The organism is Mitsuaria sp. 7, assembly GCF_001653795.1.
Lineage (GTDB): Bacteria > Pseudomonadota > Gammaproteobacteria > Burkholderiales > Burkholderiaceae_C > Roseateles.
Genome location: NZ_CP011514.1, coordinates 168956 through 392994 on the forward strand (window position 1 = coordinate 168956; position 224039 = coordinate 392994).

214 protein-coding genes, 3 tRNA genes and 1 pseudogene (1 of these 218 cut by a window edge) are annotated in these 224039 nt (G+C 67.9%); 143 read left to right on the plus strand and 75 right to left on the minus strand.

The window, feature by feature from the left end:
- The 11 genes from paaK to ABE85_RS00820 all read left to right on the plus strand — a co-directional run.
- On the plus strand, nt 1–167 hold the 3' portion of the coding sequence (gene paaK, locus ABE85_RS00775; protein WP_067269203.1) for a phenylacetate--CoA ligase PaaK. 1144 nt of this gene lie to the left of the window's left edge; the window shows 167 of its 1311 coding nt (coding positions 1145–1311); its start codon lies off the left edge, out of view; its stop codon occupies nt 165–167.
- Between the two features lie 11 nt (nt 168–178).
- Complete coding sequence (gene paaA, locus ABE85_RS00780; RefSeq protein WP_067269204.1) at nt 179–1180, plus strand: 1,2-phenylacetyl-CoA epoxidase subunit PaaA; 1002 nt, start codon at nt 179–181, stop codon at nt 1178–1180.
- 61 nt (nt 1181–1241) lie between these two features.
- Nucleotides 1242–1547: a 1,2-phenylacetyl-CoA epoxidase subunit PaaB gene (gene paaB, locus ABE85_RS00785; protein WP_067269206.1), complete on the plus strand. Its 306-nt coding sequence runs from the start codon at nt 1242–1244 to the stop codon at nt 1545–1547.
- Nucleotides 1548–1557: 10 nt separating this feature from the next.
- Nucleotides 1558–2331, plus strand: a complete 774-nt coding sequence (paaC, locus tag ABE85_RS00790; protein ID WP_067269209.1) for a 1,2-phenylacetyl-CoA epoxidase subunit PaaC — start codon at nt 1558–1560, stop codon at nt 2329–2331.
- Between the two features lie 45 nt (nt 2332–2376).
- On the plus strand, nt 2377–2967 hold the full coding sequence (paaD, locus tag ABE85_RS00795) for a 1,2-phenylacetyl-CoA epoxidase subunit PaaD (protein ID WP_082938187.1): 591 nt from the start codon (nt 2377–2379) through the stop codon (nt 2965–2967).
- Between the two features lie 9 nt (nt 2968–2976).
- Nucleotides 2977–4056: a 1,2-phenylacetyl-CoA epoxidase subunit PaaE gene (gene paaE / locus ABE85_RS00800; RefSeq protein WP_067269211.1), complete on the plus strand. Its 1080-nt coding sequence runs from the start codon at nt 2977–2979 to the stop codon at nt 4054–4056.
- Nucleotides 4057–4077: 21 nt separating this feature from the next.
- Complete coding sequence (locus tag ABE85_RS00805) at nt 4078–4740, plus strand: TetR/AcrR family transcriptional regulator (protein WP_082938188.1); 663 nt, start codon at nt 4078–4080, stop codon at nt 4738–4740.
- A 108-nt stretch (nt 4741–4848) separates the two neighbouring features.
- Nucleotides 4849–6012: an ABC transporter substrate-binding protein gene (locus tag ABE85_RS00810; RefSeq protein WP_067269215.1), complete on the plus strand. Its 1164-nt coding sequence runs from the start codon at nt 4849–4851 to the stop codon at nt 6010–6012.
- A gap of 69 nt (nt 6013–6081) precedes the next feature.
- The gene (gene paaZ / locus ABE85_RS00815) at nt 6082–8130 is read left to right on the plus strand and encodes a phenylacetic acid degradation bifunctional protein PaaZ (protein WP_067269217.1); all 2049 of its coding nucleotides are present in this window, start codon (nt 6082–6084) and stop codon (nt 8128–8130) included.
- Nucleotides 8131–8464: 334 nt separating this feature from the next.
- Nucleotides 8465–8632: a hypothetical protein gene (locus ABE85_RS27240; RefSeq protein ID WP_157521816.1), complete on the plus strand. Its 168-nt coding sequence runs from the start codon at nt 8465–8467 to the stop codon at nt 8630–8632.
- Nucleotides 8633–8765: 133 nt separating this feature from the next.
- On the plus strand, nt 8766–9140 hold the full coding sequence (locus ABE85_RS00820) for a response regulator transcription factor (protein ID WP_067269219.1): 375 nt from the start codon (nt 8766–8768) through the stop codon (nt 9138–9140).
- A 91-nt stretch (nt 9141–9231) separates the two neighbouring features.
- Here the strand turns inward: ABE85_RS00820 and ABE85_RS00825 are convergent, their stop codons facing one another.
- The 5 genes from ABE85_RS00825 to ABE85_RS00845 all read right to left on the minus strand — a co-directional run bounded on the left by ABE85_RS00825 (nt 9232) and on the right by ABE85_RS00845 (nt 13376).
- The gene (locus ABE85_RS00825) at nt 9232–9456 is read right to left on the minus strand and encodes a hypothetical protein (RefSeq protein ID WP_067269221.1); all 225 of its coding nucleotides are present in this window, start codon (nt 9454–9456) and stop codon (nt 9232–9234) included.
- A 3-nt stretch (nt 9457–9459) separates the two neighbouring features.
- On the minus strand, nt 9460–10680 hold the full coding sequence (locus ABE85_RS00830; RefSeq protein WP_067269223.1) for an aminotransferase class V-fold PLP-dependent enzyme: 1221 nt from the start codon (nt 10678–10680) through the stop codon (nt 9460–9462).
- A gap of 24 nt (nt 10681–10704) precedes the next feature.
- The gene (locus tag ABE85_RS00835) at nt 10705–12003 is read right to left on the minus strand and encodes an MFS transporter (protein ID WP_067269224.1); all 1299 of its coding nucleotides are present in this window, start codon (nt 12001–12003) and stop codon (nt 10705–10707) included.
- Nucleotides 12000–12740 (minus strand): TenA family transcriptional regulator, encoded by a 741-nt coding sequence (locus tag ABE85_RS00840; RefSeq protein ID WP_067269226.1) that lies wholly within the window; start codon nt 12738–12740, stop codon nt 12000–12002. Before ABE85_RS00840 ends, ABE85_RS00835 begins: the two co-directional genes overlap by 4 nt.
- A 66-nt stretch (nt 12741–12806) precedes the next feature.
- Nucleotides 12807–13376 carry a GNAT family N-acetyltransferase gene (locus ABE85_RS00845; RefSeq protein WP_067269228.1) on the minus strand — a complete coding sequence of 190 codons (570 nt, stop codon included), beginning with the start codon at nt 13374–13376 and terminating at the stop codon, nt 12807–12809.
- Between the two features lie 149 nt (nt 13377–13525).
- On the opposite strand from ABE85_RS00845, the gene ABE85_RS00850 reads away from it, so the two are divergent.
- Together ABE85_RS00850 and nadB are read left to right on the plus strand one after the other, a co-directional pair.
- Nucleotides 13526–14506, plus strand: coding sequence for a GlxA family transcriptional regulator (locus ABE85_RS00850; RefSeq protein ID WP_067269230.1), 981 nt, complete (start codon nt 13526–13528; stop codon nt 14504–14506).
- A 46-nt stretch (nt 14507–14552) separates the two neighbouring features.
- On the plus strand, nt 14553–16166 hold the full coding sequence (gene nadB, locus ABE85_RS00855; protein ID WP_067281550.1) for an L-aspartate oxidase: 1614 nt from the start codon (nt 14553–14555) through the stop codon (nt 16164–16166).
- Nucleotides 16167–16321: 155 nt separating this feature from the next.
- Here the strand turns inward: nadB and ABE85_RS00860 are convergent, their stop codons facing one another.
- From ABE85_RS00860 to ABE85_RS00870, 3 genes are all read right to left on the minus strand, one after another.
- Nucleotides 16322–16609: a late competence development ComFB family protein gene (locus ABE85_RS00860; protein WP_067269232.1), complete on the minus strand. Its 288-nt coding sequence runs from the start codon at nt 16607–16609 to the stop codon at nt 16322–16324.
- Nucleotides 16610–16854: 245 nt separating this feature from the next.
- Complete coding sequence (gene nadA / locus ABE85_RS00865) at nt 16855–17967, minus strand: quinolinate synthase NadA (protein ID WP_067269234.1); 1113 nt, start codon at nt 17965–17967, stop codon at nt 16855–16857.
- 12 nt (nt 17968–17979) lie between these two features.
- Nucleotides 17980–18861, minus strand: coding sequence for a helix-turn-helix domain-containing protein (locus ABE85_RS00870; protein WP_231993194.1), 882 nt, complete (start codon nt 18859–18861; stop codon nt 17980–17982).
- 69 nt (nt 18862–18930) lie between these two features.
- Between ABE85_RS00870 and ABE85_RS00875 the strand changes: the two genes are divergently transcribed.
- The 7 genes from ABE85_RS00875 (at nt 18931) to rraA (ending at nt 24080) form a co-directional block, all read left to right on the plus strand.
- The gene (locus ABE85_RS00875; RefSeq protein WP_082938190.1) at nt 18931–20205 is read left to right on the plus strand and encodes an MFS transporter; all 1275 of its coding nucleotides are present in this window, start codon (nt 18931–18933) and stop codon (nt 20203–20205) included.
- A gap of 184 nt (nt 20206–20389) precedes the next feature.
- A complete protein-coding gene (locus tag ABE85_RS28830; protein WP_082938191.1) occupies nt 20390–20668 on the plus strand; it encodes a type II toxin-antitoxin system antitoxin SocA domain-containing protein in 279 nt (92 codons plus the stop codon).
- Complete coding sequence (locus tag ABE85_RS27840) at nt 20551–20862, plus strand: hypothetical protein (RefSeq protein WP_067269239.1); 312 nt, start codon at nt 20551–20553, stop codon at nt 20860–20862. The genes ABE85_RS28830 and ABE85_RS27840 overlap by 118 nt, the downstream gene beginning before the upstream one ends.
- A complete protein-coding gene (locus ABE85_RS00885) occupies nt 20781–21344 on the plus strand; it encodes a hypothetical protein (RefSeq protein ID WP_157521818.1) in 564 nt (187 codons plus the stop codon). Before ABE85_RS27840 ends, ABE85_RS00885 begins: the two co-directional genes overlap by 82 nt.
- Before the next feature lie 118 nt (nt 21345–21462).
- Complete coding sequence (locus tag ABE85_RS00890) at nt 21463–23181, plus strand: thiamine pyrophosphate-binding protein (protein WP_067269247.1); 1719 nt, start codon at nt 21463–21465, stop codon at nt 23179–23181.
- Between the two features lie 127 nt (nt 23182–23308).
- Complete coding sequence (locus tag ABE85_RS00895) at nt 23309–23539, plus strand: RNA-binding S4 domain-containing protein (protein WP_067269249.1); 231 nt, start codon at nt 23309–23311, stop codon at nt 23537–23539.
- Between the two features lie 4 nt (nt 23540–23543).
- Nucleotides 23544–24080, plus strand: a complete 537-nt coding sequence (rraA, locus tag ABE85_RS00900) for a ribonuclease E activity regulator RraA (protein ID WP_067269251.1) — start codon at nt 23544–23546, stop codon at nt 24078–24080.
- Here the strand turns inward: rraA and ABE85_RS00905 are convergent.
- The 5 genes from ABE85_RS00905 to mfd form a co-directional block, all read right to left on the minus strand.
- Entirely contained in the window at nt 24023–25924 is a 1902-nt protein-coding gene (locus ABE85_RS00905) for a bifunctional diguanylate cyclase/phosphodiesterase (RefSeq protein ID WP_082938192.1), read from the minus strand. The genes rraA and ABE85_RS00905 overlap by 58 nt on opposite strands.
- Nucleotides 25925–25979: 55 nt before the next feature.
- On the minus strand, nt 25980–26702 hold the full coding sequence (gene serB, locus ABE85_RS00910) for a phosphoserine phosphatase SerB (RefSeq protein WP_067269253.1): 723 nt from the start codon (nt 26700–26702) through the stop codon (nt 25980–25982).
- Between the two features lie 117 nt (nt 26703–26819).
- Complete coding sequence (locus ABE85_RS00915) at nt 26820–27401, minus strand: PIN domain-containing protein (RefSeq protein ID WP_067269255.1); 582 nt, start codon at nt 27399–27401, stop codon at nt 26820–26822.
- Entirely contained in the window at nt 27388–27807 is a 420-nt protein-coding gene (locus ABE85_RS27845) for a hypothetical protein (protein ID WP_197507164.1), read from the minus strand. The genes ABE85_RS00915 and ABE85_RS27845 overlap by 14 nt, the downstream gene beginning before the upstream one ends.
- A 183-nt stretch (nt 27808–27990) precedes the next feature.
- On the minus strand, nt 27991–31458 hold the full coding sequence (gene mfd / locus ABE85_RS00925) for a transcription-repair coupling factor (protein WP_067269259.1): 3468 nt from the start codon (nt 31456–31458) through the stop codon (nt 27991–27993).
- A 265-nt stretch (nt 31459–31723) separates the two neighbouring features.
- Here mfd and ABE85_RS27245 point away from each other — a divergent pair, with 265 nt between their 5' ends.
- Nucleotides 31724–33271: a ShlB/FhaC/HecB family hemolysin secretion/activation protein gene (locus tag ABE85_RS27245; protein ID WP_157521822.1), complete on the plus strand. Its 1548-nt coding sequence runs from the start codon at nt 31724–31726 to the stop codon at nt 33269–33271.
- Nucleotides 33272–33303: 32 nt separating this feature from the next.
- Entirely contained in the window at nt 33304–35109 is a 1806-nt protein-coding gene (locus ABE85_RS00935; protein ID WP_067269263.1) for a filamentous hemagglutinin N-terminal domain-containing protein, read from the plus strand.
- A 3-nt stretch (nt 35110–35112) separates the two neighbouring features.
- On the opposite strand, the gene ABE85_RS00940 is transcribed toward ABE85_RS00935, so the two are convergent.
- Nucleotides 35113–36171, minus strand: coding sequence for an RNA methyltransferase (locus ABE85_RS00940; RefSeq protein WP_231993195.1), 1059 nt, complete (start codon nt 36169–36171; stop codon nt 35113–35115).
- 90 nt (nt 36172–36261) lie between these two features.
- Between ABE85_RS00940 and ispD the strand changes: the two genes are divergently transcribed.
- From ispD to ispF, 3 genes are read left to right on the plus strand one after another with little or no spacing between them, the layout of a single operon-like run.
- Nucleotides 36262–37011, plus strand: a complete 750-nt coding sequence (gene ispD / locus ABE85_RS00945; RefSeq protein ID WP_067269265.1) for a 2-C-methyl-D-erythritol 4-phosphate cytidylyltransferase — start codon at nt 36262–36264, stop codon at nt 37009–37011.
- Nucleotides 37008–37763 (plus strand): type I methionyl aminopeptidase, encoded by a 756-nt coding sequence (map, locus tag ABE85_RS00950; RefSeq protein ID WP_067269267.1) that lies wholly within the window; start codon nt 37008–37010, stop codon nt 37761–37763. The genes ispD and map overlap by 4 nt, the downstream gene beginning before the upstream one ends.
- Nucleotides 37764–37786: 23 nt before the next feature.
- Nucleotides 37787–38278 carry a 2-C-methyl-D-erythritol 2,4-cyclodiphosphate synthase gene (gene ispF / locus ABE85_RS00955; RefSeq protein ID WP_197507165.1) on the plus strand — a complete coding sequence of 164 codons (492 nt, stop codon included), beginning with the start codon at nt 37787–37789 and terminating at the stop codon, nt 38276–38278.
- Nucleotides 38279–38440: 162 nt separating this feature from the next.
- On the opposite strand, the gene ABE85_RS00960 is transcribed toward ispF, so the two are convergent.
- Both ABE85_RS00960 and ompR read right to left on the minus strand, forming a co-directional pair.
- Nucleotides 38441–39766 (minus strand): ATP-binding protein, encoded by a 1326-nt coding sequence (locus tag ABE85_RS00960; protein WP_067269270.1) that lies wholly within the window; start codon nt 39764–39766, stop codon nt 38441–38443.
- Nucleotides 39767–39770: 4 nt separating this feature from the next.
- Entirely contained in the window at nt 39771–40499 is a 729-nt protein-coding gene (gene ompR, locus ABE85_RS00965) for a two-component system response regulator OmpR (protein WP_067269272.1), read from the minus strand.
- A 237-nt stretch (nt 40500–40736) separates the two neighbouring features.
- Here ompR and ABE85_RS00970 point away from each other — a divergent pair, with 237 nt between their 5' ends.
- Nucleotides 40737–41474 carry an SIMPL domain-containing protein gene (locus ABE85_RS00970; RefSeq protein ID WP_067269273.1) on the plus strand — a complete coding sequence of 246 codons (738 nt, stop codon included), beginning with the start codon at nt 40737–40739 and terminating at the stop codon, nt 41472–41474.
- A gap of 3 nt (nt 41475–41477) precedes the next feature.
- On the opposite strand, the gene ABE85_RS00975 is transcribed toward ABE85_RS00970, so the two are convergent.
- A complete protein-coding gene (locus ABE85_RS00975) occupies nt 41478–42248 on the minus strand; it encodes a 3-hydroxybutyrate dehydrogenase (protein WP_067269274.1) in 771 nt (256 codons plus the stop codon).
- Nucleotides 42249–42296: 48 nt separating this feature from the next.
- Between ABE85_RS00975 and ABE85_RS00980 the strand changes: the two genes are divergently transcribed.
- The 5 genes from ABE85_RS00980 to ABE85_RS01000 all read left to right on the plus strand — a co-directional run bounded on the left by ABE85_RS00980 (nt 42297) and on the right by ABE85_RS01000 (nt 47283).
- The gene (locus tag ABE85_RS00980) at nt 42297–43163 is read left to right on the plus strand and encodes an alpha/beta fold hydrolase (protein WP_067269276.1); all 867 of its coding nucleotides are present in this window, start codon (nt 42297–42299) and stop codon (nt 43161–43163) included.
- Nucleotides 43164–43208: 45 nt separating this feature from the next.
- Nucleotides 43209–45482 carry a bifunctional (p)ppGpp synthetase/guanosine-3',5'-bis(diphosphate) 3'-pyrophosphohydrolase gene (locus tag ABE85_RS00985; RefSeq protein WP_067269278.1) on the plus strand — a complete coding sequence of 758 codons (2274 nt, stop codon included), beginning with the start codon at nt 43209–43211 and terminating at the stop codon, nt 45480–45482.
- A 116-nt stretch (nt 45483–45598) separates the two neighbouring features.
- A tRNA-Val gene (locus ABE85_RS00990) sits at nt 45599–45675 on the plus strand.
- Between the two features lie 105 nt (nt 45676–45780).
- A tRNA-Val gene (locus ABE85_RS00995) sits at nt 45781–45857 on the plus strand.
- 268 nt (nt 45858–46125) lie between these two features.
- Nucleotides 46126–47283: a diguanylate cyclase gene (locus tag ABE85_RS01000; protein WP_067269280.1), complete on the plus strand. Its 1158-nt coding sequence runs from the start codon at nt 46126–46128 to the stop codon at nt 47281–47283.
- A gap of 84 nt (nt 47284–47367) precedes the next feature.
- On the opposite strand, the gene ABE85_RS01005 is transcribed toward ABE85_RS01000, so the two are convergent.
- Nucleotides 47368–47895, minus strand: a complete 528-nt coding sequence (locus ABE85_RS01005) for a spore coat U domain-containing protein (RefSeq protein WP_067269282.1) — start codon at nt 47893–47895, stop codon at nt 47368–47370.
- A gap of 246 nt (nt 47896–48141) precedes the next feature.
- On the opposite strand from ABE85_RS01005, the gene ABE85_RS01010 reads away from it, so the two are divergent.
- From ABE85_RS01010 to phaR, 9 genes are all read left to right on the plus strand, one after another.
- Nucleotides 48142–49266: a hypothetical protein gene (locus ABE85_RS01010; protein WP_067269284.1), complete on the plus strand. Its 1125-nt coding sequence runs from the start codon at nt 48142–48144 to the stop codon at nt 49264–49266.
- 23 nt (nt 49267–49289) lie between these two features.
- On the plus strand, nt 49290–50534 hold the full coding sequence (locus ABE85_RS01015) for a toxic anion resistance protein (RefSeq protein ID WP_067269286.1): 1245 nt from the start codon (nt 49290–49292) through the stop codon (nt 50532–50534).
- Between the two features lie 62 nt (nt 50535–50596).
- Entirely contained in the window at nt 50597–52147 is a 1551-nt protein-coding gene (locus ABE85_RS01020) for a VWA domain-containing protein (protein WP_231993196.1), read from the plus strand.
- A 19-nt stretch (nt 52148–52166) separates the two neighbouring features.
- Entirely contained in the window at nt 52167–52799 is a 633-nt protein-coding gene (locus tag ABE85_RS01025) for a hypothetical protein (RefSeq protein WP_067269290.1), read from the plus strand.
- A 41-nt stretch (nt 52800–52840) separates the two neighbouring features.
- Nucleotides 52841–53098 carry a ribbon-helix-helix domain-containing protein gene (locus tag ABE85_RS27850; protein WP_067269292.1) on the plus strand — a complete coding sequence of 86 codons (258 nt, stop codon included), beginning with the start codon at nt 52841–52843 and terminating at the stop codon, nt 53096–53098.
- Nucleotides 53095–53475, plus strand: coding sequence for a hypothetical protein (locus ABE85_RS01035; RefSeq protein ID WP_067269294.1), 381 nt, complete (start codon nt 53095–53097; stop codon nt 53473–53475). The genes ABE85_RS27850 and ABE85_RS01035 overlap by 4 nt, the downstream gene beginning before the upstream one ends.
- Before the next feature lie 69 nt (nt 53476–53544).
- Complete coding sequence (locus tag ABE85_RS01040) at nt 53545–54576, plus strand: LacI family DNA-binding transcriptional regulator (RefSeq protein WP_067269296.1); 1032 nt, start codon at nt 53545–53547, stop codon at nt 54574–54576.
- A 182-nt stretch (nt 54577–54758) separates the two neighbouring features.
- Nucleotides 54759–55763, plus strand: coding sequence for a tripartite tricarboxylate transporter substrate binding protein (locus ABE85_RS01045; RefSeq protein WP_231993197.1), 1005 nt, complete (start codon nt 54759–54761; stop codon nt 55761–55763).
- A gap of 105 nt (nt 55764–55868) precedes the next feature.
- A complete protein-coding gene (gene phaR, locus ABE85_RS01050; RefSeq protein WP_082938198.1) occupies nt 55869–56462 on the plus strand; it encodes a polyhydroxyalkanoate synthesis repressor PhaR in 594 nt (197 codons plus the stop codon).
- A 54-nt stretch (nt 56463–56516) separates the two neighbouring features.
- Here the strand turns inward: phaR and ABE85_RS01055 are convergent, their stop codons facing one another.
- From ABE85_RS01055 to ABE85_RS01065, 3 genes are all read right to left on the minus strand, one after another.
- Nucleotides 56517–56786: a hypothetical protein gene (locus ABE85_RS01055; protein WP_067269299.1), complete on the minus strand. Its 270-nt coding sequence runs from the start codon at nt 56784–56786 to the stop codon at nt 56517–56519.
- Nucleotides 56787–56942: 156 nt separating this feature from the next.
- Nucleotides 56943–57410, minus strand: coding sequence for a GFA family protein (locus ABE85_RS01060; RefSeq protein ID WP_067269302.1), 468 nt, complete (start codon nt 57408–57410; stop codon nt 56943–56945).
- A 59-nt stretch (nt 57411–57469) separates the two neighbouring features.
- Entirely contained in the window at nt 57470–59221 is a 1752-nt protein-coding gene (locus tag ABE85_RS01065; protein ID WP_067269304.1) for an ATP-binding protein, read from the minus strand.
- 213 nt (nt 59222–59434) lie between these two features.
- Between ABE85_RS01065 and rimO the strand changes: the two genes are divergently transcribed.
- Both rimO and ABE85_RS01075 read left to right on the plus strand, forming a co-directional pair.
- Complete coding sequence (gene rimO, locus ABE85_RS01070) at nt 59435–60862, plus strand: 30S ribosomal protein S12 methylthiotransferase RimO (RefSeq protein WP_067269306.1); 1428 nt, start codon at nt 59435–59437, stop codon at nt 60860–60862.
- Between the two features lie 139 nt (nt 60863–61001).
- Complete coding sequence (locus tag ABE85_RS01075; RefSeq protein WP_067269309.1) at nt 61002–62210, plus strand: PLP-dependent transferase; 1209 nt, start codon at nt 61002–61004, stop codon at nt 62208–62210.
- Nucleotides 62211–62258: 48 nt separating this feature from the next.
- On the opposite strand, the gene smpB is transcribed toward ABE85_RS01075, so the two are convergent.
- The gene (gene smpB / locus ABE85_RS01080; RefSeq protein WP_067269311.1) at nt 62259–62723 is read right to left on the minus strand and encodes an SsrA-binding protein SmpB; all 465 of its coding nucleotides are present in this window, start codon (nt 62721–62723) and stop codon (nt 62259–62261) included.
- An 86-nt stretch (nt 62724–62809) separates the two neighbouring features.
- On the opposite strand from smpB, the gene ABE85_RS01085 reads away from it, so the two are divergent.
- Entirely contained in the window at nt 62810–63274 is a 465-nt protein-coding gene (locus ABE85_RS01085) for a type II toxin-antitoxin system RatA family toxin (RefSeq protein WP_067269313.1), read from the plus strand.
- Complete coding sequence (locus ABE85_RS01090) at nt 63261–63584, plus strand: RnfH family protein (RefSeq protein WP_067269316.1); 324 nt, start codon at nt 63261–63263, stop codon at nt 63582–63584. Before ABE85_RS01085 ends, ABE85_RS01090 begins: the two co-directional genes overlap by 14 nt.
- 130 nt (nt 63585–63714) lie before the next feature.
- Here ABE85_RS01090 and ABE85_RS01095 read toward each other — a convergent pair whose 3' ends face one another.
- Nucleotides 63715–64224, minus strand: a complete 510-nt coding sequence (locus tag ABE85_RS01095) for a DUF4124 domain-containing protein (RefSeq protein ID WP_082938199.1) — start codon at nt 64222–64224, stop codon at nt 63715–63717.
- 60 nt (nt 64225–64284) lie between these two features.
- On the opposite strand from ABE85_RS01095, the gene guaB reads away from it, so the two are divergent.
- From guaB to guaA, 3 genes are read left to right on the plus strand one after another with little or no spacing between them, the layout of a single operon-like run.
- Entirely contained in the window at nt 64285–65757 is a 1473-nt protein-coding gene (gene guaB, locus ABE85_RS01100; RefSeq protein WP_067269321.1) for an IMP dehydrogenase, read from the plus strand.
- Nucleotides 65754–67025, plus strand: a complete 1272-nt coding sequence (locus tag ABE85_RS01105) for an MFS transporter (protein WP_409072569.1) — start codon at nt 65754–65756, stop codon at nt 67023–67025. The genes guaB and ABE85_RS01105 overlap by 4 nt, the downstream gene beginning before the upstream one ends.
- Before the next feature lie 49 nt (nt 67026–67074).
- Nucleotides 67075–68679 (plus strand): glutamine-hydrolyzing GMP synthase, encoded by a 1605-nt coding sequence (gene guaA, locus ABE85_RS01110; RefSeq protein WP_067269323.1) that lies wholly within the window; start codon nt 67075–67077, stop codon nt 68677–68679.
- A gap of 190 nt (nt 68680–68869) precedes the next feature.
- On the opposite strand, the gene ABE85_RS27255 is transcribed toward guaA, so the two are convergent.
- The 3 genes from ABE85_RS27255 to ABE85_RS01120 form a co-directional block, all read right to left on the minus strand.
- Nucleotides 68870–69112, minus strand: a complete 243-nt coding sequence (locus tag ABE85_RS27255; protein ID WP_157521826.1) for a hypothetical protein — start codon at nt 69110–69112, stop codon at nt 68870–68872.
- A 27-nt stretch (nt 69113–69139) separates the two neighbouring features.
- Complete coding sequence (locus tag ABE85_RS01115; RefSeq protein WP_067269326.1) at nt 69140–69352, minus strand: AbrB/MazE/SpoVT family DNA-binding domain-containing protein; 213 nt, start codon at nt 69350–69352, stop codon at nt 69140–69142.
- Between the two features lie 179 nt (nt 69353–69531).
- The gene (locus ABE85_RS01120) at nt 69532–70797 is read right to left on the minus strand and encodes a DUF1566 domain-containing protein (RefSeq protein WP_067269327.1); all 1266 of its coding nucleotides are present in this window, start codon (nt 70795–70797) and stop codon (nt 69532–69534) included.
- A gap of 196 nt (nt 70798–70993) precedes the next feature.
- Between ABE85_RS01120 and ABE85_RS01125 the strand changes: the two genes are divergently transcribed.
- The 3 genes from ABE85_RS01125 (at nt 70994) to ABE85_RS01135 (ending at nt 72628) form a co-directional block, all read left to right on the plus strand.
- The gene (locus tag ABE85_RS01125) at nt 70994–71734 is read left to right on the plus strand and encodes an NIPSNAP family protein (RefSeq protein WP_067269328.1); all 741 of its coding nucleotides are present in this window, start codon (nt 70994–70996) and stop codon (nt 71732–71734) included.
- Nucleotides 71735–71809: 75 nt separating this feature from the next.
- On the plus strand, nt 71810–72022 hold the full coding sequence (locus ABE85_RS01130; RefSeq protein WP_067269331.1) for a hypothetical protein: 213 nt from the start codon (nt 71810–71812) through the stop codon (nt 72020–72022).
- 54 nt (nt 72023–72076) lie between these two features.
- Nucleotides 72077–72628: a 2'-5' RNA ligase family protein gene (locus ABE85_RS01135; RefSeq protein ID WP_067269332.1), complete on the plus strand. Its 552-nt coding sequence runs from the start codon at nt 72077–72079 to the stop codon at nt 72626–72628.
- Between the two features lie 60 nt (nt 72629–72688).
- Here ABE85_RS01135 and ABE85_RS01140 read toward each other — a convergent pair whose 3' ends face one another.
- The gene (locus tag ABE85_RS01140) at nt 72689–73897 is read right to left on the minus strand and encodes a DUF72 domain-containing protein (RefSeq protein WP_157521830.1); all 1209 of its coding nucleotides are present in this window, start codon (nt 73895–73897) and stop codon (nt 72689–72691) included.
- Between the two features lie 48 nt (nt 73898–73945).
- On the opposite strand from ABE85_RS01140, the gene tadA reads away from it, so the two are divergent.
- The 13 genes and pseudogenes from tadA to ABE85_RS01205 all read left to right on the plus strand — a co-directional run bounded on the left by tadA (nt 73946) and on the right by ABE85_RS01205 (nt 91013).
- Nucleotides 73946–74674 (plus strand): tRNA adenosine(34) deaminase TadA, encoded by a 729-nt coding sequence (tadA, locus tag ABE85_RS26685; protein ID WP_082938201.1) that lies wholly within the window; start codon nt 73946–73948, stop codon nt 74672–74674.
- Nucleotides 74671–75675, plus strand: a complete 1005-nt coding sequence (locus tag ABE85_RS01150) for an LD-carboxypeptidase (protein WP_067269334.1) — start codon at nt 74671–74673, stop codon at nt 75673–75675. The genes tadA and ABE85_RS01150 overlap by 4 nt, the downstream gene beginning before the upstream one ends.
- 201 nt (nt 75676–75876) lie before the next feature.
- Entirely contained in the window at nt 75877–78126 is a 2250-nt protein-coding gene (locus ABE85_RS01155) for an ABC transporter substrate-binding protein (protein ID WP_067281570.1), read from the plus strand.
- The gene (locus ABE85_RS01160; protein ID WP_067269336.1) at nt 78126–79109 is read left to right on the plus strand and encodes an ABC transporter permease; all 984 of its coding nucleotides are present in this window, start codon (nt 78126–78128) and stop codon (nt 79107–79109) included. The genes ABE85_RS01155 and ABE85_RS01160 overlap by 1 nt, the downstream gene beginning before the upstream one ends.
- A 48-nt stretch (nt 79110–79157) precedes the next feature.
- A complete protein-coding gene (locus ABE85_RS01165) occupies nt 79158–80630 on the plus strand; it encodes an ABC transporter permease (RefSeq protein ID WP_067269338.1) in 1473 nt (490 codons plus the stop codon).
- 13 nt (nt 80631–80643) lie between these two features.
- Nucleotides 80644–82591, plus strand: a pseudogene (locus tag ABE85_RS28835) (ABC transporter ATP-binding protein).
- A 538-nt stretch (nt 82592–83129) separates the two neighbouring features.
- The gene (locus ABE85_RS01175) at nt 83130–85814 is read left to right on the plus strand and encodes a TonB-dependent receptor (RefSeq protein ID WP_067269343.1); all 2685 of its coding nucleotides are present in this window, start codon (nt 83130–83132) and stop codon (nt 85812–85814) included.
- Nucleotides 85815–85895: 81 nt separating this feature from the next.
- Entirely contained in the window at nt 85896–86597 is a 702-nt protein-coding gene (locus tag ABE85_RS01180; RefSeq protein ID WP_067269345.1) for a 2OG-Fe(II) oxygenase family protein, read from the plus strand.
- Nucleotides 86598–87185: 588 nt separating this feature from the next.
- The gene (locus ABE85_RS01185) at nt 87186–87824 is read left to right on the plus strand and encodes a hypothetical protein (RefSeq protein WP_067269347.1); all 639 of its coding nucleotides are present in this window, start codon (nt 87186–87188) and stop codon (nt 87822–87824) included.
- 101 nt (nt 87825–87925) lie between these two features.
- Complete coding sequence (locus ABE85_RS01190; RefSeq protein ID WP_067269348.1) at nt 87926–88777, plus strand: MotA/TolQ/ExbB proton channel family protein; 852 nt, start codon at nt 87926–87928, stop codon at nt 88775–88777.
- Nucleotides 88778–88805: 28 nt separating this feature from the next.
- The gene (locus tag ABE85_RS01195) at nt 88806–89234 is read left to right on the plus strand and encodes a biopolymer transporter ExbD (protein WP_067269350.1); all 429 of its coding nucleotides are present in this window, start codon (nt 88806–88808) and stop codon (nt 89232–89234) included.
- Between the two features lie 12 nt (nt 89235–89246).
- Nucleotides 89247–89678: a biopolymer transporter ExbD gene (locus tag ABE85_RS01200; protein ID WP_197507166.1), complete on the plus strand. Its 432-nt coding sequence runs from the start codon at nt 89247–89249 to the stop codon at nt 89676–89678.
- A gap of 84 nt (nt 89679–89762) precedes the next feature.
- Nucleotides 89763–91013 carry a hypothetical protein gene (locus ABE85_RS01205; protein WP_082938205.1) on the plus strand — a complete coding sequence of 417 codons (1251 nt, stop codon included), beginning with the start codon at nt 89763–89765 and terminating at the stop codon, nt 91011–91013.
- A 123-nt stretch (nt 91014–91136) separates the two neighbouring features.
- Here the strand turns inward: ABE85_RS01205 and ABE85_RS01210 are convergent, their stop codons facing one another.
- The 7 genes from ABE85_RS01210 to ABE85_RS01240 form a co-directional block, all read right to left on the minus strand.
- A complete protein-coding gene (locus tag ABE85_RS01210; RefSeq protein WP_067269355.1) occupies nt 91137–91895 on the minus strand; it encodes a 3-hydroxyacyl-CoA dehydrogenase in 759 nt (252 codons plus the stop codon).
- Between the two features lie 103 nt (nt 91896–91998).
- On the minus strand, nt 91999–92652 hold the full coding sequence (gene adk / locus ABE85_RS01215; protein WP_067269357.1) for an adenylate kinase: 654 nt from the start codon (nt 92650–92652) through the stop codon (nt 91999–92001).
- Between the two features lie 147 nt (nt 92653–92799).
- Nucleotides 92800–93558, minus strand: a complete 759-nt coding sequence (gene kdsB / locus ABE85_RS01220; RefSeq protein ID WP_067269359.1) for a 3-deoxy-manno-octulosonate cytidylyltransferase — start codon at nt 93556–93558, stop codon at nt 92800–92802.
- A complete protein-coding gene (locus ABE85_RS01225) occupies nt 93555–93758 on the minus strand; it encodes a Trm112 family protein (protein ID WP_067269362.1) in 204 nt (67 codons plus the stop codon). Before ABE85_RS01225 ends, kdsB begins: the two co-directional genes overlap by 4 nt.
- Complete coding sequence (gene lpxK / locus ABE85_RS01230) at nt 93739–94794, minus strand: tetraacyldisaccharide 4'-kinase (protein WP_067269364.1); 1056 nt, start codon at nt 94792–94794, stop codon at nt 93739–93741. The genes ABE85_RS01225 and lpxK overlap by 20 nt, the downstream gene beginning before the upstream one ends.
- A 25-nt stretch (nt 94795–94819) precedes the next feature.
- A complete protein-coding gene (locus ABE85_RS01235; RefSeq protein ID WP_067269366.1) occupies nt 94820–95233 on the minus strand; it encodes a biopolymer transporter ExbD in 414 nt (137 codons plus the stop codon).
- Nucleotides 95230–95928 carry a MotA/TolQ/ExbB proton channel family protein gene (locus ABE85_RS01240; protein WP_082938206.1) on the minus strand — a complete coding sequence of 233 codons (699 nt, stop codon included), beginning with the start codon at nt 95926–95928 and terminating at the stop codon, nt 95230–95232. The genes ABE85_RS01235 and ABE85_RS01240 overlap by 4 nt, the downstream gene beginning before the upstream one ends.
- Before the next feature lie 328 nt (nt 95929–96256).
- Between ABE85_RS01240 and xseA the strand changes: the two genes are divergently transcribed.
- On the plus strand, nt 96257–97621 hold the full coding sequence (gene xseA, locus ABE85_RS01245; protein ID WP_067269367.1) for an exodeoxyribonuclease VII large subunit: 1365 nt from the start codon (nt 96257–96259) through the stop codon (nt 97619–97621).
- Nucleotides 97622–97736: 115 nt separating this feature from the next.
- Complete coding sequence (locus tag ABE85_RS01250) at nt 97737–98321, plus strand: superoxide dismutase (protein WP_067269369.1); 585 nt, start codon at nt 97737–97739, stop codon at nt 98319–98321.
- A gap of 108 nt (nt 98322–98429) precedes the next feature.
- Here ABE85_RS01250 and ABE85_RS01255 read toward each other — a convergent pair whose 3' ends face one another.
- Nucleotides 98430–98942, minus strand: coding sequence for a DUF192 domain-containing protein (locus ABE85_RS01255; RefSeq protein ID WP_067269371.1), 513 nt, complete (start codon nt 98940–98942; stop codon nt 98430–98432).
- A 35-nt stretch (nt 98943–98977) separates the two neighbouring features.
- Here ABE85_RS01255 and ABE85_RS01260 point away from each other — a divergent pair, with 35 nt between their 5' ends.
- From ABE85_RS01260 to ABE85_RS01295, 8 genes are all read left to right on the plus strand, one after another.
- Nucleotides 98978–101347: a cation-translocating P-type ATPase gene (locus ABE85_RS01260; RefSeq protein ID WP_067269374.1), complete on the plus strand. Its 2370-nt coding sequence runs from the start codon at nt 98978–98980 to the stop codon at nt 101345–101347.
- A gap of 13 nt (nt 101348–101360) precedes the next feature.
- Nucleotides 101361–101507, plus strand: a complete 147-nt coding sequence (gene ccoS, locus ABE85_RS01265; RefSeq protein ID WP_067269376.1) for a cbb3-type cytochrome oxidase assembly protein CcoS — start codon at nt 101361–101363, stop codon at nt 101505–101507.
- 76 nt (nt 101508–101583) lie between these two features.
- A complete protein-coding gene (gene ccoN, locus ABE85_RS01270; RefSeq protein ID WP_082938207.1) occupies nt 101584–103092 on the plus strand; it encodes a cytochrome-c oxidase, cbb3-type subunit I in 1509 nt (502 codons plus the stop codon).
- 21 nt (nt 103093–103113) lie between these two features.
- A complete protein-coding gene (gene ccoO, locus ABE85_RS01275) occupies nt 103114–103740 on the plus strand; it encodes a cytochrome-c oxidase, cbb3-type subunit II (protein WP_067269379.1) in 627 nt (208 codons plus the stop codon).
- A gap of 12 nt (nt 103741–103752) precedes the next feature.
- Complete coding sequence (locus tag ABE85_RS01280) at nt 103753–103929, plus strand: cbb3-type cytochrome c oxidase subunit 3 (RefSeq protein ID WP_310732594.1); 177 nt, start codon at nt 103753–103755, stop codon at nt 103927–103929.
- Complete coding sequence (gene ccoP / locus ABE85_RS01285; RefSeq protein WP_067269380.1) at nt 103922–104824, plus strand: cytochrome-c oxidase, cbb3-type subunit III; 903 nt, start codon at nt 103922–103924, stop codon at nt 104822–104824. The genes ABE85_RS01280 and ccoP overlap by 8 nt, the downstream gene beginning before the upstream one ends.
- Nucleotides 104825–104865: 41 nt before the next feature.
- The gene (gene ccoG / locus ABE85_RS01290; protein ID WP_067269382.1) at nt 104866–106302 is read left to right on the plus strand and encodes a cytochrome c oxidase accessory protein CcoG; all 1437 of its coding nucleotides are present in this window, start codon (nt 104866–104868) and stop codon (nt 106300–106302) included.
- A 50-nt stretch (nt 106303–106352) separates the two neighbouring features.
- Nucleotides 106353–106676, plus strand: a complete 324-nt coding sequence (locus tag ABE85_RS01295; RefSeq protein ID WP_231993200.1) for a hypothetical protein — start codon at nt 106353–106355, stop codon at nt 106674–106676.
- A 31-nt stretch (nt 106677–106707) separates the two neighbouring features.
- On the opposite strand, the gene ABE85_RS01300 is transcribed toward ABE85_RS01295, so the two are convergent.
- Entirely contained in the window at nt 106708–107319 is a 612-nt protein-coding gene (locus ABE85_RS01300; protein ID WP_310732595.1) for a cyclic nucleotide-binding domain-containing protein, read from the minus strand.
- Nucleotides 107320–107669: 350 nt separating this feature from the next.
- Between ABE85_RS01300 and hemN the strand changes: the two genes are divergently transcribed.
- The 4 genes from hemN (at nt 107670) to ABE85_RS01320 (ending at nt 112409) form a co-directional block, all read left to right on the plus strand.
- Nucleotides 107670–109097, plus strand: a complete 1428-nt coding sequence (gene hemN, locus ABE85_RS01305) for an oxygen-independent coproporphyrinogen III oxidase (protein WP_067269384.1) — start codon at nt 107670–107672, stop codon at nt 109095–109097.
- Between the two features lie 19 nt (nt 109098–109116).
- On the plus strand, nt 109117–109887 hold the full coding sequence (locus tag ABE85_RS01310; protein WP_067269388.1) for a sulfite exporter TauE/SafE family protein: 771 nt from the start codon (nt 109117–109119) through the stop codon (nt 109885–109887).
- A 109-nt stretch (nt 109888–109996) separates the two neighbouring features.
- The gene (icd, locus tag ABE85_RS01315; protein WP_067269389.1) at nt 109997–111250 is read left to right on the plus strand and encodes an NADP-dependent isocitrate dehydrogenase; all 1254 of its coding nucleotides are present in this window, start codon (nt 109997–109999) and stop codon (nt 111248–111250) included.
- Nucleotides 111251–111422: 172 nt separating this feature from the next.
- Complete coding sequence (locus tag ABE85_RS01320; protein WP_067269391.1) at nt 111423–112409, plus strand: hypothetical protein; 987 nt, start codon at nt 111423–111425, stop codon at nt 112407–112409.
- A 30-nt stretch (nt 112410–112439) separates the two neighbouring features.
- Here ABE85_RS01320 and ABE85_RS01325 read toward each other — a convergent pair whose 3' ends face one another.
- The gene (locus ABE85_RS01325; protein WP_067269392.1) at nt 112440–113066 is read right to left on the minus strand and encodes a cytochrome c oxidase assembly factor Coa1 family protein; all 627 of its coding nucleotides are present in this window, start codon (nt 113064–113066) and stop codon (nt 112440–112442) included.
- 149 nt (nt 113067–113215) lie between these two features.
- Here ABE85_RS01325 and ABE85_RS01330 point away from each other — a divergent pair, with 149 nt between their 5' ends.
- The 3 genes from ABE85_RS01330 (at nt 113216) to ABE85_RS01340 (ending at nt 115007) form a co-directional block, all read left to right on the plus strand.
- Nucleotides 113216–113635 (plus strand): hypothetical protein, encoded by a 420-nt coding sequence (locus ABE85_RS01330; RefSeq protein ID WP_157521832.1) that lies wholly within the window; start codon nt 113216–113218, stop codon nt 113633–113635.
- A gap of 71 nt (nt 113636–113706) precedes the next feature.
- Nucleotides 113707–114105 (plus strand): DUF4398 domain-containing protein, encoded by a 399-nt coding sequence (locus ABE85_RS01335; protein WP_082938209.1) that lies wholly within the window; start codon nt 113707–113709, stop codon nt 114103–114105.
- Nucleotides 114106–114137: 32 nt separating this feature from the next.
- A complete protein-coding gene (locus tag ABE85_RS01340) occupies nt 114138–115007 on the plus strand; it encodes an OmpA family protein (RefSeq protein WP_067269400.1) in 870 nt (289 codons plus the stop codon).
- A gap of 218 nt (nt 115008–115225) precedes the next feature.
- On the opposite strand, the gene ABE85_RS28690 is transcribed toward ABE85_RS01340, so the two are convergent.
- Entirely contained in the window at nt 115226–115543 is a 318-nt protein-coding gene (locus tag ABE85_RS28690; RefSeq protein ID WP_310732596.1) for a cold-shock protein, read from the minus strand.
- A 165-nt stretch (nt 115544–115708) separates the two neighbouring features.
- On the opposite strand from ABE85_RS28690, the gene clpS reads away from it, so the two are divergent.
- The 4 genes from clpS (at nt 115709) to ABE85_RS01365 (ending at nt 122952) form a co-directional block, all read left to right on the plus strand.
- Entirely contained in the window at nt 115709–116077 is a 369-nt protein-coding gene (clpS, locus tag ABE85_RS01350) for an ATP-dependent Clp protease adapter ClpS (protein ID WP_067269401.1), read from the plus strand.
- A complete protein-coding gene (clpA, locus tag ABE85_RS01355) occupies nt 116074–118398 on the plus strand; it encodes an ATP-dependent Clp protease ATP-binding subunit ClpA (protein WP_067269403.1) in 2325 nt (774 codons plus the stop codon). Before clpS ends, clpA begins: the two co-directional genes overlap by 4 nt.
- A 124-nt stretch (nt 118399–118522) precedes the next feature.
- Nucleotides 118523–121468 (plus strand): DUF3160 domain-containing protein, encoded by a 2946-nt coding sequence (locus tag ABE85_RS01360; RefSeq protein WP_067269406.1) that lies wholly within the window; start codon nt 118523–118525, stop codon nt 121466–121468.
- Entirely contained in the window at nt 121465–122952 is a 1488-nt protein-coding gene (locus ABE85_RS01365; RefSeq protein WP_067269408.1) for a CapA family protein, read from the plus strand. Before ABE85_RS01360 ends, ABE85_RS01365 begins: the two co-directional genes overlap by 4 nt.
- Before the next feature lie 28 nt (nt 122953–122980).
- Here the strand turns inward: ABE85_RS01365 and ABE85_RS01370 are convergent, their stop codons facing one another.
- From ABE85_RS01370 to ABE85_RS01390, 5 genes are all read right to left on the minus strand, one after another.
- Entirely contained in the window at nt 122981–123772 is a 792-nt protein-coding gene (locus ABE85_RS01370) for a zinc-dependent peptidase (RefSeq protein ID WP_067269410.1), read from the minus strand.
- Nucleotides 123769–124608 (minus strand): UDP-2,3-diacylglucosamine diphosphatase, encoded by an 840-nt coding sequence (locus ABE85_RS01375; protein WP_231993201.1) that lies wholly within the window; start codon nt 124606–124608, stop codon nt 123769–123771. The genes ABE85_RS01370 and ABE85_RS01375 overlap by 4 nt, the downstream gene beginning before the upstream one ends.
- A complete protein-coding gene (locus ABE85_RS01380; RefSeq protein ID WP_067269412.1) occupies nt 124605–125108 on the minus strand; it encodes a peptidylprolyl isomerase in 504 nt (167 codons plus the stop codon). The genes ABE85_RS01375 and ABE85_RS01380 overlap by 4 nt, the downstream gene beginning before the upstream one ends.
- 12 nt (nt 125109–125120) lie before the next feature.
- Nucleotides 125121–125696, minus strand: coding sequence for a peptidylprolyl isomerase (locus tag ABE85_RS01385; RefSeq protein WP_067269420.1), 576 nt, complete (start codon nt 125694–125696; stop codon nt 125121–125123).
- 82 nt (nt 125697–125778) lie between these two features.
- Nucleotides 125779–126312, minus strand: coding sequence for a tetratricopeptide repeat protein (locus ABE85_RS01390; protein ID WP_082938211.1), 534 nt, complete (start codon nt 126310–126312; stop codon nt 125779–125781).
- A gap of 170 nt (nt 126313–126482) precedes the next feature.
- Here ABE85_RS01390 and cysS point away from each other — a divergent pair, with 170 nt between their 5' ends.
- From cysS to ABE85_RS01430, 8 genes are all read left to right on the plus strand, one after another.
- A complete protein-coding gene (gene cysS, locus ABE85_RS01395) occupies nt 126483–127880 on the plus strand; it encodes a cysteine--tRNA ligase (RefSeq protein WP_067269424.1) in 1398 nt (465 codons plus the stop codon).
- Nucleotides 127880–128533 (plus strand): DNA-3-methyladenine glycosylase, encoded by a 654-nt coding sequence (locus tag ABE85_RS01400; RefSeq protein ID WP_067269426.1) that lies wholly within the window; start codon nt 127880–127882, stop codon nt 128531–128533. The genes cysS and ABE85_RS01400 overlap by 1 nt, the downstream gene beginning before the upstream one ends.
- Before the next feature lie 2 nt (nt 128534–128535).
- Nucleotides 128536–129507, plus strand: a complete 972-nt coding sequence (locus ABE85_RS01405; protein WP_067269427.1) for an acetyl-CoA carboxylase carboxyltransferase subunit alpha — start codon at nt 128536–128538, stop codon at nt 129505–129507.
- Between the two features lie 85 nt (nt 129508–129592).
- A complete protein-coding gene (gene tilS / locus ABE85_RS01410; RefSeq protein WP_231993202.1) occupies nt 129593–130981 on the plus strand; it encodes a tRNA lysidine(34) synthetase TilS in 1389 nt (462 codons plus the stop codon).
- A gap of 38 nt (nt 130982–131019) precedes the next feature.
- Complete coding sequence (locus tag ABE85_RS01415; protein WP_067269429.1) at nt 131020–132291, plus strand: aspartate kinase; 1272 nt, start codon at nt 131020–131022, stop codon at nt 132289–132291.
- Nucleotides 132292–132371: 80 nt separating this feature from the next.
- Nucleotides 132372–132464 (plus strand) — tRNA-Ser (locus ABE85_RS01420).
- 527 nt (nt 132465–132991) lie between these two features.
- Nucleotides 132992–133282, plus strand: a complete 291-nt coding sequence (locus ABE85_RS01425; protein WP_067269431.1) for a recombinase family protein — start codon at nt 132992–132994, stop codon at nt 133280–133282.
- Between the two features lie 1609 nt (nt 133283–134891).
- Nucleotides 134892–135533 carry an FMN-binding negative transcriptional regulator gene (locus ABE85_RS01430; protein WP_067269432.1) on the plus strand — a complete coding sequence of 214 codons (642 nt, stop codon included), beginning with the start codon at nt 134892–134894 and terminating at the stop codon, nt 135531–135533.
- 144 nt (nt 135534–135677) lie between these two features.
- Here the strand turns inward: ABE85_RS01430 and ABE85_RS01435 are convergent, their stop codons facing one another.
- The gene (locus tag ABE85_RS01435) at nt 135678–137363 is read right to left on the minus strand and encodes an electron transfer flavoprotein-ubiquinone oxidoreductase (RefSeq protein WP_067281591.1); all 1686 of its coding nucleotides are present in this window, start codon (nt 137361–137363) and stop codon (nt 135678–135680) included.
- A gap of 245 nt (nt 137364–137608) precedes the next feature.
- Between ABE85_RS01435 and ABE85_RS01440 the strand changes: the two genes are divergently transcribed.
- The 5 genes from ABE85_RS01440 (at nt 137609) to ABE85_RS01460 (ending at nt 141453) form a co-directional block, all read left to right on the plus strand.
- The gene (locus ABE85_RS01440) at nt 137609–138010 is read left to right on the plus strand and encodes an OsmC family protein (RefSeq protein WP_067269433.1); all 402 of its coding nucleotides are present in this window, start codon (nt 137609–137611) and stop codon (nt 138008–138010) included.
- A gap of 186 nt (nt 138011–138196) precedes the next feature.
- A complete protein-coding gene (locus ABE85_RS01445; RefSeq protein WP_067269435.1) occupies nt 138197–138979 on the plus strand; it encodes an SDR family oxidoreductase in 783 nt (260 codons plus the stop codon).
- Nucleotides 138980–138995: 16 nt separating this feature from the next.
- A complete protein-coding gene (locus ABE85_RS01450; protein ID WP_197507167.1) occupies nt 138996–139646 on the plus strand; it encodes a YceH family protein in 651 nt (216 codons plus the stop codon).
- Between the two features lie 84 nt (nt 139647–139730).
- Nucleotides 139731–140810 carry a tetratricopeptide repeat protein gene (locus tag ABE85_RS01455; protein WP_067269437.1) on the plus strand — a complete coding sequence of 360 codons (1080 nt, stop codon included), beginning with the start codon at nt 139731–139733 and terminating at the stop codon, nt 140808–140810.
- Nucleotides 140811–140964: 154 nt separating this feature from the next.
- On the plus strand, nt 140965–141453 hold the full coding sequence (locus ABE85_RS01460) for a hypothetical protein (protein WP_197507168.1): 489 nt from the start codon (nt 140965–140967) through the stop codon (nt 141451–141453).
- A gap of 79 nt (nt 141454–141532) precedes the next feature.
- Here ABE85_RS01460 and ABE85_RS01465 read toward each other — a convergent pair whose 3' ends face one another.
- The 8 genes from ABE85_RS01465 to ABE85_RS01500 form a co-directional block, all read right to left on the minus strand.
- Entirely contained in the window at nt 141533–142333 is an 801-nt protein-coding gene (locus ABE85_RS01465) for an enoyl-CoA hydratase/isomerase family protein (protein ID WP_067269441.1), read from the minus strand.
- Complete coding sequence (locus tag ABE85_RS01470; protein ID WP_067269444.1) at nt 142330–143568, minus strand: CaiB/BaiF CoA-transferase family protein; 1239 nt, start codon at nt 143566–143568, stop codon at nt 142330–142332. The genes ABE85_RS01465 and ABE85_RS01470 overlap by 4 nt, the downstream gene beginning before the upstream one ends.
- 11 nt (nt 143569–143579) lie before the next feature.
- Nucleotides 143580–144569, minus strand: a complete 990-nt coding sequence (locus ABE85_RS01475; protein WP_067269446.1) for a tripartite tricarboxylate transporter substrate binding protein — start codon at nt 144567–144569, stop codon at nt 143580–143582.
- A gap of 69 nt (nt 144570–144638) precedes the next feature.
- Nucleotides 144639–145574 carry a LysR family transcriptional regulator gene (locus ABE85_RS01480; protein WP_067269451.1) on the minus strand — a complete coding sequence of 312 codons (936 nt, stop codon included), beginning with the start codon at nt 145572–145574 and terminating at the stop codon, nt 144639–144641.
- A gap of 85 nt (nt 145575–145659) precedes the next feature.
- Nucleotides 145660–147972 (minus strand): xanthine dehydrogenase family protein molybdopterin-binding subunit, encoded by a 2313-nt coding sequence (locus tag ABE85_RS01485; protein WP_067269453.1) that lies wholly within the window; start codon nt 147970–147972, stop codon nt 145660–145662.
- Nucleotides 147969–148955, minus strand: a complete 987-nt coding sequence (locus tag ABE85_RS01490) for a xanthine dehydrogenase family protein subunit M (RefSeq protein ID WP_067269455.1) — start codon at nt 148953–148955, stop codon at nt 147969–147971. Before ABE85_RS01490 ends, ABE85_RS01485 begins: the two co-directional genes overlap by 4 nt.
- Nucleotides 148952–149548 carry a 2Fe-2S iron-sulfur cluster-binding protein gene (locus ABE85_RS01495; RefSeq protein WP_067269457.1) on the minus strand — a complete coding sequence of 199 codons (597 nt, stop codon included), beginning with the start codon at nt 149546–149548 and terminating at the stop codon, nt 148952–148954. Before ABE85_RS01495 ends, ABE85_RS01490 begins: the two co-directional genes overlap by 4 nt.
- Before the next feature lie 93 nt (nt 149549–149641).
- A complete protein-coding gene (locus ABE85_RS01500) occupies nt 149642–151057 on the minus strand; it encodes a M20/M25/M40 family metallo-hydrolase (protein ID WP_067269459.1) in 1416 nt (471 codons plus the stop codon).
- Nucleotides 151058–151320: 263 nt separating this feature from the next.
- Here ABE85_RS01500 and ABE85_RS26710 point away from each other — a divergent pair, with 263 nt between their 5' ends.
- The 5 genes from ABE85_RS26710 to ABE85_RS01525 all read left to right on the plus strand — a co-directional run bounded on the left by ABE85_RS26710 (nt 151321) and on the right by ABE85_RS01525 (nt 156646).
- A complete protein-coding gene (locus ABE85_RS26710; protein WP_082938214.1) occupies nt 151321–152979 on the plus strand; it encodes a cellulase family glycosylhydrolase in 1659 nt (552 codons plus the stop codon).
- Between the two features lie 216 nt (nt 152980–153195).
- Nucleotides 153196–153459 (plus strand): hypothetical protein, encoded by a 264-nt coding sequence (locus tag ABE85_RS27265; RefSeq protein ID WP_157521834.1) that lies wholly within the window; start codon nt 153196–153198, stop codon nt 153457–153459.
- A gap of 53 nt (nt 153460–153512) precedes the next feature.
- Entirely contained in the window at nt 153513–155000 is a 1488-nt protein-coding gene (locus ABE85_RS01515; protein ID WP_067269464.1) for a hypothetical protein, read from the plus strand.
- 55 nt (nt 155001–155055) lie between these two features.
- The gene (locus tag ABE85_RS01520) at nt 155056–156225 is read left to right on the plus strand and encodes an epoxide hydrolase family protein (protein WP_067269465.1); all 1170 of its coding nucleotides are present in this window, start codon (nt 155056–155058) and stop codon (nt 156223–156225) included.
- Nucleotides 156226–156229: 4 nt separating this feature from the next.
- Complete coding sequence (locus ABE85_RS01525) at nt 156230–156646, plus strand: thioesterase family protein (RefSeq protein WP_067269468.1); 417 nt, start codon at nt 156230–156232, stop codon at nt 156644–156646.
- A gap of 31 nt (nt 156647–156677) precedes the next feature.
- Here the strand turns inward: ABE85_RS01525 and ABE85_RS01530 are convergent, their stop codons facing one another.
- From ABE85_RS01530 to ABE85_RS01575, 10 genes are all read right to left on the minus strand, one after another.
- The gene (locus ABE85_RS01530) at nt 156678–157814 is read right to left on the minus strand and encodes a hypothetical protein (protein ID WP_067269470.1); all 1137 of its coding nucleotides are present in this window, start codon (nt 157812–157814) and stop codon (nt 156678–156680) included.
- A 1-nt stretch (nt 157815) separates the two neighbouring features.
- A complete protein-coding gene (locus ABE85_RS27865) occupies nt 157816–159021 on the minus strand; it encodes a hypothetical protein (RefSeq protein ID WP_067269471.1) in 1206 nt (401 codons plus the stop codon).
- A 38-nt stretch (nt 159022–159059) separates the two neighbouring features.
- A complete protein-coding gene (locus ABE85_RS01540; RefSeq protein WP_067269473.1) occupies nt 159060–159770 on the minus strand; it encodes a hypothetical protein in 711 nt (236 codons plus the stop codon).
- A gap of 70 nt (nt 159771–159840) precedes the next feature.
- The gene (locus ABE85_RS01545) at nt 159841–160344 is read right to left on the minus strand and encodes a hypothetical protein (protein ID WP_157521836.1); all 504 of its coding nucleotides are present in this window, start codon (nt 160342–160344) and stop codon (nt 159841–159843) included.
- 225 nt (nt 160345–160569) lie between these two features.
- Nucleotides 160570–161238, minus strand: a complete 669-nt coding sequence (locus tag ABE85_RS01550) for a hypothetical protein (RefSeq protein ID WP_067269476.1) — start codon at nt 161236–161238, stop codon at nt 160570–160572.
- A gap of 4 nt (nt 161239–161242) precedes the next feature.
- The gene (locus tag ABE85_RS01555) at nt 161243–161731 is read right to left on the minus strand and encodes a hypothetical protein (RefSeq protein ID WP_157521838.1); all 489 of its coding nucleotides are present in this window, start codon (nt 161729–161731) and stop codon (nt 161243–161245) included.
- Between the two features lie 50 nt (nt 161732–161781).
- Complete coding sequence (locus ABE85_RS01560; RefSeq protein WP_067269479.1) at nt 161782–162084, minus strand: hypothetical protein; 303 nt, start codon at nt 162082–162084, stop codon at nt 161782–161784.
- Between the two features lie 44 nt (nt 162085–162128).
- Nucleotides 162129–162953 (minus strand): exodeoxyribonuclease III, encoded by an 825-nt coding sequence (gene xth, locus ABE85_RS01565; RefSeq protein WP_067269480.1) that lies wholly within the window; start codon nt 162951–162953, stop codon nt 162129–162131.
- A gap of 22 nt (nt 162954–162975) precedes the next feature.
- On the minus strand, nt 162976–163590 hold the full coding sequence (locus tag ABE85_RS01570) for a Dps family protein (protein ID WP_082938216.1): 615 nt from the start codon (nt 163588–163590) through the stop codon (nt 162976–162978).
- Between the two features lie 83 nt (nt 163591–163673).
- On the minus strand, nt 163674–164333 hold the full coding sequence (locus ABE85_RS01575) for a TetR/AcrR family transcriptional regulator (RefSeq protein WP_197507170.1): 660 nt from the start codon (nt 164331–164333) through the stop codon (nt 163674–163676).
- 347 nt (nt 164334–164680) lie between these two features.
- On the opposite strand from ABE85_RS01575, the gene ABE85_RS01580 reads away from it, so the two are divergent.
- The 4 genes from ABE85_RS01580 to ABE85_RS01595 all read left to right on the plus strand — a co-directional run bounded on the left by ABE85_RS01580 (nt 164681) and on the right by ABE85_RS01595 (nt 171014).
- On the plus strand, nt 164681–168031 hold the full coding sequence (locus tag ABE85_RS01580) for a di-heme oxidoredictase family protein (RefSeq protein WP_231993203.1): 3351 nt from the start codon (nt 164681–164683) through the stop codon (nt 168029–168031).
- Between the two features lie 238 nt (nt 168032–168269).
- Nucleotides 168270–169415, plus strand: a complete 1146-nt coding sequence (locus ABE85_RS27870; protein ID WP_067269483.1) for a YbhB/YbcL family Raf kinase inhibitor-like protein — start codon at nt 168270–168272, stop codon at nt 169413–169415.
- Nucleotides 169416–169449: 34 nt separating this feature from the next.
- A complete protein-coding gene (locus ABE85_RS01590; RefSeq protein ID WP_067269485.1) occupies nt 169450–170310 on the plus strand; it encodes an AraC family transcriptional regulator in 861 nt (286 codons plus the stop codon).
- A 128-nt stretch (nt 170311–170438) separates the two neighbouring features.
- Nucleotides 170439–171014 (plus strand): hypothetical protein, encoded by a 576-nt coding sequence (locus ABE85_RS01595; RefSeq protein ID WP_067269487.1) that lies wholly within the window; start codon nt 170439–170441, stop codon nt 171012–171014.
- 12 nt (nt 171015–171026) lie between these two features.
- On the opposite strand, the gene ABE85_RS01600 is transcribed toward ABE85_RS01595, so the two are convergent.
- Complete coding sequence (locus ABE85_RS01600) at nt 171027–171413, minus strand: MerR family transcriptional regulator (protein WP_067269489.1); 387 nt, start codon at nt 171411–171413, stop codon at nt 171027–171029.
- A 74-nt stretch (nt 171414–171487) separates the two neighbouring features.
- Here ABE85_RS01600 and ABE85_RS01605 point away from each other — a divergent pair, with 74 nt between their 5' ends.
- Complete coding sequence (locus ABE85_RS01605; protein WP_067269491.1) at nt 171488–172126, plus strand: NAD(P)H-dependent oxidoreductase; 639 nt, start codon at nt 171488–171490, stop codon at nt 172124–172126.
- Nucleotides 172127–172206: 80 nt separating this feature from the next.
- On the opposite strand, the gene ABE85_RS01610 is transcribed toward ABE85_RS01605, so the two are convergent.
- Entirely contained in the window at nt 172207–172653 is a 447-nt protein-coding gene (locus ABE85_RS01610; protein ID WP_067269493.1) for a helix-turn-helix domain-containing protein, read from the minus strand.
- 117 nt (nt 172654–172770) lie between these two features.
- Between ABE85_RS01610 and ABE85_RS01615 the strand changes: the two genes are divergently transcribed.
- Nucleotides 172771–173976: an MFS transporter gene (locus tag ABE85_RS01615; RefSeq protein ID WP_231993204.1), complete on the plus strand. Its 1206-nt coding sequence runs from the start codon at nt 172771–172773 to the stop codon at nt 173974–173976.
- Between the two features lie 112 nt (nt 173977–174088).
- On the opposite strand, the gene ABE85_RS01620 is transcribed toward ABE85_RS01615, so the two are convergent.
- Nucleotides 174089–174817 carry an SDR family oxidoreductase gene (locus ABE85_RS01620; protein ID WP_067269497.1) on the minus strand — a complete coding sequence of 243 codons (729 nt, stop codon included), beginning with the start codon at nt 174815–174817 and terminating at the stop codon, nt 174089–174091.
- Nucleotides 174818–174955: 138 nt separating this feature from the next.
- On the opposite strand from ABE85_RS01620, the gene ABE85_RS01625 reads away from it, so the two are divergent.
- Nucleotides 174956–175882 carry a LysR family transcriptional regulator gene (locus tag ABE85_RS01625; RefSeq protein ID WP_067269499.1) on the plus strand — a complete coding sequence of 309 codons (927 nt, stop codon included), beginning with the start codon at nt 174956–174958 and terminating at the stop codon, nt 175880–175882.
- 26 nt (nt 175883–175908) lie between these two features.
- Here ABE85_RS01625 and ABE85_RS01630 read toward each other — a convergent pair whose 3' ends face one another.
- Entirely contained in the window at nt 175909–176307 is a 399-nt protein-coding gene (locus ABE85_RS01630; RefSeq protein ID WP_067269501.1) for a GtrA family protein, read from the minus strand.
- A gap of 193 nt (nt 176308–176500) precedes the next feature.
- On the opposite strand from ABE85_RS01630, the gene ABE85_RS01635 reads away from it, so the two are divergent.
- The 12 genes from ABE85_RS01635 to ABE85_RS01690 all read left to right on the plus strand — a co-directional run bounded on the left by ABE85_RS01635 (nt 176501) and on the right by ABE85_RS01690 (nt 187323).
- Entirely contained in the window at nt 176501–177100 is a 600-nt protein-coding gene (locus ABE85_RS01635) for a phosphatase PAP2 family protein (protein WP_067269503.1), read from the plus strand.
- A 17-nt stretch (nt 177101–177117) separates the two neighbouring features.
- Nucleotides 177118–177780 carry a response regulator gene (locus ABE85_RS01640; protein ID WP_067269505.1) on the plus strand — a complete coding sequence of 221 codons (663 nt, stop codon included), beginning with the start codon at nt 177118–177120 and terminating at the stop codon, nt 177778–177780.
- Nucleotides 177777–179186 (plus strand): ATP-binding protein, encoded by a 1410-nt coding sequence (locus ABE85_RS01645; RefSeq protein ID WP_067269507.1) that lies wholly within the window; start codon nt 177777–177779, stop codon nt 179184–179186. The genes ABE85_RS01640 and ABE85_RS01645 overlap by 4 nt, the downstream gene beginning before the upstream one ends.
- A gap of 36 nt (nt 179187–179222) precedes the next feature.
- A complete protein-coding gene (locus ABE85_RS01650) occupies nt 179223–180320 on the plus strand; it encodes a glycosyltransferase family 2 protein (protein WP_082938219.1) in 1098 nt (365 codons plus the stop codon).
- Nucleotides 180321–180376: 56 nt separating this feature from the next.
- The gene (locus ABE85_RS01655; RefSeq protein WP_231993205.1) at nt 180377–181939 is read left to right on the plus strand and encodes a glycosyltransferase family 39 protein; all 1563 of its coding nucleotides are present in this window, start codon (nt 180377–180379) and stop codon (nt 181937–181939) included.
- A gap of 9 nt (nt 181940–181948) precedes the next feature.
- Nucleotides 181949–182785, plus strand: coding sequence for a ChbG/HpnK family deacetylase (locus ABE85_RS01660; RefSeq protein WP_067269509.1), 837 nt, complete (start codon nt 181949–181951; stop codon nt 182783–182785).
- A gap of 104 nt (nt 182786–182889) precedes the next feature.
- Nucleotides 182890–183276, plus strand: a complete 387-nt coding sequence (locus tag ABE85_RS01665) for a PepSY domain-containing protein (RefSeq protein ID WP_067269511.1) — start codon at nt 182890–182892, stop codon at nt 183274–183276.
- Between the two features lie 84 nt (nt 183277–183360).
- Nucleotides 183361–184128 (plus strand): hypothetical protein, encoded by a 768-nt coding sequence (locus ABE85_RS01670; RefSeq protein WP_067269513.1) that lies wholly within the window; start codon nt 183361–183363, stop codon nt 184126–184128.
- A 49-nt stretch (nt 184129–184177) separates the two neighbouring features.
- A complete protein-coding gene (locus tag ABE85_RS01675) occupies nt 184178–184627 on the plus strand; it encodes a hypothetical protein (RefSeq protein WP_067269515.1) in 450 nt (149 codons plus the stop codon).
- A gap of 276 nt (nt 184628–184903) precedes the next feature.
- Complete coding sequence (locus ABE85_RS01680; RefSeq protein WP_067269516.1) at nt 184904–185656, plus strand: COG4280 domain-containing protein; 753 nt, start codon at nt 184904–184906, stop codon at nt 185654–185656.
- Nucleotides 185653–185865: a hypothetical protein gene (locus tag ABE85_RS01685; protein WP_067269518.1), complete on the plus strand. Its 213-nt coding sequence runs from the start codon at nt 185653–185655 to the stop codon at nt 185863–185865. Before ABE85_RS01680 ends, ABE85_RS01685 begins: the two co-directional genes overlap by 4 nt.
- Before the next feature lie 84 nt (nt 185866–185949).
- The gene (locus tag ABE85_RS01690; protein WP_067269520.1) at nt 185950–187323 is read left to right on the plus strand and encodes a HAMP domain-containing sensor histidine kinase; all 1374 of its coding nucleotides are present in this window, start codon (nt 185950–185952) and stop codon (nt 187321–187323) included.
- A 382-nt stretch (nt 187324–187705) separates the two neighbouring features.
- Here ABE85_RS01690 and ABE85_RS01695 read toward each other — a convergent pair whose 3' ends face one another.
- Both ABE85_RS01695 and ABE85_RS01700 read right to left on the minus strand, forming a co-directional pair.
- Nucleotides 187706–189343: a triacylglycerol lipase gene (locus ABE85_RS01695; RefSeq protein WP_157521840.1), complete on the minus strand. Its 1638-nt coding sequence runs from the start codon at nt 189341–189343 to the stop codon at nt 187706–187708.
- Between the two features lie 339 nt (nt 189344–189682).
- Complete coding sequence (locus ABE85_RS01700; RefSeq protein ID WP_067269523.1) at nt 189683–191830, minus strand: P-loop NTPase fold protein; 2148 nt, start codon at nt 191828–191830, stop codon at nt 189683–189685.
- A 710-nt stretch (nt 191831–192540) separates the two neighbouring features.
- Between ABE85_RS01700 and ABE85_RS01705 the strand changes: the two genes are divergently transcribed.
- From ABE85_RS01705 to ABE85_RS01730, 6 genes are all read left to right on the plus strand, one after another.
- Entirely contained in the window at nt 192541–192909 is a 369-nt protein-coding gene (locus tag ABE85_RS01705) for a hypothetical protein (protein WP_067269525.1), read from the plus strand.
- A gap of 204 nt (nt 192910–193113) precedes the next feature.
- Nucleotides 193114–193617, plus strand: coding sequence for a sigma-70 family RNA polymerase sigma factor (locus ABE85_RS01710; RefSeq protein ID WP_067269527.1), 504 nt, complete (start codon nt 193114–193116; stop codon nt 193615–193617).
- Nucleotides 193614–194579, plus strand: coding sequence for a FecR domain-containing protein (locus tag ABE85_RS01715; RefSeq protein WP_067269528.1), 966 nt, complete (start codon nt 193614–193616; stop codon nt 194577–194579). The genes ABE85_RS01710 and ABE85_RS01715 overlap by 4 nt, the downstream gene beginning before the upstream one ends.
- A gap of 139 nt (nt 194580–194718) precedes the next feature.
- Entirely contained in the window at nt 194719–197268 is a 2550-nt protein-coding gene (locus ABE85_RS01720) for a TonB-dependent receptor (protein WP_067269529.1), read from the plus strand.
- Nucleotide 197269: 1 nt separating this feature from the next.
- Nucleotides 197270–197983, plus strand: a complete 714-nt coding sequence (locus ABE85_RS01725; protein WP_067269530.1) for a hypothetical protein — start codon at nt 197270–197272, stop codon at nt 197981–197983.
- A gap of 13 nt (nt 197984–197996) precedes the next feature.
- Entirely contained in the window at nt 197997–199223 is a 1227-nt protein-coding gene (locus ABE85_RS01730) for a PepSY domain-containing protein (RefSeq protein ID WP_067269531.1), read from the plus strand.
- Here the strand turns inward: ABE85_RS01730 and ABE85_RS01735 are convergent.
- The gene (locus tag ABE85_RS01735) at nt 199182–200066 is read right to left on the minus strand and encodes a LysR family transcriptional regulator (RefSeq protein WP_067269537.1); all 885 of its coding nucleotides are present in this window, start codon (nt 200064–200066) and stop codon (nt 199182–199184) included. The two genes, ABE85_RS01730 and ABE85_RS01735, sit on opposite strands and share 42 nt — an antisense overlap.
- Before the next feature lie 65 nt (nt 200067–200131).
- Between ABE85_RS01735 and ABE85_RS01740 the strand changes: the two genes are divergently transcribed.
- From ABE85_RS01740 to ABE85_RS01750, 3 genes are all read left to right on the plus strand, one after another.
- Entirely contained in the window at nt 200132–200983 is an 852-nt protein-coding gene (locus tag ABE85_RS01740; protein ID WP_067269539.1) for a ketopantoate reductase family protein, read from the plus strand.
- 228 nt (nt 200984–201211) lie between these two features.
- Nucleotides 201212–201685, plus strand: a complete 474-nt coding sequence (locus tag ABE85_RS01745; protein ID WP_067269540.1) for a (2Fe-2S)-binding protein — start codon at nt 201212–201214, stop codon at nt 201683–201685.
- The gene (locus ABE85_RS01750; RefSeq protein WP_067269542.1) at nt 201682–203886 is read left to right on the plus strand and encodes a molybdopterin cofactor-binding domain-containing protein; all 2205 of its coding nucleotides are present in this window, start codon (nt 201682–201684) and stop codon (nt 203884–203886) included. The genes ABE85_RS01745 and ABE85_RS01750 overlap by 4 nt, the downstream gene beginning before the upstream one ends.
- A 52-nt stretch (nt 203887–203938) precedes the next feature.
- Here the strand turns inward: ABE85_RS01750 and ABE85_RS01755 are convergent, their stop codons facing one another.
- Nucleotides 203939–206308 (minus strand): ATP-binding protein, encoded by a 2370-nt coding sequence (locus tag ABE85_RS01755; RefSeq protein WP_067269544.1) that lies wholly within the window; start codon nt 206306–206308, stop codon nt 203939–203941.
- A gap of 145 nt (nt 206309–206453) precedes the next feature.
- Between ABE85_RS01755 and ABE85_RS01760 the strand changes: the two genes are divergently transcribed.
- The 6 genes from ABE85_RS01760 to ABE85_RS01785 all read left to right on the plus strand — a co-directional run bounded on the left by ABE85_RS01760 (nt 206454) and on the right by ABE85_RS01785 (nt 211035).
- On the plus strand, nt 206454–207038 hold the full coding sequence (locus ABE85_RS01760; protein ID WP_067269546.1) for a TetR/AcrR family transcriptional regulator: 585 nt from the start codon (nt 206454–206456) through the stop codon (nt 207036–207038).
- Nucleotides 207039–207204: 166 nt separating this feature from the next.
- Nucleotides 207205–207954 carry an SDR family NAD(P)-dependent oxidoreductase gene (locus ABE85_RS01765; protein ID WP_067269548.1) on the plus strand — a complete coding sequence of 250 codons (750 nt, stop codon included), beginning with the start codon at nt 207205–207207 and terminating at the stop codon, nt 207952–207954.
- Nucleotides 207955–208099: 145 nt separating this feature from the next.
- Nucleotides 208100–208648, plus strand: coding sequence for a nuclear transport factor 2 family protein (locus tag ABE85_RS01770; protein WP_067269550.1), 549 nt, complete (start codon nt 208100–208102; stop codon nt 208646–208648).
- Nucleotides 208649–208727: 79 nt separating this feature from the next.
- Nucleotides 208728–209825, plus strand: coding sequence for a low specificity L-threonine aldolase (locus ABE85_RS01775; protein WP_067269551.1), 1098 nt, complete (start codon nt 208728–208730; stop codon nt 209823–209825).
- 57 nt (nt 209826–209882) lie between these two features.
- Nucleotides 209883–210122, plus strand: a complete 240-nt coding sequence (locus ABE85_RS01780) for a hypothetical protein (protein ID WP_067269552.1) — start codon at nt 209883–209885, stop codon at nt 210120–210122.
- Nucleotides 210123–210306: 184 nt separating this feature from the next.
- Nucleotides 210307–211035 carry a pentapeptide repeat-containing protein gene (locus ABE85_RS01785; protein ID WP_067269554.1) on the plus strand — a complete coding sequence of 243 codons (729 nt, stop codon included), beginning with the start codon at nt 210307–210309 and terminating at the stop codon, nt 211033–211035.
- A gap of 66 nt (nt 211036–211101) precedes the next feature.
- Here ABE85_RS01785 and ABE85_RS01790 read toward each other — a convergent pair whose 3' ends face one another.
- Complete coding sequence (locus ABE85_RS01790; RefSeq protein ID WP_067269559.1) at nt 211102–212115, minus strand: hypothetical protein; 1014 nt, start codon at nt 212113–212115, stop codon at nt 211102–211104.
- A 236-nt stretch (nt 212116–212351) separates the two neighbouring features.
- Between ABE85_RS01790 and ABE85_RS01795 the strand changes: the two genes are divergently transcribed.
- Complete coding sequence (locus tag ABE85_RS01795) at nt 212352–213659, plus strand: cyanophycinase (protein ID WP_067269560.1); 1308 nt, start codon at nt 212352–212354, stop codon at nt 213657–213659.
- A gap of 164 nt (nt 213660–213823) precedes the next feature.
- On the opposite strand, the gene ABE85_RS01800 is transcribed toward ABE85_RS01795, so the two are convergent.
- From ABE85_RS01800 to ABE85_RS01815, 4 genes are all read right to left on the minus strand, one after another.
- Nucleotides 213824–215698: a radical SAM protein gene (locus ABE85_RS01800; protein ID WP_197507321.1), complete on the minus strand. Its 1875-nt coding sequence runs from the start codon at nt 215696–215698 to the stop codon at nt 213824–213826.
- Between the two features lie 190 nt (nt 215699–215888).
- Nucleotides 215889–216251, minus strand: coding sequence for an HU family DNA-binding protein (locus ABE85_RS01805; protein ID WP_067269564.1), 363 nt, complete (start codon nt 216249–216251; stop codon nt 215889–215891).
- A 268-nt stretch (nt 216252–216519) separates the two neighbouring features.
- On the minus strand, nt 216520–217074 hold the full coding sequence (locus tag ABE85_RS01810) for a LuxR C-terminal-related transcriptional regulator (protein WP_067269566.1): 555 nt from the start codon (nt 217072–217074) through the stop codon (nt 216520–216522).
- 17 nt (nt 217075–217091) lie between these two features.
- On the minus strand, nt 217092–217544 hold the full coding sequence (locus tag ABE85_RS01815) for a PaaI family thioesterase (RefSeq protein ID WP_231993206.1): 453 nt from the start codon (nt 217542–217544) through the stop codon (nt 217092–217094).
- Nucleotides 217545–217679: 135 nt separating this feature from the next.
- Between ABE85_RS01815 and ABE85_RS01820 the strand changes: the two genes are divergently transcribed.
- From ABE85_RS01820 to ABE85_RS01845, 6 genes are all read left to right on the plus strand, one after another.
- A complete protein-coding gene (locus ABE85_RS01820) occupies nt 217680–218381 on the plus strand; it encodes a CoA transferase subunit A (protein ID WP_067269568.1) in 702 nt (233 codons plus the stop codon).
- 10 nt (nt 218382–218391) lie between these two features.
- Nucleotides 218392–219030, plus strand: coding sequence for a CoA transferase subunit B (locus ABE85_RS01825; RefSeq protein ID WP_067269570.1), 639 nt, complete (start codon nt 218392–218394; stop codon nt 219028–219030).
- Nucleotides 219031–219150: 120 nt separating this feature from the next.
- Nucleotides 219151–219732, plus strand: a complete 582-nt coding sequence (locus tag ABE85_RS28195) for a helix-turn-helix domain-containing protein (protein ID WP_231993107.1) — start codon at nt 219151–219153, stop codon at nt 219730–219732.
- On the plus strand, nt 219636–220553 hold the full coding sequence (locus ABE85_RS27275) for an IS3 family transposase (protein ID WP_231993327.1): 918 nt from the start codon (nt 219636–219638) through the stop codon (nt 220551–220553). The genes ABE85_RS28195 and ABE85_RS27275 overlap by 97 nt, the downstream gene beginning before the upstream one ends.
- A gap of 291 nt (nt 220554–220844) precedes the next feature.
- On the plus strand, nt 220845–222569 hold the full coding sequence (locus tag ABE85_RS01840; RefSeq protein WP_082938224.1) for a DUF1800 family protein: 1725 nt from the start codon (nt 220845–220847) through the stop codon (nt 222567–222569).
- 22 nt (nt 222570–222591) lie between these two features.
- The gene (locus ABE85_RS01845) at nt 222592–223986 is read left to right on the plus strand and encodes a DUF1501 domain-containing protein (protein ID WP_067281622.1); all 1395 of its coding nucleotides are present in this window, start codon (nt 222592–222594) and stop codon (nt 223984–223986) included.
- The last annotated feature ends 53 nt before the right edge of the window (nt 223987–224039 follow it).

Genomic DNA, 224039 nt, shown 5'->3' on the forward strand with positions numbered 1-224039 from the left:
CCGCGGGCGGCGGCGACGCGCAGGCGATGTCGAAGTCGCTGCAGCACCGCATCAAGACGCTGATCGGCGTGTCGACCCGGGTGACGGTCGGCGCGCCCGATTCGATCGAGAGAACGCTGGTGGGCAAGGCCCGCCGCGTGGTGGACCAACGTCCGAAGAATTCGTAAGGAGCGCATCCATGTACACGCAAGCCATGAGCGTCGGTCCGCAGGACCAGGCGACCAAGCTGCAGACCGCCGAAGAGCAGCAGCGCAACGAGGCCTTCGAGGCCCGCATCGATGCGGGCGATTTCATCGAGGCCAAGGACTGGATGCCGGAGCACTACCGCAAGACGCTGGTGCGGCAGATCAGCCAGCACGCGCACTCGGAGATCGTCGGCATGCTGCCGGAAGGCAACTGGATCACGCGCGCCCCGACGCTCAAGCGCAAGGCGATCCTGCTGGCCAAGGTGCAGGACGAGGGCGGCCACGGGCTCTACCTGTACTCCGCCGCCGAGACGCTGGGCACCAGCCGCGACCAGATGCTGGACGCGCTGCACACCGGCAAGGCCAAGTACAGCTCGATCTTCAACTACCCCACGCTGACCTGGGCCGACATCGGCGTGGTCGGCTGGCTGGTGGACGGCGCGGCGATCATGAACCAGGTGCCGCTGTGCCGCTGCTCCTACGGCCCGTACGCCCGCGCGATGATCCGCATCTGCCGCGAGGAGTCCTTCCATCAGCGCCAGGGCTACGAGAGCCTGCTGGTGATGATGCGCGAGGGCACCGACGCGCAGAAGGCGATGGTCCAGGACGCGGTGAACCGCTGGTGGTGGCCGTCGCTGATGATGTTCGGACCGGCGGACAAGGATTCGCCGAACTCCGAGCAGTCGATGCGCTGGGGCATCAAGCGCCTGACCAACGATGAGCTGCGTCAGAAGTTCGTCGACGCGACCGTGCCGCAGGCCGAGCTGCTCGGCATCACGCTGCCCGATCCCGACCTGAAGTGGAACGCCGAGCGCGACCACCACGACTTCGGCGCGATCGACTGGGCCGAGTTCTGGCGCGTCGTCGGCGGCAACGGTCCCTGCAACACCGAGCGCCTGGGCACCCGCGTCAAGGCCTGGGACGACGGCGCCTGGGTCCGCGACGCTGCGCTCGCCCACGCGAAGAAGCGCGCCACCGAAGCCAAGGCGGCTTGATCCCGACGATCACCGATCGCGATCGCCGCCTCCGCCACGAACAGTTCAGAGCACTCGAATCATGAGCATCAACCAAACGACCGGCGCCAACGAATGGCCCCTGTGGGAAGTCTTCGTCCGCAACAAGGCGGGCCTGGACCACAAGCACTGCGGCAGCCTGCACGCGCCCGACTCGAAGATGGCGCTGCAGATGGCGCGCGACGTCTACACCCGCCGCCAGGAAGGCGTGAGCATCTGGGTCGTGCCGTCGTCGGCGATCGTCGCGTCGGACCCGGGAGAGAAGGCCATGTACTTCGACCCGATGGAGGACAAGGTGTACCGCCACCCGACCTTCTACGACCTGCCCGAGTCGCTCGACCACATGTGAGGACCGGACGATGAACGCTTCCGTCCAACCCGGCCAGCGAGCCGACGTCCAGTACCTGTTGCGCATCGGCGACGCCTGCCTGGTGCTGTCGCACCGCATCTCCGAATGGATCGGCCACGCGCCCATCCTGGAAGAGGAACTCGCGCTGGGCAACATCGCGCTGGACCTGCTGGGCCAGTCGCGCGCGCTGCTGACGCGCGCCGGCCAGCTCAACGAGCAGCCGCTCGACGAGGACCAGCTCGCCTACCTGCGCGAGGAACGCCACTACCTGAACCCCGTGATGATGGAGCTGCCGCGCGGCGACTTCGCTTTCACGCAGGCCCGCAACCTGATCGCCGCCTGCTGGCTGATGCCGATGTGGACGCGGCTGCAGGCGTCCAGCGACGCCGAGGTCGCCGCCATCGCCGCCAAGGCGGTGAAGGAAGTCCGCTATCACCAGCAGCATGCGGCCGAGTGGGTGGTGCGCCTGGGCGACGGCACGGAGGAATCGGCGCAGCGGATGAAGGCCGCGCTCGCGCAGCTGTGGCCTTACGTCAACGAGCTGTTCGCGTCGGACGAGATCGACGCCGCCGCCGAAACCAGCGGCCTGGGCCCGGCCTGGTCGTCACTCAAGCCCGACTGGGATGCGGCGATGGACGAGGTCCTGGCCGAGGCGCAACTCGCGCGTCCGAAGGACACGCCGCATGTCTACACCGGCGTGCGCGGCGTCCACAGCGAACACATGGGCCACATGCTGGCGACGATGCAATCGCTGCAGCGCAGCTACCCCGGCGGGGTGTGGTGAGCGCGAGAGCGCCGCGCGCCCGCTGCAAACATGCATGAACACGCCATGAACGCCGCCCCGATGCCTTCGCATCTCGACTGGCTGTCGTCATTGACGCCGGTCGGACCGCGTCCGTCGTCGTCCGACGTCGGCGCGACCGACCTCGGCTGCGGACGCCTGTCCGCCGCCTGGGAGGTGCTGTCGCAGGTGCTCGATCCCGAGGTGCCGGCGGTGTCGCTGGTGGAGCTCGGCATCGTGCGCGACCTGGTCGAGACCGCCGATGGCGTCGAGGTCGTGCTGACGCCGACCTACTCCGGCTGCCCTGCCACCGAGGCCATCGAGCAGAGCGTGCGCGACGCGCTGTCGCGCTTCGGCACCGTGACCGTGACGATGCGCCGCGCGCCGGCGTGGACGACCGACTGGATCACCGACGAAGGCCGCGAGAAGCTCCGCCAGTACGGCATCGCGCCGCCGGGCCCCGTCGACATGGGGCAGGGCGTGCCCATCCGCATCGTCCGCCGCCGCGAGGCCATCGCCTGCCCGCGCTGCGGCAGCACGCACACCGAGCAGCTGTCGGCCTTCGGCTCGACCGCGTGCAAGTCGCTGTACCGCTGCATCGCCTGCCGCGAGCCTTTTGAACATTTCAAGCCGATCTGAGCCATCGCCATGAGCCTGCATTTCCACCCGCTGCGCCTGCGCGCCAAGCATCAGGACACCGACGACGCCGTCGTGCTGTGCTTCGACGTGCCCGAGGCGCTGCGCGAGACCTTCCGCTTCACGCAAGGCCAGTACCTGACGCTGCGCGGCGACGTCGACGGCCAGGACCTGCGCCGGTCCTATTCCATCTGCGCCGGCGTCGACGATGGTGAACTGCGCGTCGGCGTGCGCCAGGTCGACGGCGGCGCCTTCTCCACCTGGGTGCACCGGCACCTGAAGGCCGGCGACGAGGTGCAGGTCTTCCCGCCGCAGGGCCGCTTCCATGTCCCGCTGGAGCCCGCGACGGGCCGTCATTTCGTGGGCATCGCGGCCGGATCGGGCATCACGCCCATCCTGTCGATCATGAAGAGCGTGCTCGCCCGCGAGCCGATGAGCCGCTTCACGCTGATCTACGGCAACCGCCGGCCGGCGTCGACGATGTTCAAGGAAGAGCTCGAGGACCTGAAGAACCGCTACATGACGCGGCTGACGCTGCATCACGTGTTCTCGCGCGAGCATGTCGATTCGCCGTTGATGGCGGGGCGGCTGGACCAGGCCAAGCTCAGCGACTTCCTGAGCGGCCCCGTGCCGGCGGCCGGCATCGACCAGGTTTTCGTCTGCGGCCCGTTCGAGATGAACGAGCAGGCCGAGGCCGCGCTGCGCGCCGCCGGCGTCCCCGAGGAACGCATCCACATCGAGCGCTTCGGCACGCCGGAGATGCAGACCGGCCGTCCGGCGCCGCACGAGGTCCACGAGGAGGACGCGGAGGCCGCCAAGGTCGTCGTGATCCGCGACGGCGTCTCGCGCGAGATCGAGTTCCGCAAGAGCGATCCCAGCCTGCTCGACGCCGCGGCGCGGGCCGGCATGGACGTCCCGTTCTCCTGCAAATCCGGCGTGTGTTCCACCTGCCGTTGCAAGTTGATCGAGGGCGAGGTCCGGATGGATAAGAATTTCGCCCTTGAGAAGCACGAAGTGGCGGCCGGATTCATCCTCAGCTGTCAGGCGCATGCCCTGACCCCGCGCGTCGTGATCTCGTTCGACGAACGCTGATTCACAAGGAAAAGACATTTCATGGCCCGAGGTCGAGCTCCAGGATTTGATGCCACCCGCGAGGAGATCCTCGCGCAGGCTGCCCGACTTTTCGCCAACCAGGGCTACCCCGCGACCTCGATGAACCAGGTCGCCGAAGCCTGCTCGGTCAGCAAGCCCACGCTGTACCACTACGTCCGCGACAAGCATGAGCTGCTGGCGCAGATCTGCCAGAACCACCTGCAGCACCTGGTCGATCTGGTCGACGAGGTGAGCGCGCAGCAGCTGCCGCCGCCGGAGCACCTGCGCGGGCTGATCCACCGCTTCGTGCAGGCCTACGGCGAGGCGCAGAACGAGCACCGCGTGCTGACCGAGGACCTGAAGTTCCTCGACGAGGAGCACCGCGAGCGCATGGTGACGGTCGAGCGCCAGGTCGTGGGCCGCTTCGCCGACGCGGTGGCCGCGGTCCGGCCGGAGCTGCGCGGCGCCCATCTGCACAAGCCGCTGACCATGCTGCTCTTCGGCATGATCAACTGGACCTTCACCTGGCTTCGGCCCGACGGCGCGCTGACCTACGAGGCGGTCGCGCCCATGGTGGCGGACCTGTTCTTCGGCGGGCTGGGCGCGGTCCGGACCGAGCTCACCGATCCCTCGACGCGCCACCAGCGCAGCGAACTCGACCCGGCGGCGCCGCAAGTCTCATGAAGGCTTGGCGGAGGACCATCGCTCCCGACATGCAATCCCTGCAGTCATCGCAGTAGCAGTACCTCATTGACCTTGCGTTCCTGAAAAACACATTCCGAAGGAGACAACATGAAACGCATCGAGAAGACCCTGCTGGCCATGGCCATGACGGGTGCCGCGCTGATGGGCGCGGGCGGCAGCGCCTGGGCGGACATCAACGTCGGCGTGACCGTCTCGGCCACGGGCCCGGCCGCGTCGCTGGGCATCCCGGAGAAGAACACCTTCTCCCTGATGCCCAAGACCATCGCCGGACAGAAGGTCAACTACATCATCCTGGACGACGCGTCGGACACCACGACGGCGGTCGCCAACACCCGCAAGCTGATCACCGAGCACAAGGTCGACGTGATCGTCGGTTCCACGGTCACGCCGAACTCGCTGGCGATGATCGACGCGGTGTCGGAGGCGCAGGTGCCGATGATCTCGATGGCGGCCTCGGCCCGCATCGTCGAGCCGATGGACGCGAAGAAGAAGTGGGTCTTCAAGACGCCGCAGAACGACATCATGATGGCGCTGGCCATCGCCGGCCACATGCAGGCGCAGGGCGTAAAGACGGTGGCCTACGTCGGCTTCGCCGATGCCTACGGCGAAGGCTGGTACGGCGAGTTCAACAAGGTCGCCGCCAGCAAGGGCTTGAGCATCGTCGCCAACGAGCGCTACAACCGCACCGACACCTCGGTGACCGGCCAGGTGCTCAAGATCATGGCGGCCAAGCCCGACGCGGTGCTGGTCGGCGGCAGCGGCACGCCGGCGGCGCTGCCGCAGAAGACGCTCAAGGAGCGCGGCTACCAGGGCAAGTACTACCAGACCCACGGCGTGGCCAACAACGACTTCCTGCGCGTCGGCGGCAAGGACGTCGAGGGCACCTTCCTGCCGTCGGGCCCGGTGCTGGTCGTCGACCAGCTGCCCGCGGACCATCCGGCCAAGAAGAGCGCCAAGGCCTACGTGACGACCTATGAGGGCGCGTACGGCAAGGGCAGCGTCTCGACCTTCGGCGGCCACGCGTGGGACGCGGGCCTGCTGCTGCAGGCGGCGATTCCCGAGGCCATCAAGAAGGCACAGCCGGGCACGCCGCAGTTCCGCGCGGCGCTGCGCGATGCGCTCGAAGGCGTGAAGGAGCTGCCGGCCGCGCATGGTGTCTTCACCATGTCGCCGAACGACCATCTGGGTCTCGACCAGCGCGCCCGCGTGATGGTGAAGATTGAAAACGGCACCTGGAAATATCAACCGTAAGCCTTTGACCTGAGGGCGGGACGCACAACGTCCCGCCCTCGTTCGTTTCTGACGTTCGAAAGAGTTGCCATGAGCGCTACCCCCGTCCTCCAAAGCCTGATCGCCGGTCGCTGGATCGGCTCCACCGCCGCGCGCGGCCTGCACAGCGCCGTCAACGGACGGTTGGTGACGCAGACCCATGCCGAAGAGATCGACTTCGGCGAGAGCCTGCTTTTCGCGCGCACGAAGACCTTGCCCGCGCTGCTCGCGCTCGACTTCCAGCAGCGCGCGGCAATCCTGAAGGCGCTCGCGACCTACCTGCAGGAACACAAAGAATCGCTCTACGCGATCTCCGCGCACACCGGCGCGACGCGTCCGGATTCGTGGATCGACATCGAAGGCGGCTTCGGCACGCTCTTCGCCTATGCATCGATGGGCCGCCGCGAGCTGCCGTCGAGCAACATCGTCCATGAAGGCCCGGCGCAGGCGCTGGGCAAGCTCGGCCAGTTCATGGGCACCCACGTGCTGGTGCCCAAGCGCGGCGTCGCCGTGCACATCAACGCCTTCAACTTCCCGATGTGGGGGATGCTGGAGAAGTTCGCGCCCAGCTTCCTCGCCGGCATGCCCTGCATCGTCAAGCCGGCCACCGCGACCAGCTACGTCGCCGAAGCCTGCGTGCGCCTGATCGAGCGGTCCGGCCTGCTGCCGGCCGGCGCGTTGCAGCTGGTCATCGGCAGTTCCGGCGATCTGCTGGACCGGCTGGAGGAGACGGACGTCGTCACCTTCACCGGCTCGGCGGACACGGCGGCGCAGCTGCGCGTCAATCCGAACCTGATCCGCCGCTCGGTGCCGTTCAACGCCGAGGCGGACAGTCTCAATTGCTCGATCCTGGCGCCGGACGTGGTGCCTGGCGATCCGGAATTCGATCTCTTCGTCAAGGAAGTGATGCGGGAGATGAGCGCCAAGGCCGGCCAGAAGTGCACGGCCATCCGTCGCGCGATCGTGCCGGCGGCGCAGATCGACGCGGTCGCCGCGGCACTGCGCGAGCGGCTCGCGAAGATCAAGATCGGCGATCCCTCCGTCGAGGGCGTGCGCATGGGCGCGCTGGCGTCCAAGGCGCAGCAGGCCGACGTGGCCGAGCGCCTGGCACAGCTCGCGAAGGGCAACGAGATCGTCTTCGGCGAGCGCGACGGCTTCGCGCCGGTGGGCGAGGGCGTCGGCGACGGCGCCTTCTTTGCGCCGACGCTGCTGCTGTGCCGCGACGCGATGAACAACGAGGCGGTCCACAACGTCGAGGCCTTCGGGCCGGTGTCGACGCTGATGAGCTACGGCGATTTCGACGAAGCGCTGGCGCTCGCCGCCAAGGGTCGCGGCAGCCTGGTGGGGTCGGTGGTCACGAAGACGCCGGCGCTGGCTGCGCAGGCCGTCTATCACGCGGCCGCCTTCCACGGCCGGCTGCTGGTGCTGGACCGCGACGCGGCGGGTGAATCGACCGGCCACGGCTCCCCGCTGCCGATGCTCAAGCATGGCGGCCCCGGCCGCGCGGGCGGCGGTGAAGAGCTCGGCGGCATCCGCGCGGTGAAGCACTACCTGCAGCGCTGCGCGGTGCAGGCCTCGCCGACGATGCTCACGGCCATCACCGGCGAGTACGTGCGCGGCGGCAAGGTCACCGAGGACGCGATCCATCCTTTCCGCAAGCATTTCGAAGAGATCCAGATCGGCGATTCGCTGCTCACGCATCGCCGCACGGTGTCCGAGGCGGACATCGTCAACTTCGGCGGCATCAGCGGCGACTACTTCTACATGCACTTCGACGAAGTCGCGGCCAAGGACACGCAATTCGGCCAGCGCATCGCGCACGGCTACTTCGTGCTGTCGGCGGCGGCGGGCCTGTTCGTGTCGCCGGCGCCGGGGCCAGTCCTTGCCAACTACGGGCTGGACACCTTGCGCTTCGTGAACCCCGTGGCCATCGGCGACACGATCCAGGCGCGGCTGACCTGCAAGCGCCGCATCGACCGCGGCAATCGTCCGGACCAGCCGCCGCAGGGCGTCGTCGCGTGGGACGTGCAGGTCACCAACCAGCGCGGCGAGCTCGTGGCGAGCTACGACATCCTGACGCTGGTGGCGAAGAAGGGCTGAGACCGAGGTCTGCAAACACCGTCGCCTTCTGCCGCTGGCGGGCTTCAGCACTGCCACCGCCGCTGGCCCTCACCCCCGCCCTCTCCCGCAAGCGGGAGAGGGAGTCCGACCGGCTCTGCTCGCAGCGCCTGCTCCTCTTTCTCCCTCTCCCGCTTGCGGGAGAGGGTAGGGGTGAGGGGCGCGCGCAGCGCGCGGGGTCCAGGCAGTCATGCGGCGTTCCTCTATCGGCAAAGCCGAATCGCCGGCAAGGAAGTTCGACCTTGAGAAGAGTGCGCGGGCCGCCCACACTGCGGCCTTCCCTTCCGCTCACCCTTCATCCAACTTCCGAACGACCGTGGACATCCTCACTACTCCTGTCATCGCCGGCCTGCTGTTCACCGCGACCCTGGCCATCGTTGCGCTGATGGCCTGGAAGGGCGGCAGCGAACGGCGCGACGTCACCTTCCTCGCGTCGGCTGCCGGCCTCGGCGGCGTGTGCACGGCGATCGCCGCGGTGGTCTGAACCCCGCGCGGAGCGCGCACGCCAGAGGCCCTGGATTTACGCTCCGTTGCGAAGTCGACACCCCTGACGCCTGCGCGTGATTCGGCGTCGCGCCAGAATGCGACGGACGATTCAGTGAGAGGAAGGGAAGGGCATGCGCGTCTTGCTCGTCGAGGATTCGGAGTTTGTCCGCGAGCAGTTCCTGCGATTGTTCGAGGGGCTGGCGTTCGTGCAGGTGGTGGGCTATGCCGACAGCGAGGAAGACGCCGTGCAGGCGATCTCCGTGCTCAAGCCCGACGTGGTGCTGCTCGACCTGAACCTGCAGGTCGGTTCCGGCATGCATGTGCTGCGGCGCGCGCGCGAGAGCGGGTATGCCGGCAAGCTGCTGGTGCTCAGCAGCCGCGACCCCGACTTCTACCGCACGCTGTGCGAGAAGCATGGCGCGGACGGCTTCTACGACAAGGCGCATGAGCAGCTGCAGCTGCTCGACCATCTGCGCGTGCTGGCGGGCGAGAAGCCGCTGTTCTAGCAAGCGGCTGAGGCGATCGCCTCGGCGAGCGCGTTGAACGCGTCGAACGCGTCGAGTGCGGTCAATACGGTGAACGCGTTGAACGCGACGCTCAGGAGCCGCAGCCCGCCATGGCCATCACGCCGTCGACGTGCAGCAGCGCGACGGACAGCGGGTCCGACGCCAGCGACGCCGCCATTACCAGCACGCCCAGTCCCACGCGCAGGGCCCGCGCCGGGCGCGGCTGCGGGCGGCACGCCGAGATCAGGAAAGGCGCGCCGACGCCGAGCATGAAGAGCGCGGTCAGCAGGGCGTGCAGGGCGGTGTCCGTGCTCACCCTTCACCCCATCGCCGCGATGTCTTGCAGCAGATCGCCGACCGGCTCGTGATCGGGTAGCCCGGCCATCGCGAGGTCCAGGTCCTCCATCAGGTCGGAGACGTTCTCCAGGCCGACCGACAGCCGCAGCAGGTCCTCGCCGATGCCGGACTGCCGGCGCTCCGCCGCCGACAGCCTGCCGTGCGTGGTCGAGGCGGGGTGGGTGATCATGCTGCGCGTGTCGCCGATGCTGGTCGCGATGGAGATCAGCCGCAGTCCATCCACCACCGACCACGCGCCCAGGCGTCCGCCCGGGACGCGCAGGCCCACGACGCCGCCATAGCCCGACTGCTGCGACACCGCCAGCGCATGCTGCGGATGTGTCGCCAGTCCGGTGTAGATGACGGCCGCGACCTTGGGGGACGCCTTCAGCCAGCGCGCCAGCTGCATCGCGTTGGCGGAGATCGCCGTCATCCGCAGGTGCAGCGTCTCCAGGCTCTTGAGCAGCAGCCAGGCGTCCATCGCGCCCAACGCGGCGCCCGTCACGCGCAGCACGCCGCGCAGGTCGGCCATCAGCCGCTCCGCGCCGACCGCGACGCCCGCCACCACGCGACCATGGCCGTCCATGTACTTGCCGGCGGAATGGATGACGACGTCCGCGCCCAGTCGCAAGGGGTTCTGCTGATACGGCGTGAGCAGCGAGTTGTCCACCGCCAGCAGCGCGCCGCGCGCATGGGCCAGCAGCGCGACGGCCTCGATGTCGCCCACGTTCTGAAGCGGATTGGACGGGGTCTCCATGAACGCGAACGCGGTGCGATCGTCGATCGCGGTGTCCCATTGCGCCAGGTCGGTCAGGTCGACGACGCGCACGTCGATGCCCAGCTTGCCGAAGTAGTGGCGGAAGGCTGTGAGCGTCGTGCCGAAGACGTCGCGAGAACAGACGATGTTGCTGCCGCTGACCACCCAGGCCTGCGCCATGGCGACGATCGCCGCCATGCCGGACGCGAACGCGACCGCCGCCTCCGCGCGCTCCATCGCGGCGATGCGGCGCTCGAGCGCCTGCACCGTCGGATTGGAGAAGCGCGAGTACACGTTGCCCGATGCGGTGCCGCTGAACTTGCGCGCCGCGTCCGCCGCCGAGGCGAAGACATAGGCGGAGGTCATCGCGATCGGCTCGCAGTGCGCGTCGCTCAGATCGTGGAACTGGGCGGTGCGGACGGCGGTGGTGAAAGGTTGGTGATCCACGGGAAGCTTTCTCACGAGGGGAGGTCAGGCGGAGGGACGGGGCTGCAAGCCGGGGTGCGGCTCCGGCTCGATGCGCGGGTCGCGCAGGAACAGCCAGCTCGTCAGCCCGCCGAGCGCCGTCAGCGTCGCCAGTCCGACGATGTAGGGCTGGTAGCTGCCCCACAGGTCGTGGCTGAGCGCGCCGAGCTGCACGGACGCGAAGGCGCCGAGCTGATGCGCCAGGAACAGGTAGCCGAAGGCCCGGCCCTTGATCGCCGCGCCGTACCGGGCCATGCAGAACATCGAGGTCAGCACCACCGTGCCCAGATAGGTCGCGCCGAACACGACGGCGAAGCCCAGCGTGCGCAGGTCTTCCGACGCGCCGAGCAGCAGCAGCACCGCGCAGGACCTCAGGAGGTAGAACACGCCGAGCAGGGCACGCTTGGGCAGCCGGATCGCCAGCCAGCCGGTCAGCAGTCCGCTGATCAGCTCCAGCACGCCGAGCAGGCTCAGGCTCACGCCCATGAGACCGCGCGGTGTCGAGTGGTCCTGCCAGAACGCGACGAGGTGCACGTCGATGAAGGCCATGCTGGCGCCGCAGCCCATGAAGCCGATCGCCAGCGCGTAGAAGCCGCTGTCGCGACGCAGCACGGACCAGGCGCGGGGCGGGGCGGCCTTCGTCCCGGTCGCCGTCCCTGTCGCTGTCTCCGCGTCGGGCGCGGCACTGGCGGCATCCAGGCCGGCCGCTTTCGACTTCGCCGCGGCGAACCACGCCAGACCGGCCAGGGGCAACGCGAGGAAGACGCCGACCATCAGGAAGGTGGTTTCCCACGACGCCTTCGGCGCCAGCCACAGCCAGAACGGCGACAGCACGATGAAGCTGATCGACGTGCCGTTGGTGACCACCGCGAAGGCCAGCCCGGACTTCTTCTGCTCGAAGAGCCGGTCGACCAGCACGCCCATGGGCACGTAGGTCATGGCCGCCAGGCCGAAGGCCGCGAGCAGGCCGTAGCCGAGGACGAAGACCGGCAGCGACCCGTCGAACAGGCTGGTGCCCGCGAGCGCGGCACCCGCGGCCAGACAGCCGATCACGACGGTGCGCAGCGGGCCGAGGCGGTCGCTCAGCGACCCCACCAGCGGCGACACCAGGCCGGTGACCAGCATGAACACCGAGCCCGACCAGGCGAAGTCGGAACGCCCGCGGCCGAAGTGGGTCGCCAGGTCGGCGAAGTAGACCTGGTAGACGCTCTTGACGCTGGTGGAGACGAACATCACCAGGAAGCCCACGGCCACCAGGCCGTAGACCAGGTGCCTCGACGACGGGGAGGACGCGGCCGGCTTCATGCGACCACTCCCGGGGCGTTGCGGCGCACCAGCGGACGGCAGAACTCGCGGTACATGCCGTCGTACATGGCGTAGAACAGCCGGCAGGTGTGGTCGACCGCGTGCTGGGCCTCCTGCTGCAGCCGGTCGGTGTCGCACAGTTCGGCCACGAGGTTCAATCCCTGCTCGACATGGCCGACGTCCTCGGCCTGGTGGACGGAGAAGAACAGCAGGTCCTCCTCCTTCAAGCCGTAGACCTTGCCCAGCAGCTCGTGGCGGGCCTCGCCGGCCTTGACCTCCAGGTTCTGGCCCTCGCTGGCGATCATCACGGCGGCGGCGCCGATGTGATAGCTGCCGCGGCCGCGCACCGCATGCAGCCGGTAGTCGATCAGGTCCTGCGTGGCGGGCAGCGGCAGCGCGGCGTCGCGTTCCTCGTCGCTGATGCCCAGCGCGCGGATGAAGCGCTGCATCAGCACGACGTGGTTGTCGGTCTTCGAGAGCCGGCCGGTCTCCTCCTCGTACACGTTGATCAGCAGGCCGCGCTTGAACGCCGGCAACGGGCAGTGGAAGAACAGGTGCTCGACGTAGCCCAGGAAGTGCTTCGTCAGCTGATAGCCCTGCAGCGCGACCTGGAGCAGCAGCACGATGTCCTTCGCCTGCGGGTCCATCAGGCGGTCGAAGATGGGATGCGACATCGTCAGATGGCTGTTCAGCAGCGATCGCAGTTGTTCCTTGAAGGCGGCCTTGGTTTGCGGCATGGGGAGCTCCTCTCCAGAGTCAATGGGCGGTGTGGGTCTATGAGCGGCGGGACTGTGAGCAGGGCGTCAATGCGCCGGCGAGGCGTCGACGCGCCGGCGCAGCGAGCGCACCGCCTGCGCCATGAAGTGGCCGCGATGGACTTCGCCGCCAACGCGCGCGTAGTCCTCCAGCACGCCATAGGTCTCGAAGCCGAAGAACTGCCAGAGGCGATGGGCGCGGGTGTTCTCGCGCACGTCCAGCACCAGCTGCTCGACATCCAGCCGTTCGGCCAGCCGCGCGATCTCGCGGAAGGCGAGCGGCACCAGATGCAGGCCGCGGAAGTCGGGATGGACGACGCCCTTGGCCAGTTCGGCGCGGTGGCGGCAGTTCGCCATGCCGTTGAGATGCAGCAGCGCCATGAAGGCCGGCCGGCCGTCGACGCGGCCCAGCAGCAGGTGGGTCCGGCCCGAGGCGATGCCCACCCGCAGGCCAGCAATAAACTGGACTTCCTGATGCGGGGTCAGGACTTGCTCGTAGCCCAGCGTGCCGCCGTCGGAGACCGTGCTGTTGATCAATCCGATCAGTTCCGCGGCGACGCGGTCGTCGATCTGATCGGGCCAGTCGTGACTGGCAACACTTGCATTCGTTGAGTGCATGCTCCTCCTCCCTGGGCACCTGTTGTTCGAATCAGATTAACCAGGGGTCTGCTTGCTGCACAGCAACAAACGCGCTCAGAAGGACAAGAAATCAGACATCATTGGGGAGGAGAAATCCTGAGGAACCGACCGGCGATGAAGAACCCGTGATGAAGAACGTCTACTTCCTGATGGTCCCGTCGACGCACCTGCTGGATCTGGCCGGACCGCTGCAGGTCATCCACTCGGTCGGCGAGGTGGGCGCCGCGACCGTCGACGTGCGCTGCATCGGGCCGGAGGTCTCGGTCGGCGCCTTCCAGCCGCTGACGCTGACCGACATCCGCCCGCTGCCGCGCGCGTTGCCGCCGGACGCGGTGCTGTTCGTGATCGGCAGCAAGCTGACGCCGGCGCTCATGCGCTCGACGGCCTGGCGGAAATCGGTCGACTGGCTGGCGCGGCTGGGACGCGAACGGCCCGACGGGCTGCGGATCTGCGGCGTCTGCTCCGGCACCTTCCTGCTGGCCGAGGCCGGTCTGCTCGAGGGTCGGCTGTGCACCACCCATCACCGCTTCATCGCGCGGCTGCGCACGGCCAGCCCGACGGCGACGGTGCTGGAGAACCGCGTGTTCGTCGAGGACGGCGATCTGCTCACGTCCGCCGGGGTCACCTCGGGCATCGACCTCGCGCTGCATCTGGTGTCGCAGGCGTTCGGCGAAGACGTCGCCATCCAGGTCGCGCGCGAGAACGTGGTGAACTTCCGCCGCTTCGGCGCCGACCCGGAGCTGTCCGCGGCGACGCGCCATCGCGCGCACGGCAACCAGCGCATCCATGCCATCCAGGACGTGATCGCCTCGCGCCTGCATGCCGGCGTGACGATCGACGAGCTGGCCGCGCAGGCCGGCCTGAGCGAGCGCCACCTGGCCCGACTGTTCCTCGCCGAGACCGGCGTGACCATCAAGCAGTACCAGATCGCCCTGCGCATGGACCTGGCGCGCCGGCTGATGACCAGTTCCCGGCTGTCGCTGGAGAACATCGCCGCGTCCTGCGGCTATGGCAGCGTGCAGGCTTTCCGCGCCAACTGGAACAAGCACGAGCGCCTGCCGCCCTCGCTGCTGCGGCGCGGCGGCGGCGCCCTGCAGCCCGATGCTTAGAATCCCCACTCCCAAGCGATGACGCCCCGATGACCGGGCGATGACGATGACAGCAGCTGTTCGGACCGACGCCGCGCTGGCGCCGGTGGTGATCGTGGGTGCCGGCCTGGCCGGATTGACCGTGGCGCTTCACCTCGCCGACCGTGTGCCGGTGATCGTGCTGGCCAAGCGGGAGCTCAACGAGGCCGCCACCGCCTGGGCGCAGGGCGGGATCGTCGGGGTGCTGGGCTCGGACGACAGCATCGAGAGCCATGTGCGCGACACGCAGGAGGCCGGCGCCGGCCTCGTCGACGAAGCCACCGCGCGCTACATCGCCGAACGCAGCGCCGACGCCGTCGGCTGGCTGGTGGCGCAGGGCGTGCCGTTCACGCTTGACGAACAGGGGCCGCTCGGCCTGCACCTGACGCGCGAGGGCGGCCACGCGGTGCGCCGCATCGCCCACGCCGCGGACGCCACCGGCAAGGCCATCCACGATGCGCTGCTGGCCAAGGCGCAGGCGCATCCCAACATCGAGCTGCGTCAGCGCTGGATGGCGCTGGACCTGATCACCTCGCGCCATGTGCAGCGCGAGGAGCCGTCACGCTGCTACGGCATCTACGCGCTGGACATGGACGCCCAGCGCGTCGATGCGATCGCGGCGCGCGCGGTCGTGATGGCCACGGGCGGCGCCGGCAAGGTCTACCGCTACACGACCAATCCGGACACCTCCACCGGCGACGGCATCGCCATGGCCTGGCGCGCGAGCTGCCGCATCGCCAACATGGAGTTCATCCAGTTCCATCCGACCTGCCTGTACCACCCGCAGGAGCGCAGCTTCCTGATCACGGAGGCGCTGCGCGGGGAGGGCGGTCACCTGAAGCTGCCGGACGGCACGCGCTTCATGGCCGCGCACGACGAGCGGCTCGAACTCGCGCCGCGCGACGTGGTCGCCCGCGCGATCGACTTCGAGATGAAGAAGCACGGCCTGGACCACGTGTGGCTCGACGCCACGCACCTGGGCGAAGCTTTCCTGAAGGAACACTTCCCGACCGTCCACGCGCGTTGCCTCGCGCTGGGCATCGACATCGCTCGCCAGCCGATCCCGGTCGTGCCGGCGGTGCACTTCACCTGCGGCGGCGTGGTGTCGGACCTGCAGGGCCGCGCCGATCTGCCCGGCCTCTACGCGGTCGGCGAGACCGCCCACACCGGCCTGCACGGCGCCAACCGGCTGGCGAGCAACTCGCTGCTGGAATGCGTCGTGCTCGGCCAGGGCTGTGCGTCCGACATCCTGTCGCAGGAGGTGCTCCCGCCCGCGCCGCTGCCGGCCTGGGACGAAAGCCAGGTCGAGGACGCGGACGAGCAGGTCGTCATCGCCCACAACTGGGATGAGCTGCGCTCGCTGATGTGGAACTACGTCGGCATCGTGCGCACGACCAAACGGCTGGAACGCGCGCTTCACCGCATCGACCTGCTGCGCGCGGAGATCGACGACTACTACGCGAACTTCCGCGTCAGCCGCGATCTGCTGGAGCTGCGCAACCTGGTCGATTGCGCGGAACTCATCGTGCGATCAGCGCTGCTGCGGCACGAGAGCCGCGGGCTGCACTACAGCCGCGACTACCCGCGCACGCTGCCGGCGAGCCTGCCGACGGTGCTGGTGCGCAACGGGAATACGCGTTGATCAGGGCTCGTTGAGGGCGAAGACGACTGCCGTCGCCAGGCGCGGGCTCTCCACGGGGCATGGGGCCTCGCGTCCGCGAACCCCAAGCCCCATTCCGGCCCCAATGAGCCTGATGGACCGCGGGCCTGAGCCGGAGCGCAGGCCTGCGTTGTCGCTCAGCGCTGCTTCGTGCGAAGGACGCTGCGTGCTTGCACGAAGTTGTAGGCGTAGCTGACCGCTTCCTTGATCGCGGCGTCGACGTCCAAGCGTTCCTGCTCGGTGAGGTAGAACGAGTAGTCGACGGCATGACGGATGTAGCGCGGCGGCAGCCGGTTCAGCGCGACGCAGGCCACATCGGCCAGCAGTTCGGCTTCACGATGGATCTCGGGGAACTGCGGGGCAGTCTCCATCACCGCGGCAAACACTTCGCGTTCGTGATGGTTGTAGAGCGAGGTGAAGTCCATGAGCGGGTCCTGCAAAGGGCAGCTGGAATGGCCACAGCATAGGCCGACGCTCACGCAAATGGAAAGCCCCGCGGACACTCGTTCACGCGGGGCGTACTGCCAAGGCCGCTGGCCCTCACCCCCACCCTCTCCCGCAAGCGGGAGAGGGAGAAAGAGGCGCAGGCGCCGCGAGGGGCTCCGGTCGGACTCCCTCTCCCGCTTGCGGGAGAGGGCAGGGGAGAGGGTCAGCGGCGGTGGAAGGACGGTCAGGCCGCGCCGATGCCCGGCACCATCGCGCCCGCTTCGGCCGCCTTTTTCGCCTTCAGCTTCGCGGTGAAGTCCAGCATGCGGTCGATGCACGACTTCGCTTCGACGCGGATCGCCTCGTCGACGAAGATCTCGCCGGTGCCGCGCTCCAGGCAGTCGACCAGCCCCTGCAGGCCGTTCATCGCCATCCACGGGCAGTGCGCGCAGCTCTTGCAGGTCGCGCTGTTGCCCGCCGTCGGCGCTTCGATCAGCACCTTGCCCGGCGCCATCTGGCGCATCGCATGCAGGATGCCGTTGTCGGTGGCGACGACGTATTCGCGGGCGGTGCCTTCGACCACGGCCTTGATCAGCGCCGAGGTGGAGCCCACCACGTCCGCCTGCGCCACCACCGAGGCCGGCGACTCCGGGTGGACCAGGATCATCGCGTCCGGATGCTGCTCGCGCAGCAGTTCCAGTTCGAGGCCCTTGAACTCGTCGTGGACGATGCAGGCGCCGTTCCACATCAGCATGTCGGCGCCGGTCTGCTCCTGGATGTAGCGACCCAGGTGACGGTCGGGCGCCCACAGGATCTTCTCGCCGCGGGCCTTGAGCTCGCTGACGATCTCCAGCGCGCAGGAGCTGGTGACCATCCAGTCCGCGCGCGCCTTCACTGCGGCGCTGGTGTTGGCGTAGACGACGACGGTGCGATCCGGATGCGCATCGCAGAACGCCGCGAAGTCGTCGGCCGGGCAACCCAGGTCCAGCGAGCAGGTCGCGTCCAGGTCGGGCATCAGCACGCGCTTCTCGGGGCTGAGGATCTTGGCGCTTTCGCCCATGAACTTGACGCCCGCGACGACCAGCGTCTGCGCCGCGTGATCACGGCCGAAGCGCGCCATTTCCAGCGAGTCGGAGACGATGCCGCCGCTTTCCTGCGCGAGGTCCTGCAGGTCGCCGTCGACGTAGTAATGGGCGACGAGCACCGCCCCCTTGGCCTTGAGCAGTTCGGCGGCACGCGCCTTGAGTTGCGAGCGCTGGCTGGGCGTCAACGGTGCCGGTACCTTGGCCCACGCATGGGCCGTGCAGGTGGCGCCGTCCGCATCCTGGCGGGCGAAGTCGTAGAGAACCTGTTCCATAGGACCGGAATTCTAGGTCTGGCCGAAAAACCGGCTCGGCGGCATGCCGACCGTCCTTGTGACCATCGCGGTGAAGGCGCTGGCGCTGGCGTAGCCGAGCTCCGCGGCGATGACCTGCATCGGCTTGCGATGGGCGGCCAACCGCAAGGCCTCGGCCAGCAGCGCCTGCTGGCGCCATTGCGCGTAGCTGCTGCCCAGCTCCTGGCGGAAGAGGCGCGAGACGGTGCGCGCGCTCGCGCCGACCTCCGCCGCCCAGTCGTCCAGGCTGGCATGGCGCATCGGCTCGGCCAGCACGGCCTCGCAGAGGCGGCGCAGGCGCTTGTCGGTGGGCAGCGCGACGCCGAGCCGCAGGCGCGGCGCGCGGCGGATCTCGTCGAGGATGAGCTTGCCGATCCAGCCCTCGCGGTCGGCCACGGCCCCGGCCGCCGTTCCAGCGGGCTCGATCTCGTCGCGGGCGAGATCCACCGCGAGTGCGCGCAGCAGCGGCGAGACCTCGAGGACGCGGTTCTCCGTCCAGACCTCGCCGTCGTCCGGGGGATCCAGCAGGTACAGCGTGCGCAGCTCGCAGCGCTCGACGGCGGTCACGGCGTGGACGACACCCGCGGGGATCCAGACGCCGCGCGAGGGCGGCACCAGGAATGTGGCGCGGTCGGTGCTGACACGCACGACGCCGGTCACCGAGAACACGAACTGACCCCAGGTGTGGAGGTGGGCCTGGATGTCCATGAACCCGTCCAGGCTGCGCGACTTGGCGCGCACCGGGCGCTCGGCGCTGGGCGCGTAGCGGCGCGGATCGAGCGGCGGCAGGCTGGTGCGCCGGGTGAGGGTGGGCGTCGGATGGGCCATCCGTTGCTGCGTCAGTTGCTGCGTCTGGTGCTGGGTCGGAGGGGCCATGGCGGAAACTCGACAGAACTTGTCCGGCTATCGTAATCCCGACGTGAAGGCCCTGTCACCATTCCGTCCATGAACACCGCCACCACCACCGCCAGCGCGGCCGCGACCGGATTTCCGGGGCTGAGCCCCGAACAGAGCGCCGCACAGAGCAGGACACGAGACATCCAGACCATCAGCCTGATCGGCCTGGCGCACGGCACCTCGCATTTCTTCCACATGCTGCTGCCGCCGCTGTTCCCGGTCTTCATGCGGGAGTTCGGGCTGAGCTATTCGGAGCTCGGCCTGCTGGTGACGATCTTCTTCGTGATCTCGGGCGTGGGGCAGGCGCTGTCGGGCTTCCTGGTCGACAAGACGGGCGCGCGGCCTGTGCTGTTCGCAGCGCTGAGCTGCTTCGTGCTGGCGTCGCTGGCGGCGGGCACGGCGCAGGGCTTCGCGGGGCTGGCGCTGGCCGCGGCGCTGGCCGGGCTGGGCAACTCGCCCTTCCACCCGGTGGACTTCACGATCCTGAACAAGCGGGTGTCGCAGCAGCGGCTGGGCCATGCGTTCTCGGTGCACGGTATCACCGGCAACCTGGGCTGGGCCGTGGCGCCGCTGCTGCTGATCTCGATGCACGAGGCGACCGGTCAATGGCGCCTGGGTTACGTCGCGACGGCGGCCTGGGCGCTGTTCGTGATCGCGCTGCTGGTCTTCAAGCGCGATGCGATCGACGACACGCAGGGCTCGTGGGGCCACGAGAAGGCCGGCGCGGCCAAGGCGCCGGTCGACGAGCATCCGATGGCCTTCCTGAAGCTGCCGTCGGTGTGGCTGTGCTTCTCGTTCTTCTTCTTCACGACCTCGGCGCTGAGCGCGATCCAGAGCTTCGCGTCGCCGGCGCTGTCGGCGATGTACGGCGTGAGCCTGGCGAGCACCGCCTTCGTGGTGACGGGCTACATGCTGGCCGGCGCGGCGGGGATGATCGTGGGCGGCTTCCTGGTGGCGAAGTCGCAGAACCTGGAGCGCAACATCGCCGGCGCGATGTTCGTCGCCGCGGCGCTGCTGGCGCTGACGGCGACCGGCTGGCTGCCGGCGACGGCGGCGTTGATCGCGGCGGCCACGGCGGGCTTCGGCACCGGCCTGGCGGGTCCGTCGCGCGACATGCTGATCAAGCGCGCCGCGCCGCCCGGAGCGACGGGCCGTGTGTACGGCACGGTGTACTCGGGCCTGGACACCGGCTTCGCGGTGGCGGCACCGATCTTCGGCGCGCTGATGGATCGCCACTGGAACAACGCGGTGTTCTTCGGCGCGTCGTTCGCGCTGCTGCTGGGCATCGGTGCGGCGAGTCTCGTGCGGCAGGGAAAGCGCTGACACCCCTCAGGGGGAAGTCAATGCGAGGTGTCGGGTGACTGGGATGAGTGGTCATCCGAGGTCGGTTTAGCGATCGAGGTCGGTCCCAAAACTTGCATCGCGTCGCGGGCGCAACAGTGCGGCGACCTTCGTTTGCATCGGCATGCGGTGGATCTAGAGTCGTTCGCTCTGGAGTCCGCAAACCATGCCCTACTCACCCGCTCTCGTCGCCAATGCCGTGCTCTATCGAGCGAAACAGCGCGGCTTTCATGTGAGTCACTTGAAGCTGCAGAAGCTCGTCTTCTTTACGCACGCCTGGCGATTGGCATTGCACAACCGGGCCGCTGTCGAGGAGAGGCCGGAAGCGTGGGAGCATGGGCCGATCTTCAGCACGCTCTATCACCGGCTAAGGGCTCCGGGCACGAGCAGCTGCGCGACTACATCGCGACCGTCCAGCCGCAGACCAATGCTTACGCGGAATTGATGCCGTCGCCAGGAGATGCCGGGTTCTGGCGGATCCTTGATCAGGTGGTCGACCGCTACGGTCCCCTGAACGCCCTGCAGCTGTGCACGATGAGTCACGAACCGGGCGGTCCTTGGGACAAGGCAAGGAAGCTGAAGCAGGCCACGATCCCGGACGACACGATTCGCAGTTGCTTCAGGGAGATGCTGAAGTGAAGGACGCGCCTCAATCCTATTTGCCTCCGCCGCCGAACGATGAACTCCCGCCCTGCGACATCCCTCCCGTCGCACCGCCTGCGACGGTCGAGTTGACACGATTCGACCCGGTGATCCTCGATTACAAGATCAAGCGCGCGAGCACCTTCGGCGGCCTGAGCGTCGCCGGTGCCCTGTACCTCGTCGGGGTGTTGGTGATCCTGAAGTTGATGACCATCTGGCCCTTCGACTGCTCACCGGTGGCGGAGATCTCAGACTCCTTCGCGCGCATCGTGGAGTGCACGAGCCCGATGATTCAAGGCAACGGCTGGCACGGCATTGCGGGCGTGATGTTGGCCCTGTTCTCCGTGCCGACCGTCTTGCTGATCGCCATCCTGAGGATGGCTTCGCCGAAGCGGGAACCGTTGCCGGACACCGTCTTCACCACGGTCGCCGACAAGTTCGCCACCGCGCTGGAACGCGTGTTCGAACCCCGGAAGTAGCCCGGGCAACACTTGACCCCGAACCCCTGGATCGCGCAACCCGCATCCGCGCCGCAACAGGGGACATCCCGCCCGCTTGCAATGGCGGGGCTGCTCGCTACAGTCGTCCGTCATGGATATGCACCGCACCGTCAGCCGCCCCGCCGGGCACGTCCTCGTCGAGGCCCTGATCGAGCAAGGCATCACCGAGGTCTTCGGCGTGCCGGGGGAGAGCTACCTCGCGGTCCTCGACGGCTTCCATGAACACCGCGAACGCATCCGCTTCATCGGCTGCCGGCAGGAAGGCGGCGCCGCCTTCATGGCCGATGCCCAGGGCAAGCTGACCGGGCGGCCCGGTGTCTGCTTCGTCACTCGCGGCCCCGGCGCCACCAACGCCAGCATCGGCCTGCACACCGCTTTCCAGGACTCGACGCCGATGATCCTGTTCATCGGGCAGGTGGCCTCCGACCAGCGCGATCGCGAAGCCTTCCAGGAAGTCGACTACCGCCAGATGTTCGGCCCCGGCACGCTGGGCATGGCGAAATGGGTCGGCGAAGTGCACGACCCGCATCGCCTGCCCGAATACGTCGCGCGCGCCTTCCACACCGCCATGCAGGGACGGCCCGGTCCGGTCGTCCTGGTGCTACCCGAAGACATGCTGACGCAGCTCACCGACGCGCCGGTGCTGCCGCGCGCGAAGCCGGCCGTCGCGTGGCCCGCACCGGCGGACCTCGTTGAACTGCAGGCGCGGCTTGAAGGCGCGCAGCGGCCGTTCGTGATCGCCGGCGGCGGCGGCTGGACCGCCGAGGCCTGCGCCGCGCTGCAGGACTTCGCCCACGCGTGGCAACTGCCGGTCGGCTGCGCGTTCCGCTTCCAGGACCTCTACGACAACCGCGATCCGCTGTATGCGGGCGACGTCGGCATCGGCATCAACCCGGCGCTGGCCAAGCGCATCGGCGAGGCGGATCTGATCATCGCGATCGGGCCGCGTCTCGGCGAGATGACCACTGGCGGCTACACGCTGCTGAAGGCGCCGCGGCCCGCGCAGCAGTTGGTGCACATCCATGCGGGGCCCGAGGAGCTGGGCCGCGTCTATGCGGCCGACCAGATGATCCAGGCCAGCATGAGCGGCGCCGCGCTGGCGCTGCAGCAACTACGTCCTCCCGTCGATCTTGAGGAGTTGCCCTGGCTGCAGTGGTCGCGCGACGCGCATGCCGACTACCAGCGCAACCAGCAGGCGCTGCCGGTCGGTCCGATGGATCTGGCCGAGGTCATGCACCTGCTGGACCGGCTGCTGCCGGCGGAGACCATCTTCACCAACGGCGCCGGCAACTACAGCGGCTGGCTGCACCGGTTCCATCGCTACACGGCACTGCATCAGGGCGGTCGCACGCAGCTCGCGCCGACCAGCGGCGCGATGGGCTACGGCTTCCCGGCTGCGGTCGCGGCGGCGCTGCTGCAGCGCGAGCGCTGGGTCGTCAACATCGCCGGCGATGGCGACTTCCTGATGACCGGCCAGGAGATGTCCACCGCGATGGCGCACGGCGCCCGACGGCTGATCTGCCTCGTCGTCGACAACGGCAGCTACGGCACGATCCGCATGCATCAGGAACGCGAGTACCCCGGCCGCGTCAGCGGCAGCGATCTGCACAACCCGGACTTCGCCGCCCTGGCGCGCGCCTACGGCTGGTCGGCCTTCACCGCGGCCCGCACCGAGGACGTCGAGCCCGCGCTGCGGCAGGCGCTCTCGTCGCAGGTTCCGACGCTGATCCACCTGAAGCTGCCGGTGGAGATCTCCACCTCGCGGGCGACGCTCAGCAGCATTCGCGAGGCCGCGCTGAAGCGCAAATCCCAATGACCCCCGCGACCCCGCTTTGGGCGCCCCGCGTCGTTGCAAATCCTCGCCATAGCGCTGCTATGGCTCCGGTTTGCGTCTAGCGCTGCATCCCAAAGCGTGGTCGCGGCGGCTGACGGACAATGGGGCTATGTCTGAAGCAATTCCCTTCGCCCTGCGCGGCGAGTACATCGAACTCGACAAGCTGCTCAAGGCCACCTCGCTGGCCAGCAGCGGCGGCGAGGCCCGGCACTTCATCTCCGAGGGCCAGGTCCGCGTCGACGGCCAGGTCGATCTGCGCAAGACCGCCAAGATCCGCGCCGGCCAGGTGGTCGAGTTCAACGGCGAACGCATCGAGATCCTGAACAACCCGGAGGAGTGACCCGATGACCAGTCCCAGCGCTGCGACGCGCGCCGCGATCCGCTTCTCGACCTGCGATCTCTGCGATTCGCTGAAGGCCGACACCAGCGGCGACACGCGCTGGCTGCCGGGGAGCCGGTATCGCAGCTATGGCGGCCATCCGCGCTTCGCCGGGCCGGTGGCGACGGTGCGGTGCCTGGACGACAACTCGCAGGTCAAGGCCGCGGTGGAGAGCTTCGGCGCCGGACGCGTGCTGGTCGTCGACGGCGGCGGCTCGCTGCGCCGCTCGCTGCTGGGCGGCAACCTCGCCGTCAGCGCGGCGAAGAACGGCTGGGCCGGCGTGCTGGTCCACGGGGCCGTGCGCGATCTCGAAGAACTGCGCGCGGCGGCTGTCGGCCTCTTCGCGCTCGGCCATGTGCCGATGCCGACGGAACGGCGCGAGCAGGGCCTCGCGGACGTGCCGGTCCAGATCGACGGCGTCTGGATCCGCCCGGGCGATTGGCTCTACGCCGACGAGGACGGCGTGGTCGTCACGCCCAAGCCCGTGCACGCGGTCGCCTGAGCAGCGATCCAGCCGGCGAGGGCCTCCGCCGCCATCGGTCGCCCGAACAGCCAGCCCTGGGCCGAATCGCAGCCCATCTTCACGAGGATGTCGCGCTGCCCTTCGGTCTCGACGCCTTCGGCGACCACCGTCAGTCCCAGCGAGCGCCCGATGCCGATCACCGCGCTCGACAAGGCCCGGTCGTCGGCGTCCTGCTCCAGGTCGCGCACGAAGCTCTTGTCCAGCTTGAGCTCGGTCACGGGCAGCCGCTTCAGATAGCTCAGGCTTGAATAACCGGTGCCGAAGTCGTCGACGGACACGCCGACGCCCATCTCGTGCAACTGCTGGAGCTGCTCGCGGGGGCGGCTGGTGTCGTCGAGCATCAGGCGTTCGGTGACCTCCAGCGTCAGGTCGCTCGCCGCCAGCCCATGCCTGGCGAGCAGCGCCCGGGCATGGGCGGCGACGTCGTCCTGATGGAAGCGCTGCGGCGAGACGTTGACCGACACGCCCGGCACGGCGATGCCTTCGGCCCGCCAGCGCGCCAGTTGCGCGCAGGATTGCGCCAGCACCCAGGCGTCCAGCGCGTTGATCAGGCCGCTTTCCTCGGCCACCGGGATGAAGCGGTCCGGCGGCACCCAGCCGCGTTCGGCGTCGTGCCAGCGAAGCAGTGCCTCGACACCCACCAGCGCGCGGTCGGTCAGGCGGACCTTGGGCTGGAAGTGCAGCTGCAGCAGTTGATTCGACAGCGCATGACGCAGCGCGGCCTCGATGTCGAGCCGCTCGTCCAGCGCCTGGTTCATCGCGTGCAGGAAGAAGCGCGCGCAGTCGCGGCCGGCGCGTTTGGCCTCGTACATCGCGATGTCGGCGTTCTTCAGCAACTGGTCGAGGTCGAGACCGTCCCGCGGATAGGCGCAGACGCCGATGCTGGCCGTCATCTGCACCCGCGCGTGGCTGCCGGCCAGCGGGATGGGTGCCTCCAGCACCGCGCGCAGCTTGCCGGCCACGTGCATCGCGTCTTCGGCGGAGCAGCCCGGCAGCAGCGCGACGAACTCGTCGCCGCCCAGGCGGGCCAGCGTGTCGCTGTCGCGCAGCGTGCCCAGCAGCCGCGCGGAGATGTGCTTGAGCACCTGGTCGCCGACCGCATGGCCGAGCGAATCATTGACGGTCTTGAAGCGGTCGATGTCGAGCAGCAGCAGCGCGGCCGGTGTCTCCGTGCGCGAGGCCTGCATCAGCGTCTGCCGCGCGCGGTCGGCCAGCAGGGTGCGGTTGGGCAGGCCGGTGACGCCGTCGAAGTAGGCCAGGCGCTCGATCTCGCGCTGGTGGCGGTCGTGCATGAACGCGATCTGGCACAGCTGCGTGCAGGCCTGCACCATGCGGCGGTGGAAGGGCGCGGCGGCGCGCGGTTCGCGGTAGTAGAGCGCGAAGGTCGCGACGACCTGCTCGCTGGCCAGCAGGATGGGCGTCGACCAGCAGGCCTGCAGGCCGTGGGGCAGCGCCAGGTCGCGGAAGTCGGCCCACAGCGGATCGGTGGCGATGTCGGTCACCTCGACCGGCTGGCGGCGCCAGGCGGCGGTGCCGCAGGAGCCGGCCGCCGGACCGATCTGGAAGCCCTCCAGCGCGCCGCTGAATGAGGCCGGCAGGCTGGGCGCGGCCAGCGGGTGCACGCGGCCGTCCTCGTCCACGGTCAGCACGGAGCAGATCACCTCCGGCGCCAGTGTCTCGACGGCCCGGCACAGCAGGTCCATCACCGCCGCCAGCGGGCGGCCGAGCGCAACGGCTTCCAGCACGTCGCGCTGCAGGTGATCGATGTCGGCCTGTTCGTCCGTTCGTGTCGCGTGCTGCTCTTTGGCGTGCTGTGCTGGCATCGCTGCTCCCTGTGTACCGGGAGCATCGCAGGCCCGACGCCTGCCGGCAATCACTTCAGCGCAACACGTCGAGCAATCGATCGAGCCCGCCGTCATTGACGGCGACCATCGCCTGTTCCCGGACCTTGGGTTTGGCGTGATACGCGACGGACAGCCCGGCGGCGCCCATCATCGGCAGGTCGTTCGCGCCGTCGCCGACGGCGATGCACTGCGCGGGCGTGGCACCGATCTGTCCGGCGCAGGCCAGCATCATGCGGCGCTTCTCCTCGCCGTCGCAGATGTCGCCCCAGTCCTGCATCACGAGGCCGCCGGTCAGGCGGCCGTCGACGATCTCCAGCTCGTTGCTGCGGACGAAGTCCATGCCGAGCTCGGCGGCGACGAAACGGGTGAAGTAGGTGAAGCCGCCGGAGACCAGCACCAGCTTCAGGCCGGCGGCCTTCAGCGCGGCGCAGAGTTCGCGCGCGCCGGGATTGAAGCGGAGCCGTTCGCGCAGCACCTGCGCCAGCGCGTCCTCGCCGACGCCCTTCAGCAGCGCGAGTCTGCGGCGAAGGCTGTCCTTGAAGTCGGTGATCTCGCCGCGCATGGCGGCCTCGGTGATCGCGGCGACCTCGGCCTTGCGGCCCGCGGCGGCGGCGATCTCGTCGATGCACTCGATAGCGATCAGCGTCGAGTCCATGTCGAAGGCGGCGAGCTTGAAGTCGCTCAGCGCCAGCGGCGGCGTGAAGCCTTGCAGGACGAGCGGGGAGAGCGGGGCCGGGGAGATCGACGAGGAGGTCATGCGGGCGGGGGCGGGCGGGGGCGGTCAGCGGCTTGAATGCGGAAGATCCCCGCCGATGATCATCCTGATCGGTCGACGGGGACGGGCGGGAGCTTAGCGCACTCGCCGAGGCACGCCTCAGCGCACATGAGATGAGGCGTAACCGGCGGCCGTTGAACGAGACATCCACACCGCTGATGCCTGAGCCGGGGCTGAGCGCGTCGCGCCCCAGCGCGATGCGTATGTTGCGGCCGGCTCCGCGACTCCGGGCGTCGGGCGCTTGCCAGCGTCTTCCGGCGCCAGCCAGTTCTCGAGCTTGAGCCCTTCCACGCGCTCGAAGCCCCGATCGTTGCTGATCAAGGTCGCGCCCAGCGCCATGGCGTGCGCGGCGATGGCGACGTCGAACTGCTGGAGCGGTTCGCCACAACGCTCGAGTCGCGCCAGGATGCAGGCATAGAGATCAGAGAACCACAGATCCGGCCTCAGATACTCGACCTGGATGCCACGCATCAGTTCACGCAATTGCCGCTCCTTGCGCGGAGAAGGGGTCTTCTCAAGACCGGCGAAGATCTCCGCCTGGACGATCACGCTGATGGCGATCCGCCCCTGCAGCGCATCGAAGCGCTCCTGGCAGCAAAGGCGGCGCGCCTTCTCCGGCGGCTCCATCAGGCAGCTCACGATGTTGGTGTCGAGCATGTACAGCGGTTCAGCAAGCGGCATGAGTCGCCTCCCAGGCTTGGTAGCGCGCGCGGCGAATGAGATCCTCTTCAGGGCCGTCCCCCCAATCGTCGAGGCCACCCACTCGACCCCGCACGGGCTTGCCGTAGTTTTCCGGCAGATAGGGGCAAGTCTCGCAACCCTCGCGGGCATGCACCATGATGCGCTGGTACCGTTTGCTCTCGCAGATCGCGCGGACGAAGGAGTCCGGATCATTGACGCGGTCGTCCGGCGGCAAATGCTGGCACGCCAGGCAGGTGCTCGCGTACTCGCGCCCCCGGTACTTGCCCGCGATCTCGGCATCGCGTGCGGCTTCCCAGGCGTCGTCTTCCGCCTGTTCCCGCGCGAGGCGGGCAGCCATCGATTCGATGGGTTGATCCGTCGTTGAAGAGGTCAGGGGTTGATGCATCGGCATCCCCAGAAGTTGAGAAGTCGTCAGTCTAGGGAGCGGTTCCTCCGCGGTCATTGACTCGAACTGGTGGACGTGCCGGTCGTCTTCCAGCAATTCAAGTGAGGTCCAGTCACTTCTCCGGATTGCCATTGAAAACGGCGGCCGGAGCCGCCGTTTCATCGCTGCGAAGCAGACCTTAGATCAGGCCTGCGCCACCGGCGCGCCGAGCAGCCGCAGCACCTCGCGCACGGCCTGCGCGCGGTCCTTCGGATCGGTGAGCGCCTTGTCGATGCGCAGCTTCTCGTTGCCCACCAGCTTGATGTTGCGGTTCTTCTGCACGAGCTCGATGACGCGCATCGGATCGATGGGCGGGTTGGGCCGGAAGTTGATGTTGATGACGCTGGGCGCCGCGTCGATCTTCATCACGCCGTAGGGCTTGGCCAGCACGCGCAGGCGGTGCGTGTCGAACAGCGTCTGGCCCTGCGCGGGCAGCTTGCCGAAGCGGTCGGTGATCTCCTCGAGCATCGCGTCGATCTGCTCGGCGCGGTCCGCCGTCGCGAGCCGCTTGTACAGCGACAGCCGCTGGTGCACGTCGCCGCAGTAGGCGTCGGGCAGCAGCGCGGGGGCGTGCAGGTTGATCTCGGTCGTGGCCGACAAGGGGCTGAGCAGGTCCGGCTCGCGGCCGGCCTTGAGCGAGCGCACGGCCTCGGACAGCATCTCGTTGTAGAGCTGGAAACCGATCTCCATCATGTTGCCGCTCTGGTGCTCGCCCAGCACCTCGCCGGCGCCGCGGATCTCCAGGTCGTGCATCGCGAGGTAGAAGCCCGAGCCCAGTTCCTCCATCGCCTGGATCGCGTCCAGCCGCTGCGCCGCCTGCTTGGTCAGGCCCTCGACGTCCGGCACCATCAGGTAGGCATAGGCCTGGTGATGCGAGCGGCCGACGCGGCCGCGCAGCTGGTGCAGCTGCGCCAGGCCGAACTTGTCGGCGCGGCTGATGACGATGGTGTTGGCGCTGGGCACGTCGATGCCGGTCTCGATGATGGTCGAGCACAGCAGCACGTTGTGCTTGCCGCCGACGAACTCGCGCATCACGCGCTCCAGCTCGCGCTCGGGCATCTGGCCGTGGGCGACGACGATGCGCGCCTCTGGCAGCAGTTCCTCGAGCTTCATGCGGCGGTTCTCGATGGTCTCGACCTCGTTGTGCAGGAAGTAGACCTGCCCCCCGCGCTTGAGCTCGCGCAGGATGGCCTCGCGGATGGTGCCGCTGGTCTCGCTGCGCACGAAGGTCTTGATCGCCAGGCGCCGCTGCGGCGCGGTGGCGATGACGCTCAGGTCGCGCAGGCCCTCCAGCGCCATGCCCAGCGTGCGCGGGATCGGCGTGGCGGTCAGCGTCAGCACGTCGACCTCGGCGCGCATCGCTTTCATCGCCTCCTTGTGGCGCACGCCGAAGCGGTGCTCCTCGTCGATGACGAGCAGCCCCAGGCGCATGAACTTCACGTCCGGCGACAGCAGCTTGTGCGTGCCGATGACGATGTCGATCGAGCCGTCGGCCAGGCCCTCCATCGCCGCCTTGATCTCCTTGGCGGAGCGGAAGCGGCTCATCTCGGCGACCTTCACCGGCCAGCGGCCGAAGCGGTCGACGATGTTCTGGTAATGCTGCTCGGCCAGCAGCGTCGTCGGCGCCAGCAGCGCGACCTGCTTGCCGCCCATCACCGCCACGAAGGCGGCGCGCAGCGCGACCTCGGTCTTGCCGAAACCGACGTCGCCGCACACCAGCCGGTCCATCGGCCGGGGGCTGATCATGTCCTGGATGACGGCGTGGATCGCGGCGCGCTGGTCGGGCGTCTCCTCGAAGCCGAAGCTCGCGGCGAAGGCCTCGTAGTCGTGCGGCGAGTAGCGGAAGGCATGCCCCTCGCGCGCGGCGCGGCGGGCGTAGAGGTTGAGCAGCTCGGCGGCGGTGTCGCGCACCTGCTCGGCGGCCTTGCGCCTGGCCTTGTCCCACTGGCCCGATCCCAGCCGGTGCAGCGGCGCTTCCTCGGCGCTGACGCCGGTGTAGCGGCTGATCAGGTGCAGCTGCGCGACCGGCACGTAGAGCGTGGCCTTGTCGGCGTACTCGAGGTGGAGGAACTCGCTGGGGCCGTCGCCCAGGTCGATGTTGATCAGGCCGAGGTAGCGGCCGATGCCGTGGTTGGTGTGCACCACCGGATCGCCGACCTTCAGCTCGGACAGGTCCTTGATCAGCGCGTTGACGTCGCTGACCTGCTCCTGCTTGCGCCGGCGGCGCGTGGTGGGCGTGGTCGCGAAGAGCTCGGTCTCGGTGAGGAGCTGGATCTGGCGGCCTTCGTCCGGTTCATGCCAGAAGAAGCCCGCGGCCAGCGGCGCGGCGGTGATGGCGAAGCGCTCGTCCTTGTTGGCCTCGAACTCGGCCAGGTCCTTCACCGACGGCGGATCGATCTTGTTGTCGCGCAGCAGTTCGAGCAGGCTCTCGCGGCGGCCTTCGCTCTCGGCCAGCAGCAGCACGCGGAAGCTCGTGGACTTCAGGTGCGCGGCCAGACGCGCCAGCGGTTCCTGCGCGCCGCGCTCGACGCTCACGTCGGGCAGCGGGCGCGCGTAGTCGACGGGCTCCTGGCCGCGCACGGCCAGCACCGCGTGGCGGTGCGTCGCGGTGAAGAACTCCTCGGGCCGCAGGAAGATCTCCTCGGGCGCCAGGATCGGCCGGTCCGGGTCGTGCTGCAGGAAGCGGTGGCGCTCGCGGGTGTCGGTCCAGTAGCGCTGCAGCGCCTCGTCGACCTCGCCGTGCAGCACGAGTCCGGCCTCGGCGGGCACGTAGTCGAACACGCTGGCGACCTCGTCGAAGAACAGCGGCAGGTAGTACTCGATGCCGCCCGTGGCCAGGCCCGTGTCGATGTCCTTGTAGATGCGCGACTTGGTCGGATCGCCGTCCATCTTCTCGCGCCAGCGGGCGCGGAAGGCCTTGCGCGACGCCTCGTCCATGGGGAACTCGCGCCCGGGCAGCAGGCGCACTTCCGGCACCGGGTAGAGCGAGCGCTGCGAGTCCGGATCGAACACGCGGATGGAATCCACCTCGTCGCCGAAGAGGTCCACGCGGTAGGGCACCAGCGAGCCCATCGGGTAGAGGTCGATCAGCCCGCCGCGCACCGCGTACTCGCCGGGCGAGACGACCTGGCTGACGTGCTGGTAGCCGCCCAGCGTGAGCTGGCGCTTGAGGCCGGCCTCGTCCAGGCGCTGCTTCTGGCGGAAGTTGAAGGTGGTCGCGGCGAGGAAGGACGGCGGCGCCAGCCGGGTCAGCGCGGTGGTCGCGGGCAGCAGCACGACGTCGAGGTCGCGCTCCGCCACCGGCTTCCCGTTCGCCTGCAGCAACCGCCACAGCGTGGCCAGCCGTTCGGAGATCAGGTCCTGGTGCGGGCTGAAGCTGTCATACGGCAAGGTCTCCCAGTCGGGGAAGACGGCGACGCGCAGTTCGGGCGCGAAGAACTTGAGTTCGTCCTCCAGGCGCTGCGTGTCGCCGGGCTCGGCGGTGACGATGAGCGTCAGCCGGCCGGCGGCCTGCTGCTGCCGCGCGAAGCGGGCGAGCAGCAGCGCGTCGGCGGAGCCGGTGGGACGGGGCAGGGTGAAGCGTTTGCCGGGGGAGATCGTGGACAGCTGCATGGCGCACAAATGAGAACAGCCCCGGGAAGGGGCTCGGGGGAATTGTAGGGAGCCCGCCGCGACACGGCGTGACAGGAGCGACAAGCGCACCTTCAGGCAAGCCTTGGTGCCCGCCTCGTGGTGCTTGCAGGAGCAGTCGGCGTACCCGGCGGGTGGTTCCTGATGCATTCCAGGATCGTTGGGGCGAGAGGGAGGGAGTGCACTGGCGCCGCTGGCGGATCGCGGTCATTGGCGGGACGGGGACCGGTCTCAAGAATGCCGGTGCATGAAATCACTTCTCAGCTTGATGTTGGCCTTGGCGGGGGATGCCATGGCCGAAGGCGGCACGGCGGCGCGCCTGCGCATCGACGGCCTCACGGTGCTAGACGCCGAGGCGCTGGCCCGCGAACTCGTGCCGACGGCGTCGGCGCGCGGGTCCGAAGCCGATCTCCGTGCCCTGGCGCACGCGGTGCAGGCTCGCGTGCGCGCAGCCGGTCGGCCGTTCGCGCGGGCCTACCTCGCGCCCTCGACGCCGGATCCCCTCACGGGGCGGACGACGCCGCGTATCCGCGTGGTCGAGGGCACCTACGGCCGCGTCGACCTCCGCGGCGGTGCCGCCGGCGAGGCGGCGGCGTGGTTCGACGAGCTGCGTCCCGGGCGTCCCATCGGCGACGAACTCGAGCAGCAGGTGCAGGCCTTGTCGCGCCTGCCGGGCGTGTCGATCAGCGCCGGTCTGTCACCGGGCCGCGAGGTGGGCGAGGGCGACGTCGCGCTGGTCGTCGAACAGACGCGCCGATGGAGCCTGGACCTGCGCGTCGACAACCATGGCAACCGGTACGCCGGGCGCGAGCGCGCCAGCGTGGCGGGGCATGTGAACGGACTGATCGTCTTCGGGGATCGGCTGACCGCCAGCGCCGGTGCGAACAGCGGCAAAGGCTGGGATGGCGTTGCGGCCTACCAGGTCCCGCTGGGCAGGCGCGGCGCGCGGGTGTCGGTGACGGCCAGCCGGCATCACTACGAGCTGGGCGGCGAGTTCGCCCGGCTCGGCGCGCAGGGGCAGGTCGATGCGATGGGGACGACGGCCGTCGTCCCGCTGACGACGGCAGGACCGCGTCGCCTGAGCTGGCAGATCGGCGTGGAGGATCGTCGCATGGTCAACGAACACAGGGCGGTGGCGCTCGCGGATCCGCGTCGCGCGCTGGCGGTCACGACGGGCCTGCAGGCGGTCATCGTGCCGTCCGCGGGCAGCGTGGCCTGGGGCGGCGTGTCGGCGGAGGTCGGCGACGTGCGCCTGCGTGACGCTTCCGCGGCGGCGCTCGATGCGGCGGGTGCGCGATCGGCGGGGGAATATCTGGTGCTGTCGGTCGATGCGGCGCTGCTCCGGCAGTGGCGCGCCTGGGGATTGCTGCTGCGCGGCAGCGGGCAGATCGCGGACAGCAACCTGGACGCCTCGAAGAAGTTTTCGCTGGGCGGCGCGCGCAGCGTGCGGGCGTGGCCGATGGGGGAAACCTCCGGCGATCACGGCGTGCTGGCGCAGATGGAGCTGCGGTACCGATGGCAGGCCACGGAACCCTTCGCATTCGTCGATGCCGGGCGGGTGAAGTTCAACCACACGCCGTGGGATGCGGCCGATCGCTGGGGCAGCCGCGCGGGCGCCATGCCGCACGGACGCGTGCTGGCCGGCGCGGGTCTGGGGCTGCGCTGGCGACACGGACCGTGGAGCGCGGACGGCACGGTGGGATGGCGCCTCGGCACGGCGTTGCAACGGCGGTCGCTGACGGACCCGGAGGCCAGTGCGCCGCAGGTCTGGGTGAACGTGAACTACGCGCTGTGAGGCGCACCGAGGGCGACGGCGTGGAGACAACGATGATCGATGCAAGGATGACGACGCGCAGGCGCAGCCTGACCGCGGCGATGGCGGCCGCGGGCCTGCTGATGCTGGCGGGCGAAGCACGCTCGCAGTTGCCGCAGGGACACACGGTCCGGCAGGGCGAGGTGGACGTCCAGGTGACCGGGCAGGCGATGACGATCACGCAGACGTCGGCGGCGGCGAAGCTCGATTGGCAGAGCTTCGACATCGGCAGGGACCATGCGGTGAGGATCGAGCAGCCGACCGTCGACGCGTTCCTCGTGAACCGCGTGACGGGGTCGACGCAGAGCTGGATCGACGGGGCGCTCACCGCGAAGGGCCGGGTGTTCCTCATCAATCCGAACGGCGTCATGTTCGGGTCGACGGCAGCGGTCGATGTGGGCGGTCTGGTGGCGGCGGGCATGCGCCTGTCGGATGAACAGATGCGGGATGCCCTGGCGCCCGGGCTGTCGACGCTGGCCGGAGACTCCCAAGTGGCGAACGTCGGCAGCATCGTGGTCAGGGAAGGCGGCGTCGCCACATTCGCCGCGGACCGTGTGCAGCTGGATGGACGCGTGGACGTGTCCAGGAGCGGCGCGTTGATCGTCGAGAGCGGAACCTCCGTCGAGATCTCCCGCGGCGTGCGAGCCGGCCGGTCGATCCAGATCCGGTCGGCGGCTTCGCTCGCCGTCTCCGACGGCGCGGGCCACAACCGGCTGTCGTCGCGGAAGATCCAGTCGTGGCTCGACGCGGGCGCGCAGGTTCAGCTGACATCCGACCGGTCGATGACGGTCGATGGGACGGTTGAGGCCGACGGCGCCGCGACAGCCGGCCTCTCGCTGGAGGCGACGGGCGGCGACATCGAGATCAACAGCGACATCCTGGTCGGCGCGGGCGACGTCGCGATGAAGGTCGGACCGGGTCGCATCGTGATGGCGGAAGGGACGGAGATCAGGACCGGCGATGGCAAGGTGAGCTTCGTCGCTTTGCCGTTGAACGAGCCGACCGACGTCGTCGTTCGTCTGTCGAGGGTCCATGCACCGGAGCTAATGATCGACATTCCCGGCTTTGCGTACTTTGAACCCTTCGAGAAGGACTTCGACGGGAGTCGCCATGCGGATCCCCGAGTCCACTACTCCGGAGCGTTCTACGCGCTGAACGAAGGCAGTAATCTGCGGGCGCACTCGAATACCTATGAGTTCGCCGATCCGCTGCCGGGCAAGAACAAGGTCATCAACGGCGTCTTGCGACTGACTGGTTTCAATGGGGATGCGACCACGGCAATCCCCCTGCGGGCCCACGGAGAAGCCTCGATCCGCGGGGCGCTGCCGATCGCCGTCCCCGAGGGATCGGTGGGGGTTGGCATCGATCCTCCTGCGACCGATGTCGACGTGGAGATCGAGCCCACACCGCCCATCGTTCCGCCGATTTCCTCGACGTCCAGCGGTTCCACATCGCCGGACGTTCCGGAAGCGCAGACCGGCGCTGAGGCGCAAGTGATGGCATCGCCGCCGCCTCCTACGGCATTGCCGGCCCGCCCGGAAACGCCTGCGAGCCTGGAGATTCCGATCAAAGCGGACAGGCGGGTCGATCCGGCGATGCCGGTCGAGGCAAAGTCACCGCCTGTCGCGGAGACGCGCAGCGACACCGCACGCATGCCCCTGGCCGTCCGTCGCGCCATCGGCTGCGAAGAGCGGCGAGGCGTTCCGATGGCGGCGACCTGTGAGCGCGCGGCGATCCCGACGCCCGTCCCTGCGGCGCCAGGGGTGTTCGGAGGCATCCGGCTCCCCGCGGAGGCGAGCATCCCGGCGCCCCGCCGCTGACGTTCAGCCCGCCGGTGCGATGGGAATCGACCGGCGCGCCTCGCGCATCGACGTCGGCGTGGCGTCCAGGCTGCGCGCCCGCAACTGCCCGCAGCCGCCGTCCACGTCCTGCCCGGCGGAGTCCCGCAGCTTCGTCAGCACGCCGCGCTGATGCAGGCGGCGGGCGATGTCGCGCGCCTTGTCCCAGTCCGGCCGCACGTAGGGCAGCTCGGGAACGCTGTTGTACGGGATCATGTTCAGCACGCCGTACTTGCCCTTGAGCAGCTCGACGATGCCGTCGAGCTCGTCCTCGCCGTCGTTGACGCCCTCGATCAGCGTCCACTGGTACTGGATCGGATAACCGGTCTCGCGGGCATAGCGCTCGCCGGCGTCGACCAGTTCGCGCGGCGTGAGCCGCGGTGCGCGTGGCAGCAGCTCGCGGCGCAGTTCGGGCTTGGTCGTGTGCAGCGACAGGGCCAGCGCCGGCTTCACCGGGCCGGCGGCGAGGCGCTCGAACGCGCGCAGGTCGCCGACCGTCGAGAACACCAGGTGCTTGTGGCCGAGGTTGCCTTCGAGCCCGAGCAGCTCGATCGCTTCCATCACAGCCTCCAGGTTGTGCGACGGCTCGCCCATGCCCATGAACACGACCTTCTTCACCGGCCGCTCGCGCCGCGCCAAGGCCACCTGCGCGACGATCTCGGCGCTCGTGACCTGACGCAGCAGCCCGTCCTTGCCGGTCATGCAGAAGCGGCAGCCCACGGCGCAGCCGACCTGGCTGGACACGCACAGGCCGTCGCGCGGCAGCAGCACGCTCTCGACCGTCTGACCGTCCACCAGTCGCACCAGCAGACGCGCGGACCCGTCCTCGCCCGGATGGCGCTCGACCAGGGTCGCCAGGCCGTGCAACTCGTCCATCAGCGCCGGCAGCGCCTCGCGCACGGCCTGCGGCAGGTAGTGCTCCAGCTTGCGCCGGCCCTCGGTCAGCGGCCGGGCCTGGACCCAGTGGCGCAGCACGCGGCCCACGTGCGCCTCGTTGGCGCCGAGCGCGGTCAGGCGGCGGTGGATGTCGGCGATGGCGAACACGGAATGAAGCACCGGGAGGAGGGGAAGATCCGATTTTCGCCCATCGGTCCGGTGCGACGACGTCGTTCGCGCTCCCTACAATCCCGTCCCATGAGTTCCTTTCCCATTGGCCTTGCGCCGCGCTGCTTCGCGCTGGTGCCGGCCGCGGGCGTCGGCAGCCGTTCCGGCGCCGACCGCCCCAAGCAGTACGTTCCGCTCGCCGGCCGCGCCATGATCGCGCACACGCTGGCGGCGCTCGCTGCGGTCGCGCGCATCGACGCCACGATGGTCGTGCTCTCGGCCGAGGACGACCAGTTCGACGTCGCGGTGCCAGGCTTTGAAGGCGAACGCGGCTGGATCGCGCGCACCGGCGGCGCGACGCGCGCCGACACCGTCGCCGCCGGCCTGCAGGCGCTGCGCGAGCGCGGCGCCCAGCCGCACGACTGGGTGCTGGTCCATGACGCCGCCCGCTGCCTGATCCGCCCGGAATGGGTGGACGCGCTGATCGACGCCTGCGACGACGACGAAGTCGGCGGCCTGCTCGCGCTGCCGGTGGCCGACACGCTCAAGGACGCGGTGGCCGCAAGTCCTGGCACCGACCCCGGCGCGTCGCCGTCGCTGCGCGTCGCCGCCACCGTCGACCGCCGCGGCAAATGGGCCGCGCAGACGCCGCAGATGTTCCGCCTCGGCCTGCTGATGCCCGCGCTGGCCGGCCCGCTGGACGGCATCACCGACGAGGCCAGCGCCATCGAGGCGCTGGGCCATGCCCCGCGTCTGGTCGAGGCTTCCATGGAAAATTTCAAGGTCACCTATCCCGCCGACTTCGCGTTGGCCGAACGCCTGCTGAGGAGCCGCGCATGACTGTCGAATCCGATGACGATATCCAGGGCCTGAAGGCCGCCGGCGAAGCCGTCGCCACCGTGCTGCGCCGCATGCTGGACGCGATCCGGCCCGGCATGACCACGCTGGAGCTCGACCAGATGGGCGAGCGCTGGCTGACGGAGTTCGGCGCCAAGTCCGCGCCGCGCGTGATGTACAACTTCCCCGGCGCCACCTGCATCTCGATCAACGAGCAGGCCGCGCACGGCATCCCCGGCGACCGCGTGATCCAGAAGGGCGACGTGGTCAACGTCGACGTGTCGGCCGAGCTGAACGGCTACTTCGGCGACACCGGCGGCACGCGCATCGTCCCGCCGACGACGCCCACGAAAACGCAACTCGTCTTCGCCGCGCAGTACGCGCTGGAACAGGCGATGAAGGAAGTGAGACCGGGCGCGAAGATCAACCGCATCGGCCACGCGATCGAGCGCGTGGCCAAGGCGCACAAGTTCAAGATCATCGAGAACCTCTGCAGCCACGGCGTCGGCCGCTCGCTGCACGAGGAGCCCAAGAGCATCCCCGGCTACTACGACGCCAGCGACACGCGCGTGCTCACGGAAGGCATGGTCATCACCATCGAGCCCTTCCTGTCGACCAAGAGCCGCTGGGTGGACGAGGAGGCCGACGGCTGGACGCTCTCCGGCGTCAAGGGCAACCTGTCCGCGCAGTTCGAGCACACGATGATCGTCACCCGCAACGGGCCGCTCGTCGTCACGAACGCGCTGCCGCATTGATTCGAGTTCAAGGCAATCACGCAATGGTTCTGAATTTCCGCATCGGCGAAGGCTGGGACACCCACCAGCTCGTCACCGGCCGCCCGCTGATCCTGGGCGGCGTCACGATCCCGCACACGCACGGCTTGCTGGGCCACTCGGACGCGGACGCGCTCGCGCATGCGATCACGGATTCGCTGCTCGGCGCGGCTGCGCTGGGCGACATCGGCAAGCTGTTCCCGGACACCGCCGCCGAGTTCAAGGGCGCCGATTCGATGGTGCTGCTCGCGGAGGCCTATCGCCGCGTGAAGGAGCTGGGCTGGGTGATCGGCAATCTGGACAGCACGATCATTGCGCAGCAGCCCAAGATGGCGCCGCACATCTCGCTGATGCGCGCGCGACTCGCCGAAGTGCTCGGCATCGACGTCGGTCAGATCAATGTGAAGGCCAAGACGGCCGAGAAGATGGGGCCAGTCGGCGAGCTGAAGGCCATCGAGGCGCGCGCAGTCTGCCTGCTGGTCCGCGCCGCCGACTGAGTCGCTCGGTCGGACCCCCTCTCCCGCTTGCGGGAGAGGGCAGGGGTGAGGGCCCGCGGCGGTGGAAGTGCTGAAGTCTTTCTGACTGCCGAGTCCGCTGGCCCTCACCCCCACCCTCTCCCGCAAGCGGGAGAGGGAGCAAGAGAGGCGGGTTGACTGCGGTCAGACGCTGGCGCGCTTGAGTCTCAGCTGCGCGACGAAGCCGCTGTCGTCCGCATTCGCGAGCCGCAGCTGCGCGCCCAGGCGCTGCACCGACTTCTCGACGATCGCCAGGCCCAGGCCCGCGCCCGTCGCCGCCGTGCGCGCCGTGTCACCGCGGTAGAACGGCGTCGTCAGCTTCGCGAGCTTGTCCGGCGGCACGCCCGGTCCGTGGTCGCGCACCGTCAGCAGCACCCAGGCGCTGTCGGCCTCGGCGGTGACTTCCACGCGCGTCGGCTCGTCGCCATGATGACCATAGCGGCGCGCGTTCTCGAACAGGTTCAGCAGGATGCGGCCCAGCTCGGTCGGGTCGGTCCAGATGCGCAGCGCCGCGGACAGCCGCACGCTGATCTGGATCTGCTGCGGATCGCGGAAGCCCTGCGCCTCGCGCTCCACCAGCTCGCGCAGGTTGAGCGCCTGCAGCTGGAGCTCGCTCGGCCGCGCGTAGTCCATGAACTTGTTGATGATGGCGTCGAGCTGGTCGATGTCCTGCGCGATGTAGGTCCGCGCCTGCTCGTCGTTGACGCTCATCTCCGCTTCCAGCCGCAGCCGCGCCAGCGGCGTGCGCAGGTCGTGCGAGATGCCCGCCAGCATCACGCTGCGGTCCTCTTCCATCTTGGCCAGCTCGCGCGCCATCCGGTTGAAGCCCATGTTGACCTCGCGGATCTCGCTGGTCAGCGTGCTCTCGTCCAGGCGCGAGTCGTACTCGCCCTCGCGGATGCGGCTCGCGGCGATCGACAGCTCGCGCAGCGGCTGGTTGATCAGCCGCGCGATGGCCGCCGCGCCCAGCAGCGACGCGCCCAGCGCGATCGCGATCCACCACCAGTTGCCGGAGATGTTGGCCTGCAGCGGCGCCGCATTGGTCTGAAGCCAGAACTGGTCCGGACCGACGTCGAATCTCACCCACAGCCCCGGCACGCCGTTCAGGCCGCTGGCCAGCACCGTCTGCGGGCCCAGCCGCGAGACCAGCTCCTTGCGCAGCCGCTGCGCGAAGGGCGAGTTCTCGTAAGGCAGCCAGCGGTCGGTCGCTTCCGCGACCTCCACGGACACGGCCTCGCTGCGCGCCAGCGACTTGACCACCGCGACGCGGTTGATCGCGTCGGTGCTGGTCAGCGCCACGCGCGACAGGTTCACCAGGCCGGCCAGCTGCTGCGCCGCTTCGAGCGCCTTGGGTTCGGCCTCCAGGGCCTTGAAGGTCTGTTGCCAGGCCAGCACACCCGCCGCCAGCAGCAGGGCCAGCAGCGCGAACGTGCGCCAGAACAGGTTCAGCGCCAGACGCGGGGGTGCCACGGGATCAGGCCGCCTCGTCCGGAACGAACACGTAGCCCACACCCCACACGGTCTGGATGAAGCGCGGCTGCGCCGGATCCTCTTCCAGCAGCTTGCGCAGGCGCGAGACCTGCACGTCCAGGCTGCGGTCGAAGGGCTCGAACTCGCGGCCGCGGGCCAGCATCGCCAGCTTGTCGCGCGACAGCGGCTGGCGCGGGTGGCGCACCAGGGCCTTCAGCATCGAGAACTCGCCGGTGGTCAGCGGCACCGGGTCGCCGTTCTTGGCCAGGCGACGCAGCGCCAGGTCGAACTCGAACGGGCCGAACTGGACCGTCATCGGTTCCTTGGACGGCGCGCCCGGGGCTTCCGGCGGCGGACGGCGGCGCAGCACCGCGTTGATGCGGGCCAGCAGTTCGCGCGGGTTGAAGGGCTTGGCCAGGTAGTCGTCGGCGCCGACCTCGAGGCCGACGATCCGGTCCACTTCCTCGACCTTGGCGGTCAGCATGATGATGGGCGTGCTGTCGCCCGCGGCGCGCAGCCGTCGGCAGATGGACAGGCCGTCCTCGCCGGGCAGCATGAGGTCGAGGACGATGAGGTCCACGGTCTCGCGCGTCAGCTGCTTGTTGAGCGCCTTGCTGTCTTCGGCCAGGAGGACTTCAAAACCCTCCTGGGCAAGGTAGCGGCGCAGGAGGTCGCGGATGCGGGCATCGTCATCCACGACCAGGACACGGTTGGGGCGGGTTGTGGTTTGCATGGCGGCCACTCCGGAATTTGTAACAGCGGGACTGTAAGGGCAGTTTTTCGACCTGTTTGCGGGATGCATCAGTCCTTACCGGATGGTTACATCTTTTGTAACAGGACTGTCCATATCCCTACTGGAGGTCGATGAATGACCCAGAAAGGCGGACAGACGGTGCCGGGCCCCGGTCAACCGTGACGCTTTCCTCACACGTTATGCTGGTTCCCACCTGGACTCTCCGTAGGAACCCGAATGATCCGAAGCTCCAAGATCCTGGCCCGTACCCTGATCGCCGCCGGCGCCGTGGCGGTCCTGCCCGCGATGGCGCAGGCCCAGGCCGCCCGCACCGACGTGCTGTCGCTGAGCGCCTCCGCCACGACCGAAGTGGCCCGCGACCTGCTGCAGCTGCGCTTCTCCACCACCCGCGAGGGGAAGGAGGCCGCCGCCGTCCAGAACGAACTCAAGCAGGCCCTGGACGCCGCGCTGACCGAAGCGCGCAAGGTCGCCAAGCCGGGGCAGGTCGACCTGCAGGCGGGCAACCTGTCGGTCTATCCGCGCTACGGCCAGCCGAAGGCGGGCTCCAACGCCGGGCCGCAGATCACCGGCTGGCAGGGCAGCGTCGAGCTGCTGGTGCAGGGCCGCGACATCGAGGCGATCTCCAAGCTGAGCGGGCGCGTCAGCTCGCTGGCCATCGCCAACGTCAGCTACGGGCTGTCGCGCGAGGCGCGCGAGAAGGCCGAGGAGGATGTGGTCGGTCAGGCGATCGCCAGCTACAAGGCCAAGGCGGCTGTGTATGCGAAGCAGTTCGGCTATGCCGGCTACCGGATCGGCGAGGTCAGCGTGAACGCCGACCAGCCGGTGGCGATGATGGCGGCGCCGATGGCCCGCATGAAGGTCATGAGCGCCGCCGCCGACGAGGCCCTGCCGACCGAATCCGGCAAGGCCGTCGTCACGGTGAACGTCAACGGCAACGTCGTGATGACGAAGTGATCCTCACTGCGCGGTCCAGCCGCCGTCCATGGCCCAGGCCTGGCCGCGCACGTTGATGGCGGCGTCCGAACACAGGAACACGGTCAGCGCGCCCAGTTCCTCGGGCGTCGTGAACTGCAGCGAGGGCTGCTTCTCGGCCAGCAGCTGGCGCTTGGCCTCGGCGGGGTCCAGCTTTTCCTTCGCCGAACGGTCGTCGATCTGCTTCTGCACCAGCGGGGTCAGCACCCAGCCGGGGCAGATCGCGTTGACGGTGACGGGGAGGAGGGCGGTCTCCAGCGCCGCCGCTTTCGTCAGGCCGACCAGCCCGTGCTTGGCCGCCACGTAGGCCGACTTGCCGGCCGACGCCACCAGCCCGTGCGTGGACGCGATGTTCACGACACGACCCCAGTTCTTCTTCTTCATGCCGGGCAGGGCCAGGCGCATCGTGTGGAAGGCGGAACTGAGGTTGATCGCGATGATCGCGTCCCACTTCTCCGGCGGGAACTCGTCGACGTTGGCCACGTGCTGGATACCCGCGTTGTTCACCAGGACGTCGCAGCCGCCGAACTCCTGATCGATGTAGGCCATCATGGCCTCGATCTCGGCGGGTTTGCTCATGTCGGCGCCGTGGTACCCGACCTTCACGCCGAGCGCCTCGACCTCCGCCTTCGGGCCGGCGTGGTCGCCGAAGCCGTTCAGCACGATGTTCGCGCCTTCCTTGGCGAGGGTCAGGGCGATCCCCAATCCGATGCCGCTCGTGGAGCCGGTGACCAGCGCCGTCTTGCCTTTCAACATGCCGCGTCCTCTTCAGGGTTGTTAGGATGGGAGCAAAGGATACGAGCGATGTCTGAACCCTTGTTGAAAAAAGTCCAGGCGCTGAGCCCTTGCGGCCTCCACCGGGTCGCGTATTGGGAGTGGGGTCAGGCCGACAACCCGCGGGTGCTGGTCTGCGTGCACGGGCTGTCGCGGCAGGGGCGCGACTTCGATGTGATCGCGCGGCGCCTGAGCGACCGTTTCCGGGTCATCTGCCCCGACGTCGTCGGTCGCGGGGAGTCGGAATGGCTGGGCGATCCTCGGAACTATCAGCTCCCGCAATACGTGTCGGACATGGTCACGCTGCTGGCGCGCCTCGGGCCCGCGCAGGTGGACTGGCTGGGGACCTCGATGGGCGGCCTGATCGGCCTGGCGCTGGCGGCGATGCCGGCCAGCCCGATCAAGCGGTTGATCCTCAACGACGTGGGGCCGACGATCGAATTCGTCGCGCTGCAGCGCATCGCGAGCTACCTGGGCCGCGCGCCGCAGTTCGAGAACTGCCAGCAGGGCGCGGACTACCTGCGCGGCATCTCGCAAGCCTTCGGACCGCACACGGACGAGCAGTGGCTGGCGCTGTCGCGGGCCATGTTCAAACCCGACGGCGACCGCTGCCGGCTGCATTACGACCCGCGCATCGGCCAGGGCCTGGCCGGGCTGACGCCGGAGCTGGCCAAGGCCGGCGAGGCGCAGCTCTGGGCGGCCTACGACGCGGTGCGCTGCCCGACGCTGCTGCTGCGCGGCGGCGATTCGGACCTGCTCACGCGCACGACGGCGGAGCTGATGACGCAGCGCGGCCCGCGCGCCGAGCTGCATGAGTTCCCAGGGGTCGGCCACGCGCCGACGCTGGTGCATGAAGAACAGATCCGCGTGGTGGAGCAATTCCTGGCCCGCGGATGACGTCCCGGCGGCGCACGCGCCCCCGACGACACGGATGAACGACGAATGAAGACGGAATTGGGGCTGCGGCTGGACCAGGCGGCGCCCATCGTGGCCCTGCTGGACGGGGACCTGCCTCACCGGTTGCCCGCGGCGCAGCCGCGCGTCGAAGAGACGGCGGATCCGGTGCGACGCGCCCGCGCGTTCGCGGAACCGCTGCTGGCCGATCACCTGCTGGGCACCGGGGAGCCGGCGCTGGCCCACGCGGACGGCGTGGCGGCGATCCTGGCCGGCGTCGGCGCGGCGCCGTCCATGCAGGCGGCCTCGTACCTCGTGTATGCCGGCGACTACCTGAACAAGCCCGAAGAGATCGTCGCCAAGGCCTTCGGCGAAAGCGACGCGAGCCTGGTCGCGCACACGCGCCGGCTGGTGCAGATCCAGCGCGCGGCCCGCGAGGCGCGCGTCGAGGAACAGCGCCGGCAGGAGCAGACCGAGCTCGTGCGCAAGATGCTGCTGGCGTTCTCGCGCGACCTGCGCGTGGTGCTGCTGCGGCTGGCCTCCCGGCTGCAGTCGCTGCGCTGGTTCGCGGCGAGCAAGACGCCGTGCCCGCGCGAGCTCGCGGCGGAGTCGCTGCAGGTCTTCGCGCCGCTGGCCAACCGGCTCGGCATCTGGCAGATCAAGTGGGAGCTGGAGGATCTGGCCTTCCGCTTCCTGGAGCCGGAGAACTATCACCAGCTCGCCAAGGGCCTGCACGAGAAGCGCGTCGAGCGCGAGCAGTCGGTGGAATCGGTGCGGGCCGCGCTGGAGCGCGAGCTGCACTCGCATGGCATCGCCGCGCAGGTGCAGGGCCGGCCCAAGCACCTGTACAGCATCTGGAAGAAGATGCGCGGCAAGGGCCTGACCCTCGAACGCGTCTTCGACCTGCGCGCGTTGCGCGTCGTCGTGCCGGAGGTGGCGGACTGCTACGCGGTGCTGGCGCAACTGCACGAGCGCTATGTGCCCGTGGACGGCGAGTTCGACGACTACATCGCGCGTCCCAAGCCCAACGGCTACCAGTCGCTGCACACGGTGGTGATCGCCGCGGACGGCCGGCCGATGGAGGTGCAGATCCGCACGCGCGCCATGCACGAGCATGCGGAGCATGGCGTCGCCGCGCACTGGGCCTACAAGGAAGCGGGCACCAAGGGCTACGCCGGCGTGAGCGCGGCGGGCGAGTTCGAGGAACAGGTCGCGCAGGCCCGCAAAGCGGTGCTGCGGCAACTGCTGGCGTGGGAGCGCGACTACGTCGCCGAGACCGATGCCAGCTTCGACGACCGCATCTATGTGTTCACGCCGCAGGCCAACGTGGTCGAGCTCTGCGCGGGGGCGACGGCGGTGGACTTCGCCTATGCGGTGCACACGGACCTCGGCCACCGCTGCCGCGGCGCGAAGGTCGACGGCCAGATGGTGCCGCTGAACACGCCGCTGCAGAGCGGCCAGACGGTGGAGATCGTCGCGCTCAAGGAGGGCGGTCCGTCGATGGACTGGCTCAACGCCGAGCTCGGTTATCTGCAGAGTCCGCGCAGCAAGGCCAAGGTGCGCGCGTGGTTCAACGCGCAGGTGCAGACGCACACGGTCTCCAAGGGCCGCGAGCTGGTCGAGAAGCTGCTGCAGCGCGAAGGCAAGACGGCGATCAAGCTCGACGACCTGGCGGGTCGGCTCGGCTTCAAGAGCGCGGAAGCGCTGTTCGAGGTCGTCGGCAAGGACGAGTACTCGCTGCGCAACATCGAGACGCTGCTGCGTCCGCCGGTGCCGGAAGCGGACGAGGAGGAACTGCTCGTCCAGCGCCACACCAAGGGCGCGGTCGGGGAAGGGCGCACGCCCAAGGGCGGCGTGCTGGTGGTGGGCGTGGATTCGTTGCTGACGAGCCTGGCGCGCTGCTGCCGCCCGGCGCCGCCGGACGTGATCACCGGCTACGTGACGCGCGGCAAGGGCGTGGCCATCCATCGCTGCGACTGCGCGAACCTGCGCCAGATGGCGCAGGCGGCGCCGGAGCGCGTCATCGCGGTCGCCTGGGGCGAGCCCGCGCCGGACCGCGCGGGCAAGGGCGCGATGTACCCGGTGGACCTGGTCGTCGAGGCCACGGACCGGCCGGGCCTGCTGCGCGACGTGCTGGAGCTGTTCGCGAAAGACAAGCTCAACGTGGTCTCGGTGAACCAGCAGAGCGGCAAGGGCAAGCCGGCGCGCAGCGACCTGTCGCGCATGAGTTTCACCGTCGAGGTGAGCGACGCGCAGCGGCTGCAGCAGACGCTGGTGGCGTTGTCGCAGGTCTCGGGCATCCGGAGCGCGCGACGTCGTTAGGCCGATCGCGGGAACGTCGTCGACGATCCTGCTGAAGACATCGTGCGACTGCTGTTCTTTTTGCCCCGGCTTCCTGGACGGACCTGAAAATCCGGCTTATACTGCGAGGCTTCTCCAGGCGCGTAGCTCAGTTGGTTAGAGCACCACCTTGACATGGTGGGGGTCGTTGGTTCGAATCCAATCGCGCCTACCAGAATTGGTAGGCAAGTCCTCAGGGACACCTCGACGGATCGCCCGCTTCAACGGCGGGCGATTTGTTTTCCGACCAGTGGATTAACCACCGCTGGCGGCGTATTTCAGGCGCGTAGCTCAGTTGGTTAGAGCACCACCTTGACATGGTGGGGGTCGTTGGTTCGAATCCAATCGCGCCTACCAGCATTGGTAGGAAGTCCTCCGGGACTCGATACTTCAGCAAACGCCCGCTCCAAGCGGGCGTTCTGCTTGATACGCCCGCCGCAAGCGGGCGTTTCGCTTTCCGGCTTCGATTTTTCCTGCGATGTCCGGGCCTTCGTTCTGCGCTTGCCTGCTGCCGGCACGCGGCTTGTGCGATGACCGCCATGGTCGGCAAAGGCCCCGCTTTTCCGGCCTGCGACGTTTTTCCTCCGACGGTAGGATGCCGCGATTCCGGCACCCGCACACGCTCTTGGCGACCGTCTCCAACCCTTTGCTCCGGCGCATCGCGCGCGTCCTGCAGCTGTCCCAGGCGGTGGCGCTGGTCCTGGTGATCGGCGCCGCCGGCGTGCTGGTCGACAGCGCCCGCCGCTACGGCGACGCGAACGATCTGGTCGCCCATACGCATGAAGTCCTCGATCAGCTGAACCAGCTGCGATCCGGCCTGCTGCGCGGCGGCGTCGCGCTGCGCAACTTCGTGCTGGTGCCGCAGTCCGACGCGCTTCAGCGTCTGCGCGCTGCGGCGGGCGACGCCCGGGAGACGGACGACAGGCTGGAAATGCTGGTCCGGGACAACCCGGCCCAGTTGAGCGTGGCCGCGGAGGTGCGGTCCGAGACCCTCGAGATCACCGGCTGGTACCTGGCCTCCGCCGTGATCGGAGAACGCGACGGCGTCGACTCGTTGCGGCACGGGCTGGACGCGCGCATCACCAGTGATTCGTCCAAGCGGCTGCGGCAGTTGCTCGACACCATGGAGCGCGCCGAGCGCTCGCTGCTGGCGGACCGCCAGGCCCAGCAGGAGCGCGGGCTCCAGTCGGTCAAGCGATCGGCGCTGGCGCTGGCGGGGCTGTTCATCGCCTTCACCTTGTGGACCATCGGCTACGCGAGCCGCCTGGTTCGGGCCAGCGACCGCGACATGACCCAGTTGGCCACGACGGCCGACACGGATCTCCTCACCGGCCTGGCCAACCGGCGCTCGCTGGAGCGGCGGGCGCAGGAGCTCGCCGGCCAGCCGATGAGCGTCGTCGTCTTCGACCTCGACGACTTCAAGCCCGTCAACGATCGCCACGGCCATGCGGCCGGCGATGCCGTGCTGCGCGCCGTCGGCCAGCGCCTGCGGGCGCAGTGCCGGGATGGCGATCTGCCGGCGCGGGTCGGGGGCGATGAATTCGTCCTGCTGTTCTCCGGCGCGCCGGATGAATTCCGGATGGCGCAGATCCGGCAGCGGCTGCTGCAGGCCCTGACCGAACCCATCGCGATCGAGGGCGGCATGGTCAGCGTGGGCGCGTCCATCGGCTACGCCGTCGGCGACGGGCAGACGAGCTACGCGCGCCTGCTCGAGATCGCGGACGACATGTCCTACGAAGAGAAGAAACGAAGAAAGCTCCGGTCGTCGCCCTTGCGGGCGTGAACGGAGCTTTCTGGACGGGACTGCCTGTCGCCGGAGCCTGGGGTTCTTTGCGGGGGCGGCGCGGAACCCGGCCCCGGACCGGGATCAGTAGGTGATCGTCACGGTCACCGTGTCGGTGTACGAACCGGGGACCACGCCGGCCAGCGTCGGCACGCGGCCGTAGACGCTGATCGACTGCGAGCTGCCGGTGCCCGTGCCGCTCTTGGTGCTGGAGCTGGCGGTGCCGTCGCCGAAGACGGTCGTGCGGCCCGAGTCCATGTACAGCTGATAACCCAGGGTGTTGGCGCCGCTCTTCATCGTGCGGGCGCTGAAGTTGGAGGCGCCGCCTGCGTTCGCGCCGGCGTTCAGCGACACGGCGTAGGGCGTCGTGTTGGAGCAGGTGACGGTCAGCGTGGACGAGGCGTCCAGCGGCACGCCGACCGCCAGGGGGTCGATCGCGCTGCCGAAGTTCAGCGCCGAGCCCGACACCGTGCAGGAGCTGGTGATGGTCGCGGTCACCTGGAAGGTGTTCTGCGCGGTGTTGGCGTTGGCCGCCATCGAGGCGGAAACCGCCAGGCCCAGGCCGATGGCGATGTGCTTGAACTTGCTGGCTTGCTTCGAGATCGTGTTCATGTTGGCCCCCTGTTTGCGATGAATGAATCTTCGTTCTCACGCCTCGTTACCAACAGGAGGAGACAGCGGTACCACGGGTCGGGCGGGTCCCGTATGCCGCTGTAGGGAATCTGCCCACAGCTGTGGGGAAGGGGGCCGCGCACTGCCTTCGGGGCTCGTGACAGTCGTGTGACACATTTCCGTCATCACCCGGCGATATCGTCCCTCGCAGCGTGAGCTTCCACGCGCCTTCAGGGGCTCGTCACCTTGGACATTCGCAAACTGGTCGCCCCCGTGCTGGCGATCGCGCTGCTCGCCGCCGTGGGCGGCGGCGTCTGGTACTCCAACGCGCGGCTGGACCAGGACAAGGTCGCCGCCGTCACCGCCCAGCAGGTGCGGGACCGTCAGGTCACGTTGCGCGGCCTGATCGGCTCCGAGAAGGAAGCCTTCTTCAACGATCCGCGCGTCCAGCAGGCGCTCGCCGCGCGTGGGCTCACGGTCACGGTGGAGAAGGCCGGGTCCCGCGCCATCGCCAACCGCGTCGACGCCGCGAAGTACGACTTCGGTTTTCCGTCCGGCGCGCCCGCGGGGCAGCAACTGAAGGTGGCCGCGAAGGCCGCCAACGTCTACACGCCGTTCTACACGCCCATCGTCTTCGCCAGCTGGAAGCCGATCGCCGAGATCCTCGTCGCCAACGGCATCGCGCAGCGCGAGGGCGATTTCTATTACATCGTCGATCTCCAGCGCCTGATGACGCTGATCGAGCAGAACGCCCGCTGGCGCGACCTCAAGAAGAGCGAGGCCTTCGCCACCGGCAAGGCGGTGCTGGTGAACTCCACCGACGTGCGCACCTCCAACTCCGCGGCGATGTACCTGGCGCTGGCCAGCTACCTGGCCAACCAGCAGCAGATCGTCCAGAGCCAGGAGGAGGTCGACAAGGTCCTGCCGCTGGTCGCGCCGCTGTTCCTGCGCCAGGGCTTCCAGGAGCAGAGCTCCGCCGGCCCCTTCGAGGACTACCTGGCGCTGGGCATGGGCAAGGCCCCGCTGCTGGCGGCCTACGAGTCGCAGATGGTCGAGTTCTGGCTGCGCAATCCCGACCGGCTCAAGGGCGACATGGTCGTGCTCTACCCGCGCCCGACGGTGTATTCCAAGCACGTGCTGGTGCCCTACAACGAGAAGGGCGCCCGCCTGGGCGAGGCGCTCGACACCGATCCCAAGCTGCGCGAGCTCGCGCATGAATACGGCTTCCGCACCGGCGGCGACGTGAAGGGCCCGGAGACCTGGGCCCAGCGCGGCGTCAAGGTGCCGCCGGTGCTCGTCGATGTCGTCGACCCGCCCAGCCACGAATGGCTCGAACGCCTGATCCAGGGCATCGAGGCCCGGTTCAAGTGACGCTTCATCCCGAGGAGGACCGCATGACCGCTTCCCAGACCCCGACCCCCGGCCAGAACACCGCGCTCGACGAGCTCCAGCCCCCGCAGTCCTTCACGCTGGAGCCTCCGGCGCCGGTGCAGGTCGTGCCCGTCGAGACCGCCGCCGGCAAGGTCAAGCTCAAGCCGGAGGAGGTCGCCGAGCTCGACGGCCAGGTCCGCCAGTTCATCGATGACATCACGACGCACGACAGCCAGCATCCGACCTTCAAGCAGGCTGTGGAGCGCATCCACGCGATGGGCAGCAAGGACATCGAGGCCGCGTCCGCCGCGTCCAACCGGATGCTGGACCGGCCCGTCGGGTCGCTGAAGAGCGGCCTCCTCGACCAGGGCGCGCAGATCGGCCAGTCGCTGGTGGACCTGCGCCGCACCGTCGAGGACCTCGACCCGTCGCGTCAGGGCGACCTGTTCTCGGCGCGCAAGCTGCTCGGCTTCATCCCGCTGGGCAACAAGCTGGCCGACTACTTCGACCGCTACCAGTCCTCGCAGTCGCACCTGAACGGGATCATCGAGGCGCTCAAGGGCGGCAAGGACGAGTTGCTGCGCGACAACGCCGCCATCGAGCAGGAGAAGGTCAACCTCTGGACGCTGATGGAGCGGCTGGAGAAGTACATCCACATCGGCCGCACGCTCGACGGGCAGCTCGAGACGAAGGCGCGTGAGCTCGAGCTCTCGGACGGCGAGAAGGCCCGCGTCGTCCGCGAGGAGATGCTGTTCTACACCCGCCAGAAGGTGACGGACCTGCTGACGCAGCAGGCCGTGAACATCCAGGGTTACCTGGCGCTGGACCTGATCCGCAAGAACAACCTGGAGCTGGTGAAGGGCGTCGACCGCGCCACGACGACGACCGTGTCGGCGCTGCGCACGGCGGTCATCGTCGCGCAGGCGCTCAACAACCAGAAGCTGGTGCTGGACCAGATCTCCGCGCTGAACACCACGACCGGCAACCTCATCGCCGGCACCAGCGAGATGCTGCGCGACCAGAGCGCCGCGATCCATCAGCAGGCCGCGTCCAGCACGATCGAGATCGCGAAGCTGCAGCTGGCCTTCACCAACATCTACCAGACGATGGACACCATCGCCGACTTCAAGACGAAGGCGCTGGCGTCCATGCAGACGACCGTGGACGTGCTGTCCGACGAGGTCGCGAAGAGCAGGACCTACCTGGACCGCGTGCGGCGTCAGGAGTCCGCCTCCGCGCTGCAGGCGTCGGGAGAGGTGTCGTTGTGAGCGGCGCGCGCCGTTCGGCGAGGGGATGGTTCGCGGGTGCCGCGTGGTGGTCGACGGCACTGTTGTCGACGGCGCTTGTGTTGGGCGGCTGCGGCAAGCGTGAGGCGGACACGCCGGCGTCCGATGCGGCGCGCGCGACAAGCACCGAGGCCGGGTTCACCGTGCTCGCGGGCTCCGAGGTCAAGGACCTGGAGCCGGCCATCGTTGCGGCCGGGCAGGCGGCCGGCGTGACCGTGAAGATGAGCTACGCGGGCACGCTCGACATCGTCGAGCGGATCAACGCCGGCGAGCGCTTCGACGCGATCCTGCCGCCCAACGGCGCCTATCCGTCGCTGGCGCTCCAGACGCCGCCGCTCGCGCGCGAGAAGCTCTTTTACTCGCGCATCGCGCTCGGCGTGAAGGCGGCCAAGGTGGCCGAGCTCGGCTGGGGCCAGCGCGCGCCGACCTGGGCCGACATCGCCAAGGCCGCCAGCACCGGCAAGCTTCGCTACGCGATGACCAACGCGGCCAGCTCGAACTCGGGCATGAGCGCGCTCTTCGCGGTCGCCGCCGCGTCGTCGGGCAAGACCGAGGACATGGCCGCGTCCGATGTCGACGCCAAGGTCATCACCGCCTTCCTGTCCGGCCAGCGATTGACTGCGGGCAGTTCCGGCTGGCTGGCCGACGCCTTCACGAAGGATCCCGCCGCCATCGACGCGATGGTGAACTACGAGGCCGTGATCCTGCGCGCCAACGAGAAGCTGGCGCAGGACCAGCGCCTGACGCTGGTCTATCCCCGCGACGGGATGATCTCGGCCGACTATCCGCTGATGCTGCTGCGCGATACGGGCCGCGAGCCGTACAACAAGCTGGTCGCCGCGCTGAAGGCAGCGGACTTCCAGCGCGACGCGCTGGGCCCGGCCTTCCTGCGACCCGCGAATCCACAGGTGGCCACCGCGGCGGCGCTGCCGACGGCGGCGATCGCGGAGCTCTCCTTCCCGAACCGGCTCGAGGTCATCGACGCGGTGCTGTCGGCCTACCAGTCGACCTGGCGCAAGCCGTCGACGTCGATCTTCGTGCTGGACATCAGCGGGTCGATGAAGGGCGAACGCATCGAGCTCATGCGCGAGGCGCTGAAGGTGCTCAGCGGCGCTTCGCAGGCGACGGCCAGCGCGCGGCTGACCGCGTTCCAGGGGCGGGAGCGCGTGTTCCTCATCCCGTTCGACGACCGGGTGAACGAGCCGGTGCTGGTGCCCTTCGACGCCGACGGCATCGAGGCTGCACGCGCACGACTCACGAGCGTCGCCGACGAGCTGCGCCCACGCGGCGGCACGGCGGTGTATTCGGCGTTGTCCGCCGCACTGGAGTTGGCCGCGCGGGAATCGCGCGAGCATCCCGACCGCTTCGTCAGCGTCGCGCTGCTCACCGACGGCGAGAGCAACAGTGGGATGTCGTTCTCCGCGTTCCGCTCGCGCTACGGGCAGGGCGCGCCGGCGCGCGTGTTCCCCATCCTCTTCGGCGAGGGCAACGTCGACGAGATGAAGCAGATCGCGCAGATGACCGGCGGCCGCGAGTTCGACGGGCGCCATTCGCGCCTGGCGCAGGTCTTCCGCGAGATCCGCGGTTATCAGTGAACGTGCCGGGAACGCCGCCATGGCCGCATCGAGACCGCTGAAGCTGCGCGCGCTGCTGTTCCTCTACGGCAGCGGCAACATACTGGGCTGCGCGCTGGCGCTGATCGGGCCGGCGCTGCTGTTCGCCGGCGTCATCGACCGGGGCTGGCTGGCGATCACGGCGGGCCTGTACGTCGCGGGCCTGCTGCTCGGCCGTCGCCAGCCCGAGCTCGAACGCGCCATCGAGGACAGCCTGAGCTTCGAGCAGACCATGCAGCGCCTGGATGAGGTCATCTCGCAGGCATCGCCGCATCTGCCCGAGGAGGTGAAGCCTCGCCTGGCCTCGATCCGCAATGCCGTCGGGGAGGTGCTGCCGCGGCTGCGCGGCAACGGCCTGCACAACGACGACCTGTTCACCGTCCGCCAGACGGTGCTGCGCTACCTGCCGGAGACGCTCGCGAACTACGTCGCGCTGCCGCCGGCCTTCCGCGTCAGCCATCCGCTGAAGGACGGCAGGACCGCGCGGCAACTGCTCGCGGAGCAGCTGTCGCTGCTGGAGACCCAGATGCGCGAGATCGTCGCCAACGCCGCCCGCCACGACGCGCAGGCGCTGATCGCCAACGGGCACTTCCTCGAAGAGAAGTTCCGCCAGCCCGACTTCCTCGCGCGTTGAGCCGGGCCCCGGATCCTTCAGCGCTTCACCCGGAGGCCCGCATGACCCGCACCATCGTCGACATCCCCGCAGCGCAGCTCGTCGAGATCGACCGCCTGTGCAAGCTGATGGGCATCTCGCGGGCGGAAGCGGTGCGGCGGGCGTTGGCGACGTTCGCCGACGGCCACGTCGACGTGACGCCGGAAGCGTTCGGGCTGTGGTCGTCGCATGGCGCCCGCGTCGATCCGGCAGAGGGGCCGACGGTGGGCCCGGCGGTCCGATCCGATGACAGCGCGCCCCGGCGGAGTCGCCGACCATGAACGCCGTCATCGACGAGGACGTGCTGCTCGACTACCTGAACGGCGTGCCAGCGGCGGCGCAGGCGCTGGAGGCCTGCGCGCACCGCTCGATCAGCGTGCTCACCTGGCTGGCGGTGATGGCGCGCTGCCCGCCGGAACTGCTGGAGCCGACGCGCGGCTTCCTGCGAACCTTCGAGCGCCTGTCGATCAGCGAAGCCGTCGCCGACGAGGCGCTGCGGCTGCAGCTCGCCTCGCCGTCGCTGGCCCACGCACGCGCGATCGCCTGGGCCACGGCCAACGTCAACCAGCTGATGTTCGTGACCTCTCGCCGCGACGGGATCGAGGGGATCGAGGGCGCGGGGCGCAACCTCGTGCTGGCCTACGAAGGTCGTCGCTGAACGCGCGATCCGCCCCTGCGCGTCCCTGTGATCGACCGCCATAATCGACGGCCACCTTTCAGCCCTCCTATGTCCGACACCGAGACCTTCCCCCGTCCCCGCCGCCGCAAGGGCAGCGGCGCCGTCACGCTGCGCGACGTGGCGCTGATCGCGGGCGTGGCGCCGATCACCGCGTCGCGCGCGATCAACAACCCCGCGCAGGTCTCGCCCGAGGTCCGCGAGCGCGTGGCCGAGGCGGTCCGCAAGACCGGCTACGTGCCCAACCTGCTGGCCGGCGCGCTGTCGTCGATGAAGAGCCGCATGGTGGGCGTGGCCGTGCCGACGATCGCGGGTCCCGTGTTCCTCGACACCGTGCAGAGCCTCACCGAGGCGCTGTTCGAGGCCGGGTACCAGGTCTTGCTCGGCCAGACCGGCTACGACAACGCGCGCGAGGAAGCCTGGCTCGACGCGATGATCGGCCGTCGTCCCGACGGCCTGGTGCTCACCGGCACCAGCCATTCCGAGCAGGCGCGCACGCGGATGCGCGCCTCCGGCGTCCCGGTCGTCGAGACCTGGGACCAGACGGACGATCCGATCGACATGCTGGTCGGTTTCTCGCACGTCGAGGTCGGCCGCAAGGTCGCGACCTATCTGCATGAACGGGGCTACCGCCGGCTGGCCGGCGTGGCCGGCAGCGACGAGCGCGCGATGCGGCGTTTCCGCGCCTTCCAGGACCAAGCCGGGGTGCTCGGCATCGCCGACGTGCCGGTGGCCACCGTCGCCACGCCGACCACGCTGGGCAGCGGCCGTCGCGGCCTGGCCGAGCTGCTCGCGCATCCGGACGGCGTCGATGCGGTGTTCTGCAGCTCCGACTCGCTGGCGCTGGGCGTCCTGATCGAGGCGCAGGCGCGCGGACTGCGCATCCCGCAGGACCTGGCGATCGTCGGCTTCGGCGATCTGGCGCTGGCCCGGGACCTGGAGCCGGCGCTGACCACCATCCGCATCGACGGCTTCGCCATCGGTCGGCAGGCGGCGCGTTTCATCCTCGACCGCGCCAGCGGCACGGTCGATCGCCGCATCGTCGACATCGGCTTCGAGCTGGTCCAGCGCGCCAGCGCCTGAGCCCTCACTGACCGCGCCCGGGCTTTGGTCATGGCACGCGCGAACCCGGTGGAATCCCTCATCAACACTGGCTTGACGCGTCGGATGGTACCGATACCATCGCTCTCATCAAGAGAAGAGGGTGCCGGTACCGCGTCGAGGTCGACGAGGGTCGCGTGCCGTCATGGATGGAGACAAGCGACATGAATTCGGTGATGCGGGGACGCGTGCGCGTCCTGGCCGCTGCGGCGGCGACGATGGTGCTGGGCACGGTGGCGATGACGGCGGCGCAGGCTGCCGATGCGAACAACTGGCCGACCCAGCCGGTGAAGCTGATCGTCCCCTTCGCGCCGGGCGGCACGTCCGACGTGCTGGCGCGCGAGATCGCGGCGCGGCTGCAGGTCTCGCTCAAGCAGACCATCGTGGTCGACAACAAGGCCGGCGCCGGCGGCGTGCTGGGCGCCGACAGCGTGGCCAAGGCCGCGCCGGACGGCTACACCATGCTGCTGGGCACCATCGCCACGCACGCGATCAATCCCTCGCTGCTGCCCAAGATGCCCTACAAGGCCGACCGCGACTTCGCGCCGGTCATCCTGCTGGGCAAGATCTCCAACGTGCTGCTGATCGGTCCGGGCTCGCAGGCCAAGACGGTCAAGGACATCATCGCGGCCGCGAAGGCCAAGCCCGGCGACATCACCTTCGCCTCGGCGGGGCAGGGCACGTCGCAGCATCTGTCGGGCGAGGTGTTCCGCCTGATGACGGGCGCGGACCTGACGCACGTGCCCTACAAGGGCAGCGCGCCGGCCATCCAGGACGTGATGGGCGGCCAGGTGCCGATGAGCTTCGAGACGGTGACCGTCGCGCTGCCGCAGATCAAGGGCGGCAAGGTGAAGGCGCTGGCGGTGACCTCGGCCAGGCGCAGCGCGCAGCTGCCCGACGTGCCGACACTGGCCGAGTCCGGCGTGCCCGGCTTCGACGTGTCGAGCTGGCAGGCGCTGTACTTCCCGGCGAACACGCCCGCGCCCATCGTGGCCAAGCTCAATGCCGAGGTGCAGAAGATCGTCGCCCTGCCCGAGGTGAAGGCGAAGATGGAATCGCTGGGCCTGGAGTACACGCCCAACTCGCCGGCGCAGTTCGCCGAGTTCCAGAAGGCCGAGCAGGCCAAATGGGCGAAGGTGATCAAGGACGGCAACGTCAAGCCGGACTGAGTGCGCCCAGGGCGGATCCGCCTCCCGCACAGCAAGGGAAATCACCCGGCGGGCCGCTTGCCGGGCGCCTCCTAGAATGGGTCGAAGACCCTCAGAGGAGACAGCATGGCGACGGCCCGACGCGGCAAGACCGCAACCGGCAGCGAGGACCCCGCGCACCCGAAGGGGACGCGGGTGCTCAAGAAGTACCCCAACCGGCGGCTGTACGACACGCAGACCAGCAGCTACATCACCTTGGCGGACGTCAAGAAGATGGTGCTCGGCGGCGAGGACTTCGAGGTCCGCGACGCGAAGTCCGGCGATGAGCTGACGCGTTCCATCCTGCTGCAGATCATCCTCGAGGAGGAGATGGGCGGCATGCCGATGTTCTCGACGCCGCTGCTGGCGCAGATCATCCGCTTCTATGGCCACGCGATGCAGGGCCTGATGGGCGATTACCTCGAGAAGAACCTGCAGGCGGTCACCGAGCTGCAGAGCCGCTTCGCCGACCCGAGCAAGGGCGCGGCGGGCTTCGATCCGCAGCTGTGGTCGCAGTTCATGAGCGGTCAGGCGCCGATGATGCAGGGCCTGATGGGCAACTACCTCGAGCAGTCCAAGAACCTGTTCCTGCAGATGCAGGAGCAGTTCCAGAGCGCGGGCAACATCTTCCCCGGCGTGCCTGGGGTGCCGGGCTTCCCGCCGCCGCCGACCAAGAAGTGAGCGGCGCGTTCGGAGCCTTGAGTTTCTTCAGCGCGTTTGGCGCGTTTGGAGCTTTCAGCGCTTGATCCCGTCGTCGGCGTCTTCGCCGACGACGCGGCATTCGGTCTGATGCAGGGCCGCGTTCACGACCACCGGCGTGCCTTGTCGCGCCAGGCAGTCCTCGCGATCGGCGTAGGGGTCCTGACCCGTCCACACCGCCAGCAGCACGATCCCCGCGATCAGCGCGAGCGCGGCCAGGACGGGGCGATGGGCCGCCCAGGCGAAGGGCGGTTTGCGCGCGTGCGGCGCGATGTCCAGGAGCGGGGCGGGGCGGGTGTTCGACATGGGCGCGATGCTAGTCAGCCGGTCTCGCATCGTCCGTCGGCAGCCGGCGCATCGCCGTGATCGAATGCGCGGCGACGCCGGTTCCGCCGCGACAGTCCCCCCAGTCAAGGGTCTGACGAGTGACAGGCCACCTGTGAGGCCTGAGGCCTCGCGTCGTCAGAGTCCGTGGCGACGGTGCCAGTCGGCCAGCGACTCGTCGGGGAAGTGGTCGAAGCGCGTGTCGCCCGGCTTGCCTTCCACCCGGACCCAGGTCGCCTTGGAATCCAGCAGGCCGTGCACGTTCGCCGGCGGTTCCGGCAGCGGCGTGTCGATCGCGCTGGCGTGCGGGTGGATCAGGTCGGGATAGCTGTCGTCATACATCCAGAGCGCGGTGCCGCAATGGCCGCAGAAGTGGCGTTGACCGCTGCTTTCCTTGCCGTCGAGGACGGCGCGATAGACCTTGAGGTCGCGCTTGCCTTTGATCAGCTTGAAGCTGCCGTGGTCGGCGCCGATGTTGATCGCGTAGCCGCCGGTGCCGGCCGTCTTGCGGCAGATCGTGCAGTAGCAGCGCATGAACGGATAGGGCTCGGTCGAGTCGACCGAGAAGCGGATGCGGCCGCAGTGGCAGGAGCCTTCGAGGTGCATGGTGGATGCTCTCCTTGGTCCCCGTCTCCGGCAACGCGCATGCCACGGGGCAGGCGGGATCAACCCGGCGGCGACAGCGCCCGCGACGTGAGCATGGACCGCAGCACCGCGTGCAGCGGCCCGGGTTGCACCGGCTTGCGCAGCACGAGGTAGCCATCGGCCTCGGCGCGGCGCAGATCGGGCAGGTCGAATTCGCCGGTGACCACCAGGCCGCGCGCCAGCGGCAGCCGGTCCAGCAGGTCCAGCAGCAGCCCGTAGCCGCCATCGTCGTGGCGCAGCCGCAGGTCGCTCATCACGATGTCGGGCTCGAAGTCGGCGTCCAGCGCCGCATGCGCCAGGGCGGCGTCGCCGGCGATGCGGCAGTCGAGGCCCCATTCGCCCAGCAGATGGGACAGGCCGCGCGTCACGCCGAGGTCGTCGTCGACGACGAGCACGCGGCCTCGCAGCGGCTCGAAGGCAGGCGTCGACGCGGGCGCGCGCTTCGCCGGCGTCGTCGGGATGGCCGCGCCGCGCAGGGTGATGCGGAAGCAGGAGCCCCGCCCCGGCGTGGAGTGCCAGTCGATAGCGGCCTGCATCCGCCGCACGCAGTCGCGCACGACCGACAGCCCCAGGCCCTGGCCTTCGCCGGTGACGCGCGCGGCGTCGTCGCCGCGATGGAATTCGGAGAACAGGGCCTCGCGCTTGGGCGCGGCCATGCCGACGCCGGTGTCCCAGACCTCGACGGCCCAGTCGTCGCCGCGGCGTCGCACCGCGAGCAGCACGCCGCCCGCGGGCGTGTAGCGCAGCGCGTTGTGCAGCAGGTTGGCGAGCGCGCGGCGCAGCAGCATGGGCTCGGCGACGACCCAGGCGGGCGCCTCCGGGCCGCGGATGCGCCAGTCGAGGCCGCGCGCATGCGCCTCGGGCTGGAAACGCTCATGCAGTTCCGACAGCAGCGGCGACAGCGCCAGCGGCTGGAGCGCGAGCTCGGCGCTGCGGCTGTCCAGCGCGGACACGTCCAGCAGCGAGTTCAGCAGATCGTTGACGTGGCCGGCGGCCTGGGAGATGTCGACCAGCAGGGGCCGCAGCGCCGCATCCTGGTTGCGCTGGAGCGCGGCCTGCGCGGTCAGCGTCAGCGCGTAGAGCGGCTGGCGCAGGTCGTGCGAGGCGGTGGCGAGGAAGAGGCTCTTCTCGCGCGACGCGGCCTTGGCGACATCGCGGGCCTCCTTGTGCGCGAGCGCGAGGGCCTCGCTCTGCCGCTTGAGCCGGGATTGCTGGACGAGGAAGTGGTTGGACGTGCGCGCGTGGCGCCACACCAGCCACGGGAAGAGCAGGCACAGCGGCAGGACGATGGTCCATTGCGTGGGGAAGGCCAGGGGCACGGCCACCGTCGCCATCACCCAGGCGGGCGCGAGGAAGCGGCCGAAGAACGGGAGGTCCGCGGCGGCGAAGGCGGCCGTCGAGACCGTGGTGCCGGCGAGCACGAGGTACAGGAAGACCGCGTGCTCGAAAGCGCCGCTGAGGGTGGCGACCCAGGGCAGCAGACCCCACAGCACGCCGAAGGCGAGCGCGATGCGCTCCAGCGGCCGCGCCCAGCGTGCCACGAAGTCGGCGGGATTCATGACCGCGGCCTCGCGCCGGAAGCGGCGCCGCGCGACGGCGACACCGATCGAACTCAGCGCGTAGGCGATGGCCCAGGTCCAGGCCCACAGGGCGGCGGTCCCGGACGGCGTGCTCGCGACCACGACCGGCGGAATCACCAGCGCGGCGATTTCCACCGAGGCACGGTCGCCGACGAGGGGCAGGAGCTCGGAACGCGGGGAGGGGTCGGACATCGAGGCGGACGTGGGAGGAGGACCGGACGCGCGAGTATCGACGTAGCGGCCGTCCGGTCCGGCACGAGGCGGTCCTGGCCCGTTACCGGAGGTGCGTCGCGGCAGTCGTCCACGGTACCGGCGGTGACGCAATGAACCGGACCCTGTCTGAAAAATACCGCCTCGCTTACAATGCCGGCCCAGCCCTCAGCCAGGCCCTCCGGCGGAACCCAAATGGAATCAACGACTTACGACCCCACCGCCGCCGCGAAAATCAGCGGGCCGGCGGGCAGCCCCGCGCCGAAGATCGGCTTCGTCTCGCTCGGCTGCCCGAAGGCGCTGACCGACTCCGAGCTCATCCTCACGCAGCTGCGCGCCGAGGGCTACGAGACCTCCAAGACCTTCGCCGGCGCGGACCTGGTGATCGTCAACACCTGCGGCTTCATCGACGACGCCGTCAAGGAATCGCTGGACACCATCGGTGAGGCGCTGGCCGAGAACGGCAAGGTCATCGTCACCGGCTGCCTCGGCGCGAAGGCCGGTGCGAGCTCCGACAACATGGTCCGCGAGATCCACCCCAGCGTGCTCGCCGTGACCGGCCCTCACGCGACGCAGGAAGTGATGGACGCCGTCCACACGCACGTGCCCAAGCCGCATGACCCGTTCATCGACCTGGTGCCCGAGGCCCGCGGCATCGCCGGCATCAAGCTGACGCCCAAGCACTACGCCTACCTGAAGATCTCCGAAGGCTGCAACCACCGCTGCAGCTTCTGCATCATCCCGAGCATGCGCGGCGACCTGGTCTCGCGCCCGATCGGCGACGTGCTGTCCGAAGCCAAGGCGCTGTTCGAGTCCGGCGTGAAGGAACTGCTGGTCATCAGCCAGGACACCAGCGCCTACGGCGTCGACATCAAGTACCGCACCGGCTTCTGGGACGGCAAGCCGGTCAAGACGCGCATGTTCGACCTCGTCGCGCAGCTCGGCGAGATCGCCAAGCCCTACGGCGCGTGGGTCCGCCTGCACTACGTCTACCCGTACCCGCACGTCGACGAGATCGTGCCGATGATGGCCGAGGGCCTCATCCTCCCCTACCTGGACGTGCCCTTCCAGCACGCCCATCCCGACGTGCAGAAGCGCATGAAGCGCCCCGCCAACGGCGAGAAGAACCTCGAGCGCATCCTGCGCTGGCGCGAGATCTGCCCCGAGCTCGTGATCCGCTCGACCTTCATCGCCGGCTTCCCCGGCGAGACCGAGGCGGAGTTCCAGTACCTGCTCGACTTCATGCGCGAGGCCCAGATCGATCGCGCCGGCTGCTTCGCCTACTCGCCGATCGAGGGCGCGCCGGCGAATGCGCTGGACGGCGCGCTGCCGGACGAGGTCCGCGAGGAACGCCGCGCGCGCTTCATGGCCGTGGCCGAGGAAGTGTCGATCGCCAAGCTGCAGCGCCGCATCGGCGCGACGATGCAGGTGCTGGTGGATTCCGCACCGGCGCTGGGCCGCAAGGGCGGCGTGGGCCGCTCGTACGCGGACGCGCCGGAGATCGACGGCACCGTGCGCCTGCTGCCGCCCGAGAAGGCCAGCAAGCAGCTGCGCGTCGGTGAGTTCACGCGCGCCCGCATCGTCGGCGCCGAGGGTCACGACCTGATCGCGCTGCCGATCTGATCGCGCGTCTTGACGCCCCGATGAACGCCGGCCTCGCGCCGGCGTTTCTGTTTCTCGTGGCGCGGCGCTGCGACAGAATGTGCCTTCTCGCGCGTCGCGCGTTACGGCGCGTTCTCACGCGTTCACCCCAGGAGACTTCGTGACCCCACGCGGCCCGTCGACCGAACAGATCCACCACCCGTATCGCGCGCCCGACGGGTGGGACGCCGTCCCTGTCCCGGTGGCCAAGGCCTCGACGGTGCTGTTCAAGGACACCGCCGAACTGCACCGTCCGCGCGCGAAGGACGGCGTCAGCTACCGCTACGGCCTGCCGGGAACGCCGACGACCTACACGCTGGCCGCGCGCATCGCGACGCTCGAACACGCCGAGCATTGCGTGCTCACGCCAAGCGGGGTCTCCGCCATCACGCTGACCAGCCTGGCCTTCCTCAAGCCCGGCGACGAGGTGCTGCTGCCCGACAACGTCTACGGCCAGAACCGCCACCTCGCCCACGGCCTGCTGACCCGGCTTGGTATCACGCATCGCTTCTACGATCCCCTGGACGTGCCGGCGTTCGAGGCCATGCTGTCGGACCGCACAAAGCTGGTGTGGCTCGAGGCCGCCGGATCGATCACGCTGGAGTTCCCCGATCTGGTCGGGCTGCTGCGGGCCTGCCGCGCACGCGGCGTGCTCACGGCGCTCGACAACACCTGGGGCGCGGGCCTGGCCTTCAATGCCTTCGAGGTGGCGCCGGGCGTCGCGCCCGGACTCGGTGCCGACCTCAGCATGCAGGCGCTGACCAAGTTCCCGTCCGGCGGCGCGGACCTGTTGATGGGCGCGGTCTGCACGCGCGACATTGCGCTCAATCGCCAGCTGGTGGCGACGCACGAGTACCTCGGCTACGGCGTCGGCCAGAACGATGTGGAGGCGGTGCTGCGCGGCCTGCCGAGCATCGCGCTGCGCTACCGCGCACAGGGCGCGGCGGCACGCGAACTCGCGCACTGGATGGCCGCGCGGCCGGAAGTGGCGCGGGTGCTGTATCCGGCGCTGCCGGATTCGCCCGGCCACGCGTTCTGGCGGGACGTCAGCCCGGAGTCGGGCGGCTGCCTGTTCTCGGCGGTGTTCCGTCCCGGATTCGATGCGCGCCGCGTCGACGCCTTCGTGGACGCGCTGGCCTGTTTCGGGATCGGATATTCCTGGGCCGGCCCGATGAGCCTGGCCGTGCCCTACGACCTCAGCGGCAGCCGCTCGCTGGGATTGCCGTGGACGGCGGAGGAGGGCGGCACGCTGGTGCGTTTCGCGATCGGGCTCGAAGAGGTCGAGGACCTGCGCGCGGACCTCGCGCAGGCGCTCGAGGTCTTGCGCTGAGGGACTGAGGGCTGAAGGGCAGGGCGCACGCGCGCTCCGCCGCCACCATCAGTCCTTGGACGGCCCCGAGACCTTGTGCCGCATCAGGCGGCCCTTCTCGCGCTCCCAGTCGCGCTTCTTCTCGGTCTCGCGCTTGTCGTGCTGGGCCTTGCCCTTGGCCAGCGCGATCTGCACCTTCACGCGGCCGTTCTTGTAGTGCAGGTCCAGCGGGATCAGCGTGAAGCCTTTCTGCTCCACCTTGCCGATCAGGCGTCGGATGTCGGCGCCGCTCATCAGGAGCTTGCGGGTGCGGTCGGCCAGCGGGCTGACGTGCGTGGACGCCGTGCGCAGCGGATCGATGCGGCAGCCGATCAGGAACAGCTCGCCGTCGCGGATGACGACATAACCGTCCGGCAGCTGGACCTGGCCGGAGCGGATGGCCTTGACCTCCCAGCCTTCGAGGACGATGCCGGCCTCGTACTGCTCCTCGAGGTGGTACTCGAATCGGGCGCGACGGTTTTCTGCAATGGACATGGGGACTCTTGTTGTGCGTGGCGGCCAGATGACGCCCAGATGGGGTCGATCGGGCCGCCTACAATCCCGCCATTCTAAGAACGACCATGAAGCACGTCCGGAAGACTGTCCTCCTTTGGTACTCGCCGCGCGAGATGTACGACCTGGTCACCCAGGTCGAGCGCTATCCGGAGTTCCTGCCCTGGTGCTCGTCCGCGGAGGTGCTGGAACGCCACGACGACGGCGTGACCGCCAGGCTGTCCCTGCAGTACGCCGGGCTGCGTCACGCGTTCACCACCCGCAACACGAACGAGACGAACCGGCGCGTGCGCATGACGCTCGTCGACGGGCCGTTCTCCATGCTGGACGGCGACTGGCAGTTCCTGCCCTTGAACCGCCCCGGCGCGCCGGCCGACGGCGAGCCGCAGGCCTGCAAGATCGAGTTCGAGCTGCGCTACGCGTTTTCAAGCTTCGCGCTGGAGGCCGTGGTCAGCCCCGTGTTCGACCGCATCGCCAACACCTTCGTCGACAGCTTCGTGAAGCGCGCCGAGCAGGTCCATGGCGCCCGCTGAGCTGTCGATCGAGCTCTTCTGGAGCCCGGTACCCGGTGAACTCCGCGAACAACGACTGACCCTGCCCGCCGGCAGCACGCTGCGCGACGCCCTGGCGGCCAGCGCCTGGTTCGAGCCGGGTCAGATCGCGGCGCTGACGGCCGGGATCTGGGGGCGCACCGCGCCGCTGGAGACGCCCCTGCGTGAGCAGGATCGCGTCGAGGTCTACCGTCCGTTGACGGTCGATCCGAAGGAGGCGCGACGCCAGCGCTTCCAGGCCTCGGGCAGCCGCATCGTCACGCGACATCGGCCGCTGGGCCGCAAGGCCTGACACCGGGCGCCCGGCAAAAAGGCCGCATCAGCGGCCTTTTGTCTTACCGGCGGTCACCGGACTTACGACCGGCTTGCGTGCCGGGGTCCGCGGGCGGTCACCGGTGTTGTTTCCGGGACGCGTTCCAGCGTCATTTGCAGGTGGCGGCCACGACGGCCTGACCCTGGCGCATCTGATCCTGGCGCATCTGCTCGGTCATGACCTGCGACTCCCCGGTCTGCGAACCGCTGCGCATGCGCACGTTCGATTCGAGCAGCCGCAGCTTGTTCTGCGCCTGCCGGCAGTCCTCGGCCATCGCATCCGCGCGGGCCTTGTCTTCCTGGGCCTTGAGTTCGCGTTCGACCTTCTCGCGCGAGGACGCTTCGCTCGCCGCGCGGGCCGGTGCCGTCGGGGCGGAAGCCGCTGCGGAGGCGCTTCCCGGGGCCGGCTGGCCCGTCGACGGCGCCGCGCGCGCCGCGTTGTACGGACGCTGCAGGATGTCCTTCTCGGCCACGCTCGGCGGCGGCGGACGATCGCTGTATTGCGTGCGTCCGTCGGCGTCGCGCCACTTCCATTGGGCGTGCGCGACCGAGGTCAGCGCCATCAGCGCCAGCGCGCAGATCATGCCCAGCGGGCGTCGCGAGAGTGGGGGATTCATCATGGTCGTGGAGTGTACTGCCGGGCTTCTCTATAATGCGCCTTTGCGTCTGGAGCTTCCCTCATGCGCCTACTCGGAAAGGCCCTCACCTTCGACGATGTGTTGTTGGTGCCGGCGTTCTCCCAGGTGTTGCCGCGCGACACCAGTCTGGCCACGCAGTTCACGCGTGGCATCCGCCTGAACCTGCCGCTTGTGTCGGCCGCGATGGACACTGTGACCGAGGCCCGCCTGGCGATCGCCATCGCCCAGGAAGGCGGCATCGGCATCGTCCACAAGAACCTGACCCCGCAGCAGCAGGCCGCGGAAGTGGCCCGGGTCAAGCGTTACGAGTCCGGCGTGCTCCGCGACCCGATCACGATCACGCCCGAGACCACGGTCCGCCAGGTCAAGCAGCTGAGCGAGCACCACGGCGTCTCCGGTTTCCCGGTGCTGGCGGGACAGAAGGTCGTCGGCATCGTCACCAACCGGGACCTGCGTTTCGAGACGCGCATGGACATCCCGGTCAGCGAGATCATGACCCCGGCCGAGCGCCTGATCACGGTGTCCGAAGGCGCCTCGCTGAACGACGGCAAGGCGCTGATGCACAAGCACAAGCTGGAGCGCGTGCTGGTCCTGAACGACGCGTTCGAACTGCGCGGCCTGATGACCGTCAAGGACATCACCAAGCAGACCAACTTCCCGAACGCCGCACGTGACGCGCACGGCAAGCTGCGCGTCGGCGCGGCGGTCGGCGTGGGCGACGGCACCGAGGAACGGGTCGAGCTGCTGGTCAAGGCCGGCGTCGACGCGATCGTCGTCGACACCGCGCACGGCCACAGCAGCGGCGTCATCGAGCGCGTGCGCTGGGTGAAGAAGAACTACCCGCAGGTCGAGGTCATCGGCGGCAACATCGCGACCGGCGCCGCGGCGCTGGCGCTGGTGGAAGCCGGCGCTGACGCGGTCAAGGTCGGCATCGGCCCCGGCTCGATCTGCACGACCCGCATCGTCGCGGGTGTCGGCGTGCCGCAGATCGCGGCGATCGACTTCGTCGCCACCGCGCTCAAGGGTACCGGCGTCCCGGCGATCGCCGACGGCGGCATCCGCTACTCGGGCGACATCGCCAAGGCCATCGCCGCCGGCGCGAGCACGGTGATGATGGGCGGCATGTTCGCCGGCACCGAGGAAGCCCCGGGCGAAGTGATCCTCTACCAGGGCCGCAGCTACAAGAGCTACCGCGGCATGGGCTCGATCGGCGCGATGAAGGCCGGTTCGGCGGACCGCTACTTCCAGGAGAACGACGAGACGACCAACCCCAATGCGGACAAGCTGGTGCCGGAAGGCATCGAAGGGCGTGTGCCGTACAAGGGGTCGATGGTCTCCATCGTGCACCAGATGGCCGGCGGCGTGCGCGCCTCGATGGGCTACTGCGGCTGCGGCAGCATCTCGGACATGCACGAGAAGGCCGAATTCGTCGAGATCACGTCCGCAGGCATCCGTGAGAGCCACGTCCACGACGTGCAGATCACCAAGGAAGCGCCCAACTACCGCCTGGAGTGACGCCCTTGTCCGATCCCGTCGCAGCAACGACGACACATGGCGGCCGCAAGGCCGCCATGTCGTTCATCCTGATCGCAGTGCTGATCGACATGGTGTCGATCGGCCTGATCATCCCGGTGTTGCCGCCGCTGGTCGGAACCTTCACGCAGAGCGAGACCCAGCACACGCTGGCGCAGTTGGCCGTGGCGTTCGCCTTCGGTCTCGCGAATTTCTTCGGCTCGCCCATCCTGGGCGGGCTGTCCGACCGCTTCGGCCGCCGCAAGGTGATGCTGATCGGTTTCAGCGGCCTGGCGCTCAGCTTCTTCGTGACGGCGCTGGCCGACGCGCTGTGGATGCTGGTCGTGGTGCGGCTGTTCTCCGGCGCGATGCAGGCCAACGCGGCCGTCGCCAACGCCTATGTCGCCGACATCACGCCGCCGGCGGACCGTGCCAAGCGCTTCGGCATGCTGGGCGCGGCCTTCGGGATGGGCTTCATCCTCGGCCCGGTGATGGGCGGGCTGCTCGGCAGCATCGACCTGCACCTGCCGTTCTACGTCGCCGGCACGCTGGCGCTGCTGAACTGGCTGTACGGCTTCTTCGTGCTGCCCGAATCGCTGGCGCCGGAACACCGCAGACCCTTCGAATGGCGCAAGGCCAACCCGGTCGCGGCGCTGGGGCGCTTGCGCAAGCTCAACGGCGTCGGACCGCTGATCTACGTGATCGCGTGCTCGGGTCTGGCGCAGCTCGTGATCCAGACCAGCTGGGTCCTCTACAACCAGCACAAGTTCGGCTGGGGCCCGCGCGAGAACGGCCTGTCGCTGTTCGTCGTGGGCCTGGTCGCGGTGGTGGTGCAGGGCGTCCTGCTGCAGCCGCTGATGCGCTGGCTGGGCGCGCGGCGGCTGGTGCTGATCGGCCTGACGACCTCCATCCTCACCAACGTGATCTGGGGGATGTCGACCGAGGCCTGGATGATGATCGCCGCGATCTTCCTGAACATCGCCGGCGTGGCCGCGGCCCCGGCGATGCAGAGCGTGATCTCCAACGCCGCCGACGCCCGCACGCAGGGCGAGACCATGGGCGCGGTGGCCGCGATCAACAGCCTGATGGCGGTGATCTCGCCGATCGCCGGCCTGGGGCTGATGGCGCTGGTCGCCGAGCTCCCCAAGACCGACTGGCGCATCGGCGCGCCGTTCTATCTCTGCGCGCTGCTGCAGCTGGCCTCGCTGGGCTTCGCGTGGCGCCACTTCAACATGGGCCCGCCGGCGCAAGCCGCCGCGGCCAAGGCTTGAGCCTGAGCTTGAGCCCCCCGGAATCCCCAAGCATCCCCAGAAGCTGACCATGCACGACAAAGTCCTCATCCTCGACTTCGGTTCCCAGGTGACGCAGCTGATCGCACGCCGCGTGCGCGAGGCCCAGGTCTACTGCGAGATCCATCCCAACGACGTCAGCGACGACTTCATCCGCGCGTTCGCGCCGAAGGCGATCATCCTGTCGGGCAGCCACGCGTCGACCTACGAGGACCACGAGCTGCGCGCGCCGCAGGCGGTGTGGGACCTGGGCGTGCCGGTGCTGGGCATCTGCTACGGCATGCAGACGATGGCGGTGCAGCTCGGCGGCAAGGTCGAGTGGAGCGACCACCGCGAGTTCGGGTATGCCGAGGCCCGCGCCCACGGCCACACCAAGCTGCTGGACGGCCTCCAGGACTTCGCGACGCCGGCAGGTCACGGCATGCTGAAGGTGTGGATGAGCCACGGCGACAAGGTCACGGCGCTGCCGCCGGGCTTCAAGCTGATGGCGTCCACGCCGACCTGTCCCATCGCCGGCATGGTCAATGAGGACAAGGGCTACTACGCGCTCCAGTTCCATCCCGAGGTCACGCACACGGTCCAGGGGGCCGCGATCTACAAGCGTTTCGTGCGCGAGATCGCCGGCTGCAAGGGCGACTGGATCATGGGCGACTACATTGAGGAAGCGGTCCAGAAGATCCGCGAGCAGGTCGGTGACGAGGAAGTCATCCTGGGCCTGTCCGGCGGTGTGGACTCCTCGGTGGCCGCGGCGCTGATCCACCGCGCGATCGGCGACCAGCTGACCTGCGTCTTCGTCGACCACGGGCTCCTGCGCCTGAACGAGGGCGACATGGTGATGGACATGTTCGAAGGCAAGCTGCACGCGAAGGTGATCCGCGTCGATGCCGCCGATCTGTTCCTCGGCCAGCTGGCCGGCGTGACGGATCCGGAGCGCAAGCGCAAGATCATCGGCGGCCTGTTCGTCGACGTGTTCAAGGCCGAGGCCGAGAAGTTGAAGTCGGGCGACGGCGGCCACAAAGGCGCGACCTTCCTGGCGCAGGGCACGATCTATCCGGACGTGGTCGAAAGCGGTGGCACGAAAACGAAGAAGGCCGTGACGATCAAGAGCCACCACAACGTGGGCGGGTTGCCGGAGCAGCTCGGCCTGAAGTTGCTGGAGCCGCTGCGCGAGCTGTTCAAGGACGAGGTCCGCGAACTGGGCGTGGCGCTGGGCCTGCCGCCGGAGATGGTCTACCGTCACCCGTTCCCGGGTCCGGGCCTGGGCGTTCGCATCCTGGGCGAGGTGAAGAAGGAATACGCGGACCTGCTGCGCCGCGCCGACGCGATCTTCATCGAGGAGCTGCGCAACACGCGCGACGAGGCGACGGGCAAGACCTGGTACGAGCTGACCAGCCAGGCCTTCACGGTGTTCCTGCCGGTGAAGAGCGTGGGTGTGATGGGTGACGGCCGGACCTACGACTACGTGGTGGCGCTGCGCGCGGTGCAAACCAGCGACTTCATGACGGCCGACTGGGCGGAGCTGCCGTACAGCCTGCTCAAGCGCTGCTCGGGCCGCATCATCAACGAGGTGCGCGGCATCAACCGCGTGACCTACGACGTCTCCAGCAAGCCGCCGGCGACCATCGAATGGGAATGAGCGCTTCGCGCAAGTGAACAAGGGCCCGATGGGCCCTTGTTTGCTTTGGACTGGAAATCCAGCTCAGTGAACGATGTCTTCCGACTGTGTGGGTATCACTGCCGGCCCTCGGTAGATGACGCCAGGCGAGACTTCGAGCAGCGGGCTGCATGAAAGCATCCGAAGAAGCGTGTTCATGCAGGCAATCCCTTCAACTCAAATTGAGCAGACGTTGGCCAGCGATCCCATTGGCCTTGAGATGTGGTGCCAGGACTTGAGCGACTGGCCCTCGAATCTTTCGGATAAAACCTGACTGACGGCAGGTCCTTAAAATCTGCATCGCAGCGATGCGATGGTCAGGCTCGGGGAAATCCTGGACGAGGCTCTGACCCAATGCGGTGTCCGACATCCATTCGATCCATGCAGAGGTGTCGACGACTTGGCGCTGTGGCATGGCAGGTCTCCTTCCGGCAGCTTGCGCTCAGTACCGATCGCGTCCGTTGAGATAGCGGTCGGTGTTGACGCCTCGCGTCATGCCGCGAAGGTCGTCCAGACGGTGACGACGGCGCACGTAGAGGCCCCTGTCGGTCTCCACAAAGACCAGCTCGTCACCGGGCTTCCAGTCCTGGCGACTGAGAAAGTCGGCGGGGAGGGTGACTTGTCCCTCCATCGAGAGGGTCGGGTTTGGGATCATGAAATCTCCTTGGTCTGAGATGTGAACGGTAGCGATGACGAGCACGCCAAAGAAGCCGTCGATTCTTCGCTTCCGGTTCTTCCTGATCCACCACCTCGAATGATGAGCAACGCTCCCGTGATACCGAAGATCGGTAGGGGTTCAACCATCACGTGGGATTGATGTTCGGATCGGTCCTGTCACCTCACAAGAATCACGTACGCCGCGTCGCTCCTGGGGGCCGTCGATGTTTCGCGCCAGGCCAGGCTGGCATCGCCCGCGTAGGGCGTCGACGTCCAGAAGCCGGTGAGACCCTGATCTGCGGCCGCTGGATAGACGCTGCCGATGAACTGGCTGGGTCGCGCGGTGCCCGCGGTACTGTTGTAGCCCACGATCAGGTTCAGCTCCGCCGCGGTGGGCAGGCGCCAGTCGCCCTGGCCGGCGAGGTTGTCGACCAGCGTCAGGGCGGCGGTCCATGTGTAGGTCGCGGCCGTACCCGTGCACGAGGTGCCGGCGAAGGTCTGACCCTTCGGGCAGCGCTGCCACGTCAGCCCGGTCGGCGTGTGGCTGACCGTGCCGTTGCCGTGGTCGACATAGTCGGCGGCGGCGGCATCCAGGGCCGGCGCATGCCCGCGCACCAGCAGCACCGGATAGGTCGGTGTCCGCGGCGCGGCGTTCACTCCGGAGTTGGTGGTGCAGCCCTCCGCGATCCCCGTGGCGAACCGGACACACCAGAGGCTCATCTGCAGGTTGCCCGACGAGTAGCCGGTGACGGACGGCACCGCATCGGTGGCGAGCACGGCCGGGAAGACGGCAGTGTCGATGGCCGGGGCCGTGCGGGACAGCTCAACGATCGTCCTCAGTTCCCTGGCCGTGGGCGGACGCCAGTCGCTGTTCCCTGCGTAGGTCACCGTGCCCGCGAGTCCCGTCACGTCATAGGTCGTGTAGGCGCCGGCGGGGCCCGCGCAAGCGCCGCTGTTCCAGGTCTGACCCAGATAGCACCGCATCCACGTGAGTCCGGTCGTCGGATCGGTCACGGTGCCGTTGCCGTTGTCGAGATAGACCTTGGCGACCACGGCCTTGACCACTACCGAAACCGTGACCGCCGGGCTGTTCGCCTTGCCGTCGTTGACCACCAGCGATGCCGTGTAGGTGCCCGCGACATCCGCCGTGAACGTGGGCGTGGCCGATGCGGGACTGGCCAGCACGGCGGCGCTGCCAACCGGCTTCGAGGTCAGGGTCCAGGCGTAGCTCAGCGGGTCGGCGTCGGCGTCGCTGCTGGCCGTGCCGTTGAGCGTCACGGTGGCGCCGGCGAGAAGGTTCTGGGCGGCCGCAGCCTTGGCGACCGGCGCCGTGTTGTTGGCCGGTTGTGGCGGGGTGCCGCCGTCTCCGCCCCCGCCTCCGCCACAGCCGGCAAGGGCCAGCGCGATGAGACCGACAGGGAGCAGTGTGTGCAGGCGAGACATGTCTTCCTCCCGAATCGATGCGTGATGCGTGATGCGTGATGCGTGATGCGTGATGCGTTCCTCCGGTCGGGGACCGGCGGGCTTCCCGCCCGACATTGTCGTTGAGGCCCTGTGTCATGCGCACCGGTGCTGACACGCGATGTCAGCGGCGCTCCGCAGAATCCTTCCATTGCCACGACACCCTGCCGGAGACCCCATGGCCGACGACCACCCCGTCTACGAACTGCGCCAGTACAAGATCGTCAAGGGCGAGCGCGAGCGTTTCATGCGGCTGTTCGACGCGGCCTTCGTCGAATCGCAGGAGGCCGTCGGCATGCGGATGTACGGGCAGTTCGCGGATCTCGACGATCCGGACCGCTTCGTCTGGATCCGCGGTTTCGACGACATGGCGGCGCGCGAGCGCATGCTCGGCGAGTTCTACTTCGGACCGGTTTGGCAGGCCCATCGCGACGAGGCCAATCCGCTGCTCATCGACAACGACAACGTGCTGCTGCTGAGGAGCCCGCGCGAGGCGCCGCATCCGGCGCGCATCGATGCGGCGCGGGAGGCGGGGGACTTCCGGCGAGGCGCGTCGTCCGGCCTGGTGGTGCTGCATCTGTGCGCCTTGTGGAAGGACCCGGCCGATCCTGAAGACGGCTTCGTGCGTTTCTTCGAGCAGGAGGTCGCGCCGGTCATCGAGGCCGCCGGCCTGCCGGTGATCGGCAGCTTCGTGCCGGAGCGCTCGCCCAACAACTTCCCGCGCCTGCCGGTGCGCGAGGGCGAGAAGCTCTTCGTCTGGATGACCCGCGCCGCGGACGCCGACGACTGGGCCATCCGCTGGAGCGCCTGCCGGCATTCGCCGGCGTGGCGCGCGCTCGAGCCGCGCTGGCGCGACGCGCAGGAACGCGCGCCGCAGATCCTGCGGCTGCGACCGGGCATCGCCACGGTATCGCGCTGATGCAACGGGTGATGGCGCAGCGCACGAGTATGGCTATGCTTCGCGCCATCCCCGCTTTCATTCCGGAGTCCTTGCATGCGCAGCGCCCTGTCCATCCTCGCCCTCGTCATCGTGCTGGCCATCGTGATGCTGACCGCGAAGAAGCAGATGCAGGCCATCAAGCCGCCGGCCTCGGCGGATCCGGCGGCGTCCGCGGCGTCGTCGGGGCTGCCTCAGCCCGAGGCCGTGGGTCGTCAGGTGCAGGACCTGATGAAGCAGGGCGAGCGGCGCGCGTCGGAAGCGGAATGAACGCGGCGGAATGAACGCGTCGTGAACGTGCCGTGATCACCACGTAAGAGCGCCATGACCGTCCACGCGCTCTTCTTCTGCCTGCGGCCCGATCCGGACACCGCGAGCCGGTTGAACGCGGTCTCCGGTGAACTCGTGCGCCGCTTCGGCCTGCGCGCGAAGGCCGATCGCACGGAGCGCCTCCATGTGACGCTGCACCACCTCGGCTGGTACGACGACCAGACCGACCAGGCCGACGTGATGGCGGAGGTGCGGCAGCTCGCCGAAGCTGCCGCCTCGTCGTTGCGGCAGCCGCCGGTGCGCGCCGACTTCGACCTGCTCCTGAGCTTCACCCGCAAGCGGCGGAACCTGCCGCTGGTGCTGAGCGGCGGCGCGTGCCTCGACCCCGTGCGCGCGATGCGCGCGGCGCTCGGCGAACGCCTGCGTGCCGGCGGGCTTCGGACCGATCCGCACTTCACGCCGCACCTGACGCTCTTCTACGACGACGCCGTCGTCGAGCCGCAGCCCTTCATCGTCCCAGGCTGGACGGCGACGGAAGTCCTGCTGATGGACAGCCTGCAGGGCATGTCCACGCACGTCGAGCTCGCGCGCTGGTCGCTCGCCTGATCGGACCGCGGCGATGACGGCAACGAAGGCAAGGAAGGCAAGGGCGGCAACTGGCCGGGGTCAGGTCTCGCCTGGCGTGACGATCTCCCGCGCCAGCGCGCGCAGCGTCAGTGGCGCGGAACCCTCGGCGTGGTTGGAGATCGTGACGTAGGCGGGATGTCCGGCCTCCGCGGTCGCGCGGATCACCTTCGCGAGCACGGCCCGCGTCTGCGGATCGGGATCCATGATCTCGGCGTACTCCCCGTACTTCTTCTCCGCGTCCTCGTAGCCGAACGGGCCGTGGATCCGGTGCAGGTTCCAGCGGCAGACCAGCGGCCCCGGCCACATCGCGCGCAGCAGGGGCAACTGCTCCTGGATGGTCGGCAGCTTCGGATGCAGGCCCAGGCAGTAGCGCGCGCCGCAGTCCTTGAGCACGGCGACGAACGCCGGCGTGAGCCACTCCGGATCGCGGACCTCGACCGCCACGACCGCCTCCGGTGCCACGTCGCGCAGCGAGGGCAGGGCGGCCAGCATCGCGTGCAGGCGGTCGAGCTGCTCCGGCATGCGGCCCAGCATCGCCAGCGGCAGCGGGCTCAGCTGGAAGACCAGCGCGCCGATGCGCTCGCGCAGGCCCGCCATCGCCGGTTCGAGGAACTCCTGGACCGCCAGCCGCGGATCGAGGAAGGCGGTGTTGGCCTGGCGACCGCGGCCGTCCTCGGTGCGCACCTGCGCGTCGGTGATCACGCTCGGCGCCTTGACCGTGAAACGGAAGTCCTCCGGCACCTGCTGCGCGTAGCGCTCGTACTGGCTGGCCGTCAGCGACTGGTAGAAGCCGCGGTCGATGCTCACCGCGCGGTGCAGCGGCTGCTGCGCGTAGGCGGTCAGGCCGTTGCGGGAGAGGTTGGACTCGCCGTGCCGGCCCTCCCAGACGATGCCCTGCCAGCCCGGATAGCTCCACGACGAGGTGCCCAGCCGGATCCTCGGCGACAGCGCGGCCGCGAGCGCGAGCTGGGCCTCGTCGGGCGGTTGCGGCTGGATGCCGGCGCGACGGCGTTTCGAGGCGGCGGCGGACGGCTCTGCGCGTTTCCCGTCGCCGCCATCTCCATCGGCGTCGGCATCGCCGCCGTCGTGGCCGTCGTGGCCTTCGCTGCTGCCGGCTTCGTCTCCGTTGTCGCCGTCATCACCCTCGGTGAGGGCGCGCGACGCCTTTCGCGGCGCCGGCGCGGCAGGCGCCGGCGGCAGCAGCTCGCCGAAGAGATCGTCCTGGTGGCCGGGGAACTCCTGTTGCATGGGCCGGCAGCATAGCGGGCGCGGCTACACTGCCGCGCGAGTGCCGCCATGACCACAGAGTCCCCTCCGATCCTTCCCGCCGACCCCGCCGATTCCGCCGACCCCGCGGATGAATACGCGATGCGGCTCGCCCTCGACCAGGCCCAGAACGCCTGGCTCGTCGGCGAGGTGCCGGTGGGCGCCGTCATCATGCGCGCCGGCCAGGTGATCGCCACCGGCTACAACCGCCCCATCACGACCCACGACCCGACCGCCCACGCCGAGATCGTCGCGCTGCGCCACGCCGCGCAACTGCTCGGCAACTACAGGCTGCCGGAGTGCGAGCTCTACGTGACGCTCGAGCCCTGCGCGATGTGCGCGATGGCGATGATGCATGCGCGGCTCAAGCGCGTCGTCTTCGCCGCGCCCGATCCGAAGACGGGGGTCGCCGGCTCGGTGCTGGACCTGTTCGGCCAGAAGCAGTTGAACCACCACACCGCGCTGCACGGCGGCGTGCTGGCGGACGCGTCGTCGCGGCTGCTGCGCGAGTTCTTCGCCGAACGCCGCGAGGCGGCGCGCCAGCTGCGCGAAGCGCGCCGGCGCGTCGCGGTCGACGCAGGGCTGGCGGGTGCGACCGGCGAGGGCCTCGACGTCGAGGCCGTCGACACGCTCAGCGCATTGCCCGAGGTCCAGGAGTTCCCCGAGATCCCCGTCGGCGACGCGCACTACCTTTCCATGAATTCCGATCCTTCGCAGGGCAACATGCAGGATCACATGCAGGACGACAAGCAGCGATGAGCTCCCTGACCCTCTACACCCCGTCCGGCGTCCTCGCGCAATCGCAGCCGCTCAAGCGCGCGGCCAAACGGCTGGCGGCGCTCGGCTTCGAGGTCGCGATCGACGACGCCGCGCTGGCGAAGCATCAGCGCTTCGCCGGCGACGACGAGACGCGGCTGGCCGCGCTGCACCGCGTCGCGCAGGCCGCGCCGTCGGTGGCGCTGGCCACGCGCGGCGGCTACGGCCTGACGCGCTTGTTGGACCGCATCGACTGGCCGACGATCGCCCGCAGCGTCGAGCGCGGCACGCGCTGGGTCGGCCTGAGCGACGTGACCGCGCTGCAGCTCGCGCTGCTCGCCCACACGAAGCAGACGAGCTGGGCCGGTCCGCTGGCCTGCGACGACTTCGGCCGCGCCGACACCGACGGCGGCGTCGACGAGATCACCCGCGACTGCTTCCTCGAGGCGATGGACGGCTCGCTCGAAGCCATCGGCTTCCGCACCGAGGCCGGACTGGACGGCGTCGAAGCCCGCGGCACGCTGTGGGGCGGCAACCTGGCGGTGCTGTGCTCGCTGCTGGGCACGCCGCACTTCCCGCGCGTCAAGGGCGGCATCCTGTTCCTCGAGGACGTCAACGAGCACCCCTATCGCGTCGAGCGCATGCTGCTGCAGCTCTGGCAGGCCGGCGTGCTGGATGCGCAGAAGGCCGTGCTGCTGGGCAGCTTCAGCGGCTGGAAGAAGTCGCCGCTGGACCGCGGCTATTCGATGAAGGCCTGCGTCGAGGCGCTGCGCGAGCGCGTGAAGGTGCCCATCCTCACCGGCCTGCCCTTCGGGCATGTGCCGACCAAGGTCTGCCTGCCGGTGGGCGCCAAGGCCGAGATGATGGTCGAGGGCCGCGATGTCATCGTCGCCTGGGGCCACGTCGGCCATGGGCACGACCACCATGATCACCACGGGCACGATCATGCACATGACCACGGCCATGGGCACGATCACGACGGACACGATCACCACGACCACTGACTGACGTCACAGGCGCCCCGCGGACCGGGCCGCTATGATCCGCCCCGGCATCGGCCGGCCTCCACGAGAGGCGCGGCTTTGGCAACAATCTGGCAATGCCGCATCCCCAGGATGCGGCGTTTGCTTTTTGGAAGGATGACGATGTCGTCGGGGCTGTGGAACGCGTCGCTGCACGCGGCTGAACGCTGTCGCGGGACGTGGATGGCCCCGGTGGCCCGCACTGCGGGCCTGCTCGCCGCCGTGCTGCTGGCCGCCTGCAACAACAGCCCGTATCCGGCGGGCGCGGCCAAGGACAACACGCTCTACCTGTCCTTCGACGAGCGCTCGCCGCGCTACCTGGACCCGACCGCCTCGTACACCGCGCCGGAGTCCGTCTACACCTACCAGATCACCGAGCCGCTCTACGGGTACCACTACCTGAAGCGGCCCTACGAGCTGATCCCGCGCGCCGCGGCCGCCGTCGTCAAGCCGTACTACCTCGACGCGCAAGGCAAGCGCCTGCCTGACGACGCGCCCTCCGACCAGATCGCGCAAAGCGTCTATGACGTGCCCATCCGCGCCGGGGTCCGTTACGCGCCCAGTCCCGCATTCGCGAAGGACGACCAGGGCCGCTACCGCTATCACCACCTGACGGCCAAGGACCTGGGCGACAAGCGCTCGCCGTGGCAGTTCGAGCATCAGGGCACGCGCGAGCTCGTCGCCGACGACTTCGTCTTCGCGCTCAAGCGCCATGCGACCACGCGCATCGAGGCGCCGATCTACGGCCTGTTCTCCGAGCACGTGCTCGGCCTGAAAGCCTACGGCGCGCTGATCCGCGAGGAAAACGCCAAGCTGCTGAAGGGCCTGCCCGAGAACTCGCCGGACAAGCCCTTCCTGGACTTCCGCAAGTGGCCGCTGGCCGGCGCCGAGGCGGTGAACGACCACCTGCTGCGCGTGCGCATCATGGGCAAGTACCCGCAGTGGTCATACTGGATGTCGACGACCTTCCTGTCGCCGATCCCGTGGGAAGCGGACCTCTTCTACTCGCAGCCCGGCATGGCCGAGCACGGCATGTCCTGGAACCAGTGGCCGGTGGGCACCGGGCCGTATGTGATGACGGAGTACCAGCAGGATCGCCGTCACGTGATGTCGCGCAATCCGAACTACCGCCAGGACCTCTACCCCTGCGAGGGCATGCCCGACGACGGCCCGGCCGGCCGTCTGGCCGACTGCGGCAAGCCGATGCCCTTCATCGACAAGATCGTCGCGACGCTGATCAAGGAGCGGGTGCCGCGCAAGGAGATGTTCAAGCAGGGCTACCTCGACCTGCCCGACCTCGAGCGCGCCGACTGGGGCGTGGAGTTCTTCGCCGACGCGAGCGACTCCGCCGAGACCGACGCCTTCTTCAAGCGGCGCGGCTTCTCATTCCCGCGCTCGACCGATCCCAACAACTGGTACCTCGGCTTCAACATGCTGGATCCGGTGATCGGCAAGGGGAAGACGCCGGAGGACGAGACCCGCCACCGCAAGCTGCGCCAGGCGTTGTCGATCGCGATCGATTGGGAAGAAGGCTACGGCCGCATCTTCAAGAACCGCGGCGGCGTGACCGCCTTCGGACCGGTGCCGCCGGGCGTGTTCGGCTCTCGCGAGGCGCAGCCGGGCTTCTTCAATCCGGTGACGCACAGGCGTGTCGACGGCAGGATCGAGCGCCGCTCGATCGACGAAGCGAAGCAACTGCTCGCCGAAGCCGGCTACCCCGACGGCCGCGACGCGAAGACCGGCCAGCCGCTGGTGCTGAACTACGACTTCATGCGCACCGTCACGCCCGAGGTGAAGGCCGAGAACGACTGGCTGGTGAAGCAGTTCGCCAAGCTCGGCGTGCAGCTGGACGTGCGCGCCACCGACTACAACCAGTTCCAGGAGAAGCTGCACCAAGGCAAGCACCAGGTGTTCTGGTGGGGCTGGCTGGCGGACTATCCCGACGCGGAGAACTTCCTGTTCCTGCTCTACGGCCCGAACAGCAAGTCGCTGCATGAGGGCGAGAACGCGGCCAACTACGAGAGCACCGAATACGACGTGCTCTTCAAGCAGGTGCAGGGGCTGGACGACGGTCCCGAGAAGCAGCGGGTCATCGACCGCATGGTGCAGATCACGCAGCAGGATGCGCCCTGGGCCTTCGGTTACTGGGCCTGGACCGGGCAGGCGTACCAGCGCTGGGTCCACAACATCAAGCCCAGCATCGTGATCCGCGACGGGGTGCGGCACTACCGCATCGATCCGAAGGAACGCGCGCAGCTGCAGACCGACTGGAACCGGCCCGTCTGGTGGCCGCTGCTGGTGCTGGTCGTCGGCGGCGTCGCGATCGTGTGGATGACGCGCCGCAGCTTCCGCAAGCGCGAGACCGCCACCGCGCGCGGCACCTCCGCGCCGGCCATCGTTTCCGCCACGAGCGCTCCCCGGGGAGCGGACTGATGTTCAAGTACCTCACCCGCCGGCTGGCCTACGGGCTGGCCATCCTGGTCGGCGTCAACCTGCTGACCTTCTTCCTGTTCTTCACCGTCAACACGCCGGACGACATGGCCCGGCTGAACATCGGCGGCAAACGCGTCTCGCAGGAACAGATCGACAAGTGGAAGGCCGAGCGCGGCTACGACAAGCCGCTGTACTGGGACGCGTCGCGCAGCGGCACGGCGCAGGTCACGCACACGGTGTTCTGGGAGCGCTCGGTCTCGCTGATGCTGCTGGAATTCGGCCGCTCCGACGCGCGCCAGGCCGTGGACATCGGCCACGAGATCAAGACCCGCATGGGCGTCAGCCTGCAGCTCGCCGTGCCGATCTTCGTGCTGCAGCTGATCGTGAGCATCGCCTTCGCGCTGCTGCTCACCTTCTTCCGCAACTCGCGCATCGACTTCTGGGGCGTGGTGACCTGCGTGCTGATGCTGTCCATCTCCAGCCTGTTCTACATCATCGTCGGCCAGTTCTTCTTCTCGCGCATCCTGCGGCTGGTGCCGATCAACGGCTACGAGCCGGGCCTGGACGCGATCAAGTTCCTGGCGCTGCCGATCGCGCTGTCGCTGCTGTCGCGCCTGGGCGGCGAGGCGCGCCTGTACCGCGCGATGCTGCTCGAGGAGGTCGGCAAGGACTACGTGCGCACCGCCCGCGCCAAGGGCCTGTCCGAGCCGGTGGTGCTGATGCGCCACGTGCTGCGCAACGCGCTCATCCCCATCATCACCAGCGCCGGCGCCTACCTGCCGTACGTGTTCCTGGGCAGCCTGGTGTTCGAGAGTTTCTTCGGCATCCCCGGCCTGGGCGCCTTCGTCATCGAGGCGATCACGGGCCAGGACTTCGCCATCGTGCGCACCATGGTGTTCCTGGGCGCGCTGCTCTACATCGCCAGCAACGCGCTGATCGACCTGGTCTACACCTGGGTCGATCCGCGCGTGAGGCTGACCTGACGCGCCGCCGGGCGCGTTCAGGATTCGAGACAGGACACGAGACTCGACATGGGATTCAAGGTCGTTTTCCTCTGGACCGACGTGGCGCTGTGGGCGATGTTCGCGGCGCTGGTCCTCTACATCGTGCGGCTGGTCCGCCGCCCGCACCTGCGCGTCAACTGGCAGCGCGTGCTGCGTGATCCGGCCGCGCTGAGCGCCGGCGTGGTGCTGGTGCTGTTCCTCGGCGTCACCGCGCTGGACAGCCTGCATTTCCGCCGCGCGCTGGCCGACAGCCCTGCGGGCCAGCAGTTCTACGAGACCCGCACCGAGTCCGTGCTGGACCTGCTGCTCGCGCGCCAGATCGAGATGCGCGAGACCAGCTATTCCGCGCCGCTCGCGTACCAGGGCTTCACGCTGGACAGCGTCGCGCACGGCAGCGAGATGGTGCGTGAGTTCCCGCGCCTGGCCTTCGGCGGCGCGCACCTGCAGGACCCGGAACGCGACTGGCACGGGGACCTGTCGCGGCGCGCGCTGACGGGGCTGGCCCTGGGCGCCGTCGCGTCCGTGCTGATGGCGCTGCTGATGGCGGCGGTCCTCGCGCCGCATCACGGCGGCTTCCGGCAGGGACTGAAGGACCTGCTGGGCGACCGCACGCACTATCCGTGGCGCGCGGCGCTCGCGACCCTGTCGGTGATCGCGCTGCTGGCCGGCCCGGTGATCGCGCTGATGGGCCACTACCACGTGTTCGGCACCGACCAGACCGGCAACGACGTGCTCTACCAGGCGCTCAAGAGCATCCGCACCGCCTTCGTCATCGGCGCGCTGTCCACGCTGGCGACGCTGCCCTTCGCGCTGGTGCTGGGCATCCTCGCCGGCTACCTGAAGGGCTGGGTCGACGAGGTCATCCAGTACTTCTACACGGTGCTGACCTCGGTGCCCAACGTGCTGCTGATCGCCGCCTGCGTGCTGATGGTCCAGGTCTTCCTGGACAAGCACCCCGAGGCCTTCGAGACCGGCGCCGAGCGCGCCGACCTGAAGATCTTCCTGCTGTGCGTGATCCTGGGCGTGACCGGCTGGGCGACGCTGTGCCGGCTGGTGCGCGGCGAGACGCTCAAGCTGCGCGAGGCCGATTTCGTCCAGGCCGCCACGGCCTTCGGCGTGCGCGACACGACGATCATGGTCCGCCACATCGTGCCCAACGTGATGCACCTGGTGCTGATCTCGCTGGTGCTCAACTTCTCCGACCTCATCCTCTACGAGGCGGTGCTGACCTACGTCGGCGTCGGCGTCGATCCGGGCATGAACAGCTTCGGCGGGATGATCAACCTGGCGCGCTCGGAGATGAGCCGCGACCCGGTCGTGTGGTGGAGTTTCGTGGCGGCCTTCGGCTTCATGGTGAGCCTGGTGCTGGCGGCGAACCTGTTCGCCGACGGCGTGCGCGACGCCTTCGATCCGCGCGCGCGCAAGCTGCGGCCGATGGTGCTGTCGTTGAAGAAGAACAAGGCCGCCGGGTCTGCAGCTCCGGCCAGCAAGGCTTCGTGAGGGACGCCGCGACATGTTGAAGATCGACGATCTCCACGTCCACCTGGACGCCGACGCCGGCCTGGTGCGCGCCATCGACGGCATGCGGCTGACGCTGGCGCAGGGCCAGACCTTCGCGCTGGTGGGCGAATCCGGCTGCGGCAAGAGCATGACGGCGCTCGCGCTGATGCGGCTGCTGCCGGACAACGGGCGCATCGCAGGCGGCCGGCTGGACCTCGACGGCCAGGACCTGTTCGACCTCAGCGAAGCCCGCATGCGCGACGTGCGCGGCGGGCGCATCGGGATGATCTTCCAGGAGCCGGGCACCAGCCTGAATCCGGTGATGAAGGTCGGCGCCCAGATCGTCGAGGCGATCGAGGCGCACACACCGCTGCGCGGCGAGGCGGCGCGCAGGAAGGCCATCGACTGGCTGCGCCGCGTCGGCATCCCCGAGCCCGAGCGCCGCATCGACGATTACCCGTTCCGGCTTTCCGGCGGCCAGAAGCAGCGGATCATGATCGCGATGACGCTGGCGGCGGAACCCGACTTCCTCATCGCCGACGAGCCGACCACCGCGCTCGACGTCACCATCCAGGCGCAGATCCTGGACCTGCTCAAGGACCTGCAGCGCGAGCGCGGCCTGGGGCTGCTGCTGATCACGCACGACCTCGGCGTCGTGTCCGGCATGGCGCACCAGGTGGCGCTGATGTACGCGGGGCAGATCGTGGAGGTGGCGCCGGCGGCCGAGTTCTTCGCCGCACCGAAGCATCCGTACGCGCGGCTGCTGCTGCGCGCGTTGCCCGACGCGGCGCGCCGTGGCGAGCCGCTGGCGGCCATCCCCGGCACCCGTGCCGCCGTTGTGGCAGACCTTCGAGGGCTGCCGCTTCGCGCCGCGCTGCGATCGGGCGATGGTGCATTGCGGCGCCACGCCGCCGGCGTTGGCCGCGTTGGCCGGCGGTGCAGCTGCGCATGAGGTACGGTGTCTGCTCTACACAGACCCCAGGGAGCCGGTGGCAGGGACGGAGAGCGCCGGAGGCGCCGGTGCCCCTCTGCGCTCAATCGCCTCCTCACGCTCGGCATTCGCTTCGAGGGGCACCGGCGCCTCCGGCGCCGAGCAGTCGCCGGCGATGCTGCTCGAGGTCCAGGACCTGCGCGTGCGGTATCCGATGTCGCGCGGATTCTTCGGCGGCGCGAAGCGATGGTTCGATGCGGTGGGCGGCGTCTCGTTCTCGATCGAGGAAGGCCGCACGCTGGCACTGGTCGGCGAGTCGGGCTGCGGCAAGACCACCTCCGGCAAGGCCATCGTCCAGTTGCTGCGCCGCGTCGCCGTCATCGAGGGTCAGGCCTTGCTGCATGCGCCCGCCGGCGCAGCAGCCGGGGCGGTCGGGCAGGGCGGGGCGCCCACGGACCTGTTCCACCTCGACGGGGTCGCACTGCGGGAGGCTCGGCGTCAGGTGCAGATCATCTTCCAGGACCCGTTCGCGTCGCTGAACCCGCGGCTGCGGGTGCAGGAAGTGCTCGAAGAAGGTCTGCTCGCGCTGCGGCCCGACCTCGATGCGCCGGCACGTCTGGGCCTGCTGCACGATCTGCTCGACCAGGTGGGCCTGCGCCGCGACGCGCTGGCCCGGTTCCCGCACGAGTTCTCCGGCGGGCAGCGGCAGCGCATCGCCATCGCCCGCGCGCTGGCCGTCGAGCCGCGCCTGATCGTCTGCGATGAGCCGACCTCGGCCCTGGACGTCTCGGTCCAGGCGCAGATCCTGAACCTGCTGCGCGAACTCCAGCGACGCCGCGGCCTGTCCTTCCTGTTCATCACCCACAACATCGGCGTCGTCGAATACATCGCCGACGAGGTGGCGGTGATGCAGTCGGGTCGCATCGTCGAGTCGGGCGCCTGCGACGCCGTGCTCGGCGCACCGCGGGAGGACTACACCCGGACGCTGCTCGCTGCCGTTCCGCGCGTCGAAGGACGAACGATCGCCTGATCCGATCGGCCGGCATTCCGGCCATTCCAGACTGTCCAAGGGCCGCTTCAGCGGCCCTTTTTCATCGTCTTCTCGTCGACCGTGGCAGGCGTTGAGCGACCGCACTGTTCCGGTGCCGAACGGGTTGTCGTGACGCCAGGTTTCCGTGTACAGCGTGCGATGACTTCGACATGCCGCCCGTCATTTGCACGGCTGTCGTGCGTCGGGGCGAATGTCGGATTATCGTTTTGAGGACGTGCGCACAAATGGTGCAATTTGCAGCGATTTGCAACGGTCAATACCTCGTTTCGGGCGCTGATCGCGCGTAGCGCCGCCGCAACGCGTGTCGCAATGCGCACTTTGGTGTTTACCCGCGTTTTCCCCCCAGAAACAGGCTAGTCACGTCTTGCATAGGGAGATTACGGGGGATTCCTTGCCGGTCGCGACAAGAAACTGGCCCGGCCCTGACCCGGGAACACCGCTCGGAGGGCGCTGGCCGAACCCCGGCCGCCCGTGTTCCCGGGAACAAGCCACAAGTGTTTCTGGATAAGGAGTCCTCATGTTCAAACGAAAGAGCATCAACGCCGCTGCGCTCCTCGCGCTGGGCGCCATGGCGCTGCCGGCGGTTGCACAACAACAGCTCGACCGCGTGGAAATCACCGGTACCTCGATCAAGCGGATTGATGCCGAAACTGCGTTGCCGGTGAGCGTCATCACCCGCGACACCATCGACAAGAGCGGCGCGTCCAACGTGCAGGAACTGGTCGATCGCCTCAGCTACAACAACGGCGGCGGTATCGCCCTGGGCCAGTCGATCGGCGACTCCTCGGCGACCGGCCAGACCGGCGCCTCGCTGCGCGGCCTGGGTCGCGCCCGCACCCTGGTGCTGCTGAACGGCCGCCGTCTGCCGACCTACCCGTTCTCGGGCCAGGGCGTGGACTTGAACTCGGTCCCGCTGGCCGCCGTCGAACGCGTAGAAGTGCTGCGTGACGGCGCTTCGGCCACCTACGGTTCGGACGCCATCGGCGGCGTGATCAACTTCATCACCCGCAAGGACTGGCGCGGCGGTGAACTGTCGGTCGGACTGGAAACGCCGCACAAGGTCGGCGACGTGTTCTCGTTATCCGGCGGCCTGGGCGTCGGCGACCTGAACAAGGACAAGTTCAACCTGATGGGCACCTTCAACTACCAGAAGTACGACCCGATCCGCGCCAGGGACCGCGACTACGCGTCCACCGGCAACCGTCCGGACCTGGGCATCATCAAGGATTCCGGCAACACCTTCCCCGCCAATGCGGTGATCCCGTCCACCGGCCGCTACGTGCCTCTGGCCGCGAACTACCCGAATTGCGCGCCGCCTGACAGCTTCAAGGGCGCGTCCAACTGCCGCTACGACTACACGCACTACATCGACCTGGTGCCTGAGCAGGATCGTTACGGCGCCCTGGTGAAGGCCACGTTCGCCCCGTCGCAGGACCACACGCTGTTCGCGGAGGCGGTCTACAGCCGCAACGAGATCGTGCTGGGTTCTTCGCAGACCCCGTCGACGACGACGGGCAAGCCGGCCTACCTGTACCCCGGCGGCGGCAAGTGGTACCCGACCGCGGCCGTCGACGCCGTGCAGCCCGGCTATCGCGGCCCGCTGCAGATCTCCTGGCGGATGGTCGACGGCGGCCAGCGCCGTGACAAGGTGACCAACGAGGTGCTGCGCACCGTCGCCGGCGCCGAAGGCACGGTGTTCGGCTTCGACTACAAGGCCGCGTTTGTCTACGCCGAAGGCAAGGCCCGCGACGACTTCGTCAGCGGCATCTTCTCGGATGCCAGGCTGGTGCAGGCGCTGGCGACCGGCCTGATCAACCCGTTCGGACCGAACGACGCGGCCGGTCTGGCTGCGCTCAAGAGTGCCGAACTGTCGGGCAACAACCGCAAGTCCAAGACGAGCAACACCGGCGGCGACTTCACGTTCTCCCGCGAACTGTTCAACGTCGGCGGCGGCAACATGGGTCTGGCCTTCGGTGGTGAAAGCCGCAAGGAGAAGTACACCGACGGCTACTCGGACATCGCCGGTTCGGGCGACATCGTGGGCGGCTCCGGCAACGCCGGCGCCGTCACGGGCCAGCGTCAGGTCAGCGGCGTCTTTGCCGAAGCCAACTTCCCGGTGCTCAAGTCCCTCGAACTGAACGCCGCGGTCCGCTACGACAAGTACAGCGGCACGAAGGGCAATTCGCGCGACGGTTCCTTCAGCTCGCCGAACCTGTCGGCCACGAGCCCGAAGTTCTCGGTCCGCTTCACCCCGATGACGGGTCTGCTGTTCCGCGCCTCCGCCGGCAAGGGCTTCCGCGCCCCGGCCTTGGACAACCTGTACGCGCCGTCCGCCGGCACGAACACGGGCAGCAACTACACCGATCCGTTCTATGACGCGCTCCGTGGTTGCACGGCGTTCCCGAACACCGATCACTGCTCCACGCAGCTGACCGCGGTGAACAACAGCAACCCGAACCTGAAGCCGGAGAAGTCCAAGACCTTCACCGCCGGCCTGGTCTTCGAGATGATCAAGGACACGAGCTTCGGCGTCGACTACTTCGACATCAAGATCACCAACGGCATCCGCGCGCTGACCGGCGACGACATCCTGAAGGACTGGTTCAAGAACCAGAGCAAGACGGATCCGACGACCAGCACCTCGGTCTTCTCCAACCGCCTGATCCGCGATCCGGTCACCGGCTATCTGGACTACGTCAACGCCTCGCTGGAGAACGTCGGCCAGGCGCGCGTCAGCGGCTTCGACCTGAACGCCCGCACCCGGCTTCGCACCGAGTTCGGCAACTTCACGCCGGGCTGGGAAGGCACGATCCTGACGAAGAGCACGGAGACCAACATCATCTCCGGCGAGACCATCGACAACCTCGGCAAGTACGCCGTGGGCGGTCCGGTGGTCCGCTTCAAGCAGACGTTCACGCTGGACTGGGACCTGGGCAACTGGGGTCTCAGCACGCGCTACTACCGCCAGAACGGCTACGAGGACTACGACGAGGTCAAGAAGGTCAAGGCCTACGGCCTGGCCGACCTGCAGGGCACGTACAAGGGCGTGAAGAACATGGTCTTCACGGTCGGCCTGCGCAACCTGTTCGACAAGAAGCCGCCGTCGACCGTCCAGGAAGACTACTTCCAGGTCGGTTTCGACCCGACGTACGCCGACGTCAAGGGCCGCACCTTCTATCTGCGCGGCACCTACCGCTTCTGATCCCGCGGGTATCCTGACCTGACTCCGCAGGCCCTTCGGGGCCTGCTTTCGTTAGGGTGCTAGAGAAGGCTGAAGGCTTCCATGGACTATCTGAACCCCACGCTGGACTACGCCGCCCTCGGCCGCACGCTGCGCGCCGACGGGCGGATCCTGATCCGCGACTTCTTCGCGCCCGCGGTGGTCGACGCGCTCGACCGGGCACTCCAGGCGATCGACTGGGAACTCGTCTACCGCGATCTGAACGGCGACCGGCGCCTCACGGGCGAGCAGCTTCGCAGCCTGACGCCGCAGCAGCGCATGCAACTGACCGAAGGCATCCATTCGGTGGCGCGGGACAGCTTCCAGTTCTCGTTCTTCTCCGATTCGCTGGTGAAGGCCGTGCACGACGGCCGGGAGGACCTGCTGGCGCGTTTCATGCGCTGGATGGCGGGGGACGAGTTCCTGTCGCGCATGCGCGAATTGAGCGGTGACCCTCAAATCAATGGCGTCTTCGCCCAGGCGACGATGTACTCGCGCGGTAACTTCCTGACCACCCACGACGATCACGTGGACCGCGAGGACCGCCGGATCGCCTACGTGATCAACCTCACCCGGCGCTGGCGTCCGGATTGGGGCGGGATGCTCCACTTCACAGGGGAGGATGGGTCGGTACTGGATACCTACTTCCCGCACTTCAACTCACTGTCGCTGTTCACCGTGCCTCAGCGACATTTCGTCTCCTATGTGCCGCCATTCGCCATGGCGGAACGCCAGGCGATCACCGGCTGGCTGATCGCCGCCTGAAAACCGTGGGGTTGGCACGAGGATTGCCTCGTTCGACCTGCAGTTCGTCCGGTAACGGCTTCGCGGGTTAGCCCTAGGCCTCCTGGGGAGGAGGTTCGGGGCCATACCAGTAGAATACCAGGGTCGATGTGCTCGGCCATTGAATGGCGCGTCTGCTGTAACCGCAGGTGCCTCGTGCGATGGGCGATGCGCGCATGCTCGGGCAAACCCCATGGCTTGCGGCTTGTGCATGTCGTTTATGATCAAGGTCGTGAAAGGTAGTCGAATTCTGTAGTTTTACTACGGAATTTTGACCGATCCTCGAGACGCCCGCGGCCACAAGCTGACGGGCATTTTTGTTGAGTCGGGTTCGTATCGTGCCCTGGGTTTTCGAGTCTTCGTGTGTCCCTCCTGCCTTCGGCGGGGCGGCGGTCCGTGGCGCTTAGGCGATGTGGCACCGTTCGTCTCCGTCGCTCGCACAGCCGGCAAGACAGGCGCTGCTGACCCCAGGTTGCGGCGCGAACGCCTGATCCGACCAGACGCTGTGTTGAGTCGAACTCCCCTTGTAGATTCGATGAAAGAAATTCGCAGTTTGATGAAGGAGCGCGCATGAACTTTGCGCAGGATAAAGCTGGGTCATCGCGCGTGACTGGCATCGGCATCGTGATCGTCATCCACGTCCTGATCATCTGGGCGTTGGCGAGCGGTCTGGCGACCAAGATCAAGGAGGCCGTCAAGGGCCCGATCGACGTCAAGGTCGTCGAGGAAAAGGTGAAGCCGCCTCCTCCTCCCGACAAGGTCGTGCCGCCCCCGCCGGACATCAAGGCCCCGCCGCCGCCGTTCGTGCCGCCGCCGGAAGTCGTCGTGACGGCTCCGCCGCCGGTGACGCAGGCGCCGGTGCTGCAGTCGGCGGCGACGCCGCCGCCGTCGGACTTCCGTCCGGCCCCGCCGCCCGCCGCACCCGCGCCGCCGGCTCCGCCGTCGGACAAGCCGCGGTCGGCGATCGGCAACTGCACCAAGATGGCCAAGCCCGAAATGCCGGCCCTGAACTGGAGCGGCACCGCGAGCTACAAGGCGACCTTCACCGTCAAGGGCGGCAAGGTGGCTGACGTGACCTTCACCGCCTTGCGCGGCGCCAACGACCGCAAGGCCGAACGCGCGCTCAAGAACGCCATCCAGGCGGCGCTGACGGAATACCAGTGCACGGACGCGATCCTCGAACAGGAATTCGTGTTCAACATGGAATGATCCGCGGGACTGTCCCACCCGCGATCGATCGAACACGGGGCGCCTGACGCGCCCCGACCTCTCAACCTGAGTTCAAGACTTTTCTCGTAGGAGCACCCTCCATGATCTCTCGTCTGTCTGCCTTGTTTGCGGCCGTCGCGTGCGCCGCGACCCTGGCCGTCTCCCCGCTGGCCGCCCAAGCGCAGGACCAGGCTGCCTCGGCCGCCGCCTCCGCCGCTGACACCGCCCCCGCTCCTGCCGACATCGCTCCCGCCGCCGTGTCCGAACCGGCCGCCGCCAAGCCGGTCGACAACCCGTACAGCCTGGGCAACATCGTCGCCCACGGCAACGTGGTCGACCAGGCCGTGCTGGCCATCCTGGCCATCATGTCCATGGGCTCGTGGTACATCCTGTTCACGAAGCTGTGGGACACCTCGAAGATCTCCCGCGAAGCCAAGGACGTCCGCGCGTCGTTCTTCAAGAAGGCTTCCCTGCAGGAAGGCCTGAAGAGCCTGAGCGAATCCGGTGCGTTCCGCTTCATCGCCCAGACCGGCGTGGAAGCGTCGGAGCACCATGAAGGCGCCCTGACCGAGAACATCGACCACAACACGTGGGTCACGATGAACATCGACCGCGCCGTGAGCGAAGTCAACACGCGTCTGCAAGGCGGCCTGGGCTTCCTGGCGACCGTCGGCTCGACCAGCCCCTTCATCGGCCTGTTCGGCACGGTGTGGGGCATCCTGCAGGCGCTGACGCAGATCGGCGTTGCCGGTCAGGCCTCGATCGACAAGGTCGCCGGCCCCGTGGGCGCCGCGCTGATCATGACCGCCATCGGTCTGGCCGTCGCCGTTCCGGCCGTGCTGGGCTACAACTGGCTGGTCAACCGCAACAAGACGGTCATGGGCCAGGTCCGTGCCTTCGCTGCTGACCTGCACGGCGTCCTGATGGGCAGCCGCAAGGTCGCAGGCCGCTAATCCGCACCGCAGTTTCCGGAGACGCAATATGGGGATGAACGTAGGTTCGTCCGGTGGCGACGACGAAGTGGTCTCGACCATCAACACCACGCCCCTCGTGGACGTGATGCTGGTGCTCCTGATCATCTTCCTGATCACCGTGCCGGTGGTGACGCAGTCGGTGGGGGTGACCCTGCCGAAGGAGACGAACGTCGTCCGCGTCACCAAGCCGGAGAACATCGAAATCGCGGTGACCAAGGATGGCGACATCTATTGGGGCGTGCAGCCGGTTCCCGACGTGGAAACGCTGGTGGCCCGCCTCAAGAAGGTGGCGGTTCTGAATCCTCAGCCGGAAGTTCACATCCGCGGCGACGACAAGTCCCGCTATGAGAACGTGGGCAAGGTCATGGTGGCGTGCCAGCGCGCTGGCATCATGTCCATCAAGTTCGTCACCGAGCCGCCGGCTCGTGGTGGCTGAAGGAGCTGAAACATGGGTATGAACGTTGGAAGCTCCAGCGGCAGTGACGAGCCGGAAACGATGCTCGACGTCAACACGACGCCGCTGATCGACGTGATGCTGGTGCTGCTGGTGATGCTGATCATCACCATCCCGATCCAGCTGCACTCGGTCAACCTGGACATGCCGCCGCCGAACAACAACCCGCCGCCCAACGAGCCGGTCGTCCACGAAGTGGCGATCGACTTCGACGGCACGGTGTTCTGGGACGGCGCCGCGGTGCCGAACCATGCGGCGCTGGAGGCCAAGATGACCGAGGTCGCCGCGATGCCGGACCAGCCCGAGGTGCACATCAAGCCGAACAAGCTGGCCGAGTACGGTTACGTGGCCAATGTGATGGCATCGGCGCAGCGCCTGGGCGTCAAGAAAATGGCGATGGTCGGGAACGAGCAGTTCCTGAACTGAGCCGGATGACCGCCTGATCGGTGTCTGACCAGAACGCGCCTGCCCGAAAGGGCGGCGCGTTTTTCTTCTTTGGAGAGCAAGCAAATGAAATTCAAACTGCTGGCAACCGCCGCTGTCGGCGCCGCCGCGCTGGTGCTGGGCTCCACGCCTGAAGGCGGCCTGAGCGTCCTGTCCCAGGCCGCCGCGCAGGTGCGCCCCGCCGCGGGCAAGCCGCTGCAGGAAGCCTCGAACCTGCTGAAGGCCGGCAAGGCGCAGGAAGCCATGGCCAAGATCCGCGAAGCCGAAGCGGTGCCGGGGCGCAATGCCGACGAGAACAACACGCTGGAAGGTCTGCGCCTGTCCGCGGCCTCGCGTCTTGGCGATGCCGACGCCATGGTCAAGGCCTATGACGCGCTGACCGCCGCCGGCAAAATGCCGGCCGCCAACAAGCTGCCGACGATGGAAGCCATCGCCGGCACCTACCTGCGCGCGGGCAACGGCGCCAAGGCGCTGGAGTGGGTCAACAAGTACAACGCCGCCGGCGGCAACAGCCCGGCGATGAAGCAGGTCCAGGCTGCGGCGCAACTGCGCTCGGGCGACGTCACCACGATCCTCAAGGACACGCTGGCCGACATCTCCGCCGACGAGAAGGCGGGTCGCACGCCGTCCCAGGACAAGCTGAACACGGCGCTGTGGGCGGCCAACAAGAAGGGCGACGGCGGCACGGAATCGGTGCTGATCCAGAAGCTGCTGAACTACTACCCGACCAAGCAGCTGTGGGCGCAGTCGCTGGGCACGCTGCAGGCCAAGAAGGGCTTCGCCGCCGGTCGCTACCAGGTCGACGTGCTGCGTCTGCGTCTGGTCACCGAGAACATGGCCGGCGCCAACGACTACATGGAGCTGGCCCAGCTCGCCGGTGCCGCCGGTTATCCGGAAGAAGGCAAGAAGGTGCTGGACAAGGGCTTCGCCGCCGGCGTCCTGAAGCCGACCGACGACAACGCGCGTCCGAAGCGTCTTGCCGACCTGCTGGACAAGCGCATCGCCGAAGCCAAGGCCGGCGCGGCCGAAGCCGAGAAGGCCGCCCGCGGCGCCCGTGAAGGCGACGAACTGGTGAAGGTCGGTTTCGCGCAGGTGCAGCGCGGCGAGGCCGCCGCCGGCATCAAGCTGATGGAAGAAGGCATCGCCAAGGGCAACCTGAAGCGTCCGGACGACGCCAAGCTCTACCTGGGCCTGGCGCAGTTCCTGGGCGGCGACAAGGCCAAGGCGCAAGCCACGTGGCGCACCGTCAAGGGCACCGACGGCTCGGCCGACCTGGCCGGCCTGTGGACTGTCTACTCGCGCAGCGCGAAGCACTGATCCCGACCCCGTCGCGATCAACGACAAGGCCTCCCGGCTCGCGCCGGGAGGCCTTTTCAATTGGTGCTGCCGAATCCTGCGTGGAGGCCGGCATTGCCGCGATATCGCGGCCGGTACGTCGATTTACTTCGGTGCCATGCGGATCGCGCCGTCCAGGCGGATCACTTCACCGTTGAGCATGTCGTTGGTGACGATCTGGTGGACCAGCTTGGCGTAGTCCTCCGGACGGCCCAGGCGGGACGGGAAGGGCACGCTGGCGGCCAGCGCGTCCTGCACGTCCTGCGGCATGCCGAAGAGCATCGGCGTGCCGAAGATGCCGGGCGCGATCGTCATGTTGCGGATGCCGTTGCGCGCCAGGTCCCGCGCGATCGGCAGCGTCATGCCCACGACGCCGCCCTTGGAGGCCGCATAGGCCGCCTGGCCCATCTGGCCGTCATAGGCGGCCACCGAGGCCGTGGAGATCAGCACGCCGCGCTCACCGGTGGCTTCCGGTTCGTTCCTGCTCATGGCTTCGGCGGCCAGGCGGATCATGTTGAAGCTGCCCACGAGGTTGACCGTGATCACCTTCGAGAAGGTCGCCAGCGCATGCGCGCCGTCCTTGCCGACGGTCTTCGCGGCCGGCGCGATGCCGGCGCAGTTCACCAGGCCCATCAGCTTGCCCAGCGAGACGGCCTTGGCCACGGCCGCCTGGGCATCGGCTTCCTGGCTGACGTCGCACTTCACGAAGGCGCCGTTCAGCTCCTTGGCGAGCGCCTCGCCACGTTCGACCTGCAGGTCGGCGATGACGACCGTCGCGCCTTCGCGCGCCAGCATGCGGGCCGTGCCTTCGCCGAGGCCCGAAGCGCCGCCGGTGACGATGAAGACCTTGTTCGCGATGTCCATGGATGTCTCCTTCCGAATTGTTGGTTGCCGTTGACGTAAACGTCAATTGTCGACGAAAAAATGGCGGCCACGCGGGCCGCCATGGTCACAGGTCGGGGTGGGTTCAGCTCAGCGCGGCGAGGGCGCGGCCGGTGATCTCGTCGACCGTGCCGATGCCTTCGATGCGGCGGTACTGCGGGGCCTGGGCGTCGCCGCTGGCGGCCCAGCTGGAGTAGTAATCGACCAGCGGACGCGTCTGGGCCTGATAGACCTCCAGGCGCTTCTTGACGGTCTCTTCCTTGTCGTCGTCGCGCAGGATCAGGTCCTCGCCGGTGACGTCATCCTTGCCCTCGACCTTGGGCGCATTGAACTTGACGTGGTAGCTCCGGCCGGAGCCCGTGTGCACGCGGCGGCCGCTGATGCGCTCGATGATGGCGCTGTCAGGGACGTCGATCTCCAGCACGAAGTCCAGCTTCACGCCGGCGTTCTTCATCGCGTCGGCCTGGGGGATCGTGCGGGGGAAGCCGTCGAACAGGAAACCCTTGGCGCAGTCCGGCTGCGTGATGCGTTCCTTGACCAGGCCGATGATGATGTCGTCGCTGACCAGGCCGCCGGCGTCCATGACCTTCTTGGCCGCGACGCCGAGTTCGGACCCGGCCTTCACCGCGGCGCGCAGCATGTCGCCGGTGGAGATCTGGGGGATGCCGAACTTGTGGCAGATGAAAGAGGCCTGAGTGCCTTTGCCGGCGCCGGGGGCGCCCAGAAGAATCAGTCGCATGGGTCTCCTCGATATAGGGAGAGGGCGCGTCGCACGGGTCGACGCGCCCTCGAAAACTGCGGGCGAGAATAGCACGCGCAGGCCTACGGTCCGCTGACGCGGCAGGCGAATGAACTGCGGTGTAACCCTGCCGGGCCGGGTCGCGATTCAGCTTGTCATCAGCCTTCTGACGCGTTCGAGGTCCTCGGGCGTGTCCACGCCGGGGCCGGGTCGTTCGGCGCTGACATGCACCGCGATGCGCTCGCCGTGCCACAGCACGCGCAGTTGCTCGAGCGCCTCGATCTGCTCGAGCGGCGACACCGCCAGCGTCGGGAAACGACGCAGGAAGCCGGCGCGGTAGGCATACAGCCCGACGTGGCGGAGCACGGTCTCGGGCTTCACGCGGGCGCCGCCGCCGGGCGCGTCGCGCCACCACGGGATCGGGGCGCGGGAGAAGTACAAGGCCAATCCCTGGGCATCGGTGACCAGCTTGACGACGTTCGGATTCGCGAACTCGGCGTCGTCGGCTATCGCGTGCGCGACGGTGGCCATCGCGCACTGCGGCTTGGCGGCGAGCAGGTCCGCGCAGGCGCGGATCATCTCCGGCGCGATCAGCGGCTCGTCGCCCTGCACGTTCACGACCAGCGCGTCATCCGGCAACCCGAGTTGCTCGACGGCTTCCGCCAGGCGATCGCTGCCGCTGGCGTGGTCGGCGCGCGTCATCAGCGCGCGGATGCCGTGGGCCTCGCACGCGGCTTTTACCTCGACGGCGTCCGTCGCGACGACGACCTGTGCCGCGCCGGCCAGCGCCGCGCGTCGCGCCACCTGCACGATCATCGGCGCGCCGGCGATGTCGGCCAGCGGTTTGTTGGGCAGGCGCGTCGACGCCAGCCGGGCCGGGATGACGATGTGGAAACCGGCGCTCACAGGGTGTCGCCGTCGGCGTCCGTGGCGCGGGCCTCGTTGGCCAGCATGATCGGAATGCCGTCGCGGATCGGGAAGGCCAGGCGGTCTGCCGGGCACAGCAGTTCGCGGTCCGGCAGGCCGCTATCGGCGGCGTTGCGGCGGTCGTCCAGCGGGCCCTTGCAGACGGGGCACACCAGCATCTCAATCAGTCGATGGTCCATGGGGGAGCAGCCGCCGCAGCTCGCGCTGCAACGCCTCTTCAAAAGCGGGTTCGGGGCGGAAGTCTAGCGCCACCACCCAGATGCGGCAGCCCTGCAGCGCCTCCGGGCGCAACTTGACGGCGTCCTTCTCGGTGATGACGACCTCGTCGGTGCGGGCCCACGGCAGCGGGTCCAGCGACGCGTGGTCGGGCAGCGCCAGCGCGCGGAAGTTCAGGCCCTGTTCGCCCAGCATGTCGAAGAAGCGCTGCGGCCGGGCCAGGCCGGCCGCGGCCAGCAGCGGCTTGCCGCGCAGCGCGTGCAGCCGCTCCAGGCGACCCGGTTCCCCGCGCCACCAGTCGGCCAGGGCCACGGCGCCGGCCAGTTGCCGGGTGCCGACGTAGCCGGGCAGGGCGGTGCTGGGCCGGCCGGTGCTGTAGAGCACCAGCGTGTCCGACGAGGAGCCCGGCGGCGGCGGCAAGGCCCGCGCCTGACGCAGCGGTCCGGCGGGCAGCAGGCGGCCATTGCCGAGGCCGCGTTCGTCGAACACGAGCACGCTGAGCTGCCGCGGCAGCCGCCAATGCTGCAGGCCGTCGTCGGACACCAGCACCTGGATTCCGGGGTCGGCCTCAAGCAGCGCACGCGCCGCCGCGATGCGGTCGCGGCCGACCGCGACCGGCACGCCGGCGCGCAGCTTGATCAGCAGGGGTTCATCGCCGACGTCCTCCGCGCGGTCGCCGTCGGCGATCACGCGGACCTGCGCGTCGTCCGCGCGGCCGTAGCCGCGGGAGATCACGCCGGCGCGGAGGTCCATGCGCCGGAGCGTGTCCAGCAGGGCGAGCGTCGTGGGGGTCTTGCCGGCGCCGCCGACGACCCAGTTGCCGACGACGATCACCGGCACGGGCAGCTTTTCGGCCTTCTTCAGGCCGAAGCGGTACAGCGCCACGCGCAGCCGCAGCACCGCGCCGTGCAGCGCGGCCAGTGGCCGCAGCAGGTGGGCGAGGCGGTCATCGTCGCGCCAGGCGCGCTGCAGCCGATCCTCCAGGGCCGGCCGGGTCATGTCCGGTCCCGGGCCATGGTGGCGGTCATTGCGGCTTGTTGGCCGCGAAGGTCAGTCGCGTGAGGTTGGCGCGGCGGGCCGCGTCCATCGCGTTGACCACCGCCTGGTGCGGCGTGGCCGCGTCGGCGGAGATGATCACGACCGGCTCCTGCTTGCCCTGCGCGGACTGCAGCAGCGCGGCGGTCAGCAGGTCCACGCTGCGGCCCTCGACGGCGTTGCGGTCGATCGAGTACCGGCCGTCCGCCGAGACCGCCACGATGATCTCCGCCGGCCGCTCCTTGAGCTGCTGGGCATCGGCGGTGGGCAGCGTGAGCTGGAGCTCGGTGAACTTCGAGTACGTCGTCGACAGCATCAGGAAGATCAGCACGACGAGCAGCACGTCGATGAACGGGATCAGGTTGATCTCCGGTTCCTCGCCCTGGCGACGGCGGAACTTCATGCCTTGGCCTTCCCCGATGCGGGCGCGGCGACCGGCGGCGGCACGGTGGCCGGGCCGGCATGGACGCCAGAAGGCATCGCGCGGTTCACCAGGTGGGTCAGCAGCCGCTCGCTGGCCTGCTCCATGTCGACGACATAGGACTCGATGCGACCGCGGAAGTAGCGGTAGAACATCAGCGACGGGATCGCGACCACGAGGCCGAACGCGGTGTTGTACAGCGCGATCGAGATGCCGTGCGCCAGCAGCGCCGGGTTGTTGCCGCCTGGGCCGGGGCTCTGGCTGCCGAAGATCTCGATCATGCCGACCACGGTGCCCAGCAGGCCCAGCAGCGGGGCCGCCGCGGCGATCGTGCCCAGCGTGTTGAGGTAGCGCTCCATCTGGTGGATCGCATGGCGGCCGGCCAGTTCGAAGGACTGGCGCAGGCGGGTCTCCCCGGCGCGCGGATCGGCCTGCGAGGTGCGCAGGCCGGCGGCCAGGACCTGACCCAGCAGCGAGTTCTCGGCGAGCTTGCCGACGACTTCGCCGCTCGGGATCTGGAGCTGGGTCACGCCGAGGACTTCCTCGATCAGGCTGGGCGGCGCGACGCGCGCGGCACGCAGGCTGACCACGCGCTCGATGATCAGCGCCAGGGCCACGACGGAACACAGCAGCAAGGGCCAGATCGGCCAGCCGGCGGCTTGTATGATCGAAAACAAGGCTATCCCTCCGTACGGGCATCTCCGGCCCGGCGGCGCATTATGGCGCCCCGCGACGGCCCCGCCGACCACTCCGGACCCTCATCACAAGCCCTTACAAACATCCACCGTTCCTGTGGATAACTTTGTGGGCAACTGGTCTTGGAACCGCGCCAGGGCCCGTCGCCAAACAGCAAGGATTAGCCTGCTCCAAAAAAAGGCAGGAAAAAGCTTTTGAAAAACAAGCGCTTATCGATCTGTGACGCGGGCATGACGGCCAATATGGCCCGCGGAGCCAGCATTGACGCGGCTGTGGAGTTCCGGACCCGCGCCAGCATTGGGTTTGCGCATGATTGACGCCTCCAAACCCGCATCGCCACGGATGGTCTGGGGGGTGGCGGCCCTGTTGACGGCCCTTTCCGACGCATTGCAGGCCAGATTCCCCGTCATCACGGTGCAGGGCGAGCTGTCCGGCTTCACGCGGGCGGCCAGCGGCCACTGCTATTTCAGCCTGAAGGACGCGGAAGGCCAGCCGGCGATGCTGCGCTGCGCCATGTTCCGGCGCGCGGCGTCGATGGTGGACTTCGCGCCACGGGACGGGATGACCGTCGAGCTGCGGGGCCGCCTCGACCTGTACGGACCGCGCGGCGAACTGCAGTTCATCGTCGAGTCGATGCGGCGCTCGGGCGAGGGCGCGCTGTACGAGCAGTTCCTGCGTCTGAAGGCGAAGCTGGAGTCGCTGGGCTACTTCGACGCCGACCGCAAGCGCCCCCCGCCGCCGTACGCGCGGCGGATCGGGGTGATCACCTCCACCGGCGCCGCGGCGCTGCAGGACGTGCTGACGGCCCTGCGCCGCAGAGCCCCGCACGCGCGGGTCTTCATCTATCCGACGCTGGTTCAAGGGAACGAGGCGCCGGCGGCGATCGTCCGCGCGCTGGCGACGGCCAACGAGCGCGCCGACGCCGAGGTGCTGCTGCTCGTGCGCGGCGGCGGTTCGCTGGAGGACCTGTGGGCCTTCAACGACGAGCGGGTCGTCCAGGCGGTGGCTGAATCGCCGCTGCCGGTGATCTGCGGCGTCGGGCACGAAACCGACATCACCCTGGCCGATTTGGCCGCCGACCTGCGCGCGCCCACGCCCACGGCGGCGGCGGAGCTGGCCACGGTGTCGCGCCAGCAATGCCTGGAGACGCTGGAGGCGCTGGAGCGCCAGTTGGTGCGCCGCGTCGAGCAGCGCCTGGACGGGGCGGCGCAGCGGCTGGACCGCCTCGCGTTGCGCCTGGCGCGGCCGGGCGACGCGCTGGCGAGACAGAGACGTCGGCTGGATCTGCTCTCGCAGCGGCTCGGCCAGGTGGCGCCGAGAACGGTCTCCATGGAATCGCAACGCCTGCGGCATCTGGAACAGCGCCTGAACCAGACCGCCCCGCGTGCGGCGGCCCTGCAGACACAGCGGTTGAGACATCTGGCGGAGCGGCTGGACCGCGCGCTGCCGCAGCAGGCGCAGCGCGGCGCGCACCGGCTGGACGCGCTGGAGGCGCGCCTGCAGGCGCTCGATCCGCGCCAGGTGCTGGCCCGGGGCTATGCCTGGCTGGACGACGGCCAGGGCCGGGCGCTGAGCTCGGTGGACCAGCTCCGCGAGGGTCAGGACTTGCGCGCCGTTCTTGCCGACGGCGAGGCCGAACTCAAGGTCGGGCGCGTCGTTCGCCAGGATGTCTGAAGGCGGTCCGCGCCCCTCTGTGGCGCGGTATGCGTGCTCCCGGCAGGGGCATGGTTTGGCTGCCTACAATCTCCCGCGACATCCGTCCCATCAACCCACCGATTAGGAGTCCCACATGGAACACGTCCTGCCCGAGCTGCCGTACGACAAGAAGGCGCTGGAGCCGCACATCAGCGCCGAGACGCTGGAGTACCACCACGGCAAGCACCACAAGGCCTACGTGGACAACCTGAACAACCTGCAGAAGGGCACCGAGTTCGAGAGCAAGACGCTGGAAGAGATCGTCAAGACCTCCAGCGGCGGCATCTACAACAACGCCGCGCAGATCTGGAACCACACCTTCTTCTGGTCCTGCATGAAGCCCAACGGCGGCGGCGCGCCGACCGGCAAGCTGGCCGACGCCATCAACGCCAAGTGGGGCAGCGTCGACGCCTTCAAGGAAGCCTTCCAGAAGAGCGCCGTGGGCAACTTCGGTTCCGGCTGGACCTGGCTGGTGAAGAAGGCCGACGGCACCGTCGACATCGTCAACATGGGCGCCGCCGGCACCCCGCTGACGACCGGCGACACCGCGCTGCTGACGATCGACGTGTGGGAACACGCCTACTACATCGACTACCGCAACGCGCGTCCGAAGTTCGTCGAGACCTTCCTGAAGAGTCTGCTGAACTGGGACTTCGCCCAGGCCAACTTCGGCAACTGACCCACCGGCGCCCGCTCAAGCGGGCGCCGATGAAGGAACGGCCCGGGAATCGCTTCCCGGGCCGTTGTCATTTGAGCGGTCGAATCGCCAGCGTGGCCGGCCGCCCGATCACTTGGGCCAGGGGCCGCCGCGCAGCTTGGCGCCGGCCTTGAGGCCGCGCTTGTCGAACCAGCCCTTGTTCATTTCGAGCACGTAGCGCACCGGCTTGGTCGAGCAGTGCGAGACGTCGGACAGCGGCTGCATCTCGACGATGTTGACGATGGTGCCGTCGTCGCCGACGAAGGCGGCCGACAGCGGGATCAGCGTGTTGCGCATCCAGAAGCACTGCTGCGAGGGCTGCTCGAAGACGAACACCATGCCGGCGTTCTGCGCCATCTCCTTGCGGGCCATCAGGCCGATGGCGCGCTGCTCTTCCGTGCGGGCGACCTCGGCGTGGATCAGATGCATGCCGGCGCCGAGTTCGACGACCGGCAGGCCGGTCTGCGGAATCTGCTGGGCGGCCGCCGGGCCTGCCGTCGTCAGGGCGGTCAATGCCACCACGGCCGACAACACCGTCGACAGCGTGGCGGCGCGGACGGACGAAAGAACGACGGACGATGCCGCTTGTTTGATATTGAGCATGTTGTCACCTCAAGGTTTGGCGGATTATCGCGGCCATGTTGCCCGCCCCAGCCGCCACGGTGTCCGCCGGCGCCCCGGGCGCCGATGCCGGACGCGCCAATCGCCCCGGTCCCGACGCAGCGCTGACGCGCGCTCGGTTCCGTCTGTCGGGACTGCACTGCGCGACCTGCGCCGGGCTGGTCGAGTCCCTGCTGCACGCGCAGCGCGGTGTGCGCTCGGCCGAGGTGCAGCCATCGACGCAGACGCTGGTGCTGGACTGGCAGCCGGACCTCGCGACGATCGAGCAGTTGCGGCAGTCGCTCGCACCCGCGGGCTACGACTTCGTGCCCGACCTCGCCGGACCGGCGCGCGACCTGCGCAGGCGCGAGCATCGGCAGGCGCTCTGGCGGCTGTTCGTCGCCGGCTTCCTGATGATGCAGGTGATGATGCTGGCGTGGCCGTCCTACGTGGCCGCGCCGGGCGAGCTCGCGCCCGATCAGGCCGTGCTCCTGCGCTGGGGCCAATGGGTGCTGACCCTGCCGGTGATGCTGCTGGCCGCCGGGCCGTTCTTCCGCGCGGCGTGGCGTCAACTGCGCGGACGGCGGCTGGGCATGGACGTGCCGGTGGCGCTCGGACTGGGCGTGGCCTTCGTGGCCGGCAGCGGCGCGACGCTGGACCCGGGCGGTCCGTTCGGCCACGAGGTCTTCTTCGACTCGATCACGATGTTCGTGACCTTCCTGCTCGGCGCGCGCTATCTGGAGCTGCGCGCGCGGCATCGCGCGGCAGAGGCGCTTGAACAGGCCGAGGAAGCTTTGCCCGATGACGTCGAGCGCCTGCGGCCGGACGGCTCGACGGAACGGGTGGCGATCGGGCAACTCGTCGTTGGCGATCGGGTGCGCGTCGCCGCGGGGCAACGCCTGCCGGCCGATGCGATCGTCGAGGCCGGCCATGGTGCGGCCGACGAATCCCTGTTGACCGGCGAATCGCGCCCGGTCGCGAAGTCGCCGGGCGATGCCGTGCTCGCGGGCAGTCTCAATCTCGCCGGCGTGCTCACGCTGCGCGTGCGCCAGGTCGGCGAGCAGACCCGCCTTGCGGGCATCCGCCAGTTGATGGCCCAGGCGTTCCAGGACCGGCCGACGATGCTCCGTGCGGCGGACCGCGTCGCGGGCTGGTTCCTCGCGGGGGTCCTGGTGCTGGCCGGGGCGGCCGCGCTTGCTTGGCAACTCGTCGATCCGTCGCGGTCGGTGGCGGTGGCCGTGTCGGTCCTGATCGTGACCTGTCCCTGCGCGCTCTCGCTCGCAGCGCCGGCCGCGTGGGTCGCCGCCGCGGGCGCGTTGGCGCGGCGCGGATTGCTGCTGTCGCGGCTCGACGCGATGGAATCACTGGCAGATGTCGACCGCATCGTGATGGACAAGACCGGCACCTTGACCGACCCCGCGCCGCGCCTGCGCCGAGTGAGGGCACACGCGTCGGATGTTGATGCGGACATGGATGCGGACATGGATGTGGATGCGGATACGGATACGGAGGCCTTGGCTGCGGCCGCGGTGCTGGCCGCGGGTTCGCTCCATCCGTTGTCACGGGCGCTGGCGGCGGCGCTGTCGGCGCTGCTCGGCGCCAACGACGAATGGGCGATCGAGGAGTTCAGCGGACGAGGCCTCGAAGGCGTCGACGCTCGTGGACAGCGATGGCGTCTCGGTTCGTCGCCATGGGCTATCGACGCGCGCAGCCCGACGGGCATATCGCCGGCTTCGCCGGATTCGCTGAAGCTGAACTTGACCGATGCCCAGATCGTCCTGACCTGCGATGGCATCGTGCGCGCCGCGTGGCAGGTCGATGAAAGCCTGCGCGATGGCGCAGCGGCGGCCATCGCCGAATGGCACGCCCTGGGCCTTGCGGTCGAACTGCTGTCGGGCGATGCGCCTGCTCGCGTCGAGGCCGCCGCGTTCGAGGCCGGTATCGCCCATTGGCGCGGCGGCGCACGACCAGAGGACAAGCTCCAGCACGTCACCGCGCTGCAATCCCAGGGGCATCGCGTGCTGATGATCGGAGACGGCATCAACGACGCGCCCGTGCTCGCGCGGGCGCAGGTGTCGGTGGCGATGGGGCAGGGCGCCGACCTCGCGAAGGCACGCGCGGACGCGGTGCTGACGTCGGACCGGCTGGATGCGATCACGACCGCGCTGCGGCTCTCGCGTCGTACGCGCCGCGTCGTGCGCCAGAACCTCGCCTGGTCGGCGCTCTACAACGCCGTGTGCGTGCCGATGGCGCTGGTCGGCTGGCTGCCGCCGTGGGCCGCCGGCCTGGGCATGGCGACGAGTTCGCTGCTGGTCGTCGCCAATGCGGCTCGGCTGGGCCGCGAGTCGGTCGTGCGACCCGTTGCGCAATCCATCGTCCAAGTGCCCGCGCAGCCGGTCGACGCCTGAAGGACGACCGCCCATGGACATCCTCTATCTCCTGATCCCGTTGTCGGTCGTGCTCGTGCTGCTGGTGCTGGCGGTGTTCGGCTGGGCGGTGCAGGACGGTCAACTCGAGTCGCTGGACCGGGAAGGTCAACGAATCCTCGAGGACGACGCGCAAGCTTGACGCGCATCAACACGCTCTTCGAGACGACGCCGAACAATCGACGTCATTCGCGCAACAAGCGCCTCGAGGAGCCAGCATGGCAAGCCAATCAGGGTCGGAGGGAGGACGCGCCAGCACGTCCAGGGAGGCACGCGGTGATGCATCCGGTGATGCACCCGGTGATGCGCCCAGCTATGAGGACGGCGTGGTCCGCGCGTTCTCGCTGGCGGCGGTGTTGTGGGGCGTGGTGGGGATGGGGGTCGGCGTGCTCATCGCCGCGCAGCTCGCCTGGCCGGCGCTGAACTTCGGCATCCCCTGGCTGAGCTACGGCCGACTGCGGCCGCTGCACACGAACGCGGTGATCTTCGCCTTCGGCGGCTGCGTGCTGATGGCCACGGCCTTCCACGTCGTGCAGCGCACGAGCCATGTGCGGCTCTTCGCGCCGGGCCTGGCGTGGTTCACCTTCTGGGGCTGGCAACTGGTGATGGTGCTGGCCGCGATCACGCTGCCGATGGGCCTGACGACCGGCAAGGAATACGCCGAGCTCGAATGGCCGATCGACCTGCTCATCGCCGTCGTCTGGGTGTCCTACGCGATCGTCTTCTTCGGCACGATCGGCGTGCGGCGCGTGCGCCACATCTACGTCGCCAACTGGTTCTTCGGCGCCTTCATCATCGCCGTGGCGCTGCTGCACATCGTCAACAGCGCGGAGATCCCGGTCTCGCTCACCAAGAGCTACTCCGCCTACGCCGGCGTGCAGGACGCGATGGTGCAGTGGTGGTACGGCCACAACGCGGTCGGCTTCTTCCTGACGGCCGGTTTCCTCGGGCTGATGTACTACTACATCCCCAAGCAGGCCAACCGGCCGGTCTACAGCTACCGGCTCTCGATCGTCCACTTCTGGGCGCTGATCTTCACCTACATGTGGGCGGGGCCGCACCACCTGCACTACACGGCGCTGCCCGACTGGGCGCAGAGCGTGGGCATGCTGTTCTCGCTGGTGCTGCTGGCGCCGAGCTGGGGCGGGATGATCAACGGCGTGATGACGCTCAGCGGCGCCTGGCACAAGCTGCGCGACGATCCCATCCTGAAGTTCCTGATCGTCGCGCTGTCGTTCTACGGCATGTCGACCTTCGAGGGGCCGATGATGTCGATCAAGACCGTCAACGCGCTCTCGCACTACACCGACTGGACCGTCGGCCACGTGCACAGCGGGGCGCTGGGCTGGGTGGGCTTCATCTCGATGGGCGCGCTGTACCACCTGATCCCGCGCATGTACGGCCGCATCGAGATGTACTCGAAGCGCGCCATCGAGCTGCACTTCTGGATCGCCACGCTGGGCATCGTGCTCTACATCGCCGCGATGTGGATCGCCGGCGTGATGCAGGGCCTGATGTGGCGCGCGGTGAACCCGGACGGCACGCTGACCTGGACCTTCGCCGAGGGTGTCAAGGCCACCTATCCGTTCTACGTGGTGCGCCTGCTCGGCGGTCTGCTCTACCTGGGCGGCATGTGCCTGATGGCCTGGAACGTCGTGATGACGGTCCGCGTCGGCCGGCCGGTCCGCCATCCCATCCCCGGCGCCGCGCTCGCGGCCGCCGCCTGATCGCACACCCAGGAGCCAGCCATGGCCAACCCCCATGCCACAGCACGCGGTCACGAGCGCATCGAGACCAGCAACTTCCTGATGATCGTGCTGGTGGTGCTGACGGTGATCGTCGGCGGCATCGTCGAGATCGTCCCGCTGTTCTTCCAGCGCTCGACCACGCAGCCCGTCGAACATCTCAAACCCTACACGCCGTTGCAGCTCGCCGGCCGTGACGTCTACATCCGCGAGGGTTGCTACAACTGCCACTCGCAGATGATCCGGCCGCTGCGCGCCGAGACGCTGCGCTACGGCCACTACTCGGTGGCGGGCGAGTTCGTCTACGACCACCCCTTCCAGTGGGGCAGCAAGCGCACCGGGCCGGACCTGGCCCGCGTCGGCGGCAAGTACAGCGACGAGTGGCACCGCCTGCACCTGACCAATCCGCGCGACCTCGTGCCCGAGTCCAACATGCCCGCCTACGCGTGGCTGGCCGGTGCGGCGCTGGATCCGAAGGAGTTGGCGCCCAAGATGCGCGGCCTGCGGACCGTCGGCGTGCCCTACACCGACGAGCAGATCGCCCAGGCCGGCGATGACGTCAAGGGCCGCACCGAGATGGACGCGGTCGTCGCCTACCTGCAGGTGCTGGGCACCGCGCTGAAGCCTTGAGCGGAGATCGTCATGCCCGACATGGATCTGAATGCATTGCGCTCGGCGGTGACGGTGGTGTCGCTGCTGGTGTTCGTCGGCATCGTGATCTGGGCCTATGCCCGGCACAACCGCGAACGTTTCGAAGACCTGGGCGCGCTTGTCCTGGCGGACGAAGATGCCGCGCCCCGAGGAGGTCGTCATGAGTGATTTCGTTTCGAACGGCTGGTCGCTGTTCGTGGCCGCGGCGACGGTGCTCGGCCTCGCGCTGTGCCTGGCGCTGCTGATCATCGCCAGCCGCCGCAAGGTGATGGCCGAGGACAACTCCACCGGCCACGTCTGGGACGAGGACATCCGCGAACTCAACAATCCGCTGCCGCGCTGGTGGATGGTGCTGTTCGTGCTGACGGTGGTGTTCTCGGGGCTCTATCTGGCGCTGTACCCCGGCCTCGGCGCGTATGCGGGATCGCTGGGCTGGTCGAGCACCGGGCAGTACGAGGCCGAGCAGGCCGCGGCGCGCACCGCGATGCACACGATCTATGCGCGATTCGATGGGAAGCCGGTCGAGTCGCTGGCCGCGGACCCGCAGGCCAGGGCCATCGGCGAGCGGCTCTTCGCCAACAACTGTGCGACCTGTCATGGCTCGGACGCCAAAGGCTCGAAGGGATTCCCCAACCTGACCGACAACGACTGGCTCTACGGCGGCACTGGCGACACCATCGTCCAGACCATCACGCAGGGACGCGAGGGCACGATGCCGCCGATGGCCGCGGCGGTGGGCAACGGCGAGGACGTGCGCAACCTCGCGCACTACGTGATGAGCCTGTCGGGCAGCCCGCACAACTCCGTGGCGGCGGCGCTCGGAAAGTCGAAGTTCAGCGCCTGCGCGGCCTGTCACGGCATGGACGGCAAGGGCAACCAGGCGCTGGGCGCGCCCAACCTCACCGACAAGGTCTGGCTGCACGGCTGGGGCGAGTCCGCCATCGTCGCGATGGTCAACAACGGCAAGCACAGCCACATGCCCGAGCACGGCTCGCGCCTGAGCCCGGAGCAGATCCGCGTGCTCGCGGGCTACGTCTGGGGACTGTCCCACGAGCAGCCCTGAGGCACGAGCAATGAGCAATGTGCAATGAGCAGTCCTGAGCCATGAGCAACCCAGAAGTCCGGGCCGTCTCGCTCTACGCCGCCGAAGCGAAGATCTACCCCCGCGCCGTCCACGGCTGGTTCGCCGTGTGGCGCTGGGCGCTGGTGTGGGCCACGCAGCTGCTGTTCTACGGCCTGCCGTGGCTGCAGTGGAACGGCCGTCAGGCGGTGCTGTTCGACCTGGAGGCGCGCCGCTTCCTGATCTTCGACCTGATCCTGTATCCGCAGGACTTCATCTACCTGACGGCGCTGCTGGTGGTCTCGGCCTTCGGGCTGTTCTTCTTCACGGCGGTGGCGGGACGGCTGTGGTGCGGCTATGCCTGCCCGCAGACGGTCTACACCGAGATCTTCCTCTGGATCGAGCGTCGCACCGAGGGCGATCGCGCCGCGCGCATCCGGCTCGACCGCGCCGGCTGGACTGCGGAGAAGCTGCTGCGCAAGGGCGGCAAGCACGCGGCGTGGCTCGCGGTGTCGCTGTGGACGGGCTTCACCTTCGTCGGCTACTTCGAGCCCATCCGCGCGCTGGGCGGCAACGCGGCCGCGCTCGCGCTCGGTGGGTGGGAGCTCTTCTGGGTGCTGTTCTACGGACTCGCCACCTACGGCAATGCCGGCTTCCTGCGCGAGCAGGTCTGCAAGTACATGTGCCCGTACGCGCGCTTCCAGAGCGCGATGCTCGATCGCGACACGCTGATCATCAGCTACGACACGGCGCGCGGCGATCCGCGCGGCGCGCGCTCGAAGAAGGCGGACCTGTCGACCCTCGGCCTGGGGTCCTGTGTCGACTGCCACCAGTGCGTGCAGGTCTGTCCCACCGGCATCGACATCCGCCAGGGTCTGCAGCACGAGTGCATCGGCTGCGCGGCCTGCATCGACGTCTGCAACGACGTGATGGACAAATTCGGCTACGAACGCGGCCTGATCCGCTACGCGACCCAGAACGGCATGCGCCACCGCTGGACGGCGGCGCAGCAGTGGCGCCGCGTGCTCAGACCGCGCGTGCTCGTCTACGGCGCGATCCTGTTGCTGGTGTCCGGTGGCCTCGTGTGGAGTCTCGCGATCCGTCGGCCGTTCAAGGTCGATGTCGTGCGCGACCGCGCGACGCTGGCCCGCGAGGTCGAGGACGGCGTGGTCGAGAACCTCTACCGGCTCCAGGTGATGAACGCTGCGGAATCGACGCAGCGCTTCGTCCTGGATGCTCAGGGCATCGCCGGCCTTCGCGTGCAATCGCCCACCGGCGAGTTGACGCTCGGACCCGCCGAGGCGCGCTGGGTCACCGTCGCGCTGCGTCTGCCGCCGGAGGCCGCGCGGGCGCTGGGCTCAGGCGCGCATCCGATGCTTTTCGCCGTCCGACGTGTGGCCTCGTCCGGCGAGCCCGCCGAGACCGCCGAGACCGCCGAGCGCGCGCTGCTCGAGAAGTCCACCTTCGTCGTGCCGCGATGAGCGCGGCCGGGTCGATCCTTCCCCCCATTCTTTCTGCACGAGGAGCGGACATGACGACAACGCGCATGACGGCAACACGCCTGAGCGATGCGGACCTGCCGACCAGCGGTCCCTGGTGGCGGCACCCGATGATGTGGCTGGTGATCGGCGGACCGACCGCGGTGGTGGTGGCCTCGATGGCCACGCTGACGCTGGCGATCGTGTATCCCGATCCGGTGGTGCATTCGACGAGCGCGGTGGATCGCAGCGGCGTCGCGGCGGACGAGATCGCCGATGCCGCCAAGACGCCCGCCAAGACGCCCGCCAAGACGCCCGCCAAAACGCCCGCGATGGACGCCCGCAACCATGCGGCGACGGCCGGACAGCCCCGCTGACGTCGTCCTCCTCGAGGAGGGGGATGCGCCGCTACGCGCTGCGACGGACCAACTGCAGCAGTTGCCGTGGCTTGAGCACGCGCACTTCCCGCGCGCGCACTTCGAGCAGCCCGTCCTCCTGCATCCGCGAGAAGGTGCGGCTCACCGTCTCCAGGCTCAGGCCGAGGTAGCTGCCGATCTCGTCGCGGGTCATCCGCAGCACGACGCTCGACGACGAGAACCCGCGCGCCCGCAGCCGCCGCATCAGGTTGATCAGGAAGGTCGCGACACGCTGCTCCGCGCGCACCGCGCCGAGCAGCATCATCACGCCCTGGTCGCGGACGATCTCGCGGCTCATCAGGCGGTGGAACTGGCGCCGCAGCCGGTCGACCTCGCGGGTCATGTCCTCGATCCGGCCGTAGGGCACGACGCAGATGTGCGAATCCTCCAGCGCCACCGCCTGGCTGGCATGCGCACCGTTGAAGATGCCGTCCAGGCCGAGCATCTCGCCGGCCATGTGGAAGCCGGTGATCTGGTCGCGGCCGTCCTCCGCCGATGCCGAGGTCTTGAAGAAGCCGGTGCGCACGATGTAGAGGGCCTCGAACGGGTCGCCGCGCTTGAACAGCACCGTGCCTCGGGTGACATGCCGTCGGTCCGAGATCATCCGCTCCAGCTGATGGACGTCGGCGGCCGGCAGGCCCGTGGGCAGACAGACCCGCCGCACCGAGCAGGTCGCGCAGGTGATCCGGGTCGAGTCGGGTTGCGCGGAATGAGCGGAATGAGCGGAATGAGCGGGCAGGACGGTCGCCTCGGCCGCAGCCGGCGGTGCAGGCGATGCAGGCAGTGCAGTCAGTGGAGGGGGCAGTGGGGGAGCGGGGGAGGGTGCGGTCAGGATGGCGCTCGGCATGGGTTCGTCGGGCATGCGAGGAAGCGGCGAATTCTTTGTCCGGCCATCGACGCCGGCAATGACATCAATCAATGACGCTTTGCCAACAAAGGGTGAGGATGGCGTCCATGTGCCAAGACCTGACCCCTCCGGGCTGCAGCATCCCCGACGCCGACCTGCTGCGCCGTTTCGACATCGCGGGACCGCGCTACACCTCGTACCCGACGGCGGACCGTTTCCATGCGGGCGTCGATGCGCAGCGTCATGGCGAGCTGCTCGCGCTGCGCGCCTTCGGCCCCGCGGCGCGTCAGCCGATGTCGGTCTACGTGCACATCCCGTTCTGCGAATCGGTCTGCTACTACTGCGCCTGCAACAAGGTGGTCACGCGGCACCACGAGCGCGCGGCGGCCTACGTCGACGCGCTCGAGGTCGAGATGAACCTGGTGCATCGCCGGCTCGGTGACCGGGCGCTGGTTTCGCAACTGCACTTCGGTGGTGGCACGCCGACCTTTCTCGCCGATCGTGAGTTGTCGATGCTGATGGCGCTGCTGCATCGGCACTTCCGATTGACGGCGGACGCGGAGATCTCCATCGAGGTCGACCCGCGCACCATCGATGTCGCGCGCCTGCGCCACCTGCGCACGCTGGGTTTCAATCGCCTGAGCTTCGGCGTGCAGGACTTCGACCCCGACGTGCAACGCGCCGTGCATCGCGAGCAGAGCCTGGAGAGCGTGGCCGCGCTGATCGGCGCCTCGCGCGACCTCGGCTTCCGCTCGATCAACGTCGACCTGATCTACGGCCTGCCGCTGCAGACGCCGACCTCGTTCGCGCGGACGATCGAGCAGGTCGCGACGCTGCGGCCGGACCGCATCGCGCTCTACGGCTACGCGCACCTGCCGCACCGCTTCAAGCCGCAGCGGCGCATCGAGCCCGCCGCGCTCCCGCCGCCGGGCGACAAGCTGCGCATGCTGTCCGGCGCGATCGCGGGCTTCCTCGCACGGGGCTACAGCTACATCGGCATGGATCACTTCGCGCTCGCTGACGATCCGCTGGCGGTGGAGAAGCGGGAAGGGCGGTTGCATCGCAACTTCCAGGGCTACAGCACGCAGCCGGACTGCGACCTGGTGGCGCTGGGCGTCTCGGCGATCTCGAAGGTGGGCGCCTCGTTTGCGCAGAACGAGAAGACCCTGCCCGAGTACTACGCCGCCTTGCGCGAGGGCCGGCTGCCGGTCGAGCGCGGTCTGGTGCTGGACCAGGACGACCTCGTGCGGCGCGACGTGATCATGGCGCTGATGTGCCAGGGGCGGCTGGACTTCGAGCCGATCGAGCGCTCGCATGGGATCGTCGCGGCCGAGTACTTCGCGCCGGAGCTCGACCGCCTGCGCCAGATGGCGGCGGACGGGCTCGTCACGATCGAGCCGGGCGTGGTGCAGGTGACACCGATGGGATGGTTCTTCGTGCGGGCGGTGGCGATGGTGTTCGATCGATATCTGACGCCGGCCCGCGCGGCGGGCGGGCCAGCTGAAGCGCCGCTGCGCTTCTCGCGCATTCTCTGAACTCGACGGAAAGACCGGGATGCTCTCGCTCGCGTTGGCCGGCACCGCGTTCGTGATGGGCGCTGCCGGCAGCCTGCATTGCGCGGCGATGTGTGTCGCGCCGTGCGCGGCGGTGACCGCGGGGCGGCGCGGCGGCATCGCGGCTTTCCACGTGGGACGACTGCTGGGCTACGCGGCCGGCGGTGCGGTCGTCGCCGCCAGCGTGGGCGGTCTGCTGCGCTGGGAGTCGACCTCCGGCGCGCTGCGGCCCGTGTGGCTGATGGTGCATCTCGCGGCGCTGGCGATGGGCGCCTTCCTCCTCTGGCGTGCGGAGCCGCCGCGATGGGTCCTGCGCCTGTGGACGACCCGCGCGCCGGCGACGGTCGGCATTCCCGTCGGGGCACTCCCTGGAGATGGTGTGGGCCGTGGCGGCGGCGGCGGAGGCGGCATCGCCTTGTCTCCCGCGCGCACGGCGGGCGCGGGCCTCGCCGGACTGGCGTGGCTGGCCTGGCCCTGCGGGTTGCTGCAATCGGCGCTGACAGTCGCGGCGCTCGCCGAAGGACCGTGGCAGGGCGCCGGCGTGATGGCGGCGTTTGCGCTCGGCTCCTCGCCGGGTCTGCTCGCCGGGCCGTGGCTGCTGGCCCGACTGGGCAGAACGGGCGGTCGGCGCGGGTCCGGCGGGCCGGGCGGCCCTGCGGGCGGCTCGGGTGTGCGAATCGCAACCCGTCTGTCCGGCGCGATGCTGGCGGCGGGGTCGCTCTGGGCGCTGGGTCACGGCCTGTGGGCGCAGATCCGCGCGTACTGCGGCTGACACTGTGAGGGACATGAGCCGGCCATCAGCCGATTGAAAGTTTCGCTGTCATAGAATCAGCGCTTCCGGTTTACTCCAAACCACCCACGCGACTCGCGGAGACGACTCCATGTACCAGCACATCAAGGTGCCCGAGGGCGGCCAGAAGATCACGGTCAACACCGACTTCTCGCTCAACGTTCCGAACAACCCGATCATTCCTTACATCGAGGGTGACGGCACCGGCCTGGACATCACGCCGGTGATGATCAAGGTGGTGGACGCGGCCGTGGCGAAGGCTTACGGCGGCGCCAAGAAGATCCATTGGATGGAGATCTACGCCGGCGAGAAGTCGACGAAGGTCTACGGCCCCGACGTGTGGCTGCCCGAAGAGACGCTGACGGTCCTGAAGGACTACGTCGTCTCGATCAAGGGCCCGCTGACGACGCCGGTCGGCGGCGGCATCCGCTCGCTGAACGTCGCGCTGCGCCAGGAACTGGACCTGTACGTCTGCCTGCGCCCGGTGCGCTGGTTCGAAGGCGTGCCGTCGCCGGTCAAGGAACCGCACAAGACGGACATGGTCATCTTCCGTGAGAACTCGGAAGACATCTACGCCGGCATCGAATTCGAAGCCGAGAGCGAGAAGGCCAAGAAGCTGATCAAGATCCTGCAAGAGGAATTCGGCGTCAAGAAGATCCGTTTCCCGGACACCTCGGGCATCGGCGTCAAGCCGGTCTCGCGCGAAGGCACGGAGCGTCTGGTCCGCAAGGCGATCCAGTACGCGATCGACAACGACAAGCCGAGCGTCACGATCGTCCACAAGGGCAACATCATGAAGTTCACCGAAGGTGGCTTCCGTGACTGGGCCTACGCCCTGGCCCAGAAGGAATTCGGCGCCGAGCTGATCGACGGCGGCCCGTGGTGCAAGTTCAAGAACCCGAAGACCGGCAAGGACATCGTGGTCAAGGACAGCATCGCTGATGCCTTCCTGCAGCAGATCCTGCTGCGTCCGGCCGAGTACTCGGTCGTGGCGACGCTGAACCTGAACGGCGACTACATCTCCGACGCCCTGGCCGCACAGGTCGGCGGCATCGGCATCGCCCCGGGCGCGAACCTGAGCGACTCCGTCGCGATGTTCGAAGCCACCCACGGCACGGCGCCGAAGTACGCGGGCAAGGACTACGTGAACCCCGGTTCCGAGATCCTGTCGGCTGAAATGATGCTGCGTCACATGGGCTGGACCGAAGCGGCCGACCTGATCATCTCGTCGATCGAGAAGTCGATCCTGTCGAAGAAGGTCACGTACGACTTCGCCCGTCTGCTGGACGGCGCGACGCAAGTGTCGTGCTCGGGCTTCGGTCAGGTGATGATCGAGAACATGTGATCGTTGCCAGCCCGGGCTTGACCCGGGCGGCGATCAAGAACCCCAGTGCGCGAAAGCGCCCTGGGGTTTTTTCATTCTTCGCTCACCGCTCGCTGCTTTCGTGTCGCTCGCCGACGACCGGCCACCGATTCGCAGAATGGTCTCCTTGCAAGCTTTCGAGGAAGTACCTTTCATGCGCGTCGACAAGATGCTGACTGCGGCGCTGGGTGCCGCGGCCGTGCTGCCCCAGGGCGTTTCCGCCAGCAACGTGGGCCAGGGCAGCCAGGTGGCGCAAAGTGGCGCCCAGAGCGGGCTGCCGGCCAACTCGCGCATCGCGCTGTCCGGCGGCAGCCAGCCTGGACGCGTGAGCCTTCCGCCGCTCGGCCAACCGGGCCTTGCAGCCAATCGGCCCGTCAAGCCCAACGCGCCCGCAGCGGTGGAGTGCAACACCGCCACCGGTGGCCGGGCCGCCGCCGCGTTCCAGCGCGATTTCGCGACCAAGCTGCAAGGCGCGCCGCAGGGCAGTGTCCTGGCCTCGCGGCAGGAACTGGGCCTGCAGGCGCACGACTTCGCGATGGTCGACATCGGCGGCGAAGGTCAGAAGACGGCGCCGGATGGCATGAAGAGCGGCAACCTGCATGCCATCAACGTCAATGCGCAGTCGACGATCTCGTCGGGGCCGATGAAGCTTCAGACCGCCCCGGACGAGTCCGGGCCCGGGCGGGACATCAATGGAGGCCGCATTCCCAATCTCGTGCGCATCGGCGAGTGGCCCTCGCCCGCGAAAGCCACGGCCGAGGGCTTCGTCCCCCTGGCGAAGGGCTTCTCCAATCTCACGACGATGGAAGGCGCTCCCGTCTTCCCCTATCACGTCGCGGAACTCGACCGGGTGACCTCGTCCAAAGGCTGGATTGCGCTGACGGTCGACGAGAGCTTCAAGCCGCAGATCGACCAACTGGCCCAGGCCCGCAACGGCGGCGACGTGTGGCATCTGTCGAAGGCGTCGCCGACCGACAACGACCGATACGTCGTGCCGCCCGCGGGGCTGTCGGCCGAGGAGTCCAAGGCGTTCAAGGCCCAGTTCGAAGCGGCGGGCCCGCACGAGATCCACGACGTCGCCAAGGCGATCTCGCAGCAGCTCGCGAGCAAGCCCGACCGGGCGCGGCACGACGAGCTCTGAGCGCGCCTTCGCCGCTGCCGGGGCGGGCGGTCAGTGGGGGCAGTTGTTGCCGCAGTCCTTCGGCAGGATCGTGAGGCGGTCCTTGCCGTGCTGCAGCACCATGCGCTGGATGTTCCATTGCCCCAGGGACATGGTGGCCTCGACGAAGACCTTGCCCTCGCCCGCGGGGCCCTCCACGGAGTAGCTGAGCGCCGCGGCGCCGTTGGGCCCCGAGTACTGGATGCTGCCCATCGGGAAGCCGGTCTCCATCGGCTGGCCGATCAGTCGCATCGCGTCGGCGTTCGACCGCAGCTCGGTGACCGACAGCTGGTACGCCTCGCTGTTCTTCATCATCGAGAACGCGGCGAAGAAGCTGCCGAGGACTGCGATCAGCATGCCCCCGATGAAGATGATCGCGCCCCACTTTGCCCAGGCGCGTTGCTCGGCCTGGAAGCTCGCCACGCTTTCCCACCGCCGATGCTGCCAGGCCCAGGCATTGCCCTTCGCGCCGAGCGCGAACCACATGAAGAAGCCGAAGAACGGCACGAACACGAAAAGCGCTCGCCAGACGTTGTTTCGCATCCCCCAGATCCAGCTGCAGAGGAACGCGCCCCAGCTCCACCGATCGATCTCCGGCGGCACCGCCGCGGAACTCCCCATGCCGGATGTGTTGTCCATCCATCCCTCCTGAAGGTCGTCTTGTTTTCTGTGGGCGGGATGTTAGTTCGTGTCCAAACGGCGCGTCGATTCTGGTAATCAAGGGGCAGTCTGGATGGCGCGGGCGCCGTGGCAGACTGGATGCGCAATGCACTCCAGAAGAGCAGCCCGTGTCTCGATTCATGCTCGATCGCAGGATCACCGTGCCGCAAGGCTACGCCGAACGCGGCTGCGTGCTGGTGAGCTATCGGCTCCCGCTGCTGAAGCACTGCTTCGTCCTCTGTTCGGACGCCGAAGGCCTCGATGCCGCCGGCCAGATCGAGTTGATGAGCTTCTTCCTGCTTGAGGCGCAACGCCTGGCCCTCGCGTCGGTCGGCGATCCGCAGGCCTTCATGCTGATTCACAGCGGCGAGTCGGTCCGAAAGCGCGCGTCCTGGCATCTGCATGTGTTCGTCGTGCAGCGCCGCTGGCAGAAGGCCTGGGTCTACTCCGTCCTGGGAATCAAGAATCTGGTACTGGCAGGCTACACGGCGGTCCGGGGACGGACGAGGAAACCAGCGGTCGATTCGCCTTCCACCTCCACTGGGTGAACCTGCCCGTAAAGGGGGCGCGGGACCCGCGCTTGCCAGTCCATGAACATCCACCCAAACAAGGAGTGTTCATGCGACACCAACTCTCTACCAGGAGCGGTCTGATCGCGGCGGGCGTGCTCGCCGCTGTTGCGCTGACCGGATGCTCGACCAACAAGGTCGAGACGGCCTCCCAGCTCGGCGAGAGCCGCGGCGCCCTGGAGGCCGCGCAGACCAGCATCGGCGCCGGCGATTCCCCTGATCTGGTCGTTGCCCGCGCACGGTTGGCCGAGGCCCAGGACGCCCAGAAGAAGGGCGACCACGCGCTCGCACGCCGCAAGGCCGACGAGGCCGAGGCCGCCGCCGCATTGGCGCGTTCCAAGGCCGCGCGCGATCGCTCGGAAAAGGCTTCCTCGGAGCTGGATCGCAGCCTCTCGACCTTGCGCGAGGAACTCAACCGCGGCCCGGCACCGGCCGCGCCCACCCGTTGATCCGTCAGCGACAGCAACTCCAAGGAGACACCATGAATCGATACTGGAATATCGCTGGCGGACTCACGGCCCTGGCGCTCGCCGCCTGCTCGTCGGTCCCCCTGCCGAATGCCGGCCTGGATGCGGCCAAGCGCGACTACTCGCAGGCAAGCAGCGACCCCAACGTCAGCCGCTACGCCGCCGCCGAACTCTCGAAGGCCAAGGAATCCCTGGACCGCGCCGACTTCGCCTGGCGGGAACGCAAGGACCCGTCCGAGGTGGACAGCGCCGCCACGGTGGCTTCCCAGCGCGCTCAGACGGCGCTGAATCTGGGGGCTGCCCGCGCCGCCGACGCGAAGGTCGAATCAGCCGGGCTGGAACGCGAGCGTCTGCGCGCTGAAGTCCGTACCCGTCAGGCCCAGGTCGCCCAGGGTCAGGCCCAGGTCGCGCAAGGCCAGGCGGCCAGCGCTGAAGCCGCCGCCATCGCCGCCTCCGAGCGCGCCAACCGCCTGCAGCGCGAACTCGCGGAGATCCAGGCCAAGCCGACCCCGCAGGGCCTGGTCGTCATGCTGCAGGACGTCCTGTTCGACACCGGCAAGGCGACGCTGAAGGAGGGCGCGTACGGTCGACTGGACACCTTGTCCTCGGCGCTGCGCAACCACCCGGAACGCCGCATCCTGATCGAGGGCTTCACCGACAGCACCGGCAGCGCGGAGAGCAACCTGACCCTCTCGCGTGCGCGGGCGGAGTCGGTGCGGGACGCGCTGGTGAAGCGCGGCGTCGCCGCCGAGCGGATCGATGTCCGCGGCAACGGGGAAGCGAAGCCCGTGGCGTCCAACGCCGATGCCGCCGGGCGTCAGCAGAACCGTCGCGTGGAGATCGTCTTCTCCGACGAACGCGGGGGATTCGCCGGCGGACGTTGAACGGCGATGACTCGGTTGGGGGTGTCGGGCGCCTCGGTGTCCGACGTTCCGACCGAATTTCCGGGCAACGCCTTGAGCGAACCTTGACCGATTCGCACCTGATGTCTCGCCGGGGCGACAGCGCCGGTGGATGCCCCGAAGCGATGTCCGGCGACCAGAAAGCAGAAAGCCCGCTTGCGCGGGCTTTCCTGCGTGCGAGGAAGATCAGCGGCGATTGTTCAGGCCGCTGCCTGTTGTCCCGCGTGTTGCCCCGCGAGGGCGTCCGCCATCAGCGGAATGCCCAGGGGCGCGTCCAGGGGGGCCTCCGAGGCATCGCCGCCGTCCAGCGGACGGATGTTCTGCGCCAGCTGGCCCTTGGGGCCCTGCACCAGCTCGTAGCTCACCTTGCCGCCCTGCTTGAGCGTCCGGAAGCCGTCCATCTGAATGGCTGAGAAGTGCGCGAAAACGTCGCCCCCGCCTTGTTCGGGCTCAATGAAGCCAAACCCTTTGGCATCGTTGAACCACTTGACCGTGCCTGTTGCCATGTTCTTCTCCATCCCGGTGTCTTTCTCGCACCGGGGCGGATTCTCAAATCCGTGTCAAGTCAGTGTCAATTGAGGAACTCCCCGGGGTAGGACGGCGCGAAGGTGACAAACTCGGGGCATTGACAGGCGTAAGCCCGTCCCCATGTAGGGTGCTCCCGCTGTTTATAGAATCGGTTCATGCCATTGTTTGCCCAACAGCCCCCACCCGCGGGACCACCGCCCGGCCCTCAGCCGCCGGGTCCGGAGGACGGTGGGAATTCGACCACCCTGGAGCGAGTCGCTCAGAAGACGGAGCCGCCGCGCCTGTACCAGGTGCTGATGCTCAACGACGACTTCACACCGATGGAGTTTGTGGTGATGGTCTTGCAGGAATACTTCCGCCATGACCTGGATACGGCCACCCAGATCATGTTGAAGATCCATCACGACGGTCGGGGCGTCTGCGGTGTTTTCACCAAGGACGTCGCGGCCACCAAGGTCGAAACGGTACTGGCGGCCGCACGGCGCGCCGGTCACCCCCTGCAGTGCATTATGGAGGCCGCATGATTGCGCAAGAGCTTGAAGTCAGCCTGCACATGGCGTTTGTCGAAGCGCGCCAGCAGCGCCACGAGTTCATCACCGTGGAACACCTGCTGATGGCGCTGCTGGACAACCCGTCCGCGGCGGAGGTGCTGCGCGCATGCGCAGCGAATATCGAAGACCTGCGCAAGTCGCTTGCGCAGTTCATCAAGGAGAACACGCCGACCGTGGGGGGCACCGACGAGGTGGACACCCAGCCCACGCTCGGGTTCCAGCGCGTGATCCAGCGCGCGATCATGCACGTCCAGTCGACCGGCAACGGCAAGAAGGAAGTGACCGGCGCCAACGTGCTGGTCGCGATCTTCGGCGAGAAGGACTCCCACGCCGTCTACTACCTGCACCAGCAGGGCGTGACGCGCCTGGACGTCGTCAACTTCATCGCCCACGGCATCAAGAAGAGCGAGCCGCCCGAGCCCCCGAAGGGTCCGGAAGGCAACGGCGCCGAGTCCGAGCGCGAGGAAGGCGAGAGCGGCCAGGGCCAGGGCGGCGGCAAGGGCAGTCCGCTCGAGCAGTTCACCCAGAACCTCAACCAGCTCGCCCGCGACGGCAAGATCGATCCGCTGATCGGCCGCGAGCCCGAGGTCGAGCGCGTGGTGCAGATCCTCTGCCGCCGCCGCAAGAACAACCCGCTGCTGGTCGGCGAGGCCGGCGTGGGCAAGACCGCGATCGCCGAAGGCCTGGCCTGGCGCATCACCGAGGGCCAGGTGCCCGACGTGCTGGCCGAGGCGGTGGTCTATTCGCTGGACATGGGCGCGCTGCTGGCGGGCACCAAGTACCGCGGCGACTTCGAGCAGCGCCTCAAGGCGGTGATCAAGCAGCTGAAGGACCAGCCCGGCGCGATCCTGTTCATCGACGAGATCCACACCCTGATCGGCGCCGGCGCGGCGTCGGGCGGCACGCTGGACGCGAGCAACCTGCTGAAGCCGGCGCTCTCGTCGGGTCAGCTCAAGTGCATCGGCGCGACGACCTTCAGCGAGTACCGCGGCATCTTCGAGAAGGACGCGGCCCTGTCGCGGCGCTTCCAGAAGGTGGACGTGGTCGAGCCCACCATCGACCAGACCGTCGAGATCCTCAAGGGTCTGAAGTCGCGCTTCGAGGAGCACCACAGCGTCAAGTACGCGCTGACCGCGCTGCAGGCGGCGGCGGAGCTCTCGGCCAAGTACATCAATGACCGTCATCTGCCCGACAAGGCGATCGACGTCATCGACGAGGCCGGTGCTGCGCAACGCGTGCTGCCGAAGAGCAAGCAGAAGAAGACCATCACCCGCGCGGAGGTCGAGGACATCGTCGCCAAGATCGCGCGCATCCCGCCGGCCTCGGTGTCGTCGGACGATCGCGGCAAGCTCAAGAGCCTGGACCGCGACCTCAAGAGCGTGGTCTTCGGCCAGGATCCGTCCATCGACGCGCTCGCCGCGGCGATCAAGATGGCGCGCTCGGGCCTGGGCAAGCCGGACAAGCCGATCGGTTCCTTCCTGTTCAGCGGCCCGACGGGCGTGGGCAAGACGGAAGTCGCCAAGCAGCTGGCCTACATCCTGGGCATCGAGCTGATCCGCTTCGACATGTCCGAGTACATGGAGCGTCATGCGGTCAGCCGCCTGATCGGCGCGCCTCCGGGCTACGTGGGCTTCGACCAGGGCGGTCTGCTGACCGAGGCGATCACGAAGAAGCCGCACTCGGTGCTGCTGCTCGACGAGATCGAGAAGGCGCATCCGGACGTCTTCAACGTGCTGCTGCAGGTCATGGACCACGGCACCTTGACCGACAACAACGGACGCAAGGCCGACTTCCGCAACGTGATCATCATCATGACCACGAACGCGGGCGCGGAGGCGATGAACAAGTCGACGATCGGTTTCACGACCAAGCGCGAGCAGGGCGACGAGATGGCCGACATCAAGCGCCTGTTCACGCCGGAGTTCCGCAACCGTCTGGACGCCATCGTCAACTTCGGCGCGCTGAACGAGGACATCATCCTGCGGGTGGTGGACAAGTTCCTGCTGCAGCTCGAAAGCCAGCTGGCCGAGAAGAAGGTCGAGGTCACCTTCAGCGACGCGCTGCGCAAGCACCTCGCCGCCAAGGGCTTCGATCCGCAGATGGGCGCGCGTCCGATGCAGCGCCTGATCCAGGACACGATCCGTCGCGCCCTGGCCGACGAACTGCTGTTCGGCCGCCTGGTCGACGGTGGCCGCCTCAGCGTGGATGTCGACGACAAGGGCGAGGTCCTGCTGGACATCACGCCCAACAAGAAGGACAACAAGCCCAAGTCCGAGCCGGCCACGGCCGACTGAGTCCGGCGGTGACATAAGATCCCCGGCGTGCCCGCAAGGCGCGCCCGGCCTCCGAAGGCCGCTGCGGCAACCGCCTCAGCGGCCTTTGTTTCGTCCGGATGGCGCGGGCGATGGAGGCAGAGACATGAAGAAGAGATCGATCGGTGCGCTGATCGCTGCGTGGATCGCGACGGGTCCGGTGATGGCGCAGTCCGTGGGCGATCTGGACTGGTATCGCCAGAACCCCGAGCCCGTCGTGCAGCGCACGCCGGCCCGCGAAGCGGCGCTGGCGCTGGCACCGGGCGAGACCGTGCTGTCGCTGGCCGTGTCCCGGCTGGAGCCGGTGGCGGCGCTGGCGCTGTCGGTGGGCGGCCGCTCGCGGCTGGCGCTGTGGGATCTGCGGCAGCCGGACCGGCTCGCGCCCTTGACCCTGCCTGATCCCGGTCCCGATGGCGCCATCTCCACGGTCGCCTTCCATCCGACGAAGCCGCTGCTCTATGCCTCGGTCAAGGTGAAGGGTCAATGGCAGTTGAAGGAGCTGGACCTCAAGACCTGGCGCTGGACGGTGTCGGCCGTCGCGCGGTCGGCGCTGCCGTTCAACGACCTGCGGGTCTCGCCGCTGCCGTTCACCGTCAATGTGGGCGGCCCCGCGCACCGTCTGTACTTCTCGGTGTTCCAGCCGGGCATCGGCTACGGTACGGGGTCGGTGGCGACGACCGGACATCAGTACTACCTGTTCCACGGCGCGAAGGCGATCCCGGTGGCCGCGCGTTCCAAGGCGACCGAGATCCCCGAGGGGGAGGAGCGCGGCGCGCCCATCATCGGCGACGTCGGAGCCCGGCCCATCTCGCTGCATCCGCAAGGCACGCGCATGGTGCTGCAGGACGGGAAGGGGTGCTGGATCGAGCTCGCGCATGTGGCCGACAACTGGCAGCCCGTGAGCCTCCGCGGCTCGATGGCGCCCTCGCGACTGCGCCAGGCGTTCCCGAAGGCGCTGGCCTGCGGCGCCGGGGAAGGCGAGTTCCTGCCCAACGGGCTCGGATGGATCCATTGGCGGCCGGGCGACCCCGGCGTGGCGCTGACCATCGGCGATGCGACGGCGCGGCTGGCGGGTGATCTGCGCTTCTCCAGCGCGCCGCGGCTCACGGCCGACGGTGCGGTGCTGGTCGGGGTGACCGCAGCGGCAGCGGTGACGACGACGCCCGCCGCGACGGCGCAGGCGCCCGTGCCGACCGCCGGGACGACCGCCGGGACGACCGCCGGAACGATCGCCGTCGCGGGCGGGACGCAAGCCCTGACCCTGCGCGCGCGACCGGTGTCGATCGCGCTGGCGGACGTGGTGAACGCCGGCATGCTGAACTCCGATGCCGAACTGCGGCTGGCGGCGCGCCACGACGGCCTGCTCACGCGCGAGCCCTACGACCTGATGCACCTGTTCTACGACGTCGAGAACTATGCCGCCGTGCGCTCCGATGCCGACGATCCCGCCTATCCCTACCTGGTGACGACCGACCTGTTCTGGGAGTTGTTCGCCGCCGCCTACGAGAACCTGTTCACCGTCTCCGAAGACGAGACCGCGATCCCCGCCTTCGCCGAGGCGATGCGCGCGATGCGGGCACGCGCGGTGGGCGGGGCGATGGCGCCCGGCCCCTTGACCGAGAAGATCTTGCTGGCGGCCGCGTTGATGGACCTCAACGACGAGAGCGCCCCCGTGCTCGCGGCCGTGACCGACCCGGAGTACCAGCCGCGCGGCGGCTATCTGCGTTCCAGGCTGGCCTCGCGCTACTTCACCGCGATGCGGCTGCTCACCTTCCCCAAGCCCGCGTCGGAGGTCGACGAGGCCGCCGAATGGGCGCGACAGCCGGAGACGGTGCGCGCGCCGCTGCGACGCTGGGTGGCGACCTATCTGCCGTTCATCGCCGGGGCGCGCGGCGAGACCTTCCTGCCGGTGGGGGCCTCGGTGCCGTCCTATGCCAAGCATCCGCAGGCCCGTCCCCGCCTGTTCCCCTTGAGCTGGGGCCTGGACAACGAAATCCTGGACCGCGTCGTGCTCCATGCCGACCGTCAAGGGCGCGACCGGGTCGCGAGGCTGCTGCCCAGCGGTCTCGACGTCGCCGCGGTGTTCGGCAACGCGCTCGCGCGCTCGGTGCTGGTGGGGGAGTTCTCGAAGGTCCCCAACTACCAGGCGCAGATCGACGACCTGTCCGCGCTGTTCCAGTCGGAGCGCGCGTCGCCGGCGCTCAACGCCGGGCTCTACAACGCGTGGCTGCAGGGGCTCGCCGCGCAGTGGGCCTCGCGCGCGCCCATCCCCGGCACGCGGGCCTCCGCGCTGTGGGAGGCCAAGCGCTTGCAGACGGGCCTGGCTTCCTGGGCGACCTTGCGGCACGCCACGCTGCTGGTCAACGACAAGTCCGCCGCCGAGGGCGGCGAGGGCGGACCGACCTTCGAGTTCCTCGTGCGGCGCCCGCCGCGCGGTTCGGTCGAGCCCGATCCGGAGACCTTCCTCGCGATCGCCGGACTGTTCGAACGCGCACAGGGCGTGCTGGAGGCGGTGGCCGTCGACTGGCGCTCCCGCCCGGCGCAGGCGCTGCGCGACGGCGTGCGCGGCACGCTGGCCGAGTCGCGGGACCTCGTGCGCGACTTTGCCCGCATGGCCCAGGCGGTGCGCGACGGCACGCCGCTCAGCGACGCGGACGCCATCAGGATCCAGGAAGTCGGCCGCGCGATGGAGCATCCCTATCTGGTCTTCAAGAGCGCGCAGTCGCGCCGCGCGTCGGACAAGGAGCCTTACGGACTGTCCGATCCGGATCCGTTGCCCAAGGTGGCGGATGTCGCGGACAACGCCGAGACGAAGCAGACGCTGCTGGTCGGCGTGGGGGCCGTCGGCGGCTGGCAGCAGGCGATGCCGTTCAACGGGCTGCGGCAGCTGTCCAAGGGCGCCGTCTACACCTACCGCGAGACGGTACAGGCCGCGCCGATGGACGACTTCCAATGGCGCACGCTGGAACCCAAGCTGCCGGTGCCGGAATGGCTGCGGGCCTACACGGCGCCGAACGGCACGACCGCGTCGGTGCCCAAGAGCGGGCGATGAGCCGACGCCCGTCGTTGTCTCCTGCCGGCGCGACGGGGCGCATCGTCGGGGTCGTGGTCCTCGCGGCGAGCTTGCTGGGATCGGCGTGGGCGAGCGAGGGACCCGCACAAGCGCAGATCACCTTCGCGGGCGACGTGATGCTGTCGCGGCTCGTCGGCAACGCGCTGCGCCGCGCGGCAGCCGGCCCGACACCGTGGAAGCCGCTCGCGACCAAGGAGGCATTGGGTGTCCTCGTCGGCAACTTCGAAGGCGCCATCGGCGATCCGGGCGATTGCCCGCCCGGACAGACCCTCTGTTTCGCGACCGATGCCGCCTGGCTGGCGACGGCACACGCCGCCGGTTTCGACCTGCTCGGTCACGAGAACAACCACGCCGGAGACACCGGTGCGCCAGGCCGTGGACGTACGCGTGAGGCGATCCAGCGCGCCGGCATGACGCCGCTGGGTTTCGACGAGGGCCCGCGCTTCATCGACCTCGCCGGACGCACGCTGGCGGTCGTGACGCTGAGCCGTCTGGCGGCGGCGGACCGCGAGGCGCAGCGCCTGGACATCGCCCTCGAACAGCAGATTGACACGGCCCGCAAGCTGGCCGACGCCGCCGTCGTCTATGTGCACTGGGGGACCGAGCTGGCCAAGTGGCCGTCGCGGGCGCAGTACGACGACGCCGCGGCGCTGCTGGCGCTCGGCGCGGACGCGATCGTCGGCCACCATCCGCATGTGGTGCAGCCGCCGGAATGCGTCGAAGGCCGGCCGGTGTTCTTCTCGCTCGGCAATCACGTCTTCGATCAGAAGTACGCCGATGCAAAGTCGGGTCTCCTGGCGCAATGCGGCTGGACCGATGCGGGTGGATTGAGCTGCGCCGGGCTGCGCACGGCCATGGTGAACGAAGGCTTCTTTCCCCGCCTCACCGGCGAGCGTCTGCCGGTGTGCGCCGCTCCGCCGCGCGCGCGTCTGACGATCGACGGCATGGCGATCTCTGCGGGATTGCGGGAGGTCGTGAAGGGAACGGTGCGTCAGACGCTGCGCTTCGAGCCGCAGGGCGGCGCGGCCTTCGAAGCTGTCGTAGGCCGGGTGCGTCGGGCGCAGCCGATCGCGCTGGCTGACGCCGGCACCGGCTTGCTGCTGTTGGAGGACCGTTACTCCAACCTCGACAAACGCGTCGCTCCGAGACCCTATGTCTACGCGTTGGATCCACCTTCCCCACGCGGCGGTCCCGGGCGTCTGCGGGCGCTGTGGCGGGGCTCCGCGCTCGCGTATCCGCTGATCGATGCGGTCGTGATGCCGTCGTCCGCGGGCGGGGAGTTCCTCTGCGCGCTGCACGAGGCCAGTTCCTTCCTGGCCGGTCCCGTGATCACCGATCCCGCGTCGCCGGCCGCGCCGCTGACGTTGGCCTATCGCTGGAATGGTTTCGGTTTCTCGCGCGCGTCGGCGCAGTCGGATCAGGAGGCGTGCGCGGCGCGGTATCGCGAGGCGACGCAGCGCTGAGATGCGCTGAGAAGCGCCGCGGCCGCGCTCACTCGCGTGCCGGGTCTTGCCTGAAGAACCCCGCGAGCAGTCGATAGAGGCGCGGCTGCTCGGCGAGCAGTTCACTCGGCGCGACGAAGAAGGCTTCGACGGCGACGGCGAAGAACTCTTCGGGGGCTTCCGCGCCGTAGGGATCGATGAGCGTGGCGACGCCTGCGTCGACCTGGTCGCAGAACCAGTCCCACTCCGCTTCCATCGTCGCGCCCCACTGCTGGCGCAGCGTCGGATCGTCGATCGTCGGCGCGCCGTCGGGGTTGCCGTCGCGCATGTCGAGCACGTGGGCGAACTCATGGATCACGACGTTGTAGACCGGGTCGTGGCCTTCGACGCGCTCGGTGGCTTCGGGCGTGACCTCGCTCCAGGCGAGCATCAGCGGCCCGCCTTCCATCGCCTCGCCGGCGAGCGTCTCGTCGTATTCGTGGACGACGCCGTCTTCGTCCATCGTCTCGCGCGCGGCGACGACTTCGCCCTCGTGCATGACGATGCCGACGAAGCCGTCGTACCACTCGAGCCCCAGGCGAAGCACCGGCAGGCACGCCTGCGCGGCGACGGCCACCGCGACCTCGTCGGTGACCTCGAAGCCGTTGACGCCGTGGAATTCCTTCGCCGCCAGGAAGAGCGAGCACAGCCGGCGCAGCTCGGCGCGATCGGCCTCGCTGCGGCGGGCGATGAAGGGGTACTGCGTGAGCGTGAGCTCCCACAGCGCATCGGGGATCGCGAACTGGTCGAGCAGCTTGCGCTCGCGGCGGTCGCGCCAGCGTTGGAGCAGTCCGCCGATCATGCGACGAGGGCGAGCTCGGTCGCCGAGGTCATCGGGGCGATGCGACGCAGGCCGGCGGCATCGAGCACCAGCACGTCGCCTCGGCCGCCACCGGGGCCGCCATGGTCGTAGTCCCAGTCGGACATCACGGCGCGCGTGAGCCCGTTGCCGAGATCATGCAGCGCGGGCCGGTGCGTGTGACCGTGGATCAGCGTGTCGCAGCCCGACGCGCGCAGCCAGGAGCGCGCGGCGTCGTCATCGACGTCCGCCCATGTGGAGGGATCCGATTGATGCATCCGGCTTTTCGCGCGCAGGTGGCGCGCCAACGCGCGCCGCGCGAAGAGCGGCATCGCGCGCAGTGCCGCCAGCACGTCGGGCCGTCGTACCACCGCGCGGGCCTTCAGGTAACCGACATCACCGAGACACAGCTGATCACCGTGGCTCAGCAGCCAGGACCGTCCGAAGGCGTCCAGCCGCGTCGGATCGTTCAGCAGGCGCATGCCGGCATCCGCCGCCATCGCCTCGCCGAGCGCGAAGTCGCGGTTGCCGTGCATGAAGAAGAGGGCCTTGCGTGACGAGACCTCGCGCAGCAGATCGAGCGCGAACTGCTCGAAGGTCCCGGCCTGCCAGCGCGCGTCGTCGCCGATCCAGGCCTCGAAGATGTCGCCGAGGAGGAAGACCGCATCGGCGGGCGTCGCCGCCAGATGGGCGCGCAGTCGCGCCAGCGTCGCCGGCATGTCCGGCGACAGGTGCAGGTCGGAGAGCAGGTCGATCCGCCGCCATCCGCCCGCCGCCCGCAGCGGTACCAGCGGCACCACCGCACGCGGCAGCGGGAAGGCGGCGGACCCGGGACTCACTCGACCGCGACGGCGCGCTCGATGATCACCGGGTCGACCGGCACGTCGTCATGGAAGCCGGAGCGGCTGGTCTTGACCTTCTCGATCTTGTCCACGACGTCCTGGCCGGCGATGACCTTGCCGAACACCGCATAGCCCCAGCCCGACGGGCTTTCGCTCTTGAAGTTCAGGAAGTCGTTGTCGACCGTGTTGATGAAGAACTGGGCGCTCGCCGAGTGCGGCGCGTTCGTGCGCGCCATGGCGATCGTGTACTTGTCGTTCTTCAGGCCGTTGTTGGCCTCGTTCTGGATCGGGGCGTCGGCCGGCTTCTGCTTCATGCCTTCCTCGAAGCCGCCGCACTGGGCCATGAAGCCCTTGATGACGCGGTGGAAGATCGTGCCGTCGTAGTGGCCCTTGGCCACGTAGGCCAGGAAGTTCTCGACGCTCTTGGGGGCCTTGGCCTCGTCGAGTTCCAGCGTGATCAGACCCTGGTTGGTGTGCAGTTCGACTTTCTTGCTCATGGCGTTGACTCCTTATTTCTCGACGGTGGCCTGCTTGATCAGGACGGGGGTGTTGGGCAGGTTCTGGAACGCTGGATTCTTCGGCGACGGCGCGGTCGGCACCGCGCGGATCTTGTCGACCACGTCCATGCCCTCGGTGACGTAGCCGAACACGGCATAGCCGCGGCCATCGGCCGCGTAGCCCGGATCCAGCGCCGGGTTGTCCACGGTGTTGATGAAGAACTGCGAGGTCGCCGAGTTCGGATCGTTGGTGCGCGCCATCGCGATCGAGCCGCGGATGTTCATCAGGCCGTTGCCGGCCTCCAGCGGGATGGGCGGGCGCGTCGCGCGCTGCTTCAGGTCGGGCGTGTAGCCGCCGGTCTGGATCATGAAGTCGCCGATGACGCGATGGAAGATCACGCCGTTGTAGTGGCCGGCCTTCACGTAGGCGAGGAAGTTGGCGACCGACTTGGGCGCCTTCTCCGCATCCAGCTTGATCTTGATGTCGCCGGCGGTGGTGCTCAGCTTGACGACCTGGGCCTGGGCGAACGAGGCCGCGAGGCCCAGCACGGCGGCGCCGGCGGCGAGCAGGAATTTGGATGTCCGCATGGTCGGGGTGTCTGTGTGGGGAAGGGTGGAGGAGGGGCGCGGGGTGGTGCTCGACGACGCGCCGTCGGCGCGTCGTCCGGGATCATCGCGCCTGCACGCCCTTGGCGTTGTTGAACGCGGTGACACGTTGCAACTTGACCTTCAGCGCGGTGTCGTCGCCGAGCGCCTGCTTCAGCGCGCGCTCGTAGGACTGCTGGGCCAGGCGCATCATCACGTCGCCCATGTTCTCCTGGGCCTGCGCGTGGTCGGGCTGCAGGTCCAGGGCGCGGGTCAGCGACTGGCGCGCGGCCTCGTACTCGCCGCGCGCGGCGTGGATCACGGCCAGGTTGTTGTACGGATCGGCCAGGTCGGGGAAGTCCTCGGTCAGGCTGGTGAAGAGCGCGCGGGCGCGCTCGAGCTGCTGCTGCTCGAGCAGCATGGTGCCCAGCGCGAAGCGCAGGCGCGGGTCGTCGGGTGTGGCCTTCAGGCCGGCCTCGGCGACCTGGATCGCCTGGTCGCGTTTGCCGGCGGCCCAGAGGCCTTGCGCGTCGTCGAGCGCCGCGGCATGCGTCAGGGTGGCGCCGGTCATCGCCAGGGCGACGCAGCAGTGGCGGATCAGGGCAGGAAGTCTTGGCATGGGGTCGGACCGCTATACTGGCGGGCATTCTAGAGCGAGCTTTCGTGTCTCGCTCACTGTCCACTCAGCGTCCACCCGCCTCCCGGCCGGCTCCCCCCGGCCCACCCGCACCGCACCGTCGAATGCGCCGATACTCGCGACCCGTCGCCGGTGCGGCGCGAGCCTCTCGTATGTCTTCCTTGCGCATCTACAACACGCTGGACCGCCAGCTCCAGGACTTCCAACCGATCGAGCCGGGCAAGGTCCGCATGTACGTCTGCGGCATCACGGTCTACGACCTGTGCCACATGGGCCATGCGCGCATGAACATCGCGTTCGACGTCGTCTACCGGTGGCTGAAGGCCAGCGGTTTCGACGTCACGTATGTCCGCAACATCACCGACATCGACGACAAGATCATCCGCCGCGCGCTCGAGCGCGGCATCACGATCGGCCAACTGACCGGCGACACCATCGCCGCGATGCATCGCGACTTCGACGCGCTGGGCATCGCCAAGCCGACGCATGAACCGCGCGCCACCGAGTATGTCCCGCAGATGCTGGACATCATCGGCAAGCTGGAAAGCAAGGGCCTGGCCTACCAGGCCGACGGCGGCGGCGACGTGAACTACGCGGTGCGCAAGTTCGACGGCTACGGCAAGCTCAGCGGCAAGTCGCCGGACCAGCTGCGCGCCGGCGAGCGCGTCGCGGTCGACGACGGCAAGCGGGATCCGCTGGACTTCGTGCTGTGGAAGTCGGCCAAGGCCGAGGAGCCCGTCGAGGCCAAGTGGGCCAGCCCCTGGGGCGAAGGCCGCCCGGGATGGCACATCGAGTGCTCGGCGATGAGCTGCGCGCTGCTGGGCGAGCGCTTCGACATCCACGGCGGCGGCATGGACCTGCAGTTCCCGCACCACGAGAACGAGATCGCGCAGAGCGAAGGCGCCTTCGGCCACTTCGTCAACTACTGGCTGCATAACGGCTTCCTGAACATCGACGGCGAGAAGATGTCCAAGAGTCTGGGCAACTTCTTCACCATCCAGGAAGTGCTGGAGAAGTTCGACGGCGAGTCCATCCGCTTCTTCATGCTGCGCACGCAGTACCGCAGCCCGTTCAACTTCAGCGATGTCAGCCTGGACGACGCGCGCACCGCGCTGCGCCGGCTGTACACGGCGCTGGACGCGGTCGCGCCGGCGGACGTGACGATCGACTGGACGCAAGGTCCGGCTGTGGCATTCAAGGCCGCGATGGACGATGACTTCAACACGCCCGGCGCACTGGCCGTGTTGTTCGAACTGGCCAACCAGGTCAATCGCGACCGGTCCGCACAGGACGCCGGTCTGCTGAAGGCACTGGGCGGCGTGCTGGGCGTGCTGCAACAGGCGCCCAAGACCTTCCTGCAAGCCGGCGCGGGCCTGGACGAGGCCGCGATCGAGGCGCAGATCGCCGCGCGCGCCGCCGCCAAGGCCGGCCGCGATTTCGCCGAGGCTGACCGCATCCGCAAGTCGCTCGCCGAACAAGGCATCGAATTGAAGGATTCGCCGACCGGCACGACCTGGGTCCGCGCAGCCAAGCTGGGAGAGCAGGCCTGATGGCGCGTGTGGCGACCGCCGGGGTGACCCCGGACTATTGGGACGAGGCTTGCAGACACCTGGTCAAACGCGACCGGGTGATGAAGAAGCTGATCCCTCAATTCGGCGAGGCGCGACTGCAGAGCCGAGGCGACGCGTTCACGACGCTGGCGCGTTCGATCGTCGGACAGCAGATCTCGGTGAAGGCGGCGCAGAGCGTTTGGGACAAGTTCGCCGAGCTGACCTCGGGACCCTCCAACCGCATCAAGCCGACCGAGGTGCTGGGTCTGGACAAGACCGCGCTGCGGGCCGTCGGGCTGTCGTTGCGCAAGGTCGAGTACCTCAGCGACCTGGCGCAGCATTTTGAAACCGGCCAGGTCCATGTGCGCCAATGGGCGCAGATGGAAGACGAAGCCATCATCGACGAGCTGGTCGCCATCCGCGGCATCGCGCGCTGGACGGCGGAGATGTTCCTGATCTTCCACCTGATGCGGCCCAACGTGCTGCCGCTGGATGATCTGGGGCTGCTGAAAGGCATCAGCCAGAACTACTTCAGCGACGAGCCGGTGTCGCGCGCGGAGGCCCGAGAGCTGGGCGAGGGCTGGGCCCCGTATCGCTCGGTGGCCACATGGTACATTTGGCGGAGCCTCGATCCGCTACCCGTGGATTACTGAGAATGAGCAAGAAACACTTCCTCGAATTCGAGCAGCCGATCGCTGAACTCGAAACCAAGATCGACGAGCTCCGCTACGTGCAGAGCGAGTCCGCGGTGGACATCTCGGAAGAGATCGACCGCCTCGGCAAGAAGAGCCTGCAGCTCACGAAGGACATCTATTCGAATGTCCTGCCGTGGCAGGTCTACCAGGTCGCCCGGCACCCGCAACGTCCGCAGACGCTGGACTATTGCAGCGAGGTCTTCACCGAATTCCAGGAGCTGCACGGCGACCGGCATTTCGCGGATGACGCCGCGATCGTCGGCGGTCTCGCGCGCTTCAACGGCCAGGCCTGCATGGTCATCGGCCATCAGCGCGGCTCCGACGCGAAGGAGCGCACGCTGCGCAACTTCGGCATGCCGCGTCCTGAGGGTTACCGCAAGGCGCTGCGCCTGCTGAAGCTGGCCGAGAAGTTCGGCCTGCCGGTGTTCACCTTCATCGACACGATGGGCGCGTACCCGGGCATCGGCGCGGAAGAGCGCAGCCAGTCGGAAGCGATCGGCCGCAACATCTTCGAGATGGCGCAGCTGGAAGTGCCCATCATCGCGACGGTCATCGGCGAAGGCGGCTCCGGCGGCGCGTTGGCGATCGGCGTGGCCGACCAGGTGCTGATGCTGCAGTTCGCGGCGTATTCGGTGATCTCTCCCGAAGGTTGCGCATCCATCCTGTGGAAGACCGCCGCGCGTGCGCCTGAAGCGGCCGAAGCGCTGGGCATCACCGCCCATCGCCTGAAGGCGCTGGGCCTGATCGACAAGATCGTCAGCGAGCCCGTCGGCGGCGCGCACCGCGATCCCAAGCTGATGGCGTCCAGCCTGAAGCGCGCGCTGGGCGATGCGCTCCGCCAAGTCTCCGATCTGAAGACCAAGGAACTGCTGGATCGCCGCTACGAGCGCCTGCAGGCCTATGGTCGATTCAGCGACACCAAGAGCCGGTGATCACGGCGCCGACACGGGCGCTGATTCCGGTACCGGTCATGGCACTGATCCCGGCGCTCCTCCTGGCCCCGATCTGACCCGCCGCGTGATTGCGGTCGCCACCAGCGGCGGCCGTGATTCGACCGCGCTCCTCCACGCCACCGCTGTTGCTGCCCGTCCGATCGGGCTGCACGTGGTGGCGTTGCACATCCATCATGGACTGAGCAAGCAGGCCGACGAGTGGCTGGTACATCTGCAGGCGCAGGTCGAGGCCTGGGCCGCGGACGGCCTGCCGGTGTCGCTCGTCCATGAGCGCCTGAGCGGCGCGCCGGGACCCGGCGACAGCATTGAAGCGTGGGCCCGGGCAGGGCGCCACCAGGCGCTGCAACGCCTGACCCTCGATGCCGGCGCCGACCTGCTGCTGCTCGCGCACCATCGCCGCGACCAGGCGGAGACCTTCCTGCTTCAAGCGATGCGCGGCGCTGGCGTGGCGGGCCTGTCCGCGATGCCGCGCACGCAATGGCGCGACGGCGTGTGCTGGGCTCGCCCCTGGCTGGATCGTCGCCGCGAGTCCATCGAGGCCTACGTCGCCGAACATGGCTTGCGCTTCATCGAGGACGACAGCAATGGCGACGCGCGATTCGCCCGCAATCGTCTGCGACTGGAAGCTTGGCCCGCGCTGACCGCGGAGGCGCCCGGCGCGGAGGCCGCGCTCGCGCAAGCTGCCGCGTGGGCGCAGGAAGCCGCCGAGTTGCAGCGCGAGATCGCTGAGGAGGACCTCGCCCGATGGTCCGATACCGACGGCCTGTCGCAGGCCATGCTGGATGAACTCAGCCCCGCGCGCGCGTCGAACGCGTTGCGCGCATGGCTGCATCGCGCGAACGGTCGGACCGCGCCCGCGACGCTGATCCGACGCGTGATGGCGGAAGGGCCTGCTGCGACCGTGGCGCGCTGGCCGCTCGGCGACACCGAACTGCATCTCTATCGCGGCCGGTTCTTCGTGCAGGCGCCGCCGCTGGTGCGGCGTCCCGCGCCATCGGAGGCGCTGCCTGCCTCGTTGCTCGGACTCGGCATCGCCGCGGCGACGGCGGGCGTGGAGGCGACGCTCCGGATCGATCTCTCGCGACCGGGGCGTCACCCGGTGGCCGAGTGGGGCGGCGCTTTCCATGTCGAACCCGTGACCACGGGGGGCGTTGCGCTTTCTGCGCTCAGCAATGTCGAGTTGCGTCCGCGCGAAGGCGGCGAGCAGTTCCAGGCGCACGCCAAGGGTCTCGTGCGCGCGCTCCGGAAATGCTGGCAGACGGCCGGAATCCCCGCTGTCCAGAGGGAAGGGCCGCTGATCTACGTCGATGGAGCGCTGCTGTTCGCGCCCGGTCTGGGCATCGATGCGCGGTGGGTCGCGTCGCCCGACGAGGCACAGATGGCGCTGCGCTGGGTGCCCGAGGCAAGCGGATCCCGCATGGGGAGCGACATTGCGGACAAGGGCGGGTCTTAGAATCGCCGATCCACCCGCAGCAGGCCTCTGACACTCCCATGGCATTGATCGTTCACAAGTACGGCGGCACCTCGATGGGGTCGACCGACCGCATCCGCAACGTGGCCAAGCGCGTCGCCAAATGGGCGAGGGCGGGTCACCAGATGGTGGTGGTCCCCTCGGCGATGAGCGGCGAGACCAACCGCCTGCTCGGCCTGGCCAAGGAGCTGTCCCCCGGCAGCTCGTCGCCGTCGCTGATGCGCGAGCTCGACATGATCGCGTCGACCGGCGAGCAGGTCTCCGTCGGCCTGCTGGCGATCGCGCTGCAGGCCGAGGGCATGGACGCCGTCAGCTACACCGGCTGGCAGGTCGGCGTGTCGACCGACAACTCGTACACCAAGGCCCGCATCGAGAGCATCGACGATGCGAAGGTCAAGGCCGACCTCGACGCCGGCCGCGTGGTCGTCATCACCGGCTTCCAGGGCGTGGACGAGGACCGCAACATCACGACGCTGGGACGCGGCGGTTCGGACACCTCGGCGGTCGCGATCGCCGCGGCGATCAAGGCCGACGAATGCCTGATCTACACCGACGTCGACGGCGTCTACACGACCGATCCGCGCGTCGTGCCCGAAGCGCGCCGCATGAGCACCATCAGCTTCGAGGAGATGCTGGAGATGGCCTCGCTCGGCTCCAAGGTGCTGCAGATCCGCTCGGTGGAATTCGCCGGCAAGTACCGCGTCCCGATGCGCGTGCTGAGCAGCTTCACGCCCTGGGACATCGACATCGACGAAGAAGCCAAGTCCGGCACCCTGATCACTTTTGAAGAGGACGAACAAATGGAACAAGCCGTCGTCTCCGGCATTGCCTTCAACCGCGACGAGGCCAAGGTGACGCTGCTGGGCGTGCCTGACAAGCCGGGCATCGCGTTCCAGATCCTGGGCCCGGTGGCCGACGCCAACATCGACGTCGACGTGATCATCCAGAACGTGTCGCAGGACGGGAAGACGGACTTCTCGTTCACCGTGCATCGCAACGACTACCAGCGCGCGATGGAGCTGCTGGAGAAGGTCGTGGGACCGGCGGTGCAGGCCGCCAAGGTGACCGGCGACCAGCGCATCTGCAAGGTGTCCATCGTGGGCATCGGCATGCGTTCGCACGTGGGCGTCGCGTCGAAGATGTTCCGCTCGCTGTCGGAAGAGGGCATCAACATCCAGATGATCACGACCAGCGAGATCAAGACTTCCGTCGTCATCGACGAGAAGTACATGGAGCTGGCGGTGCGCGCCTTGCATCGCGCGTTCGATCTGGATCAGGACATCGAGGCCTGATTGACGTGTGATCGGGGCTCGATGAGCTCGTTTCACTTGGAGCCGCGAAAAGCCATGCTATAGTCGCTGCTTCTCCGGTTGGAGACGTGACCGAGTGGCCGAAGGTGCTCCCCTGCTAAGGGAGTATGTGGGCAAAACCTGCATCGAGGGTTCGAATCCCTCCGTCTCCGCCAACCAGATGCAAACCCTCGCAGCGCAAGCTGCGAGGGTTTTTGCATTCTGGCTGCTGCGGAATGCCAGCGCTGCCGAACGTCGACGACTCATGCAGAGAACAACGCATGTCGAGCGACGTGCTCAGCGGCGATTGATGGGCGCACGAAGAGCGGCAGGTTCGCTTCGATCCACTGCAACTCGCCGCAGCGCATGCACGTCGACGTTCGCGACACCCGACCGAGCTGCATCCATCTCGCCAGTCGCGTTGCTCCTGTCACGCTGGCTGCTGACGCTCGGCCTAGACACCCGCAAAAGACGACCGAATGGATCTTTGAGGAGAAGGGGTCAGGCGGCGTACTCGTCTATACGTGCTGGAAGCGTAATCAGGCTGCTGCAGCCGGGCGACATGCTCGTCGTCTAAAAGCTGTGGATCGCAGCGCGCGATCGCTCACGCACCTGTTGTAGATCCTTAAGCGTCTGACCATTCGCGGTCCGCAGTTTCATAGCCTGACCGAGACAATCGACGCCAACAACGCCAGCGGGTCAAATGATGATGCAGATCGTCGGCGCATTCGCCGAATTTGCGCTGGAGGTGATTCGCGACCGAACGCGCGCAGGCTCGCGAGCGGCGAAGGATCGAGGCATCAGGTTGGGGCGCCCGCGCGAGCTGACGCCAGAGCCTGAAGCGGAGGCCATCCGCAAGTTTCTCGACGGAAAACACCGCACCAGATCGCTTGCAAAGGAGTGCGGGACACACGTTTCCAGCATTAAGCGCACCCTCAGGCGCGTGGGTGCGATGGGGCCAGCGAAGCTGCGCAACGGGAAAGCAGGTGGTTGACCTGCTGGCGCCGCGCCATATGGTGGTGACAGCGAGAAACGCCACCTGGCATGAGCTAGGTGGCGTCTTTTGGATCGCGATAAGTTTTCGCCTTGGCCTAGCCTAAGCGCGCAGCGCGAGGCCGCGTCCTTAGTACGCGAGTGCTCGCCACTTTTCTTTCATGTGCGAAGAAACGTTCTCGCTCACTCCGCGCCAAGCAGCACTTGTTGCTTCAACAACAAGAATGTTGTCGTTCGCGTCCAAGTGTCTCGTGAGTTGGTTCAGGGCCGAATTGGCGTCATGCTGCGAACGCACGTACCACGTGGACTTCTGGACATGTGCCCAGGATCCCAGCGCCTTGATCGCGCTGATTAACGAGTCGTAGTTCTGACCAGGTCGATTCAGGTCGTACGAGATAAACAAGTTGTTCATACAGTTTCTCGAAAGGTAAATCCCCTAACGTGAAACAAACTGAACAACTACGATTGCACTCTTCCGCTGTGATCGCAAGGTCCAGCACCCCCTCGGGGAAACTCGGGGGTAGAGGCGGTATGACGGACTGCAATCCGTCTGCCGCCTCGTTTCTTTTCGGCTTTCACCGCCGCATGGCCTGTAACTCTATCCAGGTTTTCTGCGTGGTCAAGTACGGTGGGAGTGCTCCTTGCCCGCTTGACTATTGGCTTCGACGGTCTTAGCACTCGACCGCTACGACTGCTAACGCAGTGACTTCTGACTTTTTCCTCCGTGCAGACATAGGGTTACCTCGATGCTGCAGTGCGGTTTGCGCATCGCATTTGGCTCAGATGTGTTGCTGATCGCACTCGCGATCCATATCCTCATGGGGATTTTTGCCGGATATAGACCACAATTTTCTTACGGATTTGTGGCGTTATGGGCAATTTTTGCTAGTCATCGCCTCGCGAATGCGCGACCGTTCCGGTCGAACGGCGCCTGCCCATCCTGGCACTCCCTTGCTGTCGCGGGCAACTTTCGCTCGCGGAAGGTTCGGTGGCACTGTTTCACTTACAGCGAAGATCCACTTTCGCGGTTCTCCTGCGATTAAGGGGCGATGGGCTCTTCTGAAGGGATTCAGTTAGAGCCGCAGGTGATCACAAAAGCTCAACGACTCTCGCAAGATCGATCACTGAGTGTGGCAAGGATTTGAACAAGTCCTACAGCCGTTCACTTGGTAAAAATACTGGCGGGCGGCCGCGACGGCACCAGCACAGTTCGCATGCATTCCCAGTAGTTGTACGTTCTGAGGTGCGGGCCAGTATTGACACCCTCGCTTGTGCACCTCGTGATCGCCATTGGCCTGGCTCGCCTTGTTGACGCAGTAATCGTCCATGGTTCCTCCCGGTGTCCGCCCTTCTTGGGCCAGATGACTTTCTACTGATTTGTCGGAGGTGTCATCGTCAACCTGCAGGACGATGAACGTTCGCGTTGATCCCGGTTGGAACGTCTATGGGCAATCGACCGGTGCACGATCGATCGGTACGTTCCGCTGGCGATCCTCGCAGCGCAAGCTGCGGGATTCCGCATTCCGGAGTGGTTGATGGCATTCCAGACTACCGGAGTGGGTCAGGAAAACTTTCAGCGGTCTTCGGGTGATGTGTCCTAAAGTCATCGCATGTACACGCCCAAGCATTTCAACCTGCCGGACCTGTCGCATGCCCGGCTGATGATCCAGGAGCATCCGCTGTCCACGCTGATGCTGATCGATCCGACGCACGGCCTGTCGGCGACGCCGGTGCCGATGATCTGGGGTGCGCCGACCGATCCGGCGGACGGCGAGGGCTGGTGGCTCGAAGGCCACCTGGCGCGCGCGAACCCGCACATCGCCGCCATGATGTCGCCGGAGCTCGGCGAAGTGCTCGTGCAGTTCAACGGTCCTGGCGCCTACATCTCGCCGAGCCACTACGACACGCCGCTGTCGGTGCCGACGTGGAACTACCTGACCCTGCAGGTCCATGGCCGCGTGCAGATCATCGACGAGGAGCATGCGAAGGACGCGCTGCTCAAGCGTCTGATCGCGACGCAGGAACCCGACTACGCCGCGCAATGGCGCGGTCTGCCGGAAGACTTCCAACGCAAGATGCTGGGCGCGATCGTCGGCTTCCGCGTGCCGGTCGAGCGCTGGACGATGAAGGCCAAGATCAGCCAGAACCGCAGCGCCGTCGAGCGCGAGCGCATCCTCGCGCATCAGGAGCACCACGGCTCGCTGGAGGAGCAGATCCTTGCGAGATGGGTGAGGGAACTGGCGCCTCGTTGAGCGAGGGATCGCTCTCGGGGTCAGGTCTTGCTGCAGTGATCCGCTGCCAAATGTTCTGACGTGGATCGACGTCGCCCAAAAGGAAGGCCCGCTGCAAGCGGGCCTTCTCTTTGTTGGAACGGCGCGGCGTCGAGCCGCCTTCGATCACATGCTCACATAGTTCGGTCCGCCGCCGCCTTCCGGCGTGACCCAGACGATGTTCTGGGTCGGGTCCTTGATGTCGCAGGTCTTGCAGTGCACGCAGTTCTGCGCGTTGATCTGCAGGCGCTCGACGTTGTCATCCGATTTCACGAACTCGTAGACGCCAGCCGGGCAGTAGCGGGCTTCCGGGCCGGCGTACTTCGCCAGGTTGACCTGCACGGGAATGCTGTTGTCCTTCAGCGTCAGATGGGCCGGCTGGTTCTCTTCATGGTTCGTGTTGGACACGAACACCGACGAGAGCCGGTCGAAGGTCAGCTTGCCGTCGGGCTTCGGATACTCGATCTTCGGCATCTCCGACGCGGGGCGCAGGAAGACGTGATCGGGCTTGTCGCGATGCAGCGTCCACGGCGGGCTCTTGATGCCCAGCTTGGGCAGCAGCCACTGCTCGATGCCCGTCATCAGCGAGCCGACGATCGTGCCCTTCTTGAACCAGGCCTTGAAGTTGCGCGATTGATCCAGCTCCTCGCGCAGCCAGCTCTTCTCGAAGGCGGCCGGATAGGCGCTCAGCTCGTCGAACGAACGGCCCGCGGCCAGCGCCTCGGCGATGGCCTCGGCGCACATCATCCCGGACTTGATCGCCGCATGGCTGCCCTTGATGCGCGCGGCGTTCAGGTAGCCGGCGTCGTCGCCGACCAGCGCGCCGCCCGGGAAGACCTGCTTGGGCAGGCTCAGCAGGCCGCCCGCGGTGATCGCGCGGGCGCCGTAGCCCAGGCGCTTGCCGCCCTCGATGTGCTTGCGGATCGAGGGATGCGTCTTCCAGCGCTGCATCTCCTCGAAGGGCGACATCCACGGGTTCTGGTAGTCCAGGCCGACCACGAAGCCCAGCGTCACCTTGTTGCCTTCGAGGTGGTACAGGAAGCCGCCGCCGTAGGTCGCGTTGTCCAGCGGCCAGCCGGCGGTGTGCACGACCAGGCCGGGCTGCGCCTTGTCGGCCGGCACTTCCCACAGCTCCTTGATGCCGATGCCGTAGGTCTGCGGATCCTTGCCCGCGTCGAGCTGGAACTTCGCGATCAGCTGCTTGCCCAGATGGCCGCGCGCGCCTTCCGCGAAGATCGTGTACTTGCCGTGCAGCTCCATGCCGAGCTGGAAGCTCTCATGCGGCTCGCCGTCCTTGCCGACGCCCACGTTGCCCGTCGCCACGCCCTTCACGCGGCCCTGCTCGTCGTAGACGACCTCGGCGGCGGCGAAGCCGGCGAAGATCTCCACGCCCAGCGCCTCGGCCTGCTGCGCCAGCCACTTCGTGACGTTGCCCAGCGAGATGACGTAGTTGCCGTGGTTGTGGAAGCAGCGCGGGATCAGCGCCTGCGGCGTGTCGGTGTGGCCGGACTCCTTCAGGAAGAGCACCTGGTCGGCCGTGACGGCCTGGTTCAGCGGCGCGCCGAGTTCCTTCCAGTTGGGGAACAGCTCGGTGATCGCGCGCGGGTCCATGACCGCGCCGGACAGGATGTGCGCGCCGGCCTCGGAGCCCTTCTCCAGCACCACCACCGAGATCTCCTGGCCCTTCTCCGCGGCGATCTGCTTCAGACGGATCGCGGTGGCGAGGCCGGCGGGACCGCCGCCGACGACCACGACGTCGTATTCCATGCTGTCGCGCGGACCGTACTGGGCGATGAGTTCTTCGGAGGTCATGGTCATCCTTGCTCGTTCTAGTCGGAGTCCTGGCCGTGCACGCGCGGATCGGCGGGGGCCGGCTCGCTGTCTGGCTGGGGCGGTTTGCGGCGCATTCTAGCTGTGTGATGGAGAAAAAAGAACGATCGTGCTTTTTATAGGCGGAGGACGGGCCGGGGACGGGCCTTGCCCCGAACGGGAGGCGGCGCGGAACGGGGCCTCGCCGTACGATGCGGCGCGACTGCAGACACTCTTCGAGGACCCCCATGAGCATTCACGTTCAACGCGACAAGACCGGCCCGATGCGCCAGACGGTGAGCATCCGCAAGCATGTGCTGACGGCGGACCAATCCGTCGAAGGCGGCGGCGAGGACGCCGGCCCCGACGCCCACGAGCTCTATGACGCCGCGCTGGCGTCCTGCAAGGCGCTGACGGTGCTCTGGTACGCGCGGCGCAAGGGCATGGCCCTGGAGGACGTGCTGGTGGACGTGGAGAGCGACCGTTCGCAGGAGCGCCAGGGACTCTACAAGCTCAAGGCGACGCTGACCTTCGTCGGCACCCTGAGCGACGAGGAACGCCAGCAGCTGCTGGCCGTGGCCGACAAGTGCCCGGTGCACAAGCTGATGACGCAGGTGAAGACGGAGATCGAGACGGTGATGGCCGGGTGAGCCGGGCGGCGTCGGGGCTGCATCGGGCCGACAGAGGGCTGACATCGAACCCTGTCGCGTGCGCCCGGCGCGCGATCGGTTCGGCGCTGGACGCTGTCGCGGGAGGATCATCGTGGGGCGGGTCTTGCGTGCTATCGTGATCGGCACCTGTCCGGTCACACGAGAAGTTTTGCGAGAGACCTTGCCATGAGCTACAGCATCGATCTGGAGGGCCGCGTAGCCCTCGTCACGGGCGCGTCCAGCGGATTGGGCGCGCAGTTCGCCAGGACCCTGGCGAAGTCGGGCGCCTGCGTGGTGCTGGCGGCCAGACGCGTGGACCGCCTGAAGGACCTGCGCGCGGAGATCGAGGCCGGCGGCGGCGACGCGCACGTGGTGCAGATGGACGTCACCGACCTGGAGAGCATCGCCGCGGCGGTGGCGCGGGCGGAGACGGAAGTCGGCACGCTGGACATCCTGATCAACAACTCCGGCGTCAGCACGACGCAGCGGCTGGTCGACGTGTCGCCGGAGGATTTCGACTTCGTGATGGACACGAACGTGCGCGGCGCGTTCTTCGTCGCGCAGGAAGTGGGCAAGCGCATGCTGGCGCGGGCGCGCGGCGCGGCGCCGGGCACCTACACGGGCGGCCGCATCGTCAACATCGCGTCGATGGCGGGGCTGCGGGTGCTGTCGCAGATCGGCGTCTATGCGATGAGCAAGGCGGCGGTCATCCACATGACCAAGGCGATGGCGCTGGAGTGGGGCAAGTTCGACATCAACGTCAACGCCATCTGCCCCGGCTACATCGACACGGAGATCAACCACCACCACTGGCAGACCGACCAGGGCCGCAAGCTGGTGGAACTGCTGCCGCGCAAGCGCGTGGGCATGCCGCAGGACCTGGACACGACGCTGCTGATGCTGTGCGCGAAGGAAAGCCGCTTCATCAACGGCGCGGTCATCCAGGCGGACGACGGATTCGGGGTTTGAGGAAAGAAGCGAGCCGATGGCTGTGAGAGAACTGGGCGCGCTGGAAGCGCGCGTGCTGGCGGTGCTGGTGGAGAAGGAGTCCACGGTGCCGGACAGTTATCCGATGTCGCTGAACAGCCTGACGCTGGGCGTGAACCAGAAGACCGCGCGCGATCCGGTGATGAACGCGAGCGAGGCCGACGTGGCCGCGGTGCTGGACGAGTTGAAGGCGATGAGCCTGGTCAACACGGTGAGCGGCAGCCGCGTGGCGCGGTTCGAGCACAACATGAAGCGCGTGCTGGGCGTGCCGAGGCAGGCGGAGGCGCTGTTGTCGGTGCTGATCCTGCGCGGGCCGCAGACCTCGGCGGAACTGCGCTTGAACTGCGAGCGGCTGCATCGCTTCGCGGACGTGTCGTCGGTGGAGGGATTCCTCGACGAGCTCGCGGCGCGCGAGCCCGCGCTGGCGGTGAAGCTGGCGAAGGCGCCTGGCGCGCGCGAGGCGCGGTGGGCGCATCTGCTGAGCGGCGAACCGGCGGTGCCGGTGTACGTGGCGTCGGCGTCCTCATCGAGCGCCAGCTCGTCATCGAATAGCGCGCGCGATGAAGAGATCGCGGCGCTGCGGGCCGAAGTCGATCAGTTGAAGGCGGCAGTGGCGAAGATCCAGTCGGAGCTCGGCATCACCGATTGAAGCGGGGGCGCTCCGTACGCTCACCTGCTTCAGCCGATCGGGTTCCTCGCGATTGATCCCTCAGGATTTGATCCTCCAGGTCTGATGCAAGTGCAGAAGCTCCTTCGTTTTCTCGCCCTGACGCCAGCCGCCGCCGCAGTCTTTTCGGCGGCAGCCAGCTGTGGCGCCGAGGACGACGCCAGATCCAGGCAATTTTCCGGAGCCTCGCTGGAGACGGTGAAGACCAGCGCGGAGCGCGGTGATGCCGCCGCGCAGAACGAACTCGGCCGTCGTGCGGGACTCGGCCTCGGGATGCCGAGGAATGCCGCGTCATCCCTCGACTGGTACCGCAAGTCTGCCGACCAGGCGTTCTGTGCGGCAGAGGCGAACGTGGCCTTCATGTATCTGGCCGGGGAGGGCACGCAGAAGGATGCTGGTGCCGCCAGGGACTGGGCGTTGAAGGCGGCGGGACAAGGTGCCGGACGGGCGCAGTACATGCTGGGCTACCTCTACGCCACGGGCGCCCTTGGGAAAGCGGATGGCAGATCCGCGGAGGAATGGTTTCTCAAGGCCGCGAATCAAGGCGACGTGGCGTCACAGCGCGCGCTGATCAAGTTCTACGAGGATGGCGAGCTGGTCCCGGCGAACCCCGTCGAATCGGCCCGATGGCTGCATCGTGTGCGCGACGCCGCGATGGGTGCGCCATGGCGGAAGGACGCCGCTCAGACGACCCCCAGCGTGGATGCCGCGGGCGCCACGGATGCCAAGGACACTTACGCGATGCAGATGCATCTCGGCGTCATCGGGGCATGGCAGGTGGGCCCGGAGGCGGTGCTTCGCTACTGCCGGAAGGAGGATCCGACGGGTGAGCCGGGCCGAGCCGCCAAGTACGAGTCATGGCAGAAGGAGAACGCCACGCTTCGCACTGAGGTCGAGCTCCGCTTCAATCGCTCGCTCCCGATGTTTCCTCCAGCCAACTCGCCGGCGAACCCGGTTGAGGCGGTCAGGGCCGCGGTGACCTTGAGTGTCCTGAAACAGACCTTCCTCGGGAAGTCTCCCGACGAGGTCGTGACGATCTGCAAGGCCTACGCGCAGCCGGATTTTCCGCTGTGGAGCCCGGAACGAATCGATCGTGTGCGCGCGTCGATGGCCGTGTTGGAGGCCGCCGCAAGCGCGCGGCGCTGATCCCTGATGCGTCGCGACCGACGCTCAGTCCGATCGGATGAAAGCCGTCGACCGAATGCGCGACGCTGCCGAAGGTGGCTGCTTTTCGGGCGTGTTGATGGACGAAGCGGCGTGACGCCGGTGACTACGCTCGCTGGAGAATGCGGAGATGACCATGCAGCCAGACATGTCCAAGGTTTTTGAATGGAACACCTACTTTGAGCGTTCGGGCTCCAGGGACGACGATGCAGTGAGGATTGCAGCGCTACACCAGGAGGCTAAGGGCTTCCTGACATCTTTCAAGTGGTGCGTGGCGGTGGAAGAGGAGTACGTGGGCTTCATCTTTCCCGGGATAGTCGGCGTGTTCCTGTTCAAGATTCAAGGCATAAGCGAGGCGATTGACGAATGGGTGTGGATCGTCGTCGGAGACTTGCCGCCCGCCTACATCACATGCGAAGAGAGCCCGAATCCCGCGACAGCTCTGGATTCCTACATGGGGGCGATGCGGGAGTGGATTGAAGCGATCGATCGCGGCGATTCCGTCGACGGACTCATTCCCGTCAATGCGCCAGCGACGAGGGAGACGGCCAAGCAACTTGCTGCGCGTCTGAAGTTCATTGATGAAAATATCTTGTCTGGTTATGACGAGGACCTTAAAGCGTAAGAGCGCTTAAGGTGAGCCCGCGTTGCTCATTTCCAAGGCTCGGTTGAACGCTTCGACCGCTCAATACCCGTTGAGTTCGCTAGTGGCCTTTCCACTCAGGCTTCCTCCGCTCCGTGAACGCCCCCACGCCCTCGCGGAAGTCCGCGCTGCCGTAGCACTGCCGGATCAGGTCGTCGACGTCGGGCAGGTTGCTCGACGTGAGGCGGCGCAGGATCTCCTTGCTCACCGCCTGCGTCACCGGCGCGAGCGGGCTCAGCTTGTCGCAGAGCGCATCCCGCGCGGCGTCCAGCTCGCTCGCGGCGCAGACCGCCTGCAGATAGCCGCACGCCAGCGCCTCGTCCGCGAGCATCGATTCCGCCAGCAGCAGCATGCGCCGCACGCGCTGCGTCCCCCACGCGGCCTGCAGCCGTGCGATGTTGGCCGCCGACAGGGTATTGCCCAGCGTGCGCGCGATGGGCACGGCGAACTTCGCATCCGTCGTCGCGATGCGGAAGTCGCAGGCTGTCGCGATCGCCAGACCGCCGCCGACCGCCCAGCCTTCGATCACCGCGACCGTCGGCATCGGCAGTTGCTCGATGAGCTGGATGCCGTGGTCGATGCGCCGCTCGTAGGCGACGCCGTCGTCTCCGCCGAGTGCGCCGTCCCGGAACGCGAGGAACTGCGCGATGTCCGTGCCGGCGACGAACGCCTGACCGCCCGCGCCGCGAAACACGACGACGCGGATCTCCCGATCGATCGCGAGCGCTTCGCAGTGACTCGCGAGTTGCCCGTACATCTCCCACGTCATCGCATTGCGCGCTTCGGGTCGGTCAAAGGTGATCGTGGCGATCGCGCCATCGCGGCTCAGGCGCGTAGCGCCTTGGCTTGTGCTCTCGCTCATGCGCTCGCCTTTGTGCGCTTCTCCCCGAAGGCGCCGGCGTCTGCAAGCGCGCGCAGTTCCGCCGCTCCGATGCCGTACTCCGCCATCACCTCGTCGATGTGCTGTCCCAGCAACGGCGGCGGATGCCGCACTTCCTGCGGCGTACCCAGCAGCTTCACCGCGAAGCCGATGTTGGGCACGCTGCCTTCGTTCGGATGCTCGATCTCGATGCGCATCTTGCGATGCTTGCCGTGCTCGCTGTTGAACGCCTGCGGGTAGGTGAGGATCGGGCCGGCCGGGATGCCCGCGGCCAGCATGCGGTCGATCCAGTGCTCGGTGGTGTCCTGCGCGAAGCTGCGTTCCAGCGAATCGATGAGCTCCTCGCGATTCGCGAGCCGCAAGGCCACGGAGCCGAAGCGTTCCTCGGCCAGCAGGTCCGGCCGCTCCAGCAGGGTGCAGAGCTTCGTCCACAGCTTCTGATTCGTCGCGCCCATCACGAAGTAGCCGTCCGACGCCTTCACCGCCTGGTACGGCGCGCTCATGCGGTTGGACGTGCCCAGTGGCGTCGGCTCGCGGCCGGTGCCCCAGTACTCGCAGGTGTCCCACACCGAGAACGCCAGCGCCGAGTCGAACAGCGACGCATCCACGTACTGCCCGCGGCCGCTGGCCTTCGCACCGATGTACGCGGACAGCGCCCCGTAGACCGCGAACAGCGCGCAACCGATGTCGGCCACCGGCACGCCGGCCTTCACCGGCGGACCGTCGGCATACCCCGTCACGCTCATCACGCCGGACATCGCCTGCGCCATCAGGTCGAAGCCCGGCCGTTCCGACCACGGTCCCGATTGCCCGAAGCCCGAGATGCTCACGTACACCAGCGCCGGATTGATCGCGCTCAGCGTCTCGTAGTCCATGCCCAGCCGCTTCATCGCGCCGGGGCGGTAGTTCTCGATGAGGATGTCCGCTTCCTTCGCCATGCGCAGCAGCACGTGCTTGCCGGCCTCGGACTTCAGATCCAGCGTCACGCTGCGCTTGTTGCGGTTCATGTTGAGGAAGCCCATGCTGTCGGGCCCCTTCATCTTGAATCCCATGGCCCCGCGGGTCTGGTCGCCTTCGGGCGGCTCGATCTTCACGACGTCGGCGCCGAGGTCGGCCAGCAGCATGCACGCATACGGGCCGGCCATGACCTGGCTGATGTCGAGCACGCGCACGCCCTTGAGCGGCAGCGGCCGCGCGGATTCAGTCGATGCAGTCATCGGTACTCCCTTCAGGCTTCCACACGCACGTTCGCGTCCTTCACGACCTTCGCCCACTTCGTGCACTCGGCCTGGATGTAGGCGCCGAACTTCTCGCTGGTGCCGCCGGCGTCTTCCGCCCCGAATTCATCGAGCTTCGCGGCGATCTCAGGCAGCGCGAGCACCTTGTTCACGTCCTGATTCATGCGCTGGACCATCTCGGCGGGCATGCCTTTGGGACCGACCAGGCCGTACCACGACGCCGCGTCCAGGCCGGGGCAGCCCGACTCCGCCAGCGTGGGAACGTTGGGGTAGCTCTTCGCGCGCTTGATGCGCGTCTGCGCAATCGCGGTGACCTTGCCCTGCTTGATGAAGGGCGTGGCCGCGGTCATCGTGTCGAAGGCGAAGTCGATCTGGCCGCCCATCAGGTCGACCAGCAGCGCCGACGAGCCCTTGTAGGGCACGTGCGTGGCCTTGACCTTGGTGGCGAGCATGAACATCTCGAGGGCCAGGTGTTGCGCCGAGCCGATGCCCGACGAGCCGAACGAGACCTGACCCGGCTTGCTGCGGCAGAGCTCGACGATCTCCGGCACGGTGCGGACCTTCTGCGTGTCCACGCAGGTGAGCACGTTGGGCGTGACACCGACCATGACGATGGGGGAGAAGTCGCGGCGCGGGTCGTACTTGACGTTGGGCATCAGCGCCGGGGCGATGGCGTTGCTGTTGACGTGCGCCATCAGCAGGGTGGTGCCGTCGGCCGGCTGCTTGGCCACGTAGTCCGCAGCGATGACGCCGGTGGCGCCGGGCTTGTTCTCGACAAGCACCTGCGTGCCCCACATGACGCTGAGCTTCTGCACGAGCACGCGGGCCAGCACGTCGGTGCCGCCGCCGGCGGCGAAGCCGACGATGATGCGGATGGGGGTGGTGGGCAGCGGGGCCGCGCGCAGCAGGCTGGGCGCGAGCGTGAGCGCGGGCAGGGCGAGGGCGCCCAGGCCGGCGCTAGTGAAGGTTCTGCGGCGCATCGTTGTCTCCGTCGTTGTCGTTGGTCTGTGGGGCCGACTATTGAGCAACGAGGGGGCCGCCGGCCATCGCTAATTCAGCGGATCAGGTTTCGCGAAATTCGTACGCGCGAAGACTTCGGCGACGCTGACCGCCGCCGGCGACAGGCTGGCGGCGGGCCGGCAGCACAGGACGAACTGGCGATGCGCCCAGGGCTCGGTGATCTCCACGCGCAGGAAGCGGGCGCCGCCCGCGACGGTCTTCGCCACGGCCTTGGGCATCACGCCGATACCGAGCCCCTGCGCGATCAGCGCCGCGATGCTGTCGAAGCCGCCGACCCGCATGCGCATGCGCAGCAGGCGTCCGGACTCGTTGGCGAGTTTCTCCAGCAGGGCGGAGATGGCGGAACCTTCGCCGAGTCCGATGACGTCGCAGGAGAGGATGTTGTCGAGCGTCGCGGGCGCATGCGCGAAGAGCGCATGACCGCGCGGCGCAACCAGCACGAGCTCGTCGGCGCGATACGGCATCGTCGGCAGGTCGACGGCGCCGAGCGAGGCTTCGAAGATGCCGATGTCGGCGGTGCCGCGCGTGAGCGCCTGCTGGACGTTGAGGCTGTTCATCTCCTGCAGGTCGATGCTCACGCCGGGGCAGGCGGCGGCGCAGCGCTCGATGTCGGCGGGGACGAACTGCAGGACGGCGGACTTCGGCGCGGCCAGCCGCACGACGCCCTGCGCACCGCCGACGAAGGACGCGGCGTCGTCCTGCATGCGCAGCACGGTGTGGGTGATGTTGCGGGCGTGGGCCAGCATCGCGCGGCCGGCGTCGGTCAACGCCATGCCGTGCGGGCGGCGGAGGAAGAGCGGCAGGCCGAATTGCGCTTCCAGCTCGGCGATGCGCCGCGAGGCCGCGGCCGGCGCGATGTGCAGGCGCTCCGCCGCGCGCGTGACGCTGCCGAGCTCCGCCGTGGCGATGAACAGGTGCACCGTCGTGAGATCGAAGTGCGGACGGGCGGGGAGCTTCAGCGTCATGGCGGGTCGCTCAGGGGAGATGCCGGATTCTGCCGCTGCCCGCGACACCGTCCGGGCACCTCCGCCCGCTCCCCGCCCGGAGGGATCACATCAACTGGTCCAGCCGGATGGGCAGGTCGCGCACGCGGCGGCCGCACGCGTTGAAGACGGCGTTCGCCACCGCCGCGCCGACGCCGGTGATGCCGATCTCGCCGACGCCGCGCGCGCCCATCGGCGTGTGCGGATCGGCGATGTCGGTCCACATCACGTCGATGTCGGGCACATCCATGTGCACCGGGACGTGGTACTCGGCCAGGCTCGGATTCATGATCCGGCCGTTGCGTTCATCGAACTGCGTCTCCTCGGTCAGCGCCAGGCCCAGGCCCATCACGATGCCGCCGCGGAACTGGCTGGAGGCCAGCTTCGGATTGATGATGCGCCCGCAGTCGAAAGAGCCCAGGAAGCGGCTGACGCGCGGCTCGCCGGTGACCGCGTTCACCCGCACCTCGCAGAACATCGCGCCGAAGGAGTGCATCGACCAGTGCTGCATCTCCAGCGGCGGCGGCGCGCTGGCCTCGACCGTGAGGTCCTCGCGCTTCGCGCCGGCGAGGAGGTCCGCGAACCGTTGCTGCCGGCCCGGGTCCTGCCGGCTGACGAGCGCCCCGTCGCGCGCCTCGACGTCGTCCGCTTTCAATCCATGCAGCGGGGACGAGCGGTCGGCGAGTTTCAGGAGCCCTTCGATCAAGGCCTCGCAGGCCAGCATCACCGCCTTGCCGATGGAGGCCGTCTGCTGGGAGCCGCCCGCCAGCACCAGGCCGGGAAAGCCGGAGTCGCCATAGCTGAAGGTCACGTCGGCCATCGTCAGCCCCAGGCGCTCCGCGGTGATCTGCGTCTGCGCGGTGGCGGTCCCCATGCCCATCTCATGCGCGGCGATCTGCACATGGACCCGGCCTGCGGAGGACAAGGTGATCCTGGCGGCGCCGCCCGGCATCCGGTAGTACGGATAGGTCGCCGTCGCGCAGCCCATGCCGACCAGCCATTCGCCGTCGCGGTCCACGCCCGGCCGGGGCTGCCGGTGCCGCCAGCCGAAACGTTCCGCGCCGGACTGCCAGGCCTCGGTCAGATGACGTGAGGAGAACGGCGTGCCGGTGGTCGGGTCCTTCTGCGGCTCGTTGCGCAGGCGCAGCGCGATCGGGTCCATCTGCAAGGCGACGGCCAGTTCGTCGATGGCCGACTCCAGCGCAAAGGTCCCGACCGACTCGCCGGGCGCGCGCATGAAGGTGTTGGCCAGCATGTCGACCTCGGCGGTCTGCACGTCCAGCTTGAAGCTGCCGGCGTTGTACACGCAACGCGCCGGCAGGATGAAGGGCTCCGGCATGTTGTTGTGCGGGGTCATCGCGACGGTGCCGGTGTGGATCAGCGCGTCGAAGCGGCCGTCGGCCTGCGCGCCGATGGCGACGCGCTGCTCGGTGCAGGTCCGCCCGCCCACGATGCGGTGCACGCCCGCGCGCGACAGCATGATGCGCACGGGTCGCCCGACCAGCCGCGACGCCGCCGCGGCCAGCACCTGATGGCGCCAGAGCGTCTTGCTGCCGAAGCCGCCGCCGACGAAGGGCGAGGTGACGTGCACCTGCTTCTCGTCCAGGTCGAAGATCTGAGCCAGCGTCCAGGCGCAATGCGCCACGCCTTGGGACGCGTCGTGGACGTGGAGCTCCTCGCCGTGCCACGCCAGCGTCGCCGCGTGCAGCTCGATCGGGTTGTGGTTGTAGCGCGGCGTGGTGTAGATCGCGTCCACGCGGTGCGGCGCGGCGAGCAGGGCGGTCTCGGCATCGCCGACCTCGGTGTGCAGCGGCTCGCCCTGGAAGACGCCAGTCTTCGTGCCCTTGGCCTTGGCATCGTCGAAGGAGGTCGTCGCCGCTTCCGTCTCGTAGGTCGCACGGATCAGCGATGCGGCGTGATCGGCCTGCTCCTGGGAGTCGGCGAGCACCAGCGCGATGGGTTGGCCGTTCCAGTGGACGCGGTCGTCCTGCATCACCGGCAGATCGTCGCCACCGGCGGCCTTCTCCTTGGTCAGGAACAGCGGCGACGGTTTCATCTTCGGCGCGTTGTGATGCGTCATCACCAGGGCGACACCGGCGGCCGATTCGGCCCCGGCGACGTCGAGCGTGGAGACGCGCCCCTTGGCGATGGTGCTGTAGACGAGCGCGGCGTACAGCAGACCGTCCATGGGGAACTCGGCAGCGAAGCGCGCTTCCCCCTTCACCTTAAGCGGCCCGTCGACCCGCGACACCGACGCGCCGACGAGTCCCGCGCGGCGCTCGATCAGCGGATCGGGCTTCCCGCCCGGCATCCAGGCATCGGGCGCGACCTCGATGGCCTTCTTCATCGCCGCGGTCGCGGCATCCTTGAGCAGGCTCATGGCTGGGTCTCCGTCAGTTGGCGCAGCACGGCGGTCGCCGTGCGGCGCGCGAGATCGATCTTGAAGGCGTTGTCGCGCAGCGGCCGGGCGTCGGCCAGTTCCGCATCGATCGCGGCGAGGAAGCTGGCTTCCGTGGCCGGCTTGCCCCTCAGGTGCGCTTCGGCCTTGAATGCGCGCCAGGGCTTGTGGGCGACTCCGCCAAGCGCGAGGCGGACGTCCTTCACCGCGTCGCCGTCGAGTTCGAGCGCCGCCGCGACGGAGACCAGCGCGAAGGCGTAGCTGGATCGATCGCGCACCTTGCGGTAGGTGGACCGGGTCGCGAAGGGCAGCGCCGGCAGTTCCACGGCGGTGATCAACTCGCCCGGACGCAGCTGGGTGTCGATGTCGGGACGATCGTCCGGCAGGCGATGGAAATCAACCAGCGGCAGCGACCGGTCGCCGTCCGCGTGCCGCAGATGCACGACCGCGTCCAGCGCTGCGAGCGCCACGCATAGATCGGACGGATGCGTCGCCACGCAGTGCGACGACGCGCCCAGGATCGCGTGCATGCGGTTGAAACCGTCGACCGCGTCGCAGCCTTGCCCAGGTTGGCGCTTGTTGCAGCGGGAGCCATCGTCGTCGTAGAAGTAGGCGCATCGCGTGCGCTGCATCAGGTTGCCGCCGACGGTCGCCATGTTGCGGATCTGCGCGGAGGCCCCGGCCACGATCGCGCGTGACAGCACCGGGAAGCGCTCGCGCACGGCGGCGTGGCTGGCCAGCGCCGTGTTGCGCACGCCGGCGCCGATGGTGATGCGGCCGTCGTCGTGCGCGGTGATGTCGGTGGCGAGCCCGGTAACGTCGACCAGCGCGTCGGGTTGCTCCAGCGTTTCGCGGAGCAGGTCCACGAGGTTGGTGCCGCCGCCGAGGTACTTCGCGCCAGGGCGGGCTCCCCACCGCACGGCTTGCGCCGCATCGCCGGCGCGGCTGTAGGTGAACGGCTTCATTGCGCGGTCTCCACGGTCTGCGCGTCGACCCGGGCGCTGGCATCGGCTCTCGCGTCGACATCGACATCGGCCCCAACATCGGCATCGGCATCGGCATCGGCACCGACGGTGGCGGCGATCGCCTCCACGATGCCGTTGTAAGCGCCGCATCGGCAAAGATTGCCGCTCATGCGCTCGCGCAGTTCCTCGCGGGTCAGCGCGATGACGCGGGTGGAGAGGTCACGCGTGACGTGGCTGGGCACGCCGCGTCGACATTCCTCGGCCATGCCCACGGCCGAGCAGATCTGGCCGGGCGTGCAGTAGCCGCACTGGAAGCCGTCGTGGTCGATGAAGGCCTGCTGCAGGGGATGCAGGCCGCCCTGGGTCGCGAGGCCCTCGATCGTCGTGACCGAGCGCCCCTCGTACTGCACGGCGAGCGCGAGGCAGCCGAGGATCCGCTCGCCGTCGACCAGGACGGTGCAGGCGCCGCAGGCCCCTTGGTCGCAGCCCTTCTTCGATCCGGCCAGCTGCAGGTGCTCCCGCAGGAAATCGAGCAGCGAGACGCGCGGGTCGTCCGGCAAGGGCACGGACGTTCCGTTGATGGTGATGGACACGGTGCAAGCTCCGCAAAGCCGAGGAAGCCCGGGAACTGGCAAGCCCGAGGCCCGTCGCCTGTACGACGGTGGCGGAACCGCAGAGAAGGGGGATCAGGAGGCCAGACGCTTCCCCAACCGGTACATGAATTCCTGGAAGTCGTTGAGCGACTTCACCCGGATGTGCTCGTTGAGCCCGTGCACGCCGCTGGGCTCCACGCCGGAGAAGGTGCCGACGCCATAGGTCCAGATGCCCGCGTTGTTGAGGAAGCGGCCGTCGGTGGTCGCGACCAGCATCGTCGGGATCACCGGCACGCCGGGCCAGAACTCCGCGGCGGTACTTTCCACCGCCTGGATCACGAGCGGCGACATGGGCGGCTGCGGCGAGGCCAGCGCCTCGTTGGTCGCGCGCACGGTGATGCGCTCGTCGGCCATCACCTTCACCAGCGTCTGTCGCACCTCCTCTGCAGGCTGGCCGGGCAGGATGCGGCAGTTCACCGTCGCGCGGGCGCGCTGCGGCAGCGCATTCGTCGCGTGACCGGCATCGACCATCGTCGCCACGCAGGTCGTGCGCACGCTCGAGTTGTAGACCGGCGACTTCGCCCACAGCCGCTCCAGCGCGGCGGTATCCGTCGGCTTCGCCAGCAGCCCGCGGAGATCCGCCGCGATGTCCTTGTTGCCGTCGAGCTTCGCGACGCGTTCGAAGTAGGCGCGCGTCGTGTCGTTGAACTGGATGGGGAAGTCGAACTTCGAGAGGCGCGCGAGCCCTTCGGCGAGGCGATAGATCGCGTTGTCCCGCACGGGCACGGCGCTGTGGCCGCCGGGATGCGTCACTTCGAGCTCGTAGCCGACGAAGACCTTCTCGCCGATCTGCAGGCTGTACGACACCGGCTGCTCATTCTTGTCGAGCGTGCCGCCGCCGCCTTCGTTGAGCGCGATCTCGGCGTCGATCAGCGGGCGGTGGTGCTTGAGCAGGTAGTCGAGTCCGTCCCACTTCGACGGGATGATCTCCTCGTCGCAGGTGAGCGCCATGATGATGTCGCGCTTCGGCATGAGCTTCTCTTCCTTGTAGCGGATGAGGTTGCTCACATGCGTGGCGACCTGCGACTTGTCGTCGGAGGTGCCGCGGCCGTAGTAGACGCCGTTCTCCTCGATGAGCTTGAAGGGGTCGCGGGTCCAGTCCTCGCGCTTCGCTTCGACGACGTCGAGGTGGGCGACCAGCAGCAGCGGGCGTTTCTCGCCGCTGCCCTTCAGACGCACGACGAGGTTGCCTTTCGTCGGCGCGTCGGGCGGGACGATGAGCTGCATGTCGCCGTCCGCGTAGCCGGCCTGCTTGAGGCGCCTGGCCATCGCGTCGGCGGCGACGGTGCAACTGCCCGAGGAGTTCGTCGTGTTGGTCTCGACGAGCTCCTTGAAGATCTCGTGGAAGCGGCGCAGTTCGCGCGCCGGCGTGGCGTCCGCGGCGAGCGCCGCGACGTTGGGAATGAGGGTCGCAAGCGCGACGGCGAGCGTCGACCAGGCACGGGTCATGAGGGCCTCCCTTTGAACAGGCACCGGCGCTGGCCGAGCGCGGCGCCGGGCGATGCTCCTACGAATGCGGGGGCAGGGCGCTAGCGGCAAACCCTGAGCCTCGGAAGTGGGACACACCGAGCAGCGCGGCCGCCTGTCGCGGGGCTGTGTCGCTGGACTGTGTCGTGGGGTTACCCATTCTCACGAGACCTCACGAGACGCACGCGGGAGAGCTTCGACACTCCACGCGTCCACCCGGACCTCCACTTCATTCACGGACCGCCATGCTCTCGATCCCACGCCGATTCGTCCTACGTGCCAGTCTTGTCGCGCTCGCCTGCGGCGCGATCGCGCCCGCCCACGCGGCGCTTAGCCTGACGATCGCGCAGGACGTCTGGTCGGGCGGCTTCTGCTCGCGGGCCACCATCCGCAATCCCGGCAGCACTGCCAGCGGCGCGTGGACGCTGCGTTTCGAGATGCCAAAGGGACAACTGAACGGCACCTGGAACGGCCAGTTCAAGAACGAGTCCGCCACCACGGTGGCCGTCACCGGCACCAGCTGGAACTCGCCGACGGCCGCGGGGCAGAGCTTCGAAGTCGGCTTCTGCGGCACCGGCACGGCGCCGCTTCCGGCCTCGTTCCGCATCGCCGAGGCCGGAACGCCCGCACCCGCACCCGCTCCTGCACCCGCTCCTGCGCCTGCGCCGGCACCTTCGCCCGCGCCGGCGCCTTCTCCGGCGCCCGCACCTTCGCCGGCCCCCGCTCCTGCACCAGCCCCCGCACCTGCACCTGCACCTGCACCTGCACCTGCTGGCGATCTCTCCGTTCCTGCGACGGGTCAATTCAAGCTGCCGTTCAGCGTCGCGACGGATGGCCGCATCCTCGACAGCCAGGGTGTTGCGGTCGCCATCCGCGGCGTCAACTGGTTCGGCTTCGAGACGCCGGACCTGGTGGCGCACGGCCTCTGGCAGCGCAACTACAAGGACATGATCGGCCAGATGAAGGATCTGGGCTTCAACGCCGTGCGCCTGCCTTTCTGCCCGGCGACGCTGCGTTCCACGGGCCGTCCGAGCGGCGCGCTGAACACCAGCGTGAATCCCGACCTGGCCAACAAGACGCCGCTGCAGGTGCTGGACCGCATCGTGGCTGAGTTCGCGACGCGCGGCTTCTACGTGCTGCTCGACCACCACCGGCCGGATTGCAACGCGATCTCCACGACGCCGCAGATTCCCGGCTACACGCTGGACCAGTGGGTGGCCGATCTGCAGTTCGTCGCCGACCGCTACCGCAACGTGCCCAATGTCTTCGCGATCGATCTGAAGAACGAGCCGCACAGCACGGGCGGCTCGGGCGCCTTCTGGGGCACGGGCGACATCAGCAACGACTGGAAGCTGGCCGCCGAGCGCGCCGGCAGCGCGGTGCTGGGCACCAACAGCAAGCTGCTGATGTTCGTCGAAGGCGTGTCGGACAACCAGGGCCGGTGCGAGAACCCCGACTCGCACTGGTGGGGCGGCAACATCGAGCCGGTGGCCTGCTATCCCATCGACGAGACGAAGATCCCGCGCAACCGGCTGGTCCTCTCGCCGCACATCTACGGCCCGTCGGTCAGCGCGCAGCCTTACTTCGGCGACGGCACCGGTTTCCCGAACAACATGCCGGCCATCTGGCAGAACCAACTGGGTCGCTTCATGGGGAAGAACGCGGTGGTGCTCGGCGAATTCGGCGGCCGCTTCACCGACAAGGACCGCCAATGGCAGGTCAAGTTCGTGGACTGGATGAAGTGCAAGGGCGTGCGCAACTTCTTCTACTGGTCCTGGAATCCCAACTCCGGCGACACCGGCGGGATCCTGATGGATGACTGGCAGACCGTGTCGCTGGACAAGTACAACAACCTCAAGCGGCTGTGGGACGGCTCGGCGGTGGATGCGAACGTGTGCAAGTAGGCGAGTGACCGCTGGTAGCGCGCCAAGCTGCAGAAAGAAGCACGGGCCGCAAAGGCGGCCCGTATTCGGTGTTAACGGAAAAGGAGAGTGCAGCGGGTCTTAACCCAGCCTGCACCTCCAGATCCTGGCTTTTTCGGTGGCGCGAGTCGAATCTGACCTCGCGACGTCGAGCTATTCTAACCGGAGCAACTCACCGACCAGCGACGCCCGCCTCGCATGCGAATCGATCACCGCCTGAACCCGGCTCTCCTTGGCATCAACGCTCGGCAGCATCTCTTCCTCGGGGCATGGTTCAACCTCGTCCATGAGCATTCGCTCGATTCCTATCGCGTGCGGGCGATGAACCCGCTGAACATTCTGCGAGAGCTCCAGCGCATGTGTGAGCCGCCCGCGGACGAGAACGACTGCAAGGTCGTCGCGGCGGAAGCGTTAGGGATCCTGGACAAGCACCCGGTCATCGCCGGCTTCGCGGAGCACTAGGGGAACTCCAAACGTCGCTGGAGCAACATTTTCTGCGGGACTGTTTTGAGTGGATGCAGCAGGCGCTTGTTGAGATTCCCATCAACGAGACGGTCGAACATCGCGTCGCCAATCATGCAGACATCGACCGGGTCTGCCGCGACATTCTCAGCGTTGCCCATGATGAAGGGTTCAGCCTTGAAAGTCTGTTCCACCTCTACCGCATCTTCGTGCCAAGCACCGAAGCGAGTTCAGCCCCCGAAGTGAATCCGGTGCGACTGCAGTCATCCAGCCAAATGGAGGATCAAGGCGCTGCGTCCCTTGTCGTTCCCCGGCCACTGACCTACAACTTCGCCGAGTGTCTTGCGCGCGTCGAGCGAGAGCTTCTTACGGAGCCTCAGGAGCGTCGACTCATCTTCGTCATCACCGGATGTAGCGACAGGGCCAGTCAGGTGTGCTGCGGGGACTTCGGGGCAATCACGATTTCGCAAGTGCCGCCGGATCTACCGCCGCAGACGCCACCGGCAGCAAAGAATCTGTTCTCTTCCCGCCCCGGTCGCCTGTTCGCGACCGCAATCGTCAGGAGCAAGGATGGTCGTTCGGCGGGCTTGGACGCCTATCGGTTGATCGGTCAGATCCTGGACCTGATGCGCTTCGAGTACGACACGCCGCACATCCAGGCCGGTTCCCGGTTTCTGCTGCAAGACGAAGAGAAGTTCCGTCTCCTGCAGCTGCCGCAGTTGATTCCAAATCCAGAGGCCGAGCCACCGACTCGGAGCTTGCAGGACTTCGTCGAACACTTGAGCGGACTGGCCGCGCGCGATCCTTCTCAGACTGAAACGAAGGATCGCATCTTCTCGGCCTTCCGGCTGTACCGGCTCGGAACTGGGACCAACATGTTCGACAACAAGCTCGTGAACTGGTGGACCGGACTCGAATATCTCACTAGCGGCAGCAAGGCAGCCGGGGGCATTGGCGACAAGGTGAAGAGCGCCCTGGCTCCCACGTTGGCTCTGACCTACGTGCCGAAGCATCTGGTGGCGTTCCGCGCGGCGCTCGCGGCCCTGGATGTTGAGGTGCTCAGCCGTGGCACGACCGTCCACGTCAGGGACTGTTCCAACAGCGCGCTCTACGCAGTGCTCAAGGACGTAGCGCAACGGCCCGCGTTGGAGGCCTATTGTTCGCAGCAGCCATATCTGTGGAAGCACCTGTCCGCGTTCATGGATGGTTTGGCGACGCCCGCCAAGACGGCGGAGATGCTGCGCGGGCACGACCGTCGTGTTCGATGGCAGATTGAGCGCATCTACCGGGCGCGTTGCGACATCGTGCATGCAGCCCGACAAGTCGTTATGGCGAGTCTGCTGTGCGCCAACCTGGAGTACTACCTTCGCATGACCTTGAAGTCGATGCTCAAGGTGTTCGCTGCCGTGCCGACGTTGACGGGCCCGGCGGAGTTCTTCGAACGCCAGCGCCACCGGCTAGGGCAAGTTCTGCTCGGACTGGAACCTGCGGACAGGCGGGCGACGGGAAGCGATGCGTCGCTTCTTGCTCTGCTGGACTGAGGAAGCAAAGCGCCACAATCGTCGCTGCTTTCAGTTGCGATGACCTGGAGACTTCATGCGCGTTGTTCCGTTCAAGATCCATGTTCCCGAGGACCGCTTGACCGACCTGCGCGGGCGCCTGTCGCGCGTCCGCTGGCCCGCATCGCTGGACGAGGGCGGCTGGTCGGACGGCACGTCGCTGGCCTTCATGCAACGCCTCGTCGCGCATTGGCGCGATCGCTTCGACTGGCGCCAGCAAGAGGAACGGCTGAACACGCTCAGCCATTCCATGGCGACCGTCGACAGCGCCGACGTGCACTTCATCCACCAGAAGAGCGCCTCCGCGAACGCCTTCCCGCTGGTGCTGACGCACGGCTGGCCGGGTTCCGTCGTGGAGATGACGCACATCATCGGCCTGCTCACCGATCCGGCCGCGCACGGCGGCGATGCGGCCGATGCCTTCGACGTCGTCGTGCCTTCGCTGCCGGGTTACGGCTTCTCTCCCGCGCCCAAGACGACGGGCGTGGGCTCGCGCGAGATCGCCGGCCTGTGGCACGGTCTGATGCAAGGCCTCGGCTACGAGCGCTTCGGCGCGCAGGGGGGCGACATCGGCGCGGGCGTGTCGACGTGGCTCGCGCGGCGCTTCCCGAAGGACGTCGTCGGCATCCACCTGAACTACATCCCGGGCGGCTTCAAGCCGCATGTCGACGAACAGTCCGCGCCCATCACCGATGAGGAACGCGCCTTCCAGACGATGGCCGCCGGCTGGTATGCGGAGGAGGGCGCCTACGCCGCGCTGCAGGGCACCAAGCCGCAGACGCTGGCCTATTCGCTGGCGGATTCGCCGGTGGGACTGGCGGCATGGATCGCCGAGAAGTTCCACTCGTGGAGCGACTGCGGCGGTCACCTGGAGAGCGTGGTCGCCATGGACGAGCTGCTCACCGACATCTCGCTGTACTGGTTCAACGACAGCATCACGGCGTCGCTGCGGCTCTACAAGGAGAACCGCGCACGGCCGCATGTCTTCGAGCCCGGCGAGCGCGTGACGCCGCCGATGGGCATGGCGCTGTTTCCGAAGGAACTGCCGACGCCGCCGCGCTCATGGGTGGAGCGCGCGTACGACGTGAAGCGATGGGAGGTGATGCCGCGCGGTGGGCACTTCGCGGCGCTGGAACAGCCCGAGTTGCTGGCGGCGGAGATCCGCGCGTTCTTCCGCCCGCTGCGCGCGAAACTGAACAAGGGGTGAAGGGATGCGGTTCGAATTGCCCGAAGACAAGAAGCTCGTCCACGAGACCCGCATCCAGATCCGCTGGGGCGACATGGACGCGATGGGCCATGTGAACAACACGGTCTACTTCCGCTATCTGGAGATCGTGCGCGTGGAGTGGCTGGACAGCCTCGGCCATCCGCCTAGCCCCGATGGACAGGGCCCGGTGATCGTCAACGCGTTCTGCAATTTCCATCGGCAGCTTGCGTATCCGGGCGAGATCCTGGCGAAGCACTACGTCTCGAATCCAGGACGGTCGAGCTTCGACACCTGGATCACGCTGGAGCGGCTCGATGAACCGGGCGTCATCTACGCCTCGGGCGGCGCCACGACGGTGTGGCAGGACGCGACGGTGCAGAAGTCGGTGCCGTTGCCGGAGTGGCTCAGACAGAAGCTCTGACTGCGTCGCTGAGTCGCGGACCTGGCCGCTCTCACCTCGGCTCGAAGAACACGTTCATGCCGTCGATGCAGCTGTCCGAGGTGTTCGGCAGTTGCCCGGGCGGGTAGGGCGGATTGCTGTGCGGCTGGAAGCCGATCCTGACCTCGTAGTCGGGATAGCGATGCACGAAGCTGCCGTTGTACGGCGGGACCAGCGTCGCGCGGGGCCATTCGTCACCGAGCGCTTTCAGCACCATCGACGGCCGGACGCAGTCGCCCTGCTTGTGGAGCTGATCCGACGGATCGTCCTCCCACCACGGCACCTGGCGGCTCTCCGCATAAGGGGCCGTCAGGAAGACCATCAGATTGACGCGCGAACGGCCCGTCGGTGCCGACCAGGCTCTCCGCCGCAGGCGGATCCAGGACTCATCAAGTTGCGCCAGACCGCGGAAGTCCGAACCATCGGCTGTCGGTGCGGCGACGTTCAGCAGACGGGCGCCGAATCGCTGTTCCAGCGATGCCGCGTCCGGCGGCTTCGGGCCCGCCATGCCCGAGAGACGGCGCGCGAGCTGCTGCGCGTTCTCGGTCCGCGCGGGGTGCGTGCCGGGCAGTTGCTCAGGCAGTGCCGGATGCTGTTGGCCGCTCCAATGCCGGAACGGCTTGCACGCGGTGTCGAGGTCCTGCGCGACCAGGCTCCCCGGCAGCACCACGCCGACGCGCAGGGGCGCCGGCCTCTCGTAGCGCTCGGCCGGCAGCTCGCGCATTCCGAGCAGGCCCTCGACGCCGACGAGCGCGAAGGGCGGTTCCTTCAGTGCCAGGTACTCCCGCGATGCCATCTGCAGGCGGACGCGGTTGGGACCCGGCGACGCGAAGGGTTTGAGCGGCAGGCCCTTCGCCGCCCCCAGGAGCGGCAGGGACTCCAGCACGATCACCTCGGCGGTGACCGTGCGGCAGTCGTCGCCCGACGACGCACCCACGCAGACGGACTCCGGTGCGTCGACGGCGACGCGGGTGACCTTCACGCGCGCCACCGAGGGCTGCTGGCAGAGCCAGCGAAGATCGGATGCGGACAGGGTCCTGGGCTCATCGGCAGCGCAGGCGGCGAGCGGCAGCAGGCCGACCAGGGCGATCGACACGCCGAGCCGGACGATGGCCGGCGCCGCACGGTGGATGACAGACGCGCGTCGCATCTCAGGATCCCGAAGAAGGCGAGTAGTAGACGTACATCGCCTTCACGCATTCCGACTGCTGGACGCGGCGGTCGTCGGGAAAGCTCGCGATGTACGGCGGAGAGAACTCGAAGTGGACGCTGTATTGCGTGAAGCTGCGCATGAAGCGGCCGCGATACGGCTGGCTGATCCTGGAGAAGCCCCACCCGTCGCCGACCTGGTCCACGATCATCGACGCGGTCACGCAATCGCCCACGCCACCGTCCGAGGGATCGGCTTCCCACCAGGGGGCTCGTCGCGAGGGGATTTGCGCGCCCGAGAGGTGGACGCTCAAGGTGACGCCCGGCGGCCCCGGCCGGTCGGTATACAGCTCGTGCGTGATCCGGACCCATTGCTGGGACAGCCTGGCCAAGGTGCGCGTCTGGGCGCCGTTGGGCCGGGGAGCGCTGGGCGCCACCATGCGGGCACCGAAGCTCCGCTCGATGGCGGCGACGTCGGGCGGCGTCGGGCCGATCAGCGCGGCGATCCGCTTGCCGAGCGCGTGGGACCCCTCGCGGCGGGCGGGGAAGTCTCCGGGCAGCTGTTCCGGCATGGCGGCACTGCGCAGCCCGCTCCAATGGCGATAGGGCTTGCACGTGCCGTCGAGATCGCCGGTGGTGGCCGGCGCATCGGGAAGGAAAGTCCCCACCGTCCACTTGGCCGGATTGGCGCCGCCCCATGACGGGAATTCGGGCAGCGCAATCAGGCCCGTCATGCCGACCATGTCGACGGGGGGCGTGGAGGTCGTTGCCGTGGTCGTTGCGGTCGTTGCGTTCGCTGCTGCGGTGGTCGTCGTGCTCGTCGGTGGGATGGGCGGGTTCGCGTCCCTGGTCATGAGCCGGAAGCTCACGCGGAACGGCTCCTTTCCAAACGGTCCGGGCTCGATGAGGCTGAGGCCGGGATAGCCGCCGATCGAGGGCAGCGCGTCCAGCACGACGGCCTGGGCCACGACCACACTGCAAGCCGGCGCCTGCGTGCCGGCCGTGTCCTGCGCACAGGGCGCATCCGGGACTTGCAGACCGATGCTGGTCAGGCGCACGCGCGCCACGTAGGGTTGCTCGCAGGCCCAGCGGATGTCGGCCGCCGACGTTGCCACCGAGACATCGGCGGCCACGGCCGCCGGCACCTGTGCCAGCGCGGAAAGGACGGCGGTCAGCAGGGATGCGAGGCGGGTCGGGAGACGGGGCATGCGCAATGCGGTGTGGATGTCGACGGCCGTACTGTGCCTCAGTCCTTGGGCCGCGCTGCGGTCTCGCCGCTGAGCTTCACGACCCCCTGCCTGGCCATCATCGTGAGCGCGCCGGTGAGGCGGGTATCGATCCATTCGGCATCGACGACGTTCGTCTTGAACAGGCCCCAGGTCGAGTCCATGCCCACGCCGCCCCAGATCTCGACCTGGCACTTCGGCTGCGGCATGTCGGGCCCCAGGTTCATCGTCTGCAGCGCGTAGGTCACGGCGCCGGCCTTCGGCGACAGCGGCTTCGGGCGCCACTTCTCGTACTTCGCGGGCACCATCACCAGCGCCGGGCGGTTCGGCTCCAGCGTGCTGAAGTCGGGCTTCTCGCCCTGCGGTGTCGCCGGCAGCACGATGACGCGCCCGTCGAGCCCATTGGCGCTCAGCACCTTGGGCGCGCGCTCGACGAACAGACGATTGACCTCGTCGAGCTTCCATTCGTGCCAATGCTCATCGGGTTCCTGTGCGACCAGGCCCGGCCTCGTGAAGTCGGCGGTGACGAGGACCAGATCGATCGTCGTCAGGCCCTTGCCGCTGCCCGGGACATCGGATGCGGCGGAGGCCGCGCCGGCCACCACGCTGGCGGATTTGGGGCAGGTCTCGCGGATGCCGCCATCGGCGGCCAGGGCGGGCATCGCCGCCATCAGCGCGAGGCTGAGGATCGTCACACGGCGTGCGGGAATGAGGGGGAGCAACAGCGTCATGGGCGTGGGGGCGTCAGAAGAAACGGTCAGAAGAAAACGGTCGGAAGGCAAGCTGTCAGAAGGAAGACTGTCAGCGGAGTTCGAGCGGCAGCCAGGTGGGACCGATCGCCTCACCCTTGGCATCACGCGGCGCCTGGCCATTCAGCGTGAAGAAGCCATCGCGCTCCAGCCCGCGCAGCAGGTCGGCGGCAAGCCGCTCGGCGCGTTTGTCGGCGTCATGCGGGCGAGGTCCGGTCATCAGCGGGTCGTAGCTGGCGGCGCTCGCCAGCTTGCCCAGCCACACCAGCTGGCGCGTCGCCGCGTCCCAGAGCACCGCTTCGTAGCGGATGAAGTGCATGCCGCCCTGCGTCTGCTCGAACTGGCGCGTCAGCACGAGCGCGTGGGTTGCGCCCCCCGTGGGCATCTCCGCCCACAGGGACTCCAGCGCCTTCGGACTGGCCAACGGTCGCGGCAGTTCGACGAAGCCGGTGGAGCCCAGGCCGTTGCGGCGCAAGGTCTCGACGAACTGATCGCGCGCGGGCAGGGTCAACGCGGGATCGCGACCGGACCAGACATAGACGCGCACGGTTTTCACCGCTTTCACATCCGAGGCGAGGCGTTGGGTCGGGGCTTGGGCGCAGGCCACCAGCGAGGCGGCAAACGCAGTCAGACAGAGTCGGCGTGAAAACATGGCGCGCGAGTCTAGGGACCGTGCGACGCGCGCTCCGTGATGGATCGCTCGATTTGCGCGGACCCCCCGCGGCCGACCCCCTGATCGCGGGAGGTGGCGTTAACGCCGTCTCAATGCCGTATCAGGTGCTCAGCGCTTGAACCAGGACCAGAAGCCCGCCTTCTTGACTCTGTACTCGAACGGTTCTGAAGCCCGCACTTCCGCGCTCACTGCCAACTGCTCGATCATTTCATTCAGATGGCGTCTGACCTTGCTGAGCGGGTGATCCGGGAACGCGGCGTCGTACTGCTCGTCATCCGCGGCGTTGCGCATGAACGGCCCTTGGTGACCCGGGTCGTAGGGATCCTGTTCCCAACCGATGATCCTGCCGGTCTGCTCATCGACCTCGACCGGGCCCTGCTGCATCGCCATCACCGTGGCCTCCCGCAAACCGGTCGTGCCAACTTCAAGGCTCTGAAGCTTGATGACATAGGACTGGTCCGCGAAGGGCAGCGTGACGCTGCCGATGAACGCGAAGCCTTTCGGCTCCAGGCGCGCCTTGAAGACCGTGCGCACGGCTGGCAGTCCTGCCACCCGCGTGGGATCCACTTCCAGCATCGCCACCCCGTTGAGCTCCGTCATCGTCCGATAGAACGCACGAAGCGCGGCGGCGTCCGACATGTCGGCGGTGATGTCGGGGACGGCGGAGAAATGGTTGATGGAAAGACGATCCCCGTCCGCATTCGCGAAAAGGGCGGCGGTGTCATTCGCGTCCTGGAAGACCCACTGCTCAGGGAATTGGAAGTGCTTCAGATTCATGACTTCACTTGGACGGCACGCCGTAAACGACCTTCGTCACCGGCAAGCGTGATTTCACTTCGCGGATCCAGATCGCCCAGTCCGGGCCGTCGAGGTCTGCACGGACCTCGTACTCTTTCCCGGCCTCGGGCTCGAAGTCGATCGTGCCCTCCAGGGTCGGCGTCGGCTTGAGCATCGCGTCGATCGGCCTGGCAAACGCGTACTCGCAGCGCAAGGTGACCTTCTGGGGAACGGGATCGAGCTTCCGGTCGCTCAGGTAGAAGTAGAACTTGTTGCCCTTGCCGCTCGAGTTCCTTCTTGTGCGGTCGAGGGCATGGTCGATGCTCTTGCCATTGATCCGCGTGGCGACGCAGAACATGGCCTCGGATTCCTTCTCATTGATCCGGGTGATGTAGTCCTCGAGCACCGCCTTCTGACTCGCGTCGGCGGGCGTCTCCGCGAAGGTGGAGCACATCAGCAGCATCAAGGCCGCAGCGATGGATGGGCGTTTCATGGCAAGGCATTGGAGCACGCCTCGACGTTCATCCCGTTGCAGATCGGGCTTCACGATTGCGCGAGCTCTACACGCGCCCGCTGCCATTCAGTCCAAGCCTCGTCTGCATTGATGTCGGGATAACCGCGCTTCTCCGCCAGGGCGAGCGCCGCTGAGACGGGCAGCGCCATGCACACGCCGCTGTCGCGAATGGCGTTGACCTCGGCCTCGGTCAATGGGGATCCCTTCTTCTGCTCTGCATTGAGAAGGAGGACCAGCAATGCCGGGATGAAGACCAGGAGCAGAGGCTCTTCCGACTCGGTCTTCGGCTCGGGGGCGGGCGGCGGTGATTTCTTCTTGAAGAGTCCGAACATGGCAGTGCGCTTGAATCGCCCCGGGGCGGGCAGCGCGGAGGGTATCAAGCGGCGGCCTTGTTTGTCTTCTTCCTGCTCGGCCTGGATGCGACGAGCTCGGCCCACACCGGCGCATGGTCGCTCGGTCGTTCCTTCCCGCGTTCTTCACGGTCGACACCGGCGGCCGCCACCTTGAAAGCGGCGCTCACCAGGATGTGGTCGATCCTCAGCCCCGCATTGCGCTCCCACCGTTGGCGGCGGTAGTCCCAGAACGTGAACGGGGTGTCCTTCGGATGCGCCGCTTTCAGCGCATCGGTCCAGCCTTGTTCCAGGATCGCCGCGAAGGCCTCACGCGCTTCCGGCTGGAGCAGCGCGTTGTCTCTCCACGTGTCCGGCTTGTAGATGTCGGCGTCCGTGGGGACGACGTTCCAGTCGCCGAGGAGCACCGTGGGATGACCTGCTTTCCACAGGGCATCGGCGCGCTGACGCATCCGTTCGAACCATGCCAGCTTGTAGTCGAACTTGGGGCCGCGAAACGGGTTGCCGTTGGGCAGGTAGAGCGCCGCCACCAGCACGCCGTTGATGGCGGCTTCGACGTAGCGGGCCTGCCGGTCCTTGGCGTCGCCGGGCAGCGCCCTCAGCACGGGCAGCGCCCTCAGCACGGGCAGCGGCGCGTGCCCGCGGGAGAGCAGGGCGACGCCGTTCCACGTCTTCTGGCCGACCACGAGGGACTCGTAGCCGGCCTCACGGAGGGCTTCGACGGGGAAGTCCTCCGTGGGCGTCTTCAGCTCCTGGAGCGCGACGACGTCGGGCCGCCGCTGCTCCAGCCAGTCGAGCAACTGATCCAGTCGCTTCAGAACGTTGTTGACGTTCCAGGTGGCGACGATCACGGCGTCACCCCCTTGAGCGAAATCAGATCGGCGAGGCCGCCACCAGATGCTCGGACAGGAACCACACCTGCAGCTCGTTGGTCCGCACGACATCGCTGACCAGCAGGTCATCCGTGCCCGAATCGCCCGCGTCGCTGGCCTTCTCGGCCTGCTCACGCGCGTAGGTGAGGATCATGGTGTGCGCCTCGATGAGGCGGCTGAGCTGCACCGTCGCCGGCTCGCGGCCGCGGGGCGGGCGGGGGATGCGCGTCTCTTCCGCGATGTCCGCGGCCATCGCCAGCGACACGCCGCCGAGGATCTGGATGCGCTCGGCCAGCAGGTCGACCAGCTCGACCTGGGCTTCGAAATGCTTGTCGAAGAGCAGGTGCAGCTGGTTGAAGGTCGGTCCGACCACCTGCCAGTGATGCTTCTTGTACATGTCGCGCAGCGTGATCGTGTCGGCCAGCACCTGGTTCAGCGAGGCCACGCTCTTCTTGACGACCGCCTCGGCCATGCCGTGCGGCATCTTGATGATCTCGCCGAAGCGCTGCGTCTCCTGCGACTGGGTCTTCACGGACTTGTCGATCGACGGCGTCGTGGCGGCGTGGGCGGCGTCGACGCGGCCCGACTTCGTGGGGGACTTCTTCTTGGTGGCCATGCGGAACTCCAAAGAGGTAGGAAAGATCCCGCTCTGGAGGGCAAGCGCCGATCCCGCGCCTGCGTCGTGCGCGACGGCGATGTTCAGTCCGCTTCCCCCGCCCGGCTGAACAGCACCGCGTCCATCACCTTCATGTACGCCTTGGCCGTCTTCGCATCCGTGGCGTGCACGCCCGTGGTCGCCTCGATATCTGGCCCCATCACCGACAGCGTGTTGGCGAGCGACACCATCGCGTAATACAGCAGCACCGGTTCCCCCTTCGGCAGGTCCCCGGCCTTCTGCGCCGCCTTGATCAGCGGCTTGGCCAGGTCGAAGTGCGGCCGCAGGAAGTGCTGCGCCAGCCACTCCTGCCGGTCCTCGCTGTGTGTGCCTTCGCGCCGCTGCATCATGAAGCGGTGCAGGTGCGGCTGGTCCAGCGTGAACTGGAAGTAGGCGATGAACTCCTGCCTCAGCTGCCCGATCGCCGTCGCCGGCTTCGCCTGCCGGATCAATCCTTCGCGTGCCCGGGCCAGTTCCTCGTAGACCAGCGTCGCCACGGCTTGCCACAGTACCTCTTTCGATTGAAAGTGGTATGTGATCAGCTGATGCGTCAACCCGCTCTGCTCCGCGATCGCACGCATGCTGGCGGCCTCGAAGCCGCGCTCGGCGAATTCCTTCAGCGCGGTCTTGAGGATCGTCTGCTTCGTGTCGGCCGAGCGCTGCTGCTCTCGCCGACGGGGAGTGGAAGTATCCGGAGTGCTCATGCCCGACATCATGCCTTCGTCACGCGCCGTTACTACCTCGCTGGAGGTAGCTTTCGAGCTTGAATTTCAGTTGCGTATCGCCCGTGTTGCCCGTCTTGGTGCGCTGGTATCGATACCGTTGCATCCCCCTCGACAGGGGCATCAATTCGACACACATTAAAACTTGCCGCCCGGCAAAACAAACGCGGACACTGCCGCCGCCTGCCCCTCTCTGGAGGGACAAGCAGCGAGCGACGCGTGCCGATGGGCGGTACGTGCGCCGGACCAAACCAGGTCCACATGAGAGCGGTCGCGGACACCACCCCCCGCGGCACCGATCGCACCCACAGGCACGGGAGGGAACCACCATGGAGTTCAAGCAACTCGGCATCTTGATGGGCAGGGCATTTGTCCCTGCCCTGCTGGGCAGCGCGCTGCTCGCCGCATGCGGCGGCGGCGGAGGCGGCCAGCAAGGCGGCGTCCAGATCGCATCGGACGACAGCGGCGGCAGCGCCGACAGCGCCGCACGCGCCAAGCGCATGGCCGGCGACAACGGCACCGAGACGGCGCTCACGCCCGTCTCCGCCACCGGCAGCTCGATGGAGCGCGGCGACCTGAGCGGCGCCAAGGCCATCGACAAGGACGACAACAGCCGCTGGGGCTCCGCGTTCACCGACAACGAATGGCTGACGCTGGACTACGGCAGCAGCGTCACGATCTCGCGGGTCCGCATCAACTGGGAAAACGCCCACGCGAAGAAGTACCTGCTGCAGACGTCCGAGGACAACAAGACCTGGACCACGATCAAGACGGTCGAGAACAGCCCCGGCGGCGTCGAGGACCTGAAGGGTCTGGGCGGCCAGGGCCGCTACCTGCGCGTGCAGGGCGTGACCCGCTCGACGGGCTACGGCTACTCGATCTTCGAGATCCAGGCCTTCACCGGCACGCCGGTCCCGCCGACCACCCCGACGGACCCGACCACGCCGACGAATCCCACCGATCCGACGACGCCGACCACGCCCACCAACCCGACGACGCCCACGCAGCCGACGGACCCCGTCGGTGACACGAGCAAGCCGGGCGTGGCGATCAAGCCCGTGGCGACGATCTCGTCGGCCCCCGAGAACGACGGCCTGGCCGCGAAGAACTCGATCGACGGCAACCTGGCCACGCGCTGGGCTTCCAAGCCCGAAGACGGCGCCTGGATCCAGTACGACTTCGGCACGGCGCAGCCGCTGGGCTACATGAAGCTCGTGTGGGAGAACGCCTACGGCAAGGCCTACGAGATCCAGATCTCGGACGACGGCAAGACCTGGACGCGCCTGCGCAACCAGCCGGCCGGCAAGGGCGGCACCGAGGAGTACTTCAACCTCGGCGTGAAGACGCGCTTCGTCCGCATGCAGGGCGTGACCCGCGCGACGAACTACGGCTACTCGCTGTTCGAGGTCGAGTTCAAGACCGTCGGCAGCGACAACAGCATCCCGACCACGACCACGACGCCGTTCTCCTTCCCGGCGAACGGCGCGGGCGCGAGTCCGCTGTTCAACCCGCAGGCGCCCATCGAGCAGATCCAGTTCTCGCTGCCGGACGGCACGCTGATCACCCGCTTCGGCCAACGCGGCGTCGGCCGTCACGGTCGCGAGCGTGGCGAGGACTGGAACGAGATCGGCTTCGGACCCAACGACACCGTGGATGCCAACGGCAATCCGCAGGACAAGGGCCCGGGCAACTACATGAACTTCGTTGCGAACTACTTCAAGAATCGCACGTGGGGCGTGGAGTTCATCGACAACAGCCGCGTCGCGGGCGTCACCAAGCCGCGTCTGATCGTCAACCAGTACTTCCCGCAGGCGCAGCGCGGCGGCGGTCATTCGTTCTTCCGCCGCATCGACGATCCGGGCGTCACCGGCTACGGCTGGATGTCGCCGGGGCAGCTGCTGGATCCGACGACCTACACGGACGGCTTCGTCGACAAGACCTCCTGCCCGGTGGTGCCCAAGCCGCCGCAGAACGGCCTGGCCAAGCCCGATTCGGGCTACAAGGGCATCATCGGCGCGAACGACGGCTGCTCCGTGGTGCTGGACAACATGCCGGGTCACACCGACCTGGCGCCCAACGGCAACGGCGTGCTGGTGCCCAACGGCGTCAACATCCCGGCGCGTCCGCTGCAGCTGGGCGAGGCGATCGAGTTCACGGGCTCGTTCTTCTCCAGCCGCGCCGCGATGGACGCGATCGGCGACAAGGGCGACATCCGCTACTACACCAGCGAAGTCATCTACGTCATGGGGACCGGCCTGCGTCCGTGGTACGGCGTCCAGCCGCGCCTGAACAGCGTGCCGCTGCCGGATGCCGTCCTGTCGGGCGGTCTCGGCTCCGTGTCGTACAACTACTCGGACGAAGGCTGGCGCATGTTCCAGCAGCCGTTCAACAACATCGGCATGCAGAACCTGCAGCGATTCGTTGAAGGCCGCCGCGCGGTGCACAGCAGCTTCGTGACGGGCGCGCACATCGAGCCCGGCAACGACGCGATGACCTCGATCCAGAACCTGGCGGGCACCCGTTTCAACGCCACGGCCTGCGTGCAGTGCCACACCAACAACGGTCGCAGCCCTGCGCCGTTCACGGTGGACCAGCGTCTGGACAAGATGGCCTTCCACGTCGCGATCAAGGCGGCTGACGGTTCGATCCGTCCGGACCCGCGCTACGGCTCGGCGATCCAGATGAACTCGACCTCGCCCACCGGCGCGCCGCAGGACTGGGGCAACGCGGTGAAGGTCGCGGGCTTCGATGTCAGCAGCGTCACGCTGGCGGACGGCTCCAAGGTCGAGCTGCGCAAGCCGAAGTTCGCCTTCGACGGTCCCACCCCGCAACTGTGGTCGGCTCGCGCTGCGCTGCCGCTGCTGGGTGTCGGTCTGCTGGAAGCGGTGCCTGAAGCCGACATCCTGGCCCGTGCGCGCACGTCGCCGGACCAGGACGGCGTGGTGGGCAAGGCCAACTACACCTTCGATCCGGAAACCGGCGCCACGCGTCTGGGCCGCTTCGGCTGGAAGGCGTCCAAGGCCAGCATCCGTCACCAGGTGGCCAACGCGCTGCTGAACGACATGTCGGTGACCTCGCCGGTGTACCCGAACCGCAGCTGCACGACGGACCCGCAAGGGTGCCGCACGGCGCCGGCGCAGAAGGGCATCCAGGAAGCCGACCTGACCGCGCTGACGCAGTACATGCAGCTGCTGGCGGTGCCGGCCCAACGGAGCATCCCGAGCGGATTCCCGAAGGGTGTGATGCCGACGGACGAGCATCGCGTGGATGCGGTCCTGGTGGCCAACGGCCGCAAGGTGTTCGACGCGCTGCGTTGCGCGGCCTGCCACACGGCGGAGATGAAGACGGGCAAGAACCATCCGTTCGCGGAATTGCGCGACCAGACGATCCGTCCCTTCACCGACCTGCTGCTGCACGACATGGGCCCGGCCCTGGCGGACAACCTGCCGGAAGGCCAGGCGCAAGGCGCGATGTGGCGTACGACGGCTCTGTGGGGCATCGGCTACACGGAGAAGGTCGCCCAGGGTCAACCGGTCGGCTACCTGCATGACGGCCGCGCCCGCAACCTGACCGAAGCCATCCTGTGGCACGGCGGCGAAGGCGAGAAGTCGCGTCAGCGCTTCGAGCAGCTGTCCAAGGCGGACCGCGACGCGCTGCTGGCGTGGCTGAAGACGCTGTGATGGGTTGAAGGAGACGGGCGCTTCGCGCGCCCGTCCCGCAACGACAAAGGCCGTGGCGCAATGCCACGGCCTTTTTTTCGTTCTGAGGCGGTGCCCGCGGCCCGCGGCCCGTGGCACCTGGCAGGCCCGAGACCGCGCCTGCAATTGATCGGATTCCGACATTTTCTGATCGGCACTCAACGGCGGCAGTCCCGTGTCGCCCGGAGCATTCGCCCGGTGTCTTCACAAGGTGATTCGCATGCCGATTCCAGAGTTCGACCTGTTCCGTTCCCCATCCAATCAACCTGCGGGGCCAAGCCGCAGACTTCGGCCGCGGCATGCCGCGACCTGGCTGCTGCCGCTGCTCATCTCGGCCTGCGGCTCCGATGACGACGCGATCGGGGCACCGGCGGACGCCGGTTTTTCGGTGAGCAGCACCAGCCTCATCGACGGTGCGATGCAGCAGGCGCAGTACTCGTCGCGTTGCGCGGGTCACGACCGGTCGCCGCAGCTGTCCTGGCGGAATGTCCCTGTCGGCACGCAGAGCCTGGCCGTGACGGTTCACGACCGGGATGCCCCGACCGGTTCCGGCTTCTGGCATGCCGTTGTCGCAGACCTGCCCCCGGCGCTCAACGGGCTGGACGAAGGCGCGCTGCAGCCCGCCAGCGGCGCGCCGTTCAGGAACGATGCCGGCGTGGCCGGCTACAGCGGCGCCTGCCCGCCCGAGGGTCAGATCCATCGCTACGACATCACGGTGTATGCATTGAAGGTCCCCAAGCTGGCCACCATGCTGCCGCCTGACGCGAGCCCGGCGCTGGTGGGGCTGGTCATCGCGGGGAACAGTCTGGGCAAGGCCACGCTGACCGCATTGGCGGGGAGGGGCACGCTTGGAAGCGGTCCGGACGAACCCAAGCCCACCGGCTTCGTGCTGACCAGCGGCGACGCGTCGGGCGGGAAATTCGGCAATGCCCAGTTCGCGCCGGCGGCCGCCGGCCTGGGTTGCGATGGCGGCAACCTGTCGCCGCGGCTCGCATGGAGCGGGGCGCCGGCCGGCACCCGAAGCTACGCGATCACGATGCTGGATCTCGACGCGCCGACAGGCTCGGGCTTCTGGCACTGGGTGATGGCGGATCTGCCAGCGAGCGTGCAATCGCTCGCCACCAACGCGGCGGCCACACCGCCCGCCGGCGCGTTGGCCGTTCGAAACGATGCTGGCGTGACCGGCTATGGTGGAATCTGCCCGCCCAGCGGCAGCAGCCACCGCTATGAACTGACGGTGCACGCGATCGCGGTGGAGAACCTCGCCCAGATGTTGCCGCCCCAGCCGAGCCCAGCCCTCGTGGGCTTCGTGATCCGGGGCAACAGCCTCGGCAAGGCCACGCTCACCGTGACTGGTAGCCGCTGATCTCACGTCTGCCGTGCCACCATCCCCCTTGCGCATGTCCATCCTCGCCCCCACCAGCCCCCTGTCCTTCATGGAGCCACACATCGCATGGCGTGCGGAGCTGGGGATCACAGCGGCCATCCGCCAGCACTCGAGCGTCGAGATCAAGCAGCTGTACATCGAGCAGCCGATCCTGATCGTCGTGGTCCGGGGGGAGAAGCGGGTGCGCTGGGCGGGCGGCGAATGCCGGGTACTGCCGGGGCAGGCGGTGGCCGTGGCAGGCGGTCAGACCGTCGACATCACGAATCGTGTCGATACGGTCGACCATGGCGACTACTGCGCCTACTGGCTGGTGTGGGACCGCAGCCTGCTGAACGAGCACGCGGCGCGCCATGCCGAACAAGCCCTGGTCCGCGGCGCGCAGTTCATCGGGACGCTGGTGCCTGACCTCGCTGACGCCTTCACCAGGGCGAGAGCAAGCCTTGGCGACGACTCCGTGCCACAAGAGATTTGCCGCCTTCGCCTGCAGGAGGTCCTGGTCTGGTTGGGACTCAGCGGCGTGCGCTTCAACGAACGTGAGTTCAGTTCAATGAGCACTCGCGTGCGCACGACGCTGAGCCGCGACATCGGCCGCTCCTGGAGCGCGCCGGACGTCGCGCGCGAGCTCGCGACCAGCGAGGCGACGCTGCGTCGCAAACTGGCTCAGGAAGCGACGTCGTTCAGCGACATCCTGCTGGACACGCAGATGTCGCATGCGCTGCGCATGCTGCAGTCCTCGATGCGGCCGATCACGGAAATCGCGCTGGGCTGCGGCTTCCAGACGCCATCGCACTTCAGCGCGCGTTTCCGCCAGCGTTTCGGGTTCACGCCGAGCGCGATCCGTGTGCACCAGCGGGATCCTGAGCCCGCGCCATGACGAGGATCTCGACGGCCGCCGTGGCGCATTGCCACGGCCTCTTTCCGTTCTGAGGCCGCACTCGCATCCCATGGCAGACTGGGTCGGATCAGTCGGCACGCTTCGCCGGCCATCCGTTGGTGGAGACCATGAAGAACCTCGTCATCTGTGGGACCCTCGCCGCCGCCTTGTTCGGCTTGCCCAGTGTTGGTCGGTGCGCGGAGATCGTGCTGGAGCAGTCCGCGGTGCAGTCGCTGCTGATCGAAGGCATGTTCAAGGACGAAGGGCGGCTCTATCTGCAGAAGGGCGCGTGCTACGCCTATCTCGAAGACCCCAAGGTGTCGCTCCAGAACGGGCGCGTGATCATCCGCGTCCACCTCAGCAGCAAGCTGGGTGTTCCCTCGGGACGGGAGTGCCTCGGCGTCGCGTTGGCGAGCTGGGCGACCGTGTCAGCGGCTCCGATCGCGCAGGGTCACGTCGTGCGCTTGACCGAGATCCGCGTCGACGAGGTGGAGGATCCCAACACGCGCAACCTCTTGAACCTGGGCCTCGCGCCGGCGTTGCCGGGCGCCGTCGAGTTCGACGTGAAGAAGGCGGTCGAGGAGATGCTCAAGGGCTCAGGCAGCCGCCTGCAAGGCGAAGTGCAAGCGTTGAAGATCGACTCGGTGAAGGCCGGGGACAACAAGCTGTCGATCAACTTCGACTTCAAGCTGGTGGGGAGATGAGCAGGAGCCGTGTCACTGCGTCTGCGACGCGGTGCATGGCAACGTTTCCCCCGTCTCTAAGCGATGACTCAGCAGCTTGCGCAGATCCAGCAGATTCTGATGCTGCTCAGCGAGCGTGGCTTGCAGCTGCTCCACCTCCTGGAGTCGGACGTTGACCTCCGCGAAGGTCTGGCTGTACGAGCATTCGCCTGTCTCGGAGAACAGGCTCCGGATCACGTCGAGCGTGAAGCCCAGCTTCTGGCTGAGACGGATCAGCCGCAGCCGCTCGACCGCGCTCGAGGGGTAGTGGCGATACCCGTTATCGGCACGCAGCGGCGCGGGCAGCAGTCCCTGCCGTTCGTAGTAGCGGATGGCCGACGTCGCCAAGCCGCTTTTATCCGCGAGTTCCCCGATGCGCATATTCCACTTGACCTTGAAGTTGACTTCAAACTTAGTGTAGGCGGCGTCATCAACTTCAAGCTTGAAAGCGCTTCATGACCTCGCTTCTGGATCAACTGAACTGGCGCTACGCCACGAAGAAATACGACCCTTCCAAGAAGGTTCCCGCCGACAAGCTGGACCGCATTCTTGAGGCCGTGCGGCTTGCGCCGACGTCGAGCGGTTTGCAGCCCTTCGAGCTCATCGTCGTGTCGAACCCGGAGATCCGGGAGAAGATCAAGGCGATCGGGTATCAGCAACAGCAGATCGTCGACAGCTCCCACCTGCTGGTCTTCGCCGCGTGGGACCAGACCACGCCGGAGCGCATCAACATGATGTTCGACCTGGCCAACGACATCCGCCAGACCGCCAACGAAGGGTGGGAGAACTATCGGCAGATGCTGCTCGACATCGTGGCGACGCGGGGCGCCGAGGTCAATTTCCAGTTCGCCGCCCGCCAGGCCTACATCGCGCTCGGCTTCGCGCTGGTCGCCGCGGCGGCAGAGGAAGTCGATGCCACGCCGATGGAAGGCTTCGATCCCGATGCGTTGGACGAGATCCTGCAGCTGCGACAACGCGGCCTGCGTAGCGTCGTGATCCTGCCGGTGGGATACCGGGACGAAGCAGGCGACTGGCTGGTGGGCCTCAAGAAGGTCAGGCGCAGTCGCGATGCCTTGATCAGCGAGATCGCGTAACCGTCTCGTCGGCACAAGGGCCGTGGCGCAGTGCCTCGGCCCTTTTCGTTCGGGACAGGCGATAGGGTGTCGGCTATGGGTCAGGTCTTGCCGACGACCTCGAAGTCGTCGAAGCCCGCCGCGTCGCCGCGCTTGTTCGTAACCGTCAGCCGGCCGACCGGCTGTCCCGTCTGCTTCTCCACCAGGCGCGAATGGCGTTCGCCCCGGCGGAACAGGTGGTCCTCGCCCCATTGGCGCAGCGCCACGACGATCGGGAAGAGCGTCTCTCCCTTGGGCGTCAGCACGTACTGCTGATACGCCGAGCCATCCGTCGCCGGCTGCACCTCCAGCACGCCTTCAGCGACCAGCGCCTTCAGCCGGGTCGCGAGGATGTTCTTCGCCACGCCCAGGCTGGTCTGGAAGTCTCCGAAGCGGGTGATGCCATCGAACGCGTCCCGCACGATGAGCAGCGACCAGCGGTCTCCCACGATGTCCACCGCGCGTGCCACGGGGCACGTCGCGTCGTTCATGCGCTTTCGCTCAGCCATCTCGATCTCCCATCGGCGTTTGTGCCATCAGGTTGCATTTTAAAACTACCTGATATGCTGATCTGGTTTCAAAACAAAACCAGTAGAGCCATGCAGGAACCGTCGTCTTCAGACGCAATGCCCACGCGCCAGCTCGCGCTGTTCGCCGTCACCGGCGCGGTCTGCGTCTCCAACGTCTATCTCGCGCAGCCGCTGCTCGACAGCCTCGCCGCGGACTTCAACGTGGCGCCGGCCGCGATCGGCTCGATCGTGACGGCGACGCAGATCGGCTCGGTGCTGGCGCTGCTGCTGGTCGTACCGCTGGGTGATCGATTCGCGAGAGCCCGCCTGATGCGGGTGCAGTTGATTGGCCTCGTGCTCTCGCTGCTCGCCGTCGCGATGGCTGGCAACTACCTCCTGTTGATGGGCGGGATGGTGCTCGTCGGCGCGCTGGGTACGGCGATGACGCAGGGCATCCTCGCGTACGCGGCCAACGCCGCGTCGGCGCACGAACGCGGACGCGTGGTCGGCGCCACGCAGGGCGGCGTGGTCATCGGGTTGCTGCTGGCTCGAGTCTGGGCAGGCGGCATCGCGGATCTGCTCGGATGGCGAGGCGTCTATCTGGCGTCCGCGGCTGTGGTGGCAGGTGTTGCCCTCGTGGCTTGGCGGCGGTTCCCATCGTTGCCCGCGACACGATCGACGCTGAGCTATCCGCAACTGGTCGGCTCGACGCTCGCGCTGCTGGGATCGGATCGCGTGCTCCTGCGTCGCGGCATCCTCGGACTGCTGCTCTTCGCCGCGTTCAACGTCTTCTGGAGTGCGCTGTCGTTGCCGCTGACGGCAGCGCCGTATTCGCTCTCGCATTCGGCGGTAGGTGCGTTCGGACTGCTGGGCGCAGTGGGCGCGTTGGCCGCAGGCAGGGCAGGGCGCTGGGTCGACCGCGGTCGGAGCCGTCAGGCGAGCGCCGCCGCACTGTTGCTGATGGTGCTCGCGTGGGCGCCCTTGGCCGGCATGCAGCTGTCGCTGTGGTGGGTGATGGTGGGCGTCGTCGTGCTCGACCTGGGCTGCCAGGCGCTGCACGTCACCAACCAGGCGCTGATCCTGCGCGGTCCGGCGGAATCGCACGGTCGACTCATCGCCGGCTACATGCTGTTCTATGCGGTCGGCAGCGGGGCTGGGGCGATGGCGTCGACCATGGTCTATGCGTGGGGCGGGTGGCTGGCGGTGTGTGTACTCGGCGTCGGGATCAGCGTGCTGGCACTCGCGTTCTGGGCAGCGACGGAACCCAGAAGACGCGGTGACTGCTCGGCTGAAAACGCAGCATCAAGGAATGCGACGACCTGACCGGATCACGACCTGATCGGATCAATGATCGCCGGTGAGCGCGGACCGATCAGAGGCCGTGCAAAGACCGTGAAAGGCCGTGGCGCACTGCCACGGCCTTCTTCATTCCGAATCACCAGGGCAGTACGGCACCCTCGTGGAAGAACGACCCGGTCGGACCGTCGGAGGGCAGCGTCGCGAGTTGCACGCTGGTGCGCGCGCCTTCGGCCGGCGACATCGGCGCGTCCATGCCGTGCAGGTCCGTCTTCACGAAGCCGGGGTTGGCCGCGTTGACCTTGATGGCGGTGCCGCGCAGCTCGTAGGCCAGATGAATGGTCCAGGCGTTGAGGGCGGTCTTGGAGATGTTGTACGCAGGAATTTTCACGTGATAGAAGGGCGAGTTCGGGTCGATGTGCGTGGCCATCGAACCGAGCAGGCTGGAGACGTTGACGATGCGGCCGGCGTCCGATTGCTTCAGCAGCGGCAGGAGTGCGTCGGTCAGCTCGATCGCGCCGAAGAGGTTGGTGTCGAAGGTCTCGCGCCAGGCGGCGAGCGACTGCTGCGACGGCGTCCGGTCGGGCGCATCACGCATGATGCCGGCGTTGTTGACGAGGACGTCGAGACGACCGTGGCGATGCCCGATGTCGGCCGCCGCCGCGGCGATCGACGCGCTGTCCGCGATGTCGAGCGCGAGCGCCTCGGCTTCCAGCCCCTCGGCGGTGAGCGCCGCGACGGCCTGGCGCGCGGCGTCGAGCTGGCGTGCGGTGACGATGACGCGATGCCCGGCCTGTGCGAGCTGACGTGCCGTTTCCAGGCCGATGCCCTTGTTGGCGCCGGTGATCAATGCGATTCTCTTGGTCATGGTGAACTTGGTATCGATGAAGAGTGAACGGGCCGCCACGCGGCCTACGCCGGCCGCCTTGGCAGTCCGGAACCGTCAGCGTAGGACCCGACCCTGCGCGGGTGTTAGCCCAGTGTCCGGATACGAGGTATCGAGCGAATGGATATGAAGCGCGCCAGCCTGCCGCTGCTGCTGTCGCTCGACGCGCTGCTCACCGAGCTGAACGTGACGCGAGCCGCACTGCGCCTGCACGTGAGCCAGTCGACGCTCTCGGGCCATCTGGCGCGTCTGCGCGAGGTGTTCCAGGATCCGCTGCTGGTCGCCTCCGAGACCGGCCGCGGCATGGTGCCGACCGAACGCGCACTGGCCCTGCGGCCGCGATTGGCCGAGGCGCTGGCGATCCTGCGCGAGGTGGTCGAGGACCCGCTGGTGTTCGATGCGGCCAGCTCACATCGCACCTTCGTGGTCGCCGCCAACGACACGGTTTTCACCATCGTGGGCGCCGACGCGATGACGCGGGTGCTGCGGTCCGGAAATCCGGGGCTGAGGATCGCCACGGTGCCGGGCTCGGACCCCAACCTGGTCGAGCGCATGGCGCGCGGGGAGATCGACCTCTACATCTGCGACATCGCGAAGATGCCGGGCGCGCTCAAGGCGCGACCGCTGCTGGACACGGACTACGCCTTCGCCCAGCGACGCGGGCATCCGCGCGGTCTGCAGCCGCCCGATCTGGACGACTACTGCCAGGTCCCCCACGTGATCGTGTCCGAGCGCGCCGATCTCTGGACACCCGTGGATGACGAACTGGCCAAGCTCGGGCGGCGCCGCACGGTGGCGGCCGCGGTGCCCAGCTACAGCCAGATTCCGCTCATCCTCGGCGGGAGCGACTGCGTCGCCACGCTGCCGCGCGCACTGCTCAGGAACGGCCAGGAAGAACTCGACCTGATCGAACTGCCGTTCCCCATGCCGCGCTTCCGGCTGGCGATGGGATGGCATCCGCGGGCGCAGGAAGACAGGGCGGTCAGCTGGCTGCGCGACCAGTTTCTTGAGGGGCAGTCGGATGGAGCACGCCAAGGCGGTGCTTGACGGCCGTGGGCTGCGAGGCTCGGTGTCTAGTCCTGCGGTCGCGCAAGAAACGCCCATCGACTGCTGAGCAGGTAGGTCAGCACGGCGACCCCGAGCAGCACGATCACCAGGCTCACCTGGTAGGACTGGTCGGTCCAGCGGAGCAGGGCGGCGTAGGCCAGTTCGTTGACGAGGAAGCCGCCCGCCGAGATCGCGGAGAAGCGCATCGCCGAGCGCCACATCGGCACGCCGTGGCCCTGGAAGGTCATCCGATGGTGGCCGAAGAAGGACACCTGCAACGCGACGATCCAGCCCAGCACGTTGGCGATCAGCGGATGCCAGTGCAAGGTCTGGACGATCGCCGTCACCACCAGCCAGTGCACGAGCGCAGCGGCGGTGCCGACGGCGATGAAGCGGGGGATGCGGCGGGCGTGTACGTCAGGCACAGGGTCTCGATCGTCGGTGGCGGGCGCCTGGACGCGCCGGGGGAGCGAAGAATAGCCCGGTGTCCCTTCACACGGCGTCACGCGGCGGCACGCGGCGTTGCTGGCAGACCACCCCGGCAGTTCCCCGGCGGCCGCGTGCCCGACAGTTAAGGCGCAGTTAAGTGGCCGCCGCCGAGCATGGCCGGCTCATCCCATGCTCAATCACCACCTGTTCTCGCTCATCAACGCGCCGCCCGGCCTCACGCCGGCTCAGCTGTTCCTGCCCATGGCCGTGGCGCGATGGAGCGCCTGCGGCGTGCTGCTCGGGCTCGTCCTGTCGTGGTGGATCGCGGAGCGGGAACTCCGGGCGGAGCTGGTGAAGTTCGCGACGGGCGCCGTCATCGCGCTGCTCCTGGCCGGAGCCGCCGCGATCGTGGTGGGGACGCTCGGCCCGTCGGCGTGGGGCCGGGAAGCGATCCCGGGCACGCGATACTTGCCGCAGGGATGGCTGCCCGATCTCCCGTCAACTTCCGTGGCGATGCTCTGGGCCGTGGCCATCACCGCGTTCGGGCAGGACCGTCTCTCCGTGGCCGGCCCCTTCCTGCTGACGCTGGGACTGGCCGTGGGATGGTCCCGCATCTACCTCGGCGCCAGCCTGCCCGGGGACGTCCTGGCGGCCCTGCCGGTGGCCGCGGCGGCCTCGGCCCTCACGTGGTGGCTGCGCGCGCCCGTTCATCGGTTAGCGTTGCGTCTGGACGAAGCGCAGGGACGGGGACTGCGACGGCACTTCCGCCGCCGACCGGACCAGCGCTGACGCACGGGAACACAGGCATGAGACTGCTGCTCATCGAGGATGACGACATGATCGGCCGCGCGGTCCGGCAGGGCCTCGCGTCCGCGGGCTTCGCCGTCGACTGGGTGACGGACGCGCGCGCGGCGCAGCTGTCCCTGTCCACAGGCGTGTACGACCTCGCGATCCTCGACCTCGGCCTGCCGCGCGGCGACGGGATGGAGTTGCTGAAGGAACTGCGCAAGGGCGGCGATTCGATGCCGGTGCTGATCGCATCGGCGCGCGACACGGTCAAGGACCGCATCGCGGGGCTGGAGGCCGGCGCGGACGACTACGTCCTCAAGCCCTTCGACCTGGACGAGCTGGTCGCGCGCGTGCGGGCCCTGCTGCGACGCCATGCGGGGAGCGGCAGCCCGGTCCTGCGACATGGCGACCTGGCGCTGGATCCGGTGCGCAAGGAGGTGACCCTGGCCGAGCAGGTCGTGGAACTCTCCGCGCGCGAGTTCGCCGTGCTGGAGGCCCTGATGCAGAAACCCGGCGCGGTGCTGTCGCGCGAGCGGCTGGAGGAGGCCGTGTACGGCTGGGGCCAGGAGGTCGCCAGCAACGCGATCGAGGTCCACCTGCACAACCTGCGCAAGAAGCTCGGCAGCGCCACCATCAAGAACGTGCGCGGCGTCGGTTACCGGATCGGCAACGCGCCATGACGCGCTCGATCGAGCGCGAGCTGCTCGCGTGGATCGTCGGGACGCTGCTGCTGGGATCGGCCCTGGTGGCGATGACGACCTACGTCGTCACGCTCGACGAGATGAACGAGGTCTTCGACAACGACCTCCGCAACGTGGCCACCGGCGTGGCGACCTATCACCGCAGCAATGCGCCGCACGTGCAGGCCCACGCGCCGGTGCTGATCGAGCGCCATGACGAACCCGACGACACCGAGATCGCGACCTTCGCCTGGGATGCCGCCGGCCGGCTGATCTATTCGTCGGATCCGCGCGTGCCGATCACCTTCGAGCGCAAGGAAGGCCTGTCCCACCCGCGCCTGGGCGGCGAGGACTGGATCGTCTACACCGCCGTGCACGACAACGGCATCGTGCAGGCGGCGCAGCGCCGTGCGTCGCGACGCGAGATGGCCGGCGAATCGGCGGCCAAGATCCTGCCCTTCCTGGTCGCGATGGCGCTGATCGTGGCGGGCCTGCTGATCTACGGCTTGCGCCGGGGGCTGCGGCCGCTGGACGCGGCGGCGCGCGACATCGCGGGACGCAGCGCCCGCTCGCTCGATGCGATCGATACCTCCGCGGTGCCCGCCGAGCTCCTGCCCATGGTGCGCGCCATCAACAGCCTGATGGCCAAGCTGGACCAGTCCTTCCGCGCGCAGCGCGAGTTCCTCGGGGATGCGGCCCATGAGCTGCGCACGCCGATCGCGGCGCTGCGGCTGCAGCTCACGCTGCTCGAGCGCAGCGCGGACGAGCTCGAACGCACGGCGGCCACGGGCGCGCTCAAGCTGGGCGTCGTGCGCGCGCAGCGATTGATCGAGCAACTGCTCGCGGTCGCGCGGACCGACCCGGCGGGCCCGCTCGATCCCTTGTCGCCCGTCGATCTGGACGAGCTGGTCCGCACGGTGCTGGAGCCGTTCGCGGCCAAGGCCGAATCCGCCCACATCGATCTGGGCGCGGAACTCCACGGGCCCGCCGCGGTACTGGGGGACGCCGGGCAACTCGCGATGCTGCTCGACAACCTGATCGAGAACGCCTTGCGTCACACGCCCGAGGGCGGCGTGATCGATGTCGGCACCGTGACAGAGGACGGCTGCCCGACCTTGTTCGTGCGCGATTCGGGGCCTGGCATTCCGGCGATGGACCGGGAGCGCGTGTTCGGGCGATTCTTCCGCGGCGACGTCGGCGGCGGCGGCCCGGGCAGGGAGAACGTCGGCAGCGGTCTGGGCCTGGTCATCGTCAAGGCCATCGCGGAGCGCCACCGCGCGAGCGTGCGGCTGCTGGACCGCGCGCAGGGGCCGGGCCTGGAGGTGCGTATCCGCTTCCCCTTGAGCGGCCCCGCATCCGGAGGGGGCGGCCGCGCCAGGCCTGCGGATTTGCATCCGGATTCTTAAGTACGCGATAAGCGACGCTTTTTGATACTCACGGACATGTCTGATGTCCGTCCCCTCGCGTCCTCGTGGCCCGCCGCCCGGCAGGCGGCCCTGCCCATCGACGCGCCGTCGCCGGCCCATGCCGCCGCGAACGCCGTTGCGAACGCTGCTGCCCGGCTGCACGATCCCGGCGCGCCGCTGCGCGAACAGCGGCCCCGCGTGTCCTGCGTGGTGCCCTGCTTCAACGAGGCCGCCAACCTGAACGAGCTGCTGCCCCGGCTGAGCGCGGTGCTCAGTTCGTGCAGCGACGAGTGGGAAATCATCCTGGTCGACGACGGCAGCTCGGACGATACGGTCCTGCTCCTGCGCCAGTGGGCGCGCCGCCCCGGTGTCGTGGCGCTGCAGCTCTCGCGCAACTTCGGCAAGGAAGCGGCGCTGACGGCCGGCATCGCGCGGGCGGTCGGCGACGTGGTGGTGATGCTGGACGCCGACCAGCAGCACGATCCACGCCTGATCCCGCAATTCATCTTCCACTGGTGTCACGGCGCCGACATGGTCTACGCGGTGCGCGCGACGCGCGACGACGAGGCCTGGCACAAGCGCGTGGGCACGCGGCTGTTCTACGGCCTGCTGAACCGGTCGGGGCGCTTCGAGGTGCCGGCGGGGGCGGGGGATTTCCGGCTCATGGACCGGTCCGTCGTCGACGCGCTGATGGCGCTGCCGGAGCGCAACCGCTTCATGAAGGGCCTGTACGCGTGGGTCGGCTATCAGACCGTGGCCGTGCCTTATCAGCCCGAGGTCCGCGCGCACGGCAGGACCCACTTCAATCCGCTGCGTCTGGCCCACCTCGCGCTGGACGGCCTCACCTCGTTCACGACCTGGCCCCTGCGCGCGGCGAGCGCGCTGGGCGTGCTGCTCGCGCTCGCGGCCTTCATGTACGGCGCCTACCTGACGCTCGTGTATTTCCTCTACGGCCACACGGTGAGCGGATGGACCACGATCGTCGTGGGGCTGATGTTCTTCTCCGGGCTGCAGCTGCTCTTCCTCGGCGTCGTCGGCGAGTACGTCGGCCGCATCTTCGAGGAGGTCAAGGGCCGTCCGCTGTACGTCGTCAAGAACGCCTGGGGAACCGGGCTGAACGCCTCCAGAAAATGAATCGTCCCGTGCCTGCCCGTCCTGTCGCTGCCCCTCCCGTCACTGGTGTTTCCGAGGTGTCCGCTTCTGCTTCCGCTGCGTCCGCAGCCCCTGCCGATCGGTCCGGCCGTCGCGACGGTTGGATCGCCTTCGCCCTGAGCTTCGTCTGGCTGTGGATCACCGCGTGGGCCCGGCCCCTGTCGCTGCCCGACGAAGGGCGCTACGTCGGCGTGGCCTGGGAGGGCCTGCAGCATGGCGACTGGCTGGTCCCCACGCTCAACGGCCTGCCGTTCTTCCACAAGCCGCCGCTGTTCTACTGGATCACGGAGGCCTCGATGGCGGTCTTCGGTCCGGGCGTCTGGGCCGCGCGCGCGGCGCCGCTGATCGGCGGACTGGTCGGCGCGATGAGCCTGTTCATGCTGCTGCGTCGCTGGATGTCGCCCGCGCACGCGTGGGGCGCGCTGCTGACGCTGCTCGCGATGCCGCTGTACTTCGTCGGCTCGCAGTTCGCCAACCTCGACATGCTGGTGGCCGGCATGATCACCGCCACGATCGCCGCGGGCGCTGATGCCGCGCTGCGCGCGAACGCGGGACTGCCGCATCGGCGCATGCTGGCCGCGGCGTACGCGCTGGCCGGGCTGGGCATCCTCGCCAAGGGCCTCATCGGCATCGTGCTGCCCGGCGCCGTGCTGCTGCTCTGGCTCGGACTCTCGGGGCAATGGCGCACCATCCGGACCCTTCTTTGGATCCCGGGCATCGCGCTGATGCTGCTGGTCTGCGCGCCGTGGTTCATCGCCATGCAGCTGCGCTTCCCCGGCTTCCTGCACTACTTCTTCGTCGTGCAGCATGTGCAGCGTTTTGCCGGCGGCGGCTTCAACAACGTGCAGCCGATGTGGTTCTATCCCGTCGTGCTGATGGTTGCGACGCTGCCGGCGCTGCCCTGGCTCTTCAAGGGATGGAAGGGGGCGCTGTGGCGTCCGGCGCCCGGGCCGCAAGGGCTGCACTGGCTGCTGCTGGTGTGGTTCGCGGTGATCCTGCTGTTCTTCTCGATCCCGCAGTCGAAGCTGGTGGGCTACATCCTGCCGACCCTGCCGCCGCTGGCCGGACTCATCGCGGTGGCGTGGCAGCGCGTGGTGACGCTGGCGCCGCGCTGGCAGCGCTGGGGCTACGCCTCGATCGCCGTCGGCGCGGTCATCGGCATCGCGGCCGTCGCGGCGTACGGCCTGGGCGCGGGCAAGTCGAACCGGCATCTCGCCAGGGAACTGGCGGCGCTGCGTCAACCGCAGGACGGCGTCGTCATGCTGGAACGCTTCGAGTACGACGTGCCGTTCTACGCGCGGCTGCGCGCGCCCATGGTGGTGGTGGAGGACTGGAACGACACCGAGCTGATGGCCCGCGACAGCTGGCGCAAGGAGCTGTGGGACACCCGCGACTTCGTCGATGCCGGGCGCGACCTGTCCGCGTTCCAGACCTGGTCCTCGATCAAGCCCATCGCCTGCAGCCGCCAGGTGGTGTGGGCCATCGGCGACATCGAGCTCGCGAAGGCGCATCCCTGGCTCGACAAGGCCGAGCTCGTCGGCACCGACAAGCACATGGCGCTCTGGCGTCTGCGGGCGTCGGCGCTGGACTGTTCTTCCTGAGGAGGCGACGTGCACGGACTGCGATCCATCTGCCTCTGCATCGACGACTTCGGTCTGCATGAAGGCGTCAACGAGGCGGCGCTGACCTTGCGCCGGGAAGGGCGCGTGCACGCGCTGTCGTGCATGGTCGGCGCGCCGGCCTGGACCTCGGGCGCCTCGGCCCTGCGCCGGGACACCGGCGGTCCCACCGACCTGGGCCTGCATCTGGACCTCACCCAGTACCCGCTCACGCGGCCGCCGGAATCCTGGTCGTCCCTGTGGATGCAGGGAACGCTGGACCGCCTGTCGCTGGCCGAATTGCGCGACGAGATCGATGCGCAGCTCGACCTCTTCGAGCAGAACATCGGGCGTCGTCCCGACTTCATCGACGGTCACCAGCATGTCCACCAGTTCCCGCAGGTCCGTGATGCGCTGGTCGACGTGCTGTTGAGGCGCTACCCGTACCAGAAGCCGTGGCTGCGATCGACGCGTTCCGCGGGGTGGCAGATCAAGCCGATGGTGATCAGCCAGCTGGGCAGTCGCGCGCTGACGGCGGAGGCGGATGTCCTCGCTTTCCCGCACAACCGGCGGCTGCTCGGCGTCTACGACTTCACCGGCGGACCTGAGCGCTACGAGTCCCTGCTGACGCGATGGCTGCACCTGGCCCGGCAGGGCGATCTGCTCATGTGCCATCCGAGCACGCAGCCGGTTCCCGGCGATCCCATCGCGCAGGCCCGGCTGGACGAGTACCAGGTCTTGTCCGACAAGCGCTTCGAGTGGCATGTGCGCTCGAACTTCGTCCGGTTGGAAGCGATGTCGCGCATCCTCGATGACGAGCGCTTCGCCGGCGCGCGCCGCGCCGTGTGAACCGATCCTTTCGAGGCCTTCCGTTCAGTACCCGTTCAGTCGCCGATAAGTCTCCCGCCGCCAGACTGCGTGCAGCGCAACGGTCTGCGCAACAGGAGTGAACGATGAAGACAGTCAATCGAGCGATGAAGGTCGGCGTGTTCGCCGTGGTCGCCATTTCCGCCAGCGTCGCGGGCGCCCTGGCCTACGCCGAGAAGCAGGAAGGCGGGAAGGGCGGCGCGGAGAACGACGCGATCGCCGTGACCAAGGCCAAGGTGTCGCTCGCGCAGGCGGTGGCGGTGGCCGAGCAGCACCTCAACGGCAAGGCCAGCCGCGCGGAGTACGAGCGCACGAAGCAGGGCGACGCCTACGACATCGAGGTCGTCAACGGCGACAAGGTCTTCGACGTCCGCGTCGATGCGGAGAAGGGCGTGATCCTGTCCTCCGCGCTCGACGAATCGGATGGCAATGGCGATCGCGAAGACCGCGAAGGCCGCGACGAGAAGGACTGAACGCGTCCCGCCTTCGTCCCCTCCCAGCCGCCGCGCGTTGGCACAGAGCCTGCCGCGGCGGCCTCTTCCACAAGGTCTTCCCCCATGCAGAGAACACCCCGCGCATCACTGGTCCGATGGGACAACAAGGTCCCGGAGATCGCCCTGTCTTTCTGGATCATCAAGATCCTCTCCACGACGGTCGGCGAAACGGCCGCCGACTTCCTCGCCGTCAATGTCGGCTGGGGCACCGGGCGCACCACGGCCCTGATGGCCACGCTGCTCATCGCGGCGCTGGTCCTGCAGTTGCGGCAGGGCCGGTGCGTGCCCTGGATCTACTGGCTCTGCGTGGTGCTGGTGAGCATCGTCGGCACGCAGATCACCGACCTGCTGACCGACGGCCTGAACATCAGCCTCTACCTGTCCTCCGCCGTGTTCGCCGCGGCCCTGGCCGCGATCTTCCTGGTCTGGTGGAAGGTCGAACGCACGCTCTCCATCCATGAGATCACGAGCCGTCGGCGCGAACTCTTCTACTGGGGCGCGATCCTCTGCACCTTCGCGCTGGGCACGGCAGTCGGCGACCTCGCCACCGAGGCGCTGGGCCTGGGATTCGTGAACGGATCCATCGCCTTCGGCGTGCTGATCGGCATCACGTATGCCGCGTGGCGCCTGGGCGGCAATGCGGTGCTCACCTTCTGGGTGGGCTACGTCCTCACGCGTCCGTTCGGCGCCGCCATCGGCGACCTGCTGACGCAGGACCGGTCGTACGGCGGCCTGGGCATTGGCGCGGCCTGGACCTCCGCCGCGTTCCTGCTGCTGATCGTGTCGCTCGTGGCCGTCGCCCAGCTTCGCCTTCGCCGCGAGGCGGTGTGACGCCTGGCCTTCTTCTCCTTTTCTTCTTCCACCTTCCTTCGGATTCAACATGACCTCTCGTTTCGGCCCCCGCGCGCCGCTCGCCGCCATCGCGGTCGTGATGGCCACGCTCACCGCCTGCAGTCCTCAAGCCGGAGGCTCCACCGCGCCCCCGGCGCCCGGCGCGTTCGCCGGGACGACCCCGGCCTCGGCGGCCGCGCCGGTGCCCAGCAGGTTGGGCGATCTCTCGGCCTTCCGCGCCATCGCCACCGAGGTGCTGGCCCACGTCGACCGCGACGAGCTGATGGCCGCCCGCGTCCGCATCAAGGATCTGGAGCTCGCCTGGGACAGTGCCGAGGCCGGGCTGAAGCCGCGCTCTGCGTATGACTGGCACCGGCTGGACAAGGCGATCGACGGGGCGTTGGAGGCCCTGCGCGCCGACAAGCCGACGTCGAAGTCGTGCTCGGATGCGATGGACGCGCTGATGCAGACTTTCGATGTGCTGCAGGGCAAGCATTGAGCAGGGCGTGCAGCCGCGTCGAACGCCAGCATGGGGACACGTGTTGACTGCCATGGCCGCTGGCCCTCACCCCCACCCTCTCCCGCAAGCGGGAGAGGGAGTTCGACCGGCGCTGTTCGCAACGCTGGCTCCTCTTGCTCCCTCTCTCGCTTGCGGAAGAGCAGCCGTGTCAAACGCAAACAGCGGTAGACGTTGCTCCCTCTCCCGCTTGCGGGAGAGGGTGGGGGTGAGGGCCAGCAGCCTCACGCACGAACAATCCACTGCGGGGAGCGCACGATGAGTACCTTGTCCACCGCCTGGCCGGCGATCGGAGCGGCCTTCGCGGCCTCCCTGGTCGAAGTGGTCGAAGCCTTCACGATCGTCCTGGCCGTCGGCAGCACGCGCGGCTGGCGCGCGGCGTGGACGGGCACGCTGGCCGCGCTCGCGCTGCTGGCCGCGACCGTCGCGCTCGTCGGGCCCGCGCTGCTGCGCGTGCCCATCCACACGCTGCAGCTGGTCGTGGGCGTGTTGCTGCTGCTGTTCGGGCTGGGGTGGCTGCGCAAGGCGATCCTGCGTTCCGGCGGTGTCCTCGCGCTGCGCGACGAGAGCGCGCTCTACGACAAGGCGACGCGGGAACTCGGCGAGGGCGCTTCATCGTCCAACGCCCGCGACTGGATCGGCGTGATCACCGTGTTCAAGGCGGTCCTGCTCGAAGGCATGGAAGTGGCGTTCACCGTGCTGGCCATCGGCGCGGGGCACGACCTGATCCTCGAGGCCTCGCTGGGCGCGGCCGCGGCTTGCGTGCTCGTGCTGGCGATCGGCATGGTGCTGCGCCAGCCGCTGGCGCGGGTGCCGGAGAACGGGCTCAAGTTCGGCGTCGGCATCCTGCTGACGGCCTTCGGCGTGTTCTGGACCGGCGAGGGACTGGGCCTGCGATGGCCCGGCGCGGAGCTGGCCCTGCTCGCCCTCGTGGCGCTGTTCGCCATCACCGGCCTCGCCACCGCGCGTCTGCTGCGGCTGCGTGGCCCGCAACGCGGGAGATTCGCATGAGCCTGATCCTTGAAGTGATCCAGGAGCTCTTCGGCATGTTCTGGGCCGACGCCGGTCTGTGCCTGGGCGCGTTGGCCGTGGTGCTGGGGGTGGGACTCGGCACCCGGCTGGGCTGGCTGGAAGAGCCCTGGGCGCTCGCCGCGCTGGTGGCGGGCATCGTCCTGACGCTGCTGTTGAATGTCTGGGCTGCGGCGTCCCGGCGGCGTTGAAGGCTTTTCCTGTGAGTGCGCACTCGCGATGCGGGTCGCTGTGCTGCTATCTTCCCGGGCTGGATTCAGCCAACCAAAAGATCCATGTCCGTGCCCGTGCCGCGCGTTCCATCAATCGCCGGTCGACTCGGTCGGCAGGTGCTGCTCATCTCGCTGTGCTGGGCGCTGCTGGCCGGCGTGCTGGTGTGGGCGGTGGTGCAGGAGGAGGTCGACGAGCTGCTCGACGAGACGATGCAGGCGTCCTCGCAGGTGCTGGGGCAACTGCTGCGCGATCGTGCGCCCGAGGGCAGCGCGGTGGCCGACGAGGACGATCTCTCGACGCACTTCTCGTGGCAGCTGGTGCGCGGTGATGGAACCTTGCTGTACCGGTCGCCGTTGGCGCCGATGGCGCCGTGGCGATTGCCGCCCGGGTTCAGCGACTGGAACGGCGACGCCGCCTCGTCGCCGCCGCACGCCGCGCTGGGCGATCGCAGCGAGCACGGCACGCATGACGGCGACTGGCGCGTGCTGGTCCGTCCGTTCAAGACGGGCTATGTCGACGGCTGGCTGATCGTCGCCCAGACCAGCGGCGAGCGGCGCGAAGTGCGCGACCGGGTCGGCATGGCGAGCGCGATCTCGGCGCTGCTGGTCGGTGGCTTCTGCATGGTGTGGCTGAACCGCCGGGCCCGGCGCGAACTTGAGCCGCTGTCGGACATGACGCGGGCGCTCGCGCAATACGATCCGCTGGACAGCCGGCAGTCGCTGCCGGAGCAGCATCGGCAGGAACTGGCGGCGATCCGCGCTGCGGTGCTGGATCTGGGGCATCGGCTGGCGCAGCGGGTGGCCAACGAGCGGGCCTTCAGCGCGCATGCGGCGCATGCGCTGCGCACGCCGCTCGCGGGCATGGACGCGCAGTTGGCGATGGCGCTGCGCGAGGCGCCTGAGGGGCAGCGCGCGCGGCTGCAGCGCACGCGGGAAGCGACTGATCGCCTGCGTCGTGTGGTGACGGCCTTGCTGACCTTGTTCCGCACGGGGATGAGCCTGCAGTGGCAGCCGCTGGATGTGTCAGAGCTGCTGGGGCATCTGCCGCTGCCCGATGGGCTGGAACTGGAGCTGCCGGCGCAGGCGCGTGTGCATGCCGATCCGGATCTGCTTGCGGCTGCGTTGATCAATCTGCTCGATAACGCGTGTCGGCATCGGGCGACTCACGCGACGCTTCGCATTCGGCCGAGTGAAGACGGGGGATGCGAGCTGGCGCTCGAAGACAACGGCGATGGCGTCGATGCGGGCAAGCGCGAGGATTTGAATGCGGCGCTGGCCAGTCAGCAATACGAAGGGCGCATGGGGCTGGGGCTCATGATGGCGCACCTCGTGGCGAGGGCGCATGGGGGCGATCTGACGCTGCCGAAGGCGGAGCAGGGGTTTGCCGTATCGATGCGGCTGGGGCCATCGCCGGCGGGCAATGAAGCAGTCGCTTGATATCGAACAGCATACCGTTGCAGGTGCTCGATCGGTCTTGCTCGTTATCCTCATGCAAGGTATGCCGGCAAAGACTGTTGCAGGATGGAAGCGGCTCCTCGCGTGACGCGCTTGGCGGGCAACTCGCAGCAGCCCTAGCCAGCCGGTCGATCATTTGAGTTGATAGGCCTCGAAACGGCCCCTTAAGGTCAAAGCTTAGCGGGCGGTAACGCCGTTTGCCGGAACGGGATATCGGAAGTCAGAGCACCTGGCCCCCGAGATCGCTTGACGACATAGTCTTGTTTTTTGTCACTCCATTCAGATTCGGAGCCAGCTACGGCAGATGAGTCGCCGCTTGCGCGGCGGCGGCCGTGTGCCGCGTGCGCCCGTCTCCTTTGGCGTACTAAGGCATTCGATCTACGGACGCTATCGCGGTGGCCTGACCTTCGGCGGCCAATCGGGTGGGTGGCGATTCCATCGCCGGCAGTTCGGTGCCAGTGGCGATCCAGCTCTTGATCTGCTCGCAGACTCGCTCGATGGACCGCGGGTCCGTATAGCTCAGCGAATGGGCCATCAGTGACTGATCCCATAAGTCTGGCGCACTTTCGTCGCTCCCCGTAGCCTGAGGACAAAACGTGACGAGTGTGCATTCGCCGGCTGGTGTCGCCTCCACGCTGAATTCCACGTGCACGGCCGACCAGAAATACGCTGCACCAAACGGCAAAGACAGGAGAGCAGCAAGGCAAGTCAGGATCAGGATGGGCGCCGCGAGAGCTGCGTTCACGACGGATTGTGGGTGTCTGCCGCTGCCGAGATCCAGACTCCACGCGAGATAGGGCTCCAGCCATGCCGCCAGCTCAATCGCCATCGAATGCGAGAAGTTCCAAGTGTCCGGAACCTTTAGATGGATCACAGCATCGAACAGACTGCTCATCGCGGCCTCCAACAAGCCCGCCACGCCCAGCAGTAGGTTGACCGCTGAATTGGTGAGGAGGAACAGCACTACGCACAAGGCGGCCAGCCAGATCATTCGCGCGGCGATGCCGAGCCGGCGGCGGCCAGCCCTCCAGAAGCTAGGCGAGGCGACCGAGAGCACAGAGAGAAAGCCATTCATACAGAAGTCGATGAGCTTGGAGAGCCCTTGTGCCAAGGCTAAGCTCAGGGATGCCTCATCGGAGGTGAATCGGACATACAGCGCCTTGTCGGTTGGTAGCGACGGCTGCTCAAAATCCTTCAGCACGCGCTGGATCGAAACGGTGATATGAGAGTCACTTCCAACCGTGTCGTAGAGCAGGCCACAGCGGCCGAGCACCTTGAGCGCCAAGGTGCCGCAAGCTACGAGGACGGGCACCGACAAGACGAACGAAGCTACGGGATGCCAATCACGATCAGCGAGTAACTGATGGAAAAAGGTCGTCGGAGCGATCGCGACCATGATGCCGAAATAAATGGCGGAGATGTTCACCAGCCACTTTCGAAAGCTCACGTCTGGCAGGCGTGCATTGACGAACCTCTGAGGCGTGAGGTATGTCGACGCGATCCACCAAAGCACAAGCATGTTGATAAGCCAATTCGCTTTGATATCAACTAGATAGCCGATTCCGAGAGCAAGTGCCAAGGAGAGTAGTGGCGCGAAGAAGCACATGAAGTACTCGCTCATGTGGCGTATGCCTTCCATATGCGGGCGCCGAGAAACCAGTATGAACGGCGTTGAGAGGAAGACCATGCCTGTTAGCTTCGCGCTCGCATCTTCATAACGAGAAAGCGTGAGGTTAAGGATGCTTCCGCCGTGGCTATGTGCGACAACGAAGAGCTTGCGACTGGGGTCTTGTGCTTGCGCGGCGTCGAGCTTCGCGTGCAACTCCGCAGCGGCCTTCAGGCGATGCGATTGCAGATTGGCCCCGCTCCAGGTGAAGGGCTCACAGACCACCTCCCCCTCTGGTCCCAGCGCCTCTAGCGCAGTGCGCAGTGTGGAGCCCTTTTGAGTCCATGGTGCTGCCCTGGCGAAGGTGCCATGGACAAGAAACACGGTGCTACCCATGCCTACTCCCCTAGCGGTGACGACACCAACCACGCGCATGGACAGCCATCAATGTGCGGTGTCGGTGAGATTCTCTGACGCAGCCGCGTGGCGTGACCGCAAGTCGACGCGGTGCTTCATCAATACTTATGAGAGACGCCCACCGCCTAGACTTCGGGGTTGCAGCTACGCGGGCTCTCTCGCATTGAGCTGACACACCGATTGGGGCGTGTGAACCGGTCGGCCCATTAGTTCGTGTCAGACCGATCGTTCAACAAGGGCAGTCTTTGGCCGTGTCCAGTTGTCCGTCTGCGCGTGAACATCCGTTCCCGCTGCGATGCAGGCGCGGCTTTGCTTCGCTCAATGCTGGCTCGCGTTGGATCCGTCCACTGCATACACCGACGATTCTTCTGCAACGGCCCTCCAGGCAGCCAACGCGGGAAGGCGTAGATTCGGATCCTCCAGTCGCGTTCTCGCATGAGCCTTGAATTCGTCCAAGGGCATGAAGGCCTGCAGACGTTCCGTCTCCTCCGGTAGCGAAAAACGAAGCCCCTTGTGGGAGTCGTAGCTATGGCCAAGAATTTCGGTGGCGAACCGGTCCAACGTTGGGTCCAACGCCCGAATGCGCTCCAGTGCCTGTGGCGCGGCTTCTTTGCTCACGAGCGTGATGCTCCATAGAACCCGACCGCTGTTGGCGAGCGCGAATAGCTCCCCGTGCTTTGCTGCGGCAAGAATGTTCTCCGCGAGGACGCCTGCCAACTCGTCGCGCTGGTCCTTCTCAGCAACAAGCAGATCACCGCTATCACTTGCGTAGCAGAAGCTTTTCAAAAACACCTCCGTCGCGATAGTGAGTCCTTTCGCGTTCGCGATGAGCCTCGCCGCAATGCTGGGGCCAGCCGTCGGCGCAGAAGCCTTGATGATGGCAGACATGGCTTCAAGGGCAGTTCGAGCAAGCGGAACCGAGAAGAATCGACCTTGCTCTCGCGCGCGTGACGCCAAAGGCTCCTCTTCGATAAAGCTTGAGATGTCCAAACACGCCTCGGTTGCAGCGTATGGCGATAGCGGACACTGGGCAGCCAAGGCTCCTAATGCATCTAGGAACTCGGCGGAGCTGTCGACTGAGAGTCCCCGAACGATTGCAAGACGTTCGGACGGAACCGTGAGGAACTTCCTGACTTGCACATAACTCACATCTTCGTTGCCGACGTGCATCTGTAAAGCGACCATCAACCTTTCGGGGGCGGCGAGATGTCCATTCGAATCGCTCACCGAACCGAAAGCCGTTACGTTGTCAGCCGTCGCGGTCAGCGGGAAGAGCAGATAGACGAGGCGACGAACAGCTTCCGGCCAACTGCTCTGGGCTATGGCTGCATCTCGCCGGGAACTTGCATCGTTCACCGATTCAGAGTCCTTGTGAAGCGCATAGCGATCCGCTGGCATACGGCCCACGAATCCCCGCGGCTCGCGCTTGAGCAACTCGTACACGCTCCCGGCTTTCACCATCAAGGCCGCCAGGCCAACAATGTCAGCGAGAACCACCTCTCCGCGGAGCGACGGCTCGATTACGGCGGCCGTGTTGAAAATGCGTGTGAAGTCACGAGGCTGCTCAAGAAGGTCGCGGAGGGCTAAGAAGTAAATGGTCGATAGGCGTTCCGTCGCCTCGGGGAAGTGCGGAGCCCGCGCCGCATCTGGCAACTCCATTAGCCCCTCGTCGAACAGCTTCGTTCTTGCAGCGTGGCTGATGGCGGGCAGCGGCAGGCGAACTTGAACGACCTTGTCCAGATAGCTTTCAGCGCGAGGAACATTCGCGGCTTTTAGTGCCGCACCAACATACTCCTGATCCCAGGCAAGCACATAGCCGACATTCGGCAGGTCGCCAACGGCCTTGATGATCCGGACCATCTCAAACACCTCTTGGGGGAAGAGGCGGTCGATATCGTCGACAAAGACAACGATGCGTCGATTGAACTCGCGGAGCGCGCATTCCACTTTTCGCTTTTGCCCCTCAACGTCAGTCTCGCGCTGCGCGGCGGCAATTTCCATGGCTTCGCCCGCGCCCGTGATGATGTCCTGGGCAGCGCTCGCAAGTTCGCCGGCGCCGGGCACCAGCTTGATGACGTCGAATACCTTGCTGTAAGACTTCAACGCATGAGCCGCTCTCTTTGCGGAGGCGACGTTGTCCGAGAGCTCTAGCTGGCCAGCGAGCTTCCCGAAGAACGCGCGGAGCAGCGCATCACGCTCACCGATTTGCCAGGGATTGAAATGGATGACCAGGGGCGGTTGCTCCACACCCCCCAGCAGGGCTTCCATCATGCCCAGAACCGAGGTCTTGCCGCTCCCCCACGCCCCCTCAACTGACACCACGAATCCCGCAGTTGTACTCACCTGCTGGAGAGCTTGAACGGCAGCCCTAGCGAACCCTAAACGCCGCAGTTTGTCTTGGGCGAGTCCGTCGGTGGCCGTGAGTGGTTGGTCCACGCCGAGCTTCGTTCTGATGTCTTCTGTCATCTTTTCCCCCGCGGGTAACTCAAGTGCTTAGCCCGCATCGAACGCGACGTCGAGCGGTCTTGAGAAAATTTCTTGGCTGAAGTTTAGAAGGCCCCCCGGCTCACTCGATAAGAATTGAAGAATGATGTGACGGGAATCACTGCTGTTGGGTTGCGCCTTCCACATCAAAGGAATCGATGACGTGTCTAGTGTTGTCGATGCTCTTTGTCGTACAGGACTACCGCTCAAGTATGTCCGCTGCCGCTGCCGCTGCCGCTGCCGCTGCAACGCGATGCGCTGTTGCAAGGCCTTCCCCGGCGGCTTTCGACCTGCCTTGGCGCTGAGTCAACGGAGCCGCCGGCGCCCCCTCCCGCGCATGCCAACACAGACCTGACAAGCCCTGACCCCAAAGGAGGAGGCGCCTCCCCCATCACTCCCTCTAAGGAATGAACCTCCGGCCGTCTTTGATTTAGATCAGAGAACGAAGTCGGAATCGGACGGAGCATGGACCCCGGTGTTTCAAAAGCGCCATGCAATCCCGGCACCGATCCGCTGATCGGCGTCAGCGTCCTTGGTCTTTCGATCATGGGCGAGATGGGCCTCTCCGCGAGGACGGCCATCACGTCATTGCCGTGCTTTTGACATCTCGCCCACCTCTCCGGTCGATCCGAAGGCATGTCGCCTTCAACGTCGGAGCCGGTGGTGTCCAACATTGACCGGGGTAGTTCGACATGGGAAGTTTCCAACACGCACGCATCGACGAGTCCGACAAGCCGCTGCGCTCGCGCCATCCGCTCGCGGGCTGCGATCAGCAGACCCTCATCCATCTGCAGCACGACTGGGGCATGACCGAGCCTCAAATCTTCGGCCCGCGTCTCGGCTCCGATGCGATCTGCCTGCGCGCAGATCTGACGATGGGCTCGGCGCTGGCCAATCTGCGCGCACTGCTGGTGAGCGGCGCGTCGATGCTCTCCCTGTTGGCCGACAACAGCGCGGAAGACGATCCGGCCAAGCACCTGGCCAATGCGGTGAAGGAGTCGCTGCGCGAAGGGCTCGGGATGCTCGGGGTGGTGGAGCGCGCTGTGGACAACGATCGCTAGCGCTCGGCTTGAGTGCGCGGGCCTTGGGCGGGGGAGGGGGCGGCCGCAACACCTGACCCCACCCGCCCACCAATCGCCCGCGACCTTCCCCGCACATTTGCCGTTGATAATGGTTCGCATTTATCATCTGCGCCTTCGCGTGTCTGAACGCGTTCCGCGGCGAACGGTCGCCGCGGTCGAACCTTCCGCCTCCCGTCCCGGTCCATGTCCGTCACGTCCGCGTCCTCGCAGCTGGTGGGCTCGCTGTATGTCGAGCATCACAGCTGGTTGCAGTCCCTGTTGCGCAGGCAACTGGGCTGTGCCGTCGACGCCGCCGACCTGGCGCAGGACACCTTCGAGCGGCTGCTGACCCGCCGCGAACCCGGCACGTGGCGTGAGCCGCGCGCCTTCCTCACGACCATTGCGCGGGGCCTCGTCGTCGACCTGTATCGGCGTCGCGACCTGGAGCGCGCGCTGATCGAGGCGATGGCCGTCAGGCCCGACGCCTGGGCGATGAGCCCCGAGGACCGCAGCCTGCTGCTGGAGACCCTGCAGGCGATCGACGACATGCTCGACGGCCTGGCCCGGCCGGTGCGCGAGGCCTTCCTGCTGTCGCAGCTCGACGGGCTGACCTACCGCGAGATCGCGCAGTCCCTCGGCGTCAGCGAGCGCACGATCGCGAGCTACATGGCGACCGCGATGTCCCGCTGCGTCGAACTCGCCGCGTGAGCGACGCGGACGCACGCACCCGCGCCGTCGAGTGGTTCGTGCTGCTCGCCTCGGGCAACGCGACGCCGCAGGAGCGGCGCGAGTGGGCCGCCTGGCATGCCGCCGATCCCGCGCATCAGGTCGAATGGGAACGCGTCGAGCGCGTGCAACGGATGATGTCCGGCGTGCCTGCGGACCTCGCCTCGCCGACCTTGCGACGTCCGGCCCCGCGCCGTCGACAGCTGCTGAAATCGGCCGCGATCGCCGGCACGGCGAGCGTGCTGGGCTACGGACTCTGGCGTGAATCCGACGGACTCGGCACCTCGGCCTGGTTCGCCGACCATCGCACCGCCACCGGCGAGCAGCACCGTCTGGCGCTGGCCGACGGCAGCGTCGTCGTGATGAACACCGCCACCGCGCTGGACGTGCGATTCGATGCGCAGGCGCGGTCGCTGCGTCTGCACGAGGGCGAAATCTTCATCGAGACGGCCACGGCCCTGGGCGCCGCCGGCGCGCGCGATCCGCGTCCGCTCATCGTGGACACCGCCGTCGGTCGCGTGCGGGCGCTGGGCACGCGCTTCCTGCTTCGCTTCGAAGACCGGCGCCTCAACGTCGCCGTCGTGGACAGCGCCGTCGAGATCCGCAGCACGCGCGGCGCCGTGCGGCGACTCGACGCGGGGCAGCAGGTGGGCGTCGACGAGACGAGCATCGGTCGCACCGAGTCGATCTCGGGCGACATGACGGCCTGGACCGGCGGCAGCCTCATCGTCGACAACGCGCGCCTGGGCGATGTCGTCGCGGAGCTCGATCGATACCGGCGCGGCCGCCTCGGGTGCGATCCGCGGGTGTCGGAGCTGCGCGTGTCCGGCGCGTTCCCGGTGCTGGACGTCGACCGCGCGCTGTCCGCGCTGGAGGCGACGCTGCCGGTCCGCGTGGATCGCGCGAATGCGTACTGGGCGACCGTGCGGCCGCGCGGCGCTTAGCGCTCGGCGCGCATAGCGCACACCACTGCATCGTCGCGCTTCATGTTTTCCCGGCTCGTCCGGCAACAGGGAAGAGAACTCCGAGAACCTTCGACACCCATCGAAAGCGCTCCGCACCTTCCCTGGAAAGACCGACTCCATGACGTCCCGCTCGACCCCTCGTCCGCTCAACGCCAGTGCCCGCTTTGCCCGCCGTTCCACGCCCGTCGGGCTGGCGGTGTCCATGCTGCTGTGCGCGGGTGTCGCGATGCCCTTGGCCGCGAATGCGCAGGCATCGACGACCGCCGCGAACGCCGCGGCCGGCGAGCGCGAGTACCGCATCGAGCCCGGCGCGCTGTCCACGACGCTGGGCCGCTTCGCCGCCGCCAGCGGCGTGACGCTGGCCTTCGATCCCGCCCTGACGAAGGACATCGCCTCGCGCGGCCTGCAAGGTCGTCATACGGTGAGCGCCGGGTTCGCCGCGCTGCTGAATGGCACCGGGCTGCAGGCCGTGCCGAACGCGCAAGGCGTCTACACGCTGCGCAAGGATGCGGTCGTGACCTCGGACGCCGCCACCGCAGAAATGGCGGCGGGCGCTTCGATCGCGCCGGAAGCCGACATCACGCTGCCGCAGGTCCGCGTCGTCGCGCGCGCCGCGCCCGCTCCTGAAGAAGCCGACCGCCGCTACCAGCCCACGCCCGACGCGTCGACGCTGCGCACGACCGACTCGATGCTGGACATCCCGCAGGTCGTCAACGTCGTCTCCGCGCAGGTGATCCGCGACCAGCGTCCGCGCTACCTGGACGACGCCCTCTACAACGTCAGCGGCATCACGCAGGGCAACACGCTCGCGAGCACGCAGGACACCATCATGAAGCGCGGCTTCGGCGGCAATCGCGACGGCTCGGTGATGCACAACGGCATGCCGCTGGTGCAGGGCCGCGGCATGAACGCCGCCGCCGAAAGCGTCGAGGTGCTCAAGGGCCCGTCCTCGCTGCTGTACGGGATCATGGATCCGGGCGGCGTGATCAACGTCGTCTCCAAGAAGCCGCGCCTGAACGCGCGCACCAGCGTGTCCATCGTGGGTTCCGGCTACGCGGGCGGCCGCACCGGCATCGGCGAGACGCTCGACACCACCGGCCCCATCGGCAACGTCGACCCCGCCGACAAGACGGGCCTGGCCTACCGCCTCGTCGTCGACCAGGTCAACGAGGACTACTGGCGCAACTTCGGCACCCATCGCGAGACGCTGATCGCGCCGTCGGTGGCCTGGTACGGGCGCGACACGCAGGCCGTGCTCTGGTACGAGTACCGCAACTACCTGACGCCGTTCGACCGCGGCACCGTGTTCGACCCGGCGACCAAGCAGGCGCTGCCCATTCCGAAGACGCGTCGTCTGGATGAGCCGTTCAACCAGATGGACGGCGAGACGCACCTGGCGCAGCTGTCGGTGGACCACAAGCTAGTCGGCAGCTGGGCGGCGCACGTGAACGCGAGCTACAACCGCGAGACCTACGACGCGAACCAGCTGCGCGTGAACGGCGTCAACACGAAGACCGGCACGCTCACGCGCAACAACGACGGCACGCAGGGCGCGCTCAGCACCGACAGCTACGGCACGGCCTATGTCGACGGCAAGTTCGCGACCGGCGGCATCACGCATGAGGTGCAGGTCGGCGCGGACGCCGAGTACCGGCTCATCTACCGCCGCGACCTGCTGCGCCAGGCGACCAAGACGGTCTTCAGCTACCTGAACCCCGTCTACGGCACCGAGCAGCCGTCGCAGACCATCTCCGCCAGCGACAGCGACCAGACCGACAAGCTGCACAACCAGTCCGTGTTCATGCAGGACGCGCTGCGCCTGGGCGAGCGCTGGACCGTCGTCGGCGGTCTGCGTTATCAGCACTGGACGCAGGAAGCCGGCCGCGGCCCGCCGTTCAAGGCCAACACCAGCACGAGCGGCGACAAGTGGCTGCCGCGCGTCGGCCTCATCTACAACGTGACCGATTCGGTCTCGCTGTACAGCAATTACTCGACCTCGCTGAAGCCGCAATCGACGATCGCGCCGCTGTCGTCGGGCGTCGTCATCGACTCGTCGGTGAATCCGGAAGAGGGCAAGTCCTGGGAAGCCGGCGTGAAGCTGGACCTGCCGGGCCGCGTCACCAGCACGCTGGCCGTCTACGAGATCAAGAAGCGCAACGTGTTGGTCTCGCAGTTCAACGACGCCACCAAGCTCACCGACTGGCGCACCAACGGCGCGGCGCGCTCGCGCGGCATCGAGTTCGACATCGCGGGCGAGTTCGCGAAGAACTGGCAAGGCATCGCCTCGCTGGCCTACACCGACGCGAAGACGACCGAGGACCCGCAGTTCGCCGGCCTGTGGCTGTGGAACGTGGCGCGCGCGACGGGCTCGCTGTCGGTGGTGCACGACTTCGGCCAGATCGGCCCCGGCACGCTGCGCATCGGCGGCGGCGCGCGCTACATCGGCCGTCGCCCCGGCGATTCCGCCAACAGCTTCGTGCTGCCGGCCTACAGCGTCGCCGACACCTTCGCGACCTATGAGACCAAGGCCGGCGGCCGTCCGCTGAAGCTGCAGCTCAATGTGAAGAACCTGTTCGACCGCACCTACTACTCGTCGAGCGTCAACACCTACTTCGTGTCCGTCGGCGATGCGCGTCAGGTGCTGCTGTCGGCGTCGATGGAGTTCTGAGATGAGCGCACGTCGGACATTCCTGCGAGGCGCCAGCGCCGCGATCGGCGCGATGCTCGCGGCCATCGGCCTTGGCGCGGCATCGACCGCGTTCGCGGCTGGCGAGCGCGTCGTGCTCGTCGTCCAGAAGAGCGGCCCGCACCGCGCCGTCGACGACGCCGTCGCGAAGCGCCTCGGCGAGCGCGGCTTCGTCGTTCAGCTCGAGGACCAGAAGGCGTCGCCGGATGTGGCCGCGAACGCGGCGCTGGTGGTGATCTCGTCCACCGTGTCCAGCAAGGACGTCGACACGGGCTGGCGGCAGGTGCGCGTCCCGCTGCTGACCTGGGAGAACGACTTCCTCGACGACCTCGCGATGACGGGCAAGAAGCACGACGTCGACTTCGGCGCGGAGACGAAGGAGCGCTACCTGTGGATCGTCAACGCGCCGCATCCGATGGCGGGCGGGTTGCCGGCGGGCCTGGCGAACGTCTACGTGAAGCAGGCCGGCATGGGCTGGGGCCGGCCGGGTCCGGGCGCGACGACGATCGCCACCATCTACGGCGAGCCGGGCAAGGCGGCGCTCTTCGGCTACGAGAAGGGCGCGACGATGCACTACGAGTCCCTCGCGCCGGCGCGACGCGTCATGGTGTTCCTCGACAATGACACCTTCACCAATCTCTCGGCGAGCGGGCTCGCGCTGTTCGATGCCGCCGTCGACTGGGCGGCAGGACGGTAACCCAAGGAAGGCGATGACCGCGCGCAAGTTCTGGACCCAGCTGCATTGGCTGCTAGGCATCACGGCGGGCTCGATCCTGCTGTTCATCGGACTCACGGGCGTGACGCTCGCGTTCCGCCAGGAGATCACCGAGGCGATCAACCCGGGTGTGCTGCGGATCGACGCACCGTCGTATCGCCCCGCAACGCCGGACGCGCTGCTGCGAGGGTTTGCCGCTGCGGAGCCGGAACGGCGCGTGGCGACGCTCACCCTGTACGCGGAACCCGGACGGACGCCGAAGGCGATCCTGGAACCCGCGCCCGGAGAGCGCCGCGGCGACGTGATCTATCTGAACCCTGTCACCGGCACGCCGCTGCCGGACGTGAAGGGCGCGGAGTTCTTCGAAGTCGCGGAGTCCTTGCACCGGTGGCTGCTGCTGCCGCGCGAGCCGGGGCGCGTCGTGACCGGCGTGCTGGCGATCGGGCTGTTGGTGCTCGCGCTGTCCGGCCTCTATCTGCGCTGGCCGCGGGACTGGAAGAGCGTCTCGGAGTGGTGGCGCATCGACCGCAAGACGCGCGGTCGCGCCTTGCTCCGGCGGCTGCACCTGGTCGTCGGTACGGCGTGTCTCGTGGCCTATGTGCCGGTGACGCTGACGGGCATCTTCTGGGCCTTCGACGGCGTGCGCGATCCGGTGAGCGCGTGGCTCGGCGAGCCGCGGCCGCCGCGCGCCCCTGCTAAGCCGATGGCCGAGAAGAACGCCGAGAAGAACACCGAGAAGGCGACCGATGCGAAGGTCGAGAAGGCGGTCGACAAGCCTGTCGCGATCGATACGGCCTGGCAGGCTTTCGAGCGCGCCGCAGTGCCGGGCGGTTGGAGCGAGGTCATCGTGCGCGTCCCGACGGGCGCGAAGGCGCCCATCCTCTTCACGTGGCTCGACACCTCGCCTGCGCATGAACGCGCGCGCAATCGCACGACGATCAAGGCGCAGAGCGGCGAGGTCGTCAAGGACGAGCGCTACGGCGCGAAGGCGGCCGGCGGTCGCGCGCTGGCGGCGATCTATCCGCTGCACATGGGCACGCTGTTCGGGCTGCCCGGACGCATCGCGATGTTCATCGCGGCGCTGATGCTGCCGGCGTTCGCGATCACCGGCTGGTGGCTGTACCTCGGCCGCAAGCGGCTCGAACGCGAGGCGGCGGCGAAGCGGCTCCGCAAGGCGCAGTCAGCCGGCCTTGCGCAGGCCCCCGGCGGCGCGCAGGCTTGACTCGATCGCGGCGACCGCCGCGCGCAGGTCGGGCGAACGCCTGAGATCGCGGTGGTAGACGAGGTACAGCGGCTGTGACGGCCCCGCCGTCTCCGTCTCGATCCGCACCAGGTCCTTGTGCCGGGGGTCGGCTTCGAGCAGCGCTGCCAGGCCCATGCCTTGTTGCGTCGCCTCGACGATCGCCTCGATCGCGCTCGACGTGAACGCATAGCGCCGGGCGCCGAGCGAGGCCATCCAGCGCTCATGCGGCAGGTGCTTCCACTGCGCGCCGAGCCCGATGAACAGGTGGTCCGCGGCCGTCTCGCGATGCAGCCGGCGATCGGGCAGCCGCCGCCGCGCGTAGTCGGCGGAGGCGAAGAGCGCGAAGCGGAAGGTGCCCAGCGATTTCTCGACCAGCACGTTCGATGTGGACCGAACGAGCCTCACGGCGATGTCCGCCTCCCGTTTGGCGACGTCCGCCATCCGGTTCTCCCCGACCAGCTCGATGTCCAGGTGAGGGCGGTCGCGCAGGAGCGCGATCAACGGGCCCGACAACGGTGCCGCCATGCCGTTGGGCACGGAGATCCGCAGCGTGCGGATCACGGGAGACGCATCGCGTCCGAGCGCCTGCAGCTCATGCGCGAAGCCCTCCACGACCTGGATCAGGCGCAGCGCCTCGGCGGTGAGCGTCGTGCCGACCTGGGACCGGAGCACGAGCGTCGTGCCCAGCGCCGCTTCGAGCGCGGCGATGCGTCGACCGGTCGTCGACGTCGACAGGTTCAGTTGGCGGCCGGCCTGGAGCAGGCTGCCGCCGCGATGAACGGCGAGGAGGACGCGAAGATCGTCCCAGGAGAGGTTGTCCATGGATGGAAATCAGTTTAGCGCTGGTGCCCGTTCCCGGACAGCCGTCCGCTCCCTAGGATCGCGGCATGAAGATCCTCATCCTGGGTGCCGGACGCATCGGCAGCACGCTCGCTTTCCATTTCTCGCAGGCCCGTCATGAGGTGACCGTGGTCGCTCGCGGCCAGCGGCTGGCCGCATTGCAGCGCGACCGCGCGGTGTTGACGGTCGACGGGCGCTCGGCGCCGGTCACCGCCGTCGCCTCGCTGGATCCCGATCTGGCGGTGGACCTCGTCATCGTGACGGTGCCGGAGTACCAGTTCGCGCCGCTGCTGCCCGCGCTGGCGGCGAGCGCCGCCCGCACCATCCTGCTGATGTTCAACAGCTTCGTGGATACGGCGGTCTATCGGGCGGCGCTGGGCGGCGATCGCGTGGCGCTCGGCTTCCCGAACATGCTCGCCTTCCTTGAAGACCAACGGATCCGGTTCAACGTGGATAGCCCCGGGATGATCGTCACGGTCTCGCGGCCGGACCTCAAGACCTTGTTTGCCGAGGCCGGCTTGCGCAGCAAGATCGAGCCCGACATGCCCGCCTTCCTGCGTAGTCACGTGGCGATGGTGGTGCCACTGTTCGTGGCGGGCCTGTGGACCTGCGAGCGGCCGTCCGCGCTGACCTGGGCGGAGGCGCGCCGGCTCGTGGACGCCTTGATCGAAGGCTTCGCGCTGGTCCGGCGTCTCGGGCACCCGCTGCGGCCCGGTGTCGTGGCTGCCCTCGGCGGCCTGCCCCGAGGGCTGGCGGTCGCGGTCATGTGGGCGTTCAGCCGCTCATCCAGCGTGCGCGAGGTCGGGAAGTTCGGTCCCGAGGAAACACGCTGGCTGATCGATCGAATGACCGAGGCGGCGGGCGGGCACGCGCCGCATCTGCGCGACATCCGGCCCTGAGCGTTGGAGGAGCGGCGCGGCCGCCTGTCCGGCTGCCATTCGCACGACTTCGGCGCCAGTCGCCCACGCGAGCCCCTTCACGCCAATCCCTCCGTCTTCGACATGGATCACCACATTGTGCGAGGGCCTGTCCCCGCCTAGAGTCGCCCGACAGCGAGGGTTGCCGCCGCACCGTCCGGGCGCCGCGTCACCGCTCGTAGACCGGATCCTGTGACAAGGAGGCAAGCCATGACCGAACTGAATGTCAACAACCGCCAGCTGCGCGCGGACGTCGAGGGCGACACGCCGCTGCTGTGGGTGCTGCGCGAGGAGCTGCAGCTCACCGGCACGAAGTACGGCTGCGGCGTCGCGCAATGCGGCGCTTGCACGGTGCACATGGACGGCGTGGCGCTGCGCTCGTGCGTGATGCCGGCCAGCGCGGTGCCGGCCACCGCCAGGATCGTGACGATCGAGGGTCTGGGGCAGACGCGGTTCAAGGTCGTGCAGGAGGCGTGGGCCGAGCTGGACGTCGCGCAATGCGGCTACTGTCAGCCCGGGATGATCATGGCCGCCGCCGCCCTGATCGCCCAGACGCCCGATCCCAGTGATGACGACATCCGCTCGGGCATCACCAACATCTGCCGCTGCGGGACCTATCCGCGCGTGCTGGCCGCGACCAAGCTGGCCGCCCAGCGCCTGCGCGGCGCGGGAGCGCAACGATGAGCGCCGTGACGATGGACGTCGCACGACGTCATTTCCTGAAGGCGACCGGCCTCGCGGCGGGCGGCCTTGCCCTCGAGTTCACGCTGCCCGTGGCGGGCGCCATGGCGCAAGCCCAGGCGCCGGGCGCTGCGCCAGCGGGTGCGGCGCCGACCGGCGAGGTGACGGCCTGGCTGCTGATCCATCCCGATGAGTCCGTCGTCATCCGGATCGCGCGGGCGGAGATGGGGCAGGGCACCTTGACCGGGCTCGCGCAACTGGTCGCCGAAGAACTCGAGTGCGACTGGGCCAAGGTCCGCTTCGAGCTGGTGAAGCCCGGCGCCAACCGGGCGCGTGCCCGCGTGTGGCGCGACATGGGCACCGGCGGCTCGCGCGGCATCCGCGGTTCGCAGGACTACGTGCGCAAGGCCGGCGCGGCCGCGCGCTCGATGCTGGTCAGCGCGGCCGCCCAGCAATGGGCCGTGCCTGTCGCCGAATGCAGCGTGGACAGCGGCACCATCCGTCACGCGACCTCCAGGCGCCAGACCACCTTCGGCGCCGTTGCCGCAGCCGCCAACAAGCTGCCGATTCCCGAGGACGTCGTCCTCAAGGACCCGTCGCAATGGCGCATCGCCGGCAAGCCGCTGAAGCGGCTCGATACCGCGGACAAGCTCAACGGCTCGCTGGTCTACGGCATGGATCTCAGCATGCCGGGGATGATCGTCGCGCTGCCCAAGGCCTGTCCGGTCCACGGCGGCACGCTGGTGAGCTTCGACAAGCAGGCCGTGCTCAGGATGCCGGGCGTGCGCGACGTGATCAAGGTCGACGACGCCACCGTCGCCGTGCTGGCCGATCGCTTCTGGCAGGCCAAGCGCGCGCTCGACGCCTTGCCCATCGTCTGGGACAAGGGACCGAACGCGTCGGTCAGCAGCGCTTCCATCGCCGCGCTGATCAGCGGGGGCTTGCAAGGCGACACGCCCTTCGTCGGCAACCGCCAAGGTGATGCGAAGGCCCAGTTGCAGGGCGCGTCGCGCGTGATCGAGGCCGACTACGGCACGCCGTTCCAGAACCACGCGCCGATGGAGCCGCTGTCCGCGACGGTGCAATGGACCGCGCAGCGCTGCGATGTCTGGGCGCCCACGCAGGTGGCGGAAGCGGCGCTCGCGACGGTCGCCGACGCAGCGGGGCTCGACATCACCGCGTGTGAAGTCCATCCCATGCGCATCGGCGGCAGCTTCGGGCGCCGTCTCGCCACCGACTATCTGGCCATGGCGGTGCGCATCGCTAAGCAGCGTCCCGGTGTCCCGGTCAAGATGATGTGGACGCGCGAGGAGGACATGCGCCAAGGCCGCTTCCATCCGGTGACGCAGTGCCGCCTGCGCGCGACGCTCGATGGACAGGGCCGCATCGGCGCGCTGCACATGCGCATCGCCGGCCAGTCGATCACGTCCTTCGTCAATCCGAAGGGGATCACCGCCAACGGCGACGCGACCGTCTTTCAGGGCCTGCTGGCGGATTCGCCGGAGGGGCATTTCGGCTACGAGGTGCCGCACCTGCTGATCGACCACGCGATGCGCAACCCGCATGTGCGGCCGGGCTACTGGCGCGGCGTGAACACCAACCAGAACGCGATCTACAGCGAGTGCTTCATCGACGAGCTCGCGCACGCCGCCGGCAAGGATCCTTTCGAGTTCCGCAAGCTCCACATGGCCAAACGGCCCAAGCACCTCGCGGTGCTGCAGGCCGTGGCTGATCGGGCCGGATGGACGACGCCCGCGCCCAAGGGCGTGTTCCGCGGCATCGCCCAGTACATGGGCTTCGGCAGCTACACGGCGGCCGTCGCCGAGGTGTCCGTCAAGGACGGGCAACTGAAGGTGCTGCGCATCGTCGCGGCGACCGACCCCGGCCACGTCGTCAATCCGCAGCAGGTGGAAGCGCAGGTGGCGGGCTCGTTCGTGTACGGGCTGGGCGCCGCGCTCTTCGGCGGCAACACGGTGAAGGACGGCGCCATCGCCGAGACCAACTTCGACACCTACGGCGTCATGCGCCTGTACGACATGCCGGCGGTGGAAGTGATCGTCATGCCGTCGGGCGGCTTCTGGGGTGGTGTCGGCGAGCCCACGATCGCCGTGGCTGCGCCGGCCGTGCTCAACGCGGTGTTCGCGGCCACGGGCAAGCGGATCCGGCAGTTGCCGTTGAAGGACACGGACCTGTCGAAGGCCTGAGGTCGCCATCAGGCGGCGCCGCGTGGGCGTCGCCCAGACCCGCATCGCCAGGCTATTGAGGACCCGTCAACTGATACTGTCCCGGCCCGGTCTTCATCAACAGCTTCTGTCCGCAGAGGCTTCCGATGGCCCGACCTGTGAGGCCTTCGATGGAATCGGTGAGTTCGCTGGCGACGAGCATGTCACGGAGCCATTGTTCCATCTGGGACTTGGTGGCGGCGGGGGCACCGCGAAGCATCCGGAACTCGATGATCGAGGTCGCCAGGAAGAGCTCGGGGAAGAAGACCGTCCCCCCGCCGACCCATTCCTCCATGCGCTGAAATTTGGAGTCGCCCACCAGGGCCGCGACGTTGATCACCGACTGCGCCTTGTCCGTGTGGATGGCGTCCAGATGCGACGCCAGTCCCGCAAGGCTGCGCGCCTCCTCGTCGTCCAGAGGTGCCGTCTCACAGGCTAGGCAGCCACGGCGCAGATGGTGCGGGGTTCTCCCGCCGCAAGACTCGCAATCCTGCAGGTCTCCTTCGGTGAGGCTGTTCCTTACGGGATCGATTCCGCAGACCGGAATCCCGGTCCTCAATTCCAGCCAGTTCGCCCACAGCTGTGCGCCGCGGTTGTGCCACTTTGCCCCTTGATAGAGCCATCGCCGCCAGCGAGTCGCATAGCTGAAGTGTCCGCCGAAGACCTCGTGGCTGGCGATCCGACCCGCGAATCTGCAGACGAGGTTGTCGATGAATCGTGGCTCTGGCTCGCCGGCATCCTTGTCGAGGAATCGACTGATATCGGTCTGCTCCAGCCCCTTGCGCAGGAAATCGGACTTCACGCCGCCCCGGCCGATCAGAAGGCCGACAGGCACGAGGACGTAGGCCCGTGTGGTGGCGCGTCCCAGTGCGCAGGCCAGCGTCGTGTCGTCCATGTCGAATCCCGCCACGACGATGACGATCGGCTTCTCCATGCCGCGATAAGCCGAGATGGTGGATCGCGCGATCACGCCAGGCGCGATCGGAAACTGACTGAGCACGACCATGTCATCCGTCTTCGCCCCCTCCGCCACAAGCTTCTGCCGGAGGACCTCCAGGCTCTTGGACACGTCCCAGGTGATCGTCCTCGACAGGTCGTCGTCGGCCACCGGGCGAGGAATATGCACCTCGTGCCGCGGTGGCCGCATCTCGATCATCGTCCTGGTGATGCCACCGGGGTTGCGATAGACAGAGGCGAGGTAGTAGAAACGCTCTCCGTAGGTGTCCTCCAGGAATCGATAGGTGCAGCCCTTCTCGATGCCAGGCAGCACCTGGAGTTCGTCTGCGAACAGGAAAATGCGCGCGTTGACGAAGTGGCCGCGCAACGCGAGATGATCCGCCTCGTTGAGTGCCTGGGCTTCGTCGACGATCAGCACCGCGTACTGGCGATCCACCTTCCCGTGAAGTGCCCGGTGGTGCTCGTCGTAGTCAGGCTCGCCGCTGCCGGTGGCCAGGTTCCGGGCGCCCAGGGATTCGCAGTAGGCATGGAATGTCTGAACCGTAACGGTCCGGCCGAGATGGCTCAGTTGGGAGGAGACCTTCTGCGTGATCTGGCGGTTCTTGAGCAGGACGAGCACCTTGCGATCCGGTAACGCAAACTCTTCGGCCAGCGCGCGGGCGATGAGAGTTTTTCCGCTGCCCGAGAACCCCGCGATGAGCCGCCGATTGCTGCCGAGGCAGTTCGTCACTTGAGCCGCCTGCCTGTCGTCGAGCCTGAGCCACAACTTTCCGTTCGCGATGATCTTTCGTCCAAGAAGTCCTGCCTGGGCCTCTCGGGGCCAGACTGCTTCCAGGAAGCGGGTGATCTCTCGTTCGAAGTCACGTTGCGCGCCGTAGTTCAGTGCCGCCTTCCAGTGCGACATGAGCTCGACGATGCGAGAAGGGATGTCCTGGCGGTGCTTCTGCAGGATCAGGATGCCATCCTGGAGTGGGCGGCCGATAGGCATGAACGCGCTGGCGATCTGCGACGCATCGAGATCGCTGTCCGGTAAGTGCACCGCGTAGCCGACGGGACATTTCATCTCCCAGCTGTCCAGCATCTCGATCACGGTGAAGGTGTTGTCCTTGACCTGCCCCAGAGGGTCGATCGTGTAGCCCTCCCGCTCATGGATGAAGCGCACGCCCGAGGGGCGATATCGACCCGACTTCGTCTCGATGCAGAGCATGCCAAGCGACGCGTGCAGGATGACGAAGTCCACCTCTCCGGTGAGATGCTTCCTGTCGGAGGAGACCTCGATGTACTTCAAGAGTTCCTGCGAGAACAGCCGCTTGGTCTTCCCTCGCAGCCAAGGAAGCGAGTGGATGACGATGAAGCCATCGTCGAGCCCTGCGAGTTCCTGGAAGAGGGTGAATTCGCCCTCGCTGCGGAATTCGGTGTTTTCGAGTTGGGGAAAGAATCTGGCCATGAACGGATGAAGCGACGCGTCTTTTCAAAGTATCCAACAGGGCGCTCGTTGCTCCGCAGCCGAAGGTGCGGCGGTACGACATCGGATGGCAGGGATAGATCCCAAGACTTGACCGATCGGTCCAATACGCCGTAGGATCCGTCCCATGCCACGCGAACGCCGCTTTTCCGAGCCCGAAGTCCTGGAGCGTCTGACCGACGTCTTTGCCACGCACGGCTATGCGAGCACCAGTCTGGCGCTTCTCCAGGAAGCGACCGGCCTGGGCAAGCAGAGCCTGTACAACACCTTCGGCGACAAGCAGGCCATGTACCTGCAGGCCATCGACTGCGCGGTGCAGCGGGCCTCGCACACGATCGCGGCGGTGCAGGCGGCGAAGACGGGACGCCTGGCCATCGAGGTGTACTTCGAGGCGATGGTCGCGAGCTGCACCAGCGACAACGCGGTCGACAAGCACTGCATCGTCACCAGCGGTCTGCTGGAAGGCCTCTCCGATGCGCCGCTCGCCTGGGCCTTGACCAGCCGCTGGCAATCCACGCACGAGCTGCTGCGCTCCGAAATCGAACGCGGTCAGCGCGATGGGTCGATCGTCAGCACGACGCCGTCGACCGAACTCGCCGAGCTGATGATCGCGATGACCAGCGGGCTGCGCGTCGCCGCGCAGGCGGGCCGCAGTCGCGCGCAGATGGAGCGCTCCGTGGCGCTCGCGATGTCGGTGCTCGACAGGGTGTGATCCGCCATAGATCCCACCCACCGCGGCTACCCCGCCGATCGCGCCGATCGCGCCCACCACGGCGACCCTCACCGGACACCTTCTCTCCGCCCCTGATTTCCTTCCGGCCGCATGCGCGGCTTTTCTTTCCCCTTAATTTGACCGATCGGTCTATTTGGAGCACATCATGAGCCAGTCCCTTGCAGGAAAAATCGCCCTCATCACCGGCGCATCGCGCGGCATCGGCGCCGCCATCGCGCAGCGCCTGTCCGCCGACGGCGCGGAAGTGGTGCTGCACTACGGCAGCGGCCGCGACGAGGTGGAAACCCTGGCCGCTTCGCTGCGTGCCGCCGGCGCCAAGGCGCATGTGGTGCAGGCGGACCTGTCCGCCGTCGACGGCGGTCAGCAACTGGTTGAGCGCGTGACCGCGCTCAAGCTGCCGCGCATCGACATCCTGGTCAACAACGCCGGCATCGCCGTGTTCGCCGGCCTGGCCGACACCAGCGCCGAGGATTTCGAGCGCCTGGTCAGCGTCAACATGCGCAGCCTGTTCAACGTGACCAAGGGCGTGGTGCCGGTGATGCCCGACGGCGGTCGCGTCATCAACATCGGCACGGCGGCGACGCGCATCGCGTTCCCCGGCATCACGGCCTACTCCGCGAGCAAGGGCTTCGTGGACGCGTTGACGCTGCAACTGGCGGCGGAACTGGGACCGCGCAACATCACGGTCAACGTCGTCGCCCCCGGCGCCATCGACACCCGCATGAGCGCCTGGATCAACGAGCCGGGCGGCAAGGAAACGCTGGCGCAGGTGCAGGCGCTGCCCGGCGTCGGCAAGCCGGAGTTCATCGCCGGCGTGGTCGCCTTCGTGGCGGGGCCGGACGGCGCGTGGACCACGGGCCAGATCATCGACGCGAGCGGCGGCACGAAGCTCTGAACCCCGCTTCATTGCGCCACGCGCATGGCTGCCTTGCGATGGCAGCCTTGCCCGCGGCCGACCGGGTCCTGACACTGGCGGCGCGCCGTTCCCCTCGAGTCCATGAAGCTCAGGGAGCAGCGCCTCCGCCACCACTGGAAGACTCATGCCCGGATTGAACAAGCCCTGGGGCACGCTGTGCCTGATCGCCGCGTGCCTCGCCTCGGCCGGTGTGCCGCTCGCGGTACGCGCCGCGCCGGCCGACGGCGCCTTGGTGGCCTCGATACAGCCCTTCAAGGACGCCACCGTGAACGCCCCTTCGCCCGAAGACCAGACCCTCATCCATCAACTGCTGCTGCAGTACACCGGCAGCGTCACCGACGGCGACGCCAAGCGCTTCGAGTCGCTGCTGCTGGACCTGAACATCCCGTTCTCCGGCGCATCGAAGGACTTCGGCGCGTCTGCCGGCCTGGCGAATGTCCAGAACTACCAGGACTTCAGGAAGGCCATCTTCGGTTCCGGAAAGCGCTACAAGCAGCGCCACTCGAACGTGAAGATCGAACAGGTCGGTCTGCTGGCGCAGGTCTCGCTCGACTACGAGACCGCCTTGCAGGAAGAGCCGTACAGCGGCAAGGGCTGGAAGGTGCTGCACCTGCTGAAGGTCGGCGGCCACTGGAAGATCGTCAGCGAGTTCTACGTCGGTTATCCCCGGTGAGTCGCACCCACGCGCGTGCCGGCGCATGCGCCTCCGGGCGTGATTCAATCTCGATCCGACTGCCGCGAGCGAGACCGCGATGACGCCCTCTGAAACTCAAGCCTTGAAGAAGCGCTGCACCCGGTGGGTGTCAGGTTTTGCCCCACGATCGTTCGCCGAAGACCTGGAGGCCGTCGCGGCCTGGGCGCGAGCCAACGACGTGTCCGCCGATGTCTACGGCGAGGGCGGCGCCGTCGAGCTCCTGGAGCAGCGCGTTGCGGGCCTGCTGGGAAAGCCGGCCGCCGTCTTCATGCCCAGCGGCGTGATGGCGCAGCTGATCGCCTTGCGCCTGCATGCGGACGACAAGCGACTGTCGCGTTTCGGCATGCATGCGACCTGCCATCTGGCGACGGAAGAGGAGCAGGCCTTCTCGCACTTGATGGGGCTGCAGGCGACGGTCCTCGGGCAGTCGCACCGGACGCTCAACAGGAGTGATCTCGAACAGCCTGCCGAAGCCTTGTCCGCAGTGGTGCTCGAACTCCCGGCCCGCGTGATCGGCGGGCAGTCGCCGACCTGGGAAGAACTGGTCGCCATCAAGGCCTGGGCGGCCGAGACCGGCACGCGTCTGCATCTCGACGGTGCGCGCCTGTGGGAGGCCGCCGCCTGGTACGGCAAGAACTGCGCCGAGATCGTGGGTGGCGTCGACACCGTGTATGTCTCGACCTACAAGGGGCTCGGCGGTTTCTCCGGGGCGCTGCTCGCGGGCGACGAGACGGTGATGGCCCAGGCACGCGTGTGGCGGCGGCGCATGGGCGGAACGATCTATCAGCTGGCGCCGCTCGCCGCGTCTGCGGCCTGCCGTCTTGACGATAGGCTGGCGCTGATGCCCCGCCTGTTCGAGCGCACGGTGCGGGTCGTCGAGGCATTGAGCAAGGTCGACGGCATCCGCATCAATCCCGCCGCGCCGCACGCGAACATGTTCCACGTCCACATGGATGGCGAGGTCCAGCGCCTGATCGAGGCCCGCAACGCGATTGCTGAGAGCGACGGCCTGTGGCTGTTCAACGCGGCACGCGAGACGGGCTCGCCGGGCCGGGCCGTCACGGAGATCTATGTGGGCGACAACCTGCTGGCTCTCAGCGATGACGTGGTCGCCAAAGCGTTCAGCCGATTGATTGCTCTCGCGAATCAGGCATGAGCGTGCTCGCCTGACGCGTCGGAAGGGCGCTTCGGACCGCGTAGCATCACGGTCTCCATGAAACGCACCCTCATCGGCCTCGCGCTCTCGGCGCTGGTCACGCTCTTCTTCCTCTGGCTCATCACGCGCGGCTTCGGCCATCTGATGGACGCGCTGCGCGGACTGACGAAACCCGGCAACGGCGGCAGCGTCATGCCGATGCTCGTCGTCGGGCTCGCGGTCTTCGTGCCGCTGCTGATCTACCGCGTCCGCAAGGCGCGGCAGAAGCAGCGCAAGGACAGCGACCGGGCTGCTTGATCCGATGCGATCTGGCGTCGCGCGGCCGCGCGCACTGCCGCGTCGCTTGCGCCGCGACGCTTTGTTCACAGCCAGCCGCTGCCGTCAACGTGCCGGGCTAAAGGCCTTGCGATCGCGGAAGGGCATCGACCGAAACCGATCGCATGCCGACTAGAGTGGCGCCTCGTCCGCTGTCTTCGCCGTGATGTCGCTCCCTCTCTTCGCCGATTCCTCCGTTGATGCCTCCGCTGATGCCTCGGTCATCAGCCACCAGTCGCTCGATCGGGCGCTGGTCGAGCAGTTCCTCGCACAAGCCAGCGGCCCCCTCGTGTTCGAGCACTGTGCCTTCGACAGCGAGGACCTCGAGGGCATCGAATTGCGCGGGGCCACGTTCCGGAGTTGCACCTTCGTGGGTGCCCGTCTTGATCGGGCCGCGCTGACCGGCTCCAGCTGGCTGCGCTGCCGCGCCGGCGGGGCAGCGTTCGAGCTGTCGGACCTGACGGACGCGAAGTTCGAAGGATGCGATCTGAGCAACACCAACTGGCGGCGCGCGCGCCTGTCCGGCGCCGCCTTCGCGGAGGTCAAGCTGACCGGCGCGAAGTTCACCGAGGCGCAGACCCTGGGCATGAGCCTCCGCGAGAGCCTGGCGGTCAATGCCGATCTGCGCGGCCTGTCGTTCCGCAAGCAGACCGTCGTCGGGATGAACCTGTCGGGCGCGGACCTGGCGGGCTGCGATTTCACCGACGCCGTCCTGGTCGATTGCGATCTCTCCGACGCCAGTCTCAAGAACGCGCGCTTCGCCCGCGCCGACCTCCGCCGGGCGAAGCTGGGGGCGATCCAGGCCGGCGACCTGCTGCAGCACTTCAAGGGCAGCATCATCTCGGCCGAGCAGGCGGCGGAGATCGTTGCCGGTCTGGGCGTCCAGGTCATCTGAGCGAGTCCGGCCCGAGGCTGGAGGGGCGCGGTTCCCCGCGTCGCGTCCCGCGCACCGAAGGCCGTGTCAGCGGGGTCTCTTTGCCGCCTTCGCCGCCTTCTTCACCTTCTTCGCGGGAGCGGCCGGCGCCTTCTTCAACGCCTTCGTGGACTTGGCGGCATTCGCCGGCGAGGGAGGCGGCGGTGGGAACGGCGACAGCACCTCGGCGATTTCCCCGGTCGTCCAGTTCGCCGCATGCGCCTGCAGCTCCGCGTTGCACTTCGCCTTCGCGAGCTTCTTGTAGCCGGCGGCCGTCAGATGGATCTCGTTGGCCCAGTCGTTGCTGATGCCGGTGGTGCCGGGCGCCGCGGGCGTGCTGCCGCCGCGGGTGTCCAGCACGACGAACCCGCCGATGCGGGTCTTCACCTGATGCTCGAGGAAATCGTGGAACCAGTCCACCAGCACGCGTGCCAGGGCTTGCCACTGGTCCTCGGGAATGCCGGCCGCGTGGAAGGCCGGCGCCATCCACGGGCCGGACACGCCGTTGAGCGCCGGCGCGAAGCGCGGCGTCATGTAGTCGTAGACGTGGGTGATGATCTCCATCTGCTCGTAGTTGCCGTCGCGCAGGGCGTCCAGCGCCACGTAGGCCTCGAGCAGTTCGTCGCACAGGCTGCTCCAGCCCTTCTGCGACACGAAGCGCGTCGTTCCCTGGTCCGGCGGCAGCCATTCCGACGGATAGCGCAGCACCCGCTGCGTGATGTCGTATCCCTGGCCGCGCCTGGCCCATTCGATCAGGTCGTTGCCGCCGCCCGAGATCAGCATCGCGCGCCAGTCGGGCATGCCCCGCAGCGTTATCGCGAGGTGGAAGTGCGAGAACTTCTTCGGGTCCGGCAGATCGCGCAGCAACTGGCCCGGCATCGCGTAGTTGACGATGCCCACGTCCTTGCCGAAGTCCATCGCGTTGAACAGGCTGCCCGTGATCCACGGCGGCAATGAGCCGAAAGAGCCCCACGAATCGCCGTGCGCGATCACCGGCACGAACTGGTTGAAGTTGGTGCGACCTTGCATCAGGTCCTGATGCGAATAGATCTTCAGCGTCATGGCGTCTCTCCTCGGCCCCGATCGGACCGTGGACGAGTATGGAAACGCGCTTGTCATGCGTCATCCCACATCGAGGGGACGTGCTCGGATACGCCCCGAAGGCGTCTGCCGTGCGGTGTCCGCCCCGCTCGGTACCCGCCCGTCCAGGGGAGAGCAGGGCTCAATGCCCGTTCGTATCCCCAGGTTGAAGGCAGACCCTGCTTCCCTTCTGGCATGCGATATGCAAGATGGGAGGCATGGACGCCTTCCGCCTGATCTCGATCCGGATCCGCGCGCTGCTCGCCGTGGCGGCGCTGCTCGGTTCCGGCGCCGCCTCGGCCCAGACCGCCATCGTCATCGGCGGTGCGCTGCGCATGGACAACGACGCCGTCTGGCAGCGCATCGTCCAGGAGGCGGGTGGGCCGGGCAAGGCGCACTTCGCCGTGCTCGCCACGGCCGCGGCCAATCCGGAGCTTTCCGCCAAGCTCATCATCGACGCGCTCAAGAAGCACGGCGCCCAGGCCGAGCACATCCCCGTCGCGCCGAGGCTCGAAGGCGCGGACCTGCAGAAGAACCTCAACGACCCCGAGCTGATCGCGAAGGTGCGCGCGTCCAACGCCGTGTTCTTCTCGGGCGGCGCGCAGGGCTTCATCGTCGACACGCTGCAGCCGGACGGGCGGCGGACCGCGATGCTCGATGCCATCTGGGATGTCTACCGTCGGGGCGGCGTCGTCGCCGGTACCAGCGCGGGGGCGGCCATCATGAGCCGCGTGATGTTCCGCGATGCGCTCAACGTCATGGAGGTCATGCGCGGCACGCTGCGCGAGGGGCATGAGATCGACCAGGGGCTCGGCTTCGTCGGCAGCGAGCTGTTCGTCGACCAGCATTTCCTCAAGCGCGGGCGCATCGGCCGCATGCTGCCGCTGATGATGGCCAAGGGCTATCGCTTCGGGCTCGGCGTCGAGGAGAACAGCGCCGCCGTCGTGCACGGCGATCGCATCGATGTCATCGGGGGACGGGGCGCGTTGTTCGTGGACTTGCGCGACGCGCGCAGTGATCCGTCGCTGGGCATGTTCAACGTGCGCGGGGCGCGGATCAGCTACCTGGACAACGGCGATCGCCACGACCTGCGTTCCGGCGTCACGATGCCGGCGCCGAGGAAGACGGCGGCGGCCTCGCCGGTGCCGACCCGTGCCTCGACGCAGGGAAGCGCGGGTTCCTCACGCGGGCCGGTGGACAGCTTCCAGCCGGACATCCTCGGCGACAACCGCATCGTGCAGGCGATGACGGAGCTGCTGAGCTCGCCCGCCGCGGAAGTGCGCGCGATGGCGGCGCGTATCCGTCCCGATGCCAAGGGCGATCGCGACCGCACCGGATTTGTCTTCAGGCTCTATCGCGGTGCGGACACGCAAGGATGGATCGACACGGACGGCGACGGGACGGACGTCACGCTGCTGGATGTGCGGCTCGATATCCGTCCGGTGCGGTTGCCTGATCCGGGTGCGGGGCCCACGACGAATGCAGTGCCCGCCGCCACCATGATCGCGCCTGCGGGTCTGCGCTAGGCGACGGCCGCTGGCCCTCACCCCCACCCTCTCCCGCAAGCGGGAGAGGGAGTCCGACTGGCTCCACTCGAAGCGATGGCTCCTCTTTCTCCCTCTCCCGCTTGCGGGAGAGGGCAGGGGTGAGGGCCAGCGGCCTGTCGAAGTCAGAGGGTCCGCAATTCAATTCAAGCGTCCAGCGCTTCCGCGATGAACTGCCTGGACACTTTCGGCTTGGGCACCCGCACGCTGAACCAGCGTCGCACGTCCTGTTCCACGCCGATGCCGTGCATGAAGTTGTAGAGCGCCTTCTTCAGCGCTTCCCCCATGGCATCGTGGTCCGTGCCCGTCGGATCGACGAACCCGACGTCGTTCTTCGCGAACGGCGATGGTGGCAGCGGCAGCAGTTCCACGCCGAAGGCTTTCGGGTCCTGTCCCACCGGCGAGTGCACCGTGCACGCGAAGCGGTGGAAGAACCCGCTCTGGATGCAGCCGTTCTCGAAGAGCTGGCGGACGTACTCGAGCGCGTCGACGGTGTCCTGCACCGTCTGCGTCGGGAAGCCGTACATCAGGTAGGCGTGCACCAGGATGCCGGACTCGGTGAAGGCTCGCGTCACGCGCGCCACCTGCTCGACCGACACGCCTTTCTGCATCAGCTTCAACAGGCGATCCGATGCCACCTCCAGGCCGCCGCTGATCGCGATGCAGCCGCTGTCGGCCAGCAGCTGGCAGAGCTCCGGGGTGAAGGTCTTCTCGAAGCGCACGTTGCCCCACCAGCTGATGGAGACGCCGCGATCGATCAGCTCCTGCGCCAGCGCCTTCAGCACCTTGGGCGGCGCCGCCTCGTCGACGAAGTGGAAACCGGTCTGGCCCGTCTCCGCGACGATCGCCTCGATGCGGTCCACCAGCGTCTTCGCCGAGGCGGCCTCGTAGCGCGAGATGTAGTCCAGCGTGATGTCGCAGAAGCTGCACTTCTTCCAGTAGCAGCCGTGCGCGATGGTCAGCTTGTTCCAGCGGCCGTCGCTCCACAGCCGGTTCATCGGGTTCAGCATGTCCAGCAGCGACAGGTAGTCGTGCAGCGGCAGGCCGTCCCAGGTCGGCGTGCCGACGTCCTCGAAGGGCACGTCCGGTTCGACGAAGTTGATGTAGCGGACCTGGCCCGCGAGCTCGCCTTCGTCCTCGCGGATGAAGCAGCGCACCAGCCGCTGCCGGCTGCGCTTGCCGGCGATGTGGTCGAGCAGCGCCAGCAGCGGACGCTCGCCCGCGTCCAGCGACACGAAGTCCACGTAGTCGAAGAGGCGCGGCTCGGTCAGCTCGCGCAGCTCGGTGTTGACGAAGCCGCCACCGAACAGGATCTTGAGATGGGGCCGCTCGCGCTTGATGGTCTGCCCGATCCGCAGCGCCGCGTAGACCGCGCCGGGGAAGGGCGCCGACAGCAGCACGACGTCGGGCTGCTCCGCGTCGATGGCGGCGAGCGTCAGTTCCCGCAGCAGGTCGTCGACGAGGTTGGGAGGCGCGTTCAGCGCATCGTGCAGCGGATCGAAGGTCGGCTGGCTGGTCGCCAGCTGCTCGGCGTAGCGGACGAACTCGAAACGCGGATCCACCGATTCGCGCAGCACGTCGGCGAGGTCGTTCAGGTAGAGCGTCGCCAGGTGCCGCGCGCGGTCCTGCAGTCCCAGCGCGCCGAAGGCCCAGGCCAGCGGATCCTCGCCGTCATCGGCGACGTAGACCTCCAGCGTCTGGAAGCGTGCGCCTTCGGGCAGGAAGGTGCGCGTGTTGATGCGGTGCGCCAGCGTCGGGTCGCGGCCCTGCAGGAACGCGATCGCCGGCGTGATCGTGGCGAAGTAGCGGTCGAAGGACTCGTCGAAATGGCGCGAGGCGATGCCGCGGTCCGGCAGCGGGATCGCGTGCACGGCCTCGCGCACGCGCTTGAGCCCGTCGCGGGAGAACAGCTTGAGCACCAGACCCAGCGCCAGATCGCGCTGCGCCGCCTGGAAGCCGCGCGAGCGCAGGAACCCCGTCAGGTAGGCCGTGGACGGGTAGGGCGTGTTGAGCTGCGTCATCGGGGGGATGAGCGAGAGCACACGCGGGGTGGGCGCTGGGGAGATCGCAGCGACGGGCGCGGCGGTGGGCGCGGGGGCGGACATGTCGGAACTGTAGGAGCAAAAAAACAAACCCGGCAGAAGCCGGGTTTGTTCGATACCGCCGGGACCGCCTGAGCGGGCCTGGCGATCGGCATGCGCCAGAAGTGGATTACTTCTTGGCGGCCTTCTTGGCCGGCTTGGCGGCGGCGGCCTTGGGGGCCTTGGCCGGCTTGGCGGCAGCCTTGCGAGCGGCAGCCTTCGGGTCCACGGCGGCCTTGAAGCCGGCGCCCGGGGTGAACTTCGGCAGCTTGGCGGCGGCGATCTTGATCTTGTCGCCGGTGCTGGGGTTCACGCCGGTGCGGGCGGCACGGGCGTGTTGCTTGAAGGCACCAAAGCCAGGGATGGAAACAGCGCCACCCTTCTTCACCGTGGACACCACCGCGTCCAGCAGCGTTTCCAGGATGCGGCCAGCTTCGGCCTTGGTCAGTTCGTGCTTGGAAGCCAGGTGTTCGATCAGTTCGGTCTTGTTCATTCGTTTGACTCTGCGGTTAGGGCCCGACTAACGCCGGACGGCGCGTATTGTGCGTGAGAAATCACCTGTGCGTCCCCGGGTTGCCCCGCAAATCACCGATGAAATCGCCTATCCGGGGTCACGTCTTGCGCGTTCTCAGTGTTGATCGGCGTTCCCAGCCATCTTGTGAGCGCATGCAACGAGGTTTCCATCATGTTGCCAAGGGGGCATTCCAGGTGATTTCTCCTCGGCGTCAGGCCTTGCCCGGGAATACGTCACGCAACAAAACTCATGACACGAGCAGACGGTGGACGAGGTCCGGCGTGCTCGCCGCGCCGTACTTCTTCATCAGGCGTGCGCGGTACACATCGACCGTGCGCGGACTCACGCCGAGCTTGCGGCCGATCAGCTTGCTCGTCAGGCCCTCGATGAGGAGCGCCGCGATCTCGCGCTCGCGCGGCGTGAGGTCGGTCTTGAGCTGGCGCGTCGCGGACAGGTCCTCGAAGCTCCAGATGCCGTTCGCGTGCGCCTTCGTCGGGTCCAGCGCGCGGCCGGCGACGTGGCACCAGAACAGCTCGCCCGCGCGCGGTCCGCCGACGCGCTTCATCACGCGCTCATCGGCGTAATAGCCGACGGCATCGAGGCTGGCGACGATGCGCTCGCCGGTGCGCTCGAATTCGATGGAGGTCGGATACAGCAGCGCGAAGCTGTGGCCGATCAACTGCTCGCGCTGCGCGCCGAAGATCTCCAGCACCAGCCGGTTGCAGTCCTTGATCAGGCGGTTCTCAGAAATCACCAGCCCGATCGGGGCCTGGTCGAAGGCGGTGCGGTAGTCGAGGCTCATGGAGATCGGCGCAGCCGTCACAGCAGCGCGTAGGTGGTCGTCGACTGCACGGCCAGCCGGCCCTGCTCGTCGAGCAGGTCGATCTGCCCGAACGCCAGGTTCCTGCCGCGGCGCAGCAGGCGTGCCTCGATCGTGCAGCTCGTCCCCGAGACCGGGCGGAGGAAGGTCGATTGCAGCTGGACGGTCGTCATCGGGCGGAACTCGCCCAGCTCGCGCATCATCAGCAACACCATCGCCGTGTCGGCCGCGGCCATCGACGCCTGCCCGCACATCACGCCGCCGACGTGGACCAGCTCGGGCGCGACCGGCATCGTCAATCGCAGCAGGCCGTCTTCCGCATGGACGGGTTCCAGGCCGAGTGCGACGATCCAGGGCGCGAAGATCTTCGGGATCTGCGCGCGCAGTTCGTCGAGTGACATCGCGTCGAGGGACAACGCGTCCAGGGACCGGGCGTCCGGGGGCAAGGTCATCGGGCTTCCTTCGGGGATCGGTGGCTTAATCAATTCTACGTACCGCTTACGTAATGGCTTACGTAGTAGATTGGCCGACCAGCTCTCGACCAGTGTTGGGAAACCCGTGATTCAACGGCAAGCAGGAGACATCGGATGAACAAGCTTTTCCCCAATGCCAAGGCGGCGTTGGACGGCATCGTGGCGGACGGCCAGTTGCTGGCCGTCGGCGGCTTCGGCCTGTGCGGCATTCCGGAGGCGCTGATCGCGGCGCTCCGCGACAGCGGCACCAAGGGCCTGACCGTCATCAGCAACAACGCGGGCGTGGACGGCTTCGGCCTGGGCCAGCTGCTCGAGACGCGGCAGATCAGAAAGATGATCTCCAGCTACGTCGGCGAGAACAAGGAGTTCGAGCGCCAGTACCTGGCGAACGAACTCGAACTCGAATTCACGCCGCAGGGCACGCTGGCCGAGAAGCTGCGCGCCGGCGGCGCCGGCATCCCGGCCTTCTTCACGCGCACCGGCGTCGGCACGCTGGTGGCCGAGGGCAAGGAGATCCGCGAGTTCGACGGCCAGCAGTACGTGATGGAGCGCGCGCTCAATCCGGATGTGGCGCTGGTCAAGGCGCACATCGCCGACAAGAGCGGCAACCTGATCTTCCGGCGCACCGCGCGCAACTTCAATCCGGCCTGCGCGATGGCCGGCAAGGTCACGGTGGTGGAGGTGGAGCAGGTCGTCGAGGTCGGCGAGCTCGATCCCGACAGCATCCATCTGCCCGGGATCTACGTGCACCGCATCGTGCACAACCCGAATCCTGAGAAGCGCATCGAGAAGCGCACCATCCGCCCCGCGGCTTGAGGAGAGAGACATGCCCTGGACCCAAGACCAGATGGCGGCCCGTGCCGCGCAGGAACTGGAAGACGGCTTCTATGTGAATCTCGGCATCGGCATCCCGACGCTGGTGGCGAACTTCGTGCCGGCGGACAAGGAAGTGTGGCTGCAGAGCGAGAACGGCATGCTCGGCATCGGCCCGTTCCCGACGGAGGACGAGGTCGACGCCGACCTGATCAACGCCGGCAAGCAGACGGTGACGACGATTCCCGGCTCGTCGATCTTCGGCAGCCACGACAGCTTCGCGATGATCCGCGGCGGCAAGATCAACCTCAGCATCCTGGGGGCGATGCAGGTCAGCGAGCGCGGTGACCTGGCGAACTGGATGATCCCCGGCAAGATGGTGAAGGGGATGGGCGGCGCGATGGATCTGGTTGCCGGCGTCAAGCGGGTGATCGTGCTGATGGAGCACGTCGCCCGCAAGAAGGACGGCACCGAGGATCTGAAGATCATCCCGAGCTGCACCTTGCCGTTGACCGGCGTGGGTGTCGTGAACCGCATCATCACGGACCTGGCGGTGATGGACGTGACGCCGGAAGGACTGAAACTCGTCGAACTGGCCCCCGAGGTCACTCGCGAGTTCGTGCAGAGCAAGACCGGCGTGACGCTGGTCTGAGCAAGACCTGGCCCCCTCGTGGCAAGACCTGCCACTCGAACTCCCCAGGCCAATGGGCAGCGGGTGAGGGTGGGGCCGGAAGGGTGCTGGGGGTTCCCGGAGTGAAGTGCACCCCGAAGGTTGGACATCAATCCAACCGATGGGGTGTTTTTCATGGCGAAGCACAGTGAGCGTCTGAAGCTCGAAGTTGTTCAGCGGTATCTATCGGGAGAGGCTGGCCACAGAGTCTTGGCCGCAGAGTACGGCGTGGCTCAGGAGCTGCTACGGCGCTGGATAGCGGCTTATCGCGTGCATGGAAAGGCGGGGCTGGAGGGCACCAGGCTTGGCAAGCGCTACAGCGCGGAGTTCAAGCTGGACTTGTTGCGCCGGGCCGAGTGCGAGAAGCTGTCCAACACCAAAGCGGCCATGCTGTTCGACGTGCGTGGGGGTGGTGCCGTGGTTGCCCTGTGGCGGCGCCAGTACGATGAGGGTGGCCCGCAAGCGCTTCATCCCAAACCCCAGGGTCGCCCTCCGAAGAACATGCCAACGCCCAAGCCCACCCCAGTCGCGCCCGAGAAGACGGAAGACAAGCGCTCCTTGGAAGAGTTGCGCGAAGAAAACGAGCAATTGCGTACGGAGGTCGCCTACCTAAAAAAATTAGAGGCCTTGGTTCGAGCCAATCGGCAAGCTGCGCTGAAAGGGCGCAAGCCGTCCTCGAGCTGAGGCCGCAGTTTTTGTTGCGTCGGCTTTTGCTGGCCGCATGTCTGCCGCGCAGCACGTTCTACTACCAGGCCGCGCAGCGGCAGGCCGGCGACAGGTACGCCGGCCTGAAGGCTGGCATTCGTGCTGTGTACGAGCGCCACAAGGGCCGCTATGGCTATCGCCGAATCACTGACGAACTCGGACGAAGCGGTCTGGCGGTCAACCACAAGACGGTGCAGCGCCTGATGCGGGATCTGGGCTTGAAGTCGCTGGTGCGTCCCAAGAAGTACCGTTCCTACCGCGGCGAAATGGCCACGATGCCCAACCTGCTCAACCGGCAGTTCACGGCTGAGCGGCCCAACGAGAAATGGGTGACCGACGTGACCGAGTTCAATGTCCGAGGAGACAAGCTGTACCTGTCGCCCGTGATGGACCTGTTCAACGGAGAGATCGTGGCCTACGAGATGAACGAGCGTGCACTCTTCCCACTGGTGGGAAACATGCTCAAGAAGGCGCTATCGCGGCTCATGGCCCACGAAGCTCCGATGCTGCACTCGGACCAGGGCTGGCAGTACCAGATGCCGGCGTATCGACAGCAACTGGCCACGCGAGGCCTGACTCAGAGCATGTCCCGTCGGGGAAACTGCCTGGACAACGCGGCAATGGAGAGCTTCTTCGGAACGCTGAAATCGGAGTTCTTCCGGCTCAACAAGTTCGACAGCGTCGAGCAGCTACGACATGGGCTGCACCGCTACATCCACTACTACAACCACCACCGCATCAAGCTCAAGCTGAAAGGCCTGAGCCCGGTGGCGTACCGAGCTCAGGCCTTGGGGGCCTAGCTTCCTACTGTCCAACTTCTTGGGGTCACTTCAGAGGGATGCCCCCTGCACCCTGGAGTGCCCGCGCTTGGCTTCCCGCAGGGATTGCCCCAGGCATCCTGTATGCCACGCGCGGGCGCATTCATTTCCAGTTCGTTTCTCGCGCATATCCGAGCCGGACAAGTTCGATGCGTGAATAAGTCACGCCACAACACCCTGTTGCCGCGCCTTTCACAAGTTGTACGAATGACGGTGTCTTAACGGCCGGCTCTCGCCACCATCCCGCATCCGCTGCTTGGAGCCGATGCCGAGATGACTGCCGCCGCCACCACCCACTTCGCACCGCCCGCACTGCCTGACGACGACCGCGTCGTTGGTGACACCACTGGCGTCGGCACGACGACCGCCTTGGCGGCGGCCGCTGCCGCGGCGCTGCTCGCGGCTTGCGGCGGCGGCGGAGGAGGGGGCGACAGCACCGCCGGCCCCGACAGCGATCCTCAGACCAATGTTCCGACGACCGAGCCTGAGGCTGCGCGCTTCCTCGGACAGGCCGGTTTCGCCGCCAGCGCGGCGGACCTGACCAGCGTCAAGACGTCGGGTGTCGCTCGTTGGCTGGAACAACAGTTCGATGCCCCGCGTACGCAGAGCCACTACGACTGGCTCATGGCCAAGGGCCGAGGCGCCGAAGCCAACCGGTACAGCCTGGACGGCGTCGACGCGTCGCTGTGGCGCAAGCTGATCTCCTCGCCCGATCAACTGCGTCAACGCGTGGTGCTGGCGCTGTCGGAGATTTTCGTCGTCTCGATGAACGGCCTGCCGATCGCGTGGCCGCAGTTCGCGACCGCCGGTTACGTCGACATGCTCGAGGAGCGCTGCTTCGGCACCTTCCGCGCGCTGATCGAAGGCGTGACGCTGTCCCCCGCGATGGGCGTCTATCTGGCCATGCGCGGCAACCGCAAGGAAGACCCGAAGAGCGGCCGCCAGCCCGACGAGAACTACGCCCGCGAGGTGATGCAGCTGTTCACCATCGGCCTGAACCAGCTCAACGCCGACGGCACGCCCAAGATGGTCAACGGCAAGACCGTCGACACCTACACGCTGCAGCAGATCACCGACCTGGCGCGCGTGTTCACCGGCTGGGACTTCGACGTCGACTCCTCCGACGTGGACGGCCTCGACTTCAGCTACATGAAGCGCCCGATGCGGCAGAACGCCTCGCGCTTCTCCACCGGCGAGAAGAAGGTGCTGGACGCCGTCATCCCCGCGACGGCCGACGGCGCCGCCGCGATGAAGGTCGCGCTGGACACGCTGAGCGCGCATCCCAACGTCGGCCCGTTCATCGGGCGGCAATTGATCCAGCGCCTGGTGGCCTCCAACCCGAGCCCCGCCTATGTGCAGCGCGTCGCCGCTGTCTTCAACGACAACGGCAAGGGCGTGCGCGGCGACATGCGCGCCGTGATCCGCGCGATCCTGCTCGACACCGAGGCCCGCACGCGGTCGACCGCCCCCAGCGGCGGCAAGCTGCGCGAACCGCTGCAGCGCATGATCCAGTGGGCGCGCACCGTGGGCCTGAGCTCGCCCGGCGATCTCTGGGCCATCGGCGACACCAGCAATCCCTCGTCGCGCCTGGGTCAGAGCCCGATGCGCAGCGGCTCGGTCTTCAACTTCTACCGGCCCGGCTACGTGCCGCCCAACTCGCAGCTCGGCACGAACAACGTGACCGCGCCCGAGTTCCAGCTCTGCAACGAGAGCACCGTCGCCGGCTACCTGAACTACATGCAGGGCCTGATCGGCAACGGCGTCGGCGACATGAAGCCCGATTACACCGCCGACCTCGCGCTGGTCGCCGATGCGCCAGCGCTGGTGCGCCGTCAGGCGCAGCTGATGAGCGGCGGCGACATCTCGGAGGCCACGATCACCACGATCGCCACCGCCGTCGCCACGATCAAGGTCGACACCGACACCAACAAGCTGAACCGCGTCAAGGCCTCGTGGCTGATGGTGCTGGCAGCGCCTGAATACCAGGTCCAGAAATAAACAGCCGAGCGGAGTGCCGATCATGACCCACGTCTCCAAGCTTCCCTCGCTGCGCCGTCGCGAATTCCTCAAGCGCGCCTCGGCGGTGTCCATCGCCGGCACGGCCGCGCCCTGGGCGTTGCAGCTGGCCACCATCGGCGAGGCCGCCGCAGCCGCCGCGCCGACCGACTACAAGGCCATCGTCTGCCTGTTCATGTACGGCGGGAACGATTACGGCAACACCGTGATCCCGTACGACGCGACGAACCACCAGGCCTACGCCAACATCCGCCAGGCGTTGACGATCCCGCGTGACCAGCTCGCCGCCACGGCGCTGACGCCGTCCCTCGCGCTGCCCGACGGTCGGCAGCTGGCGCTCGCGCCGACGATGAACCGGCTCAAGCCGGTGTTCGACGCCGGCCGGCTCGCGGTGATGCTCAACATCGGACCGCTGATGCAGCCCACGACGCTGGCGCAGTACAAGGCCGGCAACGTGCCCTTGCCGCCCAAGCTGTTCTCGCACAACGACCAGTCCAGCCTCTGGCAGTCGTCGCGGCCTGAAGGCGCGACCTCGGGCTGGGGCGGCCGCGTCGCCGACCAGTTCCTGGCCAGCAACGGCAATGCGACCTTCAGCTGCATCAACGTCTCCGGCAACGCCGTGTTCATGTCGGGCGGCCAGGCGGTCCAGTATCAGATGAGCAGCGGCGGCGCCGTCGCCATCAACGGCGCGAACCGCTCGCTGTTCGGCTCCGCCGCCTGCGCGGAAGCGCTGCGCGGCATGATCACCGGCGAGCGCCAGCACTGGATGGAGCAGGAGCTGAACCGCGTCACCGCGCGCTCGGTCAACGCGCAGGGCACCATCACCACCGCGCTGTCCACCTCCACGCTGCAGACGCCGTTCGAGACCAACGGCAACGGCCTGGCGGCGCAGCTGCAGACGGTCGCCCGCCTCATCGGCGCGCGCGCCTCGCTGGGCGTGAAGCGGCAGGTGTACTTCGTCTCCATCGGCGGCTTCGACCTGCACGACAACCTGATGTCGCAGCAGCCGGTGCTGCTGGGCAACGTCGGCAGCGCGATGGCCAGTTTCGATGCGGCGCTCGTCGAGCTGGGCGTCGCCCAGAACGTCACCACCTTCACGGCGTCCGACTTCGGCCGCACGCTGAGCTCCAACGGCGACGGCTCCGATCACGGCTGGGGCAGCCATCACTTCGTGATGGGCGGCGCCGTGAAGGGCGGGCGCTTCTACGGCACGGCGCCGACGGTGGCCGTCAGCGGCCCCGACGACGTCGGCCAGGGCCGGTTGTTGCCGACCACCTCGGTCGACCAGCTGGCCGCCACGCTGGCGTTGTGGATGGGCGTGCCGGCGGCCGACCTGCCGGGCATCCTTCCGGGCATCGTGAACTTCACCCAGAAAGACCTCGGGCTCTTTGCGGCCTGATTTCGAACAAGTCGCCGGCGATCGTTGGAACTGGCGGGTTTGTTCCCGCCAAT

Bases quoted from the DNA above. Each gene is read 5' to 3' on its own strand.
- ABE85_RS01740 (WP_067269539.1), top strand. From the start codon at position 200,132: ATGAAGATCCTCATCCTGGGTGCCGGACGCATCGGCAGCACGCTCGCT.
- ABE85_RS27870 (WP_067269483.1), top strand. From the start codon at position 168,270: ATGCCGATTCCAGAGTTCGACCTGTTCCGTTCCCCATCCAATCAACCT.
- ABE85_RS01450 (WP_197507167.1), top strand. From the start codon at position 138,996: ATGGCTGTGAGAGAACTGGGCGCGCTGGAAGCGCGCGTGCTGGCGGTG.
- ABE85_RS01805 (WP_067269564.1), bottom strand. From the start codon at position 216,251: ATGAACAAGACCGAACTGATCGAACACCTGGCTTCCAAGCACGAACTG.
- ABE85_RS01745 (WP_067269540.1), top strand. From the start codon at position 201,212: ATGACCGAACTGAATGTCAACAACCGCCAGCTGCGCGCGGACGTCGAG.
- ABE85_RS01625 (WP_067269499.1), top strand. From the start codon at position 174,956: ATGGATATGAAGCGCGCCAGCCTGCCGCTGCTGCTGTCGCTCGACGCG.
- ABE85_RS01165 (WP_067269338.1), top strand. From the start codon at position 79,158: ATGGGATTCAAGGTCGTTTTCCTCTGGACCGACGTGGCGCTGTGGGCG.
- phaR (WP_082938198.1), top strand. From the start codon at position 55,869: ATGGCGACGGCCCGACGCGGCAAGACCGCAACCGGCAGCGAGGACCCC.
- ABE85_RS01255 (WP_067269371.1), bottom strand. From the start codon at position 98,942: ATGCTCAATATCAAACAAGCGGCATCGTCCGTCGTTCTTTCGTCCGTC.
- ABE85_RS00915 (WP_067269255.1), bottom strand. From the start codon at position 27,401: ATGCCGCTTGCTGAACCGCTGTACATGCTCGACACCAACATCGTGAGC.
- rimO (WP_067269306.1), top strand. From the start codon at position 59,435: ATGGAATCAACGACTTACGACCCCACCGCCGCCGCGAAAATCAGCGGG.
- map (WP_067269267.1), top strand. From the start codon at position 37,008: ATGACTGTCGAATCCGATGACGATATCCAGGGCCTGAAGGCCGCCGGC.
- ABE85_RS01035 (WP_067269294.1), top strand. From the start codon at position 53,095: ATGAACGCCGTCATCGACGAGGACGTGCTGCTCGACTACCTGAACGGC.
- ABE85_RS01095 (WP_082938199.1), bottom strand. From the start codon at position 64,224: ATGATGAATCCCCCACTCTCGCGACGCCCGCTGGGCATGATCTGCGCG.
- ABE85_RS01640 (WP_067269505.1), top strand. From the start codon at position 177,118: ATGAGACTGCTGCTCATCGAGGATGACGACATGATCGGCCGCGCGGTC.
- ccoN (WP_082938207.1), top strand. From the start codon at position 101,584: ATGGCAAGCCAATCAGGGTCGGAGGGAGGACGCGCCAGCACGTCCAGG.
- ABE85_RS00870 (WP_231993194.1), bottom strand. From the start codon at position 18,861: ATGGCCCCTCCGACCCAGCACCAGACGCAGCAACTGACGCAGCAACGG.
- ABE85_RS01480 (WP_067269451.1), bottom strand. From the start codon at position 145,574: ATGACGCTGAAGCTCCCCGCCCGTCCGCACTTCGATCTCACGACGGTG.
- ABE85_RS01320 (WP_067269391.1), top strand. From the start codon at position 111,423: ATGCGCGTCGACAAGATGCTGACTGCGGCGCTGGGTGCCGCGGCCGTG.
- ABE85_RS01815 (WP_231993206.1), bottom strand. From the start codon at position 217,544: ATGACCTTGCCCCCGGACGCCCGGTCCCTGGACGCGTTGTCCCTCGAC.
- smpB (WP_067269311.1), bottom strand. From the start codon at position 62,723: ATGTCCATTGCAGAAAACCGTCGCGCCCGATTCGAGTACCACCTCGAG.
- ABE85_RS01665 (WP_067269511.1), top strand. From the start codon at position 182,890: ATGAAGACAGTCAATCGAGCGATGAAGGTCGGCGTGTTCGCCGTGGTC.
- adk (WP_067269357.1), bottom strand. From the start codon at position 92,652: ATGCGACTGATTCTTCTGGGCGCCCCCGGCGCCGGCAAAGGCACTCAG.
- ABE85_RS01235 (WP_067269366.1), bottom strand. From the start codon at position 95,233: ATGAAGTTCCGCCGTCGCCAGGGCGAGGAACCGGAGATCAACCTGATC.
- ccoG (WP_067269382.1), top strand. From the start codon at position 104,866: ATGAGCAACCCAGAAGTCCGGGCCGTCTCGCTCTACGCCGCCGAAGCG.
- ABE85_RS01465 (WP_067269441.1), bottom strand. From the start codon at position 142,333: ATGAGCGAGAGCACAAGCCAAGGCGCTACGCGCCTGAGCCGCGATGGC.
- ABE85_RS01085 (WP_067269313.1), top strand. From the start codon at position 62,810: ATGAAGCACGTCCGGAAGACTGTCCTCCTTTGGTACTCGCCGCGCGAG.
- ABE85_RS01485 (WP_067269453.1), bottom strand. From the start codon at position 147,972: ATGAGCCTGCTCAAGGATGCCGCGACCGCGGCGATGAAGAAGGCCATC.
- ABE85_RS01310 (WP_067269388.1), top strand. From the start codon at position 109,117: ATGCTCTCGCTCGCGTTGGCCGGCACCGCGTTCGTGATGGGCGCTGCC.
- paaC (WP_067269209.1), top strand. From the start codon at position 1,558: ATGAACGCTTCCGTCCAACCCGGCCAGCGAGCCGACGTCCAGTACCTG.
- ABE85_RS26710 (WP_082938214.1), top strand. From the start codon at position 151,321: ATGCTCTCGATCCCACGCCGATTCGTCCTACGTGCCAGTCTTGTCGCG.
- ABE85_RS01650 (WP_082938219.1), top strand. From the start codon at position 179,223: ATGTCTGATGTCCGTCCCCTCGCGTCCTCGTGGCCCGCCGCCCGGCAG.
- ABE85_RS01765 (WP_067269548.1), top strand. From the start codon at position 207,205: ATGAGCCAGTCCCTTGCAGGAAAAATCGCCCTCATCACCGGCGCATCG.
- ABE85_RS01225 (WP_067269362.1), bottom strand. From the start codon at position 93,758: ATGGACCATCGACTGATTGAGATGCTGGTGTGCCCCGTCTGCAAGGGC.
- ABE85_RS01845 (WP_067281622.1), top strand. From the start codon at position 222,592: ATGACCCACGTCTCCAAGCTTCCCTCGCTGCGCCGTCGCGAATTCCTC.
- ABE85_RS01645 (WP_067269507.1), top strand. From the start codon at position 177,777: ATGACGCGCTCGATCGAGCGCGAGCTGCTCGCGTGGATCGTCGGGACG.
- ABE85_RS01690 (WP_067269520.1), top strand. From the start codon at position 185,950: ATGTCCGTGCCCGTGCCGCGCGTTCCATCAATCGCCGGTCGACTCGGT.
- ABE85_RS01710 (WP_067269527.1), top strand. From the start codon at position 193,114: ATGTCCGTCACGTCCGCGTCCTCGCAGCTGGTGGGCTCGCTGTATGTC.
- rraA (WP_067269251.1), top strand. From the start codon at position 23,544: ATGACCAGTCCCAGCGCTGCGACGCGCGCCGCGATCCGCTTCTCGACC.
- ABE85_RS01400 (WP_067269426.1), top strand. From the start codon at position 127,880: ATGGCGCGTGTGGCGACCGCCGGGGTGACCCCGGACTATTGGGACGAG.
- ABE85_RS01620 (WP_067269497.1), bottom strand. From the start codon at position 174,817: ATGACCAAGAGAATCGCATTGATCACCGGCGCCAACAAGGGCATCGGC.
- ABE85_RS00890 (WP_067269247.1), top strand. From the start codon at position 21,463: ATGCACCGCACCGTCAGCCGCCCCGCCGGGCACGTCCTCGTCGAGGCC.
- ABE85_RS01195 (WP_067269350.1), top strand. From the start codon at position 88,806: ATGGGGATGAACGTAGGTTCGTCCGGTGGCGACGACGAAGTGGTCTCG.
- clpS (WP_067269401.1), top strand. From the start codon at position 115,709: ATGCCATTGTTTGCCCAACAGCCCCCACCCGCGGGACCACCGCCCGGC.
- ABE85_RS01795 (WP_067269560.1), top strand. From the start codon at position 212,352: ATGGACGCCTTCCGCCTGATCTCGATCCGGATCCGCGCGCTGCTCGCC.
- ABE85_RS01115 (WP_067269326.1), bottom strand. From the start codon at position 69,352: ATGATCCCAAACCCGACCCTCTCGATGGAGGGACAAGTCACCCTCCCC.
- ABE85_RS00970 (WP_067269273.1), top strand. From the start codon at position 40,737: ATGATCCGAAGCTCCAAGATCCTGGCCCGTACCCTGATCGCCGCCGGC.
- ABE85_RS01365 (WP_067269408.1), top strand. From the start codon at position 121,465: ATGAGCCGACGCCCGTCGTTGTCTCCTGCCGGCGCGACGGGGCGCATC.
- ABE85_RS00875 (WP_082938190.1), top strand. From the start codon at position 18,931: ATGAACACCGCCACCACCACCGCCAGCGCGGCCGCGACCGGATTTCCG.
- ABE85_RS01820 (WP_067269568.1), top strand. From the start codon at position 217,680: ATGAACAAGCTTTTCCCCAATGCCAAGGCGGCGTTGGACGGCATCGTG.
- hemN (WP_067269384.1), top strand. From the start codon at position 107,670: ATGTGCCAAGACCTGACCCCTCCGGGCTGCAGCATCCCCGACGCCGAC.
- ABE85_RS01750 (WP_067269542.1), top strand. From the start codon at position 201,682: ATGAGCGCCGTGACGATGGACGTCGCACGACGTCATTTCCTGAAGGCG.
- ABE85_RS01180 (WP_067269345.1), top strand. From the start codon at position 85,896: ATGGACTATCTGAACCCCACGCTGGACTACGCCGCCCTCGGCCGCACG.
- paaA (WP_067269204.1), top strand. From the start codon at position 179: ATGTACACGCAAGCCATGAGCGTCGGTCCGCAGGACCAGGCGACCAAG.
- ABE85_RS01725 (WP_067269530.1), top strand. From the start codon at position 197,270: ATGAGCGCACGTCGGACATTCCTGCGAGGCGCCAGCGCCGCGATCGGC.
- ABE85_RS01200 (WP_197507166.1), top strand. From the start codon at position 89,247: ATGGGTATGAACGTTGGAAGCTCCAGCGGCAGTGACGAGCCGGAAACG.
- ABE85_RS01015 (WP_067269286.1), top strand. From the start codon at position 49,290: ATGACCGCTTCCCAGACCCCGACCCCCGGCCAGAACACCGCGCTCGAC.
- ABE85_RS01385 (WP_067269420.1), bottom strand. From the start codon at position 125,696: ATGCGGACATCCAAATTCCTGCTCGCCGCCGGCGCCGCCGTGCTGGGC.
- ABE85_RS01735 (WP_067269537.1), bottom strand. From the start codon at position 200,066: ATGGACAACCTCTCCTGGGACGATCTTCGCGTCCTCCTCGCCGTTCAT.
- ccoO (WP_067269379.1), top strand. From the start codon at position 103,114: ATGGCCAACCCCCATGCCACAGCACGCGGTCACGAGCGCATCGAGACC.
- ABE85_RS00905 (WP_082938192.1), bottom strand. From the start codon at position 25,924: ATGCCAGCACAGCACGCCAAAGAGCAGCACGCGACACGAACGGACGAA.
- ABE85_RS01455 (WP_067269437.1), top strand. From the start codon at position 139,731: ATGCAAGTGCAGAAGCTCCTTCGTTTTCTCGCCCTGACGCCAGCCGCC.
- ABE85_RS01670 (WP_067269513.1), top strand. From the start codon at position 183,361: ATGCAGAGAACACCCCGCGCATCACTGGTCCGATGGGACAACAAGGTC.
- ABE85_RS01055 (WP_067269299.1), bottom strand. From the start codon at position 56,786: ATGTCGAACACCCGCCCCGCCCCGCTCCTGGACATCGCGCCGCACGCG.
- mfd (WP_067269259.1), bottom strand. From the start codon at position 31,458: ATGCAGCTGTCCACGATCTCCCCCGGCAAACGCTTCACCCTGCCCCGT.
- ABE85_RS01810 (WP_067269566.1), bottom strand. From the start codon at position 217,074: ATGAGCCTCGACTACCGCACCGCCTTCGACCAGGCCCCGATCGGGCTG.
- ABE85_RS01335 (WP_082938209.1), top strand. From the start codon at position 113,707: ATGCGACACCAACTCTCTACCAGGAGCGGTCTGATCGCGGCGGGCGTG.
- ABE85_RS01515 (WP_067269464.1), top strand. From the start codon at position 153,513: ATGCAGCAGGCGCTTGTTGAGATTCCCATCAACGAGACGGTCGAACAT.
- clpA (WP_067269403.1), top strand. From the start codon at position 116,074: ATGATTGCGCAAGAGCTTGAAGTCAGCCTGCACATGGCGTTTGTCGAA.
- ABE85_RS01340 (WP_067269400.1), top strand. From the start codon at position 114,138: ATGAATCGATACTGGAATATCGCTGGCGGACTCACGGCCCTGGCGCTC.
- ABE85_RS00985 (WP_067269278.1), top strand. From the start codon at position 43,209: ATGAAGACGGAATTGGGGCTGCGGCTGGACCAGGCGGCGCCCATCGTG.
- ABE85_RS00810 (WP_067269215.1), top strand. From the start codon at position 4,849: ATGAAACGCATCGAGAAGACCCTGCTGGCCATGGCCATGACGGGTGCC.
- icd (WP_067269389.1), top strand. From the start codon at position 109,997: ATGTACCAGCACATCAAGGTGCCCGAGGGCGGCCAGAAGATCACGGTC.
- ABE85_RS01460 (WP_197507168.1), top strand. From the start codon at position 140,965: ATGCAGCCAGACATGTCCAAGGTTTTTGAATGGAACACCTACTTTGAG.
- ABE85_RS01530 (WP_067269470.1), bottom strand. From the start codon at position 157,814: ATGCGACGCGCGTCTGTCATCCACCGTGCGGCGCCGGCCATCGTCCGG.
- ABE85_RS01575 (WP_197507170.1), bottom strand. From the start codon at position 164,333: ATGAGCACTCCGGATACTTCCACTCCCCGTCGGCGAGAGCAGCAGCGC.
- ABE85_RS00845 (WP_067269228.1), bottom strand. From the start codon at position 13,376: ATGCACTCAACGAATGCAAGTGTTGCCAGTCACGACTGGCCCGATCAG.
- ABE85_RS01135 (WP_067269332.1), top strand. From the start codon at position 72,077: ATGACCGTCCACGCGCTCTTCTTCTGCCTGCGGCCCGATCCGGACACC.
- ABE85_RS27255 (WP_157521826.1), bottom strand. From the start codon at position 69,112: ATGCCACAGCGCCAAGTCGTCGACACCTCTGCATGGATCGAATGGATG.
- ABE85_RS01840 (WP_082938224.1), top strand. From the start codon at position 220,845: ATGACTGCCGCCGCCACCACCCACTTCGCACCGCCCGCACTGCCTGAC.
- ABE85_RS01780 (WP_067269552.1), top strand. From the start codon at position 209,883: ATGAAACGCACCCTCATCGGCCTCGCGCTCTCGGCGCTGGTCACGCTC.
- ABE85_RS27265 (WP_157521834.1), top strand. From the start codon at position 153,196: ATGCGAATCGATCACCGCCTGAACCCGGCTCTCCTTGGCATCAACGCT.
- ABE85_RS01525 (WP_067269468.1), top strand. From the start codon at position 156,230: ATGCGGTTCGAATTGCCCGAAGACAAGAAGCTCGTCCACGAGACCCGC.
- ABE85_RS28830 (WP_082938191.1), top strand. From the start codon at position 20,390: ATGCCCTACTCACCCGCTCTCGTCGCCAATGCCGTGCTCTATCGAGCG.
- ABE85_RS01370 (WP_067269410.1), bottom strand. From the start codon at position 123,772: ATGATCGGCGGACTGCTCCAACGCTGGCGCGACCGCCGCGAGCGCAAG.
- ABE85_RS01600 (WP_067269489.1), bottom strand. From the start codon at position 171,413: ATGCGCATCGGGGAACTCGCGGATAAAAGCGGCTTGGCGACGTCGGCC.
- ABE85_RS01435 (WP_067281591.1), bottom strand. From the start codon at position 137,363: ATGACCTCCGAAGAACTCATCGCCCAGTACGGTCCGCGCGACAGCATG.
- ABE85_RS27245 (WP_157521822.1), top strand. From the start codon at position 31,724: ATGAAATCACTTCTCAGCTTGATGTTGGCCTTGGCGGGGGATGCCATG.
- ABE85_RS01730 (WP_067269531.1), top strand. From the start codon at position 197,997: ATGACCGCGCGCAAGTTCTGGACCCAGCTGCATTGGCTGCTAGGCATC.
- ABE85_RS01300 (WP_310732595.1), bottom strand. From the start codon at position 107,319: ATGATCTCGGACCGACGGCATGTCACCCGAGGCACGGTGCTGTTCAAG.
- ABE85_RS00935 (WP_067269263.1), top strand. From the start codon at position 33,304: ATGATCGATGCAAGGATGACGACGCGCAGGCGCAGCCTGACCGCGGCG.
- ABE85_RS01540 (WP_067269473.1), bottom strand. From the start codon at position 159,770: ATGACGCTGTTGCTCCCCCTCATTCCCGCACGCCGTGTGACGATCCTC.
- ABE85_RS01595 (WP_067269487.1), top strand. From the start codon at position 170,439: ATGAAGAACCTCGTCATCTGTGGGACCCTCGCCGCCGCCTTGTTCGGC.
- ABE85_RS01325 (WP_067269392.1), bottom strand. From the start codon at position 113,066: ATGGACAACACATCCGGCATGGGGAGTTCCGCGGCGGTGCCGCCGGAG.
- ABE85_RS01025 (WP_067269290.1), top strand. From the start codon at position 52,167: ATGGCCGCATCGAGACCGCTGAAGCTGCGCGCGCTGCTGTTCCTCTAC.
- ABE85_RS01430 (WP_067269432.1), top strand. From the start codon at position 134,892: ATGTACACGCCCAAGCATTTCAACCTGCCGGACCTGTCGCATGCCCGG.
- ispD (WP_067269265.1), top strand. From the start codon at position 36,262: ATGAGTTCCTTTCCCATTGGCCTTGCGCCGCGCTGCTTCGCGCTGGTG.
- ABE85_RS01550 (WP_067269476.1), bottom strand. From the start codon at position 161,238: ATGAATCTGAAGCACTTCCAATTCCCTGAGCAGTGGGTCTTCCAGGAC.
- ABE85_RS27865 (WP_067269471.1), bottom strand. From the start codon at position 159,021: ATGCCCCGTCTCCCGACCCGCCTCGCATCCCTGCTGACCGCCGTCCTT.
- ABE85_RS01825 (WP_067269570.1), top strand. From the start codon at position 218,392: ATGCCCTGGACCCAAGACCAGATGGCGGCCCGTGCCGCGCAGGAACTG.
- ABE85_RS01190 (WP_067269348.1), top strand. From the start codon at position 87,926: ATGATCTCTCGTCTGTCTGCCTTGTTTGCGGCCGTCGCGTGCGCCGCG.
- ABE85_RS00860 (WP_067269232.1), bottom strand. From the start codon at position 16,609: ATGGACTTCACCTCGCTCTACAACCATCACGAACGCGAAGTGTTTGCC.
- lpxK (WP_067269364.1), bottom strand. From the start codon at position 94,794: ATGACCCGGCCGGCCCTGGAGGATCGGCTGCAGCGCGCCTGGCGCGAC.
- ABE85_RS01475 (WP_067269446.1), bottom strand. From the start codon at position 144,569: ATGCGCCGCAGAACCTTCACTAGCGCCGGCCTGGGCGCCCTCGCCCTG.
- ompR (WP_067269272.1), bottom strand. From the start codon at position 40,499: ATGCAAACCACAACCCGCCCCAACCGTGTCCTGGTCGTGGATGACGAT.
- ABE85_RS01500 (WP_067269459.1), bottom strand. From the start codon at position 151,057: ATGACCCGTGCCTGGTCGACGCTCGCCGTCGCGCTTGCGACCCTCATT.
- ABE85_RS01720 (WP_067269529.1), top strand. From the start codon at position 194,719: ATGACGTCCCGCTCGACCCCTCGTCCGCTCAACGCCAGTGCCCGCTTT.
- ABE85_RS00850 (WP_067269230.1), top strand. From the start codon at position 13,526: ATGAAGAACGTCTACTTCCTGATGGTCCCGTCGACGCACCTGCTGGAT.
- ABE85_RS01610 (WP_067269493.1), bottom strand. From the start codon at position 172,653: ATGGCTGAGCGAAAGCGCATGAACGACGCGACGTGCCCCGTGGCACGC.
- ABE85_RS27850 (WP_067269292.1), top strand. From the start codon at position 52,841: ATGACCCGCACCATCGTCGACATCCCCGCAGCGCAGCTCGTCGAGATC.
- ABE85_RS01800 (WP_197507321.1), bottom strand. From the start codon at position 215,698: ATGACGCAGCTCAACACGCCCTACCCGTCCACGGCCTACCTGACGGGG.
- ABE85_RS01770 (WP_067269550.1), top strand. From the start codon at position 208,100: ATGCCCGGATTGAACAAGCCCTGGGGCACGCTGTGCCTGATCGCCGCG.
- ccoP (WP_067269380.1), top strand. From the start codon at position 103,922: ATGAGTGATTTCGTTTCGAACGGCTGGTCGCTGTTCGTGGCCGCGGCG.
- ABE85_RS01580 (WP_231993203.1), top strand. From the start codon at position 164,681: ATGGAGTTCAAGCAACTCGGCATCTTGATGGGCAGGGCATTTGTCCCT.
- ccoS (WP_067269376.1), top strand. From the start codon at position 101,361: ATGGACATCCTCTATCTCCTGATCCCGTTGTCGGTCGTGCTCGTGCTG.
- ABE85_RS01635 (WP_067269503.1), top strand. From the start codon at position 176,501: ATGCTCAATCACCACCTGTTCTCGCTCATCAACGCGCCGCCCGGCCTC.
- ABE85_RS01470 (WP_067269444.1), bottom strand. From the start codon at position 143,568: ATGACTGCATCGACTGAATCCGCGCGGCCGCTGCCGCTCAAGGGCGTG.
- serB (WP_067269253.1), bottom strand. From the start codon at position 26,702: ATGACCTCCTCGTCGATCTCCCCGGCCCCGCTCTCCCCGCTCGTCCTG.
- ABE85_RS00805 (WP_082938188.1), top strand. From the start codon at position 4,078: ATGGCCCGAGGTCGAGCTCCAGGATTTGATGCCACCCGCGAGGAGATC.
- ABE85_RS01790 (WP_067269559.1), bottom strand. From the start codon at position 212,115: ATGACGCTGAAGATCTATTCGCATCAGGACCTGATGCAAGGTCGCACC.
- cysS (WP_067269424.1), top strand. From the start codon at position 126,483: ATGTCTTCCTTGCGCATCTACAACACGCTGGACCGCCAGCTCCAGGAC.
- ABE85_RS01005 (WP_067269282.1), bottom strand. From the start codon at position 47,895: ATGAACACGATCTCGAAGCAAGCCAGCAAGTTCAAGCACATCGCCATC.
- nadA (WP_067269234.1), bottom strand. From the start codon at position 17,967: ATGGAACAGGTTCTCTACGACTTCGCCCGCCAGGATGCGGACGGCGCC.
- ABE85_RS01210 (WP_067269355.1), bottom strand. From the start codon at position 91,895: ATGGACATCGCGAACAAGGTCTTCATCGTCACCGGCGGCGCTTCGGGC.
- ABE85_RS27845 (WP_197507164.1), bottom strand. From the start codon at position 27,807: ATGCATCAACCCCTGACCTCTTCAACGACGGATCAACCCATCGAATCG.
- ABE85_RS01380 (WP_067269412.1), bottom strand. From the start codon at position 125,108: ATGAGCAAGAAAGTCGAACTGCACACCAACCAGGGTCTGATCACGCTG.
- ABE85_RS00975 (WP_067269274.1), bottom strand. From the start codon at position 42,248: ATGTTGAAAGGCAAGACGGCGCTGGTCACCGGCTCCACGAGCGGCATC.
- guaB (WP_067269321.1), top strand. From the start codon at position 64,285: ATGCGCCTACTCGGAAAGGCCCTCACCTTCGACGATGTGTTGTTGGTG.
- paaD (WP_082938187.1), top strand. From the start codon at position 2,377: ATGAACGCCGCCCCGATGCCTTCGCATCTCGACTGGCTGTCGTCATTG.
- ABE85_RS01570 (WP_082938216.1), bottom strand. From the start codon at position 163,590: ATGGCCACCAAGAAGAAGTCCCCCACGAAGTCGGGCCGCGTCGACGCC.
- ABE85_RS01695 (WP_157521840.1), bottom strand. From the start codon at position 189,343: ATGGGTAGCACCGTGTTTCTTGTCCATGGCACCTTCGCCAGGGCAGCA.
- ABE85_RS01775 (WP_067269551.1), top strand. From the start codon at position 208,728: ATGACGCCCTCTGAAACTCAAGCCTTGAAGAAGCGCTGCACCCGGTGG.
- ABE85_RS00835 (WP_067269224.1), bottom strand. From the start codon at position 12,003: ATGAAGCCGGCCGCGTCCTCCCCGTCGTCGAGGCACCTGGTCTACGGC.
- guaA (WP_067269323.1), top strand. From the start codon at position 67,075: ATGCACGACAAAGTCCTCATCCTCGACTTCGGTTCCCAGGTGACGCAG.
- ABE85_RS00895 (WP_067269249.1), top strand. From the start codon at position 23,309: ATGTCTGAAGCAATTCCCTTCGCCCTGCGCGGCGAGTACATCGAACTC.
- ABE85_RS01760 (WP_067269546.1), top strand. From the start codon at position 206,454: ATGCCACGCGAACGCCGCTTTTCCGAGCCCGAAGTCCTGGAGCGTCTG.
- ABE85_RS01065 (WP_067269304.1), bottom strand. From the start codon at position 59,221: ATGTCCGACCCCTCCCCGCGTTCCGAGCTCCTGCCCCTCGTCGGCGAC.
- xseA (WP_067269367.1), top strand. From the start codon at position 96,257: ATGATTGACGCCTCCAAACCCGCATCGCCACGGATGGTCTGGGGGGTG.
- ABE85_RS01590 (WP_067269485.1), top strand. From the start codon at position 169,450: ATGTCCATCCTCGCCCCCACCAGCCCCCTGTCCTTCATGGAGCCACAC.
- ABE85_RS01405 (WP_067269427.1), top strand. From the start codon at position 128,536: ATGAGCAAGAAACACTTCCTCGAATTCGAGCAGCCGATCGCTGAACTC.
- ABE85_RS01415 (WP_067269429.1), top strand. From the start codon at position 131,020: ATGGCATTGATCGTTCACAAGTACGGCGGCACCTCGATGGGGTCGACC.
- paaZ (WP_067269217.1), top strand. From the start codon at position 6,082: ATGAGCGCTACCCCCGTCCTCCAAAGCCTGATCGCCGGTCGCTGGATC.
- ABE85_RS01785 (WP_067269554.1), top strand. From the start codon at position 210,307: ATGTCGCTCCCTCTCTTCGCCGATTCCTCCGTTGATGCCTCCGCTGAT.
- ABE85_RS01440 (WP_067269433.1), top strand. From the start codon at position 137,609: ATGAGCATTCACGTTCAACGCGACAAGACCGGCCCGATGCGCCAGACG.
- ABE85_RS28690 (WP_310732596.1), bottom strand. From the start codon at position 115,543: ATGGAGAAGAACATGGCAACAGGCACGGTCAAGTGGTTCAACGATGCC.
- ABE85_RS01685 (WP_067269518.1), top strand. From the start codon at position 185,653: ATGAGCCTGATCCTTGAAGTGATCCAGGAGCTCTTCGGCATGTTCTGG.
- ABE85_RS01700 (WP_067269523.1), bottom strand. From the start codon at position 191,830: ATGACAGAAGACATCAGAACGAAGCTCGGCGTGGACCAACCACTCACG.
- ABE85_RS01120 (WP_067269327.1), bottom strand. From the start codon at position 70,797: ATGTCTCGCCTGCACACACTGCTCCCTGTCGGTCTCATCGCGCTGGCC.
- ABE85_RS01150 (WP_067269334.1), top strand. From the start codon at position 74,671: ATGAGCTCCCTGACCCTCTACACCCCGTCCGGCGTCCTCGCGCAATCG.
- paaE (WP_067269211.1), top strand. From the start codon at position 2,977: ATGAGCCTGCATTTCCACCCGCTGCGCCTGCGCGCCAAGCATCAGGAC.
- ABE85_RS01490 (WP_067269455.1), bottom strand. From the start codon at position 148,955: ATGAAGCCGTTCACCTACAGCCGCGCCGGCGATGCGGCGCAAGCCGTG.
- ABE85_RS01705 (WP_067269525.1), top strand. From the start codon at position 192,541: ATGGGAAGTTTCCAACACGCACGCATCGACGAGTCCGACAAGCCGCTG.
- ABE85_RS01140 (WP_157521830.1), bottom strand. From the start codon at position 73,897: ATGCAACAGGAGTTCCCCGGCCACCAGGACGATCTCTTCGGCGAGCTG.
- ABE85_RS01295 (WP_231993200.1), top strand. From the start codon at position 106,353: ATGACGACAACGCGCATGACGGCAACACGCCTGAGCGATGCGGACCTG.
- paaB (WP_067269206.1), top strand. From the start codon at position 1,242: ATGAGCATCAACCAAACGACCGGCGCCAACGAATGGCCCCTGTGGGAA.
- ABE85_RS01755 (WP_067269544.1), bottom strand. From the start codon at position 206,308: ATGGCCAGATTCTTTCCCCAACTCGAAAACACCGAATTCCGCAGCGAG.
- ABE85_RS01615 (WP_231993204.1), top strand. From the start codon at position 172,771: ATGCCCACGCGCCAGCTCGCGCTGTTCGCCGTCACCGGCGCGGTCTGC.
- tadA (WP_082938201.1), top strand. From the start codon at position 73,946: ATGACCACAGAGTCCCCTCCGATCCTTCCCGCCGACCCCGCCGATTCC.
- ABE85_RS01155 (WP_067281570.1), top strand. From the start codon at position 75,877: ATGGCCCCGGTGGCCCGCACTGCGGGCCTGCTCGCCGCCGTGCTGCTG.
- nadB (WP_067281550.1), top strand. From the start codon at position 14,553: ATGACAGCAGCTGTTCGGACCGACGCCGCGCTGGCGCCGGTGGTGATC.
- ABE85_RS01520 (WP_067269465.1), top strand. From the start codon at position 155,056: ATGCGCGTTGTTCCGTTCAAGATCCATGTTCCCGAGGACCGCTTGACC.
- ABE85_RS01185 (WP_067269347.1), top strand. From the start codon at position 87,186: ATGAACTTTGCGCAGGATAAAGCTGGGTCATCGCGCGTGACTGGCATC.
- ABE85_RS01175 (WP_067269343.1), top strand. From the start codon at position 83,130: ATGTTCAAACGAAAGAGCATCAACGCCGCTGCGCTCCTCGCGCTGGGC.
- ABE85_RS01260 (WP_067269374.1), top strand. From the start codon at position 98,978: ATGTTGCCCGCCCCAGCCGCCACGGTGTCCGCCGGCGCCCCGGGCGCC.
- ABE85_RS01605 (WP_067269491.1), top strand. From the start codon at position 171,488: ATGACCTCGCTTCTGGATCAACTGAACTGGCGCTACGCCACGAAGAAA.
- ABE85_RS01675 (WP_067269515.1), top strand. From the start codon at position 184,178: ATGACCTCTCGTTTCGGCCCCCGCGCGCCGCTCGCCGCCATCGCGGTC.
- ispF (WP_197507165.1), top strand. From the start codon at position 37,787: ATGGTTCTGAATTTCCGCATCGGCGAAGGCTGGGACACCCACCAGCTC.
- ABE85_RS00980 (WP_067269276.1), top strand. From the start codon at position 42,297: ATGTCTGAACCCTTGTTGAAAAAAGTCCAGGCGCTGAGCCCTTGCGGC.
- ABE85_RS01445 (WP_067269435.1), top strand. From the start codon at position 138,197: ATGAGCTACAGCATCGATCTGGAGGGCCGCGTAGCCCTCGTCACGGGC.
- ABE85_RS01360 (WP_067269406.1), top strand. From the start codon at position 118,523: ATGAAGAAGAGATCGATCGGTGCGCTGATCGCTGCGTGGATCGCGACG.
- ABE85_RS01555 (WP_157521838.1), bottom strand. From the start codon at position 161,731: ATGAAACGCCCATCCATCGCTGCGGCCTTGATGCTGCTGATGTGCTCC.
- ABE85_RS01680 (WP_067269516.1), top strand. From the start codon at position 184,904: ATGAGTACCTTGTCCACCGCCTGGCCGGCGATCGGAGCGGCCTTCGCG.
- ABE85_RS01045 (WP_231993197.1), top strand. From the start codon at position 54,759: ATGAATTCGGTGATGCGGGGACGCGTGCGCGTCCTGGCCGCTGCGGCG.
- ABE85_RS01250 (WP_067269369.1), top strand. From the start codon at position 97,737: ATGGAACACGTCCTGCCCGAGCTGCCGTACGACAAGAAGGCGCTGGAG.
- ABE85_RS01125 (WP_067269328.1), top strand. From the start codon at position 70,994: ATGGCCGACGACCACCCCGTCTACGAACTGCGCCAGTACAAGATCGTC.
- ABE85_RS00820 (WP_067269219.1), top strand. From the start codon at position 8,766: ATGCGCGTCTTGCTCGTCGAGGATTCGGAGTTTGTCCGCGAGCAGTTC.
- ABE85_RS01205 (WP_082938205.1), top strand. From the start codon at position 89,763: ATGAAATTCAAACTGCTGGCAACCGCCGCTGTCGGCGCCGCCGCGCTG.
- ABE85_RS01390 (WP_082938211.1), bottom strand. From the start codon at position 126,312: ATGCCAAGACTTCCTGCCCTGATCCGCCACTGCTGCGTCGCCCTGGCG.
- ABE85_RS01060 (WP_067269302.1), bottom strand. From the start codon at position 57,410: ATGCACCTCGAAGGCTCCTGCCACTGCGGCCGCATCCGCTTCTCGGTC.
- ABE85_RS01160 (WP_067269336.1), top strand. From the start codon at position 78,126: ATGTTCAAGTACCTCACCCGCCGGCTGGCCTACGGGCTGGCCATCCTG.
- ABE85_RS01280 (WP_310732594.1), top strand. From the start codon at position 103,753: ATGCCCGACATGGATCTGAATGCATTGCGCTCGGCGGTGACGGTGGTG.
- ABE85_RS01560 (WP_067269479.1), bottom strand. From the start codon at position 162,084: ATGTTCGGACTCTTCAAGAAGAAATCACCGCCGCCCGCCCCCGAGCCG.
- ABE85_RS00840 (WP_067269226.1), bottom strand. From the start codon at position 12,740: ATGCCGCAAACCAAGGCCGCCTTCAAGGAACAACTGCGATCGCTGCTG.
- ABE85_RS01425 (WP_067269431.1), top strand. From the start codon at position 132,992: ATGATGATGCAGATCGTCGGCGCATTCGCCGAATTTGCGCTGGAGGTG.
- ABE85_RS01090 (WP_067269316.1), top strand. From the start codon at position 63,261: ATGGCGCCCGCTGAGCTGTCGATCGAGCTCTTCTGGAGCCCGGTACCC.
- ABE85_RS01130 (WP_067269331.1), top strand. From the start codon at position 71,810: ATGCGCAGCGCCCTGTCCATCCTCGCCCTCGTCATCGTGCTGGCCATC.
- ABE85_RS01040 (WP_067269296.1), top strand. From the start codon at position 53,545: ATGTCCGACACCGAGACCTTCCCCCGTCCCCGCCGCCGCAAGGGCAGC.